This is a genomic window from Pseudomonas sp. KH_024_B2, from assembly GCF_057839965.1.
Genome location: NZ_CM174502.1, coordinates 3,289,509 through 3,520,194, shown reverse-complemented (window position 1 = coordinate 3,520,194; position 230,686 = coordinate 3,289,509). Strand labels below are relative to the sequence as shown.

Annotated in this window: 185 protein-coding genes and 3 pseudogenes (2 of these 188 only partly in view); 95 read left to right on the top strand and 93 right to left on the bottom strand. The window is 58.0% G+C overall.

From position 1 onward, the window contains the following. A protein-coding gene (locus AC3I0A_RS16300; RefSeq protein ID WP_489373098.1) for a carbohydrate porin crosses the window boundary here: on the top strand, positions 1-1,201 show its 3' portion. Its footprint begins 365 nt before the window's first position; 1,201 of the gene's 1,566 nt are visible here — the last part of the coding sequence; its start codon lies beyond the left edge, outside the window; it ends in the stop codon at positions 1,199-1,201. A gap of 123 nt (positions 1,202-1,324) precedes the next feature. Here AC3I0A_RS16300 and AC3I0A_RS16295 read toward each other — a convergent pair whose 3' ends face one another. The 3 genes from AC3I0A_RS16295 to hglS all read right to left on the bottom strand — a co-directional run bounded on the left by AC3I0A_RS16295 (position 1,325) and on the right by hglS (position 5,420). Continuing rightward, positions 1,325-2,080: a substrate-binding periplasmic protein gene (locus AC3I0A_RS16295; RefSeq protein WP_489373096.1), complete on the bottom strand. Its 756-nt coding sequence runs from the start codon at positions 2,078-2,080 to the stop codon at positions 1,325-1,327. 146 nt (positions 2,081-2,226) lie between these two features. Beyond that, positions 2,227-3,906, bottom strand: a complete 1,680-nt coding sequence (locus AC3I0A_RS16290; RefSeq protein WP_489373095.1) for a thiamine pyrophosphate-binding protein — start codon at positions 3,904-3,906, stop codon at positions 2,227-2,229. A 113-nt stretch (positions 3,907-4,019) separates the two neighbouring features. Continuing rightward, positions 4,020-5,420 carry a 2-oxoadipate dioxygenase/decarboxylase HglS gene (gene hglS, locus AC3I0A_RS16285; protein ID WP_489373093.1) on the bottom strand — a complete coding sequence of 467 codons (1,401 nt, stop codon included), beginning with the start codon at positions 5,418-5,420 and terminating at the stop codon, positions 4,020-4,022. Between the two features lie 70 nt (positions 5,421-5,490). Here hglS and AC3I0A_RS16280 point away from each other — a divergent pair, with 70 nt between their 5' ends. Beyond that, on the top strand, positions 5,491-5,661 hold the full coding sequence (locus AC3I0A_RS16280) for a hypothetical protein (RefSeq protein WP_489373091.1): 171 nt from the start codon (positions 5,491-5,493) through the stop codon (positions 5,659-5,661). Between the two features lie 1,138 nt (positions 5,662-6,799). Here AC3I0A_RS16280 and AC3I0A_RS16275 read toward each other — a convergent pair. The 3 genes from AC3I0A_RS16275 to AC3I0A_RS16265 all read right to left on the bottom strand — a co-directional run bounded on the left by AC3I0A_RS16275 (position 6,800) and on the right by AC3I0A_RS16265 (position 9,477). Next, positions 6,800-7,027: a PhzF family phenazine biosynthesis protein gene (locus tag AC3I0A_RS16275; RefSeq protein ID WP_489373089.1), complete on the bottom strand. Its 228-nt coding sequence runs from the start codon at positions 7,025-7,027 to the stop codon at positions 6,800-6,802. Positions 7,028-7,172: 145 nt separating this feature from the next. Next, positions 7,173-8,423, bottom strand: a complete 1,251-nt coding sequence (locus AC3I0A_RS16270; protein WP_489373087.1) for a 2-aminoadipate transaminase — start codon at positions 8,421-8,423, stop codon at positions 7,173-7,175. 148 nt (positions 8,424-8,571) lie between these two features. After that, positions 8,572-9,477, bottom strand: a complete 906-nt coding sequence (locus AC3I0A_RS16265) for a LysR substrate-binding domain-containing protein (RefSeq protein ID WP_489373086.1) — start codon at positions 9,475-9,477, stop codon at positions 8,572-8,574. Positions 9,478-9,619: 142 nt separating this feature from the next. Here AC3I0A_RS16265 and amaB point away from each other — a divergent pair, with 142 nt between their 5' ends. Both amaB and amaA read left to right on the top strand, forming a co-directional pair. After that, entirely contained in the window at positions 9,620-11,110 is a 1,491-nt protein-coding gene (gene amaB / locus AC3I0A_RS16260) for an L-piperidine-6-carboxylate dehydrogenase (RefSeq protein ID WP_489373084.1), read from the top strand. Positions 11,111-11,227: 117 nt separating this feature from the next. Further along, a complete protein-coding gene (gene amaA / locus AC3I0A_RS16255; protein WP_489373083.1) occupies positions 11,228-12,514 on the top strand; it encodes an L-pipecolate oxidase in 1,287 nt (428 codons plus the stop codon). Between the two features lie 117 nt (positions 12,515-12,631). On the opposite strand, the gene AC3I0A_RS16250 is transcribed toward amaA, so the two are convergent. After that, on the bottom strand, positions 12,632-13,465 hold the full coding sequence (locus AC3I0A_RS16250; protein ID WP_489373081.1) for a MinD/ParA family protein: 834 nt from the start codon (positions 13,463-13,465) through the stop codon (positions 12,632-12,634). Between the two features lie 958 nt (positions 13,466-14,423). Between AC3I0A_RS16250 and AC3I0A_RS16245 the strand changes: the two genes are divergently transcribed. Next, on the top strand, positions 14,424-15,023 hold the full coding sequence (locus tag AC3I0A_RS16245) for a trypsin-like peptidase domain-containing protein (RefSeq protein ID WP_489378516.1): 600 nt from the start codon (positions 14,424-14,426) through the stop codon (positions 15,021-15,023). Positions 15,024-15,117: 94 nt separating this feature from the next. Here AC3I0A_RS16245 and AC3I0A_RS16240 read toward each other — a convergent pair whose 3' ends face one another. The 9 genes from AC3I0A_RS16240 to bcsQ are packed head-to-tail and all read right to left on the bottom strand — an operon-like array spanning position 15,118 to position 29,791. Next, a complete protein-coding gene (locus AC3I0A_RS16240) occupies positions 15,118-16,278 on the bottom strand; it encodes an alginate O-acetyltransferase AlgX-related protein (RefSeq protein WP_489373079.1) in 1,161 nt (386 codons plus the stop codon). After that, positions 16,278-17,684: an MBOAT family O-acyltransferase gene (locus AC3I0A_RS16235; protein ID WP_489373078.1), complete on the bottom strand. Its 1,407-nt coding sequence runs from the start codon at positions 17,682-17,684 to the stop codon at positions 16,278-16,280. Before AC3I0A_RS16235 ends, AC3I0A_RS16240 begins: the two co-directional genes overlap by 1 nt. 18 nt (positions 17,685-17,702) lie before the next feature. Next, a complete protein-coding gene (locus tag AC3I0A_RS16230) occupies positions 17,703-18,377 on the bottom strand; it encodes an alginate O-acetyltransferase AlgF (RefSeq protein WP_489373076.1) in 675 nt (224 codons plus the stop codon). Next, the gene (locus AC3I0A_RS16225; protein WP_489373075.1) at positions 18,374-19,042 is read right to left on the bottom strand and encodes an SGNH/GDSL hydrolase family protein; all 669 of its coding nucleotides are present in this window, start codon (positions 19,040-19,042) and stop codon (positions 18,374-18,376) included. The genes AC3I0A_RS16230 and AC3I0A_RS16225 overlap by 4 nt, the downstream gene beginning before the upstream one ends. A 17-nt stretch (positions 19,043-19,059) precedes the next feature. Then, a complete protein-coding gene (locus tag AC3I0A_RS16220) occupies positions 19,060-22,923 on the bottom strand; it encodes a cellulose biosynthesis protein BcsC (protein WP_489373073.1) in 3,864 nt (1,287 codons plus the stop codon). Next, a complete protein-coding gene (gene bcsZ, locus AC3I0A_RS16215) occupies positions 22,899-24,125 on the bottom strand; it encodes a cellulose synthase complex periplasmic endoglucanase BcsZ (protein WP_489373071.1) in 1,227 nt (408 codons plus the stop codon). Before bcsZ ends, AC3I0A_RS16220 begins: the two co-directional genes overlap by 25 nt. A 22-nt stretch (positions 24,126-24,147) precedes the next feature. Continuing rightward, positions 24,148-26,406, bottom strand: a complete 2,259-nt coding sequence (gene bcsB, locus AC3I0A_RS16210; protein WP_489378514.1) for a cellulose biosynthesis cyclic di-GMP-binding regulatory protein BcsB — start codon at positions 26,404-26,406, stop codon at positions 24,148-24,150. Positions 26,407-26,447: 41 nt separating this feature from the next. After that, a complete protein-coding gene (bcsA, locus tag AC3I0A_RS16205; protein ID WP_489373069.1) occupies positions 26,448-28,679 on the bottom strand; it encodes a UDP-forming cellulose synthase catalytic subunit in 2,232 nt (743 codons plus the stop codon). Beyond that, the gene (gene bcsQ, locus AC3I0A_RS16200; protein WP_489373067.1) at positions 28,676-29,791 is read right to left on the bottom strand and encodes a cellulose biosynthesis protein BcsQ; all 1,116 of its coding nucleotides are present in this window, start codon (positions 29,789-29,791) and stop codon (positions 28,676-28,678) included. The genes bcsA and bcsQ overlap by 4 nt, the downstream gene beginning before the upstream one ends. Positions 29,792-30,102: 311 nt before the next feature. Between bcsQ and AC3I0A_RS16195 the strand changes: the two genes are divergently transcribed. Further along, positions 30,103-30,471, top strand: coding sequence for a hypothetical protein (locus AC3I0A_RS16195; protein ID WP_489373065.1), 369 nt, complete (start codon positions 30,103-30,105; stop codon positions 30,469-30,471). Positions 30,472-30,519: 48 nt separating this feature from the next. Continuing rightward, complete coding sequence (locus tag AC3I0A_RS16190) at positions 30,520-31,149, top strand: hypothetical protein (protein WP_489373063.1); 630 nt, start codon at positions 30,520-30,522, stop codon at positions 31,147-31,149. A gap of 38 nt (positions 31,150-31,187) precedes the next feature. On the opposite strand, the gene AC3I0A_RS16185 is transcribed toward AC3I0A_RS16190, so the two are convergent. Together AC3I0A_RS16185 and galU are read right to left on the bottom strand one after the other, a co-directional pair. Continuing rightward, positions 31,188-31,649, bottom strand: a complete 462-nt coding sequence (locus tag AC3I0A_RS16185) for a mannose-1-phosphate guanylyltransferase (protein ID WP_489373061.1) — start codon at positions 31,647-31,649, stop codon at positions 31,188-31,190. A 72-nt stretch (positions 31,650-31,721) separates the two neighbouring features. After that, positions 31,722-32,555, bottom strand: a complete 834-nt coding sequence (gene galU / locus AC3I0A_RS16180) for a UTP--glucose-1-phosphate uridylyltransferase GalU (RefSeq protein ID WP_489373060.1) — start codon at positions 32,553-32,555, stop codon at positions 31,722-31,724. Between the two features lie 463 nt (positions 32,556-33,018). On the opposite strand from galU, the gene AC3I0A_RS16175 reads away from it, so the two are divergent. The 18 genes from AC3I0A_RS16175 (at position 33,019) to AC3I0A_RS16090 (ending at position 52,945) form a co-directional block, all read left to right on the top strand. After that, positions 33,019-33,459, top strand: a complete 441-nt coding sequence (locus AC3I0A_RS16175; protein ID WP_489373058.1) for a low molecular weight protein-tyrosine-phosphatase — start codon at positions 33,019-33,021, stop codon at positions 33,457-33,459. A 40-nt stretch (positions 33,460-33,499) separates the two neighbouring features. Continuing rightward, positions 33,500-35,725, top strand: coding sequence for a polysaccharide biosynthesis tyrosine autokinase (locus AC3I0A_RS16170; RefSeq protein WP_489373056.1), 2,226 nt, complete (start codon positions 33,500-33,502; stop codon positions 35,723-35,725). A 217-nt stretch (positions 35,726-35,942) separates the two neighbouring features. Further along, complete coding sequence (locus tag AC3I0A_RS16165; protein WP_489373055.1) at positions 35,943-37,046, top strand: polysaccharide pyruvyl transferase family protein; 1,104 nt, start codon at positions 35,943-35,945, stop codon at positions 37,044-37,046. A 67-nt stretch (positions 37,047-37,113) separates the two neighbouring features. Then, positions 37,114-38,418, top strand: coding sequence for an oligosaccharide flippase family protein (locus AC3I0A_RS16160; RefSeq protein WP_489373053.1), 1,305 nt, complete (start codon positions 37,114-37,116; stop codon positions 38,416-38,418). A 7-nt stretch (positions 38,419-38,425) separates the two neighbouring features. Beyond that, positions 38,426-39,412, top strand: coding sequence for a nitroreductase family protein (locus AC3I0A_RS16155; RefSeq protein ID WP_489373052.1), 987 nt, complete (start codon positions 38,426-38,428; stop codon positions 39,410-39,412). A 41-nt stretch (positions 39,413-39,453) separates the two neighbouring features. Next, the gene (locus tag AC3I0A_RS16150) at positions 39,454-40,776 is read left to right on the top strand and encodes a hypothetical protein (protein WP_489373050.1); all 1,323 of its coding nucleotides are present in this window, start codon (positions 39,454-39,456) and stop codon (positions 40,774-40,776) included. After that, entirely contained in the window at positions 40,757-41,857 is a 1,101-nt protein-coding gene (locus AC3I0A_RS16145) for a glycoside hydrolase family 5 protein (protein WP_489373049.1), read from the top strand. The genes AC3I0A_RS16150 and AC3I0A_RS16145 overlap by 20 nt, the downstream gene beginning before the upstream one ends. After that, complete coding sequence (locus tag AC3I0A_RS16140) at positions 41,854-43,062, top strand: glycosyltransferase family 4 protein (RefSeq protein WP_489373047.1); 1,209 nt, start codon at positions 41,854-41,856, stop codon at positions 43,060-43,062. Before AC3I0A_RS16145 ends, AC3I0A_RS16140 begins: the two co-directional genes overlap by 4 nt. 7 nt (positions 43,063-43,069) lie before the next feature. After that, positions 43,070-44,188 carry a DUF1972 domain-containing protein gene (locus tag AC3I0A_RS16135; RefSeq protein WP_489373046.1) on the top strand — a complete coding sequence of 373 codons (1,119 nt, stop codon included), beginning with the start codon at positions 43,070-43,072 and terminating at the stop codon, positions 44,186-44,188. Next, on the top strand, positions 44,189-45,256 hold the full coding sequence (gene rfbB, locus AC3I0A_RS16130) for a dTDP-glucose 4,6-dehydratase (protein WP_489373045.1): 1,068 nt from the start codon (positions 44,189-44,191) through the stop codon (positions 45,254-45,256). Positions 45,257-45,306: 50 nt separating this feature from the next. Then, positions 45,307-46,185, top strand: a complete 879-nt coding sequence (gene rfbA / locus AC3I0A_RS16125) for a glucose-1-phosphate thymidylyltransferase RfbA (RefSeq protein WP_489373043.1) — start codon at positions 45,307-45,309, stop codon at positions 46,183-46,185. After that, positions 46,182-46,721, top strand: coding sequence for a dTDP-4-dehydrorhamnose 3,5-epimerase (gene rfbC / locus AC3I0A_RS16120; RefSeq protein WP_489373042.1), 540 nt, complete (start codon positions 46,182-46,184; stop codon positions 46,719-46,721). Before rfbA ends, rfbC begins: the two co-directional genes overlap by 4 nt. A 2-nt stretch (positions 46,722-46,723) precedes the next feature. Beyond that, positions 46,724-47,605 carry a dTDP-4-dehydrorhamnose reductase gene (gene rfbD, locus AC3I0A_RS16115; RefSeq protein ID WP_489373040.1) on the top strand — a complete coding sequence of 294 codons (882 nt, stop codon included), beginning with the start codon at positions 46,724-46,726 and terminating at the stop codon, positions 47,603-47,605. Positions 47,606-47,953: 348 nt separating this feature from the next. Then, positions 47,954-48,214: a hypothetical protein gene (locus AC3I0A_RS16110; protein WP_489373038.1), complete on the top strand. Its 261-nt coding sequence runs from the start codon at positions 47,954-47,956 to the stop codon at positions 48,212-48,214. Between the two features lie 89 nt (positions 48,215-48,303). Next, positions 48,304-49,419: a polysaccharide biosynthesis/export family protein gene (locus tag AC3I0A_RS16105; RefSeq protein ID WP_489373037.1), complete on the top strand. Its 1,116-nt coding sequence runs from the start codon at positions 48,304-48,306 to the stop codon at positions 49,417-49,419. A 15-nt stretch (positions 49,420-49,434) separates the two neighbouring features. Next, the gene (locus AC3I0A_RS16100; RefSeq protein ID WP_489373035.1) at positions 49,435-50,094 is read left to right on the top strand and encodes a YjbF family lipoprotein; all 660 of its coding nucleotides are present in this window, start codon (positions 49,435-49,437) and stop codon (positions 50,092-50,094) included. Next, positions 50,091-50,858, top strand: coding sequence for a capsule biosynthesis GfcC family protein (locus AC3I0A_RS16095; protein WP_489373033.1), 768 nt, complete (start codon positions 50,091-50,093; stop codon positions 50,856-50,858). The genes AC3I0A_RS16100 and AC3I0A_RS16095 overlap by 4 nt, the downstream gene beginning before the upstream one ends. Further along, on the top strand, positions 50,855-52,945 hold the full coding sequence (locus AC3I0A_RS16090; protein WP_489373031.1) for a YjbH domain-containing protein: 2,091 nt from the start codon (positions 50,855-50,857) through the stop codon (positions 52,943-52,945). The genes AC3I0A_RS16095 and AC3I0A_RS16090 overlap by 4 nt, the downstream gene beginning before the upstream one ends. Positions 52,946-53,473: 528 nt before the next feature. On the opposite strand, the pseudogene AC3I0A_RS16085 reads toward AC3I0A_RS16090, so the two are convergent. The 8 genes and pseudogenes from AC3I0A_RS16085 to AC3I0A_RS16050 all read right to left on the bottom strand — a co-directional run. Beyond that, positions 53,474-53,635 (bottom strand): annotated as a pseudogene (locus tag AC3I0A_RS16085) (IS66 family transposase zinc-finger binding domain-containing protein); the annotation flags it as partial. Between the two features lie 271 nt (positions 53,636-53,906). Further along, the gene (gene rfaH, locus AC3I0A_RS16080) at positions 53,907-54,410 is read right to left on the bottom strand and encodes a transcription/translation regulatory transformer protein RfaH (RefSeq protein WP_489373029.1); all 504 of its coding nucleotides are present in this window, start codon (positions 54,408-54,410) and stop codon (positions 53,907-53,909) included. A 127-nt stretch (positions 54,411-54,537) separates the two neighbouring features. Further along, complete coding sequence (locus AC3I0A_RS16075; RefSeq protein ID WP_489373027.1) at positions 54,538-55,932, bottom strand: undecaprenyl-phosphate glucose phosphotransferase; 1,395 nt, start codon at positions 55,930-55,932, stop codon at positions 54,538-54,540. 361 nt (positions 55,933-56,293) lie between these two features. After that, positions 56,294-56,983, bottom strand: coding sequence for a winged helix-turn-helix domain-containing protein (locus AC3I0A_RS16070; protein ID WP_489373025.1), 690 nt, complete (start codon positions 56,981-56,983; stop codon positions 56,294-56,296). A gap of 34 nt (positions 56,984-57,017) precedes the next feature. Next, positions 57,018-57,755 carry an EAL domain-containing protein gene (locus tag AC3I0A_RS16065; RefSeq protein WP_489373024.1) on the bottom strand — a complete coding sequence of 246 codons (738 nt, stop codon included), beginning with the start codon at positions 57,753-57,755 and terminating at the stop codon, positions 57,018-57,020. Positions 57,756-57,786: 31 nt separating this feature from the next. After that, a complete protein-coding gene (locus AC3I0A_RS16060; protein WP_489373022.1) occupies positions 57,787-58,527 on the bottom strand; it encodes a winged helix-turn-helix domain-containing protein in 741 nt (246 codons plus the stop codon). A gap of 564 nt (positions 58,528-59,091) precedes the next feature. Next, positions 59,092-59,757: pseudogene (locus AC3I0A_RS16055) on the bottom strand (substrate-binding domain-containing protein); the annotation flags it as partial. Between the two features lie 29 nt (positions 59,758-59,786). After that, positions 59,787-60,899 (bottom strand): CapA family protein, encoded by a 1,113-nt coding sequence (locus tag AC3I0A_RS16050; RefSeq protein ID WP_489373020.1) that lies wholly within the window; start codon positions 60,897-60,899, stop codon positions 59,787-59,789. A gap of 317 nt (positions 60,900-61,216) precedes the next feature. Here AC3I0A_RS16050 and AC3I0A_RS16045 point away from each other — a divergent pair, with 317 nt between their 5' ends. From AC3I0A_RS16045 to AC3I0A_RS16035, 3 genes are all read left to right on the top strand, one after another. Then, positions 61,217-61,726: a sigma-70 family RNA polymerase sigma factor gene (locus AC3I0A_RS16045; RefSeq protein ID WP_489373018.1), complete on the top strand. Its 510-nt coding sequence runs from the start codon at positions 61,217-61,219 to the stop codon at positions 61,724-61,726. After that, positions 61,723-62,673 (top strand): FecR domain-containing protein, encoded by a 951-nt coding sequence (locus tag AC3I0A_RS16040; RefSeq protein ID WP_489373016.1) that lies wholly within the window; start codon positions 61,723-61,725, stop codon positions 62,671-62,673. Before AC3I0A_RS16045 ends, AC3I0A_RS16040 begins: the two co-directional genes overlap by 4 nt. 228 nt (positions 62,674-62,901) lie before the next feature. Beyond that, a complete protein-coding gene (locus tag AC3I0A_RS16035; protein WP_489373014.1) occupies positions 62,902-65,325 on the top strand; it encodes a TonB-dependent siderophore receptor in 2,424 nt (807 codons plus the stop codon). A gap of 165 nt (positions 65,326-65,490) precedes the next feature. Here AC3I0A_RS16035 and AC3I0A_RS16030 read toward each other — a convergent pair whose 3' ends face one another. Beyond that, positions 65,491-66,009: a transporter suffix domain-containing protein gene (locus AC3I0A_RS16030; RefSeq protein WP_489378513.1), complete on the bottom strand. Its 519-nt coding sequence runs from the start codon at positions 66,007-66,009 to the stop codon at positions 65,491-65,493. A 176-nt stretch (positions 66,010-66,185) separates the two neighbouring features. Between AC3I0A_RS16030 and AC3I0A_RS16025 the strand changes: the two genes are divergently transcribed. The 23 genes from AC3I0A_RS16025 to AC3I0A_RS15915 all read left to right on the top strand — a co-directional run bounded on the left by AC3I0A_RS16025 (position 66,186) and on the right by AC3I0A_RS15915 (position 93,138). Further along, a complete protein-coding gene (locus AC3I0A_RS16025) occupies positions 66,186-67,283 on the top strand; it encodes an AI-2E family transporter (RefSeq protein ID WP_489373013.1) in 1,098 nt (365 codons plus the stop codon). An 18-nt stretch (positions 67,284-67,301) separates the two neighbouring features. Next, complete coding sequence (locus tag AC3I0A_RS16020) at positions 67,302-68,852, top strand: efflux transporter outer membrane subunit (RefSeq protein WP_489373011.1); 1,551 nt, start codon at positions 67,302-67,304, stop codon at positions 68,850-68,852. Then, positions 68,849-69,991 carry an HlyD family secretion protein gene (locus AC3I0A_RS16015; protein WP_489373009.1) on the top strand — a complete coding sequence of 381 codons (1,143 nt, stop codon included), beginning with the start codon at positions 68,849-68,851 and terminating at the stop codon, positions 69,989-69,991. Before AC3I0A_RS16020 ends, AC3I0A_RS16015 begins: the two co-directional genes overlap by 4 nt. A gap of 19 nt (positions 69,992-70,010) precedes the next feature. Further along, a complete protein-coding gene (locus AC3I0A_RS16010; protein WP_489373007.1) occupies positions 70,011-71,036 on the top strand; it encodes a DUF2955 domain-containing protein in 1,026 nt (341 codons plus the stop codon). A gap of 11 nt (positions 71,037-71,047) precedes the next feature. Further along, entirely contained in the window at positions 71,048-71,497 is a 450-nt protein-coding gene (locus tag AC3I0A_RS16005) for a potassium channel family protein (RefSeq protein WP_489373006.1), read from the top strand. Between the two features lie 385 nt (positions 71,498-71,882). Continuing rightward, positions 71,883-72,764, top strand: a complete 882-nt coding sequence (locus tag AC3I0A_RS16000) for a helix-turn-helix domain-containing protein (protein ID WP_489373004.1) — start codon at positions 71,883-71,885, stop codon at positions 72,762-72,764. Between the two features lie 153 nt (positions 72,765-72,917). Continuing rightward, positions 72,918-74,276: a glutamine synthetase family protein gene (locus AC3I0A_RS15995; protein ID WP_489373003.1), complete on the top strand. Its 1,359-nt coding sequence runs from the start codon at positions 72,918-72,920 to the stop codon at positions 74,274-74,276. A gap of 50 nt (positions 74,277-74,326) precedes the next feature. Continuing rightward, entirely contained in the window at positions 74,327-75,415 is a 1,089-nt protein-coding gene (locus AC3I0A_RS15990; protein ID WP_489373002.1) for a polyamine ABC transporter substrate-binding protein, read from the top strand. A gap of 52 nt (positions 75,416-75,467) precedes the next feature. Next, entirely contained in the window at positions 75,468-76,766 is a 1,299-nt protein-coding gene (locus AC3I0A_RS15985) for an NAD(P)/FAD-dependent oxidoreductase (protein ID WP_489373001.1), read from the top strand. Positions 76,767-76,820: 54 nt separating this feature from the next. Beyond that, complete coding sequence (locus tag AC3I0A_RS15980) at positions 76,821-78,563, top strand: amidohydrolase (RefSeq protein WP_489372999.1); 1,743 nt, start codon at positions 76,821-76,823, stop codon at positions 78,561-78,563. A gap of 72 nt (positions 78,564-78,635) precedes the next feature. After that, positions 78,636-79,412 carry a TorF family putative porin gene (locus AC3I0A_RS15975; protein WP_489372997.1) on the top strand — a complete coding sequence of 259 codons (777 nt, stop codon included), beginning with the start codon at positions 78,636-78,638 and terminating at the stop codon, positions 79,410-79,412. Between the two features lie 344 nt (positions 79,413-79,756). After that, positions 79,757-80,200 (top strand): CopD family copper resistance protein, encoded by a 444-nt coding sequence (locus AC3I0A_RS15970; RefSeq protein ID WP_489372996.1) that lies wholly within the window; start codon positions 79,757-79,759, stop codon positions 80,198-80,200. Positions 80,201-80,473: 273 nt separating this feature from the next. Further along, a complete protein-coding gene (locus AC3I0A_RS15965; RefSeq protein WP_489372994.1) occupies positions 80,474-81,823 on the top strand; it encodes an oxygen-independent coproporphyrinogen III oxidase in 1,350 nt (449 codons plus the stop codon). Continuing rightward, complete coding sequence (gene hemN, locus AC3I0A_RS15960) at positions 81,820-83,208, top strand: oxygen-independent coproporphyrinogen III oxidase (RefSeq protein ID WP_489372993.1); 1,389 nt, start codon at positions 81,820-81,822, stop codon at positions 83,206-83,208. Before AC3I0A_RS15965 ends, hemN begins: the two co-directional genes overlap by 4 nt. 114 nt (positions 83,209-83,322) lie before the next feature. Continuing rightward, entirely contained in the window at positions 83,323-85,503 is a 2,181-nt protein-coding gene (gene nosR / locus AC3I0A_RS15955; protein ID WP_489372992.1) for a transcriptional regulator NosR, read from the top strand. Positions 85,504-85,558: 55 nt separating this feature from the next. Further along, complete coding sequence (gene nosZ, locus AC3I0A_RS15950; RefSeq protein ID WP_489372990.1) at positions 85,559-87,478, top strand: TAT-dependent nitrous-oxide reductase; 1,920 nt, start codon at positions 85,559-85,561, stop codon at positions 87,476-87,478. 27 nt (positions 87,479-87,505) lie between these two features. Further along, a complete protein-coding gene (locus tag AC3I0A_RS15945) occupies positions 87,506-88,813 on the top strand; it encodes a nitrous oxide reductase family maturation protein NosD (protein WP_489372989.1) in 1,308 nt (435 codons plus the stop codon). Then, the gene (locus AC3I0A_RS15940; protein ID WP_489372987.1) at positions 88,810-89,748 is read left to right on the top strand and encodes an ABC transporter ATP-binding protein; all 939 of its coding nucleotides are present in this window, start codon (positions 88,810-88,812) and stop codon (positions 89,746-89,748) included. Before AC3I0A_RS15945 ends, AC3I0A_RS15940 begins: the two co-directional genes overlap by 4 nt. Then, positions 89,745-90,575 (top strand): ABC transporter permease, encoded by an 831-nt coding sequence (locus tag AC3I0A_RS15935; RefSeq protein WP_489372985.1) that lies wholly within the window; start codon positions 89,745-89,747, stop codon positions 90,573-90,575. The genes AC3I0A_RS15940 and AC3I0A_RS15935 overlap by 4 nt, the downstream gene beginning before the upstream one ends. A gap of 33 nt (positions 90,576-90,608) precedes the next feature. Next, positions 90,609-91,136 (top strand): nitrous oxide reductase accessory protein NosL, encoded by a 528-nt coding sequence (locus AC3I0A_RS15930; protein WP_489372983.1) that lies wholly within the window; start codon positions 90,609-90,611, stop codon positions 91,134-91,136. Positions 91,137-91,264: 128 nt separating this feature from the next. Further along, positions 91,265-92,008, top strand: coding sequence for an SDR family NAD(P)-dependent oxidoreductase (locus tag AC3I0A_RS15925; protein WP_489372981.1), 744 nt, complete (start codon positions 91,265-91,267; stop codon positions 92,006-92,008). Positions 92,009-92,200: 192 nt separating this feature from the next. Then, the gene (locus tag AC3I0A_RS15920) at positions 92,201-92,647 is read left to right on the top strand and encodes an Xre family toxin-antitoxin system antitoxin (RefSeq protein WP_489378512.1); all 447 of its coding nucleotides are present in this window, start codon (positions 92,201-92,203) and stop codon (positions 92,645-92,647) included. Continuing rightward, positions 92,644-93,138 carry an RES family NAD+ phosphorylase gene (locus AC3I0A_RS15915; protein WP_489372980.1) on the top strand — a complete coding sequence of 165 codons (495 nt, stop codon included), beginning with the start codon at positions 92,644-92,646 and terminating at the stop codon, positions 93,136-93,138. Before AC3I0A_RS15920 ends, AC3I0A_RS15915 begins: the two co-directional genes overlap by 4 nt. A 94-nt stretch (positions 93,139-93,232) precedes the next feature. Here AC3I0A_RS15915 and AC3I0A_RS15910 read toward each other — a convergent pair whose 3' ends face one another. From AC3I0A_RS15910 to AC3I0A_RS15855, 12 genes are all read right to left on the bottom strand, one after another. Beyond that, positions 93,233-93,649, bottom strand: coding sequence for a UDP-N-acetylglucosamine acyltransferase (locus AC3I0A_RS15910; RefSeq protein WP_489372978.1), 417 nt, complete (start codon positions 93,647-93,649; stop codon positions 93,233-93,235). A gap of 428 nt (positions 93,650-94,077) precedes the next feature. Beyond that, positions 94,078-95,583, bottom strand: coding sequence for a cytochrome D1 domain-containing protein (locus AC3I0A_RS15905; RefSeq protein ID WP_489372976.1), 1,506 nt, complete (start codon positions 95,581-95,583; stop codon positions 94,078-94,080). Further along, positions 95,580-96,419 carry a uroporphyrinogen-III C-methyltransferase gene (cobA, locus tag AC3I0A_RS15900; RefSeq protein ID WP_489372974.1) on the bottom strand — a complete coding sequence of 280 codons (840 nt, stop codon included), beginning with the start codon at positions 96,417-96,419 and terminating at the stop codon, positions 95,580-95,582. Before cobA ends, AC3I0A_RS15905 begins: the two co-directional genes overlap by 4 nt. Positions 96,420-96,489: 70 nt before the next feature. After that, positions 96,490-97,668, bottom strand: coding sequence for a heme d1 biosynthesis radical SAM protein NirJ (gene nirJ / locus AC3I0A_RS15895; RefSeq protein ID WP_489372973.1), 1,179 nt, complete (start codon positions 97,666-97,668; stop codon positions 96,490-96,492). 26 nt (positions 97,669-97,694) lie between these two features. Continuing rightward, positions 97,695-98,198, bottom strand: coding sequence for a siroheme decarboxylase subunit beta (ahbB, locus tag AC3I0A_RS15890; protein ID WP_489372971.1), 504 nt, complete (start codon positions 98,196-98,198; stop codon positions 97,695-97,697). After that, complete coding sequence (locus AC3I0A_RS15885) at positions 98,173-98,616, bottom strand: Lrp/AsnC family transcriptional regulator (protein ID WP_489372969.1); 444 nt, start codon at positions 98,614-98,616, stop codon at positions 98,173-98,175. Before AC3I0A_RS15885 ends, ahbB (AC3I0A_RS15890) begins: the two co-directional genes overlap by 26 nt. Further along, the gene (gene ahbB / locus AC3I0A_RS15880; RefSeq protein ID WP_489372968.1) at positions 98,609-99,124 is read right to left on the bottom strand and encodes a siroheme decarboxylase subunit beta; all 516 of its coding nucleotides are present in this window, start codon (positions 99,122-99,124) and stop codon (positions 98,609-98,611) included. The genes AC3I0A_RS15885 and ahbB (AC3I0A_RS15880) overlap by 8 nt, the downstream gene beginning before the upstream one ends. Continuing rightward, positions 99,121-99,579, bottom strand: a complete 459-nt coding sequence (locus tag AC3I0A_RS15875; RefSeq protein WP_489372966.1) for an Lrp/AsnC family transcriptional regulator — start codon at positions 99,577-99,579, stop codon at positions 99,121-99,123. Before AC3I0A_RS15875 ends, ahbB (AC3I0A_RS15880) begins: the two co-directional genes overlap by 4 nt. 1 nt (position 99,580) lies before the next feature. Further along, on the bottom strand, positions 99,581-100,759 hold the full coding sequence (locus AC3I0A_RS15870) for a cytochrome D1 domain-containing protein (RefSeq protein WP_489372965.1): 1,179 nt from the start codon (positions 100,757-100,759) through the stop codon (positions 99,581-99,583). Further along, positions 100,756-101,085: a c-type cytochrome gene (locus tag AC3I0A_RS15865; protein WP_489372963.1), complete on the bottom strand. Its 330-nt coding sequence runs from the start codon at positions 101,083-101,085 to the stop codon at positions 100,756-100,758. The genes AC3I0A_RS15870 and AC3I0A_RS15865 overlap by 4 nt, the downstream gene beginning before the upstream one ends. A gap of 16 nt (positions 101,086-101,101) precedes the next feature. Beyond that, complete coding sequence (locus tag AC3I0A_RS15860) at positions 101,102-101,416, bottom strand: c-type cytochrome (protein WP_489372961.1); 315 nt, start codon at positions 101,414-101,416, stop codon at positions 101,102-101,104. Positions 101,417-101,440: 24 nt separating this feature from the next. Then, a complete protein-coding gene (locus AC3I0A_RS15855; protein WP_489372960.1) occupies positions 101,441-103,129 on the bottom strand; it encodes a cytochrome D1 domain-containing protein in 1,689 nt (562 codons plus the stop codon). 198 nt (positions 103,130-103,327) lie between these two features. Between AC3I0A_RS15855 and AC3I0A_RS15850 the strand changes: the two genes are divergently transcribed. The 6 genes from AC3I0A_RS15850 (at position 103,328) to AC3I0A_RS15825 (ending at position 109,047) form a co-directional block, all read left to right on the top strand. Continuing rightward, on the top strand, positions 103,328-104,131 hold the full coding sequence (locus AC3I0A_RS15850) for a CbbQ/NirQ/NorQ/GpvN family protein (RefSeq protein ID WP_489372958.1): 804 nt from the start codon (positions 103,328-103,330) through the stop codon (positions 104,129-104,131). Next, the gene (locus AC3I0A_RS15845; protein WP_489372957.1) at positions 104,115-104,702 is read left to right on the top strand and encodes a cytochrome c oxidase subunit 3; all 588 of its coding nucleotides are present in this window, start codon (positions 104,115-104,117) and stop codon (positions 104,700-104,702) included. The genes AC3I0A_RS15850 and AC3I0A_RS15845 overlap by 17 nt, the downstream gene beginning before the upstream one ends. A gap of 10 nt (positions 104,703-104,712) precedes the next feature. After that, positions 104,713-104,970 carry a cytochrome C oxidase subunit IV family protein gene (locus AC3I0A_RS15840; RefSeq protein WP_489372955.1) on the top strand — a complete coding sequence of 86 codons (258 nt, stop codon included), beginning with the start codon at positions 104,713-104,715 and terminating at the stop codon, positions 104,968-104,970. 276 nt (positions 104,971-105,246) lie between these two features. Continuing rightward, entirely contained in the window at positions 105,247-105,687 is a 441-nt protein-coding gene (locus AC3I0A_RS15835) for a c-type cytochrome (RefSeq protein WP_489372953.1), read from the top strand. Between the two features lie 3 nt (positions 105,688-105,690). Next, positions 105,691-107,121: a cbb3-type cytochrome c oxidase subunit I gene (locus tag AC3I0A_RS15830; RefSeq protein ID WP_489372951.1), complete on the top strand. Its 1,431-nt coding sequence runs from the start codon at positions 105,691-105,693 to the stop codon at positions 107,119-107,121. Between the two features lie 78 nt (positions 107,122-107,199). After that, positions 107,200-109,047 (top strand): nitric oxide reductase activation protein NorD, encoded by a 1,848-nt coding sequence (locus AC3I0A_RS15825; protein WP_489372950.1) that lies wholly within the window; start codon positions 107,200-107,202, stop codon positions 109,045-109,047. A gap of 222 nt (positions 109,048-109,269) precedes the next feature. Here the strand turns inward: AC3I0A_RS15825 and AC3I0A_RS15820 are convergent, their stop codons facing one another. Next, positions 109,270-109,470 (bottom strand): protein DnrP, encoded by a 201-nt coding sequence (locus tag AC3I0A_RS15820; RefSeq protein ID WP_489372949.1) that lies wholly within the window; start codon positions 109,468-109,470, stop codon positions 109,270-109,272. Beyond that, positions 109,467-110,150, bottom strand: a complete 684-nt coding sequence (locus AC3I0A_RS15815) for a Crp/Fnr family transcriptional regulator (protein ID WP_419117456.1) — start codon at positions 110,148-110,150, stop codon at positions 109,467-109,469. Before AC3I0A_RS15815 ends, AC3I0A_RS15820 begins: the two co-directional genes overlap by 4 nt. A 612-nt stretch (positions 110,151-110,762) precedes the next feature. Between AC3I0A_RS15815 and AC3I0A_RS15810 the strand changes: the two genes are divergently transcribed. Together AC3I0A_RS15810 and AC3I0A_RS15805 are read left to right on the top strand one after the other, a co-directional pair. Continuing rightward, positions 110,763-111,953, top strand: coding sequence for an NnrS family protein (locus tag AC3I0A_RS15810; protein ID WP_489372948.1), 1,191 nt, complete (start codon positions 110,763-110,765; stop codon positions 111,951-111,953). A gap of 28 nt (positions 111,954-111,981) precedes the next feature. Beyond that, on the top strand, positions 111,982-112,419 hold the full coding sequence (locus AC3I0A_RS15805) for a CopD family copper resistance protein (RefSeq protein WP_489372947.1): 438 nt from the start codon (positions 111,982-111,984) through the stop codon (positions 112,417-112,419). 83 nt (positions 112,420-112,502) lie between these two features. Here AC3I0A_RS15805 and ytfE read toward each other — a convergent pair whose 3' ends face one another. Beyond that, a complete protein-coding gene (gene ytfE / locus AC3I0A_RS15800; protein WP_489372946.1) occupies positions 112,503-113,177 on the bottom strand; it encodes an iron-sulfur cluster repair protein YtfE in 675 nt (224 codons plus the stop codon). Positions 113,178-113,329: 152 nt separating this feature from the next. Between ytfE and norR the strand changes: the two genes are divergently transcribed. The 15 genes from norR to AC3I0A_RS15725 all read left to right on the top strand — a co-directional run bounded on the left by norR (position 113,330) and on the right by AC3I0A_RS15725 (position 127,067). Beyond that, positions 113,330-114,859 carry a nitric oxide reductase transcriptional regulator NorR gene (gene norR, locus AC3I0A_RS15795; RefSeq protein WP_489372944.1) on the top strand — a complete coding sequence of 510 codons (1,530 nt, stop codon included), beginning with the start codon at positions 113,330-113,332 and terminating at the stop codon, positions 114,857-114,859. Positions 114,860-114,958: 99 nt separating this feature from the next. Further along, positions 114,959-115,606 carry a pyridoxamine 5'-phosphate oxidase gene (gene pdxH, locus AC3I0A_RS15790; RefSeq protein ID WP_489372943.1) on the top strand — a complete coding sequence of 216 codons (648 nt, stop codon included), beginning with the start codon at positions 114,959-114,961 and terminating at the stop codon, positions 115,604-115,606. Between the two features lie 302 nt (positions 115,607-115,908). Next, positions 115,909-116,463, top strand: a complete 555-nt coding sequence (gene moaB, locus AC3I0A_RS15785) for a molybdenum cofactor biosynthesis protein B (RefSeq protein ID WP_489372941.1) — start codon at positions 115,909-115,911, stop codon at positions 116,461-116,463. Next, complete coding sequence (locus tag AC3I0A_RS15780) at positions 116,460-117,695, top strand: molybdopterin molybdotransferase MoeA (protein ID WP_489372939.1); 1,236 nt, start codon at positions 116,460-116,462, stop codon at positions 117,693-117,695. Before moaB ends, AC3I0A_RS15780 begins: the two co-directional genes overlap by 4 nt. A 78-nt stretch (positions 117,696-117,773) precedes the next feature. Further along, complete coding sequence (gene ubiU, locus AC3I0A_RS15775; RefSeq protein WP_489372938.1) at positions 117,774-118,769, top strand: ubiquinone anaerobic biosynthesis protein UbiU; 996 nt, start codon at positions 117,774-117,776, stop codon at positions 118,767-118,769. Positions 118,770-118,779: 10 nt separating this feature from the next. Beyond that, positions 118,780-119,670 (top strand): U32 family peptidase, encoded by an 891-nt coding sequence (locus AC3I0A_RS15770; RefSeq protein ID WP_489372936.1) that lies wholly within the window; start codon positions 118,780-118,782, stop codon positions 119,668-119,670. Continuing rightward, positions 119,664-120,134: a ubiquinone anaerobic biosynthesis accessory factor UbiT gene (gene ubiT, locus AC3I0A_RS15765; RefSeq protein WP_489372935.1), complete on the top strand. Its 471-nt coding sequence runs from the start codon at positions 119,664-119,666 to the stop codon at positions 120,132-120,134. Before AC3I0A_RS15770 ends, ubiT begins: the two co-directional genes overlap by 7 nt. 460 nt (positions 120,135-120,594) lie before the next feature. Beyond that, a complete protein-coding gene (locus AC3I0A_RS15760) occupies positions 120,595-121,647 on the top strand; it encodes a WD40/YVTN/BNR-like repeat-containing protein (protein WP_489372933.1) in 1,053 nt (350 codons plus the stop codon). Positions 121,648-121,666: 19 nt separating this feature from the next. Continuing rightward, positions 121,667-124,072 (top strand): efflux RND transporter permease subunit, encoded by a 2,406-nt coding sequence (locus AC3I0A_RS15755; RefSeq protein WP_489372932.1) that lies wholly within the window; start codon positions 121,667-121,669, stop codon positions 124,070-124,072. Between the two features lie 264 nt (positions 124,073-124,336). Then, a complete protein-coding gene (locus AC3I0A_RS15750) occupies positions 124,337-124,633 on the top strand; it encodes a DUF5629 family protein (RefSeq protein WP_489372930.1) in 297 nt (98 codons plus the stop codon). After that, positions 124,626-125,795 carry a lactonase family protein gene (locus AC3I0A_RS15745; protein ID WP_489372928.1) on the top strand — a complete coding sequence of 390 codons (1,170 nt, stop codon included), beginning with the start codon at positions 124,626-124,628 and terminating at the stop codon, positions 125,793-125,795. The genes AC3I0A_RS15750 and AC3I0A_RS15745 overlap by 8 nt, the downstream gene beginning before the upstream one ends. Before the next feature lie 157 nt (positions 125,796-125,952). Beyond that, a complete protein-coding gene (locus AC3I0A_RS15740; protein ID WP_489372927.1) occupies positions 125,953-126,132 on the top strand; it encodes a hypothetical protein in 180 nt (59 codons plus the stop codon). Between the two features lie 212 nt (positions 126,133-126,344). After that, positions 126,345-126,470, top strand: a complete 126-nt coding sequence (locus tag AC3I0A_RS15735; RefSeq protein ID WP_489372925.1) for a hypothetical protein — start codon at positions 126,345-126,347, stop codon at positions 126,468-126,470. Positions 126,471-126,585: 115 nt separating this feature from the next. Continuing rightward, positions 126,586-126,798 (top strand): hypothetical protein, encoded by a 213-nt coding sequence (locus AC3I0A_RS15730; RefSeq protein ID WP_489372924.1) that lies wholly within the window; start codon positions 126,586-126,588, stop codon positions 126,796-126,798. Then, complete coding sequence (locus AC3I0A_RS15725) at positions 126,795-127,067, top strand: hypothetical protein (RefSeq protein ID WP_489372923.1); 273 nt, start codon at positions 126,795-126,797, stop codon at positions 127,065-127,067. The genes AC3I0A_RS15730 and AC3I0A_RS15725 overlap by 4 nt, the downstream gene beginning before the upstream one ends. Positions 127,068-127,257: 190 nt before the next feature. On the opposite strand, the gene AC3I0A_RS15720 is transcribed toward AC3I0A_RS15725, so the two are convergent. From AC3I0A_RS15720 to AC3I0A_RS15675, 10 genes are all read right to left on the bottom strand, one after another. Further along, positions 127,258-127,860, bottom strand: coding sequence for a glutathione S-transferase (locus AC3I0A_RS15720; RefSeq protein ID WP_489372921.1), 603 nt, complete (start codon positions 127,858-127,860; stop codon positions 127,258-127,260). Continuing rightward, positions 127,857-131,501: an AAA family ATPase gene (locus AC3I0A_RS15715; RefSeq protein ID WP_489372920.1), complete on the bottom strand. Its 3,645-nt coding sequence runs from the start codon at positions 131,499-131,501 to the stop codon at positions 127,857-127,859. Before AC3I0A_RS15715 ends, AC3I0A_RS15720 begins: the two co-directional genes overlap by 4 nt. Beyond that, entirely contained in the window at positions 131,498-132,742 is a 1,245-nt protein-coding gene (locus tag AC3I0A_RS15710; RefSeq protein WP_489372919.1) for an exonuclease SbcCD subunit D C-terminal domain-containing protein, read from the bottom strand. Before AC3I0A_RS15710 ends, AC3I0A_RS15715 begins: the two co-directional genes overlap by 4 nt. A gap of 422 nt (positions 132,743-133,164) precedes the next feature. Continuing rightward, complete coding sequence (locus AC3I0A_RS15705; RefSeq protein WP_489372918.1) at positions 133,165-134,808, bottom strand: BatD family protein; 1,644 nt, start codon at positions 134,806-134,808, stop codon at positions 133,165-133,167. After that, entirely contained in the window at positions 134,805-136,550 is a 1,746-nt protein-coding gene (locus AC3I0A_RS15700) for a vWA domain-containing protein (RefSeq protein WP_489372916.1), read from the bottom strand. The genes AC3I0A_RS15705 and AC3I0A_RS15700 overlap by 4 nt, the downstream gene beginning before the upstream one ends. After that, entirely contained in the window at positions 136,547-137,623 is a 1,077-nt protein-coding gene (locus tag AC3I0A_RS15695; protein ID WP_489372914.1) for a vWA domain-containing protein, read from the bottom strand. The genes AC3I0A_RS15700 and AC3I0A_RS15695 overlap by 4 nt, the downstream gene beginning before the upstream one ends. Beyond that, positions 137,616-138,110 carry a DUF4381 domain-containing protein gene (locus tag AC3I0A_RS15690; protein WP_489372912.1) on the bottom strand — a complete coding sequence of 165 codons (495 nt, stop codon included), beginning with the start codon at positions 138,108-138,110 and terminating at the stop codon, positions 137,616-137,618. The genes AC3I0A_RS15695 and AC3I0A_RS15690 overlap by 8 nt, the downstream gene beginning before the upstream one ends. Then, entirely contained in the window at positions 138,107-139,042 is a 936-nt protein-coding gene (locus AC3I0A_RS15685) for a DUF58 domain-containing protein (RefSeq protein ID WP_489372910.1), read from the bottom strand. Before AC3I0A_RS15685 ends, AC3I0A_RS15690 begins: the two co-directional genes overlap by 4 nt. 17 nt (positions 139,043-139,059) lie before the next feature. Continuing rightward, on the bottom strand, positions 139,060-140,019 hold the full coding sequence (locus tag AC3I0A_RS15680) for an AAA family ATPase (RefSeq protein ID WP_489372908.1): 960 nt from the start codon (positions 140,017-140,019) through the stop codon (positions 139,060-139,062). A gap of 285 nt (positions 140,020-140,304) precedes the next feature. Then, the gene (locus tag AC3I0A_RS15675) at positions 140,305-140,658 is read right to left on the bottom strand and encodes a hypothetical protein (protein ID WP_489372906.1); all 354 of its coding nucleotides are present in this window, start codon (positions 140,656-140,658) and stop codon (positions 140,305-140,307) included. A 503-nt stretch (positions 140,659-141,161) separates the two neighbouring features. Here AC3I0A_RS15675 and AC3I0A_RS15670 point away from each other — a divergent pair. After that, complete coding sequence (locus AC3I0A_RS15670; protein ID WP_489372905.1) at positions 141,162-146,075, top strand: NAD-glutamate dehydrogenase; 4,914 nt, start codon at positions 141,162-141,164, stop codon at positions 146,073-146,075. Between the two features lie 102 nt (positions 146,076-146,177). Here AC3I0A_RS15670 and AC3I0A_RS15665 read toward each other — a convergent pair whose 3' ends face one another. The 3 genes from AC3I0A_RS15665 to pdxR form a co-directional block, all read right to left on the bottom strand. Continuing rightward, on the bottom strand, positions 146,178-146,597 hold the full coding sequence (locus tag AC3I0A_RS15665; RefSeq protein WP_489372904.1) for a cupin domain-containing protein: 420 nt from the start codon (positions 146,595-146,597) through the stop codon (positions 146,178-146,180). Positions 146,598-146,878: 281 nt separating this feature from the next. After that, positions 146,879-147,172 (bottom strand): putative quinol monooxygenase, encoded by a 294-nt coding sequence (locus AC3I0A_RS15660; protein ID WP_489372903.1) that lies wholly within the window; start codon positions 147,170-147,172, stop codon positions 146,879-146,881. A gap of 123 nt (positions 147,173-147,295) precedes the next feature. Further along, positions 147,296-148,729 (bottom strand): MocR-like pyridoxine biosynthesis transcription factor PdxR, encoded by a 1,434-nt coding sequence (gene pdxR / locus AC3I0A_RS15655; protein ID WP_489372901.1) that lies wholly within the window; start codon positions 148,727-148,729, stop codon positions 147,296-147,298. Positions 148,730-148,934: 205 nt separating this feature from the next. On the opposite strand from pdxR, the gene AC3I0A_RS15650 reads away from it, so the two are divergent. The 3 genes from AC3I0A_RS15650 (at position 148,935) to AC3I0A_RS15640 (ending at position 152,042) form a co-directional block, all read left to right on the top strand. After that, complete coding sequence (locus AC3I0A_RS15650) at positions 148,935-149,375, top strand: carboxymuconolactone decarboxylase family protein (protein ID WP_489372900.1); 441 nt, start codon at positions 148,935-148,937, stop codon at positions 149,373-149,375. Between the two features lie 723 nt (positions 149,376-150,098). Beyond that, positions 150,099-151,331: a group II intron reverse transcriptase/maturase gene (gene ltrA, locus AC3I0A_RS15645; protein ID WP_489372898.1), complete on the top strand. Its 1,233-nt coding sequence runs from the start codon at positions 150,099-150,101 to the stop codon at positions 151,329-151,331. Positions 151,332-151,523: 192 nt separating this feature from the next. Further along, positions 151,524-152,042 (top strand): GNAT family N-acetyltransferase, encoded by a 519-nt coding sequence (locus AC3I0A_RS15640; protein WP_489372897.1) that lies wholly within the window; start codon positions 151,524-151,526, stop codon positions 152,040-152,042. Between the two features lies 1 nt (position 152,043). On the opposite strand, the gene AC3I0A_RS15635 is transcribed toward AC3I0A_RS15640, so the two are convergent. Next, positions 152,044-152,736 (bottom strand): aspartate/glutamate racemase family protein, encoded by a 693-nt coding sequence (locus AC3I0A_RS15635; RefSeq protein ID WP_489372895.1) that lies wholly within the window; start codon positions 152,734-152,736, stop codon positions 152,044-152,046. A gap of 247 nt (positions 152,737-152,983) precedes the next feature. Here AC3I0A_RS15635 and AC3I0A_RS15630 point away from each other — a divergent pair, with 247 nt between their 5' ends. Continuing rightward, positions 152,984-153,478, top strand: a complete 495-nt coding sequence (locus tag AC3I0A_RS15630; protein WP_489372893.1) for a hypothetical protein — start codon at positions 152,984-152,986, stop codon at positions 153,476-153,478. A 174-nt stretch (positions 153,479-153,652) separates the two neighbouring features. Here AC3I0A_RS15630 and AC3I0A_RS15625 read toward each other — a convergent pair whose 3' ends face one another. Beyond that, positions 153,653-153,874 carry a cbb3-type cytochrome c oxidase subunit 3 gene (locus tag AC3I0A_RS15625; RefSeq protein ID WP_489372892.1) on the bottom strand — a complete coding sequence of 74 codons (222 nt, stop codon included), beginning with the start codon at positions 153,872-153,874 and terminating at the stop codon, positions 153,653-153,655. 15 nt (positions 153,875-153,889) lie between these two features. Beyond that, positions 153,890-155,317: a cytochrome-c oxidase, cbb3-type subunit I gene (gene ccoN, locus AC3I0A_RS15620; protein ID WP_489372890.1), complete on the bottom strand. Its 1,428-nt coding sequence runs from the start codon at positions 155,315-155,317 to the stop codon at positions 153,890-153,892. Between the two features lie 398 nt (positions 155,318-155,715). Here ccoN and AC3I0A_RS15615 point away from each other — a divergent pair, with 398 nt between their 5' ends. Then, the gene (locus tag AC3I0A_RS15615) at positions 155,716-157,389 is read left to right on the top strand and encodes a nitrite/sulfite reductase (protein ID WP_489372889.1); all 1,674 of its coding nucleotides are present in this window, start codon (positions 155,716-155,718) and stop codon (positions 157,387-157,389) included. Beyond that, the gene (locus AC3I0A_RS15610) at positions 157,386-157,880 is read left to right on the top strand and encodes a DUF934 domain-containing protein (RefSeq protein WP_489372887.1); all 495 of its coding nucleotides are present in this window, start codon (positions 157,386-157,388) and stop codon (positions 157,878-157,880) included. The genes AC3I0A_RS15615 and AC3I0A_RS15610 overlap by 4 nt, the downstream gene beginning before the upstream one ends. Positions 157,881-158,032: 152 nt before the next feature. On the opposite strand, the gene AC3I0A_RS15605 is transcribed toward AC3I0A_RS15610, so the two are convergent. Further along, a complete protein-coding gene (locus tag AC3I0A_RS15605) occupies positions 158,033-158,533 on the bottom strand; it encodes a hypothetical protein (protein WP_489372886.1) in 501 nt (166 codons plus the stop codon). A 343-nt stretch (positions 158,534-158,876) separates the two neighbouring features. Between AC3I0A_RS15605 and AC3I0A_RS15600 the strand changes: the two genes are divergently transcribed. Next, positions 158,877-159,548, top strand: coding sequence for a DUF3313 domain-containing protein (locus AC3I0A_RS15600; protein WP_489372884.1), 672 nt, complete (start codon positions 158,877-158,879; stop codon positions 159,546-159,548). 185 nt (positions 159,549-159,733) lie between these two features. On the opposite strand, the gene AC3I0A_RS15595 is transcribed toward AC3I0A_RS15600, so the two are convergent. Both AC3I0A_RS15595 and AC3I0A_RS15590 read right to left on the bottom strand, forming a co-directional pair. Beyond that, entirely contained in the window at positions 159,734-159,880 is a 147-nt protein-coding gene (locus AC3I0A_RS15595; RefSeq protein WP_489372882.1) for a hypothetical protein, read from the bottom strand. 10 nt (positions 159,881-159,890) lie between these two features. Further along, a complete protein-coding gene (locus AC3I0A_RS15590; RefSeq protein WP_489372880.1) occupies positions 159,891-160,682 on the bottom strand; it encodes a hypothetical protein in 792 nt (263 codons plus the stop codon). Positions 160,683-161,022: 340 nt separating this feature from the next. Here AC3I0A_RS15590 and tpx point away from each other — a divergent pair, with 340 nt between their 5' ends. The 7 genes from tpx (at position 161,023) to AC3I0A_RS15555 (ending at position 174,070) form a co-directional block, all read left to right on the top strand. Beyond that, the gene (gene tpx / locus AC3I0A_RS15585; protein WP_489372878.1) at positions 161,023-161,523 is read left to right on the top strand and encodes a thiol peroxidase; all 501 of its coding nucleotides are present in this window, start codon (positions 161,023-161,025) and stop codon (positions 161,521-161,523) included. 226 nt (positions 161,524-161,749) lie between these two features. Then, the gene (locus AC3I0A_RS15580; RefSeq protein ID WP_489372876.1) at positions 161,750-163,060 is read left to right on the top strand and encodes an MdtA/MuxA family multidrug efflux RND transporter periplasmic adaptor subunit; all 1,311 of its coding nucleotides are present in this window, start codon (positions 161,750-161,752) and stop codon (positions 163,058-163,060) included. After that, positions 163,057-166,158 (top strand): MdtB/MuxB family multidrug efflux RND transporter permease subunit, encoded by a 3,102-nt coding sequence (locus AC3I0A_RS15575; protein WP_489372875.1) that lies wholly within the window; start codon positions 163,057-163,059, stop codon positions 166,156-166,158. Before AC3I0A_RS15580 ends, AC3I0A_RS15575 begins: the two co-directional genes overlap by 4 nt. Positions 166,159-166,225: 67 nt before the next feature. Continuing rightward, a complete protein-coding gene (locus AC3I0A_RS15570; RefSeq protein ID WP_489372873.1) occupies positions 166,226-169,333 on the top strand; it encodes an efflux RND transporter permease subunit in 3,108 nt (1,035 codons plus the stop codon). Further along, on the top strand, positions 169,330-170,823 hold the full coding sequence (locus tag AC3I0A_RS15565) for an efflux transporter outer membrane subunit (protein WP_489372871.1): 1,494 nt from the start codon (positions 169,330-169,332) through the stop codon (positions 170,821-170,823). The genes AC3I0A_RS15570 and AC3I0A_RS15565 overlap by 4 nt, the downstream gene beginning before the upstream one ends. A gap of 327 nt (positions 170,824-171,150) precedes the next feature. Beyond that, entirely contained in the window at positions 171,151-173,232 is a 2,082-nt protein-coding gene (locus AC3I0A_RS15560; RefSeq protein ID WP_489372869.1) for a putative bifunctional diguanylate cyclase/phosphodiesterase, read from the top strand. A 91-nt stretch (positions 173,233-173,323) separates the two neighbouring features. Beyond that, positions 173,324-174,070, top strand: coding sequence for an SDR family oxidoreductase (locus tag AC3I0A_RS15555; RefSeq protein WP_489372867.1), 747 nt, complete (start codon positions 173,324-173,326; stop codon positions 174,068-174,070). A 152-nt stretch (positions 174,071-174,222) separates the two neighbouring features. On the opposite strand, the gene mapR is transcribed toward AC3I0A_RS15555, so the two are convergent. From mapR to AC3I0A_RS15540, 3 genes and pseudogenes are all read right to left on the bottom strand, one after another. Beyond that, complete coding sequence (gene mapR, locus AC3I0A_RS15550; RefSeq protein WP_489372866.1) at positions 174,223-175,632, bottom strand: GntR family transcriptional regulator MpaR; 1,410 nt, start codon at positions 175,630-175,632, stop codon at positions 174,223-174,225. 133 nt (positions 175,633-175,765) lie between these two features. Then, positions 175,766-177,178, bottom strand: coding sequence for a cytochrome c oxidase accessory protein CcoG (ccoG, locus tag AC3I0A_RS15545; RefSeq protein ID WP_489372865.1), 1,413 nt, complete (start codon positions 177,176-177,178; stop codon positions 175,766-175,768). A gap of 206 nt (positions 177,179-177,384) precedes the next feature. Then, a pseudogene (locus AC3I0A_RS15540) lies at positions 177,385-177,492 on the bottom strand (DUF3203 family protein); the annotation flags it as partial. Positions 177,493-177,565: 73 nt separating this feature from the next. On the opposite strand from AC3I0A_RS15540, the gene AC3I0A_RS15535 reads away from it, so the two are divergent. Then, positions 177,566-178,060, top strand: coding sequence for an MgtC/SapB family protein (locus tag AC3I0A_RS15535; RefSeq protein WP_489372863.1), 495 nt, complete (start codon positions 177,566-177,568; stop codon positions 178,058-178,060). 104 nt (positions 178,061-178,164) lie between these two features. Here AC3I0A_RS15535 and AC3I0A_RS15530 read toward each other — a convergent pair whose 3' ends face one another. The 14 genes from AC3I0A_RS15530 to AC3I0A_RS15465 all read right to left on the bottom strand — a co-directional run bounded on the left by AC3I0A_RS15530 (position 178,165) and on the right by AC3I0A_RS15465 (position 203,109). Next, positions 178,165-178,797: a LysE family translocator gene (locus tag AC3I0A_RS15530; protein WP_489372861.1), complete on the bottom strand. Its 633-nt coding sequence runs from the start codon at positions 178,795-178,797 to the stop codon at positions 178,165-178,167. Between the two features lie 49 nt (positions 178,798-178,846). Then, positions 178,847-179,194, bottom strand: coding sequence for a cation:proton antiporter domain-containing protein (locus AC3I0A_RS15525; RefSeq protein WP_489372859.1), 348 nt, complete (start codon positions 179,192-179,194; stop codon positions 178,847-178,849). Positions 179,195-179,314: 120 nt separating this feature from the next. Further along, positions 179,315-180,049, bottom strand: a complete 735-nt coding sequence (locus AC3I0A_RS15520; RefSeq protein ID WP_489372857.1) for an SDR family oxidoreductase — start codon at positions 180,047-180,049, stop codon at positions 179,315-179,317. 1 nt (position 180,050) lies between these two features. Beyond that, positions 180,051-180,785, bottom strand: a complete 735-nt coding sequence (locus AC3I0A_RS15515; protein WP_489372855.1) for an SDR family oxidoreductase — start codon at positions 180,783-180,785, stop codon at positions 180,051-180,053. Positions 180,786-180,795: 10 nt separating this feature from the next. Next, complete coding sequence (locus AC3I0A_RS15510) at positions 180,796-185,091, bottom strand: SDR family oxidoreductase (protein ID WP_489372854.1); 4,296 nt, start codon at positions 185,089-185,091, stop codon at positions 180,796-180,798. Continuing rightward, complete coding sequence (locus AC3I0A_RS15505; protein WP_489372852.1) at positions 185,070-185,933, bottom strand: alpha/beta fold hydrolase; 864 nt, start codon at positions 185,931-185,933, stop codon at positions 185,070-185,072. Before AC3I0A_RS15505 ends, AC3I0A_RS15510 begins: the two co-directional genes overlap by 22 nt. A 35-nt stretch (positions 185,934-185,968) precedes the next feature. Continuing rightward, entirely contained in the window at positions 185,969-186,319 is a 351-nt protein-coding gene (locus AC3I0A_RS15500) for a hypothetical protein (protein WP_489372850.1), read from the bottom strand. Positions 186,320-186,362: 43 nt separating this feature from the next. Beyond that, positions 186,363-187,319 (bottom strand): chlorinating enzyme, encoded by a 957-nt coding sequence (locus tag AC3I0A_RS15495; RefSeq protein WP_489372849.1) that lies wholly within the window; start codon positions 187,317-187,319, stop codon positions 186,363-186,365. 12 nt (positions 187,320-187,331) lie between these two features. Beyond that, on the bottom strand, positions 187,332-189,140 hold the full coding sequence (locus tag AC3I0A_RS15490) for an amino acid adenylation domain-containing protein (protein ID WP_489372847.1): 1,809 nt from the start codon (positions 189,138-189,140) through the stop codon (positions 187,332-187,334). Positions 189,141-189,184: 44 nt separating this feature from the next. Continuing rightward, positions 189,185-190,210 carry a TauD/TfdA family dioxygenase gene (locus AC3I0A_RS15485; protein ID WP_489372845.1) on the bottom strand — a complete coding sequence of 342 codons (1,026 nt, stop codon included), beginning with the start codon at positions 190,208-190,210 and terminating at the stop codon, positions 189,185-189,187. Beyond that, positions 190,207-191,517: an MFS transporter gene (locus AC3I0A_RS15480; protein ID WP_489372843.1), complete on the bottom strand. Its 1,311-nt coding sequence runs from the start codon at positions 191,515-191,517 to the stop codon at positions 190,207-190,209. The genes AC3I0A_RS15485 and AC3I0A_RS15480 overlap by 4 nt, the downstream gene beginning before the upstream one ends. Positions 191,518-191,528: 11 nt before the next feature. Beyond that, positions 191,529-197,807, bottom strand: coding sequence for an amino acid adenylation domain-containing protein (locus tag AC3I0A_RS15475; RefSeq protein WP_489372841.1), 6,279 nt, complete (start codon positions 197,805-197,807; stop codon positions 191,529-191,531). Further along, positions 197,804-198,913, bottom strand: a complete 1,110-nt coding sequence (locus AC3I0A_RS15470; protein ID WP_489372840.1) for a thioesterase domain-containing protein — start codon at positions 198,911-198,913, stop codon at positions 197,804-197,806. Before AC3I0A_RS15470 ends, AC3I0A_RS15475 begins: the two co-directional genes overlap by 4 nt. Then, positions 198,868-203,109 carry a condensation domain-containing protein gene (locus tag AC3I0A_RS15465; RefSeq protein WP_489372838.1) on the bottom strand — a complete coding sequence of 1,414 codons (4,242 nt, stop codon included), beginning with the start codon at positions 203,107-203,109 and terminating at the stop codon, positions 198,868-198,870. Before AC3I0A_RS15465 ends, AC3I0A_RS15470 begins: the two co-directional genes overlap by 46 nt. 1,529 nt (positions 203,110-204,638) lie before the next feature. On the opposite strand from AC3I0A_RS15465, the gene AC3I0A_RS15460 reads away from it, so the two are divergent. From AC3I0A_RS15460 to glgB, 3 genes are all read left to right on the top strand, one after another. Continuing rightward, on the top strand, positions 204,639-206,636 hold the full coding sequence (locus AC3I0A_RS15460) for an alpha-1,4-glucan--maltose-1-phosphate maltosyltransferase (protein WP_489372836.1): 1,998 nt from the start codon (positions 204,639-204,641) through the stop codon (positions 206,634-206,636). A 204-nt stretch (positions 206,637-206,840) separates the two neighbouring features. Then, positions 206,841-210,188, top strand: coding sequence for a maltose alpha-D-glucosyltransferase (gene treS / locus AC3I0A_RS15455; RefSeq protein ID WP_489372835.1), 3,348 nt, complete (start codon positions 206,841-206,843; stop codon positions 210,186-210,188). Between the two features lie 2 nt (positions 210,189-210,190). Next, positions 210,191-212,422: a 1,4-alpha-glucan branching protein GlgB gene (glgB, locus tag AC3I0A_RS15450; protein WP_489372833.1), complete on the top strand. Its 2,232-nt coding sequence runs from the start codon at positions 210,191-210,193 to the stop codon at positions 212,420-212,422. 167 nt (positions 212,423-212,589) lie between these two features. On the opposite strand, the gene AC3I0A_RS15445 is transcribed toward glgB, so the two are convergent. The 13 genes from AC3I0A_RS15445 to AC3I0A_RS15385 form a co-directional block, all read right to left on the bottom strand. Beyond that, a complete protein-coding gene (locus tag AC3I0A_RS15445; RefSeq protein WP_489372831.1) occupies positions 212,590-213,654 on the bottom strand; it encodes an autotransporter domain-containing protein in 1,065 nt (354 codons plus the stop codon). Between the two features lie 379 nt (positions 213,655-214,033). Further along, the gene (locus AC3I0A_RS15440) at positions 214,034-214,795 is read right to left on the bottom strand and encodes an endonuclease/exonuclease/phosphatase family protein (RefSeq protein WP_489378510.1); all 762 of its coding nucleotides are present in this window, start codon (positions 214,793-214,795) and stop codon (positions 214,034-214,036) included. A 152-nt stretch (positions 214,796-214,947) separates the two neighbouring features. Then, positions 214,948-215,706, bottom strand: a complete 759-nt coding sequence (locus AC3I0A_RS15435; protein ID WP_489372830.1) for a PIG-L deacetylase family protein — start codon at positions 215,704-215,706, stop codon at positions 214,948-214,950. 210 nt (positions 215,707-215,916) lie between these two features. Continuing rightward, on the bottom strand, positions 215,917-218,076 hold the full coding sequence (glgX, locus tag AC3I0A_RS15430) for a glycogen debranching protein GlgX (protein ID WP_489372828.1): 2,160 nt from the start codon (positions 218,074-218,076) through the stop codon (positions 215,917-215,919). Between the two features lie 288 nt (positions 218,077-218,364). Next, the gene (locus AC3I0A_RS15425) at positions 218,365-218,667 is read right to left on the bottom strand and encodes a DUF2934 domain-containing protein (protein WP_489372827.1); all 303 of its coding nucleotides are present in this window, start codon (positions 218,665-218,667) and stop codon (positions 218,365-218,367) included. Between the two features lie 21 nt (positions 218,668-218,688). Continuing rightward, positions 218,689-221,475 (bottom strand): malto-oligosyltrehalose synthase, encoded by a 2,787-nt coding sequence (locus AC3I0A_RS15420; RefSeq protein WP_489372825.1) that lies wholly within the window; start codon positions 221,473-221,475, stop codon positions 218,689-218,691. Beyond that, positions 221,472-223,553, bottom strand: a complete 2,082-nt coding sequence (gene malQ, locus AC3I0A_RS15415; protein WP_489372823.1) for a 4-alpha-glucanotransferase — start codon at positions 223,551-223,553, stop codon at positions 221,472-221,474. The genes AC3I0A_RS15420 and malQ overlap by 4 nt, the downstream gene beginning before the upstream one ends. Then, complete coding sequence (gene treZ / locus AC3I0A_RS15410; RefSeq protein ID WP_489372822.1) at positions 223,550-225,358, bottom strand: malto-oligosyltrehalose trehalohydrolase; 1,809 nt, start codon at positions 225,356-225,358, stop codon at positions 223,550-223,552. The genes malQ and treZ overlap by 4 nt, the downstream gene beginning before the upstream one ends. Positions 225,359-225,371: 13 nt before the next feature. Next, positions 225,372-226,940, bottom strand: coding sequence for a glycogen synthase GlgA (gene glgA / locus AC3I0A_RS15405; protein WP_489372820.1), 1,569 nt, complete (start codon positions 226,938-226,940; stop codon positions 225,372-225,374). 653 nt (positions 226,941-227,593) lie between these two features. Then, positions 227,594-228,040 carry an RES family NAD+ phosphorylase gene (locus AC3I0A_RS15400; RefSeq protein ID WP_489372819.1) on the bottom strand — a complete coding sequence of 149 codons (447 nt, stop codon included), beginning with the start codon at positions 228,038-228,040 and terminating at the stop codon, positions 227,594-227,596. Beyond that, positions 228,037-228,486 (bottom strand): Xre family toxin-antitoxin system antitoxin, encoded by a 450-nt coding sequence (locus tag AC3I0A_RS15395; RefSeq protein WP_489372817.1) that lies wholly within the window; start codon positions 228,484-228,486, stop codon positions 228,037-228,039. Before AC3I0A_RS15395 ends, AC3I0A_RS15400 begins: the two co-directional genes overlap by 4 nt. Positions 228,487-228,584: 98 nt before the next feature. Continuing rightward, on the bottom strand, positions 228,585-229,010 hold the full coding sequence (locus AC3I0A_RS15390) for a YqaA family protein (protein WP_489372815.1): 426 nt from the start codon (positions 229,008-229,010) through the stop codon (positions 228,585-228,587). After that, positions 229,010-229,456: a DUF411 domain-containing protein gene (locus AC3I0A_RS15385; RefSeq protein ID WP_489372814.1), complete on the bottom strand. Its 447-nt coding sequence runs from the start codon at positions 229,454-229,456 to the stop codon at positions 229,010-229,012. The genes AC3I0A_RS15390 and AC3I0A_RS15385 overlap by 1 nt, the downstream gene beginning before the upstream one ends. Before the next feature lie 195 nt (positions 229,457-229,651). On the opposite strand from AC3I0A_RS15385, the gene AC3I0A_RS15380 reads away from it, so the two are divergent. Together AC3I0A_RS15380 and AC3I0A_RS15375 are read left to right on the top strand one after the other, a co-directional pair. After that, positions 229,652-229,846 carry a hypothetical protein gene (locus AC3I0A_RS15380; protein ID WP_489372812.1) on the top strand — a complete coding sequence of 65 codons (195 nt, stop codon included), beginning with the start codon at positions 229,652-229,654 and terminating at the stop codon, positions 229,844-229,846. Positions 229,847-229,930: 84 nt separating this feature from the next. Continuing rightward, positions 229,931-230,119, top strand: coding sequence for a hypothetical protein (locus tag AC3I0A_RS15375; protein WP_489372810.1), 189 nt, complete (start codon positions 229,931-229,933; stop codon positions 230,117-230,119). Positions 230,120-230,138: 19 nt separating this feature from the next. Here the strand turns inward: AC3I0A_RS15375 and AC3I0A_RS15370 are convergent, their stop codons facing one another. Then, positions 230,139-230,519 (bottom strand): fe2+ zn2+ uptake regulation protein, encoded by a 381-nt coding sequence (locus tag AC3I0A_RS15370; RefSeq protein WP_489372808.1) that lies wholly within the window; start codon positions 230,517-230,519, stop codon positions 230,139-230,141. 55 nt (positions 230,520-230,574) lie between these two features. Next, positions 230,575-230,686 carry the final stretch of a hypothetical protein gene (locus AC3I0A_RS15365; protein WP_489372807.1) on the bottom strand. It continues 227 nt past the right edge of the window, so only the last 112 of its 339 coding nucleotides appear in the window; the start codon falls outside the window, past its right edge — the gene reads right to left on this strand; the stop codon is at positions 230,575-230,577.

Below are 230,686 nucleotides of genomic sequence, written 5' to 3'. Positions count from 1 at the left end.
CGATGGGCTGGGTGGTGGGCGTGGCGGCCCTTATACGACCCCTGCCGGTTCAGTCGGTGGTGCAGTCGGGCGACTGGGTAACGAAGACGACACCTACATGCGCATAGACCTGTCGAAAGAAGCCTATGCGCAGAATGGCACCCGTTCCAAATTCACGGTTTCCATCGCCGATGGCGTGGAAAGTTCCAATGACTGGACGGCCGACGAAAGCAACCTGAACGTGCGTCAGGTATTTACCGAGCTCGATCATCTCGCCGCATTCAAGGGCAATTCAGTGTTCGAGAACGCCACCCTGTGGGCAGGCAAGCGATTCGATAGAGATAATTTCGATATCCACTGGCTGGACTCGGACATCGTCTTTCTGGCCGGTACGGGGGGTGGTATCTACGATGTGCAGATGAACAAGGACTGGCGCTCGAATTACTCCTTGATCGGGCGTAACTACGGGGATTTCAGTGAGGGCGGTGTCAATGCCGATGTGGAAAGCTACATCCTGACCTCCAATCAGTTCTTCGACAATGGTCAGTGGCAGTGGATGTTCAATGGCATTGGCTCGAAGAAAAACGACTTTGGCACCCGCAGCAATGAAGCGGGTCTGACGCCTGCGGATTCCGGCTTGCACAGCATGCTGGCCAATCACCAGAAAAACTTTTTCGGCAGGGAAGGCTTCTTCAAAACGGCGCTGCTCTATGGGCAAGGCCTGGGGGCGGAGGTCAAGAACATCGGCTCGGATGGCGAACTGATCGACGATGCCCGCGCGCTGCGTCTGGCGCTTTATGGTGAGACACCCATTGCGCCTGGCTGGCGCATCGGCCCAAGCTTGCTGGCCGAACAAAGCAAGGACAGATACGTCAAGGGTGACGACTACCGCTGGATGACCTTGAACGTGCGGTTGGCCAATGAAATCAACAGCAATTTCGAGATGGCCTACGAAATGAGCTGGCAAACCATGGACCTCGACCCCAAGGGCTACCTGCAGCGTAATGCGGTCGACGGTAACTTCTGGAAATTCACGGTCGCCCCGACATTCAAACCCGACTTTGGAGACCTGCTCACCCGTCCCGAATTGCGAGTGTTCGCAAGCCTCATGAACTGGTCTTCGGATCTGGACAGATACAGTTCCACAGACTCCTTCGGCAAGTCGGACTTCAACGCCGGCGGTGTATGGCAGTACGGCATACAGATGGAAACCTGGTTCTGAGGGAGTGCTCGCCGAGCGCTGCCGCGCTGAACACTTGTAGGAGCACGGCTTGCCGGCGATGGTGTTCTTGAGATCGCCATCGTCGGAACGCCGCCCGGACCAAGCTCAGCTCCAAGATTTGAGCTATTGCGCCAAATAGCTTTCTTGTACACGCGCCACAGTGCCGTCACTGCGAAGTGTTTCAATCGCCGCGCGCAAGTCTTGCACCAGTTGCGCGGAGCAACGCTTGGAGCAAGCCAGATAGAGATCCACTTTGCTCATGACGGGACTCATGAGCAGTTTGCGTTCAGACACCTTCGGCCAAATGTATTGGCTCTCGGGGACACCGTTGAACCAGGCATCAATGCGACCTTTCAAGAGCATTTGCGCGGGATTGTCACCAATGATCAGCGGGTAGATCTGCTCGCTGCTGAAGCCTTGCGTGCGCAGGATTTCCTCTTGCGCACTGCCCAGGCCGACACCGATCAGGCGGTAGGCCTTCCTGGCTTCTGCGAAGCTGCTCACTTGCCGGTCAAGGCTGAAAAAAGCTCGCTCCATGGGCATGATGGGGGCGATCCAGGTGAAGAGGTGTTCACGTTCTGGCGTGCGTGACAAAGGGGCGATCAACAGGTCCTGCTGTTCATTGACGTATTTCTGCGCTCTGGCCCAGGGGAGCCCATGGATATGTGCGACATGGCCAGCCTTGGCAATGGCGAGCAGGATGACGTCGCCGACTATCCCGTGACCTTTGGCGTCGTCGATAAACGTCAGTGGAGGCGCGTCCGGGATATACAGTTCAAGCGGCAACGGTGCACCACACGCGCTATAGGCTGTCAGCAGCGATACCAACAGGCAAAGCGTCTTGGTACAGGCATTCAGTACGCGTGTGGTCGGGTTCATGGTTGATATATCAGGCATTGAAAGGAGGGGGGCGCCGACTCAAGGCAGGACCCATCTTCCCATAGGTCAACGCGCGATGCGATGGCAGCGAACCCATTGCGGGTTCGCCTGGTGTTCTCAGAGGATCGGCGTGACCCCGATGCCGCCTACTTTTTACTTGATTGCTCTCTGATCTGGGTCAGGCTAAGTCGAGGCGTCAAAGCTTCTGGATCGATTCTGATCTCAATCAAGGATGGTCGGGACATTTCAAGGCAGCGTTCAAAAGCGGGCGCAAATTCCGACGTGGCTGTTACCACCTCGCCATGCAGTCCATAGGCTTGGGCAAGTGCAGCGAAATCCGGGTTAAGCAATTCAGTCCCTGAAACCCGTCCTGGGTAATTGCGCTCCTGGTGCATTCTGATGGTTCCGTACATCCCGTTGTTGATCACCACGAAAATCACGTTGGCGCCATGCTGCGCTGCAGTCGCTATCTCCTGACCATTCATCAAGAAGCAGCCATCCCCTGAAAACGAAACCACCACTCGATCCGGGTACGTCAGTTTGGCGGACACAGCGGCTGGAACACCGTAACCCATGGAACCGTTGGTAGGGCCGAGCTGGGTGCGGTACTGGCGGAACTGGTAGAAACGTTGAAGCCAGACGGCGTAATTACCGGCACCATTGGTAAGGATGGCGTCATCGGGTAGTCGCTGATTCAGCCAGCCAATGATTTCGCCCGGTTGAACATCGCCAGGTGAGGCCGGGCATTCCAGGTTACGCAGATAGTGATCGTTCAGTGTGCGCGTCCACTCACGGTGATGGTGTGACGGGGTGGGCGCAAGTCGGGCGGCCATCGCTGCGAAGCTCGACATACTGCTGTTAATCGCTAGCGCTGCCTGGTAAACGCGTCCCAACTCTTCGATACCTTGATGAACATGAATCAGGGTTTGTTTGGGGACGGGGATATCCAAAGCCGTGTATCCACCTGTCGAAACCTCTCCCATTCGAGAGCCCACTACCAACAGGAGATCGGCGTCCTTGACCGCTGAAGTCAGTTGGGTGGAGGCGGCGAATCCCAGATCGCCGACATAGTTCGGATGTCGATTGTCGAACAGGTCCTGGCAGCGAAAAGAAGCTGCAACCGGGAGGTTCTGCTGTTCAGCAAAAAGCCGAATGTTGTGCACTGATTCGGTATCCCAGCCGCTGCCACCGAGCACCATCAGTGGACGCTCGGATTGCTGGAGCAGTTGCTGCATAGCTGCCATTTGCTCGGCTGCGGGAGTCATCAATACACGTTTGAAAGGCCCGGCATCATTGACTTCCGCCATTTCGCTCAGCATGTCTTCTGGCAGTGCGACCACTACCGGTCCTGGCCTGCCATTGACCGCTCGATGGAACGCTTGGCTTATCAGCTCGGGAATTCTGCTTGTGTCGTCTATCTGGACGACCCATTTCGCCAAGGGACCAAACATCTGGCGAAAGTCAATTTCCTGAAAGGCTTCGCGATATTGTTGATCGCGAGCTACCTGGCCAATGAACAGAATCATCGGCGAGGAATCCTGAAACGCCGTGTGAACGCCAACAGAGGCGTTTGTTGCACCCGGGCCTCGGGTAACGAAGCAGATGCCTGGCTCGCCAGTGAGCTTGCCATAGGCTTCCGCCATATAGGCGGCCCCACCTTCTTGACGGCATACGACCAGATCGATTTCTTCCTGTACGTCATGCAATGCGTCGAGTACCGCGAGGTAGCTTTCTCCCGGAACACAGAAAGCTCTTTTAACGCCATGGATGCGTAAGGCATCCACCAGGATTTGACCTCCGCTACGACGAGAAATGGTTTTATGCATTGTTATCTCCTGAGTCGAATGGTGCGGGGTGGGCGGCGCACTTCCTGACAGGTACTGACTCGATCAATCAGAAGCACAACGGCAAACCCGGGTTTGCCGTTGTTGACTCGAGTCTAGACGAGAGGAGGAACCGCCAACGTGGTGGAGCATTCCAGCAATGAGCGGCGTTGGGTGTCGGCGTAGAGCTTGAGTTCGTTGATAACTTTTTGCCCCAGTGCTTTTTCGAACTCGTCCTGATTAGAGCTACCGGCATAATGGCTTTGTGAGTCATCGCCGAGGTTCGACTGAAAGATTCCCGCTGCGCTGACAGGCAAGAAGTCTTCGTAGACGAGTGGCTCGTAGTGAATGTGCCCCTGAGCGATGAGGTCTTGCCGCGAGCTTGGTCGGTAGCTGTTACTGCGCGATGCAATGCCGAGTTGCGTTGGAAAGTAGCGGAAGTAGGCAAGTCCCTTATCGTGCAGATCCGCGTAGTTGTCCGGGAATTCCTTGAAGTGTTTTTCCAGCAGTTCGGTGTATTTTTCAGCGTTGGATTCAGAGGGGAACTCACCTAACTCTGCTCGTGCCGCGTTCAGCAGGGTGTCGTACAAGGCACGGCCTTTTGGTGTGAGTGCTGCACCGCGTTGTTCAATTTCCCCGAAGCGAGCCGTATGGCTACCGAAAGCACTGTTGCTTTGGTCGGTGAAGGCTACGGTTTCCTGGAGCGCCTTGAAGCTGGTTTGACGCAGTAAAATAGGGCATTCACGGCGTGGCGGCCCTTCGATAACGGCCTTTGGTGTGATGCCTTTTTGCGGCATTCCCTGCTGGATCATGTCAATGTCCAGAGTCCTGGGAGTCAGGTGGTTGATATGCGGGCCTTTGAAAGCGACAACGTCAGCGATGAGTCTGTGTTGATCATGCAGGCGCTGATATTCTTTTGCCGTCACTGTCGCATCGTGATGCCAGCGGAATGTTTCTAATGCTTCCTGAATGAAGTCCTTGGCATCCTTGGCATCAAGACCGCCATTGGCTTCGAATTTCTCGATCAGGGCCAACGCATTCGGTGTGAAAATCTGCCGTTGATTCAGGATTGCCTGAACCCGTTTTCGCAGTTCTTCGTTCTCAATCAGATCCAGGCGCAGCAGGGAGGTGAATACGCGGAACGGGCTTGCCTGCAGTGACGCTTCATGTACGGCGCGAAATGCAGTGGAGTGCACTGGGACGCCGGCAGGCGTCAGGTCATAGTAGCCGACTGGTTGCATGCCCATTACGGCGAACAGTCGTGCAATAGTTGCGAGCTCTTGCGCAGTGCCAACGCGGATCGCCCCGTGACGTTCCATGTCCAGGCGCTCGATTTCTCCTGTGCGCTTCAGATAATCGGCAACAGTCTTGTTTGACTCCAGCACCTTTTCGTTGGTTTCTGCGACTAGCTCCATGAGTGTTCCGTAGAGGGGGACTTCATCCTTGTACATCTCGGACATGGCGCGGGAAAACCGGGCGCGAATTTCGTCCGGGTCGACGAAACCTGGGGTGTTCATCAAAGGAACTCCTTGCTGAATATCTATGTGTGGCGTGGGCGATTGAGCTCAGAAAACTGAGTTCTGTGCCATGGATTCTGAGCATCATCGAGTGGGGGTACAAACGATGATTGTTCAGAATTTCATTCCTTCAGCTATTGAAGTCGGGCTTGGCTGCGAAGGCGGCCTGACAGCCGGCCTGCGTCTCACGGATGTACCCAAATCCACTGTGGGAGCGAGCTTGCTCGCGAAGGCGGCCTGACAGTCGGTCTATCTCTTGAGGGTGTACATATCCGTTTCTGCGGTAACGGCTACTTAGGGTTCCGCCCTGACGGCGGGTCACTTTGGAAAAGCCCCAAAGTAACCAAAGGGCTCTTGCCCCTTTCGTTCGGTGCCTCGCCTAGGCTCGGCATGCCCTCGCTCCGGTCCTGCTCCGTGGGCCCGCCGCGATCGGCCATCCATGGCCGTGCGCGGCTAACCCGGCATCCATGCCGGGTTGCCCACTGCGCAGAACCTGCGCTCGGCCTCTCGAGGGGGCGGTGCATCAAGATCAAAAGCTGCAGGCGAGCTAACGCTCGGCCTGTTGAGTGGTGAAAAGCGAGTTGTACGCCGAGCCATTGTGGGAGCGAGCCTGCTCGCGAAGCTGTTGATCTTGCCGTTGCCGTTGCCGTTGCCGTTGCCGTTGCCGTTGCCGTTGCCGTTGCCGTTGCCGTTGCCGTTGCCGTTGCCGTTGCCGTGGCTTTGGCTTTGGCTTTGGCTTTGGCTTTTGAACTTGATCTGCCTGCCCCTTTCCCAGAGGCCGAACGCAGGCGTTGCGCAGGGGGCATCTCGGCATGGATGCCGAGATAGCCGCCCCCGGTCCAGAGTGTGTAAAAACGCAGACACCGTTTGGAAATCTGCGTTGCTACGTAAAATCTGCCAGCGCTTGGCTAGTCAGCAGACCTGAAATTTGCGTAGGAACGCGATTTTCGTTCTGGTTCTGACCGTCAAACCTGCTCTAAAACGTTTTTACACAGCCTCGGCCATGGATGGCCGATGGCGGCGGGCCCCCGGAGCAATGCCGGAGTGAGGGCATGCCGAGCCTAGGCGAGGCACCGAATGGTGGGGCAGAAGCGCTTTGGTTACTTTCGACTGGGCCGGCATTCCGGATTTTCGAAAGTGACCCGCCGTCAGGGCGGAACCCTAAGTGGCCGTTACCGCAGGAATGGATATGTACCCGACCCCAAGTGGCCGTTACCGAAGAAACGGATATGTTCACCAGCAAGAGACAGGTCGGCTGTCAGGCCGCCTTCGCGGGCAAGCCCGCTCCCACAGTGGATCTGGGGCACGGGAAACAGCTTCGATCAAGTCCTCAAACGTCACCAGTGCCCGAAGTTCATCGGCGTTTATTATGCGAACACTCATGGCAGCACCTCCAGCGTGCCACGTCCAACGAAGGCAACGTCCCCACCGACCTGAACCGTAGTGACTGCGCTGCTGCTGCCTTCAGGCTTCACACGAAGCACGCTCGGGCGTCCAGTGAAGCGCCCCTGATGAAGCGTGAATAATTCACCAGATCTGGCCAAACCATGTTTTAAACGGTACGCGCCGATAACGCCTGCGGCGCTGCCGGTGGCGACATCCTCCATAATCACTTGCCAGGTTTGGCGCGCGGCCTTCGTGGAGTCGTAAAGCGTTGCCGCGGCCGCGATGATCGGATGGCCCGTGGCGTCGAGGGACGAACTTCGCCGGTAGACCCCTTATGAGCTCTATCGGCGCAGGGGCGATCACGTATCAGCGAATTCCAGCCAGACAGCTCTCGAAGATGTCGAGCCCTTCGTTCAAGATTGCCGGTTCGATCGTCAACGGTGGCAGCAGTCGAATGATGTGGCGGGATTTCCCGCTAGGCATCAACAGCAGACCGTTTTGTCTGGCGCTGCCAAGCAGCTGTGCTAACACCGAAGTCGCAGGCAGCCCCTCAGGAGTCATCAGCTCAATCCCTCTCATTGCCCCAACACCGGTCAATCTGCCGAGATAAGGGGAGAGCTTATTTTGCTGCCATGCCTGATACCGACTGACGATTGCCTTTTCCTGATTTTCGCCCCAGGAAGAAAGGTTGGCGTCGGTCATCTCGTCCAGTGTGGCGAGCGCAGCAGCGCAGGCAATCGGGTTGCCTGAGTAAGTCCCACCCAAGCCGCCTTTGGGCAAGGTGTCGAGCAGATATTTTTTACCGACCACCGCGCCCAGTGGAAGGCCGCCGGCAATGCTTTTACCCAGCAGGATCAAATCGGGTTCGATACCCAGTCGTGTAAATGCAAAGCGCTGCCCCGTGCGACCGAATCCGGACTGGATTTCATCGACAATCAGCAAAATGCCCTTTTCGTCGCAGAACTTGCGTAATGCTTGTGCAAACTGCGGGTCGAGGGCAAGGAATCCGCCTTCGCCCTGGACGGGTTCCAGAATGAAACAGGCGACTTCATCGACGTCGATCTCGACGCTGAACAGCCGATCCATTGCTTTAAGCGCTTCCAGCGACGTGACGCCAGTGTCTTCACTCGGGTAGGGCAAGTGGTAAACGGGGCCCGGCAAGGTGCCGACACGCTGCTTGTAGGGGGCGACTTTCCCGTTCAAGTTCAGGGTGGCCAGGGTGCGTCCATGAAAGCCGCCATCGAATGCGATGACGGCAGTACGACCGGTCGCTGCACGGACTATTTTCAGCGCATTCTCTGCGGCCTCGGCACCACTGTTGGTCAACATGCCGCTGACCGGCCAGGGCACGGGAATGAACTCGGCCAGTCGAGCCATCAGTTGTTTATACGGTTCGTGGGGCGCGGCATTGAAGGCGTAATGCGTCAATTTGGAGGCTTGATCGCACACCGCCTCGACCACCCGTGGATTGCAGTGACCCAGGTTCAGAACGCCAATGCCGCCGACGAAATCGATGTAACGCTTGCCGTCAGTGTCCCATACCTCTGCGTTTATACCGCGACTCAACGTGATGGGGTGGACGATTGCGATGGACTCGCTGATGGAGGACTGTGTCATGATGGCGTCGTCCATTGGCACTGTTTTGTGGCACGCATTGGCATTTTTATGTTCCTGGCTGCATAGGTTTTTTTCTATGTAAGCGAGGAATGCCAGGTCACGACAAGCGAAAAGAAATTACGGAGTCATTCCGTAAACTCTTGAAGCCTCAAAGTGGGTGGTTTCCGAACCTGGCTTGCTCCAGTACCCATTCAACAAAATTGCCTACCTTCGGTATGTCAGCGGCGTGCTCTGCATAGGCCATGAAATGTGATCCGGTGCTGCGCACGGAGTAGTCCCAGGCAACCACCAGTTTTTTCTCGGCAATCTCGTCGCTGACCAGAAATTTAGGTATCAGTGCCACTCCGCAGCCTGCCTGGGCTGCGCGTATGCACATGTAAAACGTATCGAAGCGTGGGCCGTGATAGCTGTTTTCCGTATGCAGATCCTGCTCGAGAAACCATTCGTGCCAGGCTTCAGGTCGAGAGGTGCATTGCAGCAAGACCAGGTCAGTCAGGTCGGCGGCACTCTTGATCGATCTGTTGGCCAGAATGTCCGGTGAGCAAACGGGTACCACGTCTTCGTCGAAAAGCTTGGTGCAGACAGCTCCTGGCCATGAGCCATGGCCGAAGAAGAAGGCGACGTCAGCCTTTGCCTTGAGCAGGTCGAAGGGTTCCAGTTCGCTGCGGATGTCCAGATGGATATTAGGAAAACGCTTACCGAAACCTTTCAGATTCGGTACCAGCCACCGTGCGCCAAAGGTGGGTTGGGTGGCTACTCGCAGGACTTCGGTTTCGCCTCCGTACGAAAGAATGTACCGGCTCGACATATCGACCTGGGTCAATATTTTATCGACCTCAGCGAGGTACAGCTCTCCCGCAGGAGTCAGCTGCAGGCGTCGGCGTACGCGATGAAAGAGGTGATGTCGGAGCATTTCCTCCAGTTGCGCAACCTGTTTGCTGACAGCGCTTTGGGTCAAATGGAGCTCTTCGGCTGCTCGAGTGAAACTCAAGTGACGAGCCGCTGCTTCGAAGCACTGAAGGGCTGCCATGGAAGGAGTCAGGCGTTTGGACATATCTCTCTCTATCTGGTGAGAAATCAACTTCATTAGCTCAGGGAATGATGTGCTGAGTAAACGTCGTTTGTTGATCGATGGGATCGGATTAATACTGATCCGGATCAATAATTACAACCACCATCAGATGCAGGAGAAAAAAATGGTTGATGGACTGCTTAAAGCCCTTGGCGTTTCTGAGGCAGCATTCACGAATGGCGGCTATCCCATTCATACACCTATCGATGGTAGTCAAATCGCTTCCGTCACGTTAGAAGGCAAAGCTGCCGTCGCCGAGAAGATCGATCTCGCCCATCAGGCCTTTCTTTCCTGGCGCGATGTGCCGGCGCCACGTCGTGGTGAGCTGGTTCGTGTGTTCGGCGAAGTGCTGCGCAAGAACAAAGAACAGCTTGGCGAATTGGTATCGGTCGAAACCGGCAAAATCTTCCAGGAAGGCCTGGGCGAAGTTCAGGAAATGATTGATATCTGCGACTTCGCGGTCGGTCTGTCTCGCCAGTTGTACGGTTTGACTATCGCGTCTGAGCGCCCAGGTCACCACATGCGTGAAACCTGGCAGCCACTCGGCGTCGTTGGTGTGATCAGTGCGTTTAACTTCCCGGCTGCTGTATGGGCCTGGAACACCACTCTGGCACTGGTTTGCGGTAACTCTGTGCTGTGGAAGCCGTCCGAAAAAACCCCGCTGACTGCTCTGGCGTGCCAGGCACTGTTCGAGCAGGCACTGAAGATCTTTGGTCAGGCTCCAGAAGGGCTTAGCCAACTGATCATCGGTGATCGTGAGGCCGGTGAGGTTCTGGTTGATGATCCGCGCATTCCACTGATCAGTGCTACGGGTAGCACCCGTATGGGTCGTGAAGTCGGTCCACGAGTGGCGGCTCGTTTCGGTCGCAGCATTCTCGAGCTCGGCGGCAACAACGCGATGATCCTGGCGCCGAGTGCTGACCTTGATCTGGCCGTGCGTGGCATCCTGTTCAGTGCTGTCGGTACTGCCGGTCAGCGCTGCACCAGCCTGCGTCGTTTGATCGTGCACCGCTCGATCAAAGATGAGGTTGTTGCCCGAGTGAAAGCTGCATACGCCAAGGTGCGTATCGGTGATCCACGCAAGGACAATCTGATCGGGCCGCTGATTGATAAGCACGCTTTCGAATCGATGCAGGGTGCTCTGAGTCAGGCGCGTGACGAAGGTGGTCAGGTATTTGGTGGTGAGCGCAAGCTGCAGGATCAGTATCCGAACGCTTACTACGTTGCGCCGGCCATTGTTGAGATGCCAGGCCAGTCCGACGTCGTCCGTCACGAAACCTTCGCACCGATTCTGTATGTGTTGGCGTACGACGAGTTTGAGCAAGCGCTTCGTCTGAACAACGAAGTCCCTCAGGGCCTGTCGTCCTGCATTTTCACCCTGGACGTACGCGAAGCCGAGCGCTTCCAAAGTGCATCCGGCAGTGACTGCGGTATTGCCAATGTCAACATCGGCACCAGCGGCGCCGAAATCGGCGGTGCATTCGGTGGTGAGAAAGAAACCGGTGGCGGACGTGAGTCCGGTTCGGATTCCTGGAAAGCCTACATGCGTCGTCAGACCAATACGGTCAACTATTCTCGCGAGTTGCCTCTGGCTCAAGGGATCGTCTTCGATTGATGACGTTACTCCTCGCGCCGGTTTTGATCGGTGCGGGGAGTGCAGTTCGCCTGAATGGAATAATCGGCTGACAAGCTGTAAAAAATAATGCGAGTCTGCGGTAAAGAGGTTGATTGTATGGTTGAGTTACGTCGAGAGTGTCTTTGGGAACATGTCACGCCTGAACAGGCACTGCCTGGTGCACTGACCGGCAGTATCAAAGTCGATGTCTGCATTATTGGCGGTGGCATTACCGGGCTTTCGGCTGCGTTGACTTTGCTTGAGAACGGCAAGAGCGTTGCGGTGCTCGAGGCACATCGGGTCGGTCACGGTGGTTCCGGGCGTAACGTAGGTTTGGTCAATGCAGGTACCTGGATCCGCCCCGATGACGTGGAAGCTACTTTAGGCGCCAAGGTCGGGACTCGGCTCAACAAAGTTCTTGGGGATGCGCCAGCCCAGGTCTTCGCCACCATCAACAGGCTCGGTATCGATTGTCAGGCCCGTAACGATGGCACCCTTCATATGGCCCACAACGCTTCAGGTGTTGCTGACTTGCAAGCCCGCCATGATCAGTGGAAGCGCCGGGGAGCCAATGTTGAACTGCTGACAGGATCTCAATGCCAGGAATATTGCGGCACCGATAAAATTTCTGCGGCATTGCTGGATCATCGGGCCGGAACAATCAATCCGATGGGCTATACCACCGGATTGGCCGAAGCTGTGCGACGCCTGGGCGGTCATTTGTTCCAGAACACAGCCGTTACCCAGTTGGAGAAGCAGGGCCGTTCCTGGTGGGTCAAGACTGCGGGTGGCGCGGTTGTTTCAGACAAAGTCGTCATATCGACCGGTGCATACACCGAAGGCGATTGGTCTGAACTGCAGAAAAACCATTTCCGTGGCTATTACTACCAAGTGGCCTCGAAACCTCTGGCAGGTGCCGACGCCGATAACGTGTTGAAGCATGGCCAGGGATCCTGGGACACACGTCTGGTATTGAGTAGCATCCGCCGAGATGCAGAGGGACGCCTGCTGCTTGGCAGTATGGGCCGAACCGATAACAAGCCTGACTGGTTCATCAAAAGTTGGGCCGATAGAATCCAGGGCCACTACTTTCCTAAGTTGGGCAAGGTCGAGTGGGAAATGCATTGGACGGGGTGTATTGACTTTACGCCAGATCATTTGATGCGTCTGTTTGAGCCTGCGCCTGGTATCGTCGCGGTTACGGGGTATAACGGACGTGGAAATACTACCGGTACTGTTGTTGGCAAGGCCTTGGCTGACTATTTGATCCACGACCTGCCTGAAGATTTACCGATACCTTTCTCGACAATGAAGACACTCTATAGTGCGAGATTGCGAAGTGCATTCTATGAAAGCGGATTCTCTCTATACCATGCGGGTCAATGCTTGAGAGTTATTCTGTAAAAACAAAATAGAGTTGATGTAGGGCGCTCCTGTCGAATGCGTTCTCGAGTTCGGTTGATGGGAGCAATCAGCCGCAGGGGCGAGGATGGATGCCGTACGATGCACGATAGCCGCGGGTCACACTAGAGCGGCTGCACTTCTCTGACGCACGAGTCGCTCGACGAAGAATTCCAGATGCCCTCGCGCAGTACTCGGTAAAGGCCAGCGATTGACTCTCTGCGCAAGGGACTTGAATGCCAGGGCGCCCTTGGAACGTGGAAAAGCCTCATGCAGCGCCCGCTGGCTCTTCAGGGCCTTGAGCATGTTTTCGTCGTAAGGCACAGCGCCGGCATAGTGTAAGGAGACGTCAAGGAAGCTATCCGTGACTTTGCTCAGTTTTCTAAACAGGCTGCGGCCTTGCTGCTCGCCCAGCACCCTGTTGGCCAGTACACGGAAGCGGTTCATGCCGCAGTCGCGATTGAGTGCTTTGATTAGCGCATAGGCGTTCGTAATTGAGGTCGGCTCATCGCACACCACCACCAGTACTTCCTGCGCCGCGCGGGCGAAGTTGACGACCGAATCACCAATTCCGGCCGCGGTGTCGATTACCAGGACATCCAGATCATCGTCAATATCGCTGAAGGCCTGGATCAGTCCGGCGTACTGCGCCGAGGTCAGATGACTCATGTTTTGACTGCCGGAGGAGGCCGGGACGATACGAATTCCACCAGGCCCTTGATGTATCACCTCGCGCAACTCGCAGCGTCCTTCGAGTACGTCGACGAGGGTCTGATCGGGCGGGAGGCCAAGTGAGACGTTGACATTTGCCAGCCCGAGATCGCCATCCAGCAGCATGACGCGTTGGCCGAGTTTAGCCAGAGCCAGCGACAAGTTCACCGCCACACTCGTCTTGCCGACACCACCTTTGCCACTGGTTACCGCGATAACCTGTACGGGATTTATGCTGTCCATGTCGTTCTCATTGAAGTCGATTTGCCGGGTCAAGCCCCGATGCCGTCAGTTAAGCGAACGATGCGCCTTTGTAGGAGCGAGCTTGCTCGCGATGGACTCAAGGGCGACGCGTTTATTCAGAAAGCACGCGTTATCGTTAACGTCCATCGCGAGCAAGCTCGCTCCTACACTCATGTCGTAAGCGTAGAGTAATTAAACGTATTAATAGATAGCTTTTGACAGGAGCGTGAAGGGCCCTTTGGCGACCATTTTCCTGTTTGTACGAGTCTGTGCCAAAGCGCAAACCCTGCAGTGTCTAATTGCATAATGACATTTATTATATTAATAGTTCATTGTCGGCAGTGGCTGACGTTTTATAACGACAAGCGGCTTGTCAGGGCTACAGCATGACTGAATTTTTCTTGCAGTCCAGGCAAAGCTGAGCGTGATAAAAAATAAATTAATGGATTAACCGCTCAGGCCACTAGTGGCATGTTGAACTTGCCTGCGATCTAGAGCCCTGGATGAAATCCCATTAATAATTTCTACATCGCCTTGTGTAAGAAGCGATGACTCTAAAGTTTTATTAAAGTAAGTCTCTCAATAGCGGTTCAAGTTCAGGGTGATGTGAAGAAAGTAAATGCAGCGCATTGACGGCGTGCTAATCAAGGAGCCGATAGAGGCTCCTTTCGTTTGCCTGTGTTTTCGCCATTTTTCAGGCGCCAATATTTGTACTAGTTGGATGGTTTGAAAAGCGATAGGCCTTAGTGCGATTTATTCATGCGCGCTATTACAACCTCAGCCATAAATAACGACGTGTTCAACTAGATCTCACGGCGAGGAGAACTACAGCCCGATAAAAGACAAAAAAATTGACAACAAAAAACAGTCACTTTCTCCCTATATAAGTCGGTGATACATCATGATCAAGATCATGGCCTACTTTTTCATAGGAGTTGTAATTGCAGGATGCAACGGCATGGTAAAGCCCGACTTTTCGGGGTCTACTAACGATTCATACTTTTTAGTCTTCTCAGGCTTTCCTTTGCCGTATATCTATATGGCCTCGGCCGTGCAATGGAACGAGGACTACGCCGTCACCACCCGCCACACCCCGCTCATTTCCAACGTGAAATACAGCTGCAGCACAGGCTGCGACCTCGTCTTCATCCAGCACAAAGCCAACGGCCGCTACCCGTCATGGCGCGAACCGCGTGTGGGCGAGGACATAACTGCCGTTGGGGCGAGCCCATACCTGGTGACTGCCACCGGGAAAGGCAAGGTGTATCAAGCGCCTTTCGTCAATTCCGATGAACACAGCGGCGATCGCTATGCCATCCATGATGCCCCGCTGATCAAGGGGATGTCAGGAGGGCCAGTCATCGGCAGTGATGGCAGTATTGTCGGCATTAATATGGGTTTTTACTCCACCACACTGCACGATGTGAGCTTTCACCCCGGCCTGAAGGGCGCTGAGAGGATCAGCATCTTTATCCCGTACTCGATCATTCAGCGTGAGTGGGGGCTGTTGCAGGCAAAGCTTAATGATCCGCACAACACGAAATATGTCGCGAAGTAGCTTTTAGCTATCCCGACCCTATTTCAATGACGGCCCAATCTTTTCAGGTTGGGCTGTGGCGCGGCGTTTTCAGCAGCGGCGCTTTTCTTGCTATTCATCGAACGTCGCCTGGCAGCACCTTGATGGGCTCGATGTAAGCCGACTGCAAGTCCCGCTCCGGGATCTCCCAGATGATCTGTGTGGGGGGCGTTTCTTTGAAGGCCGGGTTGTTGAGGTAGCTGTTTGCGGCGCCGGAGAACGCTCCGCCATCTTTGGCGAAGTTACCCACGGGGGCGCCCAATGCCTGCTGCAGGAACCCCGCGAAGTTGGAGTTGCGCGAAAATGAGGTCCCTATGAGAGCGGTGTCAGGCAGGTTGGCATCTCCAAAGAGGTCCCCCACATTGTCAGGACTGTCGACTGGCACAGCGGGAAGTTCGAGGGTGCTGGTTTGGGCGACCATTTCGGGGGCGGGTTGCCATTTGAGCGGCAACCAGTCGATGCCTGCCAGATGGACCAGATCGCCAGGCCGCAGCGCGAGCAGGGCATGACTTTCTTCGAACGACCTGCGTGGCATTGCGGTGATGCCCAAGTTCTTCAGGCGCTGTGCGATGGCCTCGGCCGCAGCCTTCGCACCGGATTCGCTCCAGTGCGTATCGGTGCGCAACCAGGCACTGGCCCCCAGTGGCGTCAGCGCACCGGTCAGGTCCAGATTCGACACACCGCCCACACTCAGCTTTGAGGTCCAGGCCTGGATGCGCCCTTCGAGAGAGGCGGGGCGGTGCAGTGAGCAGCGTTGCGCAGCGGCGATGCGGCTCTTGTCTGGAACGATGACCACCAGCAGGCTGATTCCACGTCGAGAGAGCTGCTGTTTCAGATCAATCACTGCCTGGACCTTGGCATCGGCATTGCGCTGCGCTTGATGATTGACCTTGAGTTCATCGGCCAGAAACAGCCAGTCAGGGCAGCCCAAACGAACCCTCGACCCCATGTCGCTGAGGAACACCCAACTGCCACCACGCTCCAGGTCGGCGAAGGTGGTGGGAACGTGAGCTTTCGACAGCTCCTTGGCGATCCGATGGGTGATATCGCCTTCAAGCATCTGCCCGACCACCCACTTTTCAGGTATCAGCTCGATCTGCCCTGACCCGATCAACCGGCCTGAGGACAGCAACCCGACGAACAGAAATATCAGCAGCGCCACGCCAGCCAGCAGACTGCTGCGTGTCGCCAGATCATCTGGCTGAGTGGGGTCAGTGGAGTGCTCTGGAGTCGTCATCAGAATTGAAAGTACAGAAAGGGTACGGTCTCGCGACTGGCGATCAGTGCGAACGACAGCATGAAACCGGCGATGGGCCAAAGGGCGGCGGCGTAGAGCAAAAGGCCGCCCAGTCGTTTCTCACAGTAAGGGCGCAGCAGCGGTGCGACGACACCGAACACACCCAGCAAACCCGCAATGCCGTGTACCGGGCGCAGAGTCGCGGACAGTTCATCACCGAGGGCGATGCCCTGCAGGCCGAACTGTCCGGCATACAGGCGCAGCGCGCTGTGAAAGTCGGGGGCGCGGAACAGCGTCCAGGCCAGGCACACGAACAGCAGTGTCAGCCCATGGGAAAGCACCGGCGGTACCGGGGGCAGGGTGGAACGGTTCCAGGCACGATCAACACACAAGGCGATGCCATGGGCGCAGCCCCAAAGCAGATAATTCCAGCTATCGCCACCGTGCCAGAGGCCGGCGATGGCCATGATCAGGAACAGGTTGCGCCAGGTTTTCCAGGTGCCGTTGCGATTGCCGCCCAGCGGAATATAAAGATAGTCACGTAGCCAGCTGGACAGCGACAGGTGCCAGCGACGCCAGAAGTCCTGGATGCTGTTGGCCAGATAGGGACGGTCGAAGTTTTCGGGGAAGTGGAAGCCCAACATCAATCCCAGCCCAATGGCCATCGCGCTGTAGCCCGCGAAGTCGAAGAACAGTTGCAAGGAGTAGGCAAGGCAGCCAACCCAGGCGTCGACGAAGCTAGGGTTCGGCAAGCTGAACGCCACATCGACCACAGGCGACAGGGTGTCGGCCACCAGGACCTTCATGCACATCCCGACCATGAACCGGCGTGCGCCCAGCGAAAAATTCTGCAGGTTGAAGTAACGCTGATTCAGCTCGCGCCGCACCCAGTCATAGCGAATGATGGGACCGGCGACGGAATGGCCGAACATCGAAATATAGGTCGCGTAATTGATGAAGCTGCGTTCGACCGGCACGCTGCGGCGATGCACATCCACCAGATAGGAAATCGCCTGCAACACGATAAACGACAATCCGGCCGGCATGACGACCCGTTGCCAGTCCAGGGGCATGGCGCCGTACCAGGTGACGGCATCGATCAGCGTGCCGGCGACGATGTTGGCGTACTTGTACCAGCACAGCACCGCCGTGTTGAGCACGATCAGCGTCACGAGTATCCGTACACGGCCCCTGTCCTCCCGGAAAGCGTCAAGCAGCAGGCCGCCGATCCACGCGGCGATCGTCAGGATCACATGCACAGCGAGGAACCGTGGGCTCAACCAGCCATAGAACAGCCAGCTGCCGATCAGTAACGTGACGTTGCGCCAGGCGGCTGGGCACAGTGCATAGGCACACAGGAACAGCGGCAGGAACAATGTCAGAAACTCGAGAGAGGCAAAAACCATGGTAGTGCAGCGATCCGATCAGTGGGCCAGGACGTCAGTCACGAGCAGCAGGTATGGGCCGTTTACGCCAGGCAACAGTACAACGCTGTAGCGTTCGCCGGCCTTGAGCTGACCCAGGTCAAGCGGCGCACCGACGTCGGTTTGAGCACAGACCAATTGCACCGAAAGACTGACGGGGTTAATGGCGCGGCGTTGCACGCTACCGCTGGCCACATCCTTGAACAGGTCGGTGTTCTTCCCCGCAGCGCGCAAGCCGGCGTGGGTGCAACCTGGATCGGCGCTGATAAACGCCAGTGAAGCTCTCAGGCTATTGAAATCGTCGGGTTGCTCACGGATGACGACCTGGCGGATACCTTGAGTACTGTCCGGCAAGGCGATCACGCTGGCGAATTCGCCTGCTGCCACCTGGATGTCCAGCGGCTGGCTTTTGCCGTTGCGTTCCAGGGTGCCCTTGATCGGCTGGTTGGCGGGCACGGGCAGGTAGTCGGACACGGCATTCGGGCCTTCCAGTTTGAGGCTTGCCCGAGAGCCTTCGGCCAGCAACTGCAAGGGTCGGTCGGCGGCGTTGATAAAACGCAGGAAGGCCGAGTCCTGATCCGGGCCCGTCGGGTACAGGGCAATGTCGGCGGCTTGGGCGTGCAGGCTCAGCATCAAGGGCGCGAACAAGGTCCAGCCAGGTATTGGTCGGGTCATTTGCCGGCTCCTGTGCTGCTGACGCGGTCGGCGGGTAGTTTGGCCAATGCACCACCGATCGCAGTGCCCCATGCTTGATAACCGGCGACGGTGAAGTGCTGCCCGTCGGTGGTGATCCACTGCCCGGGTTTGGAGAACGTCAGCGAATCGATGTAGGTGCAAGGCGCCACGTTCGCGGCCAGAAACTGCGACATCAACTGGGTACGGGCATCATTCTTCTGGTACATGCCACCGGCCTTGCCCCAGGCCGGGCCCACCCAGGCGCAACGGGTCCCGGTGGCGGCGATGGCCTTGGCCAGGCCGGTGACGCTTTGCCATGCCCAGGCCTTTGGAAACACCGGCTTGTCATAGGACGCCATGGTATCGCCGATGACCAGTACCACCAGGTCGGGCTTGTCGGCGGCGATCAGGTCCTGGATCGGTGTGGTGGTTGCCTCGCGTCCCTTGATCACGATCTTGCCGTTGCCTTTGCGCTCGGCACCGCAGTCGACCTTCTTGCTGATCAGCCAGTCACCGGCGCTGGCGCCGCAGGCACCGATGGAGTGAACCTGGGCGCCTTGGCGAGTCAGGTTGTCGTGCAGCGGCTCGAGCAAATGGTCTGCGAGGCTCATATGGCTCTCCCCAAGGACAAGCAGAGTCAGACCGGCAAGGGCAGAAGTGGGCATCGAAAGCTCCAGAATGATCAGTTGGAATAAGGCGAGGAGTAGGGGCTGACCGGCAGGCTCATGGGGCCGCTGATGTCCTCGAACTGGTAGCGCAAGGACAGGGCACCGCTGAGTTGTTGGTAGTCGCGGGCGTTGTCCAGGCCCAGATTGGCGCCCAGCAGGAAGTTCGAAGCGAGCTTGTATTCAGCCGCCGCGGCGAGGCTGTAGCCGATCCCGGTTTTGTTTTGCCCGGCGTAGCGCAGGCCAGAGGCCGCCTGCAGGGCTTTGTCGGTAGGGAAATAATCGGCGCTGTCCTGCTCGAAATGCTGCACGCCGACCGAGCCCTTGACTTGATAGCTCAAGCGTCCGGAGCGTTGTGCCCAGGTCACCGGCACACCCAGGGCGAAGAACGTCTGCGGGCTGAAATAGCCGCCGTGGCCGTAGGTGAAATAGTCCTGGTTGTTGGCGTAGCTTATGCCGGTCATGCTCAAGCCGACGGTCAGTTTGCTGTCCGTTGCATTTTGCAGGTACCAGTACACACCGCTGCCCAGTTCACTGCGGCTGTTGGACTCGACATGGTTGCCCAATAGTTGGTGCCAGGAGGCGTAGCCATAGGCGCCGATTTCGTTGTCGTCATAGCTCAACTGGCCACGCCCGCCGTTGGCGCTCACACCGCCCCAGGATTGCCCGCTGCGTTTGTCCGTGGTGCCGGCAAACGAGGTGACGCTGTCGGTCACCGGACGCCGGGAAACGCTCACGCCGTAACGGACATTGGAGGTGTCGCTTATGGGGCGATCAACGCTGATGCCGCCCGTGGCGGTGGTGTATTTGAAGCCGAGCGGGGTGGTGCCGAGATCGGCTTTGAGCCCATCTGCGGGCCGTTGAATGGCGAGGGAAAGGCCGACACCCTCGGCTTTTTGCGAACCGACGCCGTCGCTCTGCGCACCGCTACCGAAACGCTGCAGCGCCTCACCGCTGGCACTGCCGGCGTTCAGCGAGACGGGCGTTACGCGCAGGGCGACGCGGCTTTCATCCTGCGGGATATTGATTTCCAGCGGTGTTTCAATATCGGTCAGTTTGCTCAGTCCCGACTCACTGTTGTTGCTGCGAATGCTCACGCCCTGGGTGACGTAGGCACTGCGCTCCTGAAGGATTTTACTCAGCGCCAGTTGCGCGGGGCTGATGTCCTCGCTCGCCAGTGCTGCGCGCGGCACCTGCGACTCGAATGGATTGCTCGCCTGCTGCGGCCTTAGAGTGGCGTCGATGTGAAAGGGGCCGTAAGACTTCACGCTGCCCGGCATCTCCTGAGCCGGTGGCGGGATCGCTGCCAGCAAGGTGTCGCGACTGACCTCGCCACGCTGACCCGACACCCCGGCAAAAGGGTTGGGCGCCACCGTCGAACCTGCCAGTTGGCCGCCCTGACTTCTGCGTTTCTCGCTCTGTTCGATGGCTACGGCTTTGCGCAGCAAATCGGCCGCCATGCCGGTCTTGCCCATGTTCTGGTAGAGGCGTGCGGCCTCCGTCAGCGTTTGAGGGTTACCGGATTCGGTCTTGAGCAGCTGTTGCAGTGCCTGTTCGGCAAATGCAGTGTCATGTGCCAGCACCGCCGCGTCGGCAGCACCCAGCAGCAGTTGCGGGTCGTTTGGCTGGCGCTGTAACAGCGGTTTGTAGAGATCGAGGGCCTTTGCCGTGTCGCCGTTTGCCGAGTACATCCGTGCCAGGGCCGCGACGCCAGCGCTGTCACCGGGACGTTGCGCCAGTGCGGGCGCCAGCGTGTCATAAGCGCTGGCCAGATTGCCTCGTTCACGCAGCTGGTCAGCCTGGCGGATGCGATAGCGATAGAGCAGGTCGTCGAAACGTTTGCGAGCCGGTGCGTTCAAGGGACGGTTCTGAAGGTCGCGCAGAATCGTGTTGACCTCTACGTCTTCTCCGGTTTTAAGCAGGACAGCGGCGTATTGCAGGATGAAGTCCGCCGAGGGCGCCGTGGTGTGTTGCAACTGGCCGCGCATGAGGGCCAGCGCACGGGGCGAGTCGCCGATGTCGACATAGGCCGAGGCCAGGCTCGCCGTGCGTTCTGGACTGTTGTTGGCTATCGGCTGAATGCGCTCGAGCAAGGTCAGGGCTTCCTGGCGCTGTCCGCGTTTGCCCAACTCGATCGCCTGGCTGAGTTGCAGGTTGAGGGAGACATCAGCGGCCAGCGCTTCCATGTCCGGGGTGCGTTGGTCGGGGCGCAAGCGTCCCAAGGTTGCATGGGCGGCTTTCCACTCACCCATCTGGACCGACAGCAAGGCACTGATGTAAAGCGCATCGGCATTGTCGGGGCGGGCCTGGAGCATGGCGTTGATCAGGTCCCGAGCCTTTTGCGGTTCGCCCATCGCCAGGTTCAGGCGGGCCAGGGCGAAGCGTGTCCAGATGTTGTCCGGTTCGTAGCGCAGCGCGTCCTGCAAGGCGCTGCGCGCAGCGGGCAGGTCGTTGCGTTGTTCGGCGAGCGCGGCCAGTTGCGTCGCGCGCAAGGCTTGCAGGCGTGCGGACTGGCCGATCTTTGCCTCTCCGGTGGCTGGCAGGCCGTTGATCAGTTGCAGGGCTTCATCGTTCTTGCCGCTCTTGAGCAGCACGTTGACCAGCCCTTCCTGTGCTTGAGGGTCGTCGCGGCGTAGGCTCAGCACCTGGCGATAGTTGCGCTGGGCGTCATCGAACTGGCCCGCGCTGGTCTGAATATCCGCCAGGGCGAGGCGAGCGTCCACCCCGTTCGGGGTCAGATGCAGGGCCTGATTGACCAAGGCTAATGCCTGGGCTGTCTGGCCTTTGGCCTGGGCGTCGCGGGCCTGCTGCAACGCAGACCAGTAGTGCACTTCGTTCAGTGCGGCTTGCCAGTGGCTGCCGTCGCGTTGTCGTGTGGCCTGGCCCAGGAGCTTTTCTGCATCGGCCAATCGATGTTGTTGCTGGCGAATCACCCCAAGGCCACCCAGCGCGTTAGCATCATCGGGTTGGGCATTCAAGCGTGCCTGGAAGGCCTGTTCGGCGGTGGTCTGATCGCCTTCTTTCAGGGCCTTCAGGCCGCGCGCGACTTCGGCGGGCGGTTGCCATTCCTTGCTGGCCGTCGATGCCACCTGTTGCTTGCCCTTGTTCATCTGCGCCCGGATTTCCACGTCATCCGGATGCGTCTTGAGGTACGCCTCGAACAACGGCACTTGTGCCGGATTGGGCGGGCCGATCCAGGTCAGCGCCAGGCGCCAGCTTTCGTCGGCATCACCGGCAATGTCGGTACGCTGGGTCAGCCCGGCCAGGGCGCGGATGCCCTCGGCCCGGCTGTCTTCACGGCGCACCAGATGCTTGGCGTAAAACAGCGCGACGATCGAGTCGTTGGGCATTTCCCGTTGCAGGCGCTGAAATCCGCCGCGCGCTTCAGCCCAGTCAGCCTGATTGAAGGCAAGGTTGTTGTAATACTCGCGGCCGATCGTGCCTTGAGGTGGACGGCCATCGAACAGCGAGCGAAACACGGCGGTCGCTTTGTCGCGCTCGCCGGCATCAGCGAGGCGGCGAGCCTCTTCCAGACGCTGCTGGTTTTGCGGTTGTGCCAGGGCGATGTCCTGCGCCAATTGCAGTGCCTGCCGAGGCGCTGGCTGGATGGCCTGCAAGCGGGTGAGGTATTGCTGTGCCTGTTGTGGCTTGCCCTGTTGCACGCCGATCAAGCCCAGGCCATACAGTGCGTCAACCTGGACCGGGTCCAGCAGCAGGACTTTCAGCCAGACTTCCGCAGCGCGTTGTGGGTTGTTGTGCAACTGCCAGTACTGCCCTTGCTCGACGAGCAATGTCTGTGGCGTCGGACTTTGAGCGTGGGCAGCAGCGGCCGTCCAAACGCTCATGACGGCGATGGCTAGCGTGCGGTGGTGCGCGAGCATGGGGTCTCCCAGGAGAGTTTCAGCGTTCCGTCTTCCCGGAATCGATAATGTTTATCTGCCCAGCCGAGTGCGAACAGGCTAAGCATGAAGTTGTAGTAACGCGGCGGACCCGCATTGGCATCAGGCCTGGACAGCGCCTCGCCCAAGGCCTGGTCCACCCGCAGTCGTTGCTGATCAGCGAAGCCGGGCTGGCCCTTGGCCGAAAGATATGGAATTAATGCAGCCCAGAATCCGAAAGGGCTCTGACCCTGAACACTGCCGTGGAGAACCTGGACCGTTTCCGGAGGGACACCCGTGGCCCGAGTGCTGCGGGCCATACCGTCCAGCCGTTTGAGCAGGGGCGCTGCCAGCGGTTCGGTGGCGGCGCTCATGCCCAGCCAGAGGTACACGCGAATGGCGTCGTAGCTGCCGGTTTCGCCGTTGATCGGGTCGCTCACGAACACGCCCGATTGCGCTGAAGTCCCTTGATAGCCGACCCAGTCGGCGATGAAACCGTGGGCGCTTGATTGGCTGATCATCGTCGCGCTGTTGTCGGCAATCGCTTGCCAGGGCCCGGAGGGTGCTTCCTTGGCCAGCCGCCGTAACAGCGGCAGTGGCAGGTAGCTGGGGTTCAGACGCCAGAGAGCATTCGGTTGGACGAAACCCTGCGGCCCAGGCAATACCATCGGGCCCAGCCCGGGCAGCCTGACGACCAATTGCGCTTCGATCGTCGCCATCAGTTGCAGGGCGTCTGCGTGATAGTCCGGCCGATGCCACAGGCGTGCGGCTTCGAGCAGGGCGTAGGCGAACCACAGGTCGGCGTCGGCGGCCGAGTTAGCGTCCTGCAGGCGCCACTGACCGTCCGTGCCTTGCCCCCATAACCAGCCCGGCAGGCGTGTGGCGATGGATCCGCCCGCGAGGTTGGCGGAGGTCCAGCGCCAGAGTTTGTCGAAGCGTGGCTGATCGTTGCCGATCAGTGCGAAGAGCATGCCGTAGGACTGCCCTTCAGAGGTGCTGTGATTGTTCTCCAGGCTGGATTCCAGAACCCGGCCGTCGTCCTGGACGAAGCGCGTTGAGTAGGTTTGCCACAGTGGCCAAGCCGGCGACTCACAGGATTTTCCGGCCGCTATCGCCGGCGCCAGCAGGGCGAGCGCAAGCACAGCGCTCAACCTGCGCGCGTTACTGCGCAGGCCCTGGCGAAGTGAAGCATCCCGGCTGCTCATGGACGACACAGGCCTGCGCGGCTCAATGGCCAAGACGACGTTTGGCCCGCAAGCGCAGGGCCAGGTAGGCCATCGAAGCAAGCAGCAGGACCCCGATCAGGGTAAACAGCATGAGCACCATCAGGTTCTGCGAGAGGTACCACTGCAGGTAGCGCAATGGGCCCAAGTGCCCGACGTAGTAATCCTGTTCGGCAACCAGCGATTCGACGTGCTTGCCCCTGACCACCACCAGACTGCCTTGCAGCTCGTGGCTGTTTTCTTCACGGCTGAGCAGGGCATCGGTCACGTCACTCAGGCCGCTGGGCCTGGCGCTTGCGATAAACACCACACTGCGCCCGCTGGTGAGCGGCGATTCAAATCCGGTCAGATAAGCACTGCCGTCCTCAGCGGTAAACCTGAAGCTGTTGCGCGCTTCACGCAGATTGGTTTTCGCATCCGGGCTGATCCAGTTGCGCAGACGCAAGGGCAGGTCAGACAGTTCAAAGTATTGCGCGGCGTCTTCGCCCTTGGCCGGCAGAAGGTGTTGCCATTGATCCAGCAGCGGCTGATTGTCGCCCGAGGCAAGTACCAGCAAATCTCTGTCGCGTTGCTCGGCGATCTGGGCGGCATGGACCACCTTCACGCCGGTGGCCGGATAGCCGGTGGAGTCGCCGAAGCGGCCCAGCAGGGTCAGATAGGCGCCTAGATCGGCCGGGCCTGGATCATTGGGCAGGATCACCGAGGTTTCAGAAAGGTCGGCCATGCGGGTGAACGGGAAGCCACTGTCCTTGAACACCCCGAGGTTGGGCATGGCCATAAAGTGCTCGTATTGGCTGAGGTCCAGGGTCGAGTCCGGGTCAATCACACTGCGCACGTTGTCGATGATGATGTCGCGGCATTCGCCCTGTTTGATGTAGTCATACATGAAACGAAATTGCAGGCGCGATTGCAGCGCGACTGAATTGAGCGGCAACAGCATGCGCGACGTGCGGGCCAGGCTGTCATCGGTTTTGAGCATCGCCAGCAGGCTGTCGCTATTGCCGAGTTCCTCGATCGAAGGCAGTTCGATCGACTTGATAAAGGTGTCGTTGAAGCTGATCAGCAACGAGGAATTGGTGGAGACCGGTTGGGGGGTATAGCGGTATTTCAGGTCAAGTTGCGCGCCTGGCTCACGCCAGCTGAACAGGTCGGGTGGCAAGCGCAGCGCAACCGTCAGTTGTCCCGGGTTGTAACCTGACACATTGAGCTCGCTAGGCTTTGCCAGTTCACCCAGACGAACCGGGCGATCGGAGGGCAGCCAGTTTGGCGCGTCGTACGGCTGGCGTGGCTCGAGCGAGTCGATCCGGTCGATCACCACGCTCTGCCCGGAAAAGGCCGAGCTGCCGAGCGCCAGCGCGGTCGCGGCGATTTTCAGATCGGCGCCATCGCGCCCGGAAACGATCAACAGTTTGCCCTGAGCGTCATTCGGGTTGCTCATGAGCGTCAAGGTCGGCCCCGTAGCCTCTTTGATCGGTAAGCCACTCAAGGTTGTTGATTCGCTACCGCTGACAAACACCACGGCGTTGCCTTTGGCCGGCAGGCTGGTGAGGCTGGCGGGGAAGGTTGCGCCGCGGTAGCTGGCCAGGGCGCCAAACCAGGAGGACAGGATGCCGGCGGCCTCGAGCTCAGGACCACCAGGGCGGGTGGCGAACACGAAGGGCAGCTTCAAGGGCAAGGCGTCTCGACGATCGAACAAGGGCAGCGGCAGAGCGGACAGATCGTTGGGCTGTTTTATCGAAGACACCTGGAGGCTCAGCTGGCTCTCGTTGCCGACCCTGGCCCACAGGCTGGAGTGCAGCGGGTCTTCACATTGCATCGTGTAGTGACCGATGAACTGCAGGCTGAGCCGGTTGAATTCGGTAATCATCTGCGGCGGGATCTGCACGGTCCGGGTCTGCAACTTACCGGCCTCGTCCTTGGGCAGGGGCAGGCTGGCAGCCACTTGATCGTTGACCAGCACGTTGATCTGCGAAAGGTCGGCCAACAGCGCCGGTGAGTAGCTGTACTGCAGCGTGACTTGCGCAGCCGTGACGACTTCATCGGCGCGCACATCGAAATTCACACTGTCGGTAGCCTCCACGCCCTTGAAGTTCATCGAATAGCTTTTGCCCAGCTCCTTGAGGGTGCGGGTGTAGCTGTTGGACGGGGCATCGGTCCCGGGCAACGCTGCGACCGGCATCGCCGCCGGGTCCGTGGCGCTGATTTGGGCGGCAGCACTCAAGGCCCAGCCGCTCCAGCCCAGTAGCGAGCAGGCGATCAGCATGAGTGAGCGACGAGGAAGAAAGGTCCGGCGAGTGGAAGGCTTCAAGATCGTTGCGTGTCCGCGGTGGAGTCGATAGGTGATGGAGCGTCCGGGCGTTTGCGCAGCAGCGCCTGGCCGTCCTTTAGGGTTGCAACGAACAAGTGGAGGATGGCGCGTAAGCCGATGCTGCTGATCTCCCGCAACGCCTTCAAAGGCGCGTCGATGCGGCCGTTACCCCAGGTGTTGGCCCAGGTGTCGGCCCGTGAAAATGTCAGTCGCACCAGTTCACTTTGCTGGCGCAGGGACAAGGCGTCGAATTGCACGCCCGCCATGCAGTCGTTGCTGAACATCGTTGTTGCGGGAAAGAGGCTTGAAGGAGGCGTGCGCAGAATGCAGAGCCGCAGCTTCTCATTGGCGCAGAGCTGAACCTGCGGTGGCAGCGTCAGACCCACGCCGTTCTGTGAGAAATTCTGGGTTTTGCAATCGAACGAGGTGCCGTCTTCGCGATAGATGCGCATGGGCAGATCAGCGGGCACCCTGGGTTCGGTGCGCACCTGAGAGGACTCGCGGGCCACCGCCACGGCGGCGCCGACCATGATGATGTTGTACAGGGTCCAGGCCAGGTTGATCAGCAGAGTAGTGACTTCGGCCGAATCACTCCCTGGCAGTTTCACCATGCCGATCACCAGACCGACCATATTCAAGGTCAGCAGGACGATGTAAGGCCGCGCGAGTTTCCAGTCGAAATAGTCTTTTTCAATGGTGCCGCCCTTGTCGGTCACGTTGAATTTACCCAGCGAAGGGCTGAGCAGGGCGAACAGTACCGGGCGCATGATGTACCAGGCCAAAACCGACTCATACACTTCGTTCCAGAAGGAATGGCGAAAGCGCCCCTGGATGCTGGAGTTGGTCAGGCTGGAATGGAAAATATGTGGCAGTACATAGACCATGATCATCAACGCCGGGGCATGGAAAATCTGCGCGTCGAACATCAGGTAGGCCAAGGGAGCAGTCAAGACCACCAGACGGGGCAGACTGTAGAAAAAGTGCATCATGGCGTTGAGGTAGCAGATGCGCTGCCCCAGGTTCAGTCCTTTGCCAAACAGCGGATTGTCGGTCCGAAAAATCTGCGTCATACCCCGTGCCCAGCGTATGCGCTGACTGATGTGCCGGGAAAGGCTTTCCGTGGCGAGTCCTGCTGCCTGTGGAATGGCGAGGTAGGCGGTGTTGTAACCACGGCGATTGAGCTTGAGTGCGGTGTGTGCATCCTCCGTCACGGTTTCGGTGGCGATACCGCCGACTTCCAGCAAGTGCGTGCGGCGGATGACCGCGCAGGAGCCACAGAAGAATGTCGCGTTCCAGAGGTCGTTGCCGTCCTGTACCAGACCGTAGAACAGCTCGCCTTCATTGGGCACCGAGCGAAAGGTATCGAGGTTCTTTTCGAACGGGTCGGGTGAATAGAAGAAGTGCGGTGTTTGCAGCAACGCCAGGTTCGGGTCCTTGATAAACCAGCCCATGGTGATCTGCAGGAAGGAGCGGGTGGGCACGTGATCGGCGTCGAATATGGCAATGAACTCGCCATCGGTGACTTTGAGCGCCTCATTGAGGTTGCCGGCCTTGGCATGCTGATTGTTGTCGCGGGTGATGTAGTTGACACCAATTTGCTGGCAGAAAACCTTGAATTCCTCCCGACGTCCGTCATCGAGCACGTGCACCCGCAGCTTGCCCTCGGGCCAGTCGATGGCCTGGGCGGCGAGCACCACCAGTTTCACGATGCTCAACGCTTCGTTATAGGTGGGAATGAAGACGTCTACCGTCGGCCATTCAGCGGGCGCCTGTTGCAGAAACTGCGGTTTGCGGTGCAGCGGCCAGGCGGTCTGTACGTAGCCGAACACCAGGATGAGCAGGGCATACAGTTCAGCCAGCACCAGCCCGTAGCCAAATACGGCATCCTGCCAGTTGTCGAAGCCCAGGGTGTCGGTCAGGCGCCAGTACATGTAGCGCAACGAAGCGATCAGCGAGAGGGTGACCAGGGTCAGGATCGCCAGACGCCCGGTTCGCCTGCGGATGATCAGACTGGTGACAAAACAGACGGCGGCAAACGCTGCCTGGGAATACAGATCCAGCGGCGCGGTGAGGATACCCAGCACCAACAACGCTGCAATCAGTCCGGCTGAAATCTTCAGGCCTCGGCGGCACCACAGCGGCCATCGACTGAAGCGGGTCTGGAAAGTATCCAGTAGCCCCTGCAACCACCACGTCTTCGCAGGTGCCGGATTCAGCTGGACGGTCATGGCGTAACCTGCTGGCCGCAGGTATCCGCAAGCAGGGCATGGACCGCGCGTGACAGCGAAAGCGTGTCCTGACAGCCAATGCTGTCGGGTGAGTACTGCAGTGGGTCCCGACCATAGGCCAGTGATTCGTTGAGCTGGTGATCGAGGTGTATCGTCCCGATCAGGTCAGCACCGAGCCGCCGCAGGAACAGCACGCCCATATCCTTGCTGAATGAACGCGAGTCATCCTGTTGGTTGAGCACATACCTGTGCCGTTGCGCCCGTCGCCGGCTGGTTGCCAGCCACTGTGTCATGGTGTCCAGTGCCAGGTAAGAGGCCGCGTCGGCCACCGTCACCACCAGCACCAGATCGGCGGCATCGAGGGCCTGTTGCGAATAGACGGTCGCTCCCGAAGGGGTATCCAGGATCACGGTGTCGTTTTCGCTGAGGTTCATCGACGCAAGGTGCCGATTCAACCAGCCAGGATCTTCAAACATCAGCTGTTTGAGCAATCGACGATCGTTCACCTCGCCAGTGCCGAAGGGCAGGCACTCACTGTCGCCATAGCCCCGCAGACAATGGGCACTCCAGTCTGCGTCCGGCTGTTTGAGCTGGATCAGCCCAGGAACCTGTCGGGTGATACCCAAGTGGCTGGACAGGGCGTTCTGAGGGTCAAGATCAATGACGATGCTTCTCTCGCCAGGGCGCCGAAGTGTTTTCGCAAGGCCGGCTGCGACGGTACTTTTACCCACCCCACCGTTCGCCGAAGCGATAGCGATGACCTTTGCCCTGGTCCGCTTGCGAGCTGTTTCCGGCAGGCCGTCTCTACGAACCTGGTTGAGCTCATGCAACAGGTCGCTCAATCGCTGACGGTCACCCGTTGCAGAAACCGCAGGTGACTCGGTCAGGGGAGGGGATTTTGGCGAAGGTAGCGAGAGAACAACACGCTTCGCAGGCTCGACCGGCGCGCCAATCAACAAAGTAGGCTGTGGTTCATCCAGTAGAAACACAGGGGGCGTTGGCGTAACCGGGTCGTCTTTGAAATCTTTATAGTTCGGTTGTATTTCCTGGTAGCTCTGCGCATTGGCGCCAAAACGTGTAAAGAGTTTCGTAATATCGTCTACATATTTCATGCGTTGTACCAGGAATGAAATAACTCAGAAACTCAGCATTCCATTAACTTAACAACGTTGATGCGTCGTCTGGGGGTTGGCAGAGTGCCACTAATCTCTGATGTCTGCGTCTGGGTGTCAATGATTGTTAAGAAAAGTCAGTGAGGCTTGTTAGCATTCGTCTGAGTGTTATTAAGGCGTTATGTTATTCGTGGAAAGTGTGAATGTTATAATGCGTCCAATAATGACTGTCCAATGAGGTGTAATGTGATCATCAGTAATGGGTGTGTTTATCGGGAGCAATAATTTTCCGACGCGATGGAGTGTGAGTTTTGGCCGCCTTCGATGATTTGATGCTGGGCTATGTATTAAAGAAGTTGACCGATGTATTTGAAGAAATAGTGGCAGTTTCAAAAAATACTTTCCCGGATAAGGCGACGGGTGTCGAGGACGGCCGGCAACGTAAGATCGCAAAGAAACTTCCCGCCTGGCTACAGCGCCTGAAAATCAGCACGCCTTACCAAGTGACCCATGTGTTACTGGATCAGATGCACGCAGCGCGAAAGCTTAAGCGCGGCCTGCGCTTCGAGGCGCAAGCTGCCTTGCTGGAGGCGCTGGTGGAGGCAGAACTGGCGATGGGCGTGGCGAATTATTCGACGGCTATTGTAGAGGGCCGTTTGAAGTGTTTATTGGATCGCTGAAGGCGATATTTACCTTGCTGCGCAGCAAGGCGTATTCGAGGAGGTAGATTGGATTCAACACGGTACATCACTCAATACGCCGGCATCACCGTCATGCTCCCGGCAGCCCTGGTCGTCGCCGGCTGGCTGTGGTGCACAGCCTCAAAAAAGGTCGCCTTTCTATGGCTAGGTGTGTTGCTCGTCGCCTATTGCGTCGTCGGCCTGAGCAAAGTGCTGTTCAAGGGCTGGGGAATCGGCCTGGAAAGCCTGGATATCGCGGTGATCAGCGGCCATGCGATGAACGCTTGCCTGGTGTCGACCGTGGTGCTGAGTCTACTGTTCCGACAGATAGACCACAGCCTTCGATGGTTCGCGCTGGGTGCAGGGCTGCTGTCGACCTGGTGGTTCAGTGTCCATTATGTCGGAACCACTATCCATCCTCTGTCAGAAGCCATTGCCGGAGCGCTTGTGGGATCCGCGGCGGCCTGCGTGTTCCTTTACAGATTGGAAAACAAGGAACTCGGCAAAATTCCCCTGCCGGCCGTGGCGCTAGGGCTTGTGGTGATTATGTTGAGTGCGAGCATTCCGAAATATACCGCTGAGGGGTTATTGAACACGCTCGCGGTGTCTCTTTCGGGGGCAGAGAAGGCTTTTAAGCAGCCTCACTGGCGTGGGGCTGACGGATCGTTACGGCTATAGAGGTTGGCTTGATTGCGAGTCCTGGTGAAGTGGCGGCACTAGGACTCACTCATATTCTTCTCATCAATCTGATCCAGCAGCTCTGCAGTCTTCATCTGCATCAACGCAACATCGCCACGACTCTCAACATTCAGCAGGATTTCGGGCTCGGTCTCCGAGAGGCGGATCTTGAAGCGCCATTCAGTGAACGTCAGGCTTAGACCGTTGCTCTCATCCATGTCCAGCACTTCGCCGGCATACCGGGTCTTGAAGTGCTCCAGAACGGCAAGTGGATTACGGACCGCGCGTCGAATCTCCCCAGAGGAAGGAAAGAGCCCAATACGCTCCACCAACAACCTCGGCTGTGGCGGAGTAGAGGAGGGGCGTCTCTCGTATGTCTGCAACCAAACCATCAACCCACTGTTGCCCTCGGTGAGCTCTTGCCCCAAAACGATAGTGCCGGATGCAAAAGGGTCCCGCGATGTATAGACAGAGTCGATCGGTGATCCAGAAGCGTTCATAGTGGTCCGCCATTGCAAAAAGGTTTATGGCCGCCTAGAGAGGCGGCACCCAGGAGCTAAAGAAAATCCCTTTTACAGGCCGTTCTGATACAGGTGCTTAAAGCAGAAGTTGGTCGCGTCGACATAACCTTCCGCGCCGCCGCAATCAAAACGATGACCTTTGAATTTGTAAGCCAGCACCAAGCCACTTTGTGCCTGTTTCATCAATGCATCGGTGATCTGGATTTCGCCGCCCTTGCCTGGTTCTGTGTCAGCGATCAGATCAAAAATATCAGGCGTCAGAATATAACGGCCAATAATGGCCAGATTGGACGGTGCGTCTTCCGGCTTGGGCTTTTCAACCATGCTGTTGACCCGATAAATGCCATCGTGAATCTGCTCGCCGGCAATGATCCCGTATTTGTGTGTCTGATCATGGGGGACTTCCTGGATCGCCACGATCGAGCAGCGGAACTGCTTATAGAGAGCGATCATCTGAGTCAGCACACCATCGCCTTCAAGGTTCAGACACAGGTCATCAGCCAGCACCACCGCAAACGGCTCATCACCAATCAACGGCTGACCAGAGAGAATGGCATGCCCAAGCCCCTTCATCTCCACCTGACGGGTGTAAGAGAAGGTGCAGGCCTCCATCAACTCGCGAGTGCCCGCCAGGAACTTCTCCTTGTCGCTGCCGCGAATCTGATGCTCCAGCTCGTAGCTGATATCGAAGTGATCCTCTAAAGCCCGTTTGCCACGACCGGTTACGATCGCCATATGCTGAAGACCCGCGTCCCGTGCTTCCTCTACGGCGTACTGGATCAGAGGCTTGTTGACGACAGGCAGCATTTCCTTGGGCATGGCCTTTGTGGCAGGTAGAAAGCGGGTGCCATAGCCGGCTGCGGGGAAGAGGCATTTACGGATCATGTAGTGTCCTGTTAGATATACGTTAGAAATGTTAATAACAAAAAGGCGATGGATACCATCGCGTTGAGCACTGTTACTTGCTCAGGATTCGATATTCATTTATAAGTTCCCGCAATAGATACCATAACCTATGCTAGGTAGCATCTGGAAAGTCGCGAATGTTAGTTTACGTCTGGAATTTCGGATGAATGTTATTTTATGTCTGTATTTATTGATGGAACGAATTTTTGTGATGTGGCACTAAGTGTTCACTTGGTATTTAAAGGTTGATGTCGTTGGGGGTTCGCAGTTAAGATTTTCATCAAGGCCTATGCGTGGGGTATTTTCAGGTTAAGCCGACAGGGAGAAACTTCGTTCTTCTCTACATTCACATTGTGGAAGAAATGAGTGTTTTTTTTGCCGTTCGGCTGCTTATCGTTCTAGAACGATAACACTCTATTACTTCAGGTGCAGGGAGGTTGCCTTGTTTAAGAAAATTCTGATCGTTTGTATTGGCAACATCTGTCGCAGTCCTACGGCAGAAAACCTGTTGCGAGAAGCTCTCGTTCGGTCCGATATTGAGGTTAGCTCCGCGGGGCTTGCTGCACTCGAGGACCACCCTATCGAGCCGATGGCGCGCATTGTTCTTGAGGAACATGGTCACTTACCTAGGGAACACAAAGCCATTCAACTGACTCCACAATCCGCCGTTGAATCAGATCTGATCCTGGTGATGGAGCAGCGGCATATTAATGGTGTTCTCAGTGTTGCACCCGAGGCCAGGGGGAAAGTTTTTTTGCTGGGTAAATGGCAAGACAACCGCGAAATCAGTGACCCGTATCGCCAAGGCAAACCTGCCTTTGTGCATGCTTATGCATTGATAGAAGAAGCCGTACATGCATGGGCACAGCGTCTCGTACGCTGATGCCACTTCTCGAACAGTAATAAGGCAAAGAACTTATTTTATGCAGCAAGCGCCAGTAGTTAATGTGCAGGATGACAATCGCAACGAGTTTGATCTTCTCGATTTACTCGGAACGCTTATACACCATAAATGGCTGATTGTGGTGGTAACTGGTGCCTTCATGGCTGCGGGGATTGCTTATGCAGTGCTGGCGACTCCGACATATAAAGCGAATGCACTGCTGCAAGTCGAAGCAAAAAAAAATGACATGCTTGGTTTTTCCGATATCGGAAGTATGCTAGGGAAAGAGTCTCCTTCAGCGACTGAGATCGAGTTGATTAAGTCCCGGACAGTAATTGGCGCTACTGTAGATAATATGAATCTTGATATTGTCGTAGAGCCAAATTATCTCCCTTTTGTTGGGGAGTTTTTAGCTCGCCGGTTCAAAACCAGTAACCCTGGCGAGTTAGCGAGTCCATGGCTGGGTATGAATAGTTACGCTTGGGGAGGTGAGTTATTAAAACTTGAATTGAATCTCCCGGAGCATGAGCTTGGCAAAAAACTGACACTCATCGCTGGTGAAAGTGGTCATTTTGCTCTTCTTGACGAAGATGGCAATTTATTGGGTGAGAGTGAAGTAGGTAGGACTTTTGATCAGGGTGGAATTAAGGTTCAGGTGGAGGAGCTTTTGGCTAATCCTGGAACCAAGTTTACTATTGTTCGCAATCCTCGACTGACTAGCATTTTAGATTATCAAGATGCGCTTGACGTATCTGAGCGTGGAAAAGACTCGGGTATTATCGCTATAGCGTTAGAAAGTATAGACCCAGAACAAGCTGTCAAGATATTGAACGAAATTGCTAATCTCTACGTACAGCAGAATGTCCAGCGCACTTCAGCTGAGGCGGCTCAAAGCCTACAATTTTTGAAAGAGCAGCTTCCACTGGTCAAAAAAGATCTGGAAAAGGCTGGCGACGCTCTCAATCAATATCAGACTCGCAATAAATCTGTAGATATCAGCCTAGAAACTAAAGCAATTCTCGATCAAATTGTGGGTTTGGATACTAGTATCTCCGAGCTGAAACTACAGCAAGCTGAGATGGATAGAAAATTTACGCGGCAACACCCTGCATATCGAGCGTTGTTAACCCAAATAAATGAGTTGACCAGCAAACAATCAGGGTTAGCAAAGAAAGTCGAAGGTTTGCCATCCACCCAACAAGAGTTGTTGAGCTTAACTCGTGATGTAGAAGTTGGTACTGAGATTTATACTCAACTTCTAAATAAAGCTCAAGAGCTAGATGTAATGCGGGCAGGAACAGTAGGTAACGTACATGTGATTGATAAGGCTGATGTCGACCTAACTAAACCTGTAAAGCCCAAGAAAATATTAATTGTATTAATTGCCACTCTCTTTGGTGGGTTTTTAGCGGTTGTTTTTGTATTTGTACGTAAAGCTCTCAATATGGGCTTGGAAAACCCTGAGGCAATCGAGCAACTAGGACTGCCGGTATATGCTTCGATTCCATTCAGCTCCTTGCAAAAAGCTGAAGAGGAAAAGTTTTCAAAAGTAGCAAATAGACAAAATGATAAAACTGCCTCCTTGCTGTCTATTAGCCATCCTACTGATTTGGCAATTGAGGCGCTACGGAGCCTACGCACCAGCTTGCACTTCGCCATGCTTGATGCAGGCAATAATCGTCTCATGATCTCAGGCCCTAGCCCATTGGTAGGTAAAACTTTCGTATCTTTAAACCTAGCTGCCGTGATCGCTCAGACTGGACAGAGAGTCTTACTGATAGATGTGGATATGCGGAAAGGCTATTTACACAAAACTTTGGGTATTCCAGCAAAAAATGGACTTTCTGATGTTTTGGCTAAGCGATGCGATCTGACAACAGCAATCTATAAATCCAATATAGAGAATTTTGACTTTATCAACCGAGGCGAAATACCCCCGAATCCTTCTGAATTGTTGATGCATCGAAATTTCACGGAATTGTTAGCGAAAGTTAGTGAAATGTATGATTTGGTGATTTTAGATACACCACCTCTGCTGGCTGTAACAGATGCTGCGATTGTCGGAAGACAATCGGGAACAAATCTTATTGTTACACGGTTTGGGCTAAATCCTGCGAGGGAAATTGAACTTACTATTCGGCGATTCGCTCAGAATGGAGTTGAGCTTAAGGGCGCTATTTTCAATGGCGTGGAAAAAAGAACAACAGGCTATAGTTATGGTAACTATGAGTACTACCACTATGAGTATAAGTCGGATAAGGCTTAAGGCTTTTTGATTTTTTGCATCTTTTCTTAAGACGCCTGGTAAAGAAGTAGAAGCGATGAAGATACTGTTCTCTGAAAATTTATAAAATCATATGTGGTTAATACATATGACATCGTCCTTAGGGAAATGACGATAAATCTTAGGGCGGTAGCGTGTCTATTTACGGGGATGCGCAAATATTGCGATGGTTTCAGAATATAAATTGAGATATGCACCTATGAAAATTGGAATTATCACGATCCATAACGCTAAAAATTATGGAGCTATGCTTCAAGCTTATGCTTTGCAAGAAGTGCTCGCTAAGTACGGTGAAACAAAAATCATTGATTATGATAATCCATATATATCGAAAAGTTTAAAGCTTATTAGGCTTGAAATAAGTCTTAAGGGGCTTGTCATTGCCGCAAAAGATGTATTTGAAATAAGTGATCGTCTTAAGTCGATAAAGAAATTCAAAGGCTTTCTAGTAACCCACTTGAATCTAACTTCCACACAGCACAGTAGCGGCGAGTCGGTAGAGAAATTTGATGTTTACGTTTCCGGTAGCGATCAAATATGGAATCCAACGTGCATCAGCAAAAAAAAACAGTTAGATAATAATTATTTTTTATCATTTGCACCAGATAGTTCAAAAAAAATAGCATATGCCTCTAGTGCAGGTTCACACAAGTATACCGAAATAGAAAAGAATAAAATAAAACCTCTTCTTGGTTTATATAGCCATATAGGAGCGAGAGAGAGTGAACTGAAAGATGTAGTTAAAGGGATCGTAAATAAGGATGTCGAGCATGTTTTGGATCCTACTTTGCTTCTGAATAAAGAAGATTGGCTTAACAAAACCAAGTCGCAAGGAAATGATCTCGGGGTGGAAGGAGGATATATATTGTCTTATTTTGTTAACCGCAAAAATAGACTTTATAGAAAAACTCTGGAGAAAGTTGCGGCATTAACAAAATTACCAATTATATCAATCAGCCCAGGCGTATTCCCTGATAAAGGGGTTGTAAGAACACTAAAAAATATAGGTCCTGTCGAGTTTGTCGATCTATTTTCAAAGGCGTCTTATGTAGTCACTGACTCCTTCCATGGAGTCGCATTTGCAGTCAATTTTGAAATTCCTCTAACTGTCGCGTCCCCGGGACTAAGTGTGATTCGAATTAGGAGTCTGCTTGAACTCTTGGGACTTGATCAGAGAATAATAAGCAAAGAGTCTGAAATAGAGAGTATTGAAATTGGGTGTCCTTACGATAACCCTTCAAAGTTGCTTCAACAACAGAAGGTCAGCTCCCTGAACTTCATTGAGCGAGCAATGTGCAGCTAGTAGTGATCGCTCAGCTGTCTATTCATATAGTGATGCTCAAGAACTCAATCATAGATAAAGATCTAACATGAATAGAAAGTATGCGTTGAAGGCAATCTCATTACTCTGGATCGGGTCATTATTGGGGGCAGGTTTCGGATTTTTGACACAAATAATTCTTGCACGCTGTTTAGGACCAGGAAAGTACGGGGCTTTTTCAGCGTCTCTTACAACTGTCACTCTTCTAGCGCCTCTTGCGGGGTTTGGTCTACAAGCTTTTTGGTTAAAAGCATTTGGGCAGGAAGGTTGGGCCGCCAGACGCTGGTTACCTGCCTCGTTTAAGTTTGTAGTGAGCAGCACTCTACTCGTAAGTGGTCTGCTAATCATATGGGCGGAATTCGGCCCGCATGGCTTAGATACAAAATACTCACTTATGATTCTAACGTCCTATCTTGCAGGACAAGCTATTTTGGAGTTGGTTTCTACAAAATTACAATTGGAGGAAAAATATCTAACGCTTTCAGCTTGGCAACTGACTCCGCACTTAGGCAGGCTAGCCATAATAGTAGGTTTTGTCGTAACGACCGAAGTAAGTATGAGTCCAGTCGAGATTTCAATAATTTATTCTATCGTTGCTATTTTATTTGCTCTACTGGGTATTTATCCTTTGTGGCAAATGACAAATCGGCATTTTGCTCTAAAGGAACATGGGCCATTTAGTGGCCCCTTAAGTAAAACGACTGTATACCCCACAGTTTATGAAACCTGCTCCCAGGCTTGGCCGTTTGGGTTAGCTGTCATATTTCATCTTTTATACTATCAAAGTAATATTGTATTGCTTCAAAAGTTAGACGGCGATAATGCTGCTGGTATTTACAACGTAGCCTTTATCGTAATGACGGGAGTATATTTGCTACCGAGCGTGATCTATCAGAAATTCATGTTGGCGAAGCTACATCGTTGGGCGCGTCACGATAAAGATATGTTTTACAAAGCATACCGTCAAGGGAATTTGGCAATGGCAGTACTGGGTGTACTGGCCGCCATTGGTCTATGGATAATCGTACCCTATATGGTGCCTTTGCTTTTTGGTGAAGCGTACAAAACGTCTGTTAATTTACTTCTTATATTAGCCTTTTGTGCGCCCTTAAGATTTGTTGCTATGAGTGTTGGAGCAGTATTGGTAACCCAAGAACATATGCGAAAAAAAGTAAAATACATGGGGGCTGTTGCGGTTATAAATATAATTTTAAATTTAGCGCTTATTCCTATGTTTAGTTACTATGGGGCGGCTGCCGCAACACTAGTAAGCGAAGTATTGTTGCTAACTTTGTATAGGTACGCTGCAAGCACTTTTGTGTTTAAGCAGCGGCAAACAGAATTTATTCGGTGATTAGTTTATGTCTAATGTAGAGCGCAAAGTAAAAGATATTTTACGACCAATAAAGTACGCGCTGATTAGCGGGGCGGGCTTTATGTATGATTATGTTCGTCATTTTAAACATGCAGGGTGGCGATCTACTCATGAGTCTGGTAGGAGAGGATATAAGTCGGTAAAAATCTATCATCGGCTCGAAAAAAGCCTGAGCTTTAGAAATAGAAAAGCTAACTCAGGCTGGAGTGCAGTAGATGATTTAATGTATTTTTTAGAAAAGTCTGATTTTTCTAAAACAATACCTACTTTCCATGAGGGGGTCGCATTAAAGGTCTTGTCTGATTTTGTTGAGCAATCGCCTTCAAATGGTGAGCGCAGTGAAGAAGTCATGAAGTTTGTGAGTGGGAGAAAGAATCATCTCATAAACAAGGGGGGCGTTTTAGATGTGAGTACGGACTATTTGCTTCAAGGTAAACTCTCAGATCCTGAGCTGTTTTTTAATAGTCGGTATTCCATAAGAGATTTTTCCGAGCAAGTAGTTCACCGCGATACGGTAAAGCGCGCAATCCAGATGGCCTTAAAGACTCCTTCGGTTTGTAATAGGCAAGCGTGGCACGTCTACCATATAGATAGCCGGGAATTAATTGATGCAGCTTTGGCGCATCAAAATGGTAATGGCGGTTTTGGCCATGAAGTTCCAAGTCTTTTGATAGTGACAACTGACTTGAATGCGTTTGAGATGCCGGAGGAAAGATATCAACATTGGATAGACGGAGGTATGTTTTCAATGTCGTTGGTTTTAGCATTCCATTCATTAGGCCTCGGCACCTGTTGCCTTAATTGGAGTAAGAATCCAATTGCTGATATTAAGTTTAGACAGGCTATTAAGATAAAAGAATCACATACGGTGATGATGATGCTTGCTGCAGGTTATCCGTCGGAAACTTTAAAGGTTTGTCAGTCGGAAAGAAAACCTTTAAATGAATATTATACTGTGATCGAAAGCATTTAATATCCTCACGACCTGGACGAATTTTGGGCGAGATATACAGTATGACTAAGCTCAATAGTAGAGCTATCAATCAACAATTGCCTTATATGCTGATTTTTATGTCAGTGTTGGCATATCCATTAGTTGAATGTTTGCAGGGGTTTATATTTAAGGGTGATACTTCAAAGGCCCTGACAAATATAATTTCTGCCATTATCATCATGCTGTTCGTGCCCTTAATAAACAAAAAAAATCGTTCATTAAGCCTGCTCGATGTAAGCTGTCTTGCCCTATTGGTTATTTTTTTAATTCTAACCATAGGCAAGTCTGCAATGACAGGAAGTTTTGCATATGACTTTTATGCGCTTTTAAGATCTCTTGTTTTAGGTGTCGCTACCTACTTGCTAGCAAAAGATATTCAAGAGACTCACAAAGAAAAACTCTTAATGATGTCGGCTCTGTACACATGGGGGGTGGTTACAGCTTTAATTGTCCTCGCCAAACTAGGGGGTATAGGTCTATACACCTACGAAGAGTTTTCGGCGGGGAATAAGTTTTATTTTCCATCTGTGAATGAAATAACATTTGTATACCTAATATCTTTTGTTGTGATTTTCTCGGTGATGAGAAGTTTTAGAATAAAAGTACTAGTTTTAGTAGCGACACTGGTGACATTTGTAATTATGGGTAATAAGTCATTTGTGCCATTGCTGTCATTGTTTTTTGTTATCAGAATGTACTTGGGGTCAAAAAAAGTAACGCGTCTATTTTACATGCTTGTATTGGTATTTATGTTTTTGTTGTTTTCCACGCTTGAGCTTCAGCAGGTCATAGTGTCATCAGTTACAGATTTTATTATTTTGCTGCTATCGAAATATAGCTTTGGAGCGGAAAAGTTAGCTGTAAAACTTAGCTACTTGAATGTATTTAGTGCGTTAATAAGTGAGCGAGACACATTGGTGGTAATTGCTTGGGATATTGTGTGTCAAGTTTACAGTTTTATTGACATCGCCATTGGCGTAAATCTTTCTGAGTACGGAGTACTTTATGGTGCTAAGCGCGGCACGGAGTTTTCTTTCTCGGAGAATGATATTGTCGATCTATTTATGTCGTATGGATTAATTGGGTTGCTACTATTTACGTTAATTATGTGGAAGATTTTTGGCGAAAAACCCGCGCCAGCAATTCAGAAGTCCTGTGAGTTAAAGAAAATAGTGGTTTTAATGTTTGTCGCTAACGGATTGCTTACGGGACATATATTTCTGTTTGGTTTTACTTGCTTTACGTTTGCACTCTATAGCGGGCTTCTAAGTGGCCACAATATGAGCAAAAAATATGTCAACTTTTCACCGAAAGACAATATTAATGTTGCGTCATATGTTTAAATTGGCATCAGTAGCTATTTTTCTAGGGTTATTTAGCTCGTTCGCGTTGGCCGGTACTTGGGATGTTGGGGTGCGAGGATTTAATGTGCATCCTGATATTAAGGCATCTGACTTAGAGGAAGCGTCTAAGTTAGGAGTTAATGTAATTCGACTTAGCTTTGATATAATTCCATTAGTTGAGGCAAGGTATCCGTATAGAATTAACAACCACGCTATTGAACAGCTTGATCGTATTCTTGCAGACTGCGAGTTGTACAATATAAAGGTAATAGTTGATGTGCATACAGTGCCAGGACTCAAAAATAAATTCACCACATCCCCAGATGATGAATTATGGACGTCACAGTATTATCAAAATATCTTGATTGAGCTGTGGGGGTATCTAGCAAACAAGTATAAGGCGCATAATAAAACTCTTTTAGCCTATGATATTCTAAATGAGCCATCTATGCCCCCTGGTTACGAAAAAGGGCAGGTTGGGGATTGGAATGTTTTAGCAAAAAAAATAGTAACTGAGATAAGGAAGTACGACGAAAATAGAGTCATTATAATTGAGCCTGCGGTCAAGTTTGTTAAGGGTAGACAAACAAATACAAGGGCAGAATCAATGTTGGATCTTGAGCTTATAGATTCTCCCAATATTGTGTATAGCCCTCATGTTTATGTCCCGTTACAGTATACCCATCAAGGCGTGATGTCGGGCTCTAAGGTCGGAAAGCAATATCCAGGATATATCAACGGTATATATTGGGATAAAGAGACCCTTAAGAGTGCTCTAGCTCCAATTGCTGAGTTTCAAAAAAAATATAATGCTGATATTTTTATTGGAGAATTTAGCGTGAGCAATCTTGCACCAAGTAATGGGTATCAGTATTTAATCGATGTCCTTGAAATTATGGAAGATCAAAAGTGGGGCTGGACTTATCACGACTTTAAGGGGTCCGGCTTTTGGAATCCGGAATTTAACAATAACGAAAGGCATGCTGAAGTGTTGGAGTCGGGGAGCGCCCCGCCTCAGACAAGGCTCAATTTGCTAAAGCATATGTTCTCGAAAAATATTGAGTCGGATAATAAAAGATGAAAGTTATACTGGCTGGTCAAAACTATCATGTGACCGGGGGGTCGGATAGAGTACTTATTGATGAAATTGATCTGCTAAATAGTAAAGGTCATATGGCTATTCCATTTGCAGCGGCCAATGAGAAGAACTTAAAAACGGAATGGGCAAATTTTTTTCCAGATGATTGCGCTGATCTTAAAAAGCCGCGATTAAAAGATGTTTTTCGGTATATATACAGTGGCGAGTCAAGGAAGTCAGTTTCTCGACTCCTAGAAAATTTCAAGCCTGATATTTTTCATTGTCATATATATTACGGAAAGCTGACGTCATCTATTTTATCCGAAGTGAAAGCTAGAGGTATACCACTAGTTCAAACGTTGCATGAGTACAAAGCAGTCTGCCCAGTGTATACCTTAACATCTAATGGTAGTGTATGTGAAAGTTGCTCCGGATTTAAATATTACAACGCCACTTTGAAAAAATGCAATCAAAACTCATTGGTGCGCTCCGCTGTGTCGACAGTGGAATCATATGTAAGTTTATATTTGGGGGCGATATCAAAGTTTGACCACTTTATCTCTGTGAGTGACTTTCTTAGGGATAAGGTTATTTCGATGGGTGTTCCCGAGAATAAAGTTACGACGATACATAACTTTACTGACGCATCTGATTTTTCCCCATCCTATGTTCAGGGTGAGTATTTTGTTTACTTTGGGCGAATAGAGCGATTGAAAGGGGTTTGGGAATTAGTTAAGTCGTTTGAGATGCTTCATGATTTAACTCTTTTAGTTGTTGGCGATGGTGGCGAACTTCCAATGCTGAAAGAATATTGCGCAAAAAACAATCTGATGAACATCAAATTTGTGGGGTTTAAATCTAAGGCTGAACTTGGTCTGATAATGCGTTCGGCAATAGCAACCATAGCACCGTCTATATGGTATGAGACTTTCGGTCTTACGCTTACCGAGTCATTTGCTTATGGGAAGCCTGTTATCGCTTCAAATATAGGCGGCATGCCGGAAGTAGTAGAGCACGGTCAAGATGCGCTACTTGTAAAGCCTGGCAGTATTGATGAGTTAACAACTGCAATTAGATATCTCGCTGATAATAGAGATATTGCGGTGGAAATGGGCCGGCAGGGTAGGGTTAATCTTGAGAGAAAATTCAATAGAGAACTGCATTACGAAAAATTGATCGATCTGTATAAAAAATTAAAGGTTAAATGAGTAAGTTATGAAAGAAATATCGATTTTGGGTATACGTGGTATCCCTGCTCAACACGGTGGGTTTGAGACGTTCGCGGAAAAACTTTCGCTGTACCTGACAAAAAACGGCTGGAATGTCACCGTGTATTGTCAGGAGGCTGGTAATGGTGATATTTCAACAAGTCAATGGAATGGCATCAACAGAATACACATCCCGGTATCTCGAGCAGGTGCTGGCGGTACTGTGATATTTGACTGGAAAGCAACTACAAATGCGCTGGGCAAGAAAGGCTTGTTTCTAACCCTTGGTTATAATACAGCCTTGTTCAACGTGCTTCAAAGAATTAAAGGTCAAGTCAATGTCATCAATATGGATGGTATTGAGTGGAAACGAGATAAATGGGGGAGTGTCGCTAAGGCATGGTTTTGGCTGAATGAGCGGGCAGGATGTTGGGTCGGAAATCATTTGGTGGCAGATCATCCACTCATAAAGTCACATTTAGCGACCCGGGTGTCAGAGTCGAAAGTGACTATGATCCCTTATGGTGGTGACGAAGTGTTGGGTGCTGATGTAACTTGTTTGGACCGGTATAATTTAAAAGAAAGCGGGTTCTCAGTTGTCATTGCTCGTCCCGAACCTGAGAACTCTTTTTTTGAAATTGTTGAAGCGTTCAGCAGCAAGGTTCGTAATCATAAGCTTGTCGTGTTGGGGAACTTTACTCCTGATAAAGTACCGTATCACAAGAAAGTAATGGATGCTGCTAGTGATGAAGTCATCTTTCCGGGGGCCATATACGATAAAGCAGTCGTACAGGCATTACGGTTTTATAGCAGATTTTATATTCATGGCCACCGCGTGGGAGGGACGAACCCATCACTCGTTGAGGCTTTAGGCGCAGGTTGTGCCGTGATTGCCCATGACAACCATTTCAATAGTTGGGTTGCGGGTGATGCGGCTATTTATTTTAGGGATCAGTTTGATTGCGCTTCACTATTTGATGCCGCTCTCAATGAGGATTATAAGTCCAGAGTACTCTTGATGAAGGCGGAAAGTATACGTCGTTTTCAAGAAAGTTTTACGTGGGAGAAAATTCTTTCTCAGTATGAAAAGCTGCTTACAACTTGGTATCCCGCGAGGCTTAAATAAATGACTAAACGAATTCTTCTAACGGGTGGCGCAGGATTTATCGGGTCTGCCGTTGTTCGTCACCTAATCAAAAATACCCAGTGTGAGGTTGCCAACCTCGATAAGCTAACGTATGCGGGTAACCTGGAATCCTTGTCTGATGTTGTAGAGTCGTCCCGATATCATTTTTTTCAAATAGATATTTGTGACGCTGTTGCGTTGGATAAAGCCTTTAAAGAGTTTCGTCCTGATTCGGTCATGCATTTGGCTGCTGAGTCTCATGTCGATCGTTCTATAGATAGCCCTGCTGACTTTATACAAACCAATATTGTGGGCACTTATACGCTACTGGAGGCAGCCAGACGGTATTGGAATGAGCTCTCAGGTGAGGCGAAGCTAAGTTTTCGCTTCCATCATATCTCTACCGATGAGGTCTATGGAGACCTTGAAGGTACTGATGATTTCTTCACGGAAACGACACCTTATGCGCCAAGCTCACCTTATTCTTCGTCCAAGGCCAGTTCCGATCATTTGGTGCGTGCCTGGTACCGAACGTATGGGTTGCCCGTATTGGTCACCAATTGCTCCAATAACTATGGGCCCTTTCATTTCCCTGAAAAATTAATCCCTCACATGATTCTGAATGCCCTTCATGGAAAGCCATTGCCGGTGTATGGCGATGGATCGCAGATCCGTGACTGGTTGTTTGTTGAAGACCATGCGCGCGCTTTGTATGAGGTGCTTACTCGGGGCGTTGTGGGGGAAACCTATAATATTGGCGGTCATAACGAAAAGCGTAATCTTGATGTAGTAGAAACGCTCTGTGACTTACTTGAAGAACTCGCGCCGATCAAGCCGCAGGGTGTGAGTTTGTATCGTGAACTCATCACCTTTGTTAAGGATCGACCGGGTCACGATCTTCGTTATGCGATTGATGCAAGCAAGGTTCAGCGTGAACTCGGATGGGTGCCGCAAGAAACATTTGAGAGTGGGATGCGAAAAACAGTTGAGTGGTATCTGAATAACACTCAATGGTGGGAGCGTGTGCTCAATGGTCAATACCAACTAGGGCGTATTGGCGACCTCTGATAGGTGTAAAACTGCTTTATTTTCTGATTAACGACTAAAGGACGCTCTCTATGAAAGGCATCATTTTGGCAGGTGGCTCCGGCACCCGCTTGCATCCCATCACCCGTGGCGTATCCAAGCAATTACTACCTGTTTACGACAAGCCAATGATTTACTATCCGTTGTCGGTATTGATGCTTGCCGGTATCCGTGAGGTATTGATTATTTCAACCCCTGAAGATTTGCCTAATTTCCAGAAACTATTAGGTGACGGATCTTCTTTTGGTATCGAACTCAGTTACGCCGAGCAACCTTCGCCGGATGGTTTAGCCCAAGCGTTTATTATTGGGGAAGATTTTATCGGTGACAGCAATGTCGCTTTGGTTCTGGGCGATAATATTTTCTACGGCTATGGTTTCAGCGCCAGCCTGTTGGAAGCTGCTAAACGTCAAACGGGTGCTACCGTGTTTGGCTACCATGTCGCTGATCCAGAGCGCTTTGGTGTGGTGGAGTTTGATGGCCATGGAAAGGCTGTTTCTATCGAAGAAAAGCCCAAGCGTCCGAAGTCCAACTATGCCGTTACCGGGCTGTATTTCTATGATAACGACGTGGTGCAGATCGCCAAAAACGTTAAGCCTTCGCCACGGGGCGAGCTTGAAATTACCGATGTGAACAATGCTTATCTGCGACGTGGTGACCTGCACGTCAGTGTCTTGGGTCGGGGCTTCGCTTGGCTCGACACCGGCACCCATGACTCATTGATGGAAGCCGGACATTTTGTTCAGACTATTGAAGCGCGTCAGGGTTTGAAGGTGGCGTGCCTGGAAGAGATTGCCTACAACCAGGGCTGGTTAAGCGCTGCAGAGCTGGATAAACAAGCAACCATTCTTCACAAAACGGGCTATGGCCAGTACCTCGCTGGTCTGTTGGCAACGAGGCCTTCAAAATGAATGTCATCCAGACCCATTTGCCTGGCGTTCTGATCATTGAGCCTAAGGTGTTTGGCGATGAGCGCGGGTTCTTCCTGGAGTGCTACCAGGAGCAGCGCTATCGTGACGCCGGAATCGAGCTGCCGTTCGTGCAGGACAATCATTCGCGGTCTCAGTATGGCGTGCTGCGTGGTTTGCATTTCCAGCGTAATCGGCCCCAGGGTAAATTGGTACGCGTGACACAGGGTGCGGTCTACGATGTGGCGGTTGATATCAACCCTGACTCTGCGACCTGTGGAGAGTTTGTAGGCGTTGAACTCACTGCGGACAACCATCTTCAACTATGGATTCCGCCGGGTTATGCCCATGGGTTCTGTGTGTTGAGTGATAGTGCAGACTTTCAATACAAATGCACCGACTTGTATCTACCGGAGGAAGAGGGTGGTCTTATCTGGAATGACCCTGAGGTAAACATTCCGTGGCCGGTGGAAGCCCCCAAACTGTCGGAGAAGGATCTGCGTCACCCGAGCTTGCGAGCTCTATTGGGCGGGGAATGAATATGCGTGTTCTTGTCACGGGGGCTCAGGGCCAGGTCGGATACGAACTGCTCAAGCGAGCACCCGCTGGTTTTTCTGTGTTTGGCTATGGGTCGCAAAATCTGGATGTCAGTGATGACGATCAGGTCCAGGCCGTATTTGAAACACTTAAGCCGGAATTGGTGATTAACGCTGCTGCGTATACGGCGGTGGATAAGGCCGAAACCGACCAGGAGCGCGCCTATGCAGTCAACGCAGACGGCGTGGCGAATCTGGCGACTGCCGCGGAAAAGATGGGCATCCCGCTGCTGCATATTTCCACGGACTATGTGTTTAGCGGTGATGGCGACAAGCCGTACACGGCCGATGACGTTACCGCCCCTACGGGTGTATACGGGTTGAGCAAGTTGTCGGGAGAGAAGCAGCTGCTGGAGCACTGCTCACGCCATCTGGTTCTGCGGACAAGCTGGGTGTTTGGTGCGAACGGCAACAATTTCGTCAAGACCATGCTTCGTCTTGGACAGGATCGGGACACACTGTCCGTCGTCGCCGATCAGCACGGTGGTCCGACCTCCGCGGGTAGCATTGCCGATACGCTGTGGGCGTTGGCTTCGATTTTTCAGCGAGAGGGGCGCCTTGAGTGGGGGGTGTATCACTACAGTGGCTTCCCTGCTTGCACCTGGTATGACTTTGCCAACGAGATATTCACCCAGGCTGTCAGCCTTGGTCTGTTGGAAAAGAGCCCGAATTTAAACGCAATCACCACCGCAGAGTACCCAACCCCGGCCAAGCGGCCTAAGTGGTCCGTACTGGACTGCCAGAAACTGGCGGACGCACATGGATTGCTACCGAGAAATTGGGTACAAGAGCTCCAGCCAGTTCTTCAGCAGTTAGTGAAATGTTGAAGTGTTTGATGCCTGAAAAACGCAAATGTAAAACTGACCATTATTAACATTCTTCGCAGAAATCAAGCTGTCCGCATCCAGTGTTGCGTACTGAAAAAGCCTCTGAACAGGCTGAGTTTATTAGAGAATCTATGGATGTTAGAAAACGCTGTAGCTATTGGCTATGGTTCGCGCGATTGGCCGGGCACGGTCAATCACTGGCATAGATGATCTGTGAGTGACATGATCTACAGAAGGTAAAGGGGGAGCGGATACGGTCATTTGTCGCTTTTCATTTGTCGGTGTCTGTTCATTCTTTCGCTTCCTGGTACTTAGTATCAAATCCTGTATATCGAGAAGGAGTCTGATATGAAAAAACTATTGGCTATTACGTTGTTGGCTATTTCAAGTACCTCAGCGATGGCGGCGGAATCGGTCGCGGTGGAGGAACCGCTCACCCTGAGTACCCCGGTGGTCGGTTCAGTCACTGTAGGTACAGGCTTGTTGGTCGGCGCTGCGGTGATTGCGGGTGTGGTAGCCGCCTCCAACAGTGGCGGGAGTTCTAATGGCGGCACTACCGGCACAACCGGCACCACCGGTACTACAGGTACTACCGGTACCAGTAATTGACATAGCTGCAGTGTTTTGGACAAGGTCACGCAGGGCTACCTGGGTGACCTTGTTTTTTTGGATTTGCTCTCAACTAGCGTAGTGCCAATATGATTCGTAATTTATCTGTTGCCATACTGGCAAGTATTACTTTGCAAGGCTGTATGTTCGCTCCCGGTCAGCATATGGACACCAGTCACATCGTTCGTGATGGAACGCCGGAGAGCAGCCGTGTTGAACTGATCCCTATCACGCCTAAATTGATTGCGATGGATGCGACAACTCAGTCAGGTGAGGCCATTCCGGCAGAACTGTTGCACTACTCGCCGGAAAGTTATCGGATTGGTGCCAATGATTTGTTATTTATCACCGTTTGGGACCATCCAGAGTTGACAGCGCCTTCCGGGCCCCAGCAGCAAATCGATGCAAACGGGCGTCTTGTTCGCCCGGACGGTAATCTTTTTTATCCCTATGTTGGCAATGTCGCTGCCGCAGGCAAAACAATTGAGGAGCTGCGTGCCCATATCTCCAGTCGTTTATCGCAGTTTATCGAAAGTCCACAAGTCGATGTCAGTGTATTGCGATTCGCCAGCCAAAAAATCGTTGTTTCTGGTGCAGTCATCAGAGCAGGGCAACAGCCAATCACTACAACGCCACTGAGTGTGGTGGAGGCTATTGGTGCTGCTGGCGTCGATCCTCTGAATGCCGATCTTTCGGGCCTGACCCTTACTCGTGATGGTCACGAATATAAACTGGATCTGGACGCGCTCAACCGCCAGAACAAATCCGAGTTACCCAATGTCTACCTCAAAGGTGGCGATCAGTTGTATCTGGCTTACAACGATCGCAAGCGGATCTACGTCATGGGCGAAGTTATCCAGCCCCGGGCATTGAGCTTCAAAACCAAAACCATGAACCTGTCCGATGTGCTCGGTTCGGTGGGTGGCTTGAACCAGACCACCTCAAATGGCAATGCCGTTTACGTGATCCGGGGTGTAGAAAACCTGGATAAAGAGCCGGCGAAGATCTTCCAGCTGGAAGCCAGCTCGCCTTCTGCCATGGCATTGGCAACACGGTTCGATGTGCAAGCGCAGGACGTGGTCTATGTCGGGCCTGCGAATGTTACCCGCTGGAATCGCTTTATCAGCCAGTTGGTTCCGTCTGCATCCCTCGTTGGCATAGGCGCAGCTGCAAGAAATGATATGAGCGAAGCCAGCAGCAGATAAGGGCACAGTTTACCCGTGAACATTTTGCGTAGTGGCACCTACCTGGTGGCGGCTTTCCTGTTGTGCGGGTGTAACCCGCTGATGAAGGCCTCCTTGAATACTCTTGAAGCGTCCATTGCGGGGCCAGACTCTTTGGAGTTGACTCAGGCTCAACTGGACGCTGTTCCCTTTCCACAGATAAAAGTCACCACCCCCAGCAGCGAAGGGGTGATGGCGAAGATTCGCCAGCGTGGCGACCTGCAGTTCTGGGTCGCTTCCGGCAAGCAGGTGTTGTTGATGCGCGACGGTTTGATCGTGCGCAGCGTCGGCCTTGGTATCAACCTCGATGGTACTCGCTGGGAGGGAGAGTCTCCGTTCAAGCGTGGCCTGCATCTGTTGCCCGACGGTTATAGCAGTACCCGCTGGATCGATCTCTATGACGGTTACCGTGTCGGGATTGCCGTTAACAGCCGGTTTACCCGACAAGGCATCGAGGACATCAAGGTTCTGGACAAGACTTACGCCTTGCTCCGTGTCGATGAACGCATTGACGCTCCCGAAATAGATTTCCATGCAGTCAATCATTATTGGATCAGACCTCGCGATGGCTTCGTCATGCAGAGCGAGCAGCACCTGACGCCTCAACTTTCCCTGAAGGTCATTCAGTTACGTTCTGAGCAGGGAGCTATTAATTGAAGCGTCTGAATCTAGCGTTTACGGGCTTGCTATTAGCCTGTTCGGGCGTAAGCCATGCCGCCGTTACGGTCAGCGGTGATGTTCGTAGTCCTGGCCAGTTCGATATTCAGCCGGGAGCGCGTTTGCTGGACGTCATTCGCGCTGCGCAACCGAACGCCGAAAGTTACTGGTTGGGCGCCGCATGGTTGCGCCGGCCTTTGCTCGAAAAACAGCTTCGGCTAAAAGCCGGGGTGTTGTTCGATCTGAAAGTACTTCAGCGCGGCGCGTTGCTGTATGAAAAACCTGCCCGGGCGGCCTTGGCGGAACATCTATATGAAGAGGTCAGCCGGTTGCCGGTGACAGGTCGTCAGGTTGCAATACTTGATCCGGTTGCCGTAGAGGTCGGGTTTGCTCGCAACTACCGTATTGATGACGGCGACCGTCTTGTCTATCCGCTTCTTCCCGATACCGTGGTGGTGCTAGGTGCGGTCACGGCGCCTTGCCATTTGCCTTATCGCGCGATGCAAGAAGCCCGGGACTATCTGCAATCCTGTCAGGCTTCGTCCGACGCCGAGGCTGACTACCTCTGGATCATCCAGCCCGATGGCCAGACCCAACGGGTTGGCATCGCCTTGTGGAATCGGGAGGCGGGATTCCCCCCCGCCCCAGGTAGCAAAATCCTGGTGCCGATCAAGAACGATGATCTTGATCCGCCCACGCCCGAACTAAATCAGCAGTTGGCCGAGTTTCTCGCCACGCAACCGGTGGCTGAGGTGGTCCCTTGAAGTTACGTTTTGCAGCCGTCCTGTTATTGCCTTGTGGTTTGGTTCATGGAGAGACGCGTTATACCCAGAATGATTTCGGTGGTGTGGGCTTGTTACAAACACCTACCGCGCGTATGGCGCCTGCCGGTGAACTGAGTGTCAACGCCAGTCGAACCAGTCCCTACAGCCGCTACAGCCTATCGCTACAGCCCTTTGAATGGCTTGAAGGCTCCTTCCGATACACCGCCATTACTAACCGCAAGTACGGTCCCGAGTCATTCAGTGGCGACCAGAGCTTCAAAGACAAGGCTATCGACGCCAAAGCCCGGCTCTGGAAAGAAAGTCATTGGCTGCCCGAAGTGGCGTTGGGCTTCCGGGATATTGGCGGCACCGGGCTGTTCTCCAGCGAGTACTTCGTGGCGAACAAGCGCGCCGGCGATTTTGATTTCAGTCTCGGCATCGCGTGGGGCTACATTGGCAATCGCGGCGACTTCAGTAACCCGCTGGCCGTGTTTGGAGACAAGTTCAAGGACAGGCCCGAGAGCACCGCTGCGGTTGCCAGAGCCGGCGATGTGAATACCAATGCCTATTTCAGGGGATCCCCATCCTTGTTCGGCGGCGTGGCTTATCAAACACCTTGGGCGCCGCTTAGCCTGAAAGTCGAGTACGAAGGCAACGACTATAAAAACGAGCCGCTCGATAACGTGATCAAGCAAGACTCGCCCATCAACATCGGTGCGGTTTACAAGCTGACAGACTCGATTGACCTCAGCGCCGGTTGGGAGCGCGGTAATACCGCGATGTTCGGGATCACGCTGCACACCAACTTTGTCAGCCGCAAGGCGCCGACCAAGACCTATGACCCACCAGCGGAAGCGCTCCCGGCCCAAGCACCCGCCACCTCCCCGGATCAGGTCAATTGGGCCAATGTGTCCCGGCGCCTGCAGGACAATGCTGGCTACAAAGTGGAGCGCATTACCCAGCGGGGCTCCGAGTTGATGGTCTACGGCGAACAATCGCGTTACTTCTATCCGGCGAAAGCTGTCGGTCGAGCCAGCCGGATTCTGGACAACAGTGTCAATGACGATATCGACTGGTTCACCTTGGTGAACAAGCGATACGACATGCCGCTGGAAGAAACCAGTGTGCCCCGCGAAACATTTCGCGAGGTGGTCGGCAACGAAGAGGGGCTCAAAGACCTGCATCGTGCCACCGAGGTCACTGCGGCGCTCCCGCACACCGAGACCACGCTCTATACCGCGGCGCGGGATCCTTTCACTTATGGTTTGGGGCTGGGCTACAAGCAGAACATCGGCGGTCCTGATGGCTTGCTCTACCAGTTCAGCGCCGATGCGGACGCTGAATACCGCTTTACGCGCAATACCTGGTGGAGTGGCCTGTTGAGTGTCAATTTGTTGAACAACTACGACAACTTCACCTACGACGCACCGAGTGGATTGCCTCGGGTGCGCACGGATTTGCGCAAGTACTTGACGACCTCCGACGTCACTATGCCGACGTTCCAGCTCAACCACGCCAAACAGTTGGATAAAGACCTGTATGGCATGGTCTACGGGGGGTATCTGGAGTCGATGTTTGCCGGCGTCGGCGGTGAGGTGCTCTATCGTCCAATGGGCCAGCGCTGGTCTGTAGGCGCCGATCTGAACTACGTTCGTCAGCGCGACTTTGACCAAGGGTTTGGTCTGCGTGACTACTCGGCCGTCACTGGCCACATCACGGGCTACACCGACTTGCCTTACGAAGCGCTGGCGGCTGTCAGCGTCGGACGTTACCTGGCGCGCGACTGGGGCACCACGATCGACCTGTCGCGTAAGTTCAGCAACGGTGTGCGATTTGGTGGCTGGGTCACGCTGACCACCGCCACGAAAGCCGAATATGGCGAAGGCAGTTTCGACAAGGGAATCTACATCTCCATCCCCTTCGACGAGTTGATGAGCCTGTCGACGATGCGTCGTGCCAATGTCGTCTGGGCGCCTTTGACCCGGGATGGTGGTGCACGGCTCAATCGTGCCTACTCACTGCACACGATGACCGATAGCCGTGACAGTGACTTGTTCTATCGCAACTTTGAGAAGATTACGGAGTGAGGGCGGGCGATCTGGGGCGGTCTGTAAAACGCAGCAGATCTAGTGCGGGCTTGCTCGCGATGACGGAATAACATTCAGCATCAATGTTGACTGACCCACCGCCATCGCGAGCAAGCCCGCTCGCCATGAGTGGAAATTTCCATCTCGGGGGAGTGGGCTGGCTTGTTATTACCTAACGTCGTAGCCGGAAACTTTGAAAACTCCGCTTGCTGGAGAACACTCCCGAGTCGCCTCGAAGTACATACAGGGTTGCTCTGTGGATGGCTGTCCTTCGAGAGCATCCATACCCCCTGATTTTTTTATAAGCCCATCCCCATCCCCGAGACTTGGTGTTTTCGGCAGGTGTTAATTTCACTTCAGAGCCTCTAGCAGTGGGGTTTGCCGGGGATCATAGCAATCTGCCGCTGTTAGAAATGCGTCAAATAATAACCTTTCATAGATCATGGTTATTACAAAGCCGGCGCTTGGCCGTCAGGATAAAAAGAGGTGCGCGCAGTGCGGGTGGAGGTGCCAGCGCTCGTGCTGTGCGACGCTGGGGCTGGTCATACTCTTTTCGATCAGATGCGCCGGCTTGTCGGCGGTGATCAGCGCAGTTTCACCGCCACGGCAGGCGTAGACCTTGCGCACATGTTTGATCACACGGACTTGCATCGGCACGATCTCGAGCTGCTCGCTGATTTCCTCGCCAATGCAGTTGCTGCCGCATAGGTGGGCGCCCGCTTAGTCACGCAACGTGCGTTGGCTGAACGCTTACGATCAATTGTGGCGAGAGAGCAAGCTCTCATGGAACAAATTACAACTTATTGATTTTTAAGTATAAAAAATCATTTACTAAAACCTGCTATCTCGTGAGCGCCGCCCTAGCTCCCTGCGCGACAGCGCAGCGTCGAGGACGCGGCGGCCACTCCCTCGCCACAGATCGCCTGCGCTCGGCGGCTTTCCGTACAGCGCCCCACTGTTCCTAAAGCTTGGTGATACTCGATAACGGCAGGTTGACGTGCTGCTCTTGTTGCAGAAAATTCATCAGCAGTACAACCCGTTCATCGCCATCCATCGCCATAAACAGCGCTTCCAGCTGCGCAAAAGTCCCTTGATTGATACGCACCGGGTCACCCTGTGTCAGCGTTTGCACGCACGGTTCACGCTCACGCAGTTTCAGGTGACCAATAATTTCATCTGCGATTGCTACTGGCTGGCCGCCGAAACTCACGGTCCTCAACACGCCACGCGTCGAACGCAGGGGCGCCCAGTTGTCGTGCAGGCTGAGTTGGATAAACAGATAACCAGGAAACAGCGACTCACAGAGCGTTTGTCGTCTGCCCCGTGTAAGACGCTCGCGCCGATAGGTGGGGCGAAAGCATTCATACCCCTGACGCATCAGGTTGTCCTCGGCGCGTTCATCCTGCTTGGCTTTGCAGTGAATCAGGTACCAGGCTGGCACGGCACATTGCTCACTCGCGATCATCCGAGTCTTCCTTACTTGGGTAGGAGCGAGCTTGCTCGCGATGGACTCAAGGGCGACGCGTTTATTCAGAAAACACGCGTTATCGTTAACGTCCATCGCGAGCAGGCTCGCTCCTACAGTCTTCGCGTCAATAAATGTCTTTTGAAAGCAGGGTGAAGGGCGTCTTCACCAGGATTTTCACATCAAGCCACAACGACCAGTTATTGATGTATTTAAGGTCGATCTCGACACGCTTTTGCATTTTGTCGATGGTGTCGGTTTCGCCGCGGCAACCGTTGATCTGAGCCAGCCCGGTAATACCTGGTTTGATTCGGTGGCGAGCCATGTAGGCGAGAATTTTCCCGGAGTAGTAATCATTGTGTGCAACGGCATGAGGACGTGGCCCGACAAGGGCCATATGGCCTTGGATGACATTGAACAGCTGCGGCAGCTCATCGATTGAGGTGCGACGGATAAAGCGCCCGACCGAGGTGATCCGTGAGTCATTGCGGCTGGCCTGCTTGACCTCATGATCGTCGTGCACGCGCATCGAGCGAAATTTCCAGACCTTGATCACCTTGCCATTCCAGCCATGACGGTCCTGTTTGAAGAATATCGGCCCCGGGGAGGTGAGTTTGACGGAAAGTGCAATGATCAATAACAGCGGGCTTAGAGCAACAATGGCCATCAGCGCCACACTTTTATCGAGCAGGCTTTTACTCAGGGCGGCAGTGGGTTGGCTGGTCAACGGGCTTTCATTCAAATAGATCGCCGGCAAGCCATCCACGACTCTCACCGAGTGATTCAGCAGCGTCAGGCTGTTCAAGTCCGGAACCCAGACAACGTCTACGTTGGCATCGAGCAAATTAATGTACATGGCTTCGATTTGTGCCGCTTCACTCAGGGGCAGCGTGATGTACAAACGTCGAATGTCATGGGTCTTGATCAGCTCCAGCAGTTCTTCCTGCGGACCCACGACACGAGGCGCGCCCATTTCCAGCAAGGGAGTGGCGTCAGTACTGACCAGGCCGACCAAGGGGAAGTGTTCAAGGGTGCGGAGTTTTTTAGCCAATTCCAATGCCAGCTCGCCAGTACCGACAATCAGCGTTTTATGCTCGCTTTGAAGTGACCGTTGATAGTATTTGGAAAAGCCCTGCAGGGGCACATATAAGAGTGCCTGTCCGATGTAGCTGGTGACAGCCCACACCAGGATGATTTCACGAGAAAATAACTCACCGGACTTGGTGATAAAGCCCACAAATGCCAACGCTGCCAGTGTCAGCAACCAACCCATGAGCAGGCGTCCCAATCCCGTCAGGTAGCCATCTTTTTTTGCATAAACGTCACACCATGAATAGGCCGGGACGGAGGCGAGAATAGTCACTATCGCGCACACGCGATAATAAAACTCTACCGTTCCTGTCTTGGAATAAACCAGTAGAAACAACAGGGCGACAACAAAGCCCAGTGCAAGTGCCCATTGTCCCCAGAAGGTAAGTCCTTTGAGGCTGGTATCTCGATTGATACGAAGACTGTTAACCATGCTATATATCCCCAAAATGAGTCCATTCACGTGTCGACAGACAAGAGCCAGGTTGTTGAAGCCAGAGTTATTATTATTTTTTGGATGGCACGGCGATATCAATAGCAGCGCCGCTGTCGGCGCTATCGCCAGTGAATAGATTAATTTATTGAGAGATGCACTGTCTGACGACTTATAACGAGCGTGATATCACGGTGGCATCTAATGTTGGAGCGGCCGGCGTTAGAAATGGTCGATGATGGAGGGCGGTGCAGTTGATATTGTAGTAGCGCTTATTTGAACGGGGAGGGAGGAAGGCAGATTTATAATTTAATCAGGGTACGTTTTTTATTTTTGTAGTAGTACCGCCACGATCGTTATTCTACGTGCTCAGGGCAGGCTTTTTTCCGTGTGTTGTTTTTTGGATGAGGCAGTAGCCACGGTTCCTGACAGCTCGGAAAAGACGTTCGCCGTTGGTGGCGTGTTTAAACTTTTCCTGTAACCGGCTCAGGCACATTTCGAGACCCTGATAGTGTTCAGGCTCTCTGCCGATACTCCGAATAAGATCATCTTTACTGACCACGCGTTCTTCATGGTGCAACATTTTTCTTACGAGGGCTGCCTCTAAACTCGTCAAGACAACTTCAACATCGTTTTTCACCAAGGTGTTGCCGCCATTGCTCAGCCGCCAGGTTTCAGCGCATATCGAGTGCGCTTTGGCCGCTATGGGTTCATCGGTGTCATCCCGGGTTTCCTCTATAGCCGAGGCGATGCTATTCGTTTGGGTGGATGGCTGGGAGGTTAGCCACTCAGCCTCCAGGGCTGAAAACATATGCTCTGTGTCATGCTTGTTAGCGGGAGAGGTCTCTCTGCTCACGTGCTGGAAGAAAACGTCGGCCAATTTTTGGGTGGGGAAGGGTGATTCAATACCTTCGACAAACATTTTTGCCTGCGATGTACCGAACGAGTTATATCGTTCACTGGACAGTATTGTCTCGAGCTCAAGTTGTGATGCCGGGCTATGAGTGACAACGACAAAGTATTTTCGAGTGAAGGTCATTCCATTTTCCATTTCGCTCTCCTGAGGGGCACGCCAGGTTAATAATTCAAAGGTTGTCGGCAGGGGAGTAATAGCTCCCTTGAAAGTAATCAAAAGGCAAGGTTCGTGCCAGTATATGGCTGGCAGTATGCTCTACGTTGTCGGCTATAAAGGATACCTTGGTGTTGTGGATCAGTGTAACCATGCGGTCATAGAGTCGATTGAATAACTCCGCGTTGCCATTGGATTTGAGGCTGGAGTCTAAGGCTGAAACGGGAATCTTTATATAGTCGAATAGATTCAGGGTTGTAAAGATTTCGACACTTTCATCGTGAAGGTTGTAATGGTCGAAAGCGATCTCTATACCGTGATCTTTCAGCAGATACATAGTGTGGAGGATTTTCTTTTTGTCTTGAAAACTGGCCGCCGAGAGAGGCAGCTCATTCAAGGCGATAACCAGGGTCTGGCCGACATCGCGCAGGGCGTCACCGGACTGTATCAACTCGTCTACGAGTGCAGTGTCGATGAGATCTGACAGTGCTACGCAAACGAATTTTCGACTGAAGTATTCTTTCCCGTTGGAGGTGTTGCAATCTTTTAGCGAGAAGGCCAGTACTTCATTGTATAGGCCGCTCATCTGATGCGCCGGTAGTGTGCAGGATGCATGAGGGGGAAGAGCCTGTCTGCCTTCGTGGTTTATTCTTATCTCGCTGCCGAACGGGCAGTCATCTCGCCTAAGGATCAATTGCCGAGACAGATAATGATCTGCACCATTAACGTGTGAGGTGCATCCAGTGGCATTCATGACGCAATAACTCCCTGTATATGAAAGTGGATCAGGTTGACGAAATCAGACCTCTACTTAAACGATATCCATGCCCGCGGATACTTTGAATGGCGTTGGCGCCATACATATTTTTTATTTTTACACGAAGGCGACTAATTGATTTTTCCAAGGCTCTCGGATCATAAAAGGTTATATTCAGGCCCATGACTCTGGCAACTTCGTCATGGCTCAAGATGTGATTTTTTGTTTGCGTTAACGCCTCCAGAACTTTCATTTCCGCAAACGATATTTCCAGTTTTTGATCAGTGCTGTGAAGGCACATACGAGCGGGGTCCAGCACTAAGTTTATTTCTCTTTGCCATTCTGGACTGCAAAAAAAAACGGAAAGCACATCAATATTCTCGTCAGGAACACTGGTGAATTTAATACAATGATCGGCCCCGGCAAGATAGTATTTAATCTTGTTGTAAGTGCCTTTGCCGGTAATGATTACGGAGATTATTGACGTCGAATTTTCGGCGCGAATATTTTCCACAGCGGCGAGGCTTTCAAGGAAAGCAAGGGGGCTGTCAATAACGACAAAGATCGCTCGATACGAACTTGAATGTTTGTTTTTTTTGGGGAAGTGGCTGTAGCACATCGTATCAATAAGTATATCATTGCGTAGATGGCTTGCTACCAACTGCCTGAAATCCTCAGCTAAAGCAAGGGTTCGTCCAATGGTGAGAACCCCCGTCTCCTCCATGGTCTGGCCGTGTGTTGTGGTCCTTCCTTTCCCTTTAAGCATCATGCTTTGACTCGGATGGGTACTGGCATTCGAATGTTAATGTAACGCTTCTTGTCTGTGACTGACTATTGCTAACATTTTGACGCATTTCTTCGGCGATTATCACGATGTTTTTAACATAGATTGTGAATCTGCCATGGTTCGGTCTTGTCTTTCCAGGTTCGAACTATTGCTGGTGGCCGCCTTGGGTTGGAGATCATGGCATTATGCTATCTTTCGGCCCCAGCGCTGCGTTCCCGGGAATAGACTCCGTGTGTGCCAGTAAAGTTCCCGCTGTGTGATCTTTGATGGATTGTTATGAGTGGGCAGGGTTTGTCCCTGAAATAACAGATTCGCGCTTGTTATCTAACGCTGACCTTATGTAACGGATGCTGATAACAACTCGATCGCGGACGTTCTATAACATCGAGCTCAAGCAGGCAGCTGGATGTACTTTACTCATCCGTTGGTCTGATAGATTTTTTTCGCGGAAAAATGATACGCACGCTGGTGGGTTTGTATTTTCGTATGGACGCTGTTTTTCCGGTGTGTCGTCGTCAGCCCGAATCACCTGCAACGGGTTGGCCCCACGCCATCGCGCAGGGGCTTTGATGTGATCGGGGTCAGGTCGTGATACACCACGGTCGGAAGCGGGATGTTCCGGGCTTTCAGTACGCGCAGTGCGCTGAGCACGCCCTCGATTCCTCCACCTGCCACATAGAGGCCGACCAGCTCGGGTTCACTGCTAAGGAGGTCGAGGGTACTGGCATAGGCGAACTCCTCATCCTCCAGCGTCAGGCGAGTCGCCAGTAACTCCCAATCCGCGGACTGTTCCGAGAGGTACGAGCGCACACTCATTTCGCACAGTTCCTGGCATTGAAAGCGCTGGGTTCCGACCATCACCGCCACCGGGCCGGGTTGTGGCGCCAGATGTTCAATGAACCAACCTGCGGTGCGGCCCATGCGCCGGTTGTCGACACCGACATAACCTGCGGCTGCCGAAGCCTCCAGCTCGGATACCAGGGCCACCACGGGGACGCCGGCCGAGCGCATTTGCGCAACGGCCTTGCGCACCACTGCATGGTCAGCCGCCACGACACCCAGAGCATCGACCTCACCTTGCAGCTGCAGGATACGTTGCGCCGTGGCTGCCGGATCCAGGTCATCGATGTAGTGGATCATCACCCGAACCTGAGCCCGAACGCTGGCCGCTGCGGCCTCGGCCAAGGCCTTCGCCAGGCCCTGATAAAAAGCGCGGTTACTTTAGTCGTGTCCAGACGCTCCTACCAACGCAACTCGAAGGCATTTTTCGCGCCCGGCTGGATGCTGCTGCCCAAGCGTGCGCACTCGCGAGAGAGGGTGTCGTGCAGCCATTGACGGTCATCCCCTTCGGCGCGACAGATGCGAAAGCGACGGATGCGGGTGGGTATCAGGTCCAGCGACTGCAGGTGCCCGCCCGGGTCCAGCGAGGCAAAGTATAGAAGCCCCAGGTCGCCGCGAAAGGCTGTGTGACCCTCGATGCCTTCGTAATCGTTCAGGAGATCACCGCAACCATAGAGAATCAGGCGTTCGCGGTACACCTCGATGCCCTTGACGTGGTGCGAGGAATGCCCGTGCACCACGTCAACTCCGGCCTCGTCGATCAAGGCATGGGCGAACCGGACCTGCTCGCGCGGGATATCGAACCCCCAGTTGCCGCCCCAGTGAATGGAGGCAACCACTAGATCCCACGGATTTTTGCCCTCGATAATCCGTTTGGCCACAGGGCGCAAGCTTTGCATCGACAGATCCTCCAGCCGCGCGACGCCCGCGCGCCTATCCGTGGCGACCCAGTCCGACGGAATGCCGCTGTCGGGTGCGCCGAGGCCAAACACCAGCAAGCGCCGCCCGCCAGGCTGCGGCAACACGGCGGGTGCTTCGGCGGATTGCCGGTTGTGCCCGGCACCGGCGCTGCACATACCATTGCTCGCCAGGGTATCCAGCGTATCGGCCAGGCCGGCTGCGCCCCAGTCCAGCACATGGTTGTTGGCCAGCACGCAGCAGTCGATGCCGGCTGCGCGGATGGCCGGGAAGTTCTCCGGGCTCATGCGGTAATTGATGCCCTTTGGCTCCGGTCGTCCGCGGCGGGACACCGCAGTTTCCAGATTGATGATGCGTGCGTGTGGCTGGCGAAGTTCAAACTCATCCAGCGCAGCGCCCCAGACATAGGCGAAATCGACTGGGCGGGGAATCGAGCCATTGAGTCTTTCTGCCAGCCGGACGTAATCGCCGGCATTCTTGACGTAAGCTTCGTAAAGCCGCGGATCGCCAGGATGCGGCAGTACTGAGTCAATGCCGCGGGCGGTCATGACGTCGCCGGCGAGAAACAGCTTCAGCGTATCGGCAACAGCTGCCATGGCACTCTCCAGGATATCCCGAATAACGTACCTGAAAGACCACTTTGAGAAAAAGTGATCGGGGGCTTTAACGACGGTTGAGTCAGAGGGCTGGGGTATTCAGAGCTCCTACAGGCCAACCTGCGAAAGCTCGCTCCTACGATGGAGCGCCAACCTTGCCACCGAGATCAGGCGTGATTTCACCCTCAAAATCCCTGTCATCCTTCCTGCCTTCAACCCTTCCAAGGTCCTACAGCATAAAAGCCCTTGGCTTACAGTCTATACATTAATTAGAATGAGTCTCATTTAAAATATTTTTTGGTACAAGGTTTCCTGACATGAGCGATACAGCGTTGCCGACGGAGCAAACCCTCCACGACCTGTATCGCGACCATCGTGGCTGGCTGGAGGGCTGGTTGAGGCGACGCATGGGGAATGGCTGTGATGCGGCAGACCTGAGCCAGGATACGTTCTTGCGGGTACTTGCCAGCTCCCAGCGGATTGCCGACTTGCAGGAGCCGCGGGCGTATTTGCTGACAGTGGGCAAGCGGCTGTTGAGCAACTTTTACCAGCGTCGCAGTCTGGAGCAGGCCTACCTGAATGCGTTGTCGCTGTTGCCTGAGGACAGTGTGCCGTCTCCCGAGCAGCGCTGGCTGCTGCTGGAAACCCTGCAAGCGCTGGACGAATTGCTCGACGGACTGCCGACGGCGGTACGCCGGGCGTTTCTCTGGAGCCAGTTGGAGGGCCTGGGCTATCAACAGATCGCCGAACGTCTGGGCGTGTCAGAGCGCACGATCAAGCGTTACATGGCGCAAGCCTACGAACATTGTCTGTTGGTGGCGCTGTGATCAATCCGGCGCCTTCGGCCCAGGCCCGTCAAGTGGCGCGGGCCGCCGCGCAGTGGCTGGCGTTGCTGGAGTCCGGCACCGCCAATGAGCGCGATCGAGTCGGTCTGCAGCGCTGGCGCGACAGCTGTGCCAGTCACGAGCAGGCCTGGCAGAAGGCCCAACTCTTGCGCCAACGCTTTGCCGAACTGCCTTCGGCGCTGGCCCTGGTCAGCCTGGATCGCCCGGAGCCGGGTCGCCGTGCGGTGCTTAAGCGCGCATTGGGCGTGGCGGTGCTGGTGCCGGCCGCCTGGATGCTCAGTCGGCAATTACCGCTGGATGCCTGGCGGGCTGACCTGCACACCGCCACCGGGGAGCGCAAGCAAGTACTGCTGGCCGATGGCAGCGCTGTGCAACTCAATACCGCCAGCGCCGTCAATGTGGATCTGGGGAGCCGGCGCTTGACGCTGGTGGACGGCGAGATGGCGCTGAAGGTGCCAGGGACGTCGCCGTTGACGATCCAGACCCGCTATGGGCAGGTCATCGTCAGCCAGAGCGAGGTCTGCGTTCGCCAGAATTCGCTCGGCTGCCGGGTGTCGGTGCTCAAAGGTTCGGTGCAATTGCGGCCCTTGCAAGGGCCGGCATTGACGTTGCGCGGCGGCCAGCAGGTCAACCTTCTGGCCGCGGGCGTGGGGGTGGTGGAACCATTCGATGTGCTCGCGCCGGGTTGGCGCGAGGGCGTGTTGATGGCGCAGAACCAGCCGCTGGGGGATTTTCTGCGGGAACTGAGCAGTTATCGACCGGGCGTGCTGCGCTGGGAACCGGCGCTTGAGTCGCTGCGGGTCACTGGCAGTTTCCGCCTCGAAGACACCGATCGCATTCTCTCGCTACTGGCCGCCAGCCTGCCGCTGGAGGTGCATTCGCGTACTCGTTATTGGGTCACGCTGCTGCCGCGAAAAAATAATGTCTGAAGCCTGCAATACCAGCGAACGCTGCGCCCCTGTAGGAGCGAGCTTGCTCGCGATGGACGTTAACGATAACGCGTGTTTTCTGAATAAACGCGTCGCCCTTGGGTCCATCGCGAGCAAGCTCGCTCCTACAGAGACCTCATTTCCTTAACTAATTGGTCTGAAGCCTGTCCCTTTTTTTCGCCTCGCTGGTCATTCAAGGCAAGTGAAACGAAATCAGAGAGATTCTCAATGCCCGCATTGATGCCCTGCAGTACGCGTCTGGCTTCTTCCAGGTTGCGCCCGTTGTTGCACCTGAGTCTGCTGTTGAGTCTGGGTGCCTGTCCTTTGTTTGTCGCAGTCAGCTGGGCCGAAGACAGCTCTCGGCGCAGTTACCAGGTGCCGGCCGGTAGCCTCAGCGCCGCGTTGACCCGCTTCGCCGGATTGGCCGGGGTCAACCTTTCGGTGGATCCCGCGCTGGTCAGCGGTCGCAACAGTCCCGGGCTTTCCGGGGAGTACGCGGTCGAGGAGGGCTTTGCCCGGTTGCTGCAGGGTTCCGGTCTGCAGCTGCAGCCGGTGGGCGAACAGGCCTACATCCTGACCCCGGCACCAGAAGGCAGCAGCCTGCAACTGGCCCCCACCTCGATTCTCGGTGCTACTGACGGGGCAGACGGCGATCCGTATGCCGGCGGTCAGGTCGCGCGCCGCGGTTCGCAAGGCTTGCTGGGCTCGCGAGATTTTATGGAAACGCCGTTCAGCATGACCACCTACACCAGCGAGGTGGTCAAAAACCAGCAGGCTCGTACCTTGGGCGACCTGATCGCCAACGATCCCTCGGTTCGCGCCACCAACCCGGCGGGTGGGCGTTATGAGCAGTTCACCATTCGCGGGTTGAGCCTGTTCAACAGTGATGTCGCCTACAACGGTCTCTACGGCATCCTGCCGACCTATACGATCGACATGGCGATGGCCGACCGCGTCGACGTCATCAAAGGCCCGAGCCAGCTCATCAACGGCATTTCGCCGCGGGGCAGCGTGGGTGGCGGGATCAACGTGGTGCCCAAGCGCGCGACCGACAAGCCCATCACTTCGTTTACCGGCAGCTACGCGTCCGACAACCAGGCCGGTGGTGCCGTGGATGTCAGCCGGCGCTTCGGTGAAGACAACAAGTTCGGTATTCGTTTCAACGGCGTCAAGCAGTCCGGCGACACCGAATGGGATCACCAGAGTGTCGACCGCGAGATGGCCGTGCTGGGCCTGGATTTTCGCGGTGAACGCCTGCGGCTCTCGACGGACATCGGGCGCACCGAGCGTGATACCGACGCCCCCCAGGAGCGCGTGCAGGTCGGCCCCAATGCGAAGGTGCCGAATGCGAACGATGTGCGCCACAACTATGCGCAGCCCTGGAGCAAGGCGAGTACCAACGACACCTTTGGCACGGTGAACGGCGAATTCGATGTCAGCGATTCCGTCATGCTGTACGGCGGTGTGGGCGCGCGCAAAAGTAATCATGAGTTTCTCCGGCATGCCGTTGCGGTCACCAACGACGCCGGCGATTTCAGCGTTTCACCGCGTGACTTCACCCGTGACGAAAATGTCCGGACGGCCACGGCCGGGGTGCGCAACTGGTTCCATACCGGCCCGGTGAGCCATGAAGTCAACCTGGCTGCCAGCTATTTCTACATGGACTTCGAAAATGGCGGCGCCCGTTATGCGGCGGCCCCCAGCAACCTCTATGACCCCGTGGAAACACCAACGCCGGTCAGACCCACGCGACAGGATTCGAAGGTCTACACCGAGAACCGCTTCAGCGGCGTGGCATTGTCCGACACACTGGGTTTCTTCGATGACCGGCTGCTGCTGACTCTGGGCGCCCGCTGGCAGCGGGTGAAGGTTGACGACTGGGCGGACGATGTCAAAGGCGACACGGCCTACGATGAGGAAAAGGTTTCGCCGTCGGGCGGCATCCTGTTCAAGGCAACCGATAAGCTGTCGCTGTATGCCAACTACATGGAAGGCCTGAGCCAGGGCAAGATCGCCCCGTCGACCTCGGTGAACGAGGACGAGATCTTCCCGCCGTTCATCAGCCGCCAGGTCGAGGTCGGCGCCAAGTATGACGCCGGTGCGTTCGCCATCACGACCGCGGTGTTCCGGATCAAGCAGCCGGCCTACGAGACCAACGCCACGACGCGCGTCTTCGGCCCGAATGGCAAGCGTGAAAACACTGGTGTGGAAGTGAGTGTGTTCGGTGAGCCGCTCAAGGGTTTGCGCCTGCTCGGCGGTGTCATGTACATCGACAGCGAGTTGACCGATACCACCAACGGCACCTTCGACGGCAACCGGGCGCCTGCCACGCCGAAATACAACGTCAACCTGGGCGCCGAATGGGACGTGCCGACCGTACAGGGCCTGACCCTGACCAGCCGCGGCATCTATTCCAGCTCGCAGTTTCTGGATCAGTCCAACAACAAGGAAATCGACTCCTGGGAGCGTTTTGACGTGGGCGCACGCTACGCGTTCAAGGTCGAGGAAAAGAACATCACCCTGCGTGCCAATGTCGAGAACGTGGCGGACAAACGCTACTGGAGTTCGGCCGGGGCCTCGGATGACAGCGAGCCTGGCTTGACGCTGTCGACCCCGCGCACCTACCTCCTTTCGGCGACCGTTGACTTCTGATTCGCCCATACCGAGTGGAAAATTCGCTGCCTGCGGGTCGCCTTATGGCGATCCGCAGAGCATGCATAACCGTATGCCTATAAAGAAAAGGCGAACAAATGCTCGATGACAAAGTGCATTATTTCGAATTAGAGGGGTGAGGCGGCATCTCCTGCGCTGGGCAGCCTATGCATCGACAACCCGTGCGGTTCGGATGAACAACGCGCGAACCTTGTCCCAGAAATTTGCGCCCAGCACGAAAAAGCTGCCGATCAGCATGGCGTCGCCCAGTAGCTGGACCTGCCAGAGATTCGGTCTGAGCCCAGGCCAGATGCTATCGATATAGGGTTCAAGAAATGCCGAGATCAGCGGCAGGCAGAACATGACCAGGCCAATTCTGTGACGAGCAGGGCCAACCTCGACTTCTGCGCTGGGAGCCAGCGCGGACACGTAGCCGAACAGACTGCGTTTCAACTGCTGAAAGCCGGACTTGCCCATGATCGCGATGGCGAGGATCAGCAGGATCTTGTTGCTGATAAACAAGATGCCGGTCAGCGCCGCGACCTTTGAGCCGGGTACATCGGCCGCCGCGGCGAGAGGCACCATCAGCCACGATGCCGCCATCAAACAGATAATTGCGATCCCCAATTTGAAGCGCCAGCCGGCTGAAGCGGCCTCAAGGGTGTTCTGGTCGGAACTCGTCATCTTCGTACCTTCCTTCAATTAATTCGCTGTTGTGTCTGGAGCTTAGACGGCCGTGAAGGACTACGCCCGAACGTCGGCAAGCGGCCAAACGCATAGATTTATCTCGCCGTCCGTTGAGCGTCTATGCTGGGCTAACCAACCTCATCCCTGTGCAGCGACCTGCAAGGAGGCAATCAATGGTGCCCACGTCCGAGAAAGCGTTTTCCCATGGCCTGCTTGAAGTACTGATTCGCGCGGGGCTGATCGCCGTTCTGGTGATTTTTTGCTTCCAGATCTTCCACCCGTTCCTCGACCTGATGCTTTGGTCGCTGATCCTGGCGATCACCCTCTACCCGTTGCAAGGCAGGCTCAAGGGCATGTTGGGCAACAAGGAGGGGCGTACCGCGACGCTGATCGTGCTGATCGCCATCGGCATCCTCCTGGTGCCGATCTACCTGTTGGGCACCTCGATTGCTGAATCGGTGGAAAGTGTCATGAGCATGCTCAAGAGTGGCAGTATTCATATTCCTCCACCGGCCGACTCGGTAGCCGCTTGGCCGTTGGTGGGCAAGCCGCTGTATGGCTTCTGGCTGCAAGCCGCCACCGACCTGCCCGATCTGGCGCAGAAGTTCATACCGCAGATCAAAGGCGTCAGTCTCACCCTCTTGAGCAAGCTCGCCGGTGCCAGCATGGGACTCCTCATAATCCTCTTCGCCCTGATCATCGCCGGTATCGTCATGGCCTACGGGGAGAGTGGCAGCCGCAGCGCGGTGCAGATCGCTTCGCGCCTCAGCGGTCCGGCCAAGGGGCCGAAAATCACCGAACTGTGCACCGCCACCATCCGCGCGGTGGCGCTGGGTGTGGTCGGTATCGCCTTCATCCAGATGCTGCTGATTGGCGTCGGCTTCGTGCTCAAGGGCATCCCCGGCGCGGGTCTGCTCGCCCTGGCGGTGCTGCTGCTCGGCATCATGCAGCTACCGGCCACCCTGATTACGCTTCCGGTGATCGCCTTCGTTTTTGCCACCGAGGGGGCCAGCACCGCGACCATCGTCTTTGCTGTCTATGTCTTCGTTGCCGGCCTGGCCGATAACGTACTCAAGCCACTGCTGTTGGGGCGTGGTGTCGATGTGCCGATGCCGGTGGTGCTGATCGGTGCCTTGGGCGGCATGGTCACCAATGGCATCATCGGCCTGTTCATCGGCCCGGTGGTACTGGCGGTCGGTTATCAGCTGTTCTGGCAATGGGTGAGGGAGCCGTCGCAAGTCGACGGACCAGACGACCAGCGGCTGAGCTGACGCGACTTGGCGCGCCCTATGTTCCCTTCATTTCGCCGAGGCCGGTTATTGCTGATTGGGGCACTCCTGACGGGGGGAGTGGGCCTCAGCGGCTGCGTGCGCCTGGGACCGGACTTTCAGCCACCGCGTGAAGCATGGATCGAACACTGGAACAGTCCTGCACTCGAACAGGCCAGCCAGCAGCATCCACAACCCGATATCCGTCAGTGGTGGCAGGTCTTCGCCGATCCGGTCCTCGATCGTCTGATTGCCCTGGCGGATGCGCACAACTCCAACCTGAAGATTGCCGGTTTGCGCGTGATGGAAGCCCGCGCCCAACTGGGAATCGCTCAAAGCGGACGCTACCCGCAACTGCAGCAGGCCAGCGCCGACAGCCTGTACCTGGACCGCAATCAATCCGGTGGGCGCAACCCGCAGGACAGCCATTTCTGGCAACACAGCGCCGGCTTCGACATTGGTTGGGAGCTGGACTTCTGGGGACGCTTCAGCCGTGCCATAGAGTCGGCCGATGCCGGCTTCTTCGCCGCCCAGGCCAATTATGAGGACGTACTGGTGCTGCTGCGCGCCCAAGTGGCAGACACCTATTTCGCGCTACGCACCACTGAAGCGCGTTTGCGCGTCGCCCGCGAGAACACGGGGCAGCAAAAACGCAGTTTTGAAATCACCGAGAAGCTGTTCAACAGTGGTCAGACTGCCGAACTCGACCTGCAACAGGCCAAGACCCAGTACCTGGGCACCCTGAGCACCATCCCCGACCTCGAAGACCAGGTACTGCGCACCCGCAATGCACTGGCAGTGCTGATCGGCCGACCACCCGGTCCGCTGGCGCAGCTCGCCGAGCGAGAGGGGCTGATTCCATTGGTTGACCGCGCCGTATTGCAGGACGTACCGGCCAATCTGCTACTGCGTCGGCCGGACGTACGCGCCGCAGAACTCGATGTCGCCGCCCAATCGGCGCTCATCGGCGTGGCCGAAAGCGATTTCTATCCGTCGCTGACCCTGCTGGGCAGCATCGTCTGGTCTACCACCTCACTGAGCGGTGCCTCCAATAATCTGGACCTGATCGGCGGCCCCAGTCTGCGCTGGAACCTGTTCGACCACGGCCAGATCAGCAACAACGTGCGCGTGCAGGATGCCCGCTTGCAGCAATTGATCGAGGTCTACCGCGACAAAGTCCGTCAGGCTGCGCGCGAGGCCGACGATGCCGCCAGCGGCCTGACCAAATCACTGGAGCGCGAGCAAATCCTGCGCGAGGCGGCGTTGTCCGCGCAGCGTTCGCTGGTCCTGGCCAGCGCCCAATACCGCGAAGGCTACTCGGACTTCCAGCGGGTGCTGGATGCTCAGCGCGCGCTGCTCCAGCAACAGGACAATTATCTGCTCAGCCGCAGCAATGCCGTGAGCAACCTGATTGCCCTGTACAAGGCGCTTGGAGGGGGCTGGTATAGCGCCTTGCCAAGAGTGGATCAAGCCACCCGCGAACAGATGCAGCAACGTACTGACTGGGGCGACCTGCTGGATGAACCGGCGGCCAACTCCACCCCGACGCCACGCGAGGTCAAAAAACCATGAGTGAAGCCGCGCAGCCCACCCCTGAGGCGCCTGCCCCCAAGACGCCAGAGCCTGCCGCCGACGCTACGAAAAAGGGCATCAAGTGGGTGCTGTTGCTGATCGTTCTGAGCCTGGTCTGGTACCTGCTGGCTGACCGCTTCACCCCCTATACGCAACAGGCGCGGGTACAGGCCTTTGTCATTCCGGTGGCCTCGGAAGTGGCGGGGCGGGTGACCCGGGTGCATGTGCGCAACAATCAGGACGTCAAGGCAGGCGAAGTGCTCTTCGAGGTGGATCAGCAGTCCTATCAGATTGCCGTCGACCGCGCGCGCGCCGACCTCGAGTCGACCCGTCGACAAATCGGCGCCAGCACCGCCGGCATTGATTCGGCGCAGGCGTCCTTGCGGGCCGCCCAAGCCAACGAACTCAAGGCGCGGCAGGATAGCCAGCGCCTTGAAGGCCTGTACCGCGCAGATCCCGGGACCATTTCCGTGCGTCTGCTCGAAGTGTCTCGCGCCAACCTCCAACAGGCCATCAGTCAGGTCGCCGCGGCCCGCGCCGAAGTTCAACGCGCCCGCGAACAGCAGGGCGGGAGCGAGGAAGATAACGCTCTGCTGCGCAGTTCCGCCACCGCTCTGGAAAAAGCTGAACTGGACCTGGCCAACACCCGGGTGCGAGCACGCTCAGCCGGACTGATCACCGATCTGCGGACCGATACCGGACAATTTGCAGCTGCCGGAAGTCCGGTCATGACCCTGATTGCCATCCATGACGTATGGGTCAGTGCGGACATGACCGAGAACAACCTGGGCCTGGTCGAAACCGATACCCCGGTTTCCATTGTGCTGGACTCCTTGCCCGGCGAGATATTCGAGGGCCGTGTGCGCAGCATCGGCTACGGTGTCAGCGTCGGTCAGAGCACGCCGCCGGGTACCCTGCCGAGTGTGCAGAACAGCCGCGACTGGCTGCGCCCGGCACAGCGCTTTCCAGTGATTATCGAGTTTTCCCCTGATGCGTTGGCCAGGTTGCGCGACATCCGCCGCGGCGTGCGCGCCGGGGGGCAGGCCGAAGTCATGGCGTTCCCTACTCAGGGCAATCCGCTCAATCCACTCGGGCGCATGTTCCTGCGTCTGATGAGCTGGCTATCCTATGTTTATTAAGAGCGGGCCTATCAAGAGCATGCCTACTAAGCGCGACCCCCGCGCTCAGCGAGCGCTGCGCCTGGCCAGCGGCACGGCGTTGTGCCTTGCTGCCAGCTTTGGACTGGCACTGCCGATCCCCTTTATCGCCCCCGTGCTGGGTGTGATGCTCCTGGCCTCGGTCAACCGTCCGCTGCCGTTCAAGGCTGGACTGGGCCTGGCGCTGGTAGCGATGTTGACCACCAGTATCGGTCTGCTGTTGATCCCTATCCTGCGTTATTACCCCGCAAGCGGCGTGCTGCTGATCGGCCTGGGGCTGTTCGTGGTTTTCCGCTTTGGACTGCGCGGCGCTAACAACCTGATCGTCATTTTCCTGGTGATGGGTCTGACCATGATTCCGGTAGCCGGCACCGCCGATTTCGACCTGGCGCTCATGGTCATCGGCGCGCTGGTCAAGGGCCTGCTCCTCGCCGTCATGTCGTTGTCCGTCAGCCATTGGCTATTTCCCGAGCCGGCCGGCGCGCAGTCGCCGCCGGCCGTCCCGCTCTTACCGACCGAAGAGGTCAGCTGGGTGGCACTGCGTGCCGCGCTGGTGGTACTGCCGACCTTTCTGTTGGCGCTGATCGATCCGGCCAGCTACCTGCCGATTATCCTCAAGGCAGTCAGCCTCGGCCAACAGAGCTGCTCCACCACGGCTCGCAATGCCGCTCACGAACTGCTCGGTTCAACCTTGCTTGGCGGTCTGTTGGCGATTCTGTTCTGGTGCGCCCTCAGCCTGTTTGTGCATCTGTGGATGTTCTTCCTGTGGATGCTGCTGTTCGGTTTGCTGCTGGCCCGCAAGCTGTATGCCCTGAGCCCGACCCGGCAAAGCCCGGGGTTGTGGCTCAACAGCCTGGTGACCATGATCATCCTGCTCGGCCAGTCGGTGCAGGACAGCGCCACCGGCAAGGATGTCTATACCGCTTTCGCCGTGCGCATGGGGTTATTCATTGTCGTTACCCTCTATGCCTGCCTGATGGTCTATCTGCTCGACCAACGTCGCCGCGTGCGGCAGGCCGCGCGCTGAAGAGGTCAACCATGCTGCTCAATCTCCTGACTGGCCTCCCCGTGATGTTCCTCTGCCTGCTGCTGCAGGCCATTTTCGTGGCCAGGTGCCTGCGCTACTACGTGCGCTTCAGGCATACCCAACAAGGCCACGAATCGCAGTTACTGGATATCCTGATGCTGTCGATGGTGATGCTGCTGATGTTGCTCGGCAATTTCGTGCAGATGGCCATCTGGGCCGCGCTGTTCATGCTGCTCGGCGAATTTGGCGAGTTCGCCACCGCGCTGTATCACTCGGGGGTCAACTTCGCCACCCTGGGCTATGGCGATATCGTCATGACCGAACGCTGGCGTCTGCTCGGCCCGCTGGAAGCGGCTAACGGTATCCTGATGTTTGGCGTCTCCACCTCGGTGATGACCGCTGCGGTGATGGATGTCCTCAAGCACAACATGGCCAGGCTACAGAAGAGCGAACGGCCGTAGGCCGTAGGAGCAGCCGGTCGACGCTCGATTACTCGCGATTGGGGGCGCTGCTTTGATCGTTCCCACGCTCTGCGTGGTAATGCCTCACTGGACGCTCTGCGTCCGCTCCTGATGTGACGCAGAGCGTCACGGGCTGCATTCCCACGCGGGAGTGAGGGAACGATCAATTCCTCCTGTGGAAACGCGTTTGCTGTATTACGACCGCTTCGTCCGGATGCGGCCCAGACCGAACGCAGCCTCCGGCAGCTGCTACGGGTCCTAACGTACATCCGGTTTGCAGATTTTGCCGTCTTGCGTGGTTTTTTACGCGCTGCTAGGGTGCGCGGATAAAGATAATTACTGACCCTGTCCTGGCTCGTCCGAGCAGGGATACAAGGAAAACCGCATGCAGATTCAATCGCACGATACTGCGGATGTGGATCAGCAACTGGTCATCGCCGGTTGGCAGGAGCATTACCAGCAGATGTCGCCCGGTTATTTTCAGGGCAAGGTCGTGCACATGGAGCTGGGCGGCGTTGAGGTGTATGAAGAACAGATGAACACGCGGATAGAACAGCATTTTCATGCGCCCGCTGATTCATTGGTGTTCAGTTTCGATACTCGCAATGGCTCGCTGTATTTACTCAACGAGGAAACTCAAAACACCTGGATCACGCCGGAGAACTATAAAGAAGTCGCGGTGGTGATTGGCCCTCAGTACCTGAAACAACTCGACTGCCTGAATCTGAGCAGCCTTGATGGATTGTTTCTGACACCGCTGGTTTCCCAGCAGAGCCAGGTCTTCGGTCGCTGGTTGAGCAGTACGCTGCAACGGCTCTCAACACAACCTCCGGTGGAAGAGGAGGGCCTGGCGCAGCAACTGGTCGACGATTGCCTGTATATCCTCGACTGCCCGAGCCAGACGCTGGATCGCGCCAGCCAGAAACACCTGGCCCATGATCGGCGGCTGATTCAGCGGGTTTTCGATCTGGTCATGGCCTGCCCGCAAGAGCATTTCAATGTGCTGCAACTGGCCAATGGCGCCGGGGTTTCTGTACGTCAGTTGCAGCAAAGCTTCACTTCCTATACCGGTGTGTCGCCCAGCCAATGGCAGCGACTGCGCCGACTGAACTTCGCGCGCCGCGATCTGCTGCGCACATCAGCAGGTGAGACCACCGTGGCGGAAATCGCCATGCGCTGGTCATTCTGGCATTTGGGGCGTTTCTCCGAGGCCTATCGCGGCCTGTTCGGCGAGCTTCCCAGCTGCACACTCTTGCGCCGCCGCTGAATCGCCGATGTCCGTTGCTCATGCACCAAAATGATGCATGAACAACGGCGTAAATCGGATAGAAGCCGGCATCCTCCCGATTGCACTATCTCCTTGAAGCATGGAACCGGGCCGCCATAGGGGCGCCCCAGGCATTTCCCTGTACGAGGCGTTATGAAAGGCAATCTGGATCGACTGAGCCTATGGCTCAAAGAAAACAAAATCACTGAAGTCGAGTGCCTGATCTCGGACCTGAGTGGCATTGCTCGCGGCAAAATATCTCCGACCAACAAGTTCCTCAACGAGCAGGGCATGCGCCTGCCCGAGAGCGTCTTGTTGCAGACCGTCACCGGCGATTACGTTGAAGACGATATCTACTACGAGCTGCTGGATGCGGCGGATATCGACATGCATTGTCGCCCGGACGAAGGCGCGGTATTCCTGGTGCCGTGGGCTCTGGAACCCACCGCTCAGGTCATCCACGACACCTATGACAAACAAGGCAATCCGATTGAACTGTCGCCGCGCAATATCCTTAAAAAGGTCCTCAGGCTTTACACCGAGCGCGGCTGGAAGCCCATCATCGCGCCTGAAATGGAGTTCTACCTGACTCAGCGCAGCCCCGACCCGGACTACCCGCTGAAACCACCGATCGGCCGTTCCGGTCGCCAGGAGACCGGGCGTCAGTCCTACTCGATCGAGGCGACCAACGAGTTCGATCCGCTGTTCGAAGACATGTATGACTGGAGCGAGGCCCAGGGGCTGGATCTGGATACCTTGATTCACGAAGAAGGCACTGCGCAGATGGAGATCAACTTCCGTCACGGTGATCCTTTGCACCTGGCCGATCAGATCATCGTCTTCAAGCGCACCCTGCGCGAGGCAGCCCTCAAACATGATGTCAGCGCCACCTTCATGGCCAAACCGATGACGGGCGAGCCGGGTAGCGCGATGCATTTGCACCAGAGCGTGGTGGACCTGCACACCGGCGTATCGGTGTTCTCCAATCCCGATGGCAGCATGAGTGAATTGTTCATGCAGCACATTGGCGGATTGCAGAAATACATTCCTGAAACCCTGCCGCTGTTCGCGCCCAATGTGAATTCGTTCCGGCGCTTTCTACCCGATACCTCAGCGCCGGTTAACGTCGAGTGGGGCGAGGAAAATCGTACGGTGGGCCTGCGGGTGCCGGATTCGGATCCGCAGAATCGTCGGGTCGAGAACCGTCTCGCCGGTGCGGATGCCAACCCATATCTGGCCTTGGCGGCCAGCCTGTTATGCGGTTACGTGGGCATGGTCGAGGGTGTCGAGCCAAGCCCGGCGGTGGTCGGTCGCGGTTATGAGCGGCGCAACCTGCGCCTGCCGCTGACCCTGGAGGCGGCGCTGGAGCGCATGGAACAGTCGGACATGACCAAAGAGTACCTCGGCGAGCGTTTCACCAAAGGCTTTGTCGCGGTCAAGCGGGTCGAGCACGAGAACTACAAGCAGGTCATCAGCTCCTGGGAGCGTGAGTTCCTGTTGCTCAGCGTCTAGCTCGATGCGTTGAACACATTCTCAAATGTACCCACAGTAAGGACATCTGAATGAGACCTTTCGCCCTGAAACTCATGCTCACGACACTCTGCGCCCTGGCCGGCCCGGCCTCGGCGCAAGATCTGGTGAACATCTATAACTGGACCGATTACATCGCTGAAACCACCCTCGTGGACTTCCAGCGGGAAACCGCCATCAAGCCGGTCTATGACGTTTTCGATTCCAATGAAACCCTGGAAGGCAAGTTGCTGGCCGGGCGCACCGGCTACGACGTGGTGGTGCCGAGCAATCACTTTCTCGGGCGGCAGATCAAGGCCGGAGCGTTCCAGAAAATCGACAGGGCGCAGCTGCCCAACTGGAAAAATCTCGACCCGATATTGCTGCAACGCCTGCAAGCCAACGATCCCGGCAATCAATACTCGGTGCCGTATTTGTGGGGCACCAATGGCATTGGCTACAACGTCGAGAAGATAAAGCAGGTGCTGGGGGTCGACACTATTGACTCCTGGAGCACGTTGTTCGAGGTCGAGAACCTCAAGAAGCTGCAAGCCTGTGGCGTTGCCTTCATGGACTCCGCGGACGAAGCCCTGCCGGCGATGCTCAATTACCTGGGGCTCAATCCCAACAGCACCCGGCTTGAGGATTACAAGGTCGCCGAGCGCAAGCTGCTGACCTTGCGTCCTTACATCACCTATTTCCATTCCTCCAAATACGTGTCGGATCTGGCCAACGGCAACATCTGTATCGCCTTCGGCTATTCGGGCGATGTGTACCAGGCCATCCAGCGTGCCGAGGAGGCCGGGAACGGCGTGAAAATCGCCTACGCCGTGCCGAAGGAGGGCGGCAACCTGTGGTTCGATATGTTGGCGATTCCGGCCGATGCCAGGAACCCCGAGCAAGCCCATGCGTTTATCAACTACCTGCTAAAACCCGAGGTGATTACCAAGGTCAGCGAGCATGTGGGCTACGCCAACGCCAATAGCCAGGCCACGTCGCTGATGAGTGCGGACATCACCGGCAACCCATCGATCTACCCGCCTGAATCGATACAGGCAAAGCTCTACGTCTCGACGGAGCTGCCACCCGACATCATGCGCTGGATGAATCGCTCGTGGAGCAAGCTCAAGTCCGGTCGTTAACCCCTGCGCCGGGCGGGAACCTGCGCCCGGCAACTGAAAGGCAGTAGCCCTTATGACGTCCCAGTTTTCTTCACCGCAGACCTACTACAGCGTCACTCGAAATCGTCAGCTCGACTGCCCGCCACTTGAAGGCCAGGCACAGGCGGATGTGTGCATCGTGGGTGCTGGTTTTACTGGATTGAATACCGCGATCGAACTGGCTCAACGGGGCCACTCGGTGATCGTCCTGGAGGCGCACCAGATAGCCTGGGGCGCCACTGGCCGCAACGGCGGTCAGTTGATTCGTGGCATTGGCCACGACCTTGGCGCCCACGAAAAATCCATCGGCAGCGAAGGCGTAAAGGTGCTTGAGCAACTGGGCCTGGAGGCTGTCGAGCTGGTCCGTCAGCGAGTGCAGCAGCACGGCATCGAGTGTGATTTGCGCTGGGGGCACTGTGAGCTGGCCAATACCCCTCGACATTATGAAAACCTGTTGGCGGAGCGCGAAGCACTCGCAAGACAGGGATATCCCCATAAGGTCGAGCTGGTCGAACAACGCGACATGCACCGCGTGGTCGGCTCCGATCGCTATGTCGGCGGCTTGATAGACGAGGGATCGGGGCATCTGCACCCGCTCAACCTGGCATTGGGCGAGGCCGCTCTGGCCCAACGCCTGGGCGTACGTTTGTGCGAGAACAGTGCGGCGATTCGTATCGACTATGGCAGCCGCATTCGCGTGCACACCGCCAAGGGTGTGGTTCACGCCAGGACTCTGGTACTCGCGGGCAATGCTCATCTGGGGGATCTGGAACCGGCACTCAGTGGCAAGGTGCTCGCTGCGGGTAGCTACGTCGTGGCGACTGAACCCTTGAGCGAAGCCCTTGCCCAGACCCTGATACCCGCCAACCGGGCACTCTGCGATCAGCGAGTAGGGCTCGATTACTATCGCCTGTCGGCGGATCGTCGGCTGCTGTTTGGTGGTGCGTGTCACTACTCGGGACGGACCCTGAAGGATATTGCCGGCTACATGCGGCCGAAAATGCTCGAGGTGTTCCCACAGCTCGCGGCCAAACGCATCGACTTTCAGTGGAGCGGGATGATTGGTATCGGTGCCAATCGACTGCCGCAGATTGGCCGCTTGCAGGCCCAACCTAATGTGTTCTATGCCCAGGCTTACGCCGGACACGGGATCAACACCACGCACATGGCGGCCCGGTTGGTGGCTGAAGCCATCAGCCTTGAACACAGCAAGGGCTTCGACCTGTTCGCCAGCGTGCCGCACATGACCTTTCCCGGCGGGAAACTGTTGCGCTCGCCGTTGTTGGCACTGGGCATGTGCTGGTATCGACTCAAGGAAATCGCCGGCCACTGATTCGTTCAGTGGCCAAGAGCAAAGCCAAGATAAAAACAAAAAGAGGACATTCAGATGATGCGATTCACTCCCGGCTTACTGGCTGCAATGTTAACGCTCCCCTCGTTGCAGGCCATGGCTGCGGCTGACCTGGTACTGACCAATGGCAAGGTGTTTACCGGCATTCCCGGTCAATCCCTGGCCAAGGCAGTGGCGGTAGAAAACGGCAGGATTCTCAAGGTCGGAAGCGATGCCGAGATCAACGCACTGGCCGATGCGAACACCCAGCGTATCGATCTGGCGGGCAAGGTGCTGATGCCAGGAATGATTGATACCCATAGCCATCCGGTGGTTGCCGCCTTCGACAGCCTGCGTGCCAATCTGCTGGACGAAGTAAAGCCGTTGCCAGTGCTTGAGCAATGGATCATCGAGCAGGATCAGGCGGGTCACGCGCGCGCCGGTGACGTGATCAGCATTGCCGGGGTCAGTTCGGCTTACTGGGAGCAAAGCCGTGAACTGGGCAAACGCTTCAATCAGGGCCGTTGGGCCGACCAGCCGGTAGTATTGAGCGGCATTGACGGTCATACCGGCTGGGCCAACAACGCCATGCTCAAGCGCCTGAAGATCGACGCCGCGCTGGTCAAAAGCCTGCCGGGAAAAGAGCGCAGCTTTGTCGGCCATGAAGCCGATTTCACCCCCAATGGTTATTTTGCCGAATCTGGTTGGGACCGGGTACGCAGCCAGATTCCCGCGGCCAGCGAAGAGGTCATGCTCAAGGCTGCCCGCACGGCGGTGAAAATCAATAATCAATATGGCGTCACCGCCTGGATGGACGCGGCGGCGAATGCCGGCAGTGGCGATTCGTTGTTCGATTTCAATGCAACCGAGCAGAGTTACGGGATACTGCCGCTCTACCGCAAACTGGCGGAGCAGGGCGAACTCAGCGCACACGTCGCCGCGCTGCTGTTGGCCAATCCAAAAAGCCGGCCGGCCGACCTGGAGGTGCTGGCCACGGTGATAAAAAAATTCGAAGGCGTGCCCAACCTGACCTTTCCCGGCATCAAGGTATTCGCCGACGGCGTTCTGGAGTTTCCCGGCCAGACCGCGGCGGTCGTTGCCCCCTACAAGAACAGTCAGAAAAACGGTCAGTTGCTGATCGAGCCTGCACATTTCGGTGAGCTGGTGGTGGCGGCGGAGAAGCGCGACTGGATCGTGCACATGCATGCGGTCGGCGACCGGGCAGTCCGTGAATCACTCAATGGCTTTGCCTATGCGCGCAAGCTCAACCCGACACCGATGGCCCATAGCATCAGCCACCTGCAACTGGTCGACCCCAAAGAGTTTCCACGTTTCAAGCAGCTTGGGGTGATCGCCTCCATGCAACTGCTTTGGGCCACCGGCGAGAGTTACACCGTGGAGTTGGTCAAACCCTATATCAGTGCGTCTGCTTACGGTTACCAATATCCAGCCAAATCCTTGTATAGCGCTGGCGCGGTCATCGCCGGCGGCAGTGACTGGCCGGTGTCCGGCCCCAATCCGTGGAACGCCATCGCTCAGGCCAGCACTCGCAAAGGGCCGCTAGGCGTGCTCAATGCCAAGGAAAGCATCGATCGCCAGGCCATGTTCTATGCCTACACCATCAACGCCGCCAAAGCCCTGCGTCTGGATCAGCAGATTGGCTCTCTGGCGCCCGGCAAGCAGGCCGACCTGATCATTCTCGATCGTGATGTATTCAAGGTCAGCGATGTCGAGTTGTTCGACACCAAGGTTCTGAAAACTTTTTTCGCCGGCAAGCAGGTTTACGCCCCCGACGCCTGACAATCACAGCTGACGCCGCGCTGCACCTTTGTGGGCGAGCCTCCGTACATCCATAAAAACAAGAGAACCGATATGAACGCATTATCTGTCTTCGTGCTTGCCGGCCTGGCACTGTCGCCACTGCTCAACGCCCAGGCGCTGGAACTCAGCGAAAAATTTACTCTGACCATTGCTCCAGCACTGGTCAGCGACTATCGCAGTAGCGGCATCTCGCAAACACGGGGCGATCCCGCCGCGCAACTGGCGATCACCCTCATCCACTCCAACGGCTTGTATGCCGGCGTCTGGACCTCGAATGTCGATTTTGGCTATGACTCCAGCACGCGCCAGGAGATCGAATACTACGGCGGTTATTACTGGCAAATCAGCGACGACATCAGCCTCGACACGTTCTACACCAAGTATGAGTTTCCCCGGGAAAGCCAGTACAACCAGAACGACATCCAGTCCACCCTTGATGTGTATGGTGTTTTGCTCGGTGCCAAATACGCCAGCAACATGAAGGGCCCGGACTACGAGGATGAGCAGGGCAATTTGCGCACGGGCAAAAAAGACGAAGACTTTTCTTCAGTGTTTATTGGCTATCGCACGGTCCTGCCTGCGGAAATTGGACTGGAAGCGCGCTATGAATACGTCGACTACAAGGACGACGTATTCTTCAGCGATAATGGCAGCAGCCGCGCCGACTACCACGACTGGGAGATTAAACTCAGTCGTGACGTTGTCGGCATTACCTGGGGCCTGAGCTATATCGATACCGACCTTTCGAAAACCGAATGCCTGAGCTTTACCGGTTACGACGACCTGTGCAGCGCGACACTGGTGGCCAGCGCCGGCAAGACCTTCTAAAGCCAAATGGTCAAATCTGATGTGGGAGTAGCCGGTCGACGCTCGATTGGTCCGGGCGGCGTTGATCGTTCCCACGCTCTGCGTGGGAATGCATCCCTGGACGCTCTGCGTCCGCTTTTGAATGTGACGCAGAGCGTCACCTGCTGCATTCCCACGCGGGAGCGTGGGAACGATCAATGTGGGAGCGCCGGTCGACGCTCGACTGCTCGCGATTGATGTTGATCAGCGTCAAGGTCGAACTGAGCACAGAGGGTGAGAATGCTCCGTGCGTCGTTGTTTCTCGAGACTGACCTGATCTGCCCGAAAAGGTCCTCGACAAGATCGCCGCGAAAGAAGAGGCGACCATGATTTATCCATTCCTGTTGACCCTGCATCTATTCGCCGCACTGATCTTTATCGGGACGGTATTCTTTGAAGTCCTGTTCCTGGAAAGCATCCGCAAGCAGCTATCGGTCAAGGTGATGCTGCTGGTCGAGCAGGGGATCGGTCGCCGGGCCCGAACGCTGATGCCCTGGGTGTTGCTGGTATTGTTCGGCGCCGGGCTGGGGATGATCTGGCTGCGCTATCTACCGGCGCTGGCCTCGCCGCTGGCCTCATCGTTCGGTACGTTGTTGACGTTGAAGATCATCCTCGCCGTCAGCGTATTGCTGCATTTCCTGGGCGCCATGTTCCTGTTCAGAACTGGACGCATGAATGCCCGATACCTGCATTTCATTCATGGCAGCCTGTTCTGCCATATGGTTGCAATCGTGCTATTGGCCAAGAGCATGTTCTACCTGACGTGGTAACCGGGCTTGACCTAAATCTCCAAAGCTTCACAGGTCTAATGTGGGAGCGAGCTTGCTCGCGATGCAGGCACCGCGGTTTTTCAGATGTACCGCGTCGCTGCCATCGCGAGCAAGCTCGCTCCCACATTGGATTTCCTTTGCATCGAGCCCGTGTCTGCTTGACTGACCGACTGTCGTGTTCTGCAATTGCTTGGCCCACGCTTGATACAAATCAAGGAGCATCGATCGGTAAACCCGGACACTGACCATCCGCAGCCAGTCTCGGAGACCGTCATGCTCGATCTTTTCCATAACCCCAGCGAGCTGTTCATTCGGCGTGATCAAGGCGTGCTCGATCCCAACTGCCATGCTGATAGCCGAAAATTTCATGGCGGCATCGGCTCTCTGGATTTGCTCCGTGTGTTGCGCGGCAGTCGTCAGAAGCAACGTCCGCTGTCCCTGAATGTGCAGTTGCCATCCAGCCTGAAGTCTTCTTTCAGCTCTCTGCGCAGCGGTATTGAAGATTATCTTCAGCGCCTGGAGTTGGAGATCGATCTGGTCGGTTGTCACCTGGGTGCGGAGCAACGGGTCGAGCAATTTCATCTGGGTGGCGGAACACCCGCCATTGCCGATCTGCAGCGGCTGATGAGTCATCTGCGCAACCGGTTCAACTTTCTCGACCATGAATGTGGTGACTACAGCATTGAGGTGGATCTTCACCATACAGACTGGTCGACCATGGGCTTGCTGCGCGAGCAGGGATTCAATCATGTCAGCATCGGCGTTCCGGATATCGGCACGGACAGTGAAATGTCGGTTGCCTGCTACCAGAATCCGGCGCCGATTCATTCACTGATCGACGCCGCTCGCACCTTCGGCTATCGCTCGATCAACGTCGATCTGGGTTATGGCCATGCCTGGCAGACGCCGGCGAGTTTCGCGCTGAAGCTGGCGACCATTATCGAGCTGGAGCCGGACAGGCTGCAGGTGTTCGACTATGCCCAGCCGCCACAACGTTATCGGCCGCTGAGCGGGGATAACGTAAGAGCGCTCTGTGGTCAGGACGACAAAGGCGCGATGCGCCGGAGCTGCTTCGAGCAGCTGAGCGCGGCGGGCTATCACTATATCGGTCTGGGACAATTTGTCAGACCCGATGATGATCTGGCGATCGCTCAGGAACGGGGCCGGTTACGCCGCAATTGTCAGGGTTTTACCAGCCATGGCTATTGCGATCACGTCGGCTTCGGAATCGGCGCCATCAGCCAGCTCGACGATTTGTATGCGCAAAACACTGACGATCTCCAGCGTTATCGGCAGCAACTGGACATGGGCCAATTGCCAACGTGTCGCGGCTGGCGCTGTGAGGCGGGTGATCAGGTCAGGCACATGGTCATGGAGCGCCTGGCGTGTGACCTGGAGCTGGATATCCAGGCCATCGAAACGCGCTATGGACTGATTTTTCGCAAGTACTTTTCATCTGCCTGGCCGTTGCTCAAGCAACTGAGTCGGGACGGGCTGATTGAGCTGTCGGACCGTTTCATCAGCATCCTTCCCGCCGGTCGGCTGGAAGTGGATGCCATCTGCAACCTGTTTGAAAAGGATTTGGGCGGTGCAAGAACCCAACTGCGAGTTGATCGAGCATGAAACCTTCATTTGATTTCAATCGAGCCCTGGTCGAAAAGTATGACCGCCCGGGGCCGCGCTATACCTCTTATCCCACCGCACCACAGTTCCATCAGGCCTTTGCCGTCGACGACTATCAACGTGCCGCCCGGGACAGCAATCAGGCGCACGTTCCCAAACCGCTGTCGGTGTACATCCATATTCCGTTTTGCAAAAGCCTTTGCTACTACTGCGCCTGCAACAAAATCATTACCCAGAAAACCCATCGCGCCGTCGAGTACCTGACGTACCTCAAGCGTGAAATCGTTATGCAGGCCGCGTTGTTCGACAGCAGCCGCAAGCTCACGCAACTGCATCTGGGCGGTGGAACGCCGACCTATTTGACCGGCGAGCAGCTGGCTGACCTGATGGACTGCCTGCATCAGGCATTCGACATGGATGACAGCGATGACCACGAGTTTTCCATCGAGGTCGACCCGCGCACCATCAGCACCGAACAGATTCAATCGTTGCGCCAGCTGGGTTTCAACCGCCTGAGCTTCGGCGTGCAGGACTTCGACCCCGACGTGCAGGCCGCCGTCAATCGTTTACAAAGCGAAGAACAGATCTATGGGCTGGTCGCGGCTGCTCGTCAGGCGCAATTCAAGTCGGTCAGCGTCGATCTGATTTACGGCCTGCCGTTGCAAACCGTGAAGAGTTTCGATGTCACCCTCGGCAAGATCATCGCATTGCGTCCGGATCGGATTGCTGCCTACAGCTACGCCCATTTACCGGAACTGGTGCGCGCGCAACGGCTGATTCGCCCGGCCGACATGCCGCCGCCGGAGCGCAAGCTGGAGTTGCTCGAGCTGACCATCAGCCGTCTGACCGAGGCCGGTTATGTCTATATCGGCATGGACCATTTCGCCTTGCCGGACGACGAGCTGACGCTGGCCCGGACCAAGGGTACGCTGCAGCGCAATTTTCAAGGCTACTCGACCCATGCCGACTGCGATTTGATCGGCCTTGGGGTGTCTTCGATCGGCAAGGTCGGCGACAGCTACAGCCAGAGCGTCAAAGAGCTTTCGCAGTACTACGCGCGTTTGGATCAGGGCTTGTTGCCGGTGCATCGGGGTTACCGTTTGAGCGCCGATGACCTGCTGCGCCGCGAGGTGATCAGCGATCTGATGTGTCACGGGCGGATCGATTTCAGCAAGTTCGAAGCGCGGCATGGCATCCGCTTTACCGAGTATTTTGCCGAGGCACTGGCGCAGCTTGACGAGCATGTTCGCGACGGACTGCTGGAGATTCACCACGACGAGCTGGTGCTGTTGCCCCAAGGGCATTTGCTGATGCGCAGTGCGGCGATGGCGTTTGACGCCTATCTGGGTGGCGAGCAAAAAGGCCGGTTTTCCCGCACGGTTTGACGGGGTGCAACACTGTGCTGGGGCAACGGCCCTCGAGTTGATTTCAATCAAGGGCAGGGGGCGCAAGGCTCCCTAACATGACCGCCAGATCCCGCCTTTGAAGTCAGAGCGTCCATGAAGATCCATCAGCCTTCGATACCTGGCAACCTGCGCTCCTGGAGCGTCTGGCTGGTGATCATGCTCGCGCTGATGTTCGTCACCTTCGAGGTGGTGCAGGCTAAAACCTACGGTGACATCGAACAGCAACGCATCGAGAAAGTGTTCCCTCAAGTCGATTCTGTTTCCCAGCCCGACGGCAAGTTCAAGGTGTGCACGCTGTCCGCCGGCGGCAAGGTCCTCGGTTATGTGTTCCAGAGTCTGGATGTGGTCGATATTCCGGCCTACTCGGGCAAGCCGATCAATACCCAGGTGATCCTCGACACCGCTGGCGTGATTCAGGACGCCTATGTCCTCGAGCACCACGAGCCGATTCTGCTGATCGGGATTCCCGAAGCAAAACTTCACGCCTTCAGCGCCAAATACAAAGACATCAAGGTCAGTCAGCGGGTCGTCGTCGGCCATTCCAGCGACCCGAACGCGGTCACCGTGGATGCGATCGCGGGCGCGACAGTCACGGCGATGGTGGTCAATGAGGTGATCATGCGCGCCGCCCATGAGGTGGCCGTGTCGCTGAAGCTGATCGAGGACAAGGCGGGCGTGACGCGCAAACCCGCCACCGTGCGCGAGGACTTTTTCGAACCTGCCAGCTGGGAGCAACTGACCGGCAACGGCGCTATCCGCCGCTTGAACCTGACCCGCGGCCAGGTCGACAGCGCCTTCAAGGGCACCGAGGCCGAGGGCGTCGACAATGCCGTCGCCGAGCAAATCGATGAGACCTTTATCGAACTCTACATTGCCGACCTGAACCCGCCGACCATCGGCCGCAACCTGCTGGGCGACAATCAGTACCGTTTCCTCATGCAGGATCTCAAGCCCGGCGAGCAGGCCATCGCCGTGCTGGGTCGCGGCCTGTTTTCCTATAAAGGTTCGGGTTATGTGCGCGGCGGGATCTTCGATCGGGTGCAATTGCGCCAGTTCGGCAACGTCATCAGCTTTCGCGATATGGACCATCAACGGCTCGACGACGTGTTCGCCAAGGGCATGCCCGAGTTCAATGAAATGTCGATTTTCATTGTGCGTGAGCCGGTCAGGTTCGATCCGGGAGCCGCCTGGTCCCTGGAGTTGCTGGTGCGCCGTCAGACCGGGCCGGTCAGTGGCACCTTCAGCAGCTTCGAACTGCCTTACCAATTGCCCGAGCAATACCTGGAACGGCCGTTGCCCAGCGCCGAGGAACTGGCGGCCATCGAGGAAGCCAGCCGGCCGATGTGGGTGACTATCTGGTATCAGAAGCAGCTCCAGATCATGGTGCTCGGGGCGGCCTTGCTGCTGCTCACGGCGATCCTGTTCCTGCAGGACACATTCACCCGCCGGCCACGGTTTCTGCATTGGCTGCGCCGTGGCTACCTGATCTTTACCGTGGTGTTCATCGGCTGGTATGCCCTGGGGCAACTGTCGGTGGTCAACGTCCTGACCTTCGTCCATGCCTTGTTCGAGAACTTTCGCTGGGAGCTGTTTCTCACCGATCCGCTGATCTTCATGCTCTGGGTCTTCACCGCCGCGAGCATTCTGCTCTGGGGCCGCGGGGTGTTCTGCGGCTGGCTGTGCCCGTTCGGCGCCTTGCAAGAGTTGATCAACGAAGCCGCGCGCAAACTCAAGATTCCCCAGTACGAATTGCCATTCTCAGTCCATGAACGGCTGTGGGCGATCAAGTACATCATCCTGCTGGCGCTGTTCGGCGTCTCCCTGGAATCGATGACCACTGCCGAACTGTTCGCTGAAGTGGAACCGTTCAAGACAGCCATCACCCTCAGGTTCGACCGCCAGTGGTGGTTCGTGCTCTACGCGGTGGCGCTGCTGGTGATCAATATCTTCACCCGCAAGGTTTATTGCCGCTACATCTGCCCATTGGGCGCGGCGCTGGCGATTCCCACCAAATTGCGCCTGTTCGACTGGCTGAAACGGCGCAAGGACTGCGGCAACCCCTGCCAACTGTGCGCCAAAGAATGCGAGATCCAGGCGATTCATCCCGATGGCCGGATCAATGCCAACGAGTGCCACTACTGCCTCGATTGCCAGATGACTTACCACAACGAGAACAAATGCCCGCCGCTGATCAACAAGCGCAAGAAGCGCGGCAAGGCCGCACCGGTTGGCGTGCAACTGATACCTGTCGTGGAAGTGATGGCTGCGGAATGAACCCCGTGAGCGCACGTCCGCAGTGACTTTTTTATCTCTTCATGGAGCACACTTTATGACTGATACAGAATCCAGAAAACCAGCTGAAGCAGCGGAATCGACTGGTCTCAGCCGACGCGGCTTCCTCGGCACCAGCGCGGTCACCGGTGCGGTGCTGGCCGGTGCCACGGCCATCGGCGGCGCGGTGTTCACTCGCGAGTCCTGGGCGGCAGCGGCCAAGGACGCACAATCGAAAGTCCATGTGGCTCCGGGCGAACTGGACCAGTACTACGGTTTCTGGAGTGGCGGTCACCAGGGCGAAGTGCGGGTCATGGGCATTCCGTCGATGCGTGAGTTGTTGCGTATCCCGGTGTTCAACGTCGATTCCGCCACCGGCTGGGGCATGACCAACGAAAGCAAGCGGATCATGGGCGATAGCGCGCGGTTTCAGAACGGCGACTGCCACCACCCACACTTGTCCCTGACCGACGGCAAGTACGACGGCAAGTACCTGTTCATCAATGACAAGGCCAACAGCCGGGTCGCGCGCATCCGTCTGGATGTCATGAAATGCGACAAGATGCTCACCGTGCCCAATGTGCAGGCCGTGCACGGTCTGCGCCTGCAGAAAGTGCCGTACACCAAGTACGTGTTCGCCAATGCCGAGTTCGTCATTCCGCACCCCAATGACGGCAGCACCTTCGACCTGCAGGACAAGAACAGCTACACAATGTTCAACGCCATCGATGCCGAGAAGATGGAGATGGCCTTCCAGGTCATCGTCGACGGCAACCTGGATAACACTGACGCCGACTACACCGGCAAGTATGCGGCGTCGACCTGCTACAACTCGGAGAAGGCCTACGACCTGGGCGGCATGATGCGCAACGAGCGCGACTGGGTGGTGGTGTTCAACATTCCGCGCATCATCGCTGCGATCAAGGCCGGCAAGTTCATCACTCTTAGCGATTCCAAGGTACCGGTGGTCGACGGTCGTAAAACCGCTGGCAAGGACAGCGAATTCACTCGTTACATCCCGGTGCCGAAGAACCCCCACGGCCTCAATACCTCGCCTGATGGCAAGTACTTCATTGCCAACGGCAAGCTCTCGCCGACCTGCACCATCATCGCCATTGCCAAGCTCGACGATCTGTTCAGCGACAAGATCAAGGAACCGCGCGACGTGGTGGTTGGCGAGCCTGAACTGGGTCTTGGTCCGCTCCACACCACCTACGACGGCCGCGGCAACGCCTACACCACGCTGTTTATCGACAGCCAGGTGGTCAAGTGGAACGTGGAGGAGGCCATTCGCGCTTACACCGGCGAGAAGGTCAACTACATCAAGCAGAAACTCGACGTGCAGTACCAGCCGGGTCACAACCATGCCTCGCTGACCGAAACCAGCGAGGCCGACGGCCAATGGCTGATGGTCCTCAGCAAGTTCTCCAAGGACCGCTTCCTGCCGACCGGCCCGTTGCACCCGGAAAATGACCAACTGATCGATATTTCCGGTGAGGAAATGAAACTGGTGCACGACGGCCCGGCCTTCGCCGAACCCCACGACTGCGTCATGGCCCGTCGGGACCAGATCAAGACCAAGAAGATCTGGGACCGCAACGACCCGTTTTTCGCCGAAACCGTAGCGATCGCCGCCAAGGACGGGATCAAGCTGGAGACCGACAACAAGGTCATCCGCGACGGCAAGAAAGTCCGCGTCTACATGACCTCGATGGCCCCGGCCTACGGCATGCCGGAGTTCACCGTCAAACAGGGCGATGAGGTCACCGTGACCATCACCAACATCGACCAGATTGAAGACGTGACCCACGGCTTTGTCATGACCAACCATGGCGTGAGCATGGAAATCAGCCCGCAGCAGACCTCGTCCATTACCTTCACTGCCGACAAGGCTGGCCTGCATTGGTACTACTGCAGCTGGTTCTGCCATGCGCTGCACATGGAAATGGTCGGCCGCATGAAGGTCGAGCGGGCCTGACGGTTGCCAATCGACAGGAGCGGGCCAATGGCCGATATCAAGGAAAACCCGGTTCGTGGCTCCCGGATAAACGTCATTGCACTTGCGCTCCTGTGGATTTCAGGCAGCGCTCTGGCGGCGGTGCAACCCATCACCGCGCTGCCGTTGCAGGCCGATGGCGAGCAACGCTGGCGCCTGCCTGCCGGGGAATACCGCGGCTCGTTCAGCGTCGATCAACCGATGCAGATTCTTTGCGAACCGGGAGCGGTGTTTCAGGGGCAAGGGCAGGGCAACGGTTTGATCATCAGCGCGCCGCAGGTGAAGGTCCAGGGTTGCACCTTTCTGGACTGGGGGCACGACCTCACGGCCATGAATGCGGCGGTATTCATCCAGCCCAAGGCCAGTGGCGCGGTGGTTGAGGGCAATCGCATGCAAGGCCAGGGTTTCGGCATATGGGTCGATGGCACTCAGGATGTGAGCCTGATCGACAACAGCATTCAGGGGGATCCGGCAATGCGCTCGCAGGATCGTGGCAACGGCATTCATCTGTATGCGGTGCATGGCGCCCGGGTCATCGGCAACCATGTGCGCGACACCCGCGATGGCATTTACATCGACACCTCCAACGGCAATCTGCTGCAGGGCAATACCCTGGAAGACCTGCGCTACGGCGTGCATTACATGTTCGCCAACGATAATCAGCTGATCGGCAACACCACCCGCCGCACCCGTACCGGCTACGCCTTGATGCAAAGCCGCAAGCTCAGGGTGATCGGCAATCGCTCCGAACAGGATCAGAACTACGGCATCCTGATGAACTACATCACCTATTCAACCTTGCGCGACAACTTTGTCACTGACGTGCGCGACGGTTCGACCGGCGACAGCATGATCAGCGGCGCCGAGGGCAAAGCGCTGTTCATTTACAACTCGCTGTTCAACAGCATCGAACACAACCACTTCGAGCGCAGTGCCGTGGGCATTCACCTCACCGCCGGCTCCGAAGACAACCGCATCGCCGACAACGCCTTTGTCGGCAACCAGCGGCAGGTCAAGTACGTCGCCACCCGTTTGCAGGAGTGGTCGGCAGATGGCCGTGGCAATTACTGGAGCGACTATCTGGGCTGGGACCGCAATGACGATGGCCTGGGTGATGTCGCCTATGAACCGAATGACAATGTCGACCGCCTGCTGTGGCTGTATCCCCAGGTGCGGCTATTGATGAACAGCCCCGGGATCGAGTTGCTGCGCTGGGTGCAGCGGGCCTTTCCGGTGATGAAATCGCCGGGGGTGCTGGACAGCCATCCGCTGATGGAATCACCCATTCAAACCCTGACCAAGGAGCCCGCCTCATGAATGTCGTCGATATCGAAGGCGTCAGCCAGCGCTATGGGCACTGTACCGTGTTGCATAAGCTGAACCTGAGTCTGGCTGAAGGTGAAGTACTGGGCTTGTTCGGACATAACGGTGCGGGCAAGACCACCAGCATGAAGCTGGTGCTCGGTTTGCTCCAGGCCAGTGAAGGGCAGGTCCGGGTGTTTGGCCGCTTGCCCAGTGATCCGCAGGTGCGGCGTCTGCTCGGCTACTTGCCGGAGAACGTGACCTTTTACCCGCAGCTGAGCGGTCTTGAGACCTTGCGCCATTTCGCGCGGCTCAAAGGCGCGTCTTGTGCTCAGGTGGATGTGTTGCTCGAAGAAGTCGGCCTGGCAGGCGCGGCTCACCGGCGGGTCAAGACTTACTCCAAGGGCATGCGCCAACGCCTGGGCCTGGCTCAAGCCCTGCTCGGCGAGCCGCGGTTGCTGTTGCTCGACGAGCCGACCGTCGGCCTCGATCCCATTGCCACCCAGGATCTTTACCGGTTGCTCGACCGCCTGCGAAGTCAGGGCACCAGCATCATTCTCTGTTCTCACGTACTGCCGGGCGTCGAGGCGCATATCAACCGTGCGGCGATTCTTACTCAAGGCCGCCTGCTGGCGCTTGGCAGTCTGCGCACGCTGCGGGAGGAAGCCGGCTTGCCGACGCTGATTCGCGCTAACGGGCTCAAGCGCGCCGGACCTCTGCAGCAGCGCTGGAACAACGCCGGGCATGTCACTCAGCGCTGGGGCCTGGAAGGTCTTGAAGTGGCCGCGCTCAATGGCCGCAAGCTCGGGTTGTTGCGCCAATTACTCAATGAAGACGAACCGGCAGACGTGGAAATTCATCAGCCCTCTCTGGAGGATATTTACCGCTATTACATGAGCCGGGCCGCTGTGATGCAGAATGCTGCGATGCCGAAAAGCGAGGGCGTATGAAACCGATCTGGAACATGGCCCGCAAGGAATTCAGTGACGGTTTGCGCAACCGCTGGTTGTTGGCGATCAGCCTGTTGTTCGCGGTGTTGGCGATCGGCATCGCCTGGCTGGGCGCTGCGGCCTCCGGGCAGTTGGGCTTTACCTCGGTGCCGGCGACCATCGCCAGCCTGGCCAGTCTGGCGACCTTCCTGATGCCGCTGATCGCCTTGCTGTTGGCCTATGACGCGATCGTCGGCGAGGACGAGAGCGGCACCTTGCTGCTGTTGCTGACCTATCCCCTGGGGCGCGGGCAGATCCTGCTGGGCAAGTTCGTTGGCCATGGGTTGATCCTGGCCCTGGCGACACTGATCGGTTTCGGTTGCGCGATGCTGGCGATCGCCGTGTTGGTGGAGGATGTCGAGCTGAGCCTGCTGCTCTGGGCGTTTGGGCGCTTCATGCTGTCCTCGACCCTGCTGGGCTGGGGGTTTCTCGGCCTGGCCTATGTGCTGAGCAGCGTTTCGGCCGAGAAATCCACCGCTGCCGGCCTGGCGCTGGGGGTGTGGTTCTTCTTTGTGCTGGTGTTCGATCTGGCGTTGCTGGCGCTACTGGTGCTCAGCGAAGGCCAGTTCAGCCCGAAAGTGCTGCCCTGGTTGCTGTTGCTCAATCCCGCCGACGTCTATCGCCTGATCAATCTCTCGGGTTTCGAGTCCAGTGCCAATGCCGCCGGCGTGCTGACGCTGGGCAGCGATTTGCCGATGCCGGGCTCGATGCTCTGGCTCTGTCTGTTGCTGTGGGTCGCGCTGCCGTTATGGCTGGCCTACCTGCTGTTTCTTCGACGGTCGGCGTGATTTTTATTCTTGATATTTGCGGAGCTGTTGACGATGAAAACCCTGTACCTGAGTACGGCGCGGGCACTGGCTGGCCTGATGGTCTGTGTGCTGCTGGCGGCCTGTGACAAGCCCGTGCAGACAACCTGGAACGACGTTGCTGCGGCCTTTCACCCCAGCGACGAATGCCATGTCTGCGGGATGCTCATCACCGGATTTCCCGGGCCCAAGGGCCAGGTGGTCGAGCCGGGCGCAATCAAGAAATTCTGCTCCACGGCGGAAATGCTCGGTTGGTGGTTGCAGCCGGAAAATCATCATGGCGATGCCAAACTCTATGTCCACGACATGGGCCGCAGCACCTGGAATACACCGGATGACTCCCGTCTGATCGATGCGAAAAATGCTTTTTATGTGATCGGCTCCGGGCTCAAAGGTGCCATGGGCGTGGTGCTGGCGTCTTTCTCCGACCAGCAGGCGGCCGAGAAGCTCGCCGCTGACACGGGTGGTCGAGTGCTGCGCTTCAGCGACATCGATCTGGCGCTGCTCCAACAGCAATCCGCCATGTCGCACGCGCCTCATTGAGCGGCTGGTCATCCAAAGCTGTGTCGAGAAAATCTGATCGGCGTCAAGTCGGTATTTCTTCGCCTGCTCAAAGATAGGGGTCTGTTACGTCCCCAGTGCTTGGCATTAGCGATGCCCAGGAGGAAATGATGAAAACCGAGTTTCAGGATCGTTTGGCGGTGGTCACGGGTGCCAGCTCCGGGATTGGCCTGGCGTTGTGCGCAGCGCTATTGCCCCGAGGGGTGAAGGTGCTGGCGATGTCACGTTCCCTTGGCGAGCTGGCGGCATTGCAGCAGATCTACGGCGAACGACTGCACTGGCATGCCGGGGATGTCACTTGCCAGGAGGACTTGCAGGGTCTCGCCCGATGCGCCGCGGCACTGGGCCCGGTGGATTATCTGGTGCCCAATGCCGGTATTGCGGAAATGGCCGATAGCCTGGATATGCATGCCTTCCAGCGCCAATGGGCGGTCAACGGTGCGGGGGCATTGAATACTCTGGCGGCGTTGCGCGGTGAACTGGCGAGCCCGGCTTCAGTGGTGTTTGTCGGGAGTTTTCTGACCGGTTCGAGCTTTCCCGGGCTGGCTGCCTGCATTGCCGGTAAGGCGGCGCTGGTGGCTCAGGTGCGCACTCTGGCGGTGGAGTTTGCGCGTTTTGATGTGCGAATCAATCTGGTCTCGCCAGGGCCGACTGCGACTTCGATGTGGGACAACCTGGGGTTGAGCGAGGAGCAATTGGGCGATGTCGCTGACAACCTGGCGAAACGTCTGCTGCCTGGTCATTTTCTCGATGCTGCGGCGGTGGCCAATGTGATTGTGTTTCAGTTGTCCCAGGGTGCGCGGGGTGTCTTTGGTCAGGACTGGAAGGTCGATAGCGGGTATACCCTGAGCTGAAAGGCGTAGAGGGCAGCTGTACGGACGGATCGATTCCGTGTGCAATACACGCTAGCCGACAAACTCAATTGCCCAAGTCGCGACATTTGGCGCTATCATTACGTCAAATGTCGTATGGAGGTAATTGGTATGCCCGCAGCGAATCAAGCAGACAAGCCAACCGTCAAATCCACAGAAAAAGCAGTCGTGGTGATGGGGCGCAAGAAGGTCATCAAAAAGCCTGTTGAGGTGCTGTTACATGGCCGCAAAGGTGACACGCGCATGTTGATCATCCGGTACACGCAGGAAGGCTTCAACCTGAGCGACGTCAGGGACATGCTTTCTACATCAACTCTTTACATGGAGCACGGCCTTGTTCAGCGAATCACTGGGAAGTCCGTCAGGACAGTCCAGCGCTTGGTGAAAGAGACCAAGCCGGTACGACTGAACCAGCAGCAGAGCACTGTTGCCTTCCAATATGCGCAGACCCTGGAGCACGCCACCAACGTGTTTGGCAATCAGCAGTTGGCTGAGGACTGGCTGAAGAAGCCCTGCAAATACCTCGACGGTAATGTCCCGCTGGAGCTGATCGACAACTCGCTTGGCTTCCAGGTGGTAGAGGACTACCTGACCCGGATTGAACACGGGGTCTACCAATGAATCCTTTGCCCTGGGACGGAAAGTGGCACGCTTGGCGCCTTGACCGCGAGGTCTACAAGGACACGTGGGACAGTGGCATTGGTGCGCAAAGATCCGGTGGTCGATGGAACCCTCCCGGCCGCCGGGTTATTTACGCTTCGGCCGACCCGTCCACTGCCATCCTGGAGGTCGCGGCCCACGTAGGCTTCGATACTCTCGATATGGTGCCTCACGTGCTGACCTGTTTCGAAGTGCTAGATCCGGAACTCATTAACGTTGTTCAACCTGAAGATGTGCCGAACCCGAACTGGCTCATCCCGTCTCAACCCTCGCCCAATCAGCAACAGTTTGCTGATCAGCTGCTAGCCCAGCATCCGTTCTTGCTCATCCCTTGCGCGGTCACTCGTCATTCGTGGAATTTACTGGTGAGCTGCGACTTGGCCGCAGATAAATTCAAGCTTGTCTCTCAGGAGCGCTTCGGCTTAGACACCCGTTTGCTCAAGAAATCCTGAGACTCACCTAACCGGGTAGCTTTTCGGTTCCAGGAAACATCACTGCTAATGGATATGCCACCAGCAGCGGGTCACCTGGTCTTTACGCCTAATTTTACTTCTGAGCTTCCAGTTTCGTCAGAAAATCTCGAATGTTGTTCTGTACGGCCCGATTGACTGATTCCTTGGCACGGACGATACCCGCGAAGGCGTAGCCAGGAGGGACGACTCCCTTGGTGGTTATCGTTTCTTCGAGCAAGGTTTCGCCCGTTTTCCGATTTACCAGCAGGTACTTTGCGGAAGCATCAGTGACCATGGTCACCCCAGCTGCCGGCGAATCCAGTTCCTGGATTTTGACGAAAAGATTCACTTTTTTTGTCGACTCGTCGTCGAACACTGAGCTTTTGTTAACGGCCTCTACAACTGCCCTTTCCCAGAGTTCGGGAATCCCTTCACCATCAGACGGCACATCCCCTGTTTGCTCATTTGGCGCAGAAAAGGAAACGGATACTGCGCGAAGGTCCGCATCCATCTTGTGAGTCGAGGGCGAAACGCTTTGTACGGAGAAATTCAAAGGTGGAACAGATGTGCACCCGTTTAGCATAGCGACCAGCAATGTCCCGACGGCAATCCTTGAGTGCATCCCTGTTTCCTTTCTTGAAAATGAGATATGGCTATTTAGCATTACGCATCGCACCAGACAGGCCGGTTTCGACGCTACAGAGTTGAGAAATGGCTGCCCGGCGCGGATTCAGATTAAAAAAGGCCGGTGTGTCGCGGCCCCTATCAGGATAGCAGGCCGATTGGGCTCTGTTGATTTGGTTCAGCCCTTCGCTTCTTGATTCTGATTTCAACGCGTTGGACATGTACGAAGCCAGTCGAGAGGTGGTGGCCAAGGCCATCACAGAGCCGGGTTCAAAAGCTCGCAACCAGCGTGGCGTATTGGGTGGGGCACAAAGCTTAGTGCGAAGTCCCTTCCGCAAACTCAATCTTGTTGCCAACATTGTACTTGCCCGACGGCTTGTTCATCGGTATCCGTTTGATCTCCTTGAGGCTGTTGCTGTCGTAAACAATCAGCGCACCCTCGGTGTCCCAAATGCTCAGCAGCAGGTAACGCCCATCGCGAGTGAACTCGACATGGGCGGCGGTCTTGCCGGGCATCGGGCGCAAGGTATGGGCGATTTCCAGGGTCTGTTTGTCGATCAGGTGGATCGCATCGTTGTCGGGCCCGAAGAACACGTCGGTCCAGGCATACCGTGAGTTGAGGTGACTGCGCATAAAGAAGCCCGGCCCCAATGTCGGAATTTCCTTGAGCAGCTTCCAGGTCTTGAAGTCGATGACCGAGATCAGCCCCTTGCTGATATTCGGCGTGGCGAACACCCACTGGCCGTTGCGTTTCCAGTAGGTACCCGAGCCCAGATGTGGCATGCCCGGCAGCGGTATGTCGGTGACCACCTGGCCGCTGTCGAGGTCGACCACCTGACCGCCCTGAGCCTTGCGTGAAGTGGCCAGCAACTGTCGGTAGTCCGGCGAAAAGGAAAAGTCGTCCAGATAGTCCTGAGCATTGATGCGTCGCGGTTCGAAGTCCGCTTTGCCGGCGTACGACAGCTCCCAGACTTCCTTCACGTCCTTGAGCGCGACGATGAAACTCTCGCGCGGCGGCGCGGTGTAGACCGCACTGACCCGTGACGCTTTACCGTCCTGGCCGATCACCGGAATGGTTTTGACCAGCGACAGATCGCGGGCATCGAGCAGCACCAGGCTGCCTGGCAGATAGTTGCCCACCAGCACCCAGCGTCCATCCTTGCTCACCGCCAGGTTGCGGGTGTTGAGTCCTGCGCGCACCTCGGCGATCAGTTTCAGGTTGTGCAGGTCATACAGGCTGATCCAGCCGTCGCGGGAGGCGAAGTAAACGAAGCGGCCGTCCGGCGAGAACTTCGGCCCGCCATGCACGGCAAAGTGCGAAGCAAAGCGCGCCAGCACTTCAAAGCGATCGCCGTCGAGGATGTTGATGTGATGGTTGCCGGCCTCCACCACCACGAACAGGTTCAGCGGGTCGACGCCATGCTGGGGAGTGATAGGTAGCTTGTTGATGTCGGCGAGCAGGCTGTGACTGGCCCGAATCTGCTCATCGTTCCAGGTGGGTGAAGTGGCGGGTGCTTGCTGAAGGTAGTCCACCAGCGCGTCGATCTGTGCCGGATTGAACACACTGGAATACCCGGCCATCTGGCTGGCCGGGCGGCCGCTTTGAATCACCCGGCGAATTTCATCGGGTTTGATCCGGCCGAGGCTCTCCGGTAGCAACGCCGGTCCCGCGCCGCCGAGGCGGTTGACGCCATGGCAGCTCTGGCAATGCTGCTGGTAGTTTTGCGCAGCTTGTTCAAGCGAAGCAGCAGAATTCGGAGTCGCTGCGGCGCCATGGGCCGCACTGATCCAGAGCAATTGGGCAAGCACCAGTCGCCTCATACCGCCACCTTGGCGGGGCGTAGCGGCGACTGAGCGGGGTAAATGCGCGCCGGGTACTCCAGCTGCTCGGCGGCGAACAGATCGACCACTTTGCCGATCACGGTCAGTGTCGGAATGCCTTGGGGGCAGTCCAGCGCCAGGGTCGGCAGTTGTTGCAGTGTGCCGCGGGCGACGTGCTGGTCGGGGCGGGTGCCGTTGCTGATCAGCGCCGCCGGTGTGTCGGCAGCCAGGCCGGCTTCGATCAGGCGCTCAGAGATGAGCGCAAGGTTCGCCAAGCCCATGTAAAACACCAGGGTCTGGCTGCTGTCCGCCAGGCTGCTCCAGGGCAATTTCAACACGCCATCGCGTTGTAAATGGCCGGTGATGAAACGACAGGAGTTGACCAGATCGCGGTGGGTCAGTGGAATCCCCGCGTAAGTGCTGCAGCCTGACGCGGCGGTAATGCCCGGAACCACCTGACAGTCAATGCTGCGCTGGAGCAAGTACTGCAGTTCCTCGGCGCCACGGCCGAAAATGAACGGATCGCCACCCTTGAGCCGAACCACGCGCTGCCCCTGATCGGCGAGGTCGGCGAGCAGTTCGTTGATCTGTTCCTGAGGCAGGCTGTGGCAACCGCTGGCCTTGCCGACGTAATGCCGGGCGCAGGTCTGGGGAATCAAACTCAGCAGCTCGGGGCTGATCAGCCGGTCATAGACCACGGCGTCGGCCTGCAGCAACAGGCTCCAGGCGCGCAGCGTCAGCAGGCGTGGGTCACCGGGGCCAGCGCCGACCAGGGCAACTTCGCCCGGTCTGAACGGGGACTCAAGCGCGGCAGGTAAAACAATCGATGGATGCATGGGACTTCCTTGGTTCTTCATCAGGTTTACCGGCCCCATCGTTTGCCAGAGGGTTCGCCGGCCAGGCTATTCAGTAGATCGTGCAAGGAATGGTCGGTAACGGCTGCACGCCGATTTCTTCATCGCTGAGGTGGCAGCCGGGGTCCTGGCCCCAGAGATCGCCTTCGGCCCAGGCGCGGGTGCGGGTATTGCCGTTGCAGATGCTCAGCCAGCGGCATTGCCCGCAGCGCCCGCCGACCGCTCGCGGATGCTTGCGCAGCTGCTGCAACAAGGCGTCAGGCCGGTCCAGCCAAAGGGTGCGGAACGCGGTGTGCCGGACATTGCCGACCGAGTGCTGCCACCAGTAGGTGTCCGGGTGGACCTCGCCGGTGTTGTCGATGTTGGCGATGCCGCTGCCCGAAGCGTTGCCGCCCCAGGCGCGGAGCATCTGTTCCAGTCGGGGGTAATGCTCGGGTAGACGCAGGCCGACCCATTGCAGCAACAGGATGGCGTCGGCATCGTTGTTGCCGCTGACAAAATCGCTGTCGCGGCCCAGCTCGATGTCCTCCCAGGCCCGCTCGAAGATCAGTGTCATCGCCTCGCGACTCATCTGCTGCCGGGCGTCGAGCTTGCGGCTGCGTTTGCCGCGACCGCTGTAGTTGAGGTGCGACAGATAGAACTTCTGCACGTCGTACTCGCGCATCAGCGCCAGCAACTGGGGCAGCTGCGCATGGTTCTCCTGGGTCAGGGTGGTGCGCAGGCCGACGCGGATGCCTTGTTCACGGCAGAGCCGGATCGCCTGCATGGAGCTGGCGAAGCTGCCCTTGAGCTGGCGAAACGCATCATGGGTGGCTTGCAGGCCGTCGATGCTGATCCCGACATAGTCGAAATTCGCCGCGCTGATCTGCGCGATATTCTGCTCATCGATCAGCGTGCCGTTGGTGGACAGGGCGACAAAGAAGCCTTTGTCTCTGGCGTGGGCGCTGAGCTGGAACAGATCGTCGCGCAACAGCGGCTCGCCACCGGAAAGAATCAAGACCCGTACTCCTGCGTCGTGCAGGTCGTCGATCACTTTAAGTGCAGCGGCGGTGTCCAGCTCGTCGCGAAAGACGCTGTCGGCCGAGGTGGCGTAGCAGTGTTTGCAGGTCAGGTTGCAACGCCTGAGCAGATTCCAGATCACCACTGGCGCTCGGGTGCTGCCCGGCGGGCTGGTTCGAGGGGCGGGACTCTGGCCGGCCAGGGCACGCAGGTAATGGCTGATCCTCAACATGCAACTCTCCTTGAGTGCGCGCTTGTTCAGCGTGGCGCTGGCGGTAGCCGCAAACCGGTTTTTTTCAGGATGCGGCTGCTCACCAGCATCTCGTCGGCAGCACAGGCGTCGCCCAGCAAGCAGCGCAGGTGCTCGCGGTAGCTGTCGATTTCGTCGCTGCTGCGGCCATGGACCATGGCGAACAGGTTGTAGCGCCACGCAGTTCGGCGCGGCCGGCGATAACAGTGGCTGACAAAGGGTTGCGCGCCGATCAACGCGCCGAGACGCGGCATGTCCGCGTCGAGCACATCCCAGACCGTCATGCCGTTGTAGCGATAGTCCAGGCGATAGTGGTTGGGTACGGCGGCGATACGGCGGATAGCGCCCTCGGCCTGTAGCCGCTGGAGCAAATCCAGGGTGGAGTCGATGCTCAATCCCAACTGCTCGGCGAGCCAGGCCCAGGGATCGTCCAGCAACGGCAGGCCGGCCTGGGTCAGCTCGATCAGCCGGTAGGCCAGCGCGTCTTCAGACCGGGAAATACAGACCGACATGGTAGGTCTCCTCTTTGGGCAGGTTGAGCAGCGGCAGGCCGGTCAGGGTTTCGATGCGTTGCAGGGTCTCGGCGATGCCCTGCTGCGTCGGACAGCCGAGTACGAACCACATGTTCCAGGCGTGTTCGCGACGGTAGTTGTGCGCCACTTCAGGCATGCCATGCAGCAGTTCGGCGACGTCCTCGAAGCGCTCTTCCGGGACCGCCAGCGCCGCGAGGGTGAAGGCGCCGCCCAGCCGCTCGATGTCGAACATCGGGCCGAAGCGCGTGAGAATGCCGTCATCGAGCAATTCATGCAGGCGGTCGAGCAATTCGGTACTGCTGCTGTCGAGTTCCTCGGCCAGCACCCGCCAGGGATGGCGTACCAGCGGCAGGCCCAGTTGCAGTCGGTTGATCAATCGACGGTCGAGGTCATCCATGGGGCGGTGCTCCTGTCGGTGCTTGGGCAAAACGCCCGCCGCATTGTTTGAACACTTGGGTGCTGAACAGCAGTTGATGGGGCAGGTCGCTCAGCAGATGGGTTTCCAGCAACGTCTGGATCTGTGCCTCGACCCGATCCCGTTGCCGACCGTGAACCATACAGAACAGGTTGTATCGCCATTGCGGCAACCGCCGTGGCCGTTGATAGCAGAGGGTAATGCCGGGCGAGCGCCCCAGGCGCTGGCCGACTTCGTCGATCAGCGCATCTGGAACGTCCAGCACCAGCATGGCGTTGGCGGCAAAGCCGACTGCGCGGTGATTGAGCACCAGGCCCACCCGGCGAAAGAGCCCTTGCTCGCGCCATTGACGCATTTGCTCGAGCACCTGGGTTTCGTCGGCGTTTATCTGTTGGGCGAGAGCCTGGTAGGGACGCGGCACCAATGGCAAACCGGTTTCCAGTCGCCGGCGCAGTGTCAGCGCTTGTTCAGCATTCAAGCCCGCGTTCATGACACATCTCCCAGGGCAAAGCCGAGGTCGATGCGGTAGGCGGTCAGCATCGGCAAGTCCAGCGGCGTGAGGCCGGTGTCTTGCTCCAGTTCGTCGAGCACTCGTTCGAGGTGTTGGCGATCGGGGCCGGTCAGTACGAACCAGAGGTTGTAGTGATGTTCCCGTGCATAGTTGTGATTGACCTCGGGATAGCGGCTGACGCGCTCGGCGACCTGCTGCAGGCGTTCGGCGGGCACGGCCAGGGTGGCGAGGGTGCTGGCGCCGGCGTGGCGGTGTTCGAACACCGGACCGATCCGTGACAGGATGCCGGCCAGTTCCAGGTGTTGCAGACAGGCCAGCACCTCGGCTTCGGTGCAACCCAGGGTGTGCGCCATTTCCTTGTAAGGTTCCGGGCACAGCGGCATGCCATGCTGGAAGCGGTCGATCAGGCGGCGGCTGAGTGGGTCAAGTTTCATTTCAATACCCCATTTTCTGCGCGCGGCTGCTGAAAAAGATCCCGCTCGGTTTTGTTGCCGGCAGGGTGGTCAGCTGTTTCAGGCGGTACGGGTCCCAGACCTGAACCTGATCGCCGTCGCGTAACGACAGCCACAGCTGATCGCCACGGGCGGTGAATTCCATATGCAGCACCGCCGGTCCCGGCTGCAGATCGGCGACCACGGCGTGGGTCTCGGTGTCGATGACCTGAACCCGGTCGTTGTCCGGGTAGGCGAAGTTGACCCAGAGCTGCCGACCGTCCGGCCGCGAAGTGACGAACACCGGTTGCCCGGCCACCGGGATCACCGCGGTCTGCTGCCAGTTACGCGAGTCCATCACCAGCACTTGATGACGCCCGACGGCGGGCACGAAGGCCTGATTGTCGGCGACTGCCCAGCCTTCCAGATGGGGCATCTTGTAGACCGGGAGTTTTGTCTGACCGCGACCGTAGTCACCGAGCACCCGCTGCACCCCGCGTTCCGGGTGCCAGAGGTCGAGTTGAGCCATGCCGTCTTCGCCGAACAGTCCGGCCATGTAATAACGCCCATCCGGGGTGATCAGGGCGTCGTAGGGTTGTTGGCCGATGTTCTTGAAGCGGCTGATCTGCGGCGTGTTGCCCTGACTGAAATCGGCGCTCCAGATCTCGCCGGTATCGAACAGGCTGAACACAAAACGTTGCCCGGGCGCATCCACCAGCCCGACCACCCGCGAACGTTTGATCCCATCAGGCAGCAGCGTGGCAGGAATATCGGCCACCTGTTGCAGGGTGGCGGCATCGAACACCTTGACGCCACCGGGCACGTAATTGGACACCGCGATCAGCTTGCCGTCCTGACTGATGGCACCGCCGATGCTGTTGCCGCCCTGGATAATCCGCTGGTCGATACGCCGGGTCAGCAGGTCGATTTTGCTCAGCCCGCCGTCGCGGCCGAACACGTAGGCATAGCGCTGGTCGCGGGAGAACACCACCGAGGCATGGGACAAATCACCGAAACCCTCGAGTCGGGCGAGGGCGGTCCGGGTGTCGCTTTCGATGATTTGCACGCTACCGCTGGCACGTTCCACCACCACCCCCAGATCGCCGGTGCCACGCAAGGGTGGCTGAGCGCAGGCGGACAACAACAGACCGATCGCCGCTGACAGCAGGATTGAACGGATCATGGTGCGGGATATCCTTGGAGAAGAAGATCGATCAGCCAGCGAATGTCGTCGGGACTGAGCAACGGGCCCCAACCGGGCATCGCGGTGCCGGGTCGGCCCTGGGTGACGGTGGCAATCAGGTTGTCCGTGGATTGACCGGCCAGCGCTTCGCGGGTCAGTGCGGGGCCGAGCCCGCCGGTCATGCGCAGGCCGTGGCAAGCGCCGCAGTCCTGGGCCAGCAGCTGTTCGAGTTGTGCCTGACGCTTGACGTCGGGCGCCGCAACCGCGGTTGCGCAAAAAATCAGCAGGAGGGCCGCCAAAATCGCAGCGTGTCGGTAAACCTTCATGACGCCCTCCCTGTCGTTATTTGAGAGTCAGTACCCAAGCCGCAAGAACCTTCGCTTCTTCCTCAGTCACCGGGTTTGCCGGCATTGGCATCGGCCCCCAATTGCCTTGCGTGCCTTCCTTGATATGTTTAGCCAAGGTCTCTTGCGCACCGGCAACGCCGGCGTTCTTGGCCGCGACTTCCTTGAGCGCAGGGCCGACTACCTTGGTGTCGATGGAGTGGCAGGCTGCGCAGGGTTTGCTCTTGAACAGCGTCGGGCCGTCTTGTGCCAATGCCGGTTGCAGGCTCAGCGCAGCGGTCAGGGCGAACAGTGGAATCAGGATATTTTTCATCAGGTTCTCTCGTATTGATGGAGCTCAATAGATGTCGTGTTGGGTGTTGTAGACGTTGAATTTACCGGTTGGGGTAATCAGTCTCTTGTCCTTGATCACTGTTTTGAGCTTGAGCGTCTTGTCGTCGATCACCACCAGCGCCGATTCATCTGCCTGGCCGCTCCACACGGAGAACCAGACTTCATCGCCGGCCTTGTTGTATTCCGGTTGCACGACCCGCATGGCTCCCTGCTTGATACCGGCGTACTCGGCGATGGGCAGCACGGTGTAGCCGCTGTCGAGTTTGTCGATGTTGAAGACCGCTACGGACTGGCTGAGTTTGGCGTCCGGGTTGAGGGTGGTGTCGACATACAGGTGACGGGAGTTGGGGTGGGTCTTGATAAACAGCGATCCGCCGCCCTGGCCCTTGAGTGAGGCGACCTGTTTCCAGGCGTATTGCGGGTGTTTGGCCGGGTCGGTACCGATCAGCGAGATGCCGTCATCACCCAGATGGCTGGTGGCCCAGACGGGTCCGTAGGTGGGGTGATTGAAGTTGGCGCCGCGACCGGGGTGAGGGGTTTTGCCGACCTCCACCAGCGCGGTCAATTTGCGCTCCTTGGAGTCGATCACGGCGACCTTGTTGGAGTTGTTGGCAGCGGTCATGAAGTAGCGGTGACTGCTGTCCCAACCGCCGTCATGCAGGAAGGGCGCAGCATCGATGTAGGTGACGGTGAGGTTTTTGATGTCCTGGTAATTGACCAGCATCACCTTGCCGGTTTCCTTGACGTTGACGATGAACTCCGGCCATTCGTGGGAGGCGATGATCGCCGCGACCCGGGGTTCGGGGTGGTATTCCTGCTTGTCGACGGTCATGCCGCGAGTCGACACGATCTGTTTGGGCTCCAGGGTCTCGCCGTCCATGATGGTGAACTGTGGCGGCCAGTAGGAACCGGCGATGGTGTATTTGTCTTCGTAGCCCTTGAACTTGGAGGTTTCCACCGAGCGCGCCTCGATGCCCACTTTGATCTCGGCGACCTTGGTCGGCTCCAGTGGCCACAGGTCGATCATGTCGATCCTGGCGTCTCGACCGATCACCAGCAGGTAGCGTCCGGAGGCGGAGATACGGGAGATGTGCACCGCATAGCCGGTCTCGATGAGTTTGACGATCTTCTTGCTCTCACCGTCGATCAGGGCGATTTTGCCGTCATCGCGCAACGTCACCGAAAACAGGTTGGGCAGGTTAAGTTTGCTCAGCTGCTTCTTCGGACGATCCTCGGGTTTGACCAGCACTTTCCAGGTTTTCAGCGTCTCGGCCATGCCCCATTCCGGCGGCGTCGGCGGCGTGTGCTGAATGAACTTGGCCATCGCTGTGATCTGTTCCTTGGTCAGCGCATTGGACGTCCCCCAGTTCGGCATGCCGGCCGGCGAGCCATAAGTGATCAAGGCTTCCAGATAAGGCTGGCCGCGGCCTTGAGTGATGTCCGGGGTCAGCGGCTTGCCGGTGGCCCCTTTGCGCAGCACCCCGTGACAGCCCGCGCAGCGCTGGAAATAAATCTCCTTGGATGAGTCGAACTCGGCCTGGCCAAGGTCGGGCGCTCCCGCTGTTTTGACCATGGGCGGGTTTGCCGCGGCGGCGGGCTCCTCGGCTCTGGCGGCGTGAGTCACGGCCAATGCCAGTGCCGAGCACAGGCTGGCGACGGTCAGAGCAAAGGTTTTTCTATTGCTGATCAGCATTCCATTTCTCCTCAGGCGAGACCTTTGCGATGCGCTGAAACGGCAGCACAGAGCGCAGGTTCTTAGTGCCATGCAAGGCTATGCCCCGCAGGCCAATGCTCGCTTGACCGCGATCAAGTTTGCCGGCCACGTCGCTTGCCAGGTTGTCGCAGGCGCCCGTAGCGTGGTCCTCAATCCCGCTCTTGCCTCAGGTGCCCCATGGACCGTACTCATTCTGCCGAACACAAGGCCGAACCCTTCTACCAACCGCTGAACAATGAAGAAGCGCTGTTCGAGCAAGCCTGGCGACATGGCATGCCGGTGCTGATCAAAGGCCCTACCGGCTGTGGCAAGACCCGTTTCGTCCAGCACATGGCCCATCGGCTGAAACTGCCGCTGTACACCGTGGCCTGCCATGACGACCTGAGCGCTGCCGACCTGATCGGCCGTCATCTGATCGGTGCCCAGGGCACCTGGTGGCAGGACGGGCCGCTGACCCGCGCGGTGCGTGAAGGCGGCATCTGTTACCTCGACGAAGTGGTCGAGGCGCGCCAGGACACGGTGGTGGTGCTGCATCCACTGGCTGACGATCGTCGGGAGCTGTTCCTCGAACGTACGGGGGAGGTGCTGCAGGCGCCGCCGTCATTCATGCTGGTGGTGTCTTACAACCCCGGTTACCAGAACCTGCTCAAAGGCATGAAACCCAGCACCCGCCAGCGCTTCGTGGCGATGCGCTTCGGCTATCCACCGGTGGCCGATGAAGAGCGCATTGTCGCCAGAGAAGCCCAGGTGGACGTCGCGCTGGCGGCGCAGGTGGTCAGGCTGGGACAGGCCCTGCGCCGGCTCGATCAACATGATCTGGAAGAAGTCGCGTCCACCCGGTTGCTGATTTTCACCGCGCGAATGATCCGCTCCGGCATGAGCCCGCGTGAGGCGTGCATGGCCTGTCTGGCCGAGCCGTTGAGCGATGATCCGCTGACCGTTGCGGCGCTGATGGGCGTGGTTGATGTCCACTTTGCCTGATATCACGGCCGCGTCTCCCGGTCATTTGCCGGGCGATCTGGCGATGTGGTTTTTCATCCTCGCCGAGCTCTCGGTGTTCGCGATCCTGATCCTCGCGTTCGCCGTGACCCAGGCACTGAAACCCCAGATGTTCAGCGAAAGCCGCCAGTTGCTCAACAGCTCCGCCGGGCTGGCGATGACCTTGAGCCTGCTCACCGCCGGGCTATTCGCCGCGCTGGCTCAGGAACAGGTCCGGCAATCGCGGGCCCGCCACGGCGCGCTGTTCCTGCTGGCGGCCTTGCTGGCTGCCAGTGTCTATGTGCTGTTGAAACTCACTGAGTACGCGCATCTGCTGGCCTGCGGGCTGGGCATGGAGCACAACACCTTCTTCACCCTGTACTGGATCCTCACCGGGTTTCATTTCCTGCATGTGCTACTCGGCATGCTGATTCTCGGCTGGCTGGCCGAGCGCTGCCGGCGTCGTCTGTACAGCGCCAGCAACCCCAGCGGGCTGGAGTCCGGCGTGCTTTATTGGCACATGGTCGATCTGATCTGGGTGCTGCTGTTTCCGCTGGTCTACGTGCTGAATTGACGAGGTTCTCATGTCCGCTTCCAGGGTTCTGCTCGCCTGCTGGACAGGGCTGGCTGCGCTAAGCGTATGCACCGTGGTGCTGGGGCATGCCGCAGCCACCACGCTACTGTCCATTGCCATCTTGCTGGTTGCCGTCGGCAAGGCCTGGCTGATCGCCGACGGCTTCATGGAAATGCGCCACGCGCCACGTTTGTGGCGCAGGTTGATGTTGAGCTGGGCGGTGGTTTTGGCGGCGGTGGTGGGGCTGGCGCTGGTGTCGGTCAATTAAGGTGTTTTGAGTCGAGCACCTACCTTGTGGCGAGGGAGCTTGCTCCCGCTCGGCTGCGAAGCAGTCGTAAAACCTGCCAATGCGGTCTCACTGAAGAAACGCATCGCCTGGTTTTGGGAGCGCTTCGCACTCCAGCGGGAGCAAGCTCCCTCGCCACAGGTAAGGTACCCGGCTTCTTGATGGGAACCAAAACCATCGGCGTTTCTTGATCGCCATCAAGCAGGTTTCGACCCTTCGCTTCCTAGAATGGACAGGCCAAGCAAAGAGGAAGCGACCATGTCAGAGACCTTCACTAAAGGCATGGCCAGGAATATCTACTTCGGGGGAAGCATCTTCTTCTTCATGATATTCCTGGCCTTGACCTATCACACCGAGCAGACATTTCCGGAACGCAGCAATGAAACGCTATTGAGCGAATCAGTGATACGCGGCAAGACGGTATGGGAGCACAACAACTGCATCGGCTGCCACACGCTACTGGGCGAGGGTGCGTACTTCGCGCCTGAACTGGGCAACGTGTTCAAACGGCGCGGCGGGGAGGAGGGTTTCAAGCCCTTTCTGCATGCCTGGATGAAAATGCAGCCGCTGGGCATACCAGACCGGCGCGCGATGCCTCAATTCAATCTGAGCGAACAGGAGGTGAATGACATCGCCGAGTTCCTCAAATGGACTTCGAACATCAATACCAATGGCTGGCCGCCAAACAAGGAGGGCTGAGTGATGAGTATTGCTAATCCGCATCTGAAATTCGCCTCGCAAGCCGTGGCCAAACCCTACTTCGTGTTTGCCCTGATGCTGTTTCTCGGTCAGATACTGTTCGGTTTGATCATGGGCCTGCAATACGTGGTGGGGGACTTCCTGTTCCCGATCATTCCCTTCAACGTGGCGCGGATGGTCCACACCAACTTGCTGATCGTCTGGATATTGTTCGGCTTCATGGGTGCTGCCTACTACCTGATTCCGGAAGAGGCCGACCGCGAACTGCACAGTCCCAAGCTGGCGATCATCCTGTTCTGGGTATTCGCCGCCGCTGGCGTGCTGACGATCCTGGGCTATCTGCTGGTGCCGTATGCGGGCCTGGCGAAGCTGACCCACAACGAGCTGCTGCCGACCATGGGGCGGGAGTTCCTGGAGCAGCCGACCATTTCCAAGATGGGCATTGTGGTGGTCTGCCTGGGCTTTCTCTACAACATCGGCATGACCTTGCTCAAAGGTCGCAAGACCACGGTCAGCATGGTCATGATGACCGGGCTGATCGGGCTCGCGGTGTTCTTCCTGTTCTCCTTCTACAACCCCGGCAACCTCGCCCGCGACAAGTTCTACTGGTGGTGGGTGGTGCATCTTTGGGTAGAAGGCGTGTGGGAACTGATCATGGGCTCGATGCTGGCCTTCGTGCTGATCAAGATCACCGGCGTGGACCGGGAAGTCGTGGAGAAATGGCTGTACGTGATCATCGCCATGGCGTTGATAACGGGGATCATCGGTACCGGTCACCACTTCTTCTGGATCGGTGCGCCTGAGGTCTGGTTGTGGGTCGGTTCGATCTTCTCGGCACTCGAGCCGCTGCCGTTCCTGGCCATGGTGATATTCGCCTTCACCATGGTCAAGAACCGGCGCCGGGACCACCCGAACCGTGCGGCCACGCTGTGGGCCAAGGGCACCACGGTAACCGCCTTCTTCGGCGCTGGCGTCTGGGGCTTCCTGCACACCCTGGCACCGGTCAACTTCTACACCCATGGTTCGCAGTTGACGGCGGCTCACGGTCACCTGGCCTTCTACGGTGCTTACGCGATGATCGTGATGACCTTGATCAGCTATGCCATGCCGAAACTGCGCGGGCTCGGCGAGGCGGCGGACGAACGTTCGCAGAACCTGGAGATCTGGGGCTTCTGGTTGATGACCCTGTCGATGGTGATGATCACGCTGTTGCTCACCGCTGCCGGTGCCGTGCAGATCTACCTGCAACGCTGGCCGGTCGATGGGGTCGCGTTGCCGTTCATGGCCACTGTCGATCATCTGCAAGTGCTGTTCTGGGCCCGTCTGGGCGCCGGCCTCGGTTTCTTCGCAGGGCTGATCTGCTACCTGTTCAGCTTCAAGCAGCGGGGGCGTGTGGCGATCACTGAAATGAATGCATCCGCCGTTCGTTCGTGAGTCAAGGAACACTCTAGAGGAGGGCGGCCCGGCTGGTACAGCGGGCCGTTTTACATTGGTTTTCAGAGGAAAAAAACCATGGCCTTTACCGTCGAACTGGAAGAGTGGGTCGGCAGTGTCTGGCATCGCTTTATCACCCGTCGCGCCAGCCCGGATTTCCCCGAAGCACGGGTCGAACTGGTCAGCCAGCAGCGACCGCTGGCGCTGTTGTTTCGCGCCATGGGCGGCGCCAGTGGCATCGGTGTGGAAGCCGCCAGCGACCGCGATCTGTTGTTGCGCCGCAACGTGCTGCAGCAGATCGCCGGTACCTGCAAACAAGTGCCATTGGCCTGGTGCGACGAGAATAATCTTCGTCTGCCGTCGAGCCTGGCGGTCTTCCCTGAAGTGGCATTGAACGAGGAACTCTACCGCTGGTTGGCATTGCTGGCGGCACAGGCTGGCCAGATGCGTCACTGGGGTAGAGACAACCAGCGCTGGACGCAAATGCTGTTGCGGCGTTATCCCGCGTTGCGCTCTCGCTACAAACGCCTGGTCGATGCCCATCTGCAATTGCGCCCGGATCCGGCTTCACTGAGCAGCGGCGAAGCGGCACTGGAGCGGGCCTTGTGCCAGGCGTTGCGCGAGCCGGGCAGTGTCGAGCATTTTCCCCGTAGCGAACGGGCGGCCTGGCCGCTGCCGTTGTGGTTGTACCCACCGCAGAACCTCGCCAGCCCGCAGGCTGCGGATCTCGAAGAGTCGCAAGACTCGGAAGATCATCTGGCCACGCCCCCCGGCGAGCAGAAAGGCGGACGCAAACGCGCCAAACGAATTGATGAAAGCACTAGCAAAGGCGGGCTGTTGGTGGTGCGTCTGGAGAACCTGTTCAGCTGGACCGAACACGTGGATCTGGATCGCTGGACGGATGACAGCGAAGATCCGGACGCCGCCAGAGTCGCCGACGACCTGGACGAATTGACCCTGTCGCGCACGCGTCTGCGCAAGGGCGGCGGCCTGAAGCTGCACCTGGATTTACCGCCGGCCGATGTCGACGATATTCCGCTGGGCGAGGGCATCAAGTTAGCGGAGTGGGACTATCGCAAACAGCAGATGCAGGACGGCTTCGTCAATCTGCAAATGATGCAGCCGCGTGACTGCGAGGCCCAGCCGCTGCCGTCACGACTCAAGGCGCAGGCGCACCGTTTGCGGCGCCAGTTCGAGCACCTGCGCAATGACCGTCAGTGGTTACGCCAGCAGCCTCAAGGGTCTGAACTGGACATGCAGGCCTGGCTGGATTTTCACGTTGAACGCCAGCATGGCCAGTGCGCCGAACGCGGCCTGTTCATGGAGCAACGCCAGACTCGTCGCGACCTGGCGTGCCTGTTGCTGGCGGACCTGTCGATGTCCACCGACGCCCACCTGAACGATGAGCATCGAGTGATCGATGTGATCAGGGACAGCCTGCTGCTGTTCGGCGAAACCCTGTCGGTGCTGGGTGACGACTTCGCGCTGTACGGGTTTTCCTCGCTGCGTCGCCAGCAGGTGCGCATGCAAGAACTCAAGTCCTTCACCCAACGTTATGACGACAACACTCGCGGTCGCATTCAGGGGCTCAAACCGGGTTATTACACGCGCATGGGCGCCGCGATCCGCCAGGCCACGCAACTGCTGGGTGGCTGCAAACGGCGGCGCAAACTGTTGCTGCTACTGACTGACGGCAAGCCTAATGACCTGGATCTTTATGAGGGGCGCTACGGTGTGGAAGACACTCGCGAAGCGGTATTGGAGGCGCGGCGCCAGGGGCTGACGCCGTTCTGCATCACCATTGATCGCGAAGCCGGTGACTACCTGCCCTATATGTTTGGCGCCAATGGTTACACCCTGATCCGTCAGCCCGAGCAATTACCCCTGCGCTTGCCGCAGTTGTATCGTCAGCTGACCCAGCCTTGATTTCTTTGGCCACGGCTACGGGGCGTGGCGACGTTGGCGTAGCAGCTGCCGAAGGCTGCGTTCGGCTCGGTCCGCGTTCGGGCGCAGCAGTCGTAAAACCCTGCACCTCGGTGTTTCAGATAAACCGCGAGCACAGGTTTTACGAGGACTGCGTCCTCGGACGCTGCCTCGTTCTACTCGACAGCTGCTACGCAGGGGGATGGTTGGATATCGTGGCGCGGCTCAGGAGATGCTGCGCGGCAGCCAGAAAAACATCGCAACGCAAAAGATCGTCAGGCCGACGCAGAACCACATGAAGCGGCGCAGCCGACGTTCTTCGGCGTGCTCGGCCAGCGCCGGCAGGGGCATGCCGCATTGGCGGCATTCGGTTTCCTGCGGCGCGTTGGCGTGTTGGCAATACAGACAGACGGGCATGGCACTCACTCGAACTGTTCCAGGCGCAGACGATCAAGAATGGCGATCTGACGACCATCCTGAGTAATGATTTTTTCATCGATCAAGCGGCGGATGATCCGCGAAAACGTCTCCGGCTGGATCGACAGATGCCCGGCAATCAGTTGCTTGGCCATTGGCAGTTCGAACTGGCTGTCAACGGTTTGCAGGCGCACCAGCTGCGTCAGCAGATAACGCACGACCCTGTGGGTCGCGTTTTTCAGCGACAGCGTTTCGATCTCGTTGACCCGCTGGTGCAGGCGTACGCAGAGCTTGCCGAGCAGGGCGAAGGTCAATCGACTATTGCTCTGCAACAGGCGCATGTAGGTGCTGTTGGACAAGCGGTAGAGCTGAGTGGGACAGATCGCTTCGGCCGAGGCCACATAGTTGGGCGTGTCCATCAGCATCATCGCCTCGGCGAAGGTTTGCCGATCGCCGATGACTTCAAACACCTTCTCCTGCCCATCGGGCGTCAGGCGATAGATTTTCACCGCGCCGGCAATCACGAAATAGAACGAGTCGGCCGGCTCGCCCTGACGGAACAACGGCTCGCCTTTGTCGATGCTCAGCAAGTGGCTGGTACTCATCAACTCATCCAGCTGTTCTTCATTCAGCGGCTCGAACAAATGATGACTGCGCAGAATCTGGTGATGTACTCGATGAAGCACCATAAAAATTCATCCTGATGGTTGAGAAGGGGATGGCGGTCAAATCAAACGAGGCCTAGAGAGACGCCGCTGGCCAAAGCCACGATTGAGGTTAAAACCACAAACCATGCCACTGGCTGGATGACTTTTTTCATGACGACTCCGGGTAATCGAGGGATCTTGGGGTGCTCATGGTTGAGCAAGACTCGGGCCATGGCCGCAGGCCCTTGTTTATTGGGGGTGTCAGGGTGTGGGGTGAAAAAGACCATGGGGTTTAGGGTTAAAAATACCTTCATGTGGTCATTTGTACCTTGGGTGCATGACACCTGTGGCGAGGGAGCTTGCTCCCGCTCGGCTGCGAAGCAGTCGTAAAACCGGCAGATGTGTTCTACCTGACGTACCGCGGATGCAGCTTTTAGGGCCGCTGCGCGCCCCAGCGGGAGCAAGCTCCCTCGCCACAGGGGGTCAGCGTTTGGCATCAAGGCACGCCCCTTGCAACCCCTTGTTCGACCACAGACGGTCAATTTAACCCTCTGGCAGTTTGCAAGCTTGATCTGTGACAAGTGCAGCTCATTGAGAATGCCCGATGATCGAACCGGGATTTACCCTCCGGCAGCAAGGTAGAGGAGTGGCTTTATGCAAGTACTTGACCGCCGTACAGCGATGGCGATTACGCCGCTGTTACGTCTGGCCTTTCGGCCGCTTTTCCTGGCGGGCTGCGTCCTGGCGTTGCTGGCCATACCGCTCTGGCTGGCAGCCTTCACTGGCGCGATTTCCGGTTGGCAGCCGGCGGGCGGTTGGCTGGCCTGGCATCGGCATGAGCTGCTGTTTGGCTTTGCGCTGGCGATTATCGCGGGCTTTTTGCTGACGGCCGTGCAGACCTGGACCGGTCGTCCGGGCATCAGCGGCAGGCCGCTGGCGGCTCTGGCGCTGCTGTGGTTGTTTGCGCGTCTGGCCTGGCTGGCGAATGTGCCGTGGCCGCTGCTCGTGGTTCTGGAATTGGCGTTTCCGTTGGCAGTGGCGGCGCTTATGGGCTTCACCCTATGGAAGGTGCGGCAGCAGCGTAACTATCCGATTGTGTTGGTGCTGCTGTTGTTGACCGTGGCCGACGGCTTGTCCGTGTACGGCCTGATCGAGGGCCATGAAGGCTGGCAGCGTCAAGGCGTGCTGAGCGGCATCTGGTTGGTGGCAGCGATGATTGGGTTGATCGGCGGACGGGTCATTCCGTTTTTCACCCAGCGTGGCCTCGGCCGGGTCGACGGGGTTGCCGCCTGGCCCTGGCTGGATCGTCTGCTGTTGATCGGCTCGCCGCTAGTGGCGCTGTTGTATGCCGCAGGACCTGCGCTTAATCCCAATGTCTGGGTCGGCCTGCTGTTCGCGGTGTTGGCGGCGGGGCATTGGGTGCGCCTGGTTCGCTGGCATGATCGGGCGCTCTGGCGAGTGCCGTTGCTGTGGTCGTTGCACCTGGCCTATGGCTGGTTGGCGGTGGCCTGCCTGGGGATGGCGCTGTGGCATTTCGGTGTGCCGGTGAACCCCAGTCTGGCGGTGCATTGCCTGACGATAGGCGCCATGGGCGGCTTGATCCTGGCGATGATCGCGCGGGTCAGCCTGGGGCATACCGGCCGTGCGCTGGAGCCGCCATCGGGCATGACCCTGGCGTTCATTTTGCTGAATCTGGGGTGTCTCAGTCGGGTGGTTTTGGTGCTGTTCTTGCCGTTGGGGGCGTTGTGGCTGGCAGGTCTGTGTTGGGTGCTGGCGTTTGCGCTATACGCCTGGCGCTATGGGCCGATGCTGCTGCGGGCCCGGGTGGACGGCCATCCAGGATGAGCAGTCGAATTGACGGAGGCTGGCGCTGATGTATCCCTTTTTACTGGTCACGCACTTGCTGGCAGCCACCGCCTTTATCGGCACGCTGTTTTTCGAGGTGTTCATCTGGCACTCCGCACGTCGACAGTTGGTGAACGGTGCGCAACTGACGGCGGATCAGGCGATCGCGGTGCGCTCGCGCAAGGTGCTGCATGGCGTGGTGTTGCTGCTGTATGGCGCCGGCATCGGGCTGGCGTGGCAGCATCGCGGTGTCTTGAGTCAGCCGCTGGCCAGCAGTTTTGGCACGCTATTGAGCCTGAAGATCATGCTGGCCTTGAGCATCATCGGGCATTACTTGCTGCTGGCCTATTGGCTGAAAAGCGCACGGCTGACCTCGACCCGCGCCAGCTGGATTCGCCGTAGCATCCTCGGGCACATGCTGTTGATCGTGATCCTGGCCAAGGCCATGTTCTATTGGCATGGCTGATGGCAGATTCGTTCAGCCCAAACGCTCCCCAATAAGAAAAAGCCGCGTCAACCGGTTGGCTGGCGCGGGTTGCTGGCAATCGGTCAATGGCGAGGGTTCAGGGCCTTGATGAACAGCACGTTGTTTTCCAGATGGATGTGCTGCATCAGGTCGTCCCTGAATTCCAGCAAGCCGCGATAAAGGGCGCGCCAGGTGTTGCAGGCATCGGCAGGCGGGGTGATGTTGTTGGTCAGGGCGAGCATTTTTTCCAGGGCTTCGCCATGTTGATCATGTTCGAAACGCAGGACCTGGATCGGCGGTGCTGCCTGAGGCCCCAGCCCTTGTTGCAGCATCGGGAAGAGCACTTGTTCTTCTTTGAGCATGTGGCCTTCGAGTTCTTGCTGCATGTCCCGCAGGTGATCGGCCAGGCCATTTGGGCAGGTGCTGCGCGCACCATGGACCTGCTCGACGCGGCGAGCCAGGCGGATCAGTTCCGGCAGTTGTTCGCGGTGGCGGGCGTGGTAGCGCGCCAGGATATGGGCGATCAACAAATCCTCGGGTTCGTTGCGCCAGTCGTGTTGGGTTTCACCGACGTCTTGCAGGGCGTGCAGAGCCTCGGCAATCAACAGCGGATCGAGGCCTTTGCCAAGGGCGGCTTCGCGCAGGCTTTTCTGCCCGCCGCAACAGAAGTCCAGATTGAAGGCGTGAAAAGTCCGGGTGGCGCCGGGAATGTCGCAGGCCAGTTGGCCGAGACTTTGTTCCAGAAGGGTCAGGCTCATCGGGATTCCTTTTAGGTTTCACAGGTTCCCCGGTCCTGTTGCATCCGGCATGCCAAACCTAACGCATTGAAAATGCTCGATTAATTTTTTGTTGTGGTGATGAGCACCCTGACGACTCAGGGTGAATCAAACCATAAAGGGTGGTTACTACCATGCTGCGTGAAAGCCTCGCCGCCGACTTGATCGTCGAGCTGCCCAATGCCGTGCGTTTGCAACGGCTGGTCCAGACCCTGCGCGAATACTTCAACAGTGGCGCCGTGGGCTTGCTGCGTCTGGACGACGACAGCCTGAGGCCGGTTGCGACTGTGGGACTGGTTCACGAAGCGCTCGGGCGCCGGTTTGTCATCGCCCAGCACCCTCGACTGGCGGCGATCATGGCGTCGCGCGAGCCGACCTGGTTCGAACCCGACAGTCGCCTGCCGGATCCCTATGACGGCTTGCTCGACGGCCATGCCGGCGAACCGCTGCCGGTGCATGACTGCATGGGCGTGAGCCTGTATGTGGAGGGGCGGATCTGGGGCGCGATCACGCTCGATGCGCTGCATGCCGGGACCTTCGACAGCCGCGCGCGGGAGGAGCTCAAGCGTTGTACCTTGCAGATCGAGGCCGCCGTGCGGGTGACCCGGCTCGAACAGGAGAACCGTAGCCTGCGTTTGTCCCGCAGTGATACTCAGGACGTGCGGATGCCCGCCGAAGATGGCGAGATTCTCGGTCAGAGCGAGGTACTGCGTCAGTTGCTCAACGAGCTGGAGGTGCTGGCCGATTCCGAGCTGCCGGTATTGCTGCTGGGGGAAACCGGGGTCGGTAAAGAGCTGTTTGCCCGGCGCTTGCACCGTCTTTCGCGCCGGCATCACAAGCCCCTGGTGCACGTCAATTGCGCCGCCTTGCCGGAATCGCTGGCCGAAAGTGAGTTGTTCGGGCACGTCAAAGGGGCATTTTCCGGGGCCACCAGCGATCGCGCCGGGCGTTTCGATGCGGCCAACGGCGGCACGCTGTTTCTCGACGAGGTCGGTGAGCTGCCGTTGAGCGTACAAGCGAAATTGCTGCGCACCCTGCAAAACGGCGAGATTCAGCGGCTGGGCGCCGACAAGCCGCTGCATGTCGATGTGCGGATCATCGCCGCGACCAACCGGCACCTGCCGGACAGCATCCGCGACGGCTTGTTTCGTGCCGATCTGTATCACCGCCTCTCGGTGTATCCGGTGCCGATTCCGGCCCTGCGCGAACGCGGTAACGATGTGTTGATGCTCGCCGGGTATTTCCTCGAGCTCAATCGGGCGCGGCTTGGCCTGCGCGGCTTGCGTCTGTCGCCAGCGGCCGAGCGCGCGCTGTTGGGCTATGCCTGGCCGGGCAATGTGCGGGAACTGGAGCATGTGATCAGTCGAGCCGCGTTGAAGCAGCTCAGCCGCGGTACCAGTCGCAACCTGATCATGACCCTGGAGCCTGAGATACTCGATCTCGACAGCGCGATGGGTTCGCCGGAGCCGGTTGCCGAGCTGGCCCTGGACGCTACCTCTGATGTGCCGTTCCAGCCCCTGAGCGAAGCCGTCGACGATTATCAGCGGGAAAAAATTCTCCACGCCTTGAGCCTGTCGGGGGAAAACTGGGCCAGCGCCGCACGGCTGCTGGAAGTCGATCCCAGCAATCTGCACAAACTGGCCCGGCGTTTGCGGCTCAAGTAAAGACCGACGGTGCATCATTGATGCTCGGTGTTGATGGTGGTCAAGGTGGTGTCGCGCCGTGCATCGCACACTGCGCAGAACCTTCCGGAGATCACCGCCATGCCCCTTTCCCTGGCTCAAATGCGTCGTAACTACACCCTGGATGGCCTGCAGGACAATCTGGCGCTGGACGATCCTCTGGCCTTGTTCCGACAGTGGATGCAACAAGCCCGCGATACCGAGCAACCCCCCGTCGAGGCCAATAGCATGGCCCTGGCGACGGTCGACAGTGAAGGGCGCCCACATTGCCGGATTCTGCTGCTCAAGGGCTTGAGCGATGAGGGTTTCACTTTTTTCGGTCATTACCAGAGTGACAAGGGTCAGCAATTGGCGGGCAATCCTTTTGCTGCCATGACCTTCTTCTGGCCCGGTCTGGAGCGTCAGGTGCGCATCGAGGGCCAGGTCTCCAGGCTCGATCCGCAGCTCTCGGATGCGTACTTCGACACCCGCTCCCTGGCCAGTCGTCTGGGCGCCTGGGCTTCGCCGCAAAGCCGTCCACTGGAAAGCCGGGCCGTGCTTGAATCCTTGCTGGCGCAAACCGCCAAGCGCTTCGTCGGCCAGACCATTCCACGACCCGAACAGTGGGGCGGCTACTGTCTGCGTCCTGAACGGCTGGAGTTTTGGCAGGGGCGTGCGGATCGATTGCATGATCGGCTTGATTACCGGTTGCAGCAGGGCGTGTGGCAACGAAATCGTTTGGCACCTTGAGTACCCATGAAAATGACACGCCGAACACAGAACTTGTGGCGAGGGAGCTTGCTCCCGCTGGGCTGCGGAGCGGCCCCAAAACCTGCCACCGCAATTCTTCAGGTAGAGCGCATCTGCCGGTTTTACGACTGCTTCGCAGCCGAGCGGGAGCAAGCTCCCTCGCCACATGTGCTCGACTCGATACTCTTTAACTGACCGTCATCAACTCATTCCCCCCGTCGAGGTACCTCCTTGGAGGAATAGGCTCGGTCTACATTCCGGTTCAGGCTGGGCCATACCCTTATCTACAGGAAGGCTTGGATATGGCCCATCTGGCGCAACGCATTTTTCAACCGCTGAACATCGCCGTGCTGACCATCAGCGATACGCGCACCTTCGATACCGACACCTCGGGACAGACCCTGACGGATTTGCTGCAAACCGCAGGGCATGTGTTGATCGACCGTGATCTGGTCAAGGACGACATTTATCAGATCCGCGCAAAACTCTCCCACTGGATCGCCGACCCGACAGTGCAAGTGGTACTGATGACCGGCGGCACCGGATTCACCCCACGCGACAACACCCCGCAAGCGGTCCTCCCGTTGCTGGACAAACACGTGGAAGGCTTCGGCGAACTGTTCCGTCAGGTGTCGCTGGCGGAAATCGGCATGTCCAGTCTGCAGTCACGGGCATTGGCCGGGATGAGCAATGGGGTGCTGGTGTGCTGCGTACCGGGCTCACCGGGCGCGTGCCGAACTGCCTGGAACAAGATCCTGCTGGAACAGCTGGACAGTCGCACCGGCCCGTGCAATTTCGCCCCGCATTTGAAGCCACAGCCGCAACAGCTCATGGATGCCTGCGAGGCACGCTCATGACCGGCCCGGTGTGCGACAGCGGCAAGCTGATGCCGGTGGACGAGGCCATCACGCGCCTGCTGAACCAGGCACCGCCGCCGCCACCTGCGCAAACAATCTCCCTGGATCAAGCCTTGGGGCGAGTGCTGGCAGCTGACATTCACTCCCCGGTAAACCTGCCGGCCTGGGACAACAGCGCCATGGACGGTTACGCCCTCAGGGCGGCGGACTTGCCCCTGGCAGGCGGTTGTCTGTCGGTGGTCGGGCGGATAGCGGCAGGGGCCGGCGACAGCTCGCCATTGTTGGCGCAGCAAGCAGTGCGGATCTTTACCGGCGCGCCGTTGCCGCCGGGTGCTGATACCGTGGTGCCGCAAGAACGTTGCCGGGTCGAGGGCGAGCACGTCTGGTTGCCGCCGGTAAGCGTTGGCGAGCATGTGCGCAAGGAGGGCGAAGAAGTCCGCCGCGGGCATCTGCTGCTCAAGGCCGGCAAGCGCCTGCGCGCACAAGAACTGGGACTGCTGGCCGGTGCCGGCGTGGCGCGGGTCGAGGTCTATCGGCCTTTGCGGGTGTGCCTGCTCAGCAGCGGCGATGAACTGCGTGAGCCGGGTGATCCGTTGGCGCCGGGGCAGATTTACAACAGCAATCGTTATTGCCTCGCCGCGTTGTTGCGCGGTTGGGGCGTCGAGGTGCATGACTATGGGGTCATGGCCGATGAGTTGGCCGCCAGCCGGGACGCTTTGAGCCTGGCCTCTTCGGAATGCGATCTGCTGCTGACTTCGGGCGGCGTGTCGGTAGGCGAGGAGGACCATCTCAAGCAGGCGATCGAGGAACTCGGCAGCGTGGACTTCTGGCGGCTGGCGATCCAGCCGGGTAAACCGCTGGCCTTTGGCGAAGTGGCTGGCAAACCCTGGATCGGCATGCCGGGCAATCCATCGGCGGCGCTGATTACCGCGTTGGTGGTGGTGCGCCCGTTCCTGCTCAGGGCACAGGGTGTAACCGAGGTGAGGCCGGTGCCATTGGCCGTGCCGGCGGCGTTCGACTGGCTGCAGCGTAACAAGCGTCGGCAGTACCTGCGGGCAAGGCTGAGCCCGGGCACCGACGGGCAATTGAGCGTCGAACTGCACCCTCAGCAAAGCTCCGCCATGTTGACCGCCGCCTGCTGGGCCGACGGGCTTGCGGTGGTGGAGTGCGAGCAACAGATTCGCAAACACGACAACGTCATGTTCCTGTCCTTTGCCGACCTGATGCATTGATGGCAATTGATTGCCGTCAAGGCCGTGCCTGCCGGTCTCGCTAGACTGGCAGCGCATTTTCGACCGCGAGGATTACCCATGCAACTGGTCTGCCCGGCAGGGAACCTGCCTGCGCTGAAAGCGGCCGTGCGCCAAGGCGCCGATGCTGTCTACGTCGGTTTTCGTGATGACACCAACGCCCGGCATTTCGCCGGGTTGAATATGGACGACAAACAGTTCGATGCCGCGGTCGCGTTCATCCGAAAACATCAACGCAAGCTCTACGTCGCGGTCAACACCTACCCTCAGCCCAAGGGCTGGGAGCGCTGGCAGCGGGCGGTGGATCGCGCCGCCGATTTCGGCGTGGATGCGCTCATCGCCGCCGACCCCGGGGTGCTCAACTATGCCAGTCAGCGTCACCCGCAACTGGCGTTGCACTTGTCCGTCCAGGGTTCGGCGACCCATGCCGCCGCGCTGGGGTTCTATGCGCAGCGCTACGGTATTCGTCGCGCCGTTTTGCCGCGGGTGCTGTCACTGGCGCAAGTGCGTCAGGTCGCGGCCAGCAGCCCGGTGCCCATTGAAGTCTTCGGCTTCGGCAGCTTATGCATCATGGCCGAAGGGCGTTGCCATTTGTCCTCCTATATCACCGGCGAATCGCCGAACCTGTGCGGCGTCTGTTCGCCGGCCAAGGCGGTGCGCTGGAGCGAAGACGCCCAAGGCTTGAGCGCGCGGCTCAGTGAGGTGTTGATCGACCGCTACACCCCTGAAGAGCCGGCCGGTTATCCAACCTTGTGCAAAGGCCGTTTCCTGGTGGGTGGCAAGCGCTTTCATGCGCTGGAAGAGCCCACCAGTCTCGATACCCTGGACCTGCTGCCGGAACTGACGGCCATCGGCGTCGAAGCGGTAAAAATCGAGGGCCGCCAACGCAGTCCGGCCTATGTGGAACAAGTCACCCGCGTCTGGCGCGCCGCCCTGGATGCCCATCGCGGCTCGCCGGGCAGTTTTCGGGTCAAGGATGAATGGCGTCAGGTGCTGGCCGGCTTGTCCGAAGGCAGCCAGACCACCCTGGGTGCCTATCATCGATCATGGCAATGAGGGACGGGACATGAAGCTCAGCCTGGGACCGGTCCTGTTTTATTGGGACAAAGAGCAACTCAGCAACTTTTACGCCGAGATGGCGGCCTTGCCTCTGGATGTGATTTATCTGGGGGAAACCGTGTGTTCGAAACGCCGGGCATTTTCATTGGATCAGTGGCTTGGCCTGGGTCGCGAGCTGCAGGAGTGCACTCAGGCGCAGCTGGTGCTTTCCAGCCTGACGCTGATTGAAGCGGCGTCCGAACTCTCCAGCCTGCGACGGCTGTGCGACAACGGCCAATTGCTGGTGGAGGCCAACGACATGGGGGCGGTGCAGTTTTTGGCCGAGCGCAAACTGCCTTTTGTCGGTGGTCCGGCCCTCAATCTGTACAACGGCCATACGCTGGCGCAACTGCTCGACTGCGGGATGACCCGCTGGGTGCCGCCGGTGGAATGTTCGGCGGCGCTGATTGGCGATGTGATCGAGCAGGTGCGCGAATTGGGTCGTGAAGTGCCGGAAGTCGAAATTTTTGCCTACGGGCATTTGCCCCTGGCCTATTCCGCGCGCTGTTTCACCGCCCGGGCGGAAAACCGGCCCAAGGACGACTGCCAGTTTTGCTGCATCAACTACCCCGATGGCCTGGCCTTGACGAGTCAGGAAGGTCAGCCGTTGTTCACCATCAACGGCATTCAGACGATGTCGGCCGAGGTGACCAATCTGCTGGCGGATTATTCCGGGCTGGTGGCTTGCGGTGCTGATTTGTTGCGCCTGAGCCCGCGTGCCCAGGGCATGAACGATGTGATCGCGGCTTATCAACGGGTCCGTCTGGGCGAGACGCCGCCGCTGTTCGTCGAAGGTTGCAATGGTTACTGGCATGGCCAGGCCGGCATGTTGCGCGTCGAGGAGGTTGGTCTGTGTTGAACCGAAAAAAATGGCTGTTGAAAGGTGCCGACCGGTTATTGCCGCTGGTGCGCCGGGTGCCCTTTGTCGTGCAGCGGTTGGCGTTGCAGCAAGCGCTCAATCGCTGCCTTGCCGAGCCTTTGCAAGAGGGCGGGTTCGACCTGTTGCGGGGGCGTTGGTTGTGTCTGCGGATTCCGGACCTGGGTTTGTCCTGGTACCTGACTCTGGGACGTGGGGGATTGGAGATTGCCGAGTGCGCTCAGGCGCAAGTGACTATCAGCGGCAACTGGCGAGAGTTTTTACTGCTTGCCAGTCGTCAGGAGGATCCGGATACGCTGTTTTTCCGCAGGCGTCTGGTGATCGAGGGTGATACTGAGTTGGGGTTGGCGTTGAAGAATCTGATCGACAGTCTTGATCCGGATGTGTTGCCCGTTTGGTTGTGGCGCAATCTGGAGCGGGCAGGGAAGGGGTTGGCGGCGGGGTGAGAATCTGATTGCTGTGACTGACGCAGATTCGGTGTGTGGCTTGCCTGCGATGGCGGCCTGACAGCCGGTCTGTCTTTTGCGGATGTACCCAGATCAAATGTGGGAGCTGGCTTGCCTGCGATGGCGCCCTGCCGGCCTGGCTCTCGCGGGTGTACATATCCATACCCTGACACCGGGGGGCCGTACCCCCGTCACCTTGATAAAGGCCAAATACTGGCCTTTATTCATTATCCCAGCGAATGTCTCGCCATTCAGCCACGACTCAAAGCGCCGGGTTAACAAAACATAACGTCGTATCGATTGTCAGGGCTTTCCAAAGCTGGATAGGATAGGCCAGCTTCAAAAGGGGCTCTAGATTGCAGGTTTCAGGACGACGATCCGAAGCGGCAAAGCAGAAAAACGCCCTGTACGGCGCCCTGCAAGGTCGAATGACCTAACAATAATAATGGGAGAAAGGTCTATGAGTGAGCCTGTCATGGGTGTGGGTTTTTGCCGCCCGCCAGCGTTACGCAGATTTGCGTTGCTGGCTACAGCGCTCTCGCTGTTGGCGGTTGCCGCGGTGTCGGCCCCCGTCCAGGCTGCTGCCACGGCGGCGGTCGATACTGTCTATTCGATTGAATCCGCAAAGTCCGCCAAAGGCCTGATGCTCGACGTCGTGCATGCCGGTGCGCGTCTGGTGGTCGTGGGTGATCGTGGGCACATTCTCTATTCCGATGACCAGGGCAAGACCTGGACCCAGGCCAAAGTGCCGACCCGGCAGTTGCTGACCGCGGTGTTCTTTGTCGACGACAAGCACGGCTGGGCGGTCGGGCATGACGCGCAGATCCTTGCCAGTGAAGACGGCGGCGTCACCTGGACCAGGCAATACGAAGACTTGACCCGTGAAGCGCCGTTGCTCGACGTCTGGTTCAAGGATGCCGGCAATGGCTTTGCCGTGGGCGCCTATGGCGCACTGCTGGAAACCACCGACGGCGGCAAGAACTGGGAAATTGTCAGCGATCGCCTGGACAACGAAGACCAGTACCACCTCAACGCCATCGCGGCGGTCAAGGATTCCGGTCTGTTCATCGTCGGTGAGCAGGGCAGCATGTTCCGTTCCGCCGATTGGGGACAAACCTGGGAGCGCCTCGAAGGGCCGTATCAGGGTTCGCTGTTTGGTGTGATCGGTACCCGCCAGCCCGGCACACTGCTGGCTTATGGTCTGCGCGGGAATCTGTTCCGTTCCACGGATTTCGGCGGTACCTGGGAACCGGTTGAATTGAAAGCTGCCCGCGGTGCACTCGAATTCGGTCTGTCGGGTGCGACGTTGCTCGACGACGGTTCACTGGTCATCGTCGGCAACGGCGGCAGCGTGGTGCGCAGCACCGACGATGGGTTGACCTTCAGCGTATACAATAGACCGGACCGCATTTCCTTGTCGGCGGTCACGGCGGCGGGTAATGGCAACCTGATTCTGGTAGGACAGGGCGGTGTTCGCGCTACCACGCCAACCGGCGCTGAGCTGGGCAAATAATAAGAAGGCGAGGATTTCCATGAACATTCAACACCAAGACAAGATTTCCATAAGCAGTCATCGCCAGGACAAGGCGACATTTCTCGAGCGCCTGATTTTCAATAACCGCCCGGCAGTGATCGTCATCTGCCTGCTGGTCAGCGTGTTCCTGTTCTGGCAGGCGACGCTGATCCGGCCATCCACCAGTTTCGAAAAAATGATCCCGCTCGAGCACCCCTTCATCGAGAAGATGCTTGAGCACCGCAACGATCTGGCCAACCTGGGCAACACCGTGCGGATCTCGGTGGAAGCCACCGATGGCGACATTTTCTCCAAGGAGTACATGGAAACCCTGCGGCAGATCAACGACGAGGTGTTCTACATCTCCGGTGTTGATCGTTCCGGTCTCAAGTCGCTGTGGAGCCCCAGTGTTCGCTGGACTGAAGTGACCGAGGAAGGTTTCGCCGGTGGTGAGGTGATTCCGCAGAGCTACAACGGCTCGGCCGACAGCCTCGATCTGTTGCGTAACAACGTGCTCAAGTCCGGTCAGGTCGGTCGGCTGGTAGCCAACGACTTCAAGTCGAGCATCGTCGATATCCCGTTGCTGGAGTCCTATCCGGATCCGGAAGACCAGGGCAAGTTGCTCGCGCTGGACTACCAGAAATTCTCCCATGAGCTTGAAGACAAGATCCGCAACAAATTCGAAGCACAAAACCCCAATGTGCAGATCCATATCGTCGGTTTCGCCAAGAAAGTCGGCGATCTGATCGACGGCCTGGTCATGGTGGTGATGTTCTTCGGCGTCGCTTTCGTCATCACCCTGGTGTTGCTGTACTGGTTCACCTGGTGTATCCGCAGCACCATTGCGGTGTTGATTACCACGCTGGTGGCGGTGGTCTGGCAACTTGGGCTGATGCACGCCATCGGTTTCGGGCTGGACCCGTATTCGATGCTGGTGCCGTTCCTGATTTTCGCCATCGGTATTTCCCACGGCGTACAGAAGATCAACGGCATCGCCTTGCAGTCCAGTGAGGCCGACAACGCCCTGACCGCGGCACGGCGAACGTTCCGGCAATTGTTCCTGCCGGGGATGATCGCGATTCTGGCCGACGCCGTAGGCTTCATCACCTTGCTGATCATCGACATCGGCGTGATCCGCGAATTGGCCATCGGCGCTTCCATCGGCGTAGCGGTGATTGTGTTCACCAACCTGATTCTGTTACCGGTAGCTATTTCCTACGTCGGCATCAGCAAGCGCTCCGTCGAACGCAGCAAGAAAGACGCGGTGCGTGAGCATCCGTTCTGGCGCTTGCTGTCGAACTTTGCCAGCCCGAAGGTTGCGCCGGTGTCGATCGCCCTGGCCCTGTTGGCTTTCGGCGGCGGCCTCTGGTACAGCCAGAACCTGAAAATCGGCGACCTCGATCAAGGCGCGCCGGAACTGCGTCCTGATTCGCGCTACAACAAGGACAACAATTTCATCATCAGCAACTACTCCACCAGCTCCGATGTATTGGTGGTGATGGTCAAGACCGCCGCGGAAGGCTGCTCGCGTTATGAAGCCATGGCGCCGATCGATCAGTTGATGTGGAAAATGCAGAACACCGAAGGCGTGCAGTCGGCGATTTCCCTGGTGACTGTCTCCAAGCAGATGATCAAGGGCATGAACGAGGGCAACCTGAAATGGGAAACCCTGTCGCGCAACCCGGACGTGTTGAACAATTCCATCGCTCGCGCTGATGGTCTGTACAACAACAGTTGCTCGCTGGCGCCGGTGCTGGTGTTCCTCAACGATCACAAGGCCGCAACCCTGGATCGAGCGGTGCATGCGGTGCAGGAGTTCGCCAAGGAGAACAACAAGGACGGTCTGGAGTTCATCCTCGCGGCCGGCAACGCCGGGATCGAAGCCGCCACCAACGAAGTGATCAGGGAGTCGGAGCTGATCATCCTGGTGCTGGTGTATCTCTGTGTGGCGACCATGTGCATGATCACCTTCCGTTCCTGGGCGGCGACCTTGTGCATCGTGCTGCCGCTGGTGCTGACTTCGGTGCTTGGTAACGCCCTGATGGCCTTCATGGGCATCGGCGTGAAAGTCGCGACCTTGCCGGTAGTGGCGCTGGGCGTGGGGATCGGTGTCGACTACGGCATCTACATCTACAGCCGTCTCGAAAGTTTCCTGCGTGCCGGTCTACCGCTGCAGGAAGCTTATTACCAGACTCTGAAATCCACCGGTAAAGCGGTGCTGTTCACCGGTCTGTGCCTGGCCATCGGTGTCTGCACCTGGATCTTCTCGGCGATCAAGTTCCAGGCCGACATGGGCCTGATGCTGACCTTCATGCTGCTGTGGAACATGTTCGGCGCGTTGTGGCTGCTGCCAGCGCTGGCGCGGTTCCTGATCAAACCTGAGAAACTGGCCGGGCAGAAGGGGAGTTCGTTGTTTGCTCATTAAGGGGTGATAGAAGTAAAAAAGCCGCAACTTGGGTTGCGGCTTTTTTTTTGGCTGAAGATCTAGCACAAAACCCTGTGGGAGCGAGCTTGCTCGCGATGACTGCAAACCAGTCGACATTGATATCGACTGACAGTCCGCTATCGCGAGCAAGCTCGCTCCCACACAAGAACTGTGAGTTTTTGTAGATTGCATCCATTTCACTGAACGGCGCTAAGGCAAGTCGATGGGCTATCATTGCGACTTTCCACTTGATGATTGATCGCCATGACTGCCGCTACTGACACTTTGCTCACCGTTCTCGAAACCTGCGACATGCTGGAAATCGACGGGCTGCACGCCTTTGATTTCTCTCTCGATGAACAGGATCAACTCCACATCGAATGCATGGACGGCCGGGCAGCCAAGCGCTGGGTGTTCAGTATGGCTCAGGTGCAGGCTGCGACCTTCGATGAGACCCTGCAAAGCTGGACCATCACCGGCGATTCCGGCGAGCACCGGCTGGTGTGCATGAGCGCATTCAGCGGCGGTGACGAAGCGGATGACGAACAAGAGGATGCGTAACTTCTGGCCATTGCTGATGGCTGGCAGTGTCGGGGCAATGTCGGTGCAGGCGGCCCCCGTCGATAGTTATGAGCTGTTAGTTGGCTCCTACACCCAGGGCCAGAGTCAGGGCCTCTATCGTCTGAACTTCGATAGCCGCACCGGTCAGCTCGACGCTAAACCGTTGCAGGTGGTGAAGAGCGCCAACCCGTCGTGGTTGACCCTGTCTAACGATCGGCGGCGACTGTTCGTGGTCAATGAAAACGGTCCCGGCCAGGCTGACCCGGTCGGCCGTGTCAGCAGCTATTCAATCGAGCCGAAGAATCATCAGCTGAGCCTGATCAATCAGGTCCAGTCCCTCGGCAACGAGCCGACCCATTCCAGCCTGAGCGCTGACGGCCGCTACCTGTTCGTCAGTAATTACTCGGTGGTGGAAGATCCGGGTGGCAGCCTCGCGGTGTTGCCGGTGGCCGCCGATGGCACGCTGGCGCCGCCGGTGCAACTGAGCAGTCATCCGGCCAGTAGGGTCAACCCTGAACGGCAGATGTCGGCGCATGTGCATTCGACGGTGTCATCGCCGGACGGCCAGTACGTGTTTTCCAGCGATCTGGGGGCGGACAAGATCTTTGTCTATCGCTACGACCCCAACGCCAATCCCGAGCTGCCGTTGACCGCAGCCACACCGTCTTTCGTGCAGTTGCCGCCGGGCAGCGGACCGCGACATCTGCTGTTCAGCGGCGATGGCAAGCATGCCTGGCTGACCCTGGAGATGAGCGCGCAGGTCGCGGTGTTCGTTTATCAGGCTGGCAAGTTGGTGCAGCGGCAGATAGTCGAACTGGCTGCCGACCGACCCAAGGCAGAGAAAGCCGCTGGGGCGCTGCATGCATCGCCTGACGGTAAGTTCCTCTATATCAGCAACCGTGGCACCGCCAATCAGTTGCTGGTGTTTGCCATTGATCCGGCGACGGGCGAGCTCAAGGAAATCCAGCGACGCTCGGTGGAAGGTGATCATCCACGGGAATTCAGCCTCGATCCGAGTGGCAAGTTCCTGTTGATCGGCAACCAGAAAAGCCACCAGATCGTGGTGCTTGAGCGCGATGCGAAGAGCGGCCTGCTAGGCAAAACCGTGCAAAAACTGCCGTTCGATTCCCCCAGCGATATCAAATTCTTGCTCGGTCAATAGGCCGCAGGTCCCGAATGTCGGGGCCTGCGTACTTCTATTAATGACACTGATATCCGCTACTGCTGCAAAGAATTTCAACGCACCGACCCTCGGACGTAAGTTTGCTTCACGGCCCCCACGGGCAAGCAAGCCAACTGAATCCACGAGGGTTATCGCCATGAACTTCAATCTCTTCTCGGTCATCGCTGCTTCCGCTATCTCGGCTACCGTGGCTCTACCAGTTAGTGCCAGCGTTGAAATAAACGAGAAAAAATCCGGCAGCCACAGCTACACCCAGAAATACCTGCAACAAAGCGCCAACTTCTACGCCGCACTGGATCACAAGATCCAACACTGAAACCTGCGCACTAACGAATTTATGCAGGAGCGAAGTCACTGCTCTGATCGGCGTCCATTTTCGTCGGCAGGGACAAGAGTGATGTCGCTCCTGCATAAACCGTTTACGACAGAAAGGACTGGTTAGTACAAATTCTCTTGGTAATGGCATGTGGCCATGTGTTTAAATTTGACGCTAATTTATTGACTCAGTCTCTCCAAGGGATCGACAGCATGGTTATGCGTCTGGCAGTGGTTCTTCTGTTCCTCTATTCCACCCCTATTGTGTCGGCTGCCCCGCCTGTTCCGGACGAGCCGGATGTCGCGCGTGAGCGCTTGATGAGCTTGTTGCAGGACTGAAATACCGCGGATTCAGGATCAACAAAGCTGATAGTTACTATGCATGGAGGTCGTTTTTCATACTTCGCTATTTGATTGATCCTGTGGGCACTGAAACATGCCCACGGAGAATCCCATGGCCAGCACACTGCTTACCTCTGCCAAACACGGTGCTTACGTCGCCATCGGTTTGTACGTAGTCATGATCCTGGTGGTCACCTTGTCTGGCCAGACTCGGCACTCCAGCGAACCGCCAATTCAAGTCGCTTACCCAGGCGTTCAATTCGAGCATCGCGCACAAGGCATCACTGCCGAACATGCAGACGTTGCGGGATTGGTGGGGCAATGAAAGGACGCAAACTCTGGGTCGTCGCCTTCCTGGCGTTCTTGACCAACGGCTCTTCATTGCTGGGGATGGGGCAGGCTTCGGCCGGTTCGCTGGCGCGGGCCATTGAATGCAATCACAACATCGCTCACAACATCCAGACCGCCCAGGCCTTGGGGGCGCTGGCAAGTAATCCGCCGATTAAACCGAAGGCAGCGCTTTTGGGGCCGTTCCAAGTGGATTGCTCGGTGCTGGAGATGTGCAATGTGTTTGCCGGGCGGGGAGTGGCTTGAGAATGAAGTCTGGAACCGAGCCTTGTACCTGTGGCGAGGGAGCTTGCTCCCGCTCGGCTGCGCAGCAGTCGTAAAACCTGAGAGTGCGGTGTGTCTGACACAACGGGGTTGCAGATTCTAGGGCCGCTTCGCAGCCCAGCGGGAGCAAGCTCCCTCGCCACAATTAAGTAAACAATCCCACAAATTTTCGCTACTTCGCCATCACCCCAACAAACAACTCCGACTCCAGAAACCGCTGTAACCACGCCTGCAAATGCCGATACGGCGCTTCTGCGAACCAGTCCCGATCGACATGAGCAAACTGCCGTATGAACGGCGCCAGGGCGATGTCCGCCAGGCTCGGATGATCAGCCACCAGGTACTCATGCTGCTGCAAGAGCTCATCGAGCTTCTGTAAAAACCCGGCGCCTTGCGCGCGGTAATGCTCCATCGGCTGTTCCGGGTAGCGATCGGCGTATTTGTAGCGATCCAGATACAGCTTGAACACCTGATCATTCTCTTCGATCAATGCGGCGCTTGTTTGCTGTGCCGAAGGGTGGTCCTTGAGCAACCAGTCCTGCGGATCGTTCTGTTCCAGCGCCCAGTGCATGATCTCCAGGCTTTCATCGATTACCCGGCCATCGACGCTCAGCACCGGCACTGTCCCTTTGCTGGACAGCGCGAGCATTTCGGCCGGCTTGGCTCTCAGGCTGACCTCGACAATGTTCAGCGCAATCCCTGAATAACGCAGGGCCATGCGCGCCCGCATCGCATAGGGGCAGCGGCGGAAGGAGTAGAGCGTCGCCGTACTCATTTCACCTCCAGGGTGCTCAGGCCGTTGCCCAGGCGGCGGACCTGGATCTGCACCGGAATCCGTTCGTGCATTTCCTGCACGTGGGAAATCACCGCAACCTTACGCCCTTGAGCCTGCAAGCCATCGAGGGCATCCATCGCCAGTTGCAGCGATTCAGGATCGAGGCTGCCGAACCCTTCATCGATAAACAGCGATTCGATTTTCAGCGTGCTGGAGGCCATCGACGCCAGGCCCAGGGCGAGCGCCAGGGAAACCAGGAAGGTCTCGCCGCCGGACAACGAATGCACCGAGCGCAGCTCGTCGCCCATTTCCGTATCCATCACCAGTAGACCGAGCATGCTGCCGCCGCGCTTGAGGCGATAGCGGCGCACCAGTTGCCGCAGTTGCGCGTTGGCGTGATGCACCAGCAGGTCGAGGTTGTAGGCCTGAGCGATCTTGCGGAAGGTGTCACCGGTGGCCGAGCCGATCAAGGCATTCAGGCGTGCCCAGCGCTGCCACTCGCTGTAGGCCTCGGCGATGCGTTGCGCCAGCGCCTGATTGGCATTCTGCCGACGTTGGTCTTCGGCTTGCTGGGCACGCAGTTCGGCGCTGAGCTGTTCGCTGGCGGCGAATTGGCTTTGCAGTTCGCTCAGGGCGCTGGCCAGTTGCTCGGCATCAAGATTGCCATTGTGTTGCGCCTGGTGGTTATGCAGTCGCTGTTCGCGTTCGTGCAGCAGGACCTTGGCTTGTTCGATGGCCTTTTCACTGTGTTGCAGCTGCTGGCGAAGCTGGCTGACCTGCTCGTCGTCGAAGGCCAGCAACCGTTCCAGGCCGCCGTCGTCCAGCTCGGGATGCAGTTGGCGCCAATCGGCGATCCTGCTGCTCAACTCGAAGTTTTCCAGCTCAAGGGCGTGCAGGCGCTCTTGTCTGGCCTTGAGGTCCGCGCCCAGCTGGATCAGTTGGCTGCGGGTCTCTTGCAGTGCCTGACTGGCCGCTGTTTCTGCGTTGCGTGCCTGTTCGAGGGCATGATCCAGTTGCTGCTGCCATTGCTCGGCGCTGGCGTGTTCACCCAGTAGCTGAAGCAGTTTTTGCTGACAGGTTTGCTGCTGATCGGCGAGGGCGGTGAACTGCTGTTGCGCGACCTCGAACTGCTGAACGCGGGTCTGTTGCCGATCCTGTTCCTTCTCCAGAGTCTGCTGGCGCAGTTGCTGCTCGGTCTGTTCATCGCGCTGCTGCTCGAGCTGTTCGAGGCGCTGGGCGACTTGTTGATCGAGTTGCATAAAGGTCGCAGCAGGTTCGTTGCGCAAACCTTCAAGGGTTTGCGCCGGGAGCAGGGAGGTGAACGCTGCCAGTTCTTCTTCAAGACGCTGGCGATCACCGGCCAGCTCGCGCTGCTGATTGGTCAGATGTTGCGCCGCTTGCTGGCTGGCCTCGGTGGTGGCGTGCAGTTGCTGCTGCAGGCGTGCCGCCTCTTGCTGCAAGGTCAGCAAGGCCGTTTGCCGTTGCTCATCCTGGGCGATGTTCTGGTTCAGCTGGCTCAGTTGTTGATTCAGCCAGCCATCGCGCTTGGCGGTGTCCTGTTTCAGCAGTTGCGCTGACAGCGGATGGGCGTCGAGGCTCGGGGCGAGGGCTTGTTGCTGGGTGGCGAGCAGCTCTTGTTGTTGCAGGAATTCTTTTTGCTGAGCGATCAGGCCGCCCACCTCGGTACGCAAATCCGCCAGTTGCTCCTTCAGCGTGTCCACGGCTTTTTGCGCGTTGGCTTCTTCGCTTTCATCGTGCCGGCCCAGGCTTTGCAACAGCGCTTCGGGCTGATGCCAGGGATGCTCGTGACTGCCACAGACCGGGCACGGCTGATCGTCCTGCAGTTGCTCGCGCAGCTCTTCGACGCTGGCACTGCGGGCCACGCGCTGGCGCTCCAGCAGCTGTCGGGTGACGGTCAGGGTTTGTTCGGCGACGCTCAGCTCGGCTTTGGCCTGGATCCCCTTACGGTTGAATTCTTCTCGCTGCTGCTGGGCGGTATGCTGTTTTTGCCCAAGCTCCAGCGAACGCTTGTCCAGTTCCTGCTGACTGGCCCACAGTCGCGCCAGCTCTTCGAACGCTCGCTGTTGTTTGCGGTTGTCCTGCAACAGGCTGCCGAGAATCTGGATCTGCTCGGCCACCGCCTCGGGTTCGGCACCGGCTTCACGGTACAACAGTTCAAGGTGGCTGCGTTGTTCAGTGAGTTGCCGGGCGGCGCTGAGCGCGCGTTGCTCCAGTTCAGGCATTTCGGCCTGGCCCTTGTTCAGCCGATTGCCGATCAACATCAGCTGTTGCAAGCGGTCGCGGTAGGCGTTCCAGGCTTCGCTGAGCGGCGCCAGATTCGCGCTGTGTTCCAGCTGACTGGCAATCCGCTCCAGACGTTCGGCGACTTGCCGTTGTTGCTCGAGCAAGCCTTGAATCGTGCTCTGGCCTTGGGTGCAGGCCAGTTCGGCTTGTTGCTTGAGGGCTTCGCTCTGGCTCGACTCTTTGGTCAGGCGGGCCAGGCTGCTTTGCTCCTCAAACGCCTGGCGCAGCAAGGGTGCGCTGGCAGTGTGTTGGCCTTGCGCCTGAGTCAGCGCGGTCTGGGCAGCTTGCAGGCTTTGCTCCAGCTGGCCCTGATGGTTTTGCAGTGCGCTTTGCTGCTGGGTGTGTTGTTGAATCTGCGCGGTCAGCGGGCTGAGTTGCAGGTTCAGCTCGGCCTGCCGGGCGAACTGATGCCGTTGCGGCGCCAGTTGCTCCAGACGCGTCAGCTTGACCCGCTCGTTGCCTTGGCTGTCCCAGTGTTGCTGAGCCAGTTGCAGTTGTTCGGCAGCGCTTTGCTGCTCGTCCTGCAGCTGGCGCAGATCCTTGAGCCAGGTGTGCTGAAGCTCAAGCTGCTTGAGTTGCGCTTGCTGAGTCTTGAGTTGCTGCTGCGCGTCGTTGAAGTGCTGATCGAGTTCGGCGCGGGCCTCGGGTTCCAGCGGTGTCACGCCACTGGCCTGGGCTTTCAGTTCTTTATGAGCCTCTTCGGCTTCCTTGCTTTTGCTGTAGGCGCGGCGACCCAGTTGGCTGTAGATCGCGGTGTTGGTGAGCTTTTCCAGCAGCTCGCTGCGATCCTTGTCATCCGCCTTGAGGAAGGCGCTGAATTCGCTCTGCGCCAACATCACGGCACGGGTGAACTGTTCGAAGTTCAAGCCGAGTCTGGCTTCGATCAGTTGCTTGTATTCACTTTTGCTCTGGTTGCTCAGCAGTTGCGCGCTGTCCAGATCGTGCAGGCTTTGCCTGCTGCCCTGGAGCTTGCCATTGGCCTTGTCGCGGGCCCGATTGGCTTCCCAGCGGGCGCGGTAACGACGGCCGTCGATGCCGACAAAATCGACCTCGGCAAAACCGCTGCCGGTGCCGCGACGCAATAGTGTGCGCGGATCGTTGGTGAGGATTTCGCTATCGACTTCCGGCACTTTGGTTTCACGGCCAACGTTGTTCAGCCGCGGCACCGCACCGAACAACGCCAGGCACAAAGCATCGAGCAAGGTGCTTTTGCCGGCACCGGTCGGCCCGGTAATGGCGAACAGGCCGGCGCTGGCCAGCGGCTCGGCGGTAAAGTCGATTTCAAACGGGCCGGCCAGGGAGGCGAGGTTTTTCAGGCGGATCGCGAGAATCTTCATGGTTGTTCGCTCTCCAGCTGAACGTCTTGCAGCAGTACGGCGAAGTCATTGAGGGTCTGCTCATCGACTTCGCTGCCGTAGTTCTCCTGCCAGGCGCGGCTGAACAATTCCTGCGGCGTGAGTTGGTCCAGTTCGATCAATTGGCCGCCGTTATCAGAACCTTCGCGGCTGCCGTTGCCGGCGTATTCAGCGGCGATTCGCACCAGGCGCACGGCTTTGCCTTGCAGCGCGGTTTCCACTTGCTGGCGCAGGTCCGGCTGCGGTTCGTCGAGGCGCACCCGTACTTCCAGCCAGGGTTGGCGCTGTATATCGGCCAGCAGGTCGATGTTCGGCAGGTCGGCCAATTGGCTCAAGACGTCAGCCAATGGCACTGGGCCCAGGCGTTGCAGATTGACGGCGCGGGGGATCAGCCGTGGTTCGACGCTGAGCAGGGTTTCGCCGTCGAGTTCAATGTCGAGGATCTGGTGCTGATAGCCGATCTCGGAGAACGACAGTGGGATCGGTGAGCCGCTGTAGCGAATGCGTTCCTCGCCGTTGACCTTCTGTGGTTTGTGCAAATGGCCGAGGGCGACGTAACTGATGCTCGGCCCGAACAGGCTGGCGGGCAGCGCTTCGGCATTACCGATGATCAGGCTGCGCTCCGAGTCTTCGGAAACCGAACCACCGGCCATGTGCGCGTGGCTGATGGCGATCAACGCCTGCCCCGGTTGGCGCTTGGCATTGGCGGCGGCGATCAGCCATTCGTGGACCTGAGCGATACCGCGCAGGTAGTCGTCACCCAAATGCGCACCGGTGACTTCGGCGGGGCGCAAGAACGGCAAGGCCAGGCACCAACCGGCGATTTCGCCGCTGGCATCGGGTAGGGGAATCAACAGGCGCTCGGCATCCAGTTGGCCGTCATCGAGCCACAACACCCGACCCAGGGCATGGGTGCGCAGGCGCCGCATCAAGGGCGCGGGCAACTCGATCCGCGAGCCTGAATCATGGTTGCCGGCGATCATCACGATGGTCAGCAATGGCTGCTGCTCGTGGGCGCTGACGATGAAGTCGTACAGGCGTTCCTGGGATTTGACCGGTGGATTGACGGTATCGAAGATATCGCCGGCGATCAGCAGCACCTCGGGTGTGTGCTGAGCCAGCTGCCGTAGCAGCCAGTCGAGGAAGCAGGCGTGTTCGAAGTCGCGCTCCTGGCCGTGCAGGTTCTGCCCAAGGTGCCAGTCGGAGGTGTGAAACAGACGCAAGGCAAACTCCGCTTGAAAAATGAGGTGTGGCCGCGGGAAAAATGATAGCGGCGAAAGGGGAGAGTTTACTGGCAAAAAAAGGTCAGGGGGGCGGTTGATGCCAGTCAGTTAACCCGATTCTTCAGGTTGGCGACCTTTGTGGCGAGGGAGTGGCCGCCGCGTCCTCGACGCTGCGCTGTCGCGCAGGGAGCTAGGGCGGCGCTCACGAGATAGCAGGTTTTAGTAAATGATTTTTTATACTTAAAAATCAATAAGTTGTAATTTGTTCCATGAGAGCTTGCTCCCGCTGGAGCGCGAAGCGGTCCTAAAACCTGCCACCGAGTTTTCTCAGGCAGATCGCGTCCGCTGGATTTACGACTGCTTCGCAGCCGAGCGGGAGCAAGCTCCCTCGCCACAAGGGGCCGCTCCCGACCTGAAACGGTTTATTTCGGATAAAGCGGCGGCAGACTGCTGCTGTCGCCAACCAGCTCCTGGGCGCGTTCGGTCATCGAGATGGCACGGATCACTCGCCACAGTTCCTCGCCTTGCCAGTGTTGGCCGGTTTCGCTGTAGAGCGCGCCGTTCAGGCCGTCCAGTGCATCGGACAGTGGCACGTCGCGGGCGGCCATGTCGGCCAGGGTTTCCGGTTGTTGCCGGGCCCAGGCATCCAGTGCCTGGCGGGTCGCTTGCGGGTCGTTGGCCAGGCTGGCGCGTTTGAGATCGTCGAGCAGGGTGCGCGGGCTTGGGCCGGTCTGCGCAGCCTTCAGGATCGCCGGTTGCCAACGGGCACGCCACCAGAGGCCAAAGCCGAGCAGGGTGGTGCAGGCCAGGATCAGGGTGCTGAGCTGCCAGCGCCAGAGCCCTGGATTGTCGGCCACTGAGGTGGCTGGCGTGCCACTGGCGGGGCTATCGACCACCAGGCTCGGGTTGTTCGCCACTTGCAGGGTGCGGGCCGGCAAGCTGCTGCGCTCCAGGTGATCCTCAAAGGTGTTCCACCAGACCACTTCCACTGCTGGCAGCTCGATCGGGCCGCTGCGGTTTGGCACCAGGGCTTCGCGTTCTTCGCGACTGCCAATCAGCCCGCGCTCGCCGTTCTGGTTGCTCAGTACCGGTTGGTCCGGGTAGCGGCGCAGACCATTGACCTCAGTAGCAGGCAGGGGCGCAAGTTGTGAGCTGGACAGACCTTCAGCCGTGATTGTCAGGCTGCGGGTCAGGGAGTCGCCGACCAGGCTGTGATCCGGCTCCGGGTTCCAGCTTTCGCTCAGGTTCAGGCTGCGTGCCGGCATCCAGGGGATATCGGTCGGATAATCGGCGGGTTTGGCCTTGACCGTCAGCGGGATCTCGGCAGAGGTGACGCGCATCAGCTTGCCTTGTTTCGGGCCCTGGGGTGCCGGTTCCTGGCTTGGCTGGGCGTCGACCAGAGTTGCGCTGAACATCTGTGGTGGGATCTTCAGCTCGCCGCTGTGCTGCGGATAGATCGCGTAGCGCAGTTCGATCACGCCATGACGCAGGTCATTGATGACTTTTTCGTAAGTGCGCGACTCACCCAGCTGTTCGATGCGCGCATCGGGAATGTGCAACGGCGTCAGGCTGCTGTCGTCATACAGCGACACCGAGTGATAGATGCGCAGGGTCAGGATCGCCTGGGCCTGCACGTAGACACTGGCCTGATCGAGGCTGGCATCGATGAACACCGGTGCCAGTTCATTGCTGCTGTCCTGGCTTTCGCCTTCGACCACTTGCAGGGTGATCGGTTGGCTTTTGACCTCGCCCAGTTGCAGCGACGGGATCTGCACCGTGCCATTACGTTTGGGCAGCAGGGTGATGATCCAGCGGGTGATGGCGCGGTTGTCACCGTTCAGCGAGGTGAGTTGGTTGACCTGGCGGGTGCCGCGCACTTCAAACAGTTCGTCCAGCGGGGTCAGATCGGGTTTGCCGAACAGCGTGACATCGTTCGATTCGAGGGTCAGTTCGACCGTCTCTCCAGCGTTCAGCTGGCTACGATCTACGCTGGCGACCAGCCCTGCGGCCTGGACCTGACAGGTCCAGAGAAGGAAGGCGAGCAAGAGGGCGGTGAAGCGGGTCATCGAATTTTTCCCTGATCCTGATGTTGTTGCTGTTCGTACCAGAATTTGCGTCTGAGCAGTTCGCCCGGGTTATCCGGAATCTGTCGCAGCCATTGTTCCAGCGCCTGCCGGTGCTCACCGTCGAAGTTGTCCCGGGCGGAGCGGATGGGTGGCGTGGTGGTGTGTTCGTCGCCCAGTTCGCTGCCGGGCACTTCATTGTTGCCCGGTTGCGGTGTGCCGTGGGCCTGAGGTTCACCGGTCGACGACGGGTCCTGTGTCTCGGGTTTCTGTTCGTCACCGGGCGAGGGTTGAGTCGCCGCGTCGGGTGGCGGGTTTTGTGCGGCTTGCTCGGCCTCGGAACCTTGGGTCTTGCCCGGTTCGTCTTGTGCCGGTGGTTGTTTCTGTTTGAGCAGGCTTTCCACCAGCGCTTTGTTGGTCAGCGCGGGTCGTAAATCCGGTTGGCGCTCCAGTGCCTGTTCGTAGGCATCCAGCGCGGCTTCCAGATCACCGCTTTGGGCCAGGGCATTGCCGCGATTGTAATGGGCATAGGCGTCGTTGCCTTCGGCAAAGCGCTGAGCGGCAGCTACGTAATTGCCAGCTGCATAGAGCGCGACGCCTTGCCACTGTGGGTCTTGGAAGTGCCGGGCGGCATCGGCCGGGCGTTTTTGCTCGAGCAAATGCCGACCCTGTTGATCCGGGCGCAGCCACAGGTCGTTGAATTCGAAGGCGTAGCCCGGTTGCGGCAGCATGAACAGCAAGGGCAGGCAAAACAGCCAGCCCCGTCGCCCGGCGCAGGCGGCGAGCAGCAACAACGGCAGTAACAGCCAATAGCCCTGATCGGCCCAGGTATCCAGCAGCAGTGGCTGGCCATCATTGCGCAAGCTTTGCGGGCCTTTCAGCAGGCCGAGACCGCGCAGGTCGTTATCGTCCAGTCGCGCCTGCCGGTAGCGTCCGTCCAGTTCATTGGCAAAGGCCTTGAGGCTCGGCCCGTCGAGCTGCGAGACGAGAATCGCGCCTTGCTCATCCTTGAGGAAACTGCCGTCTTCCTGAGCCACCGGAGCGCCTTCGCGACTGCCGATACCGAGCATCAAAAACCGCGGTGGCTGGTCGCTGAGTGCCAGTGCCTGACGAATGCCCTGGCGTTCCTGCTCGGTGAGGGATGAACCGATCAATAACACCCGGCCCTGACCGATGGCACCACCCTGGAGCAGAGTCAGGGCCTTTTCCAGCGCCAGATCGGCGCGATGCCCCACTTGGGGCATGATCGATGGCTGCAATGCTTCCAGCAGGTTGCGGCTGGTGGCCAGGTCATCTGACAACGGCACCAGAGTATGCGCGCTGCCGGAGTACACGACAATCGCGGTCTGCACATCACTGCGGTGTTGCAGCAAGTCGAACAGCTTGCGTCGGGCCTGCTCCAGGCGGTTCGGCGGAACATCCGTGGCGAGCATTTGCGGGGTCAGTTCCAGCAGCACCACCAGCGGATCGACCGGCTTCTGACTGGTTTGCTCGACCCGCTGCCAACTGGGGCCGAGCAAGGCCAGGACCGCCAGGGTCCAGGCCAGGCCGAGAGCGACCCACGGCAATTTGCTTTCGCGGCCGCTACCACCGCTGAGCAACGCCGCGTGAAAGGCCGGGGGCAGGATCATCTGCCAGCGTCCGACGCGCTTTTGCCGATGCCAGAGTTGCCACAGTAACCAGCCCAGCAGCGGTAACAGCAACAACCACCAGGGACGGAACCAGTGCGGCCAGAGCGCAATCATCGGCGCCTCCGCAGACGCAGGCGTTTGAGCCGCTGACGCCAGTCAGGGTGCTGATGCGCAAAAAGCTTCCTGGTGAAAAAGCGCTGTATGGGGTTGTCCGGCCAGCGCTCGCGGATCACCAGCAGCACGCTGAGTAGCAACGCCGCAGCCAGCGGCCAGCTGTACAAGGCTTGGGCAGGACGAGCCTGGGTCGGTTGCTGTGTAACGGGTTCAAGCTGATCGAGGGTTTTCTTGATCGCCTGTAGCTCTTCGCCATCGCGGGCGCGGAAATAACGTCCGCCAGTGGCCTCGGCAATTTCCTTCAAGGCCGGCTCGTCGAGGTCCAGGCTCGGGTTCAACCCCAGAAAGCCCTGCGTGCCGCTTTGTTCCGGGTCGGCGCCGATGCCGATCGGGTAGATGGTCACGCCTTCCTCAGCGGCCAGCCGCGCAGCGGTGATCGGGTCGATCTTGCCGCCATTGTTCGCACCGTCGGTGACCAGAATCAGCACCCGGTTGTGCGCCGGACGCTGACGCAGGCGCTTGAGGGCCAGGCCAATGGCGTCGCCGATGGCGGTGTTCTTGCCGGCAATACCGATCCGCGCTTCGTCGAGCCAGATTCGCACGGTACGTCGGTCGAAGGTCAGTGGCGCCTGCAGATAGGCTTGACTGCCGAACAGGATCAAGCCGATGCGATCGCCTTCGCGACCCTCGAGGAAGTCACCGAGCAGGTGCTTGACCAGCGTCAGGCGGCTGACGTCTTCGTCCTGCCACTGCATGTCGGGGAAGTCCATGGAGCCGGAAACGTCCACCGCCACCAGCAAGTCGCGACCGCTGGCGGCAATCGGCAACGGCTCGCCCAGCCAGTGCGGGCGAGCGGCGGCGATCAATAACAGCAGCCAGAGCAGAATGAACGGCGCTTGCTGGCGCCAGGCCGGCAGATTGGCCCGGGCGCGACGTCGGACCAGGCCTTCGAGGTCGCCAAGGAAGCTTACTTTCAATACCGGCTCGCCACTGTCGGCCACCGGCAGCAGCACCCGCAGTAGCCAGGGCAGCGGCAGCAGGGCGAAGATCCATGGCCAGGCGAACTCAAACATGTTTGCGAATCCAGGTGTCGACCGCTTGGGTCAGGCCGGCAATGGCCTTGTCATCGAGTTTGCATTCGGGTTTATAGGCGCCTTCGACCAGCACCATCCAGCGGGTCAGGCCGGCAGCCGGGCAGCGGTTGTCGAGAAATGCCAGCCATTTGCGGCCATTGAGGGTGTGGCTCTGGCTGTAGGGGTAATCGTTGCGGCACAGGCGTTTGAGCAGTCCGTTGAGCTGCTGCAACCAGGCACCTGCGGGCGCCCCGTCGTAGGGCTTTGGCATCTGGGCCAATTCAACCAGGGCCGCCACCCGCAAGGGGTCAAGAGGTTGCTCTGCGCGGGCCACCGGGCGCTTGTTCGGTAAAAAACGCCGCAGCTTCCACAGGCCGAAACCGATCAGCGGCAACAGGACCAACAGCAGCCACCAGCCGGGCGCGGGCGGCCAGAATCCAATAGGTGGCGGGGAGATCAGCGGTTGCAGTTGCTCAAGGCTACTCATCGGGTTTTCCCCGGACGTTGCTGCGGATTCAGGTACTCGCGCAGTTGCTCGACCATTTCACTTTGGGTGCTCAGGGGCATCAACGGCACCCGCAGTTTTTGCCCGAGCAACTCCCAACGGGCAATGCGTGCTTCGCCTTGAGCACGATAGGCCTGGCGTAAATCGTAGTTCAGCGTGTCCAGTTCCAGCTGCGCGCCACGCTCGGCGAAGCGCAGCAGGCCGGCGGCGGGCAGGGCGTGGTCCAGCGGATCGGACAGCGGCAGCAACAGCAGGTCGCAATGCCGCGACAGCAGGGTTAGTTGTTGCTCGGCGCCATCGGACAAGGTGCGCTCGTCGCAGATCACGATCACCAGACTGCCCGGGCGCAACACCTCCCGGGCGCGGCGCAGGGCGATACCGAAGGCATCACGGTCCGGCTCGCTGTCGGTGTGCAGCGACTGATTGACTCGCACCAGACGGTTGAGCAGTTGCAGCAGGCTTTTCTTACTGCGCCGTGGCTTGATTTCGTAGTGCTCGTTGTCGCCGAACACCAGCCCGCCGACCCGGTCGTTGTGACCCAGCGCGGCCCAGCCGATCAGGCTTGCGGCTTGAGCGGCGAGCACCGATTTGAACATCAGGCCGGAACCGAAAAACAGCCGACGACTTTGTTCCACCATGATGAAAATCGGCCGTTCACGCTCTTCATGGAACAGCTTGGTGTGCGGCTCCTGGGTGCGCGCCGTGACGCGCCAATCGATGGTTCGCACGTCGTCACCGGCCTGATAGACCCGCACCTGATCGAAGTCCACACCACGGCCGCGCAGTTTCGAGTGGTGCAGGCCAATCAGCGGGCTGCGCTGGTTGGGCGTTGAAAACAACTGCACTTCACGCACGCGATGGCGCATCTTGATCAGCTCGGCGAGGCTGACGCAGATGCCTGGTTCGGCCGGCATAGTGTGTGTCATGGGGGTCAAGCGACGGCTACGACGTCGAGAATCCGCTGGACCACCCGGTCCTGGTCGATGCCCGCGGCTTCGGCTTCAAAGGAAAGAATGATGCGGTGTCGCAACACGTCGAACAGCACGGCCTGGATATCTTCCGGGCTGACGAAATCACGACCGGCCAGCCAGGCATGGGCCCGGGCGCAGCGATCAAGGGCAATCGAACCCCTGGGGCTGGCGCCGTAGGCGATCCACTCGGCCATTTCCGGGTCGAACTTGGCCGGGGTACGAGTGGCCATGACCAACTGCACCAGGTATTCCTCCACCGCATCGGCCATGTACAAACCGAGGATTTCCTTGCGCGCGGCGAAGATCGCCTGCTGGCTGACGCGGCGTTCGGGCTTGGTTTCGCCGTTGAGGGCTTCGCCGCGAGCCTGCTGCAGAATGCGCCGTTCGACGGCCGCGTCGGGGAAGCCGATTTTGACGTGCATCAGGAAGCGGTCGAGCTGGGCTTCGGGCAGCGGATAGGTGCCTTCCTGATCAATGGGGTTCTGCGTTGCCATCACCAGAAATAGCGGCGACAGCTCGTAGGTGCTGCGACCGACGCTGACTTGCCGCTCGCCCATGGCCTCGAGCAAGGCCGATTGGACCTTGGCCGGAGCACGGTTGATTTCGTCCGCCAGCACCAGATTGTGGAAGATCGGCCCTTGCTGGAACACGAAGCTGCCGGTTTCCGGGCGATAGATTTCAGTGCCGGTGATGTCGGCGGGGAGCAGGTCGGGGGTGAACTGGATGCGATGGAACTGCGCTTCGATACCTTCGGCGAGCTCTTTGATGGCCTTGGTCTTGGCCAGGCCGGGAGCCCCTTCGACCAGCATATGGCCGTCAGCGAGCAAGGCGATGAGCAAGCGCTCAATGAGTTTTTCCTGGCCGAGAATCTGCGTTGAAAGAAAGGTTCGCAGCGCAAGCAGCGCTTCACGATGTTCCATCGATGACTGTTCCTGGAAAGGGTGACCGAAGACGTTCGAGTAACGCCAGGGCTGGGGGCGTTACTTTAATGCATCGCAGGGGGTGGCGACTAACGGCATTTTGTGCAAAGTGCAGGAATTGATTGGCAAAATTGTTTGAGTTTTGTAGGACTTCAGGGTTGTGGTGGATGTGCTGGCCTCATCGCGAGCAAGCTCGCTCCCACAGGTGACCGGGTTCTCACATAGAAATGCGATCAAATGTGGGAGCGAGCTTGCTCGCGATGGCGGTCGCTCAGGCGCTGTGATTCAGAGCTGGCTTATATAGGTGCCAGTCCCCTTGAGGATGTTCTGCAAGGTTTCTTCGACTTCAGCCAGATCGCTCGCATCGGTGCTGTGAATGATTTCCAGCGAATCGTCGCCATTGAGCGCATCGGCGTCCGCGGCGCCGATTTCGATCAGCAGGCGATCGGCGCTGAGGGTGACTTTCAAGCCATCGAGGGTGGAAGGCTCGCCATCGAGGGTGATCTCGACTTCGTCCTCATCGGGGTAGCGAGTCATCAGGAACATCTCGCCCTTGGCGCTATGGCAGCAGAGCATGGCCATGTTGTCTTCTTCGTCATCGCAGGGGTTGGCGATCAAATGAGCGGTGGTCAGTTGCATGGGAGGGGTCCTGGCTCAGGGAGCGCTGTGAAGGCAAGCAAAGTGCAATTCTGCCACCCCGAAGGATTTTCTGCTGACTTGTGTGTCAGAACGTCTGCTACGAACGGAATCAGGCCTGTCGGTCATTTCTGGTACGAACGTGCCGTAAAAACCGGCTTAAAACAGCGGTTTTCCTGTACGAGTGCTAGTGTTGTTCGATGCGCAGCACGCGAGTTACGTACCGATGACCGAATATGTCGCAGCATCGCAAGCAGGGGCCTTGCCGCACTCGTTAAGCTGCGCAACGGATGGACACCTTTAAAGACATTGCTTGTCTACCCGGCAGTCGTTTTTGCAGATGCCCATCCTTGGAAGGTGAATGTGACCTGAGTGTCTCGTCCAGCTTCACCCACCTGTCATCCTGTTTCCTCTGCCCGAGAATCAGGAACAGGGTGACGGATTGCCCCGCGAGGGGTTTGCACGCGACGCTTCCATCAATAACAAGCCCAAGCGGAGTACCACAGATGGCGTTCTTCACCGCAGCCAGCAAAGCCGACTTCCAGCACCAACTGCAAGCGGCACTGGCACAGCACACCAGCGAACAGGCACTGCCACAAGTGGCGTTGTTCGCGGAACAATTTTTCGGCATCATTTCCCTGGATGAACTCACTCAGCGTCGGTTGTCTGACCTCGCCGGCTGCACCCTTTCTGCCTGGCGCCTGCTTGAGCGCTTTGATCACGCGCAACCGCAAGTGCGCGTATACAACCCCGATTACGAACGTCACGGCTGGCAGTCGACCCACACCGCGGTCGAAGTGCTGCACCACGATCTGCCATTCCTGGTGGACTCGGTACGCACCGAGCTGAACCGTCGCGGTTACAGCATCCACACGCTGCAAACCACTGTGCTGAGCGTGCGTCGCGGCAGCAAGAACGAGTTGCTGGAAATCCTGCCAAAAGGCACCCAGGGCGAAGGCATCCAGCAAGAATCTCTGATGTACCTGGAGATCGATCGCTGCGCTCATACCGCCGAGCTCAATGTATTGAGCAAAGAGCTGGAGCAGGTTCTCGGTGAAGTCCGCTTTGCGGTCGCCGATTTCGAACCGATGAAAGCCAAGGTCCAGGAGCTGATCGACGGCATCGACAAAAGCAAGTTTGTTGTTGATGCAGACGAAAAGATCGAGATCAAGGGTTTCCTCGAGTGGCTGGTGGGAAACCACTTCACTTTCCTCGGCTACGAAGAGTTCGTGGTTCGCGACGGACAGGATGGCGGCCATATCGAGTACGACCAGGACTCGTTCCTGGGCCTGACCAAATCGCTGCGCGCCGGCCTGACGGCCGAAGACCTGCGCATCGAAGACTACGCGGTGAACTACCTGCGTGAACCGACTCCGTTGTCGTTCGCCAAGGCTGCGCACCCGAGCCGAGTACATCGTCCGGCCTACCCGGATTTCGTGTCGATCCGCCAGATCGATGCCAGCGGTAAAGTCATCAAGGAATGCCGCTTCATGGGCCTGTACACCTCTTCGGTGTATGGCGAGAGCGTGCGAGTGATTCCGTACATCCGCCGCAAGGTCGCGGAAATCGAACGTCGTTCCGGTTTCCAGGCCAAGGCTCACCTGGGCAAGGAACTGGCTCAGGTGCTCGAAGTATTGCCTCGTGACGATCTGTTCCAGACTCCGGTCGACGAGCTGTTCAGCACCGTGATGTCGATCGTGCAGATCCAGGAACGCAACAAGATCCGCGTGTTCCTGCGCAAAGACCCGTACGGCCGTTTTTGCTACTGCCTGGCCTACGTGCCGCGCGACATCTATTCCACCGAAGTGCGGCAGAAGATCCAGCAAGTGCTGATGGATCGCCTGAAAGCCTCGGATTGCGAGTTCTGGACCTTCTTCTCCGAGTCCGTGCTGGCCCGTGTGCAACTGATTCTGCGGGTCGACCCGAAGAACCGTCTCGACATCGATCCGCTGTTGCTGGAAAAAGAAGTGGTGCAGGCCTGCCGCAGCTGGCAGGACGACTACGCAAGCCTGGTGATCGAAAGCTTCGGCGAAGCCCACGGCACCAACGTGCTGTCGGACTTCCCGAAAGGTTTCCCGGCCGGCTACCGCGAGCGCTTCGCTGCGCACTCGGCCGTGGTCGACATGCAACACCTGCTGAGCCTGAACGAAGCCAACCCGCTGGTCATGAGCTTCTACCAGCCGCTGCTGGGGCAAACCGCCGGTCAGCAACAGCTGCATTGCAAGCTGTATCACGCCGATACCCCGCTGGCACTGTCCGACGTGTTGCCGATCCTCGAAAACCTCGGTCTGCGCGTGCTCGGCGAGTTCCCGTATCGCCTGCGCCACAGCACCGGTCGCGAGTTCTGGATTCATGACTTCGCGTTCACCGCCGCTGAAGGCTTGAACCTCGACATCCAGCAGCTGAACGACACGCTGCAGGACGCTTTTGTCCATATCGTGCGTGGCGATGCCGAGAACGACGGGTTCAACCGTCTGGTACTGACTGCCGGCCTGCCATGGCGCGACGTGGCGCTGCTGCGTGCTTACGCCCGTTACCTGAAGCAGATCCGCCTGGGCTTCGACCTTGGCTACATCGCCAGCACCCTGAACAACCACACCGACATCGCTCGCGAGTTGACCCGGTTGTTCAAGACCCGCTTCTACCTGGCCCGCAAGCTGACCGGCGAAGACCTCGACGACAAGCAGCTACGTCTGGAACACGCGATTCTGAGCGCGCTGGACGACGTCCAGGTGTTGAACGAAGACCGTATCCTGCGTCGCTACCTGGACCTGATCAAGGCTACCCTGCGGACCAACTTCTACCAGACCGATGCCAACGGTCAGAACAAGTCCTACTTCAGCTTCAAGTTCAACCCGCACCTGATTCCAGAGCTGCCTAAACCGGTTCCGAAATTCGAAATCTTCGTTTACTCGCCACGGGTTGAAGGCGTGCACCTGCGCTTCGGCAACGTCGCGCGCGGCGGTCTGCGCTGGTCCGATCGTGAAGAAGATTACCGCACCGAAGTGTTGGGCCTGGTAAAAGCCCAGCAAGTGAAGAACTCGGTGATCGTGCCGGTCGGCGCCAAGGGTGGCTTCCTGCCCCGTCGTCTGCCACTGGGCGGCGGTCGCGACGAGATCGCGGCAGAAGGCATCGCCTGCTACCGCATCTTCATCTCCGGCCTGCTGGACATCACCGACAACCTGAAAGACGGTGGCCTGGTGCCTCCGGCCAACGTGGTTCGTCACGACGGCGATGACCCGTACCTGGTAGTGGCGGCGGACAAAGGCACTGCGACCTTCTCCGACATCGCCAACGGTATTGCCATCGACTACGGCTTCTGGCTCGGTGACGCGTTCGCCTCCGGTGGCTCGGCCGGTTATGACCACAAGAAAATGGGCATCACCGCCAAGGGCGCCTGGGTCGGCGTGCAGCGCCACTTCCGTGAGCGCGGCATCAACGTTCAGGAAGACAGCATCACTGTGGTCGGCGTCGGCGACATGGCCGGCGACGTGTTCGGTAACGGCTTGCTGATGTCCGACAAGTTGCAACTGGTCGCGGCCTTCAACCACCTGCACATCTTCATCGACCCGAACCCGGAGCCTGCCAACAGCTTCGCCGAGCGTCAGCGTCTGTTCGATCTGCCGCGTTCGGCATGGTCGGATTACGACACCAGCATCATGTCCGAAGGCGGTGGGATCTTCTCCCGTAGCGCGAAGAGCATTGCCATCTCCGAGCAGATGAAAGCGCGCTTCGACATTCAGGCTGACAAGCTGACCCCGACCGAACTGCTGAATGCCTTGCTCAAGGCACCGGTAGACCTGTTGTGGAACGGCGGTATCGGCACGTACGTCAAGGCCAGCACCGAAAGCCACGCCGATGTCGGCGACAAGGCCAACGACGCACTGCGCGTAAACGGCAACGAACTGCGCTGCAAAGTCGTGGGCGAGGGCGGTAACCTCGGCATGACCCAACTGGGTCGTGTGGAATTCGGCCTCAATGGCGGCGGTTCCAACACCGACTTCATCGACAACGCCGGTGGCGTGGACTGCTCCGACCACGAAGTGAACATCAAGATCCTGCTCAACGAAGTGGTGCACGCCGGTGACATGACCGACAAGCAACGTAACCAGTTGCTGGCGAGCATGACCGACGAAGTCGGCAACCTGGTGCTCGGCAACAACTACAAGCAGACCCAGGCGCTGTCCCTGGCGGCCCGTCGTGCCTACGTACGGATCGCCGAGTACAAACGCCTGATGAACGACCTTGAAGGCCGCGGCAAGCTGGACCGCGCCATCGAGTTCCTGCCGTCGGAAGAGCAACTCGACGAGCGTGTCGCGGCTGGCCATGGCCTGACCCGTGCCGAGCTGTCGGTGTTGATCTCCTACAGCAAGATCGACCTGAAGGAAGCACTGCTCAACTCTCTGGTGCCGGATGACGCTTACCTGACCCGCGACATGGAAACTGCGTTCCCGCCGACCCTGGTCAGCAAGTTCGCCGAAGCCATGCGTCGTCACCGTCTGAAGCGCGAGATCGTCAGCACCCAGATCGCCAACGATCTGGTCAACCACATGGGCATCACCTTCGTTCAGCGCTTGAAAGAGTCCACCGGCATGAGCCCGGCGAACGTCGCTGGCGCCTACGTGATCGTGCGTGACATCTTCCATCTCCCGCACTGGTTCCGGCAGATAGAGGCCCTGGATCACCAGGTTTCGGCGGACGTACAACTGGAGCTGATGGATGAGCTGATGCGTCTGGGCCGTCGGGCTACCCGCTGGTTCCTGCGCAGCCGTCGCAACGAGCAGAACGCTGCACGTGATGTGGCACACTTCGGTCCGCATCTGGCAGCGTTGGGTCTCAAGCTCGACGAACTGCTCGAAGGTCCGACCCGCGAAGGCTGGCAGACCCGTTATCAGGCTTACGTCGAAGCGGGCGTTCCTGAGTTGCTGGCACGCATGGTTGCAGGCACGACTCACCTGTACTCCTTGCTGCCGGTCATCGAAGCCTCGGACGTTACCGGTCAGAACCCAGCCGATGTGGCCAAGGCGTTCTTCGCGGTGGGCAGTGCGCTGGATATCACCTGGTACCTGCAACAGATCAGCAACCTGCCGGTGGAAAACAACTGGCAGGCGCTGGCTCGTGAAGCCTTCCGCGATGACGTCGACTGGCAGCAACGGGCGATCACCATCGCGGTTCTGCAAATGGCCGATGCCCCGCAAGAGGTGGAAGCACGCTTGGCATTGTGGCTGGAGCAGAACCACTCCATGGTCGAGCGTTGGCGCGCCATGCTGGTGGACATCCGTGCCGCCAGCGGCACCGACTACGCCATGTATGCGGTAGCCAACCGCGAACTGCTTGACCTGGCGATGAGCGGTCAAGCGGTGGTTACTGCCACGCCGGAGCTGGCGGTGAGCGGTAAAAAGGCGGTTGCTGCTGCCTGATTGAGTGTTGAATGAAAAAAGCCCCGTCTCGAGAGAGGCGGGGCTTTTTTTACGTCTGAAGATTTTGTGGTGTCTGGTCGGCCATCAGCATCGCCTCAGCTATTAATTCTCCAAAGGGATCAACACTTCTTCATCCGGAGCCAACACCATGAAAGCCAGCAGTTTGGCGGGTTGGGTAGCGCTGGCGTTTTTTGAGACCAGATGTTCCGAACCGGCCGGTTCGTACCAGAATTCGCCGGCCTTGTAGGTGATCGCTTTTTCACCTTTGACTTGAGAAATAATCTCCCCCGAGAGCACGTAGGCCATGGTCGTGCCCTGGTGCTTATGGGCGATCGACGATTGGCCCGGTGCGTAATCGACTTCGATCATCAAGGCTTTTTTGCCGGGTACGTTTTTCAGCATCTGGTCCTGCAGGATGGTGACTTTTTCTGAAGGGGCAGTGGTTTCGTGGGCGAATGCCGAGGCTGAAACACTTAGTGTCAAGGCGGCGAGAGGGGCAGCAAAAAAACGAAGCGCATTCATGGTTGATTACCTGAGGTGGTGAGTCGTCAGGGACCACAGTAAATCGCGCTATCGGGCAATCAAACGGCCAATTTTCGGGAAGGTGAGGGGACCAATTACAGAGTGCGCAGGGCTAAAGGGTGATGAACTGTGGCGAGGGAGCTTGCTCCCGCTGGGTTGCGAAGCGGCCCCAAAACCGGTGGACGCGCAGGACCAGGCAGACTGCGTTCGCCGGATTTACGTCTGCTGCGCCCGAGCGCGGACCGGCCGGCGGGAGCAAGCTCCCTCGCCACAGGTGTTTGTCAGACGATTGGAAAGCTATTGAAGTCGACAGCGTTGGCCAGTCGGCTGTCGATCAGGCTGATAAAGCCTTGCACTTCGGGGCAGTTGAAATGCGCTTGCATGGCCGCTTCCGATTGCCAGCGGGCGCTGACCGTCCAGCGGGTGTCGTCCTCGGGGCAGCGGTCGACCATATAGGAGTCACAGCCCGGAAGTTCGCGCAGGGTGTCGACAATCTTTTGCAGTTGCTTACCCAGTTCATCCGAGCAGCCGGCGGCAGCCTGCACCTTTACGGTGTTGATCACTTCGTTGGACATTGCTCACACTCCTGAATCGGGCCGGACGAATCCTGCTCATTGAGGGATAACACCCATTCAGGATAGGCCTGCACCCTTGGGCCGCCAACAGCCAATCGCCGGATAAAGCCGCAGACCAATCCGTCAGCCGACCTGCTGCAAAATGTCCCGCAAACGATCCAGGGCGATGTCGATGTCCAGGGTTTCGATCGCGCCGAACCCCAGGAAAAGCCCGGCCCGCGGCGCTTGCTGGTAAAAAAAGCCGTCCAGGGCATAGAGCCCCACTTCGACTTTTTTTGCCAATTCGATCACCAATGGAATATCGACCGGCACCTTACACAGTACCGCCATGTGGAACCCGGCCGTGGTCGGCACCGCTTCAAACCACGGCGAAAGGTCGCCCGCCATGCGCGCCAGGATCCGTTCACGGCGCCCGGCGTAAATCGTATGGCAGCGCCGGATGTGCTTGAGCAGACAGCCCTCGGCGATAAACTTGGCCAGCGCCCATTGGGGCAGGGTGGAGGTGTGCAGGTCGGTGAGCTGCTTGGCGCGGATCACTGCTTCGAGAATCGCTGGCGGCAGAATCGCGTAACCGAGCCGCAACTCTGGCAACAGGGTCTTCGAGAAGGTGCCGACGTAGGCGACGATGCCGCGCTCATCCAGGCTTTGCAGCGAGTCGGTGGGCCGGCCTTCGTAGCGGAATTCGCTGTCGTAATCGTCCTCGATGATGATCGCCCCCAGTTCGTGGGCGCGCGTGAGCAGGGCTTCGCGCCGGACCTGGCTCATGGGCATGCCCAAGGGGAACTGGTGGGACGGGGTGACGTAAATCAGCCGGGTGCCATCGGGTATTTGCTCGACCTGGATGCCTTGTGCGTCGACCGGCACGCCAACCACCGTCGCGCCGTGGGTCCCGAACAACAGGCGCGCCGGCGGGTAACCGGGGTCTTCCATGGCCACGAGGCTCCCCGGTTGGGTCAGCACCCGGGAAATCAGGTCCAGCGCCTGCTGCGCGCCGTTGCACACCACCACGTCTTCGTCCTGACAATTGACCCCGCGCGAAAACGCGATGTGCCGCGCAATCGCATTGCGCAGCGCCGGCAGGCCTTCGGGCAGGCTGTAGAGGCCTTTGGAACCGGCGATCTGGCGCAAGGCGTGGGAGGTGCAGCGGCGCCAGTCGTCTTGCGGAAATTGACCTTTGCCGGTGGCGCCACCGATGAAATCGTAACGCAGCGAGCCTTCCAGCGTCGGGTGGCGCAAGAACGTCGGCAAGTTGCGCCAGCGTTCGATGACATCAAAGCTGGCCAGCTCTGAATGGCTCTGCTTGCGGACGATTTTCGCCGCCCGGGCATTGACGTAAGTGCCTTTGCCGATCACCCCGGTGAGGAAGTTCTCGTAGGTCAGTTGCGCATAAGTGTCGGAAATGGTCTTGCGCGAGATCCCCAGTTGTTCAGCCAGCAAGCGACTGGGCGGCAGCTGCGTCCCGGCTGCCAAGCGACCGGATTCAATAGCGCTGCGCAGTTGCCGGTACAACTGGCCTGCGAGGTCCTTGCGGCCGTTGATGACAACATGAAGTTCCATACCGGCGGGGCTCCTGGGGCGGTTGAGGCGACTGTGCGTCGCACCAGATTACCCGCATGAACGGCTGCGCAGAAGTTGCGTGGGCGAAAAACCTCCGATCGGACTTCTGCCGGGCGGTCCATGGCTTTTTCGCTGAATTGGCTCTGTAACACTCGTGCATCAGCGCCTACCGTGGGGGCACTGATTCGCTCCATGAGGTCCCTCCATGAACGCCCGCCTGGATTACTACAGCGCATCGCCCAAAGCGATAAAAGCCATGATCGCCATGGAGGCCTTGACCTGCAACCTGAGCATCGAACAGGCCTTGCTGAACCTGATCAAAATCCGCGCCTCGCAGCTCAATGGCTGCGCCTTCTGCACCGACCTGCACTCGGTGGACGCGCGTCGTTTCGGCGAGACCGATCGCCGGCTGTATGCGATCGTGGTCTGGCGCGACAGCGGCTTCTTCAACCCTCGGGAGCGGGCCGCTCTAGCCTGGACCGAAGCGGTGACCCTGCTCTCGGAAAGCCACGTGCCCGATGACGTTTACGCAGTGGCCCGGGAGCAGTTCAGCGAAGAAGAGCTGGTCGACCTGACGATGGCCGTCAGCACCATCAACAGCTGGAATCGTCTGGCGGTGAGCTTTCGGCAAACAGCCAGCGAATGATCAATGGAGAGTCTCGAATCGAGGGAGAAAACTGTGGCGAGAGGGTAAGCCCTAGTAAGTTAAGGAAATGAGGTCTCTATGTGGGAGCGAGCTTGCTCGCGATGGTCTCAAGGGCGACGCGTTTATTCAGAAAACACGCGTTATCGTTAACGTCCATCGCGAGCAAGCTCGCTCCCAGTGTGCCCGGCATGGGCCAAAGCCAGTCACCTGAAAAGTGGTGACCAGAATGAGTGACGAGAACTGTAGCGAAACGCAAGGGGGAAGCCGCGAGGCCAGCCTGAAAGAAGCGTGTAGCAAAGGCGCGACCGCAGGAACACGAACAAGCAGCGAGGCCGGATGCGGGCGATAAGTGTGCTGGGAGCCACGAAATCCAACCGTCACCGAAAGACGCATCAGGTAGAGCTTGGCGGCCCGAGCCGAAGGTTTTGGCACCTTACCCGGGGAGATCTCGCGGGCGTAGCCCGCGAGAAGTCAGCAGATGCCGTAGTAGTGAAGAAGGGTCGTAATGGATCTGGAGCGAAGGGCTGAAGAACAGAAACACTCACCATAGACTACTGCCTACAAAGCGAGAGCCCTTTGAAACCGCACCCGGAAATGCCATGTGGCACGTAGCGGGAAGGCCGTGCGTGGGAAAGTCGGGTGGACCTCGACCAATGCGCGCAAGGAAGGGGCGAGTCAGCAGGCAGACGGAACGGGAATAGAGACGTGTTGAGCGAAACCTGCATGGAAACGATTGTCGAAAAGGAGAATATGCACCGAGCGCTCAAGAAGGTCCGGTCGAACAAAGGGGCGCCAGGGGTCGACGGAATCACTACCGACGAACTCACCGCACACCTTCAAACGCATTGGCCGGCCATCAAGAGCAAGCTTCTGGACGGGACCTATAAACCGGGTCCTGTCAAAGGTCTCAGGATCCCCAAGCCGCAAGGCGGGGAGCGGCTGTTGGGCATTCCGAATACGCAGGATCGCTTGATCCAGCAATCGGTCCAGCAGCACCTGACGCAGCTGTGGGATGCCAAATTTAGCGAACACAGCTACGGTTTCCGGCCAGGCAGGAGCAATCTCGATGCCATACGAGCCGCCAAGGCCTTTGTCCTGGAAGGCAAGACCTGGGTCGTGGATATCGACATCGAAGCCTTCTTCGATCAGGTCAATCACGACAGGTTGATGAGCCTCATATCCAGGGATATCCGTGACAAGCGGCTGATGAGTTACATCGGTCAGACGCTTCGAGCGGATATGCTGTTGGACGGTCAGCGGGTCAAAAGGACGGCCGGAACTCCGCAAGGAGGCCCGCTAAGCCCGCTGCTTGCCAACCTCTATCTGGATGCACTGGACAAAGAGCTGGAAGCCCGAGGGCTGAGCTTTTGTCGCTACGCCGACGACCTGGTGATTTATGTCACCAGCGAACGCAGTGCGGATCGCGTGCTGGGCAGTGTGACGGCTTGGATAGAGAAACACCTCAAGCTCAAAGTGAGTGCCAGCAAGAGTGGAACGGGACGGCCTTGGGATCGCGACTTCCTTGGTTACAACATCGACGAACAAGGGAATGGCCAACTGTCCGGCAAGACCGTGAAGAAATACCGCAAGAAAGTTCGCGAGCTGTGGTCGGCCAGGCAAAGTCTGACGAGCACCGAACTCGTGGCTCAATGGGGACGTTACATCCGGGGGTGGTACGAATACTTCCGCTGGGTGAAGGACGACTTCAAGCGGTTATCGCAATGGACTCGCCGACATATGCGCAAATGTTTCTGGCAACGCTGGCACAGTCGTGAGGGACGAATGCGCAAACTGCGCGGGCTTGGTATCGCAAGCCGGCAACTCGCGCGAGTAAGCTTCCACGACGGTGCCTGGCGAGCGGCGCGCCACCCGGTGATGCAGCAGGCGATGAGTCTGAACATGATGCGTCGCTGGGGACTGTGGACGCCGCAGGACTTCGCCTCAGCACCTTGCTGAGCTGTTCAACCGCCGGATGCGGAAAACCGCACGTCCGGTGGTGTGGGAGGGGTAACGGGCACAAGCCCGTTGCCTCCACCCAATCAGGGGTACAGCGTACGCTTAACTTACCGGCATTGGGGCAAGCCTCGCCACAAAGGTTTGCGCCGTTATAGAGTAGGCGGCCGTGCACGCATCAAGGACGAAACATTCATGCCCGCCGACTCCGTCATTACCCTCGAGCGCTTCAACGAATCTCACATCGAGGGCATTACCGCGCTCTACAACGACCCGGCCATCACCCGTCAGGTGCTGCAGATGCCGTTTCAGTCCACCGAGGTCTGGCGCAAACGCCTGGCGCAGGATAACGAGCGAGTGGTGCAGCTGGTGGCGCTGCATCAAGGGATGATCATCGGCAACATTGGTCTGGAGCAGTTTTCACGGATCCGCCGCAGCCACGCCGGCAGTCTCGGTATGGGGGTCGCGCTGGCGTGGCAGGGCAAGGGCATCGGCTCGAAACTGCTGGCTGCGGCGCTGGACATCGCCGACAACTGGATGAACCTGCAACGGGTCGAACTTTCGGTCTACGCCGACAACGAAGCGGCCATCGGGCTGTACCGCAAGTTCGGCTTCGAGACTGAAGGCCTGTTGCGCGACTACGCGATTCGCGACGGCGGCCTGGTCGATGCACTGAGCATGGCCCGTTTGCGGCGCACGCGAACCACCTCCTGAGTCAGTCGCCCAGGGCAAAGGCTACGGCAGCCCGGGCATGCAACCCGGTGGTGTCCAGCAGCGGCAGCGAGCTGTGTTCAGGTTTGATCAGCAGACTGATTTCGGTGCAACCAAGGATAATCGCCTGCGCGCCGCGTGCGGCCAGGGAATCGATGATCCGTTGATAGGTTTCCCGTGAGCGGTCGTTGATCATCCCGACGCACAGCTCGTCGTAGATGATCCGGTGCACCGCGTCGCGCTCAGCGGCTTCTGGTACTAGCACCTTCAGCCCTTGGGCTGCGAGACGATCCTTGAGGAAGTCCCGCTCCATGGTGAACGCGGTGCCGAGCAGGCCGACCGTCAGCGCTCCGGCATCCACCGCGGCCTGTCCGGCCGGGTCGGCAATGTGCAGAAAAGGCACCGATATCGCCGCCTGAATCTGCTCGGCCACCAAGTGCATGGTGTTGGTACAAAGCACCACGCACTCGGCGCCGCCGGCCTCCAGACGACGTGCCGCGTCCACCAGAATCAGCGCCGCATCGTCCCAGCGCCCGGCATGCTGGGCTTGTTCGACAGGGCCGAAGTCGACGCTGTACATCAGCAACTTCGCCGAACGCAGCGGCCCCAGCCGGTCGCGCACTTGCTGGTTGATGATCCGGTAATACTCGGCGCTGGACTCCCAGCTCATACCGCCGATCAGGCCGATGGTGCGCATACTGTTCTCCTGTTGAGGGCAAATCCTTGTCGAAGAAAATGCCCTGAAGGGTATTTTCTGCCGTGGGCCGCTTACAGTGCCCGTGATTGCCGATCAATGCCACATGGGTTGATGCCCGAGCCGCAACTCGCTGCGTTCGCGCAAACCGGACTGCGCGGGAGACGCACCGGGTTTTAGTCATACGCCGCTGGCCGGCATCTGCCATGATCAATACCTTGCAGTCATGCTTCACCCAAGGAACATCGCGATGGACGACGTAAAGCAACTGGGCGAGATGCTTCGCCACTATGCAGAAAGCGAAGCGCACAAGAAACAGGTGTTCGAGACCCAATCGGCCAATTGGGCGGTGCGCATTGGTGAGCTGTTCGACCAGATCGAACAGTGGCTTGAACCGGTGAAAAGCCCGAATCTGCTTGAGGTGAGCCGCGAAGCCTACGTTGCGTCAGGGCCGAACCTTCCCGTCGAAACCTCTACTTTCAAGACCGCGAAACTGACGATTCTGATCGCCGGCAAACCGGTGGAATTCGTGCCGGAAGTGATGGGTGTCGGTGGGTTGATCTCTGTCGCAGTGATGGGCCTGACGGCCGCACGTTACGGCAGTGTCTCGCTGGTGTGCCAACCGCCGTCGACCGACTGGCAGTGGCGCAAGACCAACGGCCTGAAAGACCCGGATATCTTTGCCTTTGATGCGGATTTCCTGGCGCTGCAGTTGCAGAGTTTGATTCCACGGGAGCGCGGTTAAGCCGCCCGGTAGGTGCGAGCTTTATTGTGGCGAGGGAGCTTGCTCCCGCTGGAGCGCGAAGCGGTCCTGAAATCAGACACCGAGTTCTTTCAGTTGGACTCCGGTATCCGATTTACGACTGCTTCGCAGCCGAGCGGGAGCAAGCTCCCTCGCCACAGGGGTTGTGGCTTTTCTTTAGATTTTCACATTCCCCCAACCGTCCTTCGCCACCTCAGGCGCCACCGCCTTCACCGTCTTGCCCGTCGCCAGCTCAACCCGCCGCGCCACTTGCGGGTCATCGGCGAAGGGGATCAGGCTCGCCTCGTCGAGACTCTCGGTCGACTGATTCCTCAAGCAATACTCCACCGACAGATACAGACACACCACGGCCAGTACATCCAGTGCGATTTCGATCATCTCAAGCTCCTGGCCTCAGGCAAATTGCGCTTCACCTTCGGCCATTCTCAGGTCCGCGACCCGCACCGTGCGCCAGGTGTTGTAGGCCATCAACAGCATGCCGCTGAGGAAGAACACGCCGCCGGCAAAGCGCACCACGAATCCCGGATGGCTGGCTTGCAGCGCCTCGACGAATGAATAGGTGAGGGTGCCGTCGTCGTTGATCGCGCGCCACATCAGGCCCTGGGTGATGCCGTTGACCCACATCGACGCGATGTAGAGCACGGTGCCAATGGTGGCCAGCCAGAAGTGCAGGTTGATCAGCGCGATGCTGTGCATCTGTAAACGTCCGAAGATTTTCGGGATCATGTGGTACAGCGAACCGAAGGTGATCATCGCCACCCAGCCGAGGGCGCCAGCATGCACATGGCCGATGGTCCAGTCGGTGTAGTGGGAGAGGGCGTTGACGGTTTTAATCGCCATCATTGGCCCCTCGAAGGTCGACATGCCGTAGAAGGCCAATGACAGCACCAGAAAACGCAGGATCGGGTCGGTGCGCAATTTATGCCAGGCGCCGGAGAGGGTCATCATGCCGTTGATCATGCCGCCCCAGCTCGGCGCCAGCAGGATCAGCGACATGGCCATGCCCAGCGACTGCGCCCAGTCCGGCAGTGCGGTGTAGTGCAAGTGGTGCGGGCCGGCCCAGATGTACAGGGTGATCAGCGCCCAGAAGTGCACGATGGACAAGCGGTAGGAATACACCGGGCGCCCGGCCTGTTTCGGCACGAAGTAATACATCATCCCGAGGAAACCGGTGGTCAGGAAAAAGCCTACGGCGTTATGCCCGTACCACCACTGGACCATGGCGTCAGTGGCGCCTGAGTAGACCGGGTAAGACTTGAACCAGTCCACCGGGATCGACAGGTGATTGACCACGTGCAGCATGGCGATCACCACAATGAACGCGCCGAAGAACCAGTTGCCGACGTAGATGTGTCTGGTCTTGCGCTGCACCACGGTGGTGAAGAACACAATCGCGTAGGCGACCCAGACCACGGTCATCCACACCGCGCCGGAGAATTCGATTTCGGCGTATTCCTTGGTGGTGGTGTAGCCCAGCGGCAGGGTGATCAGCATGATCGTGACCACCGACTGCCAGCCCCAGAAGGTGAAGGCGGCCAGCTTGTCGGAATACAGCCGTACCTGACAGGTGCGCTGCACCGCGTAATAACTGGCGGCGAATTGCGCGCTACCGGCAAAGCCAAAAATCACCAGGCTGGTGTGCAGCGGACGCAAGCGGCCGAAGGTGGTCCACGGCAGGTCCAGGTTCATTTGCGGCCAGACCAGTTGCGAGGCGATCCACACACCCATCGCCATGCCGATAATGCCCCACACCACTGTTGCCACGACAAATTGGCGGACGACCTTGTAGTTATAGGCTTGTCCGATTGCTGCTGTGCTCATGGTCAATTCTTCCACGGTTGCAAAGTCTTGCCAGGCCACCCGGTCTGGCATGGGCTGCACTGTAGGAATACCGTCGGAAACAAAACAGGCTCAGGAATCTTTCATTTATACGGATCAGACTGGATGGCTGCCTGCGGCCATCCGCTGCGCTCTGATACGGTTTTTCAGGTTTCAGGTGAATCTGTTACGTGCTGCGCTGCTCATTCATAGTCGCTATCTCACAAACGAGCCGTAGAGCCCGATACACCGCTGACCCTGTGGGAGCCGGGCTTGCCCGCGAAGACGATGGCACATTCAACATCTTTGCTGCCTGACACACCGCTTTCGCGGGCAAGTCGGATCGCCGCACCGCCGCTCCCACAGGTTCTGTGCAAAATTCCTGATGAGGTGGCAGCCACATGTATCAGTACGATGACTATGACCGGGCCCTGGTGTTCTCGCGTGTTGCGCAGTTTCGCGATCAGGTCGAGCGCTTTATGGGTGGTGAGCTGAGCGAGGAAGAGTTCCTGCCGCTGCGCCTGCAAAATGGCCTGTACCTGCAGAAACATGCCTACATGCTGCGGGTCGCGATCCCCTACGGCACCCTTGGCGCGCAGCAAATGCGTACGTTGGCGAGCATCGCCCGGGATTACGATCGCGGCTACGGCCACTTCACCACCCGGCAGAACATGCAGTTCAACTGGATCGAACTGGCTCAGGTGCCGGACATCCTCGAACGCCTGGCGCAGGTGGAGATGCATGCCATCCAGACCTCCGGCAACTGTGTGCGTAACATCACCACCGAAGCCTTTGCCGGAGTGGCTGCCGACGAGTTGCTGGACCCGCGACCCTTGGCAGAGATCCTGCGGCAGTGGTCGACCATCAACCCGGAATTTCTCTTCCTGCCACGCAAGTTCAAGATCGCCATCTGCTCGGCCAGGCAGGATCGTGCGGCGATCATGATGCATGACATCGGACTGTATCTTTACCGCGATGCCGACGGCCAGATGCTGTTGCGGGTGATCGTTGGCGGTGGTCTGGGACGTACGCCGATCCTCGGTTTGCAGATTCGCGAGGGCTTGCCGTGGCAGCACCTGTTGTCTTATGTCGAGGCGGTGTTGCGGGTCTACAACCGTCATGGCCGACGCGATAACAAGTACAAGGCGCGGATCAAGATCCTCGTCAAAGCCCTGGGCATTGAAGCTTTTTCCAAGGAAGTGGAGGAGGAGTGGCAGCACCTCAAGGACGGTCCGGCGCAGTTGACCGATGTCGAGTATCAGCGCGTCGCCAGTGCCTTCGTGCCGCCGGCTTATCGTACTGTTGCGGACACCGATCTGGATTTCGGCACCCGGCTGAGCGACACCCCGGCCTTCGCCCGCTGGGTCTCGCGCAATGTGCAGCCGCACAAAGTGCCGGGCTACTCCAGCGTGGTGTTGTCGACCAAACCCGGCATCGCCTCACCGCCAGGCGACGTCACCGCTGAGCAGATGGATGCCGTCGCCGACTGGTCCGAACAGTTTGGTTTTGGCGAAATTCGCATCGCCCATGAACAGAACATAGTGCTGCCGGATGTGCCCAAGGCCGATCTCTTCGCGCTCTGGTGCCTGGCCTGCGAACAGGGGCTGGGCTGCGCCAACATTGGCTTGCTGACCGACATCATCGCCTGCCCCGGCGGTGACTTCTGCGCCCTGGCCAACGCCAAGTCGATCCCCATCGCCCAGGCCATTCAAGCGCGTTTCGACGATCTGGATTACTTGCATGACCTGGGGGATATCAGCCTCAATATCTCCGGTTGCATGAACGCCTGTGGTCACCACCACATTGGCAATATCGGCATCCTTGGCGTCGATAAAAACGGCAGCGAGTGGTACCAGATCACCCTCGGCGGCTCCCAGGGCAAGAACAGCGCCTTGGGCAAGGTGATCGGCCCGTCCTTCAGTGCGGCGCAAGTGCCGGACGTCATCGAGCGCATCATCGCCACCTTCGCCCGTTGCCGGGAAAGCGAAGAACTGTTCGTCGACACCTTGCAACGCATCGGTCTGGAGCCGTTCAAGGAGCGGGTCTATCCGAAGGTTCTGGAGGTGTCGGCATGAACAATCTGCTGCGTGTGCGAGAGGGCGTAGCCGAATGGCTGCGCGACGACCCCTGGCAGTTGATTCGTGACGCGACGGATGAGTTGCCGAGCGGACAGCTGATCCTGCCGCTATCCCAATGGCTTGCCCGTAATGCTCAACCCACGACGGCGTTCGAAGGCGTCTGGCTCGGTCCTGACGACGAAGTGGAAAACCTGATCCCGTGGTTTTCCGACCTGCCGCTGATTGCCCTGGACTTCCCGAGCTTTCGCGACGGTCGCGCCTACAGCCAGGCTTATCTGTTACGTACGCGTTTGGGTTGGCAGGGCGAATTGCGCGCGATTGGCGATGTGCTGCGTGACCAGCTCAGCCATATGCGTCAGTGTGGTTTCGACGCCTTCGCGGTGCGCGAAGACAAATCCGCGGAAGACGCGCTCAAGGGCCTGGCCGGAATGAGCGTGTTGTATGGTCGCTCGGCGATCGAGCCACGGCCGTTGTTTCGCCGACGTTAGGAGGCCTGTGGCGAGGGAGCTTGCTCCCGCTCGGCTGCGCAGCAGTCGCAAAATAGCCGGGCACATGCGATGCGCCTGACAGGACCGGGTTTGCAGGTTTTAGGACCGCTTCGCGCTCCAGCGGGAGCAAGCTCCCTCGCCACAAGACGCAATCAGTTGATTCGTACAAGCCCTGCGCGCAGGTTTTGCGGTACCTGATCGATTTCCAGCAACGTCAGGTCTTTCGGCGCTTCGCCAGCAAGCGGATTGCCGAGATTGCCCTTCACATCTTCTGGAAGTTTGTACATGGCACCGGTCATAGGGTCGACGACCAACAGGCCGATCAGCCCGCCAAACACGAAATTGCCCCAGTACCAACCGCTCATGCTGGTTTCCAGTTTCGCGGTGCTATCGGCGTAGCCGTCCTTCTTGAAGGTGATCGTGTAGTCCTCCCCCTTGAAGTAACCGCGACCCGATGGCAGGGTCACGCTATTGGGAGTGGAGCCACTGTGGACCACGATGCCGTCCTTGTTCTTGACGGTGAAACTGGCACCGCTGGGTGTGCTGGACACGTTTACCGGGTATTTGCTGTCGCCGACAATGCTGGCACAACCTGAGGTCAGGAGTGTGGCGGCAATAGCGCTAGCGGTGATCAGTGTGCGAATGGCTTTCATTGCTTTTGTTTTCCTTGGGGCAGTACTGTGCCGTCATTGGCCGAGACACGCTTCGTGCGGTCGCGCGGTCATTTTTCGATTGGGGTTTTGTTTTCAACGGCAGGCACTTTAGCACTAATGGCTATGAGCTATCATCTAAAAAATGCTGAGGTGCTTTTACTCTTGAGGTGGGGGTTTTGAGTGGCCAGCCCCGGTTGGGCGACACCGGTTTCCTCTACTGGTAATCATTTCCCGCAGCATTCAGCGAATATCCGGTTTTTGTAATAACAATGCGCTGAATTTTGGCTATACCTACAATTCCCTTTCCCAATACCGTAGTTGGCTTTCTGACAGGAGTTACAGAATGAAGCTTGCGCTAATGATGAGCACGCTGTGCATCGCTTCCATTGGAGTGGTCGGCTGTTCCAGCAAAATAACCCAGCCAGAAGAGTATTCCGGGTTCCTCAAGGACTACAGCCAACTCAAGGAAGCGAAGTCTCCCTCTGGCGTTCCAGTGATGCGCTGGGTCGATCCGAAACTCAACATCAACAAGTACACCAGCGTCTACATCGAACCCACCCAGCTCTACCCCAAGCCACAACCGACCGAGAAAGTCCCGCAAAGCACTTTGTCGGGCATCACCAGCTACTACGATCAGGCACTCAAACGTGAGGTGAGCAAATCGCTGCCGCTGGCCACCGGTCCCGGTCCAGGCGTGCTCGTGATGCGCGCCGCGATTACCGCGGTCAGCAGCAAAACTGAAGGCCTGAAACCCTATGAAATACTCCCGATTACTTTGGTGGCCGCAGCCGTGAGTACCGCCACTGGCATTCGTGACCAGGAAACCAATCTGGCCACCGAAGCGGTGTTCCTCGATGGTGGGAGCAACAAGGTCGTGGCGCAAGTGGTGCGCAAAGGCACCGGCAAGCCACTGGCAGGCGAATCACAGGTCATGAAGGCCAGCGATGTGAAAAACGTTATCGACGGTTGGGCTGCGGATCTTCATCAGGCGTATTTGAAGCTGAAGGCGAAGTAGGGCGGGTTTATTTAGTTCGCGGCTTGTCCAACAGGCACTCGCTGAATTGGAGACCCAATCGCGAGCAAGCTCGCTCCCACATTAGGTCTTCAGCGATCACTTAATTTGTGTACGACTGCGATCAAGTGTGGGAGCGAGCTTGCTCGCGATGACGTATTGCCAGTCGATATAGATTCTGGAAACTGCTATTTTCCAACAATCCACTGTGCATCGGCCGGTGTGGCGGTGAAGGCAACCGCCACCACATGACTGTGCTCTATCCGGGCACCGACACCACAACTGGCGAAAAACGCCATCAGGCTGAATCCCGCAGCGCAAAGCAAACCATTCATAAAAGTCTCCTCATTTTCCGAAGGTGACATTCAGTCCGGCCAACAGCGTGAACTGCGGCTGGCCATTGCCGCTGCGTTCCACGGTCCACTGCGGTTCGATGAAGGCGTTGAGCACATTATCACCCGATTTCCAGACTTTGCCGCCACCGAATCCGAGGGGGATGTAGTGGGAGTCGTTTCTCAGGTCGAAAGTCCAGATGGCGGTGGAGCGCAGGTACCAACCCTGGGACAGGTTGTGAGTGATGATGGGCTGGAAAGTCGCGGTTTCAACGTGCTGACGATCGCTGTCGCCGGCGAACGAGCGTTGGTACTGCACTTGCGCGCCGAGCAGGCCGCGGGGAGAGGAGTCGATGGCAATGGCCACCAGACCCGCCTGCCATTTACCCGTCCCGAGTTCGTCCTGGTCGGCGAACGGTAGGGTGATCTGCGGGCCGATGCCCAACTGCACGCCGTCGGTCTTGAGTAGAAAGATATCGGACAGGCTCACATCCCCTTCACCCGTGCTGTAGCCCCCATGGGGATCGGGATGCGTGCTGATCGGCGCAGCGGCTTGCAGCAGTTGCGCGACTCCAATGAAATCATTGGCAGCAATCGGCAAGGTTCCGCGCACCAGCAGGTCGTTGGTGTGGTCGTTGCTATCGTAGATTCTCGGGGTGTAGTAGTCCTGCAGGTTCATCCCGGACGCGAAATTCAGCGGATTGTTGCTCGCGTTCGCTGTATCGGCATTGTCGGCCACTGCGCTAAACGCAGGTGATAGCGTTGCGGCCAATAGCATGACGGGTGCGTAGACCTTTCTCGACATGATTCCCCCCGGTTCCCTGGTGGTTCAGTGGACGATTCGGTGCTGGGTGGCCGATTGATAGGGCTTTTTGCTCTGGCAGGACACTTAAGATGAAATTAGCAGGGAACGCTGTCTTGGCCAGTCGAATGGAATGATTTGTAGGCGCGAGCGGTGCGGCGATCCGACTTGCCCGCGAAAGCGGTCTGTCATTCAACATCGCGAGCAGGACATTTCAGCTCATGGTTTCGGAGTCGTTTGACAGCAATCCGGGATAGGCTGCAAGGCGCTTTCGTGTTTAACTTCGGCTCCGCGAAACGCTAAAAAATTTCTCACAAAAACCCTGCTTAAAAGGACTCCGTTCATGGCTCAAGTCACTCTTAAAGGCAACCCGGTTCAAGTCAACGGCGAACTGCCACAAGCCGGTTCCAAGGCGCCAGCTTTCTCTTTGGTTGCTGGCAATCTGTCCGACGTTACCCTGGCGAGCTTTGCCGGCAAGCGCAAAGTGCTGAACATTTTCCCAAGCATCGACACCCCGACCTGCGCCACTTCGGTGCGCACGTTCAACGCCCAGGCCAATGACGTGGCCAACACTGTTGTGTTGTGCATCTCGGCTGACCTGCCGTTCGCCCAGGCGCGTTTCTGCGGCGCTGAAGGTCTGGAAAACGTCCAGAACCTGTCCACCCTGCGTGGCGCCGAATTCATCCAGAACTACGGTGTGGCCATTGCTGACGGTCCCCTCAAAGGCCTGACTGCCCGTGCCGTTGTCGTCCTCGACGAAAACGACACTGTGCTGCACAGCGAACTGGTCAAGGAAATCGCTGAAGAGCCTGACTACGAAGCTGCGTTGGCCGTGTTGAAGTAACAGGTTTTACCGTTGTTGACGGCCTGGCCCTGTCCAGGCCGTTTTTATTTGGTCTTGTAGGAGCGAGCAAGCTTGCTCCTACAAGGGCTTGCCCGCGAAGGCGTCCTCAGTGGCTTGGCAAGCGCTGACGAACGTAAGCCCAAGGTAAATTGCCGGTAAAGGCGCTTTGCTAAATCCCTGCCAGTGCTTATCTTTCAGCCTTCCGTAGAAGATGCTCACGCGCCCAATGGTTGATCACTCCATGCAATCCTCCGCTTCCCGCAATCCCCGCCGCTGGCTGTTCGGCCTGCTTGTGCTGTTGGTCATCGCTGGCCTGTGCTGGAAGTTCTGGCCCGCTGACGTTGCTCATAAAGACACAGCAGGGCAAAAAGCCGTCGCCGGGCATACCGGCAGGTCCGGCGGGATGCGTCCGGGTTTCGGTGGGGCAAGCGGACCGGTTCCGGTGCGGGTGGCGCCGGCAACGCGCGGGGATTTTCCGCTGTACTACAAGGCGTTGGGCACGGTCACGGCGCTGAATACCATCAATGTGCGCAGTCGGGTGGCCGGCGAACTGGTCAAGGTTGCGTTCGAGGAAGGGCAGATGGTCAAGGCCGGGGACTTGCTGGCCGAGATCGATCCGCGTCCGTACCAGAATGCCTTGCTTCAGGCCGAAGGCACCTTGTTGCAGAACCAGGCGCAACTGAAAAACGCCCAGGTCGATAGGGAGCGTTACCGCGGTCTGTACGCCGAAGACAGCATTGCTAAACAGACCCTGGACACCGCCACAGCGCTGGTGGGCCAATACCAAGGCACGGTCAAGACCAACCAGGCGGCGGTCAATGACGCCAAACTCAATCTGGAATTCACCAAAATCCGCGCACCGATCGCCGGGCGCCTGGGCTTGCGTCAACTGGACGTCGGCAACCTGGTGGCGGCTAATGACACCACGGCGCTGGTGATCATTACCCAGACCCAACCGATCAGCGTCGCCTTCACCTTGCCGGAAAGCAGCCTTGCAACAGTGCTTGAGCGTTACCGCAGTGGCGCCAGATTGCCGGTGCAAGCCTGGGATCGCGGCGACCTGAAGTTGCAGGCCACCGGGGTGTTGCAGAGTCTGGATAACCAGATCGACATCACCACGGGCACCCTGAAATTCAAGGCGCGCTACGAGAACCGCGATCAAACGCTGTTCCCCAACCAGTTCGTCAATGTGCGCTTGCTCGCCGATACCCTGAAAGACGTGGTGCTGGCGCCGTCGGCGGCGATTCAGTTCGGCAACAATGGCACCTTCGTGTATGCGCTGGACGGCGACAAAAAGGTCAAGATGCACCCCCTGAAAATCGGTGCCAGCGACGGCGATGTCACGGTGATTGAAGAGGGCCTGGCACCCGGTGATCGCGTGGTCCTGGAAGGCACCGACCGTCTGAAAGAGGGCAGCGAGGTGGAAGTGGTCAACGACCCTCAGGACGTTCCGACCACGCCGACCGGGCACCTGCAGGGCACGAGCACCGCGGTTGAACCGGCAGCCACCGACAAGGCGCAAAAGGGCGGCGCATGAACATCTCGCGGCTGTTCATCCTCCGACCGGTAGCCACCACCCTGAGCATGCTGGCCATTATTCTGGCCGGCCTGATCGCTTATCGACTGTTGCCGGTCTCGGCATTGCCTCAGGTCGATTACCCGACCATTCGAGTGATGACGCTTTACCCCGGCGCCAGCCCGGATGTGATGACCAGTGCGGTCACCGCACCGCTGGAGCGTCAGTTCGGGCAGATGCCCGGCCTGACCCAGATGGCCTCGACCAGCTCCGGCGGCGCCTCGGTGCTGACTTTGCGTTTCAACCTCGACATCAATATGGATGTCGCCGAACAGCAGGTGCAGGCCGCGATCAATGCCGCCACCAACCTGTTGCCCAAGGACTTGCCGGCGCCGCCGGTGTACAACAAGGTCAACCCGGCGGATACCCCGGTGCTGACCCTGGCCATCACCTCCAGGACCATGCTGTTGCCCAAGCTCAATGACCTGGTCGATACCCGCATGGCGCAGAAAATCGCCCAGATCAGCGGCGTCGGCATGGTCAGCATCGCCGGCGGTCAGCGCCAGGCGGTGCGGATCAAGGTCAACTCCGAGGCGTTGGCGGCCAATGGCTTGAACCTCTCGGACGTGCGGACCCTGATCGGTGCTTCCAACGTCAACCAGCCCAAGGGCAACTTCGACGGCCCGACCCGGGTCTCGATGCTCGATGCCAATGACCAGCTGACCTCGCCCAAAGACTACGCCGAGTTGATCCTTGCCTATAACAACGGCGCGCCGCTGCGCCTGAAGGACGTGGCGCAGATCGTCGACGGTGCCGAGAACGAACGTCTTGCCGCCTGGGCCAATGAAAACCAGGCGGTGTTGCTGAACATCCAGCGTCAGCCGGGCGCGAACGTGATCGAAGTGGTCGACCGGATCAAGGCGTTGCTGCCGAGCATCACCGACAACCTGCCGGCCGGCCTCGAGGTGATCGTGCTGACCGACCGCACCCAGACCATCCGTGCCTCGGTCACCGACGTGCAACACGAACTGCTGATCGCCATTGCCCTGGTGGTCATGGTGACCTTCCTGTTCCTGCGCAGGGCCAGTGCGACCATCATTCCGTCGGTGGCCGTACCGCTGTCGTTGATCGGCACCTTTGGCGTGATGTACCTGGCCGGTTTCTCGGTCAACAACCTGACCCTGATGGCCCTGACCATCGCCACCGGTTTTGTGGTGGATGACGCCATTGTCATGCTGGAAAACATTTCACGCTTCATCGAGGAGGGAGACAGTCCCATGGTGGCGGCGCTCAAGGGCGCCAAGCAGATCGGCTTCACCCTGATCTCGCTGACCCTGTCGCTGATCGCGGTACTGATTCCACTGCTGTTTATGGCCGACGTGGTCGGGCGCTTGTTCCGCGAGTTTGCCATTACCCTGGCGGTGGCGATCCTGATTTCGTTGGTTGTCTCCCTGACCCTGACGCCGATGATGTGCGCGCGTTTGCTCAAGCGTGAACCCAAGGTAGAGGCGCAGGGCGGTTTCTACCGGGCCAGCGGTGCGTGGATCGACTGGATGATTGCCGCCTATGGGCGCAAGTTGCAGTGGGTGCTCAAGCACCAGCCGCTGACCCTGATGGTAGCCATCGCCACTCTGGGCCTGACCGTGTTCCTCTACATGGTGGTGCCCAAGGGCTTCTTCCCGGTGCAGGACACCGGGGTGATTCAGGGCATTTCCGAAGCGCCGCAGTCGATCTCGTTCGCTGCCATGAGCCAGCGCCAGCAAGAACTGGCCAAAATCATCCTGCAAGACCCGGCGGTGGAGAGCCTGTCGTCCTACATCGGCGTCGACGGCGATAACGCCACGCTGAACAGCGGCCGCCTGCTGATCAACCTCAAGCCCCACAGCGAACGTGATCTGAGCGCCACCCAGGTGATTGCGCGGATGCAACCAGAGCTGAACAAACTGGTGGGGATCAGGCTGTTCTTGCAGCCGGTACAGGATTTGACCATCGAAGACCGGGTCAGCCGGACCCAGTACCAGTTCAGCCTGTCCTCGCCGGACGCCGAACTGCTCAGCCTCTGGAGCGGCAGGCTGGTCGAGGCTTTGTCCAGAGAAGCGGAATTGACCGACGTTACCAGCGATTTGCAGGACAAGGGGTTGCAGGTCTTTCTGGTAATCGATCGCGATGCGGCGTCGCGGATCGGCGTGTCGGTGTCGAACATCACCGACGCGCTGTACGACGCCTTCGGTCAGCGGCAGATTTCCACCATTTACACCCAGGCCAGCCAGTACCGCGTGGTGCTACAGGCGCAGTCCGGCGAGAAGATCGGTCCGCAGGCGCTGGAGCAGATTCACGTCAAAACCACCGACGGCGGTCAGGTGCGGTTGTCCAGTCTGGCGCATATCGAAGAGCGCCAGGCGCAGTTGGCGATCACCCACATCGGCCAGTTCCCGGCGGTGATGATGTCGTTCAACCTGGCGCCTGGCGTGGCGTTGGGGCAGGCGGTCGAGCTGATCAACAACGTGCAGCAGGACATCGGCATGCCGGTCGGCGTGCAGACTCAATTCCAGGGCGCCGCCCAGGCCTTTGAAGCGTCGCTGTCGAGCACCTTGCTGCTGATTCTGGCAGCGGTGGTGACCATGTACATCGTGCTCGGCGTGCTCTACGAGAGCTATATCCACCCGATCACCATTCTCTCGACCTTGCCATCGGCGGCGGTCGGGGCCTTGCTGGCGTTGCTCCTCAGCGGCAACGACCTGGGGATGATCGCGATCATCGGCATCATTTTGCTGATCGGCATTGTGAAAAAGAACGCAATCATGATGATCGACTTCGCCCTCGAGGCCGAACGCAATCAGGGCATGGACCCGCAGGCGGCGATCTATCAGGCGGCGTTGCTGCGGTTCCGACCGATTCTGATGACCACGCTGGCCGCGCTGTTCGGCGCTGTGCCGTTGATGCTTGCCACCGGCTCCGGCGCGGAACTGCGTCAACCGCTGGGTCTGGTGATGGTCGGTGGTTTGCTGGTGAGTCAGGTATTGACCTTGTTCACCACCCCGGTGATTTACCTGTACTTCGATCGCCTCGGTCGTCGCTTCGGCAAAACCAATGCCGACGCCGAAGAGGTGGCGGTATGACGATGCCGAAAAGTAATCCCTATGCAAGGCACACCCCCACAGTGATTGGTGGTGGGGACTGGCGTCAATGAACCTCTCCGGTCCGTTCATCAAACGCCCGGTAGCGACCATGCTCCTGAGCCTGGCGATCCTGTTGCTGGGGGGCGTGAGCTTCGGCCTGCTGCCGGTGGCACCGCTGCCGCAGATGGATTTCCCGGTGATCGTGGTTCAGGCCAGCCTGCCCGGCGCCAGCCCGCAAGTCATGGCGTCGAGCGTGGCGACGCCGCTGGAGCGCTCCTTCGGCGCCATCGCCGGGGTCAACACCATGAGCAGCCGATCCAGCCAGGGCTCGACCCGGGTGATCCTGCAATTCGACCTCGATCGCGACATCAATGGCGCGGCGCGGGAAGTGCAGGCCGCGATCAATGCCTCGCGCAACCTGTTGCCCAGCGGTATGCGCAGCATGCCGACCTACAAGAAGGTCAACCCGTCCCAGGCGCCGATCATGGTGCTGTCATTGACCTCGGACGTGCTGCAAAAGGGCCAGCTCTACGACCTGGCCTCGACCATCCTGTCGCAAAGCCTGTCTCAGGTGCCGGGCGTCGGCGAAGTGCAGATCGGCGGCAGTTCGCTGCCGGCAGTGCGCATCGAGCTGGAGCCGCAGTTGCTCAACCAGTACGGTGTAGCGCTGGACGATGTGCGCAACACCATCGCCAACGCCAACGTGCGCCGGCCCAAGGGCTCGGTCGAAGACGACCAGCGCATGTGGCAGGTGCAGGCCAACGACCAACTGGAGAAAGCCAGGGATTACGAGCCGCTGATCATTCGTTACCAGAACGGCTCGGCGTTGCGCCTGAGCGACGTGGCTAAGGTCAGCGACGGCGTCGAAGACCGCTACAACAGTGGCTTCTTCAACGATGACGCGGCGGTGCTGCTGGTGATCAACCGGCAGGCCGGGGCCAACATCATCGAGACGGTCAACGCGATCAAGGACCAGCTGCCGGCGTTGCAGGCGGTGTTGCCGGCCAGCGTCAAGCTGAACCTGGCCATGGACCGTTCGCCGGTGATCAAGGCGACCTTGCACGAAGCGGAGATGACCCTGCTGATCGCCGTGGTGCTGGTGATTCTGGTGGTGTTTCTGTTCCTTGGAAACTTGCGCGCCTCGTTGATCCCGACCCTGGCCGTGCCGGTGTCGCTGGTCGGCACGTTCGCCATCATGTACCTCTATGGATTCTCCCTGAACAACCTGTCGCTGATGGCGCTGATCCTCGCCACCGGCCTGGTGGTGGACGACGCCATCGTGGTGCTGGAGAACATTACCCGGCACATCGACCAAGGTGTGCCGCCGATGAAGGCCGCGTATCTGGGGGCTCAGGAGGTGGGGTTCACGCTGCTGTCGATGAACGTCTCGCTGGTGGCGGTGTTCCTGTCGATCCTGTTTATGGGCGGGATTATCGAAAGCCTGTTCCGCGAGTTTTCCATCACCCTGGCAGCGTCCATCGTGGTCTCGCTGCTGGTTTCGCTGACCCTGACCCCAATGCTCTGTGCACGCTGGTTGAAACCCCACACTCCGGGCCAGGAGAACCGCCTGCAACGCTGGAGCCAGCGGGCCAACGAGTGGATGGTCAGCGGTTATGCCCGCAGCCTGGACTGGGTGCTGCGCCATCGGCTGCTGACCTTGCTCAGCCTGTTGCTGACCATCGGGGTCAACGTCGCGCTGTATGTGGTGGTGCCGAAAACTTTCCTGCCGCAGCAGGACACCGGTCAGTTGATCGGTTTCGTGCGCGGCGATGACGGTCTGTCGTTCAACGTGATGCAGCCCAAGATGGAAATCTTCCGTCGCGCGGTATTGACCGACCCGGCGGTGGAAAGCGTCGCCGGTTTCATCGGTGGCAATAACGGTATCAACAACGCCTTCATGCTGGTGCGTTTGAAGCCAATCAAGGAACGGCAGATTTCCGCGCAAAAAGTCATCGAGCGCCTGCGCAAGGAAATGCCCAAGGTGCCGGGCGGACAACTGATGCTCATGGCCGACCAGGACCTGCAATTTGGCGGCGGTCGCGAACAGACCAGCTCGCAATACTCCTACATCCTGCAAAGCGGTGATCTGGGTGCCTTGCGCGAGTGGTACCCGAAAGTCGTCGTGGCGCTCAAGGCGTTGCCCGAGCTGACTGCCATCGATGCCCGCGAAGGACGCGGAGCCCAGCAAGTGACCCTGGTGGTCGACCGTGATCAGGCCAAGCGCCTGGGCGTTGACATGGACATGGTCACCGCGGTGCTGAACAACGCCTACAGCCAGCGGCAGATTTCCACCATCTATGACAGCCTCAACCAGTATCAGGTGGTGATGGAGGTCAACCCGAAATACGCCCAGGACCCGATTACCCTCAATCAGGTCCAGGTGATTACCGCCGCTGGCGCGCGTATTCCGTTGTCGGCCATCGCCCATTATGAAAACAGTCTGGAAGATGACCGGGTCAGCCATGAAGGGCAGTTCGCGTCTGAAAGCATCTCCTTCGACATGGCCGATGGGGTCACCGTCGAGCAGGGCACTGCCGCCATCGAACGGGCAATCGCCAAGGTCGGCCTGCCGGAAGACGTCATCGCCAAAATGGCCGGCACCGCGGACGCCTTCGCCGCCACGCAAAAGAGCCAGCCATGGATGATTCTCGGCGCGCTGCTGGCGGTGTACCTGGTGCTGGGGGTGCTCTATGAAAGCTACATTCATCCGCTGACCATTCTTTCAACGCTGCCGTCGGCCGGGGTCGGCGCGCTGCTGTCGATCTACGCACTGGGCGGCGAGTTCAGCCTGATTTCGTTGCTCGGGCTGTTCCTGCTGATTGGCGTGGTGAAGAAAAATGCGATCCTGATGATCGACCTGGCGTTGCAGTTTGAACGTCAGCAGGGGATGGCGCCGCTGGAGTCGATCCGCAGCGCGTGCCTGTTGCGTCTGCGGCCGATTCTGATGACCACGCTGGCGGCGATTCTCGGTGCCTTGCCGTTGTTGCTGAGCACCGCCGAGGGCGCGGAAATGCGTCAACCGCTGGGCCTGACGATTATCGGCGGGCTGATCTTCAGTCAAGTCTTGACCCTTTACACCACCCCGGTGGTTTACCTCTATCTCGACCGTCTGCGCCACCGCTTCAACCACTGGCGTGGGGTACGTACCGATGCTGCTCTGGAAACTCCGCTATGACTGATCGTTCGCTTCCCAAGGCCCCTGCGCTGTCCGCCCAACGTTTGGCGATGGCTCGCGGTTCGCGTCTGCTCAGCCTGACTCTGTGCGGGTTGATGCTCAGCGCCTGCGCGATCGGTCCGGATTACCAGCGCCCGCAGCTGAGTGCCCCAGCCCAATACAAGGAGGCCCAAGGCTGGCGTCAGGCCAAACCGAGCGATTCTCTGGCCCGTGGCGCCTGGTGGGAGCTATACGGTGATCAGCAACTCAACGGCCTGATCGAGAAGCTCAACAGCGCCAACCAGACCGTCGCCCAATCCGCAGCCCAGTACCGTCAGGCCCAGGCCCTGGTCCGTAGCGCTCGGGGTTCGTTCTTCCCCACTGTGGACCTGAGCGCCGGGAAAACCCGTTCCAGCCAGGGCACCGGCAGCAGCAGTTCGAGTTTGACCAGCTCCAGCAGTGGCATTCGCGACACTTACAACACCCAACTGGGCGTGAGCTGGGAAGCGGATGTCTGGGGTAAGTTGCGTCGCGGCCTGGAAGCCAACGAGGCCAGCGCCGAGGCAAGTTTCGCGGATCTGGCGGCGATGCGCCTGAGCCAACAGTCGGAGTTGGTGCAGAGCTATCTGCAACTGCGGGTGATGGATCAACAGAAGCGTCTATTGGAGGCGACGGTCGAGGCCTATCAGCGCTCGCTGACCATGACCGAAAACCAATACCGCGCCGGGGTATCCGGCAAAGACGCGGTCGCCCAGGCGCAAACCCAGCTCAAAAGCACTCAGGCCGACCTTATCGACCTGATCTGGCAGCGTGCGCAACTGGAAAATGCCATCGCCGTGCTGACCGGCGTGCCGCCGGCAGAGTTCAGTCTGGCAGAGACCCAGAACATCCCGGCGTTGCCGCAGATTCCCTTGAGCCTGCCGTCACAGCTGCTTGAACGCCGTCCCGACATCGCCTCAGCCGAGCGCTCGGTGATCGCAGCGAATGCCAATATCGGCGTCGCAGAAGCTGCCTATTATCCGGACCTGAGCCTGAGCCTGAGCGGCGGCTACAGCAGCAGTACCTTCGCCAACTGGATCAGCGTGCCGAACCGCTTCTGGTCCGTGGGCCCGCAACTGGCCATGACCCTGTTCGACGGTGGCCAGCGTTCGGCGGAAGTCGACCGCACTGAAGCCGTCTACGACCAGACCGTGGCCAAATACCGGCAGACCGTGCTCGATGGCTTTCGCGAAGTGGAGAACTTTCTGGTGCAGCTCAAAGTACTGGAAGACGAGGCGGCGGTGCGCCAGCAGGCCCTGGAGTCGGCCCGTGAATCCCTGCGCCTGACCCAGAACCAGTACCGGGCAGGCTTGATTGCCTACCTCAATGTGGTGGTGGTCCAGGCCGCTGCCCTGAGCAACGAGCGCAGCGTGCTGACTTTGCAGCAAAGCCGCTTGATCGCCAGCGTGCAACTGATCGCCGCGCTGGGTGGTGGCTGGGATGGGCAGATGCCGGTGAGTGAGAAAGAGTAGGGCGAGTGTAATTCCTGTGGCGAGGGAGCTTGCTCCCGCTGGGGCGCGCAGCGGCCCTAAAAACTGCAAAGGTGTTGCATCAGGCACACCGCATTCGCCGATTTTACGACTGCTGCGCAGCCGAGCGGGAGCAAGCTCCCTCGCCACAAGTCAGTGCAAGTCATCAGATCACTTAGATCATCCTCACATTGGGTGAGGGACATCAAGTCATCAGACCAATGGCCAATTGATAATTTTTCTCAGTGCGTTCTGTAGCGCAATCGGTACAATCGACGGCTTTGCCCCCGAGCATGGATGCAGTTCGGCTCACCGGCTACGAGAAGTCCCATGCTCATCGGTAGTTATTCCCCCGCCCTGGTTTTGATCTCCCTTTGTGTGGCGATTCTCGCTTCCTATACCGCACTTGACCTCACCGGACGTATCGCCACGGCCAAAGGCCGGGCGGTTCATCTGTGGACGGCTGGCGGCGCGCTGGCCATGGGGGTGGGCATCTGGTCGATGCACTTTATCGGCATGCTGGCCGTCAGCTTGCCGATCGACCTCGGTTATGACCTGACGATCACCCTGTTATCCCTGCTGATCGCCATTCTGTCTTCTGGTTTTGCCCTGTGGCTGGTCAGTCAGCCGCACTTGCCGACCTGGCAACTGGCGTTCGGTGCCTTGATCATGGGCGCCGGAATCAGCGCCATGCACTACACCGGCATGGCTGCCATGCGCATGCAGCCGGGCATCGATTACGATCCGACGTTGTTCAGCGCTTCCTTGTTGATTGCCGTCGTGGCGTCAGCCGCCGCGCTGTGGATCGCTTTCCGGCTGCGGCAAAACACCCCTCACGTCATATTTGCCCGTGGCGGCGCGGCAGTGATCATGGGCATCGCCATAGTCGGCATGCATTACACCGGGATGGCCGCAGCGCGTTTCGCTGACGGCAGTTTTTGTGGCGCGGCGCAGGGTGGCCTGAGCGGCAAGGGGCTGGACAACCTGGTGCTGGTCTCGACGCTGGCGGTGCTGTGTATCGCATTACTGACCTCGGTCCTCGATGCCCGCCTCGAAGCCCGAACCGCGGGGCTGGCCAACTCCTTGACCCTGGCCAATCAGGAACTCACCCAACTGGCCCTGCACGACACTCTGACCGGATTGCCGAACCGGGTGCTGCTGGCCGATCGCATTGATCAGGCGATGAATCTGGTGCAGGAGCAGGGCGGTTGTTTTGCGCTGATGTTCATCGATCTGGACGGCTTCAAGCCGGTTAACGATGCCTTTGGGCATCACATGGGTGACCAGTTGCTGCGTGAAGTCGGCCTGCGCCTGCGCGAGGACTTGCGCAGCCAGGACACCCTGGCGCGCATCGGAGGTGATGAATTCGTGTTGCTGGTGCAGCTCGGCGAACCGGACGACGCCTTGCGCCTGGCGGCCCGGCAGGTCGGGCTGCTTTCGCGTTCGTTCCGGGTGGCCGAGCATGACTTGCAAATATCCGCCAGCGTCGGCATCGCCGTTTATCCCGGTAACGGTGAGACCGCACAAGAATTGCTGATGAACGCCGACGCGGCGATGTACCACGCCAAAGGCACCGGCAAGAACGGCTATCGCTTCTTCGACGCCTCGATGAACACCAACGCCCGCAAACAACTGCAATTGCTGCAAGACCTGCGCGCTGCCGTCGAGCACGAACAGTTCAGTCTGTATTACCAACCCAAGTTCGATGCCGGCAACGGCCAGCCGATCGGTGCCGAGGCGCTGTTGCGTTGGGTGCATCCGCAGCACGGCATGCTGTTGCCGGACAAGTTCATCGATCTGGCGGAAAAGACCGGGCTGATTATCCCGATCGGCGAGTGGGTATTGAACGAAGCCTGCCGGCAGATGCGTGAATGGTACGTGCAGGGCTATACCGGCTGGCGTATCGCGGTGAACCTGTCGGCCCTGCAGTTTTGTCATGCGGGGCTGGTGAAAAGCGTCGCCAGCGCACTGGCCAGGCACCAGTTGCCGGCCAACAGTCTGACCCTGGAAATCACCGAAACCACCGCCATGAGTGACGCGGATGCGAGCATGACGGTACTTCAGGAACTCTCGGATATGGGCGTTGACCTGTCTATCGATGATTTTGGTACCGGCTACTCGAGCCTGATGTACCTCAAGCGTTTGCCGGCCAACGAATTGAAGATCGACCGTGGTTTTGTCCGCGATCTGGAACATGACAGCGACGACGCCGCCATCGTTTCAGCCATCGTCGCCCTGGGCCAGGCGCTTGGGCTGCGGATCGTCGCCGAAGGTGTGGAGACCGACGTGCAGCAGAACTTCCTGACCCAATTGGGTTGTGATTCGTTGCAAGGCTACCTGCTTGGGCATCCGCTGCCGGCCGAGCGTTTCATTGCCGATATCCATCGGGCGGAGCAATTGGCGGCGAGCTGAACGGCGTTGTGCTTGACTCGAGCCCATGCAAAAGCGATCACTGGCGAGTACTCTTGCAGCGGATTGCAGCTTTGAATGGGGGAAAGCCAGCATGGATAAAGTCATCATCATCACTGGTGGCAGCCGCGGTATCGGCGCGGCCACTGCGCTGCTGGCAGCGCAGCAGGGTTATCGGATCTGCATCAATTACCAGGCGGACGAGCAGGCCGCCCAGCAGGTGCTCGAGCAAGTCCGCGCGCTGGGCGCCCAAGCGATTGCCATGCGCGCCGATGTCAGTATCGAAGATGAAGTCATCGGTTTGTTCCACCGGGTCGATACCGAACTGGGCCGGGTAACGGCACTGGTGAACAACGCGGGCACCGTCGGGCACAAGGCCCGGGTCGATGAAATGTCCGAATTTCGCATTCTCAAAGTCATGAAAACCAACGTGCTGGGGCCGATCCTCTGCGCCAAGCACGCGGTGTTGCGCATGTCGCCCAAACACGGCGGTCAGGGCGGCAGCATCGTCAACGTCTCCTCCGTCGCCTCGCGTCTGGGTTCTCCCGGCGAGTATGTCGACTACGCAGCCTCCAAAGGCGCGCTGGACAGCTTCACCATCGGCCTGTCCAAAGAAGTGGCCGGCGAGGGCATTCGCGTCAACGCGGTGCGACCTGGTTATATCTACACCGACTTCCACGCCCTGAGCGGCGATCCGGAGCGGGTCAGCAAACTCGAATCCGGCATCCCCATGGCCCGCGGCGGCCGCCCCGATGAAGTGGCCGAGGCGATCATCTGGCTGCTGTCGGACAAGGCTTCGTATGCGACCGGGACTTTTGTGGATCTGGGGGGCGGGCGTTAAGGCTTTAGAGCTGCATCGTCTGTTCAGCCGTCATCGCGAGCAAGCTCGCTCCCACATTAGATCCGTGTTGTTCACACCATAGTGGCCATATGCAGATCAACTGTGGGAGCGAGCTTGCTCGCGATAGCGGTGGCTCAGGCAACACTGAACCATCAGAACGACCGCACAATCCGCCCCAACGTCTCCATCGCCTTCTCCGAATCCTCAGTCCACGGGCTCCCGTAGTTCAACCGAATACAATTCCTGAACCGCTGGGTCGGCGAAAAAATCGGCCCTGGCGCAATGCTGATCCCTTGGGCCAACGCCATCTGAAACAACTTCAACGAGTCCATCTGCGCCGGCAGTTCCAGCCACAGGAAGTAGCCGCCGGCCGGTTGGCTGACGCGGGTCTGGGCCGGAAAGTAGCGGGCGATGGCGGCGAGCATCGCGCTTTGCTGTTCTTCGAGGGCGTAACGCAGCTTGCGCAGGTGGCGGTCGTAGCCGCCGTGTTGCAGGTAGTCGGCAATGGCGGCCTGAGCCGGCATCGAGGCGCAGAGTGAGGTCATGAGTTTCAGCCGTTCGACTTTCTGCGCGTAGCGCCCGGCGGCGACCCAGCCGATGCGGTAGCCGGGGGCCAGGCTTTTGGCAAAGGAGCCGCAGTGCATCACCAGACCTTCGGTGTCGAAGGCCTTGGCCGGTTTTGGCGCCTGCTGGCCGTAATAGAGTTCGGCGTAGACGTCGTCCTCGATCAGCGGCACCTGATGGCGGCGCAACAGCTCCACCAGTTCCTGTTTCCTGGCTTCGGGCATGGTCGCGCCCATCGGGTTCTGGAAGCTGGTCATGCACCAGCAGGCCTTGATCGGGTGCCGTTCGAGGGTTTGCGCCAGGACCCCAAGGTCGATGCCATCCCGGGGGTGCACGGGGATTTCCACGGCTTTGAGCTTCAGTCGCTCGAGCACTTGCAGGCTGGCATAAAAGGCCGGGGCTTCGATGGCCACCAGGTCGCCGGGTTCGGTCACTGCTTGCAGGCACAGGTTCAGGGCCTCAAGGGCGCCATTGGTGATCAGCAACTCTTCCATGGGCAGCATCAAGCCGCCGACCATGTAGCGCAGGGCGATTTGCCGACGCAGTTGCGGATTGCCCGGCGACATGTCGGTGACCACCATCCGTGGGTCCATTTCACGGCTGGCGCTGGCCAGTGAGCGGGCCAGCCGTTGCAGCGGGAACAGGGTCGGGCTGGGGAAGGCCGAGCCAAAGGGCACGGTGTTCGGGTCCTTGATCGAGTCGAGGACCGAGAACACCAGTTCGCTGACGTCGACTTCGGTGGATTCGTTGACCTGGCTGCTGATCACCGGCTCCGAGAACGGGCTCGGTGCGTGGGTGTTGACGAAGTAACCGGAACGCGGCCGGGCGCGGATCAGGCCGCGGCGCTCCAGCAGGTAATAGGCCTGGAACACCGTGGACGGGCTGACCCCGTAAGTCTGACTGGCGTAGCGCACCGACGGCACGCGCTGGCCGGGGCCGAGCACCCCGGAGCGGATCAGTTCAGCGATGTCGTCGGCGAATTTTTCGTAGCGTTTCATCTAAGACCCGGTTTGGCGATATTCAGGAAAATTCGGGTGAATTCTTCGCGGGCAAGCCACGCTCCCACAGGTTCGGCGTCGCTCTTGTGGGAGCGTGGCTTGCCCGCGAATGGGCGCACTGCAGTCTAAAGGCTCAACGGTTCATCGGCGCAACAAACCGGCTTTTCGCCACGCTGTAGATGTCAGGCTCGTCGCTGTCGACAATCTTGAAGCTGATGCTTTGCGAGCTACTGCCCGGCCGTTCGGCGGTCATCGCCACCGATACTGGCACATCCGTGATTTCACCCGCCGCCAGGCTCAGCTCGGTCTTGCCCTGCAACTGGAAGCCATCGCCATCCACCAGTGCCAGGCGGTACTGCTGGCGTTGCTGGGTCTTGTTGATGATTTTCAGGCTGTAGATGTTCTCGATCTGGCCCAAGCTGTTTTCCCGGAACATCCCACGGTCCTTGCTGACATCCAGCGAGACCATCGGCCGCTCCACCAAGGCCAGCGCCAACGCGCCGATCATCAGCAGCAACACTGCGCTGTAGCCGATCAGTCGGGGGCGCAGCAGGTGAGTCTTGCCACCTTGCAGCTCATGCTCGGAGGTGTAGCTGACCAGCCCGCGGGCATAGCCCATTTTGTCCATGATCGAATCGCAGGCATCGATACAGGCTGCGCAACCGATGCATTCCATCTGCAAACCGTCACGGATATCGATACCGGTCGGACAGACCTGCACACACAGTTGGCAGTCGATGCAGTCACCCAGGCCAGCCTCGGCCGATGCAACGCCGCGTTTGCGCGGGCCGCGGTTCTCGCCGCGGGCCACGTCGTAGGAAATGGTCAGGGTGTCTTTATCGAACATCACGCTTTGAAAGCGCGCATAGGGGCACATGTGCATGCACACCGCTTCGCGCAACCAGCCGGCGTTGATGTAAGTCGCGCCGGTGAAAAACACCACCCAGAACAGGCTGACTCCGGCCATTTGAAAGGTCAGCAGTTCATTGGCCAGCGGGCGGATCGGCGTGAAGTAACCGACAAAGGTCAAACCGGTGAGCAGGCTGATGGCCAGCCACATGGCGTGCTTGACCGAGCGGCGCATCAGCTTGTTCAGGCCCCAGGGGGCGGCTTGCAGCTTGATCCGCTGGTTGCGCTCGCCTTCGGTGACCTTTTCGCACCACATGAACAACCAGGTAAAGGAACTCTGCGGGCAGGTGTAGCCGCACCAGACCCTGCCGGCGAAAACAGTGATCGCGAACAGCCCGAACGCACAGATGATCAGCAGTGCCGAGAGCAGAATGAAATCCTGCGGCCAGAAGGTCGCGCCGAAGATATGGAATTTGCTTTCCGCCAAGTCCCAGAGCACCGCCTGACGGCCGCCCCAGTTCAGCCACACAGTGCCGAAGAACGCGAGGAACAACAAGCCCGCGCCGCTCACTCGCAAGTTGCGGAACAAGCCGCTGAAGCTGCGGGTGTGGATCAGGTTGTCGCTGGACTTGGCCTTCATCTTTGGACGCGAAGGCTCGAATGTTTCTACTAATCGGACGGGGATTTTATCGCTCATGGTCTTTCGCTCATCAGCCTCCATCAGGCCGAAGCACTATGACCAGCGATCTGTTTGCATAACAGACTCAGGTATTCGAATAAAAAGCGGATCAGATGGGCGCTCGGCGTCTGCCTGCGACAAGTTGCAGCACCCTCGGCGGCCCCGTTACAGCGAGACGCCAGCGCTTAACCCGGGCACTGGCCGCTGTCTGTGATCTGTATCAGTCAAACCACCGAACCACTGTCGCTGGCTTTCAAATGCTTACGGCCATCCATTGAGCCTGCGACGGTCAATGCGTCGGTTTCTGCTTTGGTGATGTAGACGCGCCCGCCTGAGTTCGTCTCCGACGCACGTCTGCCCGTGGCTGCTGTCCATCGCATATCGACCCATAAAAAGGGCAGCACCATGAACGCCTGGTGGCATGAGGTTTGGCTGACGTTACAAGCTGAGTTCGCCGATATCGGCGATGCCAGGCAGCTGACGCAAATCACTGTGCGTTTGCTGATGGCTGCCGTGCTGGGCGGTATTCTTGGATTCGAACGCGAACAGAAGGGCAAGGCCGCCGGGGTTCGCACCCACATGCTGGTGGCGCTGGGTGCCGCACTGTTCGTCCTGGTGCCACAAATGTCCGGCGCCCAGGCCGACGCCCTGAGCCGGGTAGTCCAAGGCGTGGTCGCCGGCATCGGCTTCCTCGGCGCCGGGACCATCCTGAAAAACCACGAGGGCGACGAGGGCAACGTCAAAGGCCTGACCACCGCCGCCGGCCTGTGGATGACCGCCGCCATCGGCGTCTCCGCCGGTTTGGGCCGAGAGGCGACGGCGGTACTCAGTACCTTGCTGGCGTTGGCGGTGTTTAGTGTGATGCCGAGGGTGGTGCGGTTGTTGGAGAAGGATGAGTAGATATTTTGAACAAGATACAGCGAGCTCGTGAGGTAATGACCTTACAAGCATAAGGGATCTTATTTGTGAAAACGGGACACTAGGGAAGGGGCTAATTGGATGATTTAGCGCATCGAAGAATTCAAGATCAGACCGCCACCTAATCCTATGAAGACGGCTCCGCTGCCCCGATTGATCATACTCCATGTCCGACCAGAAGAAAGCCGTGCAGCGACTCGGCTTGCGAGCCAGGAATAAAAGCAAAGTGCAATAAAAGAGCAAAAGGCAAACGTCAAGGCAAGCGAGAGTGATTGAGCCAGGATGAGTTCGCCAGGTTTTACGAACTGAGGAAAGAGTGCGGAGTAGAAAAGCAGGGCCTTGGGGTTTGAAAGCCCAACCAGATAAGCTTCGATAAATAGCCGCGTGCGAGTTGTCTGGCTTGTCATTTCCCAAGTTTGAGTCTTTACTGGTCCGCGGCTGAGCAGTAGCTTAATACCGAAAAAAATCAGATATCCGCCGCCCAGAATTTGCGCCCAGAACGCAAACATGGGGGATGAATTAAATACAATCGCCACTCCCGCGGTGGCCAATAATGCATAGGTCAGCATGGCGCTGACATTTCCAGCAATCCCACTCAATGCACGCTGAAAACCAACTTGTGAACCATTACGTATAGCCAGTAGAACAGCCGGGCCGGGTGATAAGGTCGCGGCGATGGCGAGTGTTAAAAATGCCACCCATTCTGTATAAGAAAACATGCAAACCTCCTAAAGATTCAAAATTCTCACATCCTGTTCGCGGTCAAAACTATAGCGCAGCCATTGAGCGAGTTCGCCAAGCACCAGGAACATACTGCTCGCCACCAGCACGGATACCTTTGCCCCTGTTACGCACCTGTTCTACATCAACGTGAAGCCCTGCGGTAAAGCAGAAAAAAACCACGGTAAGAGAAGACAATACTTGCAGCCCAGGGAAGCTGTTGACAGGGAAAAGTACTGACTTAAGCTCTGGCGCTACAGCTCCGAGAAGAGTGGGGCCCAGTGCAATTCCCGACAGTATCTGAATCACCGCCAATGGGATCAATTTGCGTAAAGGCCACCATAAAACCAGTGGTGCGATGAGAATAGTCAATGTTTGTATCAGCAATAAAAACATTGCAGTACTTCCCTGTAAGCGCACGTTGGGTGCGTTGATTGAAACTATCGAACCTGGGTTTATATTAGCGCTGTGCCTGCTTCTATTAAGCAGCGGCGAGCTTCTCCGCAGTTGGAGGTGTCAAGACCAGCCCCCAGTGAAGTTGATCACTTCACCGGTGACAAAGTCAGTACTTCCGGAAAGCAGAAACAAGATCAACTCACCTATTTCAGTGGCCCGTCCAAGTCGAGCCATGGGAACACTCTCACGCAGTTGCTCTAAAGCTTGCGGCGTGCTCCATAATTCATTCGGGTAGTACTGAGCACTTTCAAGAAAGTTCGGAGCCACAGCATTAATCTGAATCCCCAGAGGGGCGAATTCCTTGGCTGAGGCTCGGGCCATTGCACTGGCTGCGGCGCGCGCACTGGCGTATACGACAAAGCCGGATGCCGGTCGCAGAGGAGCGGCTGAGGTCACCAGAACTATCCTTCCTTTACGACGTTCTTTCATCGCCAAGGCGGCACTGGTCAGCAGTCGGTATGGCCAGACAACCATGGCTTCGAGTGCTTCGCGAAGATCGACGGCTTCGCCTTCTTCCAGTGGTGTCCAGAGTGCCGGTCCAACATCATTGCTGATCAGTTTGTCGACGCGCGTAAAGCGCTGCAGGGCATCCTCTATCAAGGCTTCGGGGGATAAGGCAGGGCTCGCGAGGGCGCCGGGCCACTGCTTCATGAATTGCACTCTCGCGGTCTCGTCTGCAAACGCCGGGTCATGGCAGAGAAATACATCCTCGGGTTTGCGTGAGGGCGCGGCCAGAACTCCTGGGCCAGCGTAGGAGAGCGCATGGGTCAGCACCACCACTTGAGGTTCGTCCATTTCACACCTTCTGACGGGTCGGGCGAATACGGATGTCATCGAGATGGACATGGGGCGGTTGTGCGACCACAAAAGATACCGTGGCGGCAACGTCATCAGGTACCAGGAATGGGCCTGACTCCACTTCAATATCTTTGAACCATTGACGGTCGTACCCCGCTGAGTCCTGAAATCCTGATTTCACGAATCCAGGTTCAATCAGCGTGACCCGTATTGCGTGGGTGCAGAGCTCCTGACGCAGACTCTCACACAGAGAGTGCAGGGCGAACTTGGTCGCTCCGTAGACCGGGTTTGCGGCAGATAGAGTACGTCCTACCGTGGAGCCGAGAATGACGATATCTCGTGGTGATTCGCCTGTCTGGTTCGACAACAGGAACTGTGCGCTTTCGCGCATCTGTTTCATGATGGAGAGCAAGTTGATGTCCACCAGCTCCTGCCACTGCGAGGCGTCGGACGTTAGTAAGCTCCCTTTCAGCCCCCTGCCTGCGGAGAGAACAATGACCGAGGGCGGTGCGCCAAACCGGCTTGTCGCAATTTCCAGCAGGTGGCTGGTGATCGAGGGAGTAGCAAGGTCTGCACTCTGCGCAGCGATATTGGGATACTCGTCGACCAAGAGATCCAGCGGCCCTTGGCGACGTCCGGTCGCCAGTACCTGAAGCCCATCTTTGGCGAACCGAGTGGCAATGGCCTGGCCAATTCCTGAACTTGCCCCTGTAACGAGAGCTACACGTTTCATATTGATAGTCCTATGACTGGCTAGGTGGGTTGGCGACGGGGCGCTGCGATCGGGCACCGGGTTGATGCTGCCCAAACGCCTCGTAGTATTCGTAGATCGCAGAACTGTCGAGCGTTCCACTCTCGAGCAGATGGGTTACGAACGCCTCGAACCAGGACTCATCCAGAGGGGCAAAGCTCAGCCCCAGGCGATTTAGATAGTGGCGCGTGCGATGACTCAGGAAACGCACGTTGGGCTGAGGACGCGTCAACCAGAATTTCGCCAGGTGGCTGATTTCCTGAGCCGAAGCGCGAGTTGAACCGGGTGCTGCCGGCCAGGTACTGGCAATCTTCCGCGCACGGCGAATCAAGCGTTCGTAGCTGTCTTCATAGGGGGAATCTACGTGGAACGTAGCGGCATTCAGGCGTTCATCCAAAGACAGAGCGACAATGCCCGCCGCCACAACGTCCACCGGCGCCAGCGTCAGTGACTGATGAAAATCTATCCTCAGATCGTCCAGGCAAGCCTGGATGATCTGAACAATCTGATTGTCAGCGGCATTTCGTTGAAAGCGACCTGTACGAGAGTGGGCGCAGACGTTGCCGAGTCGGTAGATCATTGCTCTGGCGCCGTTCAGGGCGTACTGCCGTACAAGCTCCTCCGCGGCATGTTTGGATTGTTCGTAGGAATTACGAAACACCTGGCCTGCATTGAGTGTGCTTTCATCGAAAATCATCACATCAGCAGCGTGGCAACTTCCGGCAATCGACAGGGTCGAGACATGGTGAAAGTCCAGATAGCCAGCCTGGGTCGCGAGTTCGAGCAGGTGTTCGACACCTTCTACGTTGACTTGTTTGAGCTGGCTCAATGGCACAAAAAGCCTGACGTCGGCCGCGCTGTTATAGATGGCGCCCAGATCATCACGCAGCTGTGCGTAGCGCTGGCGGGACAATCCCAGATCCGGCAGGCTGATGTCGCCTGCCAGTGCCACCAAGCGGAGCTTGGCAACAGCCTTGATGCTGTCTTTCTGGCAGTATTCATTGAGCGTCTCAAGCAGGCGCTGTTGTGCAACGACATCATTCGGTGCCCGGACGATGCAGTAAATCGTGCCACTGGTGCGATGTAGCAGTTCTTGCAGAATATGGACGCCGACGAACCCTGTGGCACCGGTCAGCAGTACGCTGTCTCGCTGAGGATAGTTGACCTGCTCAAAGCGTCGGCGCGCTGCCCGATACCACAGTGCGCCGCTGGCATTCCCGGATTGCACAAGGGCAGTCGGGCGTGGGGCGCACTGGGAAAAGTCCAGCAGAATACGCTGCATCTCCCGCAGTATTGCCGCTACGGTGTCCCGTGCAATGCGTTGTGCGGTGAATGTGCAATCGATGGTCAGCGCCTCTTCCAGTAACCTTGCAGTCAGGGCCGTCGAATGTTGACGCGCATTGCCGGTCCCCCGGGAAAGTCCGGGATAGCAGCGGGAGAACGTTGGACGTAGAGGATGTTCACTCGGCAGCTCGAAACGCCCCAGGAAATTGAACAGCAGGTGCGGTGAAGGGAGTTTCGCCTTACGCAAGTCTTCGGCGAACGCCCCGCATTCGCTGACGGCCAAAGGCACAGCTTGCATGGCTTGAAGAACGGCCTCCAGGGTTTCCTGGAAGTGCTCGGGCGAGGCGTTCATCAGCACGGGATAGAGGCTGGTAAACCAACCCATGCACGAAGAAACATCGACTGACGCGTTCTTTCTGACACGACCGTGGCTTTCAATATCCACCCAGCAAGCCTTTACGCCCGTTTGCGTGGCATATGCCTGGCAAAAAGCCGCGAGCACGACAATGTGGACAGGTACATCGCGCGTTGCACAGGCCGCTATCAGCTCGCCGGTTTCCGTCGCGCTCAGTTCCAGCCAGATTGAGTAGGCGTCGCCCTCGCTGGCAGCCAGTACGGGCAGGGTCATGACCATCGGCAGGCCTTTGCGACAGTGTTCAAGATAGAGCTTCAGTTGTCCGGATTGCGCACGCTTTTCGGCCTCGAGTTCCTTGAACCACGAGTTGGCGATAGAAAGCTCCAGACGTTTGTGGGTCGCGGTCGCGGCATACTTGCCATTCAAGTCATCCAGAAGCTCCGAGAGGGCAATGCGCCAGGAAATCCCATCCACCAACGCATGATGAGCCACACAGAATATGAGGTCCCTGTTCCCTCCCATCTGGAAAAGGTGAATGTGGAAAGCGTTACCTCGCCACAGGTCAATGCTGCTTTGAAGCATTGACATCGCCTGCTCAAGACGCAAGTCCTGGGTTTTATCAGCGTTGGCCAGAAGCGCAGAATGGCTGAAGTAAGGGCTGCTGCTCTCAGTACGCTGCAGTTGCCAGCTTTCACCGACTTGAACTGCACGAGCGGTGAGCGTCGGGTGGCGCTTTACTAAAGCGCAGACCGCGCTTTTGACGTGCTCGGGATCGACGAGGCTTTCTATTTCAACGACAAAAACCTGATTCCAGTGATTTCTGTCGACGATCTGATGATTGCCGAACCAGTCGTGTAACGCGGGAGATAGTCGCGACCTATCTTGTTCTATCGTTTCGGGTGCCGACACGGCGAGGGCTTGGGCGGCCCGTATCGAGAGGGCGAGGGCCTGGATGGTCGGTGCGTTCAGAAAGTCCTTGGTGCTGGCTTCCAGTCCATTCATCTGCAGTGAACCGATCATTTTGATTGCTTCGATGCTATTACCGCCGATCTCGAAAAAGTCTTCCCCTGGTGAGACGCTGTCGAGGTTCAGCTGGCGCATCCAGACAGTTTGCAAATGCGCAATCAGCGGGTCCTCGGACATATCCACGGCGGAGTCTGTCCTGGATACGACAGGCTCCTGAAGCAAGGCCGCCAGTGCTTTGTAATCGGTTTTGCCATTGGCGCTTAAAGGCCAGGTATCAACGCATAGCAATCTTGAAGGCAGGAGTGCCGGGTCAAGACTGGCAGCCAATATGCCTATCATGTCTTGCGATGTCGTCGTTCTCTGCGACTTCAAGGCGAACACTACCAGCCGTCCTGACTCTGCAGGTGCGATCAGGCAGGCAACACGTTCAGCCTCCAGGATGGCGACGATAGTCTGTTCAAGAGTATCCAGCTGGACCCTGAATCCGCTCAGTTTTACCTGCCGGTCCTGCCGGCCGATGAACTCGGCTACGCCATCATCACCGAGACGGACGTCGTCGCCCGTACGGTAATAGCGAATTCCCGTCGGGCCGTCTGGCTGTATAAAAGACCGGTCTGTCGCTTCGGCATCATTCAGGTAGCCGACCGCAATAGCCGGGCCGCTTATCCAGAGATCGCCCTGGCCCGTCGATGCCCGTTCACCCTCGATCGAAACGACAAAACGGGTAGCCCCCAGCGGCCGGCCGATAGGGACTGATGTGTGTCCTTGACGCTGCAGCTGTCCGACATCGAGGACCGGGTAGGCGGCGACACCAATGGTCGTTTCAGTGGGGCCGTAGTGATTCCAGACCTGAGTTGCGCAGTTGGAATCCAAAGACATGTGTGCCACATCGAAGGTAAAACGCTCACCGCCCAATAGCAGAAAGTCGAGCAACGGTTGTCTGAAGGGGAGCGTTCTGCAAGAGCTCAGCATCGCTTGCCAATGTGAGAGGGTCATTTTCAGAAGGCCGATCTCAGTGTTGCTCAGCCAGTCCCAAAAAGCCGTAGGGTCGCGTCGCTGGATATCATTGGCCAGCACCATGGCGCCGCCAGTCCACCAGGCAATAAACAGGCTGGTGTTGCCCAGATCTGCCTCCAGGCTGCTGACGTGTCCACAGGACAAGGCCTGGGTAATCTTCAGTCGTTCGCTCAACCCAAGGCAGTAGTGGGCGATGTTGTCGTGGGTGATGCCGACAGCCTTGGGGCGACTGGTGGAACCCGAGGTGAGCACGATACAGGCGAGCCCGGTCTCGCGAGAGTGGGGATGAGCGCCGTTGGCAAAGACCGTCAATGGCCTGGGGGAGGGATCCGAGCCTTGGGTTACGCTGATCAGCGCGTCAAACAGCTCATCATCGGACACAGTTGCCGGCGTATGGCCCGACTCACGTCGTTCGCGTATGCAGTAAGCGGCGCCAGAGAGCAGCACACCCAGCAGGTGGATGAGCAGATCGGCGCTACGGGGACCTTCGACCAGTACCAGATGCCCATCGCCGATTCCAGCATCGCGCAACGCCGACGCTGTGCTCTTCGCTCCTTGCCAGAGACTGGCGTAAGAAACCTGCCGTCCATCAGCAATGATCGCTGGAGCCTGGGGGCGTGTCCGCTGGTGCCCGTCCAGTTGCACTAGTAAAGAATCCTTTTGCATATTTCACCTTTTGCAAATGTCGAAAGTCCGTCGCAGGTCCGGGCCGGAAACTGCGTGGTCGAGACCGAGGCGATGAAATCGCTGACGGTACTGAGCAGTTCCTGGTCTTCTAACAGGACATCGAGGTGGTCACCCTTGGGGCGCTCGAGGAGCTGTCCCTGCGGTAGCAGGCTCGCCAGTCGGCGTGAGGGTTCCGGGTGTGCCATCCGATCGTTCTGGCTGGTGAGCAGCAGGACCGGACAAGTGATTTGATCCGCTATGGGTAACGCATCAAAGTTCATCAATGCGCTGTTGATCAGCGCATAACGCTGGAACAAAGAAAATCGCGTGTAGGGGTAGAGCACGAACGGACCCAGACGTGCCGGGATGCTGAGTGCGAGCCCCGGATCGAGCAAGGTTTCGTAGATGGATCTGGCCTGTTCGATGTTCTCCTGGGTGTCGAACAGCATGCTTTCGAACTGTTCTTGAAAGGGGGTTCTGGGGCTGTCGGCACCGACTTTTATGTCGCCGTGGCAGACACTGAGGGACGCGATCCGCTCGGGAATTTGCGCGGCGGCGAGCAAGGACGACGCGGCGCCGCCACAGATGCCAATCAGGTGTACCCGGGTTAATTCGTATGCCGTTATGAGGCCTGTTATTTCGTCGCAGACAACCTGTACGGGATCGCCGGCAATGGCCGGCAGGGGGTCGCTGGAGAACATCAGCGCTGACTCCCAGGTGATGGTCAGGTACTGCTCGCCCAGTAGTTGCATCCACGGCCTGAGTGCGGCAGCCGGTACCCCACAGGGAGGAACCAGTAACACTGCAACCGTTGATTGCTCACCGGCGGTGTACACGCTCAAGAGGTGATCACCGTTGAGCCGCACAAGCCGTTTGTTCAGGCCATCGTCCAGGGCAGCTGCGGGGCAGAATTCAGGTTGATCTTCAGATAAAGGCCGGGGGGGTAAGAAAGACCATCCAGCGCCAGAAAACGGCTCAAGCCGACATCCAGACTCGACGCATTGTCAGGTTCAGCTTCACACATGACAGGTGATCGTATGCCCAGAGCGCTGCAGGTCGTGTTTATGACCTTCTCCATGGCTGCCATCTGCTTCGTTCTCTGCTCGCTTTCTTGCGCCGGGTTATCAACGTTGGCAATCGGATAGATACGCACGAGCGTGTCGCATGCCGCCAAGAAACTACAGCAGTCAAACAGCGCCCGTGTAAGCCGTTTCCACTCATGTTCCATAGCACCCCCCGTCCATGTCAGAGAAAGCCACACCTTGTAGGCGTTAAGCTTCCATAGGCTGTTTTTTCAGAAAAGGTTTGCCTGTAGTTGTGTGTGTCGCTATCCGGTTTCCATTGTTGGAAGCACGGCCGCTTACGACCACGGAGCCAAATTTCTCCAGGCTCACGCTGCCTCCGTACTCATCGACGACATCCGTATCTGGATAGACATGTACGGTGGCGGGGACATAACGGGAGGCAAACCCCATGCGCATCTGCTCGGACTGCCCTGAGTGAGGATGGGAGGCATGCATCAGGGTCGACCAGAAAATGATGAACTGGCCTGGGCGCATGACCATGGATTGCGCTGCGGACTCATCTGGTTTCCAGTCCGGATCGACTTGCAGCTGACGGTAGTCGTAGCCAAAGAAGCCACGCCGTACGCCTTCTTTCTCGGTTTGACTGAAGGCATCAGGGTCATAGACCATCCGCTTGGTTTCATCGTAATTCATGGTCTGATGCGTACCGGGAATGAACTGCAAGCAACCGTTTTCGATGTTCGCTTCGGTGAATGCCGTCCATACGGTAATGGTGCCGCCGAACTCGCGGTCTTGTGGCCATACAATCTGCGGTTTGCCTGAAGCATTGGCGAAGGTGTCCGCCTGATGCCAATCCGTACCTTCGTCCCTCGGATATTTTGGGAAAAACTCGGTGCGCCAGCACAGCACGTCCGGACCTAGAATGCTGGCCACGCGTTCAGCGATTTCTGGACGGCAGATATGTTCGGCCAAGTGCTCGTTGTCCAGGTGCCGATCATAGTTGGCAATGTTCGTGACGCCCGATATGGCGGAATCGATCTGGTAGATCGCGTTGCTTCGGTCCAGCAACTGCAACCGGAGCTTGCGCCACAGATTGTTCATTTCTTCGGGCTCATACAGGGTGAAGGGGCCTGCGTAGCCGTTACGGTGGAAGTCTCTAAGCTCTTCGTCTGTCAGGGCAAAAGAACGTTCTTGAGTAAGCATGTAAGTTCCTTTTTATGCGGTTTTGGATTGACGTTGTTGGTGAATCAAGTCAGCTAATCTGTTGACGGTGACGCCCTCACTCAATGCATCGGGCCGAACCTGGGTGTCGAAAATCAGGTTGATGGTCTGAAGCATTTTGATGAGGGTGAAAGAGGTTCCACCTTGATCAAAAAACTCGTCGTCATCAGAGAAATCCCCGTTCTTCAGAAGCAGCACCCATACATTTCGCACCAATACGTGAGCTGATTCTTTGGACGATGTTTGCGAGTTCTGCTCGGGTTGATGCACGTACGCGTTGATGTCCAGTTTTCCGTTTGCTGTCATAAGAAACTCCGTTCCAAGAAAGTATCGGGATGGGCACATATGTGCTGGCAATGACGACTCTGTTAAGGCTTTCAGTCGCCTGAGGGTTTGAGCGCTTGAGTGCAGTGCGGCTTGCGACACCACGACACAGGCGATCAAGCGTCGGTCATCGCTGGCAAAATCGGCAGCGCTGACCACGCAATCGATGACATCAGGATCGTTACGCAACAGGCTTTCGATTTCGCCGGGCTCTATTCGAAAACCTCTGATTTTCAATTGCTTGTCGGCTCGGCCCAGGCAGGCATATTCGCCATTGTTCAGTTGCATGCCGATATCGCCAGAGTCGTACCAGCGGCGCATGACTCCATTGGCGTCAGGTGCCTGGTAGAAGCGCTCGGCGGTGAGCGACTCGCGCCCCAGGTAGCCCGCGCTGACCCCGTCGCCGCCGATATGCATGACTCCAGCGGTACCGGCAGGCAACTCGTGACCGCTGGCCGATACCACGCGAATTTGCAGGTCGCTGAGGGGAGTACCTATCGGGCTGTTGTCACTTTGCTCAAGGTCTGCCAGAGAAAGGCGTTTATGCGTCACATGCACTGTCGTTTCAGTGATGCCGTACATGTTGACGAGAGCCGGGCGATCCAGGCCGAAGCGTGATGCCCAGGGACGCAGGGCGGCGCCGTCCAGTTTCTCTCCGCCGAAAATGACGTAACGCAGGCTCTTGCTGACGCCATGCGCCCCAAGTACGGGGATGAGATTGCGGAAGGCCGACGGGGTCTGGTTGAGCACGCTGACGGCCTGTTCTGTGAGCAGTTGCGCAAATCGCAGCGGGTCCTTGGCCGTCTCCACCGGAACGATCACATGACGACCGCCGTGCAGCAGTGCTCCCCAGATCTCCCAGACCGAAAAATCAAAGGACGGCGAGTGGAATCCACACCAGACGTCGCTTGCAGAGAAGTCGAAAAAACCATTTGTGCTGTGAAACAGTCGTAATACGTTATGGTGCGTGACCATCACACCCTTGGGCTTACCCGTTGAACCCGAGGTGTAGATTACATAGGCCACGCGCCCAGTGACCGAAGGGGCCGGTCTGCGCCCGGTGGAGCGCTCGATGGGGAGAATCCGAGGGCTTTTTTGCCCGGGCTCATTACTGTCCCTGATCAACGCAACGGCTTGTGAATCGTTGAGGATAAATTTCCGTCGCTCCACTGGATAACGTGGATCTACAGGGATGTAGGCCGCGCCAGCCATCAGCGTTGCCAACATCGCGCAAATCATATCCGCGCCACGCTCCAGCGACAGCGCAACGAAGTCTCCGGCGACGATGCCCGCGTTGACGAGTTGCTCGGATAACGTCCAGGCGTGATCGCAAAGTGTTGCGTAGGCCATATCCTGACCCCGATCAGAGACGGCGATGGCATCGGGGGTCAGTGCCGCGATACGAGTAAACAGTCCCTCAATTGATACCGGCGATGTATCGTCGGTGGGTGTCGCACGCTTATCGGCTGATGTATGCATAGTGTCTCCGTACACTGACTTGCCTGGGGTGTAAGCAGATTTCCTTAGTGGCGGGATGAGCCACCCAATGTGCTGATGTCATCGCTCATGCCGACCAGCACCCGACGGGGGCCGGTATATGGCTCTCGGCCATGGGCAAAGCGCATGTTGTCCAGCACCAGCACGTCGCCTGTTTGCCATTGGAATACCCGTGTCTCTGCGGCATAGGCCGCACGTATCGCTTCCAGGGTTTCCGGCTCGAAAGGCTGGCCATCGCCATAACATGTGTCGTAGGGAAGGGCCTGGGCGCCGACTTGCGCGAACAGTTCGTTGCGAATCTGATCGGACATGCTTGCCGGGTTGAAAAACAGGCCGTGGTTGAACCAGAGCCGCTGGCCTGTTAGCGGGTGGCGATGAATCGCCTCGCGCTCATAGGTCACACATAGGCCGTTAGCTGTCCATTGGGTGCTCATGCCGGCATCCGCGCAGTAGGCTTCGAGGGCTTGCCGGGTATCAACGCCGAATACTTTTTGCCAGCTGAACCCCAGTCCCTCTCCGAAGCGGCGAATGTAGCGGATCTTGCGTTGCTCGAATTCAGACAAGATTGTGTCGCTGATCCGCTCCAGTACCCGTTGGCAATCGGCAATCGGTGTCCCCCCGCGGGTATGTGCCGGGGTTTCACAAAAGAATGCGATGGTCATCGGCCAAGCCACACAATGCGAATTCTCGTTGTGCAGCGGAATGCTTTGGTCGGCTGGGTACTCGGTCGAGGTGAAGACGTCGCCATGCACATGTGTGCGTGGTGTGGCAGGTTCCCGATAATGTGCCGAGGTCTTGGCCAGTCGTTGAATGAAGGTGGAGAACATGGCTGCCCCTTCTACCCGGAACGATCGCAGCAAAACGCAACCTTGCTGAGCGAGCAACTGCCTTACCTGCTCCAGGCGCTCGTTACGCAGATCATCCAGTGAAACTCCTGAAATGCGAGGTCTCAGGGTACAGGGAGGTTCGTTTGCTTCAGTACTGAACGAGATAAGAGTCTGGAGTGCATCGATAGACGATATTCCGTTTCTTTGTCGGCGAATGGTGTTCATCTTTGCTCCGGGTCTGGAAGGCTGGAAGGGACGTCGTGACTGACCTGCTGGATGTCCAGGACAGGTGCTGACAGTGATGAGCGCCATAGCACAGCGGTGCAAAGCACGTTGAAGGCAATGGCCACACTCAGTGCGCCAAAAGTGCCCAGGCTGTGAGCTGCATAGCCACCGAACACTGAACCCAGAGGCAAGCCGACCCAGGTCGTTACACGAAATGCAGCCATCGTGCGGCCTAGAAAAGGGCGTGGGATTGAGGCTTGGCGAATACTCACGGAGCTGACTTGTGAGGTGGCCACCACTGCTCCGAAGATGAAGAAAACCATGGCGGCAATGGCGGTCAGGGTCTCGAAACGCGAGGTATGCATGAACAGCAGTAGCGCGAGACTGGTTACCGCTGCCAGCGACTTTGCCGCAAGAATGGTGCGCCCCACACCCAGGCGGGCGACCATCCAGGTTGAACTCAGGCTGCCCAGGAGAAAGCCCGCGCCATTTGCTGAAAAGGCCACTGAGATGGTCAATTCTGGACGATGCCCCAGGACTGCGACGCCGCTGACAAAGATGGGCAGCAACATGCCGTAGAACAGGTTCCAGGTTAAGGAGTTGAAAACCACCGCCCGCATCAGAGCCGACTGTGTCAATGACCGGAAACCGGAAAGCCTGGAGCCTTGAACCTGTACCGATTTCGCGGGGGCTGCTCCGGCTTTCAATCTTGACCGTGAGCGTGCTGCGGTAATGCATGTGATCAGGGACACTGCAGACAGTAAGCACAAGACGCTGGCCACTCCTACAGGCCCGGTGATGGCCAAAGCGCTGCCGGCCAGGATTGGGCCGCCTATTTCGGCGAGCGACTGGCAGATGGCTTGAATCTTGTTGGCCCATGGCAACTGTTCGGACTCGACCAGGGTCGGTGTGACAGCCAGCAATGACACATCGAATAACATGCCATGCAGGCCAACCAGAAACACCACGGCAAACAAGGCCAGGATAGCGCCCGACAGGTCGTATCTACGGCATAGATAAACGCCTATGGAGAAAATCACCAATAGACCCGCCTGCGACAGGCCCAGGGTCATGAGCGGACCCAGGCGATCGACCCAGCCGCCGATCAGCAACCCAAGAAGCACCAAGGGCAGGGTTTCGGTCGCCACCAGAAACCCCAGCGTTCTCGGATCGGTATGCATGATGGACACGGCGATCAGAGGTACCGAAGTCTGCCAGACTTCCTTGACGACCAGTGTGCTGAGCGTAGCGATGGCTATCCACGCGAATTGCCTGGTCATCCGGGCCGGGAAAATAGGTAAAGACATGAAGGCTCCGGTTAAGTGTTAAGGGTCTGGTCACTGTGATGAGGTTGGCCTGAGTCATCTGGAGGCACCGGGCCTCCTTCGAGCAGACTGTCTGGAGACGTCGCCCAGCGATCAAGCATCGCTGTGAATGAGGTACAGAGCATTTCAATGGAGGTGTCCAGGTACAGGCTGGTGCTGTAGCGACAAAGCCCCAAGGTATGTGGGCCGCGTCGAGTCACATGCAGGGAGAGGTCGAACGGGCTGGTGGCGCTATCGATATCCATGCGGTCCACGGTGAGGCTTTGCCAGTGCGGCATCTCCTGCGACTCATGATGCAGAGCGAACAAGGTCTGAAATAGCAGGTTGCGGTTGGCGTCACGCTTGGGGCGCACCGCTTCTACTATCTGGTCGAACTCAAGGTCGACGGGCTGATCAATGACCTCCATGACCTGATCATGGATCTGGCTAACCAGCTGCTGCCAGGTCAGACCGGATGTCAATACAAAGCGTAGAGGGACGTTGCTGACAAAAAAACCTATCAGGCTGTCGCTACCGGAGGCTCTGCGCCCCGCCAGGTCTGTTCCGATCACCACATCCTGGCGTCCCGAGAGTCGAGCGAGTGTGGCGGCGAAGGCCGAGAGCATCAGGGAAAACAGGGTGACCTTCTGCTCCCGGGCGATTTTCTCCAGTTGCCGCATCAGCGGCTGCGGGAGGTCGAATGCATATTCGGCGCCGGCAAAACTCTGCACTGCCGGACGTGGGAAGTCGGTGGGCAGGCCAAAGACCTTCGGCGCATTGCCCAGCTTTTCGCGCCAGAAGCGCTGCTGGCGTTCGAACACCCCCTGTTCGGCCAGTTGCGCGCGTTTCCATTGGGCGTAATCGATATATTGGTAGGGCAGTGCGGGTAGTGAGGGCATACGGGCATTGCACAGGTCGCTGTACAGCAGCGCCAGCTCCTTCAACAGCACGGATTGTGACCAGCCGTCGAATACGATGTGATGAACCACCAGCAGCAATACGTAGTGTTCGGCGCCGAGCTTGACCAGCGTGGCGCGGATCAGGGCGTCCTCGCTCAGATCAAAAGGTTGGCGCGCCCGCTGGGTCAGCAGCTCATCCAGCGCATCGGCCTGTCCGGCAGTGGACAGGTCAATGTGTTCGAAGGGAAGGGTGGCCGAGGAGCGCAGACTGATCTGTGGCTCACCTTCATCGTTGATGAAGTTGGCGCGCAGGATTTCGTGGCGCTGCACGATCTCTTCCAGGGCCGCCTGCAGCGCGGGCTGTTGTAGCGGTCCGGACAGTCGCAGGGCCAGGGGAATGTTGTAGACCGGGTTGCCCGGGACCAGCTGGTCCAGTACCCACAAGCGGTTCTGGGTCATGGACAGCGGCAGCAGTTCTTCACGAGGCAAACGCGGGATTTCCACGGCCTGGAGCGATTGGCCCTGAGGCTGTTGAGTGAAGAACTCGGCTTGCCTGGCGATGGTGGGGCGGTCGAAAAACTGTCTCAGGTTAATGTGCAAGGCGTCTTCACGCAGCCTGGCAATCAAGCGCATGGCCAACAGGGAGTGACCGCCGAGGTCGAAGAAGTTGTCTTCCACGCTCAGGTGCTCGACCTCGAGCACTTCAGCCCAAGCTTGAGCCAATTGCGTTTGCAGGCCGTCAGCGGGCAGGGCTCCGCGGCCGCCTGTTGCGACTTGTGGTTGCGGCAGTGCGCGTCTGTCGATTTTGCCGTTGGGGGTCAGAGGCCACTGGTCGAGCCCGACAATCGCGGTGGGGATCATGTACTCGGGCAGTTCGTGCCTGAGGGCTTCGCGCAGAGCAGTGCCGTCCTCGGTGATGGGGGCGGGCATCACGTAGGCGATCAGGCGGGTCTCTGTGGCGTGAGGATCCACCAGAACCAGTGCATCCACCACACCGTTCTGCCGTCTGAGGGCATGGGCGATCTCTCCAAGCTCGACCCGGAAGCCCCGGACCTTGACCTGGTCATCCATCCGTCCGAGGAACTCCAGGTCACCGTTGAGACGCCATCGCACCAGATCCCCCGTCCGGTAAAGCAGGGTGTTGTCGAGAAGCGGGTTGGAAACGAATTTCTCGTGGGTCAACTCCTCTTGTCCGATATAACCCAGCGCGACACCCTGTCCACCAATCCAGAGCTCACCGGGCACACCACGCAGGCACGGTCTGCCACGGGTGTTGACGACATGCAGTGAGGTGTTTTGAATAGGCTGCCCCAGCGGTAACACCGCGCCCTTCAGATGGCTCTCATGGATCAATAGAGAGGTCGACCAGATGGTCGTTTCGGTGGGGCCATACACGTTGCGCAGTTGCTTGACCCGGGCATGCAACTGGCGGGCGAGCTCGATGGACATGGCCTCGCCACCGCAGAGTGCACGCAACGAGGACGCACCGTTCCAGCCGTCACGCAACAGCATCAGCCAGGTCGCTGGCGTCGCCTGCATAATGCTGATGCCCTGAGTCTGAAGGGTGTGGGCGAGCAGTTGTGGATCCCCAGGTGCACCTTCACCCAGCAATACGACGGTTGCCCCCTGGCTCAGAGGTAACCAGATCTCCAGCCCCGCAATATCAAACGTCAAGGGGGTGATCGCGAGGACGACATCCTTCTGCGTCACAGAGAGTTCCTGCGCGAAAGAGTCCACGAGATTGGCCAAGGCCAGATGAGGCACGGCGACGCCTTTAGGTGTTCCTGTTGTCCCGGACGTGAACAGAACATAGGCCGCAGCGTGCATCGTTGTGCAGACACCTGGGGCTTGGGCTTCGATGTTCCCCAGCGCGGCCACATCCACTACTTCGGGTATTCCCTGCACTTGCAACAACTGCTGATAACGTTGGCCGCTCGAGAGGATGAGTGTCGGCGCGGCGGCGTCGATCAGGGTGTGAAACCGATTGACTGGCACCAGATCGGGCAGGGGAGAGTAGGCTGCTCCAGCCTTGTGGATCCCCAGCAGGCCAACGATGAACCAGCGATTACGCTCAAGCGCGACACCGACCGTATTGCCCATGCCTACGCCTTTCTTGATCAAGGCCGCAGCGACACGATCGCTAAGCACCTCCAGCAGCCCATAGGACAACTCACCGTCGATGCATCGCATCGCTGTTCGATCTGGGCAGCCCTGTGAAACCTGTGCGATGCGCTGGGCAATGGTCGAGGCTTGCACACGACGTTCTTGACCACGCAGTAATGGAGATTGGCCTTGATAACACGCTTTGTCGGCACCCAGGACCACACTGACGTCGGCTTCGGCATTGTCGATCAAATGCTCAAGCACAGACTGAAAGTGCTCGGCTATCGCTTGCGCGAATTCGTCGGTGTAGATCCTTCGGTCATATTCCAAACGCAATCGCCAGCAGTCATCAGCCGTATAGATGTCCCCCGATAACGGGTACTTCGCGAAAGTGCTCTCCAGGTGCAGTGGATGGTTGGAGGCCCCCTCAAACTGGAGATGAGCTTCGTGCTCTGTGTCGAAGGCCAGGAGTGTCTGAAACGTATTGGCGCTGATGGACTGCTTCGAGCCTGCGGCGTTTTCTACTACCTTCTGAAAGGGCGCTGACATATGTGCGATCGATTGCTTGAGCGCCTCGAGACTTTGTCTGTGGGCCTCTTCCAGGGTGCCTGAGCGGATCAACGGTATTTGGCAGGGAAGGGTCTCGATAAAGCAGCCGGGCATATTCGCGTGTGGACCTTGGCGGCGAGATACCGGCACTCCGATGTATGCGGTATCGCAGGCGGGCGCATAGGCCGCAAGGGTTAGTGCATAGGCCGTCAGGAAGAGCGAATAGGGAGTGCTTGACCAGCGTGCGGCGGTATCTAGAATTGCGCCGAGCGCTTCACCGGACCATCTGAGGTTAATCGAGCCGCAGGTTTCAGCATCGCTGAACGCCACGACATCTGATTCGATCAGCAAGGACTCTCGGGTACCGCGCAAACGCTCAGTCCAGAACAACTGATCATCCGGATGGATAAAAGCGTTGTCTAGTTCGTTGCATCGGGCGAAATAATCTTCAGTACTGTAGTACGCAGCCTCAATCGGTTGCTGCCGTAATATGCTGCTGTAGAACCTCGACAGATCTTTCAGAACAAGGTCCAGGCCCGGGCCATCGATGATCGCGTGATGAACCTTGAGGACCACAATGTGACGGTCATCAGCCTCATGCAGCACCAGCGCCTGAAAGGGTGCTTCCTGCTGAATGTCGATCCCTTCGCCGATGAATCGAACCACTGCCTGGGGTAGCTGTTCCGGGGTGTGCATCGTCAGGGATTGGTCGGCACTGAGAGGGTGTTCGGATATCTCGATCTCCGCGATGTCGCGCAGGCGTTGAACAATGTCTGAATCATCCAATACAAGGTTGGTGCGCAGTGCTGGATGGTTCTCGACCAGCGCGTCAATGGCCCGGGAGAATGCGGCTGAAGAGAAAGCTCCGATGAGTCGGCATCCAATCGTGATGACATACCCGGCAGATGTTTCAAGACTTTGATCATGTAACCAGATCTGGCGCTGGCCCGGTGTCGCGATGTCAACCTGATGTCCGGGGCGGGGGCTGACCCCAAGCTCTAGAGAAGGGGATATGGCTAACAGACTGCTCAGTGTTTCGAACGTCGGGGCGCTGAGAAACTTCGACATCTCCAGTCGCTTCTTCCAGCGAGTCTGAATGGCGGCCGCCAGGCGCAAAAGCTCAAGAGAGTCCCCGCCCAAGGCAAAGAAGTCGGCCAGGGATGCACAACGTTCAAGCTTCAGGCTTTCGCACCAGAGTGCCTGCAGACCACCATTGTCTCGAGCCACATCGGTGGCGCCCTGGGAGGCATCATGCTGCGGCTCCCAGCGTGGCAGGGACTTGCGGTCCGGCTTTCCAGAATGGGTAGTCGGCAGGCGATCCAGCAGGACGATACCTTCCGGCATCATGTAATCGGGGAGCGCCAATCCCAAGGCCTTGCGTACCTGTTCAGCGCACAGGCCGGGCTGCGCGGCAATGACATAGGCGACCAGTTGGGAGCGATCTGTCGCAGCCTGTGCGACTACCACCGCTTGTGCGACAACGGGAAGGTTGTTCAGGGTGTCTTCTATCTGATCCAGGGAGACTCGAAAGCCTCGAACCTTGACTTGTCGATCAATGCGGCCGGTAACCAGCAGTTGTCCGTGTTCATCAAGACGTCCCAAGTCACCTGTCAGCAGAATCCACCCGGGAGCGATATGGGTCAGATGGCGGAAACGCTCCGCGCTGACTTCAGGTGCGTTGAGGTAGCCAGCAGCGACACATGCCCCGCCCAGACATATCTGTCCCTCTTCGCCGGGAGCAACCTCCCGAAGGTCTTTATCCACGATATGGATCGAGGAGTGGTCGAAAACGCGCCCGACAGGCACCACCCCTTCAGCGGGATCATTCACGATGCTTTTTGTATCAAAGCTCGTGGCATCGGCGCAGCTTTCAGTCAAACCGTATTGATTGAACAGAATGGCGTCCGGGCAGGCCGCATAGAACTGGCGTACCAGGTTTCTATCCAGAGGTTCACCACTCACGATCCAGGTCTGCAGTCTTGGCAGCAGCTGGCTCAGTTGCGGACAGCTCTCTATGAATACGCGCAGCATCGACGGCACCAGGCAGATCCTTGTGACGGCGTGCTCTCGCAACTGATCGAGCTGATCCACGAAGTCCAGGGTGTGCGTCTCAGGCAGGACCAGGACTGGAGCACCGACCGAGAGAGGGCCGAAGATCTCCCAGAAAGAATCTACGACTGTGAGCGCGGTGTACGCGACGCAGACGTCATCGGCGGCAATCGGCTGGTGCTGCAGCAATGCATCGCAACGTGCCAGACACGCGCTGTGCGTGCCTAACACACCTTTGGGTTTACCCGTGGAGCCCGAGGTATACAGGACCCAGGCAACGGGGTTATCAGCCTTGAAAGGTCGTGCTTGAGGTGCATGAAGTGGCGGAACGTGCCGGGGCGGATGCAGCACCGGAAGCGGGCCGGCCACATCGCCGATGCAGACCTTTGCCTGAATATCGTCGAGGATCGACTGCGTCAGCTGCTCGGGAAACCTACGGTTTAATGGAACATAAGCGGCACCGATTTTCAGTACAGCCAGGATGGCGACGACCGCATCGATGCCTTTGGGGACTGCGATAGGTACAAAGTCTGCAGGTTGAACGCCATGTTGCAGCAGCTGCACGGCGAGTAGCTCGGAAAGCTGATCGAGTTGGCTGAAGCTCAGGCGCTGACCCGGTCCAATCAGTGCAAGCGCATTGGGGGTTCGTATCGCCTGGGTTTCAAACAGACCATGCAGGGTCCTCGGATTCATGGGTGTACCCCTATTGCCGACGGTCGTTCGATAAGGTTTGGGTGATCGAGATAGGCCCCAGCCACAGAGGCAATCTGTGCGGCGATGTTCTCGTCCAGTAGTGAGTAATGATCACCGGGAAGGTCGACGGTTTCGAGGTTCTCCAGCATGCGGCGCCAGTTCGGCACGGTATCGTTGGCAGGCCCCGGAAGGAGCAGCGCCGAGACAGGCGCGGCAGCGCATTCATAAGCCATCATGGCCTGCAGGTTGGCGAGATATGCCTGGTACATGCGCTCGATGAACTCAAGGGTTTGCGGGTTGCTGTCGACGGCGTGGGCACCAAATATGCTGGATGCCAATGCTTGCAACGCCAGTGGGCGATGGGTGCCGAGAGGTATGTCATGGGGCAGACCGAATTGCGATAGCAGGTCGTCAATGAACGCTGAGAGGATCGCCTCTTCGGAGGGCTGCGAGCGTTTTTCTGGGCGGACGAAACAGTCGATAAGCACGAGTCCGCGACTTGGGGCTGTGCCGAGCTGGCGCATCATTTCGAAGGCAACCAGGCCGCCATACGACCAACCCACCAGATGAAAGTCGCTGGTACCCAGCTCGGCGACCACCGTGTCGATGTACAGACTGGCCAACAGATCGATGGTTTCCGGTACGGGATTGCCAATCAGGGCGGGAGATTGCAACGCGTAGCAGGCGCGGTTGGCGGATAGATGACGGGCCAGCTTTGCGTACGAAAAGATCATTCCGCCAATGGCGGGTACAAAGACCACAGGCTTGAGCCGTCCGCGCTTGCTCATCCTGATCAACAAGCGGTCGCCATTGGCCGCAGTGGGCTGCGAGGCGTTGGCCACCAGCTCACGAATGGTCGGATATTGAATGAAGGTGCTCAGCGACACGATCCAGCCAAGTCTCAGCTTTATTTGTTCAATGACTGAAAGCGCCAACAGCGAATGGCCTCCCAGAGCAAAGAAATTGTCATCGGGTTCTACTGCCTTCAGATTCAGTGCTTGTGCCCAGATCTCGGCGAGGGAGTACTCGACTGCACTCATGGTGTGTTCTTGCACGTTATTCATTTCAGAATCCCTTCGATCGGTTGTGCCGGTGACACTGCGCACGATTGCTCATGGCTGGATATCCAGTCAGCGAGCTGCTGGCTGAAGCTGCTGGCAAAACGCTCTATGGTATTTGGCGCAAATAGCTGAACGTCGTACTCAAAGCGAAATTGCGCGCCGTCGGGGTGGCCGATGAAGGATCCCATCAGTCCATACTTCGCCACGTTGAGCGTGACGTCATAGGCTTCGAAATGAAGCTCTTCGCTGATCACTGCCGCAGCGTCCATGTATGAGAACGTGAACATGACGTCTGTTACGGCGCTGTGGTTGGCCCCGGCGAGCCCCAGTGTCCGGACCACCAGGTCAAAAGGCAGATCGCCGTTATCGAACGCTTCCTGCGCGGTCTGATGGGCCGTATTTACCTGATCGGCGATCGTGCTTGCAGGATCAACCGCAAGTGAGATCAATACGGTGTTGACGAAAAAGCCGATCAGGTCCCCGGAGTCCGGATAGCGACCTGCGTGAGGAACCGCAACCACCACATCCTGGCGTCCCGAGAGTCGAGCGAGTGTGGCGGCGAAGGCCGAGAGCGTCAGGGAGAACAGGGTGACCTTCTGCTCCTGGGCGATCTTCTCCAGTTGCTGCACCAGCGGCTGCGGGAGGTCGAATACATATTCGGCGCCGGCAAAACTCTGTACCGCCGGGCGCGGGAAGTCGGTGGGCAGGCCAAAGACTTTCGGTGCACTGCCCAGCTTTTCGCGCCAGAAGCGCTGCTGGCGTTCGTACACCCCCTGTTCGGCCAGTTGCGCGCGTTTCCATTGGGCGTAATCGATATATTGGTAGGGCAGCGGGGGCAGTGAGGGCGCACGGGCATTGCACAGGTCGCTGTACAGCTGGGCCAACTCCTTCAGCAGCACGGACTGTGACCAGCCGTCGAATACGATGTGATGAACCACCAGCAGCAATACTTGTTCGGCGCCGAGCTTGACCAACGTGGCGCGGATCAGGGAATCCTCGCTCAGATCGAAAGGTTGGCGCGCCCGCTGGGTCAGCAACTGATCCAGTGCGTTGGCCTGTCCGGCAGTGGACAGGTCAATGTGTTCGAAGGGAAGGATGGCCGAGGAGCGCAGACTGATTTGTGGTTCACCTTCATCGTTGATGAAGTTGGCGCGCAGGATCTCGTGGCGCTGCACGATCTCTTCCAGGGCGGCCTGCAGGGCGGGCTGTTGCAGCGGCCCGGACAGTCGCAGGGCCAGGGGAATGTTGTAGACCGGGTTGCCTGGTGCCAGTTGGTCCAGTACCCACAAGCGGTTCTGGGTCATGGACAGCGGTAGCAGTTCTTCACGGGGCAGGCGCGGGACTTCCACGGCCTGGAGCGATTGGCCCTGAGGCTGCTGAGTGAAGAACTCGGCTTGCCTGGCGATGGTGGGGCGATCGAAAAACTGTCTCAGGTTTATGTGCAAGGCATTTTCACGCAGCCTGGCAATCAAACGCATGGCCAACAGGGAGTGGCCGCCGAGGTCGAAGAAATTGTCTTCCACGCTTAGATGCTCGACCTCGATCACTTCGGCCCAGGCCTGGGCCAATTGGGTCTGCAGACCCTCGGCGGGCAGGGCGCCGCGGCCGCCTGTTGCGGCTTGTGGTTGTCGCAGTGCGCGCCTGTCGATCTTGCCGTTGGGGGTCAGGGGCCACTGATCGAGTCCGACAATCGCGGCGGGGATCATGTACTCGGGCAGTTCGTGCCTGAGGGCTTCGCGCAGAGCAGTGCCGCCCCCGGTGATGGGGGCGGGCATCACGTAGGCGATCAGGCGGGTCTCCGTGGCGTGAGGATCCGCCAGTACCAGTGCATCCACCACACCGTTCTGCCGTCTGAGGGCATGGGCGACCTCTCCGAGCTCGATCCGGAAGCCGCGGACCTTGACTTGGTCATCCATCCGCCCGAGGAACTCATAGCAGCCGTCCGGCAGCCTGCGTGCCCGGTCGCCCGTCAAATAGACCCGGGTTTTACCCGGCTGGCCCAGATCCAGCCAGCGAAAGCTTTCCTGAGTCAGCGCAGCGTTATCTTTGTAGCCGTTCGCCAATGGCCTGCCGGCCACACATAACTGTCCAGCTGCCCCCCACGGTACCGGTTGGAACGCGTCATCCACAATGAACAGTCGTGCCCCTGCTGCTGGTGCGCCAAGGGGAGCATAGGAGGAGGTGAAATGGCCTTCTCCCTGCCAGAAAGCAACGTTGATTGTGGTTTCGGTCGGCCCATAGAAAACGCAAAAGGGCAGTGGGTTGAACTCTAGGAATGCCTGCAAAAGGCCTGTCGAGAGGGCTTCTCCACCACTCATGAAGCGTTTAATGCAAGAGGGTAGTACTACCCCCAGATGAACAAATTCCGATATTAATGAAGGTACAAGGCGAACATGACTGATCTGCTCCTTTGCACACAGGGACGCCAGTGCACGAGGATCCAGCCAGTTGGATTGCTGTTCGGGGAGTACCACCGTAGCCCCCTGCAGCAGGGGCCAGAATGTTTCACGCAGGAATACATCGAAGGTCGGGGCAGTGCTGACCAAAATACGATCGGCAGGTGCAAGTGGGAAGGCTTGCGTCATCCACGAGAAAAAGTTTCCCAGAGCGGCTTGGCTGACTTCCACTCCTTTGGGAGTGCCTGTAGATCCCGATGTATACAACACATAGGCGGGATGACTGGCATCCACGGGAGCAATGGGCAGAGGTGCTTTTGTGACGAACTCACCAATGCCAATCGCTTTTGCTCCAGAGGTCTGCAGCTCGGCCAACAATGGACCTTCAGTGACCAGGATCAGCGAGGCGGCCAGATCGTTCAGAATCGCCTGGCGTCGCTGAGCTGGCGCCTCTGGATCGATGACGGCAAATGGAATGCCCAGCAGAATGCAGGAACAAAGGGTGCCGATAAGTTCTATCGAGGCCGTGTCGATAAGGACCACTGCGTGATTCTTGTCTGCTCCCAGTTCCAATAGGCGCCAGCCTGCGGCGTTCACGAAACTGTGCAGCTGATCGTAGGTTAGTGCTTGTCGGCCCAACTTTATCGCCAGGCTGTTTCCGCCCCGGCGCAAAGCGCTGCTCAGCAGCGTGCGAAGGTCGGGGCCATATGCTCCACCAAGGCTTTCTTGCTGATGCATAGGCAATGAAAAGCACTCCGCCGCCGGGCTCAGCCATTCATGTAACTGGGCACAGATCATCTGGCCAAGGCCGGTCAGCGCGGCCTCGCTCGTGGTTGCTGGATGTCCGCTTAGAATCAGGGCTCCATGCGCAGAGGCCATTGCATCCGTGGCAAAGGAAATGACAGTTTCTGCACGCGTCGCGGGAGCTGCATGCAGGGTGAGTTGAAAATCCGGATGGTCTGCGGAGGTGTTCCCCAGTCCGCATTCGAAAACCAGGTTCATGGTGTTCGGGGATTGAGGTTGCTCGGCGCACGTTTCAAAGGGGGTTTCCATGAAATGTGCCGTGCGACCCAATACGTCATCGAGTGCTTGTTCCTCTGCATTCCATACACCCCCCAGGCGCTGACGTATGGCATAAGGACCACAGGCTCCGCTGAGTTCGGTTTCTGAACGCCCTTCGGTGAGAATCGTAAACGCGGCCCCCTCCGTCGAATGAAGTTGCATCCAGACTCTCTGTGCGGCCGCGAGCAGTACAGACTCTTTCGACACCACGAGCCGCGAACAAAGCCTGGACATCTGCTCCATTATTGCCGCATCGATATCGACGACCGCGGAGCAGAAATTACTTTGCCTCTCTCGCTTCTCCTGAAATCCACACAGCTGCAAGCCAGTGCTCGTGAAATTAGCTGAGCCCGGTGTTACCAGAGGTTGCTCCAGCTCTCGTTCGTTCAAGTAATCGACGACTTCAACAAACTGCAGCGGCGACTCTTGTGTCTCTGCTTGTCCCAGAATCCTTTGGTGGTATTGGTGTGCAAAGTCCTTGGCAAATATCCGCAGGGTCGGCAAATCGCCAAAGACCGGCGATAAGAGTATGGCGAGACAGGATTCACCCGCTTCGGTAAGGCCGTTGGCGACCAGCAGAGCATGTTCGCAACCGCCTTCCCGCCAACGCTGTTCAAGCGAGTCGAAGACATTTTTCAGGGGGGCCGGAGTGTCAGCCTGTAGGCCAAGGGAAGGGCTGTCGGAGATCGCAAGAACTTCCTGGAATGGGGTACTGGAAAAACTGGGATAAGTGATCTTTGAGCGCAGAACTTCATGCCGGGAAATTACGTCATAAAATGCCATGGACAACGCCACAGAGTCAGATTGCGAGGGCCATTTGATACTTGCCAAGTAGGGCGATATTCCGTATTGGCTACCGAGTGCGAAATGGACAGCTTTGAGTCGTCGAGACTGTTCCAGAGTAACCGGATACACGACATCGGAAGTCTTATCCATCACATCGCCCTCTCTGTTCTGGCGATTGGATTGGCGACTTTCAGCGAAGCGCCATATCCGGGAATGACGCTTTCGGTTCGACTGGTAGAGAACGGGTAACCACACGTTTGACTGCCATTTTCAGCGCCGGTACAGAACTGAGGAGGAGGGCACAACCACACTGCGGTTAACGATCGAGGCGTCAGAGTAATCGGGCTTCGAGTGGAAAGAGGGCCTGTTAAATCTCTAGCGCAAATTGCATTAGTCGGTTTTAAAGATTTTAGGCAAAAAAATGCCGTAACTGATAAATAAGTCATCTGCAGTCCCTTCCATAAGTGATGGGCGAAATCCGTGCTGCCCCTCGCTCTTCGTTCGATTATGTAAAAGGCAAATCCAAATAAAGCTAGCTGGATGAAATGTAAACGTAAACCACGCTGATGCGGCTGTATAATTACTAAGAAGTAGTTGGTATCTGGTTGTTGCAAAAAAATAGAAAAGGGTACAGGGAGAAATCATGATCCAGAAAAAAGCGCATAGGTTTTTTTAATTGTTCTTTTATGAATGATCCCGTCAGTGCAATAACTCTCAAGTGTATATTGTTTTTCATGGCTGTTAGTCCTATGGGTGGCGCCATTGCTAGTATTAGCTGTTTGCAGGATTAACTGCAAACGAGTCGATATGTGCGCGTAGGAAATGTCATTCAACTTTGAAGGAGTGGTCGTACAAAGAAATGGGAATGTTCGTGGTAGTTGATTTTTATATTCAAAAGACGAAATAGTGTGTGATGTCGTTTGAGAGTCTTTTAAAAGCTTGTTTTTGGGCGGTATTAGCCTGGAATATATCGAAGTAGCGCTGATCAAAACGTGTCTGTAGGACTAAGTAAGTCATTTCCCCTTTTCATGTACGTTTTATTTTCGAGGTGTCTTGTTTTTTTAAAAAAATGCGACGAACGGTAGCCTCAATTGACGAAAATCGACTGCTTCAAGAAGCTGACGCCTGCCGGGATCTATAACTACTCTTGCATCAAGCCTTGACCGGCGGCTCGTGGCTCGGTGGATCTCCCACGGGTGGCTGATTGTCCGGTGGAGTCGGGTCCCGCTCCGGAACAGGTGGAGGATCTGGCGTCGGGTCGTGTCGATGTTGGGATCGGGCGTTTCAGGTGGAATGGGAATACCCATGAACATGGCCTCGTTTCTGCTTGCTGTTGATGTGAGTAAACCGGTTGACCGTCAACGGGCGGCTTGAATTCCCTGCTGGGCTACGCCGCAGGCAAATTCATCTGAACTTTCTGCCGGGGTTTTGGCTCGGAACCTAAGTGGGTTCATTCAGAGAAGACGAGCGCAGGTGAGACACGACCAGGTACCAGAGCGTCCATGGGGCGTAAGGAGAGATGCTCAATGACTGCTGGAAAACCGACAGAGCTTGAACACAACCCGCAATTGCCCTTGTCGCAGGCGCTGCTGTTACCGCGGATCGCGATAGAAAACACCATGCCGGTCATCGATGGTGGCCAGTTTCCCGTCAAGGCGGTGGTGGGCCAGCCGGTGACGGTCACCAGCAAGGTGTTCGCCGATGGCCATGACCAGTTGGCGGTCAAGATCCGCTGGCGCGGGTTGGCTGATTCGGTGTGGCAAAGCCAGGACATGACTGATCTGGGCAATAACGGCTGGCAAGGGCAGTTCACCTTGGTCAGCCAGGGTCGCTATGTGTTTTGTATCGAAGCCTGGATCGATCAGTTCGCCAGTTTTTGTTATGAGCTGAGCAAGAAACAGAAGGCCGGGGTGCCGGTCAGCCTGGAGTTACAGGAAGGGCGCAACCACGTGCAGGAGGCGGCCGAACGCAGTGATGGGGTACTGAGCGAGCAGTTGCGCGTGTTGCACCGTGATTTGTCTGGTTTGTCTGAAACCAGGCAAGTCGCGCTGTTTTTGCACGAACGTAGCGCCGGGCTGATGGCCCAGGCCGACCACCGTCCTTACCTGAGCATCAGCTCTGAGTATCCGCTGGACGTCGAACGGGAACTGGCGCAGTTCGCCAGTTGGTATGAGTTGTTTCCGCGTTCGATCACCGATGACCCGGAGCGCCATGGCACCTTCGATGATGTGCACTCGCGATTGCCGATGCTGCGCAACATGGGCTTCGATGTTTTGTACTTCCCGCCGATCCACCCGATTGGTCTGAGCTACCGCAAAGGTCCGAACAATGCCCTGACGTCCGGCCCTGACGATCCAGGCAGCCCCTACGCCATCGGCAGTGCCGAGGGCGGGCATGAGGCGATTCATTCGGAACTGGGCAGTCGCGAAGATTTCCGCCGCCTGGTGGCCGCTGCGGCTGAGCATGGGCTGGAAATCGCCCTGGATTTCGCCATTCAATGTTCCCAGGATCACCCTTGGCTCAAGGAGCATCCGGGCTGGTTCAACTGGCGCCCGGACGGCAGCATCAAATACGCCGAGAACCCGCCGAAGAAGTATCAGGACATCGTCAACGTCGACTTTTATGCGGCCGAGGCGATCCCCGGTCTTTGGCTCGCACTGCGCGATATCGTCGTCGGTTGGGTCGAGGAGGGGGTGAAGATCTTTCGGGTCGATAACCCGCACACCAAGCCCTTGCCGTTCTGGCAGTGGATGATCGCCGATATACGGGCGGTGTACCCCGAAGTGATCTTTCTCGCCGAGGCCTTTACCACGCCGGCGATGATGGCGCGCCTCGGCAAGGTCGGGTATTCCCAGAGCTACACCTACTTCACCTGGCGTAACACCAAGACTGAACTGGCGACCTATTTCACCGAGCTGAACGAGTCGCCGTGGCGCGAGTGTTTCCGCCCGAACTTCTTCGTCAATACGCCGGACATCAATCCGGGCTTCCTGCATGAGTCCGGCCGCGCCGGTTTTCTCATCCGCGCCGCGCTGGCGACCATGGGCTCGGGACTCTGGGGCATGTACTCGGGCTTCGAGCTGTGTGAAGCCGCGCCGGTGCCGGGCAGGGAAGAGTACCTGGATTCGGAGAAATATCAGATCCGTCCACGGGACTTCACCGCGCCGGGCAACATCATTGCCGAGATCGCCCAGCTCAACCGCATTCGCCGACAGAACCCGGCGCTGCACAGCCATTTGGGATTTAAGGTCTACAACGCCTGGAACGACAATATTCTGTATTTCGGCAAGCGCAGCGCGGATGGCAGCAATTTCATTCTGGTGGCGATCAGCCTCGATCCGTTCAATGCACAAGAGGCGAATTTCGAACTGCCGCTGTGGGAGATGGATTTGCCCGACGATGCCGTCACTCAAGGCGAGGACTTGATGAACGGCCATCGCTGGACCTGGTATGGCAAAAACCAGTGGATGCGGATCGAACCGTGGCACCAGCCGTTCGGGATCTGGCGGATAACGGCGACGTGATGTTGTGGCGAGGGAGCTTGCTCCCGCTGGGTCGCGAAGCGGCCCCAAATGCTGCGACCTCGTTCTGTCAGGCACACCGCAACTGCCGATTTTACGACTGCTTCGCAGCCGAGCGGGAGCAAGCTCCCTCGCCACAGGTGTAAACCTCACCTCAGAGATGCTGCATCAGGCCAGTCGGAATCATGAATTCAACAGGAGTTTCCAATGGCGAAGAAACCCGGGTCAGCCGCCTTTATCAAGGATCCGCTCTGGTACAAGGATGCGGTGATCTATCAAGTCCACGTAAAGTCATTTTTCGACTCCAATAACGACGGGATCGGCGATTTTCCCGGTCTTATCGCCAAGCTCGATTACATTGCCGATCTGGGTGTGAATACCATCTGGCTGCTGCCGTTCTACCCGTCGCCGCGGCGTGACGATGGTTACGATATTGCCGAATACCGGGGAGTTCACCCCGACTACGGGACCATGGCCGACGCCAAGCGCTTTATCTCCGAGGCCCACAAACGCGGGCTGCGGGTCATCACCGAGTTGGTCATCAACCACACCTCCGACCAGCACCCGTGGTTTCAGCGGGCGCGCAAAGCCAAGCCGGGATCAAAGGCGCGGGATTTCTACGTGTGGTCCGATAACGATCAGAAGTACGACGGCACGCGGATCATCTTTCTCGACACCGAAAAATCCAACTGGACCTGGGACCCGGTAGCCGGCCAGTACTTCTGGCACCGCTTCTACTCCCATCAGCCGGACCTGAATTTCGACAACCCGCAAGTCATGAAAGCCGTGCTTTCGGTGATGCGCTACTGGCTGGACATGGGCATCGACGGCCTGCGGCTGGATGCGATTCCCTATCTGATCGAACGCGACGGCACCCACAACGAGAACCTGCCCGAGACCCATCAGGTGCTCAAGCAGATCCGTGCCGAGATCGATGCCAATTACCCGGACCGCATGCTGCTGGCCGAAGCCAACCAGTGGCCGGAAGATACTCAGTTGTATTTCGGTGATACCGACAGCAAAGGCTTGAACGGCGACGAGTGCCACATGGCCTTTCACTTCCCGCTGATGCCGCGCATGTACATGGCGCTGGCTCAGGAAGATCGCTTTCCAATCACCGATATTCTGCGCCAGACCCCGGAGATTCCCGCCAACTGCCAGTGGGCGATTTTCCTGCGTAACCACGATGAGTTGACCCTGGAAATGGTCACCGACAAAGAGCGTGATTACCTGTGGAATTACTACGCGGCCGACCGTCGGGCGCGGATCAATCTGGGGATTCGTCGGCGCCTGGCGCCATTGATGGAGCGCGATCGCCGTCGAATCGAATTGCTCAACAGCCTGTTGCTGTCGATGCCGGGTACGCCGACCCTGTATTACGGCGATGAGATCGGCATGGGCGACAACATCTATATCGGCGACCGCGACGGCGTGCGTACGCCGATGCAATGGTCGATCGACCGTAACGGTGGTTTCTCCCGTGCCGATCCGGCCAGCCTGGTGCTGCCACCGATCATGGATCCGCTCTATGGTTATCTGTCGGTGAACGTCGAGACCCAGTCTGGCGATCCGCATTCACTGTTGAACTGGAACCGGCGAATGCTGGCGGTGCGTAAACAGTCCAAGGCGTTCGGTCGCGGCACGCTGAAAATGCTTTCGCCGAGCAATCGCCGAATCCTGGCGTACACCCGTGAATACACCGGAGCCGACGGCAGGCACGAAATCATCCTCTGCGTGGCCAACGTGTCCCGCAGTGCTCAGGCCGCCGAACTGGACCTGTCGGCGTTCGCCGGCATGGTGCCGGTGGAGATGCTCGGCGGGAACGCTTTTCCGCCGATAGGCCAGCTGAATTTTCTGCTGACCCTGGCGCCATACGGTTTTTATTGGTTTGTGCTGGCGGCGGAAAATCAGATGCCGAGCTGGCATGTGGAACCGGCGAAAAGCATGCCGGACTTCACCACTCTGGTCCTGAAAAAACATCTCGAAGAATTGCTCGAAGCACCGTCACGCACCACTCTGGAGCAGACTTCGCTGCCGGCCTGGCTGCCTAAGCGACGCTGGTTCGCCAACAAGGATTCGGCAATCGAACAGGTGCATATCGCCTACGGCGTGCGCTTTGGCGATCCGCAGCATCCGGTGCTGCTCAGCGAGGTCGAGGTCACCAGTGATGGGCAGACCAGTCGCTATCAGTTGCCATTCGGTTTGCTGGCCGAGGAACAGTTCAGCTCAGCCTTGCCGCAGCAGCTTGCACTCGCTCGGGTCCGCCGCGGGCGGCAGGTTGGTTTGATCACCGATGCCTTCAGCCTCGATACCTTTGTCCATGCGGTTTTGCAGGCCATCCAGACGCAAAGCATAGTGCCATCAACCGAGGGTGAGATCCGTTTCGAACCCACCGCCGAACTGATGAAACTCGGCCTGAACCAGGATTCTGAAGTGCGTTATCTGTCGGCCGAACAGTCCAACAGTTCGGTGGTGATCGGCGGCAGTCTGGTGCTCAAACTGATCCGCAAGATCAGCGTCGGTGTTCATCCGGAGCTGGAGATGAGCGCTTACCTGACCGCGGCCGGCTTCGCCCATATCTCGCCGTTGCTCGGCTCGGTGATTCGCCGTGACGAGCAGGGGCAGGACAGCCTGCTGATGATCGCTCAGGGTTACCTGAGCAATCAGGGCGACGCCTGGGAATGGACGCAGAACAACCTTGAACGGGCGATTCGTGACGAATCGGCCCAGGCCGTTTCCGAGCAGGAACAGCATTACAACGCCTTGGGCGAATTGAAAGAGTTCGCTGGCATGCTGGGTCAGCGCCTGGGTGAAATGCATCAGGTGTTGGCCGCGCCCACGGACAACCCGGACTTCAGCTCGAAACCGAGTACGATCAAGGATTCCCAAGAGTGGGCCAGACACATCGGCACGCAACTGGAGCGCGCCTTGCAGTTGCTCAAGGAACATCAGACCGAGCTTGGAGCTGAGGATCAGGCGCTGGTCAGCCGTTTGCTGCAGCACAAGAAAGCCCTGCCGAGCCACATCCAGAATCTGGCGAAGCAGGCAGTCGGTGGCTTGCGCATGCGGGTACACGGTGACCTGCACCTGGGGCAGGTGTTGGTGATCAAAAGCGATGCCTACCTGATCGACTTCGAGGGTGAACCGGCGCGCGCCTTGCATGAACGTCGGGGCAAGCACAGTCCGTACAAGGACGTCAGCGGCGTGTTGCGTTCGTTCGACTATGCGGCGGCGATGGCGCTGAATGTGCAGAACGTCGACGGCTCGGCACAGGCCCATGCCGCGCGCAAACGTGTGACGGAGCGTTATTTGCGTGAATCGCAACAGGCCTTTGTCCGGGCATATCGCCGGGCAACAGCTAGTCTTGCTCATGCATGGCAAAACGCTGAAGGTGAAGACGCCGCGCTGGCGTTGTTCGGCCTGGAGAAAGCGGCCTATGAAGTGGTGTATGAAGCGGAAAATCGACCCACTTGGCTGCCTGTGCCATTGCACGGTTTGTACGGGTTATTGAACGGGCTTAAACCCTTTTCCGACACAGAGACCAGTGGAGAGTAGTCATGAGTTTCTCAAACAGGGAACAGGGACATTCGAGAGTGACATTGCTGCCCGGTGCAAAGGATATTGAGGCCCTGGTGCGTGCCGAGCATCGCGATCCGTTTGCGATTCTGGGCCCCCATGGCGATGGTGCCGGCGGGCAGTTTATCCGCGCGTTTTTGCCGGGTGCCCTGAGTGTTCAGGTGCTGGCCAGGGACAGCGGGGAAGAGCTTGGTAGTTTGAACGCGGCCGATGTACCGGGTTTGTTTGTCGGGCATTTTGACCGGGCCCAAGCCTACCAGTTACGGATTTACTGGGCAGGCGGCGAGCAGACCAGCGAAGACCCCTACAGCTTTGGTCCGTTGCTAGGCGAGATGGATTTGTACCTGTTCGCCGAAGGCAATCACCGTGACCTGAGCGCTTGCCTCGGCGCGCAGTTGAAGACTGTGGATGGCGTCGACGGCGTGCGCTTTGCGGTGTGGGCACCGAATGCCCGGCGGGTCTCGGTGGTCGGCGACTTCAACGTCTGGGACGGCCGTCGGCATCCCATGCGTCTGCGCCATCCCTCTGGTGTGTGGGAGTTGTTTATCCCGCGCCTGCAAGCAGGGGAGGCCTACAAGTACGAGATTCTTGGCGCGGACGGGATTCTTCCGCTCAAGTCCGACCCGATGGCACTGGCGACCCGGTTGCCGCCGGATACCGCGTCGAAAGTCGCCTCGCCACTGAGGATCGACTGGCAGGACCACGACTGGATGCAGTCCCGTGGCGAGCGCCAACGGCCGGATGCGCCGCTGTCGATCTACGAGCTGCATGCCGGCTCCTGGCAGTGCGAAATCGATGACCTCGGTGAGGTCTCGCGCCAATATAACTGGCATGAGCTGGCCGAGCGCTTGATTCCCTACGTGCAGGATCTGGGTTTCACCCATATCGAGCTGATGCCGATCATGGAGCATCCGTTCGGAGGTTCCTGGGGTTATCAGCCACTGTCGCAGTTCGCCCCAAGCGCCCGTTACGGCTCGCCGGATGATTTCGCCGCCTTCGTCAACGCTTGCCACCAGGCGAACATCGGCGTGATCCTCGATTGGGTGCCGGCGCATTTTCCGACCGATACCCATGGTTTGGCGCAGTTCGACGGTACCGCGCTGTACGAGTACGGCAACCCGCAGGAAGGCTTTCATCAGGATTGGGACACACTGATCTACAACCTGGGCCGCACTGAGGTTCACGGTTTCATGCTGGCCTCGGCGCTGCACTGGCTCAAGCATTTCCATGTCGATGGCCTGCGCGTGGATGCGGTGGCCTCGATGCTTTACCGCGACTACTCACGCAAAGCGGGCGAGTGGGTGCCCAATCGTCATGGCGGCCGCGAGAACCTGGAAGCCATCGATTTCGTTCGACACCTGAACGACGTGATCGCCCTGGAAGCGCCGGGTGCGCTGATGATTGCCGAGGAATCCACGGCCTGGCCTGGCGTGAGTCAAGGCACTCAACAGGGCGGTTTGGGGTTCGCCTACAAATGGAACATGGGCTGGATGCACGATTCGCTGCATTACATTCAGCAGGATCCGGTGTACCGCGCTCACCATCACAACGAGTTGAGCTTCGGTCTGGTGTACGCCTGGTCCGAGCGTTTCATCCTGCCGATTTCCCACGACGAAGTGGTGCACGGCAAGCATTCGCTGATCGACAAAATGCCCGGTGACCGCTGGCAGAAATTTGCCAATCTGCGGGCTTACCTGAGTTTCATGTGGACCCATCCAGGCAAAAAGCTGCTGTTCATGGGCTGTGAGTTCGGCCAATGGCGGGAGTGGAATCACGATCAGCAGCTGGATTGGTATCTGTTGCAGTACCCGGAGCACAGGGGCGTGCAGAAACTGGTGGGTGACCTCAATCGGTTGTATCGAGAAGAACCGGCGCTGCACGATCAGGACGATGCACCGCAAGGGTTCCAGTGGCTGATTGGTGATGATGCAATCAACAGCGTCTATGCCTGGCTGCGCTGGAGCAAGGACGGGCGTCCGGTGCTGGTGGTGGCCAACTTCACACCGGTGCCGCGTCAGGCCTACCGGGTCGGCGTGCCCTTTGCCGGGCGCTGGGCCGAGGCGATCAACAGCGATGCCGATACCTATGCCGGTTCCAACTATGGCAACGGCGGTGGGGTCTTTACCGAGGACGAGCCCAGCCATGGCCAGGCGTTGTCACTGGTGCTGAACCTGCCGCCGTTGGCGGTGCTGATCTTGCGGCCGGAGGGTTGATCCGGATTTATCGACCGCGTCACGGCCATCGCGAGCAAGCTCGCTCCCACATTAGATCTGCGTCGTAGCACGATTTTGTGAATGACACAGGTCCAGTGTGGGAGCGAGCTTGCTCGCGATGACGGCGGCTCAGACACTAAACATGTCACTGCCCAACACCCACATCTTCACCAACGCATCCGCACACCCAGACTGCCGATCAAGCCATTGAGGTCGTTATCGTCGACGTCGCTGCTGAAATCGGCGCTCACATACAGGCTCACAGTGGGCGAGACTCTGGCCACCAGACCGAGACCCAGTTCAACGGTGGAGGAGTTGCGGCCACTGCTGATCTTGTCGACCTGGCCGAGGGTCAGCGTGTCACCGCTGTTTACCCTGTGCCACACGTTGGTCCGCACATAGGGTTCGACCGGCAGCCCGCGAATTTCATAGTTACCTTTCAAACGCGCACCGACCCGGCCACTCCAGGAGGTCAAATCGCTGGACGACGCGTTGCCGCTTCCGGCATTCGGGGTGTCCAGGGTAATCCGTTGGTTGATCAACTGCGCCTGGGGTTCGACTACCCAGTTTTCGCTGATGCCGATGGGAAATCCGCCTTCGACCGACAGTGTCACCGCACTACCTTCGGTCGCTTGCCGCGTGCCCTGATCGGTGCGGCTATAACCATTGACCCGGCCGCCGCTCGCGGTCAAATCCACATGCCAGCCCTGCGCGCCCGTCAGGCTCCAGTAGGCGCCTAGACTTGAGCCTTGCAGGTTGAGGCTGTCATTACGCGGATCGGCCATGGCCCGGGTGGTCAGAATGCCGTTGCTGTTGCCCTGGATCTGGCTCTGACCGCCCAGCAGGCCGACACGCTGAGTGGTTCCGCTGCCATTTTGCAAGGTGTAGAGAGCTGGCCCTTTCGACAGGCTGTCGGAGCCGGAAAACTGTGATGCAAGGTAGTCGGTTTCAGCCTGTCTGGAGGCTCGGCCATACACGCGCTCCCAGGCTGAGGGCGCTGCTTCACTGATGGTCTGCGGGCTAGTCTCGAAGCGGGTGTTTGCAGTGAAACTGCCGGTGAGTGTCGAATCAGACGTTGGCAAGGTAAACGCCGGAACATCCTGACGATACCAGGGTATCGATTCATCCTCGGTGGAGGCTGCCTGAACCTCCATGGAAGAACACAGCAGAAGTGAAGTCGAAACGGTGCAAAGGGTAATTTTGATCTCTTGTGGGGTGATGGGGTTTTTCATGGAGGTCTACCTTGCAATCGCATGCTCTGTCTCGCTATGGCGTCTCTCCTACCCCGAATGAGGGGCGACCGAATTCAATGAGGCAAAGCTCGGCGACCCGCTTGCGCAGGCGTTTCGAGCCTTGTCCCTGGTAGTATTTCCGGGGGTAGTAAGGTGTAGCTAAGAAGACCCCCGACACCGCGTCAAGAAATTGGCCGATGGGCGGTAGGGTTAATTTAGAGGCGTCAAATATTTGAAATTAAAGGATTCTATAAGTTCTTGTTTGTACGAAACATCATCGAAAAGTACCGGGCTAGAGGCTTTCGTTAGGTTGCTATGCGATTGCCGGCTCATCCGGATACCCGGGTTGCCGACGATGATTCCCCGGCTCGGTTTTTGACTAAATCAGCCGCACTTCAACCGCCAATGGCAGGTGATCGGAGAGATGCGTCCACGGCTTGTGACTGAGAATCCTTGGTTCGTGGCTGCTGGCGTTGCGCAGGTAGATACGGTCCAGGCGCAGCAGCGGGAAGCGCGCCGGGTAGGTTCTCGCCGGGCGCCCCTGATGGCGTTCAAAGGCTTCATGCAAGTAGTCGCGCCGGGCGAGGGTGGCGTTGCCGTGCAGCTGCCAATCGTTGAAGTCGCCAGCGATGATGACCGGCGCATCGTCGGGCAGCGATTCGAGCAGTTGGCAGAGCAGGGCCAGCTGCAGCTGACGATGGCTTTCCAGCAGACTCAAATGCACGCAGATCGCATGCACTTCGGCATGCCCCGGGACTTCCAGCACGCAATGCAGCAGTCCGCGGCGTTCGGGGCCGGTGATGGAAACGTCGAGATTGCGGTGTTGGCGGATCGGGTATTTCGACAGCAGCGCGTTGCCGTGATGGCCGTCCGGATAGACGGCGTTGCGTCCATAGGCGAAGTCACTCCACATGCTGTCAGCGAGAAATTCGTACTGTGACTGCTGCGGCCAGTTGTAGTAGCGCGAGGCGTGGCGGTCGTGCTCGCCCAGCACCTCTTGCAAAAACACCAGGTCTGCCGAGGTGCTGCGAACGGCTTCGCGCAGTTCCGGAAGGATGAAACGCCGGTTGAGGGCGGTGAAGCCCTTGTGGGTGTTGACCGTCAGAACCCTCAAGCGATGAATCGCCGGCAAGCTGTTCATGGGGGCTGAGCGGACGGGGCGGCTGTTTGAATCGATGGTCACGGTCACTCCTCTGAATCAAGGCTGATTACCTATGCGACTGATGCTTTGCCCGGCAGTTCAGAGTTTTTCAGGTCAGAGTTTTCAGGCGCATTGATCCGTCCTGGTGTCGATTACACAAACACGATCTCGTATGGCAGGCGCATGCGCTCCAGAATGACCCGCGGCAGCAACGGCGCGATGCCGATGGCGGGCTCGCCGTCCAGTTGACTGGCATAGGCATGGGTCGCGTGGCTTTTACGGGCCACTGTCCAGGTGTCCAGGCGAACCTTGCGGGCCCGTTGCCAGGGAATCTGGCCTTGCTCGCGTGCCGACCAGTGCCAGGCCCAGACCGGTACTTCATGAAAGTGCGCAGCGACCATCTCGGCGGCCCTGGCGCTGGCCCTGCCGACGGTGTCATGGTCGACATCGCCATCTTCACGCCAGGTGCTGAAGACCACATCGCCGGGGCGCAAATAGCGCGCAATGAACTGGGTCAGCTGGTGCTCGGATTCGGCCAGCGCGTTGTCGGTGAAGCCGCCGCGGATCCACTTCAGGCTGTGCATCGGCAGGCCCAGTCGCCGCAGGGCTTCGACGCTTTCCTGGGGGCGGAATACGCTCAGGCGCTTGGCCGACCACAGGTTCGAACCTGGATGGCAGGCACTGCCGTCGGTGATCGAGATCAGTTGCAAGGGATGGCCCAGACTGGCCAATAACTGCAGCAGACCGCCGCAGATCACCACCTCGTCGCCGGGATGAGGGGCGATCACCACCGCGCGAGCTCCTGGCGGGACCAATGTGCTGGTATTGATGACCGGGATATTGTCCAGCTGCCGGGCACTGTTCCAGATCTGTGCAGGGAGATTTTTGTCGGGGAGGGAGACAGACTTCATCGGTATCACATCCTTGTCATGGTCTTGCCGCCAGTCTTTACGATGGCTCGGCACGCCAGTGATGACGTGTTGATAGAGGTTTGCAGGCTCTCCAACCCTGGATTGCCGCGAACTGAGTATTGACCATACTCCGGATTACGTCGCCCTTGTATGAAAAACCGGCTGCAGTTTTTTTACATCGCCAGGATCAACTTCTTCATAACGACCCTTTCAATCCTCTTCTTCATGTTGCAACTCGAACAACAACAGCGAGCGTCCGGTCACTGAATATTCATAGTTGAAGTCGAAGCGCTCCTGACCCCGAACCGAGGGTTGGTTGGTGTCTATCATGCAGGTCCAGAAACCGCCGTCAGGCACTTCCGGGAGCAGGAAATTGACAATGTCATGATAGGCGTTGACCACCAGCAACAGCGTCGCATCTGCCCCGGGGCGGCGGATGCCGGTCTCTTGGGCGCGGCCGTCGAGCAACATGCCCAGGCAGCGGCCGTGGCTGTCTTCCCATTGTTCGATGGTCATCTCACTGCCGTCCGGCGCCAGCCAGGTGACGTCCTTGACGCCGATGTCCTCGTTGTAATTACCCACCAGAAAGCGCCCGCGACGCAGAATCGGATAGGCCAGCCGCAGCTTGATCAGGCGTTTGACGAACTTGAGCAACGACCTGCCGTCGTCGTCCAGCTCCCAATTGATCCAGCCGATTTCGCTGTCCTGGCAGTAGGCGTTGTTGTTGCCGTGCTGGGTGCGGGCGAACTCGTCGCCGGCCACGAGCATCGGCGTGCCCTGGGCCAGCAGTAAGGTGGCAAATAAGTTGCGCATCTGGCGTGCGCGCAGGGCGTTGATTTCGGGGTCGTCGGTCGGGCCTTCGACGCCGTGATTCCAGGACAGGTTGTTGTCGCTGCCATCCTGATTGTTCTCGTCGTTGGCCTCGTTGTGTTTGTCGTTGTACGACACCAGGTCGTGCAAGGTGAAACCGTCGTGGGCGGTGATGAAGTTGAGTGACGAATAAGGCCTGCGACCACGCTGATTGAACATCTCGCCGGAGGCTGTCATCCGCCCGGCGAAATCGGCGAGCTGACCGTCGTCGCCTTTCCAGAAGGCGCGCACAGTGTCACGAAACTTGTCGTTCCACTCGACCCAGCCCGGCGGGAAACCACCGACCTGATAACCACCAGGACCGATGTCCCAGGGCTCGGCGATCATTTTCACCTGACGCAGGATCGGGTCCTGGCGGCAGGCCACGAGGAAGCTGTGGCGCTCGTCGAAGCCGTCGTGATACCGGCCAAGAATGGTCGCCAGGTCGAAACGGAAGCCGTCCACGTGCATTTCCGTGGCCCAGTAGCGCAGTGAGTCGGTGACCATCTGCAGCACGCAGGGATGACTCAGGTCCAGGGTGTTGCCGGTCCCGGAATCATTGATGTAGAAGCGTTTGTCGTCCGGCATCAAACGGTAGTAAGAGGCGTTGTCGATGCCGCGCATGGACAGCGTCGGGCCTTGCTCGTTGCCTTCGGCCGTGTGGTTGTAGACCACGTCGAGAATCACTTCCAGATTGGCTTCGTGCAGGTGCGCGACCATCTCCTTGAACTCGGCAATCTTGCCGCTGGCCAGGTAACGCGGGTCCGGGGCGAAGAAGGCGATACTGTTGTAGCCCCAGTAGTTGGTCATGCCCTTATGCAGCAGATGCTGATCATTGACGAAGGCGTGAATCGGCAGCAGCTCGACCGATGACACGCCGAGTTTGCGGATATGCTCCATGACATCGTCGACCATCAACCCGGCGAACGTGCCGCGCAGGTTCTCGGGGACGGAGGGGTGAGTCATGGTCATGCCGCGCACGTGAGTCTCATAAATGATCGTCCGGTCCCACGGCACACTGACCCGATGATCGTGACCCCAGGTGTGCGCCGGGTCGATCACTTTGCACTTGGGCACGAACGGCGCGCTGTCACGTTCGTCGAAACTCAGGTCGGCGTCAGGGTGGCCGATGGTGTAGCCGAACAATGCCTCGGACCATTTCAACTTGCCCACCAGTTGCTTGGCGTAGGGGTCGATCAGCAACTTGTGGTGGTTGAAACGGTGACCGTTTTCCGGGTCGTAGGGGCCGTAGACCCGATAACCGTAAATCAGCCCGGGATGGGCATCGGGCAGATAGCCGTGAAAAATCTCGTCGGTGTATTCCGGCAGCTCGATGCGTTCGAGTTCTACTTCGCCGGCATCGTCGAACAGGCACAGTTCGACCTTGGTCGCGTGGGCCGAGAACAGCGCAAAATTGACCCCCAGGCCATCCCAGGTCGCGCCCAGCGGAAAGGGCAAGCCTTCACGGATGCGTGAAGGCTCGGCGTGAGGCTCGGGCGCGGCTTTTTTGGGCTTGGTCATGGAGGCTCCTGCAAAGGAATGACGTGTTCAGATAGGGCGGTTTTTCAGGGGATAGCGGCCCACCGTGGCGAACCCTGATACCGGTAATGGAGATCTATAGTCTGATAACCAATTGTGGCGAGGGAGCTTGCTCCCGCTCGGTTGCGCAGCAGCCGTAAATCCGGCTGATGTGTTCTACCTGAAAAAACGCGATTGCTGGTTTTGGGGCCGCTTCGCGACCCAGCGGGAGCAAGCTCCCTCGCCACAGGGTTTGTGTCCGGCTCTCCAGTTGCAAGAGGTTTACGCAGGTCAACTGGCCGGTGCTTTACGCGGTGCTCGCGGTTTTTTCACGGCGGCTTTTTTTTCACCCGGCGGCGCCACTACCGGTGCCGTAGCGGCGGGTTTGGCTTTGGCTTTGGGTGTCGCTTTTGGCGTGGCTTTTGGTGCGGCCTTGGTCGTACCGGTTTTGGACGGTTTGCCCGGCGTCAGGGCTTCAGCCTCTACCAGCTTGCGCGCCATCTCCCAATGGCGGGCTTCCTGGCCTTCGGGTCTACCTTCGGACTCCCAGATTTGATAGGCAAACTCACGGACGCGTTTGTCGTCGGTACTCATCGCACTGCTCCTGAACTGAACTCAAGTTTGGATAAAGAGATTGACCGGGAAGTCCCCCAGCGCGGCACTGATCATTAATTCCTTGTGGTGTGTGACTGCGCAGGCTGAAAAAAGTCCCTTCAGGTTTTGCCCGGAGGCAGTGAACGGCAGTATTACCCGGGTATCGCCCCAATCCGGCGCGTACACCAGCGGTTGCGCGCCCGTTTTCAGCAGGTTGGCGACAAGCCGGGGAACAATCACCACGGCCCGTTGACTACCGATTTCGCGCATGAAGGCCAGCACGTGTTCCGCCTGGCTTCCGAGCACTTCCAACGCTTGATAGCTGCCCCGGCGGAACAGCTCCGGGTGCTCGGCGCGTCGGGTCAGTGCCCGGGCTATCAGCGCTTGTTTAACGCGACCTTCATGCCAGTTCAGCAGCAACTCCGTCACCTCGCAAGGTGCCTTCAATGCCAGTTGCCGGGCGTTGAAATCCACGGGCCGGCGGTTGTCCGGGTCCACCAGGCTGAAATCCCAGAATTCGTTGCCCTGATAAAGATCCGGAACACCCGGTACCGTGAGCCGCAGCAAGGTTTGAGCCAAGCCATTCAAGGCGCCGGCGGGTGCGATCGCTTGTGCGGCATTGCCGATGGCCGAGCGCAACTCGAATCCTTTGGGGGATAACAGCACGCGTTCGAGAAATGCCTGAGTCGCTTGTTCATAAGCCTCGTTAGGCGCGCTCCAACTGCTCTGGAGTTTGGCTTCGCGCAGAGCTTTTTGCTGCCATTGCCAGACACGTTGAGCGTAGTTTTGCAGGGCTTGCGTATCGTCGCTGCGCAGTTCCAGCGGCCAACTGCCGAGCAGCGCCTGATAGAGGATCAGTTCATCACCCGCTGACGGCGCCAGTGGGTCGTTGCGCAGTGGTGCGGCCAACGCTCGCCAGTGCTCGACCTGTTCGGCATACCAGGTGCTGCGTTCGCTGAGCACGGCCAGCCGGGCGCGGCTGTCTTCACCGCGTTTGTGGTCATGGGTCGCCGTTGTCAGCAGGTTGTCCGGGAAGGTCTCCAGGCGCTGGCTGCATGCCTGGTGAAAGTCGGCGATGGGGGCGCTGAACCGCTCGGTGCTGAAGCCGACATCATTGCGCGACAGCAGCACGGCCGAGCGATAGAAGGCGGTGTCTTCCACGGCCTTGGCCGCCGCCGGAGACGTCAGCTGTTGAAAGCGCACACAGGCATGCTTGAGGAGCTTGCGTTGCCTGCCCATGGGTCGCTTGCGCCACGGCTCGCCGCCGAGCCAGCGTTCGAGGTAGTCGAGCACCGGCCAGTCGGCTTCGCTCAGTGTGCTACGGGCGCCGGCCATGGCGTGCTGAAAAAACACCTCGTCTTGCGCGGGTCGGCCACAGGCGCTGATGTAAGTGCGGTACACCGCAAAGTGCACGATCAGTTCCTGCAATGCCCGGCGAATGGCGCCCAGGGTCAGGTCACGGCTCATGAGGTCATCGCGGGCAATCTGCAACAGCGCCTGGGCGACACTTTCGAAATCCCCTGCAAGAGAACCGTTGAGAATCTGTTGACGGGCCAGCTGCGCCTCTTGAGTGAATCCGGCAGGGCGTTCGCTGTGGCGGCTCCACAACTCGGCAAGGGTGTCGGCGCCTTGCGGGTCATGTTGCAGCAGTGACAATTGATCCATGAACTCGTAACCAGTGCTGCCGTCCACCTGCCAGTCGCGGTGCAGTGTTTCGTCTTGACCAAGGATTTTTTCGACATAGATCGGGAAGTGCCGCGAAGGCGACAAGGCATCGACCCGCCGCCGCAGTTTGCGGCAGTAACCCCGCGGGTCGGCGAGACCGTCGATATGATCGATACGCAAACCGTCCACCAGACCATCGCGGATCAACTGGAAGATTTTTCTGTGGGTGGCCTCGAACACCACCGGCCGTTCGATCCGCAGACCGCCAAGCTCATTGATGTCGAAGAAGCGCCGCCAGTTGATATCGTCGGCCGCCGTGCGCCAACTGGCCAGGCGATAACTTTGTCGCTCCAGCAAGTTGTGCAGGCGGGCGAAGCCTTCAGGTTGGCGGGAGTCGTACAGGTTCAGGGTGTGTTCAATGGTTTGCTGGATGAGCGGTTGCCGGGCCAGTTCGACCAGTTCCTGTTGCAGCGGCAATGCCAGGGAGTGGGCGTCAGATTGGTAGTAAAGGGCGGTGAAACGATCGGCCAGGGAGGTGAGCAATTGCGCGTGTTCGGGATCAAGCTGATTGCCGTGTTTGAGCAGTTCACCGTAATCGGTGGGGCAAATCGGGAAGTGGTGCTCGTAGTGTTCGACATAAAAGGCCCCGCGTCCAGGGTCGAAACGCAGGGGGATCGTCCCGTCCTGCAACGCCACGCCATAGTCGGTGCCGAGAAATGGCAGGAGTAACTGACCTTCAAGCAAAGGGTCGGGGGAGTGCCACTGGATATCGAAGAACTCACCGTAGGGGCTGAGCCGGCCCCATTCCAGCAAGTCCAGCCACCAGGGATTGTCGGCGCGACCCACCGCCATATGGTTGGAAACGATATCGAGGATCAGGCCCATGCGCTGTTGACGCAGGGCGTCGACCAGTCGATGCAGGGCCGCTTCGCCCCCAAGCTGCGGATTGACCGTGGTCGGATCGACCACGTCATAGCCGTGCATGGAGCCGGCGCGGGCGCGCAGCAATGGCGAGGCGTAGATATGGCTGATGCCCAGGCTGGCGAAGTACGGTAGCAACGGCACCGCATCATCCAGCGTGAAACCCTGGTGGAATTGCAGGCGCACCGTCGCCCGAAGCGGGGTGGGGTGCGTGGTGCTCATTGGTCACGCTCGAATGCCTGTTGCCGTGCGCAGGCGAGGATTTCCAGGCGCCGCGCGGCATCGGGATCATCGAGCAGCGCTGCGCTGTCACTGGCGAAGCGCCGACGCCAGTTGGGATGGCCGTTACTGGGGCCGGGCAGGTTGGCCTGCTCGTCGATACCCAGGGCATCCTCCAGCGGCAGCAATACCAGTGGCGCGCGGGTGTGACCGAGGAAACGCACACTGGCGTCGAGCACTTGATCGGTCTCGTGGGTCTCTTCGCGAAAATTCTGCGGGTCCTGGCTCAAGGCCCGGCGCAATCCATCACGTTCGCGCTGTCGATGTTCCCGCCAATGGGTTTCGGCGCTAGTGTCGCTCAGCCCGAGGCGCACATTCCAATCAATATCGCGGCCATGCCACCAGCCGTTGAGCGTTGGCAGGTCATGGGTGCTGGTGGTCGCCAAGGCGTTGTCCGGCCAGTCGAGGATCGGCTTGAAGTGCGCGCCGTTATCCTGCTCGAAAAGCAGCACGCGCATGCCGAGAATCGAACGGGCGCTCAGTTTTTCTCGCAACCCCTGCGGCACGGTGCCGAGGTCTTCGCCGAGCACTATGGCCTTATGCCGGAATGATTCGAGCGTCAACAGCCGCAGCAGGTCGTCCACCGGGTAATGCAAGTAGGCGCCTTCACTCGGTGGTGCATCGAGGGGAATCACCCACAAGCGCTGCAGGCCCATTACATGGTCTATCCGCAAGCCACCGGCGTGAGCGAAGTTGGCCCGGAGCATTTCGATGAATGCGCGAAATCCGTTGCGCACCAGGCCCTCGGGAGAAAACGCCGAAATGCCCCACCCTTGACCGGTGCTGTTGAGGATGTCCGGTGGCGCACCGACTGTCAGCGCCGCGAGTAACTCGTCCTGGCGACTCCAGGCCTGACTGCCGCCGCCGTCGGCACCTACCGCCAGATCGGCGATCAGGCCGATGCCCATGCCACTGCTGCGCGCCGCCGTTTGCGCGCGCTCCAGACAGCGGGCGATCAACCATTGGCAGAAGGCGAAGAAACCGATGTGTCGGGCATTTTTCTCGGCAAATTCGGCCAATGCCGCACTGCGTGGATCGCGCCATTGATCTGGCCATTCGCGCCAGTCGAGGCTTTCGCCGCGGGCTGCGCGCTCGGCTTGAATGGCCTCGAAACGGCAATGGTTTTCCAGCGCTTCGCCACCGCAGTGACGAAAACTGCTGAAGTCCTCGTGAAGGGGATTTTCACCCTGACAAAAGCCTTCATACAACGCGTGCAGCAGGCGCTGTTTGGCGTCTGCCGCCGCGGGCCAGTCGATCAGTGCCTCTTGTTCAAGCTGATGCAGCTGCTTGGCAAGGCCCGTGGCGTCAATCGCCATGCGCAGCGCACGTTCACCGAGAATCTCGCCAGGCGAGGCGTACAGACTGTTGAGAAACAGTCGGCTGGAAGGCGAGTAGGGGCTGTAGCGCTGGGTATCGCTGCTGAACATCGCATGCAAGGGGCTGATCGCCAGGGCATCGGCACCGCGTTCGCCGGCGACCCGGGCGAGGTTCTCCAGCGCCTGGGTGTCACCGAAGCCACCATCGCCGGGACGTCGCAGGGAATACAGTTGAACGCTCAAGCCCCAGGCGCGCGCTGTCGCGCTGTCGACGGCATCACTTACGCTGTGGCAATGGCTGGGGGCTACGGCGAGGGTGAAGTGTTGGCCGGCGATGCTGACGCTTTGATAGCCGGGCGGGATCAGCCCCGGTAGTACAGCATTGGCGTCCAGTTTCAGGTTGAGGATGGCGCCGTCTTCCAGATGAATCTCGCAGGGCGTTTCAGGGGCAAAGTAGTGCGCCAGATCCAGCCCTTTACCGATATCTGCGGTCAACAGGGGCGGCAGTTTTTTGTTCTGTTGAGCCTGTTGGAGCTCGAGCAGGCTGGCAGCGATTTCCTGTGCCGTGGAGGCGGGATGACCCAGCCCGGCCAGTACCGCACGCAGTACGCCGGGAGCGACTTTTTGTGGCCGGCCGTTGGCGTCGATCCAGTCGACTGCCAGGCCCGCCCGGCTGGCGAGTAGTTCCAGTTGCGAATTGCTCATGGGCGCTCTCCAGTCAGGGGTGGCGCTGTCAGACTGACAAGCGCAGTGTACGGGGAAAGTGTGCCCTGTTGCAGAAGGCTGAATGCCTGTTGCGGGTATTCGAAAAGCTCTCGTACCTGATTCTGTAGCGTTGGACCCTGTGGTGAATGGACCACCGGTTGCGCGCTGAGGTTCAGGTCAATTCGCAACAGGCTGCCGTCGCCCAGTCGCCAGTGGGCGCTGACGGCGCCCTCGGCCAGCACTTGTGCGCCGAGTGCCTGGGCGCCGGGCAGGCGGGGAATGATTTCCCGCTGGCGGATTTCCAGCAGTTGCCGATACAGTTGCTGCGTTGCGCGCTGGGTCGCCGCATTGGCTTGAGCCAGATTCGGCCTTGATGCGTGAAAGGTTTCAGGTGCGTTGGGGTCGGGGATCTGCTCACGTTTGTGCGGATCGGCGAAAGCGCTGAAGGCGGCGAACTCATTGCGCCGCCCCTCACGAACCGCCTCGGCCAATTCACCGTGGTGGCTGGTGAAAAACAGAAAGGGCTCGCTGACGGCCGCCTCATCGCCCATGAACAATAAGGGGATCATGGGCGATAACAGCAACAGTACGGTGGCGGCCTGCAGCGCTTGTGCAGACGACAGGCGGTGCAGTCGTTCACCCAGTGCGCGGTTGCCAATCTGGTCGTGGTTCTGCAGGAACAGCACAAAAGCGCTGGGTGGCAAGTGCCCGCTGGGTTCGCCACGGGGCGTGCCGTGGCGCGTGGCATGACCCTGGTAGGCAAAGCCCTGGCTCAGGCAGCGGGCGAGTTTCTCGGTGGGCTGGTCGGCGAAGTCGGCGTAATAGGCATCGGTTTCGCCGGTCAACAGCACGTGCAAAGCGTTATGGCCGTCATCGTTCCATTGTGCGTCGAAGCCTTGCTCCAGGAGGCTGGCCTGATTGAACTCGTTTTCCAGGGTGAGCCAGACATGCCGATTCGGGTGGACCTGTTGGCGGACCCGGTGTGCCAGTTCCTGCAGGAAATCCGGGTCGTCGATGGCGTGCACCGCGTCCAGCCGCAGGCCGTCGAAACGGTATTCCTGAATCCACATCAAGGCATTGCCGATGAAGAAGTCGCGCACTTCGCGGCGGCGAAAGTCGATGGCGGCTCCCCAAGGGGTGTGCTGGTCTTCGCGGAAGAAGCCTTGGGCGTAACGATGCAGGTAGTTGCCGTCCGGGCCGAAGTGGTTGTAGACCACGTCGAGAATCACCGCCAGACCATGACCGTGGGCGCTGTCGATCAGCTGTTTGAGCTGTTCAGGTGAACCGTAGGAGGCTTGCGGGGCATAGGGGAAAACCCCGTCGTAACCCCAATTGCGCTCGCCCGGAAACTGCGCGAGAGGCATCAGTTCGATCGCGGTGATGCCCAGCGCAGCCAGGCGCGGCAAGTGCTTTTCGACTTCGCTGTAGCCACCCAGCACGCCGACGTGCAGTTCATAAATCACTGCTTCATGCCAGGGGCGGCCTTGCCAGGTGCTGTGCTGCCAGTGGTAGGCGAGCGGGTCGACCACCACGCTGTGGGAATCGACGTCGCCGGCCTGAGCCCGGGCGGCGGGGTCAGGCACTTCGAGTTCGCCATCGATGTTGTAGCGGTAACGGGTGCCGGCGGGGCAGCGGGTTTGAACCACGAACCAGCCGTCGGCTTGAGGTAGCATCGGCAACGACTGGCGGTTTTCCAGTTCGACACTCACATAAAACGCATCTGGCGCCCACAAGGCAAAGCGGGTGTGCTCTGCATCCAGCATGATTGCGCCGTGGGGCCAGGTTTCCAGAGTCCGTAAAGGCATCTATGAAGACCTCTTACTGTTTGCCCGATTTACCCAGCGCTTTATCCACCAGTTGTTCATAAAGTTCGGCGTAGGGTTCGACCGCCTTGCACCAGTTGAAGGGCGCGGCCATGGCCCGGCAGCGCATGGCGTTGAGCAGGTCGGGGTAGGCGAATACCTTGAACGCCCGCTCCAGCGCTTCTTGATAGCTTGGCACCGTGGATTCATCGAACAGGAAACCGGTCACGCCGTTTTCGATGGTGTCGGCCAGACCGCCGGTATTACGTGCCACCGGTAACGAGCCGAAGCGCTGCGCATACATCTGACTCAAACCGCAGGGCTCGTACCGCGAAGGCATCAGCAAGAAATCGCTGCCGGCGAACATGCGTCGGGCGTCGGTTTCGTTGAAGCCGATACGCACACCGATCTGTCCGGGGAAACGCAGGGCCAGTGCCCGCATGGCGTGTTCTTCTTCCGGTTCGCCACGGCCGATGATCGCAATCTGACCGCCCGAGGCGACGATGAACTCGGCCACGCCTTCGGTCAGGTCCAGGCCTTTTTGATAGACCAGGCGCGAGACCACGGCGAACAACGGCCCTGCGGAATCTTCCAGACCGAACAGCTCGCGGACATGAGCGGCGTTCACCGCTTTGCCCTCCCAGTCACCGATGCTGAACGGGCAGATCAGATGCGGATCGGTGGCCGCTTCCCAGCTTTCATCGATGCCATTGGGAATGCCGCTGAGCAGGCCTTGCTGGGTCTTGCTGGCCAGAAAGCCATCAAGACCGCAGCCGAAGGCCGGCGTGGTGATTTCCTGCGCATAGGTCGCGCTGACGGTGGTGATATGGCTTGAATAGGCCATTCCGGCCTTGAGGAAAGACAGCTTGCCGTAGAACTCCATGCCTTCCTGTTGCAGGGCATGTACCGGAATACCCAGCTCCGGGCAGCAGGCCAGGCTGACCACGCCCTGATAGGCGAGGTTGTGAATGGTGAACAGGGTCGGTGTGCGCTGACCGCGCCAGTGCATATAGGCCGGTGCCAGACCGGCAGGCCAGTCGTGGGCATGCACCAGATCCGGGCACCAATGGATCTGCGCCAGGTTGGCGGCGATATCGGCGGCGGCCAGGCCCAGACGGGCGAAGCGGATATGGTTGTCCGGCCAGTCGCGACCGTTGTTGGCGCCGTAGGGCGTACCCTCGCGCTCGTACAATTCAGGGCAGATCAACACATAAATGACCAGGCCGTCGGTCATGTCCATACGGCCGATCTTGCAGGGCGGCAGTGCAGCATGACCACCCAGCTCACCGATGATATGAATCGGGTTTTCGCTCTCGAGTACTTGCGGATAACCAGGAATCAATACACGTACATCATGCAGTTGGGCCATTGCCCTGGGCAACGCCGCGGAGACGTCGCCCAACCCGCCAGTCTTCACCAGATCGGCAATTTCCGAAGTCACGAACAGGACTTTTTTGCGATTGGGATTCTGCCTGGGCGCTGATAGCGCCGTCTTGCCGCCCGGCATGAGAACCGGCGTGAGCACCGGTTCGCCGGTCTGCTGATGAGAAAGTTTTCCTTGGGTATCTACAGCGGCACTGATCATCTGTCTTTCCCCTTTTATTGATCTGTTCCTGGCGAATCACCAGCGATAGGGTTGGTCAACTTCTGTGACCAAAGCGCACAAGCGCTACGCAAAACGGGTAAATGGCTTCGAGTACGCTGAAGCAATAAAGAGTGGATTTACCGTTGCAAGGAATGCACCAAACAATACGGCCTACCTTTAACCTGACCTTTCGTCCGGGTAGAAAGTTTCGACTTTTTTTAGGCGGCCAGCCGATCGGTTTTCGCCCGGGAAACTGAGTCTAGGCCAGAAGTTAGAGCGGGGAAGGCTTCTTGGCAAAATTGTCCGACAAAGTGCTGAATGAGGCGAATGACTACCATGGATGTGTTACAGACACGTTGACGAAGGGCAGGCTTTTTTGCCCTCGATGCGCGAAGAAGGTGATGGTGGCGCACCACTATGGTGCGAGCACTTGTGGCGAGGGAGCTTGCTCCCGCTGGGTTGCGAAGCGACCCTAAAATCAGGCACCGCAATTATTCAGATACACTGCGCGTGCCGGTTTTACGACTGCTCCGCAGCCGAACGGGAGCAAGCTCCCTCGCCACAGGGATCAGGTCAACAGGCGGATCGGCTGTCCTGTGGACCAAGCCTGAATGTCATCGATCATCTGCGAAAAGAACTGCCGGTAGTTCTGCCTACTGTTTCTTCAGCAGGCGATTATCCAGCTTGAAGATCTCGCCGGACAGAACGGCCCTCGTCGAGTCCATATGCATGGGGTTGAAGAGGTAATTTTGACTGTGCGGCATGATAGCGCTTGGCACAGGCATCAGGAGTTCAGCTGTGGTCTTGAGGAACGCATCGCCCAGCCCCTTCGTGTGACGAAGGTCGTCAGCCCAGTCCGCCTTGAGTTGTGGCGCGGGGGCAATGCGGATGTCATCAGGGATCTCGACCCTAAGCAGTTGCAGTGTTTCAGGAAAGTCTTCCTGATCCACCTCAAGATGGACCAGTATTTCAAGCATGGCACCGGCAGGCGTCCCGGCGAGGTAAACGACAGGCCTTCCAGCTGTGTGCCAGCGCCCACTCGCGAGAACGCCACCGCGCCCCGTCAGGTCTGCAAACGCGCTTATCCGCCAGAAAATCAAAAGGTAAAGCCTTCTGCCAGTTGGATAAGCATCTCCTCAACCTGTCGGGTACCCTGAATGGTCGATAGCATGGCCATTGGACTTTTCCCGGAGAACCGATCTTTGGGCTTCGACAACCAGCGCTTGGCCTTCTCGTCATTCCCAAACAGAGCATCCGCCATGGCGGTGATGTGGGCCGCACGGAATAACCGATCACTCTCATCGACGGTCAGCTTTTGGTCTTTGGCGATACGAGTCTTCAGCGTTTTCAGCGGGATGATTTGATCACGCTCCAAAGGCGTTACATCACCCTGATCGCACAGTTTCATCAGTCGTCCAGCATCGAAACCGAACTGGATGATCTCGTGGATCTCCAACTCGCTCGCGTCGGTCGGAATCTGCAGGAGAGATTCCAGTCGGATTCGGTACGCGCCGTAGGCGGGTTCCCGCATGACTTCGGCGAACATTGAGCACCTCCATTGATTCGGCATTTGCCATGTAGTGTCCGGCAAATGCCGATACATTGGAAGTGTCAGTGATCCGAATGTGTCCGGGGCTCCTCCCTTCAGCCCAGCGTCACCCCAGCCAATACCAGATAGCGTGCGCCCTTGGCCAGGGTCACGATCAGCAAAAAACGCCAGAACGGCTCGCCCAGCACCCCGGCGACCAATGTCAGAGGATCGCCGATGATCGGTACCCAGCTCAGCAGCAATGACCAGTGACCATAGCGCTGATAATGCTTTTGAGCCTTCTCCAATGATTGAGGATTGACCGGAAACCAGCGCTTGTCCCGAAAGCGCTCAACGCCGCGTCCCAGCCACCAGTTCACTAGCGAACCCAGCACATTCCCGGCGATGGCGATACTCAACAGCAACCAGACCAGGTGCTTGTCGTTGAGCAGCAAACCGACCAACACTGCTTCGGATTGCAATGGCAGCAAGGTGGCGGCGCCGAAGGCCGCGAGGAATAGCCCGAGGTAGCCTGCGAGCATTAATGGGCCGGGTAGTCGGCGATCACTTCATCGGTGCCGTTCTTGCTCAAGCCGATGACTTGATAGGCATCGGCCATGCCATCCATTTCCATTCCCGGCGAGCCCATGGGCATCCCCGGAGCGGCCACGCCGAGCAGGTCGGAGCGTTTGCTCAAGGCCAGTACTTGTTCGGCAGGCACATGGCCTTCGACGAATTTGCCGTTGATCACGCCGGTGTGGCACGAAGCCAGGCGCGGCGGCACACCGAGGCGCTGTTTGACTTCGCTCATGTTGGTTTCGACGTGGTCGTTGACCTTGAAGCCATTCGCTTGCAAGTGAGTGATCCACTTTTTACAGCACCCGCAATTGGCATCGCGGTGCACGTCGATCGGAATCAGTTCGGCGGCCTGGGCCAGCGAGGTGATGAACAGGGTAGAAAGGGCTGCCAGACGCAGTATGGTTTTCATCGGTTATCTCTTGCTGATCATTTCACTGTGCGCATTCTGACCATTTTCCCCAATGAAAAAGGTCACTTGTGTTTCAAAGTTTTACATAGACTGTGCTCCCGGGAGCGGAATGATTTCCAGCGCCCGGGAGGATGATCGTGGTGATGCAACGTCGAGAGGTTCACTGAAGGTTTTTCAGCGCCGGTGATGATAGCCATGTCCGCCATCGTGATGGCGGTGTTGGTGATGGTGCCAGCCTCCGTCGGGGAAAATCAGGCAGCTGCTCAGGGTCAAGGTCATCAGCAGGGGAATCAGCACTGTGATTCGGCGGAACATTTCAAAGTCCTCATGGTTGAAGCCGCAATGAAGCGAAAACTCTTCATCGGCTGTAACATGAGACCCCGTTTGTAGCTGCCCATTCCCCTCGAAAATGTAGAGGTTTGGTATGCATCAGGATACAAACCGGATACAAATTTTCAGGCTCAGGAACCCGTAATGACCCAGTCGCAACGTTTGAAATATTCGATTCTGATCTCCCTGGTGGTATTGGGGATCATGTTTGGCCTGTCTTACCTGCAAAACGTCGGGATGATTAGCGAAAAAATGTTCCAGTACATCGCCATTGGCGTGGCGGTGATCGTGGTAGTGGTCAATGGCGTAATGCGCCGCAAGGTCAAGGTCTGAAACCCTGACGCTCAGGGCTTCAGACCTTGCTGTGGAGTAGCGCGACAGCGTCTGGATTCAGGCTGTAGCTTTTGTCCGGGTTCAGCGTGACCACACCTTCGCTGCACAGACGCTTGAGCACTTCGCGCACGCTGAGAAAGGACAAGGGAATGTCCAGTTCCAGCAAATGGCTATGTACGCCACGTACGCCAAGCGCGCGGTCGCTCTCGGCGGCCGTCAACAAGGCGTCGATGACCTTCAGGCGAATCAGGCTGGTGCGCAGGCCGAAGCTTTTGAGCAAAAACCTGATTCGGTCATTGCTGTGGCGCTCGGCGCTTTTACCGAATACACCGTTGCTACCCGCCAGCGATGGGCTGTGCGGGGTAGTGTTGCCATCCATTGGCAGTTGCTGGTTGTACATGCAAAAAAACTCCTTTTTAGAGCCTGATCAGGAAAGTGATGGATGCTCTCTGTTACTAAGACGAACGAGCAAGGCAATCATGAAGATTGAGATGTAGAAAATTTGTCGGTATCAAGTCAGAGACAGGTGAGATATCCAAAAAAGATGGCTCGGTTAAATTTTCTGCG

Excerpts from the sequence above, each read along its gene's own strand:
- AC3I0A_RS15665 (WP_489372904.1), bottom strand. The coding sequence starts at position 146,597 with ATGAATGCGCTTCGTTTTTTTGCTGCCCCTCTCGCCGCCTTGACACTA.
- AC3I0A_RS16145 (WP_489373049.1), top strand. The coding sequence starts at position 40,757 with ATGTTGCGTCATATGTTTAAATTGGCATCAGTAGCTATTTTTCTAGGG.
- ytfE (WP_489372946.1), bottom strand. The coding sequence starts at position 113,177 with ATGAGCCTGACCCTTCTGGAACAAAGTCTCGGCCAACTGGCCTGCGAC.
- hglS (WP_489373093.1), bottom strand. The coding sequence starts at position 5,420 with ATGAACACCCCAGGTTTCGTCGACCCGGACGAAATTCGCGCCCGGTTT.
- AC3I0A_RS16050 (WP_489373020.1), bottom strand. The coding sequence starts at position 60,899 with ATGGCAGCTGTTGCCGATACGCTGAAGCTGTTTCTCGCCGGCGACGTC.
- glgA (WP_489372820.1), bottom strand. The coding sequence starts at position 226,940 with ATGATCAGTGCCGCTGTAGATACCCAAGGAAAACTTTCTCATCAGCAG.
- AC3I0A_RS16290 (WP_489373095.1), bottom strand. The coding sequence starts at position 3,906 with ATGCATAAAACCATTTCTCGTCGTAGCGGAGGTCAAATCCTGGTGGAT.
- AC3I0A_RS15460 (WP_489372836.1), top strand. The coding sequence starts at position 204,639 with ATGACTGCTGGAAAACCGACAGAGCTTGAACACAACCCGCAATTGCCC.
- AC3I0A_RS16105 (WP_489373037.1), top strand. The coding sequence starts at position 48,304 with ATGATTCGTAATTTATCTGTTGCCATACTGGCAAGTATTACTTTGCAA.
- AC3I0A_RS16025 (WP_489373013.1), top strand. The coding sequence starts at position 66,186 with ATGGTGCCCACGTCCGAGAAAGCGTTTTCCCATGGCCTGCTTGAAGTA.
- AC3I0A_RS16265 (WP_489373086.1), bottom strand. The coding sequence starts at position 9,477 with ATGTCCAAACGCCTGACTCCTTCCATGGCAGCCCTTCAGTGCTTCGAA.
- AC3I0A_RS15810 (WP_489372948.1), top strand. The coding sequence starts at position 110,763 with ATGCAAGTACTTGACCGCCGTACAGCGATGGCGATTACGCCGCTGTTA.
- AC3I0A_RS15705 (WP_489372918.1), bottom strand. The coding sequence starts at position 134,808 with ATGACCCGCTTCACCGCCCTCTTGCTCGCCTTCCTTCTCTGGACCTGT.
- AC3I0A_RS15680 (WP_489372908.1), bottom strand. The coding sequence starts at position 140,019 with ATGGAACATCGTGAAGCGCTGCTTGCGCTGCGAACCTTTCTTTCAACG.
- AC3I0A_RS16010 (WP_489373007.1), top strand. The coding sequence starts at position 70,011 with ATGCCTACTAAGCGCGACCCCCGCGCTCAGCGAGCGCTGCGCCTGGCC.
- bcsQ (WP_489373067.1), bottom strand. The coding sequence starts at position 29,791 with ATGAAATATGTAGACGATATTACGAAACTCTTTACACGTTTTGGCGCC.
- AC3I0A_RS15625 (WP_489372892.1), bottom strand. The coding sequence starts at position 153,874 with ATGATCGAAATCGCACTGGATGTACTGGCCGTGGTGTGTCTGTATCTG.
- AC3I0A_RS15385 (WP_489372814.1), bottom strand. The coding sequence starts at position 229,456 with ATGAAAACCATACTGCGTCTGGCAGCCCTTTCTACCCTGTTCATCACC.
- AC3I0A_RS16000 (WP_489373004.1), top strand. The coding sequence starts at position 71,883 with ATGCAGATTCAATCGCACGATACTGCGGATGTGGATCAGCAACTGGTC.
- treZ (WP_489372822.1), bottom strand. The coding sequence starts at position 225,358 with ATGCCTTTACGGACTCTGGAAACCTGGCCCCACGGCGCAATCATGCTG.
- AC3I0A_RS15780 (WP_489372939.1), top strand. The coding sequence starts at position 116,460 with ATGACCGGCCCGGTGTGCGACAGCGGCAAGCTGATGCCGGTGGACGAG.
- AC3I0A_RS15850 (WP_489372958.1), top strand. The coding sequence starts at position 103,328 with ATGGACCGTACTCATTCTGCCGAACACAAGGCCGAACCCTTCTACCAA.
- AC3I0A_RS15525 (WP_489372859.1), bottom strand. The coding sequence starts at position 179,194 with ATGTTTTTATTGCTGATACAAACATTGACTATTCTCATCGCACCACTG.
- AC3I0A_RS15740 (WP_489372927.1), top strand. The coding sequence starts at position 125,953 with ATGAACTTCAATCTCTTCTCGGTCATCGCTGCTTCCGCTATCTCGGCT.
- AC3I0A_RS16015 (WP_489373009.1), top strand. The coding sequence starts at position 68,849 with ATGAGTGAAGCCGCGCAGCCCACCCCTGAGGCGCCTGCCCCCAAGACG.
- AC3I0A_RS15675 (WP_489372906.1), bottom strand. The coding sequence starts at position 140,658 with ATGCAACTGACCACCGCTCATTTGATCGCCAACCCCTGCGATGACGAA.
- pdxR (WP_489372901.1), bottom strand. The coding sequence starts at position 148,729 with ATGGAACTTCATGTTGTCATCAACGGCCGCAAGGACCTCGCAGGCCAG.
- AC3I0A_RS15395 (WP_489372817.1), bottom strand. The coding sequence starts at position 228,486 with ATGTTCGCCGAAGTCATGCGGGAACCCGCCTACGGCGCGTACCGAATC.
- AC3I0A_RS16250 (WP_489373081.1), bottom strand. The coding sequence starts at position 13,465 with ATGGACAGCATAAATCCCGTACAGGTTATCGCGGTAACCAGTGGCAAA.
- AC3I0A_RS16270 (WP_489373087.1), bottom strand. The coding sequence starts at position 8,423 with ATGACACAGTCCTCCATCAGCGAGTCCATCGCAATCGTCCACCCCATC.
- AC3I0A_RS15555 (WP_489372867.1), top strand. The coding sequence starts at position 173,324 with ATGGATAAAGTCATCATCATCACTGGTGGCAGCCGCGGTATCGGCGCG.
- AC3I0A_RS15855 (WP_489372960.1), bottom strand. The coding sequence starts at position 103,129 with ATGCTGATCAGCAATAGAAAAACCTTTGCTCTGACCGTCGCCAGCCTG.
- AC3I0A_RS15475 (WP_489372841.1), bottom strand. The coding sequence starts at position 197,807 with ATGAATCCGAGGACCCTGCATGGTCTGTTTGAAACCCAGGCGATACGA.
- AC3I0A_RS16045 (WP_489373018.1), top strand. The coding sequence starts at position 61,217 with ATGAGCGATACAGCGTTGCCGACGGAGCAAACCCTCCACGACCTGTAT.
- AC3I0A_RS16060 (WP_489373022.1), bottom strand. The coding sequence starts at position 58,527 with ATGATGCTTAAAGGGAAAGGAAGGACCACAACACACGGCCAGACCATG.
- AC3I0A_RS15390 (WP_489372815.1), bottom strand. The coding sequence starts at position 229,010 with ATGCTCGCAGGCTACCTCGGGCTATTCCTCGCGGCCTTCGGCGCCGCC.
- AC3I0A_RS15510 (WP_489372854.1), bottom strand. The coding sequence starts at position 185,091 with ATGCAAAAGGATTCTTTACTAGTGCAACTGGACGGGCACCAGCGGACA.
- AC3I0A_RS15615 (WP_489372889.1), top strand. The coding sequence starts at position 155,716 with ATGTATCAGTACGATGACTATGACCGGGCCCTGGTGTTCTCGCGTGTT.
- tpx (WP_489372878.1), top strand. The coding sequence starts at position 161,023 with ATGGCTCAAGTCACTCTTAAAGGCAACCCGGTTCAAGTCAACGGCGAA.
- AC3I0A_RS16110 (WP_489373038.1), top strand. The coding sequence starts at position 47,954 with ATGAAAAAACTATTGGCTATTACGTTGTTGGCTATTTCAAGTACCTCA.
- AC3I0A_RS15635 (WP_489372895.1), bottom strand. The coding sequence starts at position 152,736 with ATGCGCACCATCGGCCTGATCGGCGGTATGAGCTGGGAGTCCAGCGCC.
- AC3I0A_RS15860 (WP_489372961.1), bottom strand. The coding sequence starts at position 101,416 with ATGAAAAATATCCTGATTCCACTGTTCGCCCTGACCGCTGCGCTGAGC.
- AC3I0A_RS16070 (WP_489373025.1), bottom strand. The coding sequence starts at position 56,983 with ATGGAAAATGGAATGACCTTCACTCGAAAATACTTTGTCGTTGTCACT.
- AC3I0A_RS15980 (WP_489372999.1), top strand. The coding sequence starts at position 76,821 with ATGATGCGATTCACTCCCGGCTTACTGGCTGCAATGTTAACGCTCCCC.
- AC3I0A_RS16230 (WP_489373076.1), bottom strand. The coding sequence starts at position 18,377 with ATGACCCGACCAATACCTGGCTGGACCTTGTTCGCGCCCTTGATGCTG.
- AC3I0A_RS15420 (WP_489372825.1), bottom strand. The coding sequence starts at position 221,475 with ATGAGCACCACGCACCCCACCCCGCTTCGGGCGACGGTGCGCCTGCAA.
- AC3I0A_RS15915 (WP_489372980.1), top strand. The coding sequence starts at position 92,644 with ATGAATCCTTTGCCCTGGGACGGAAAGTGGCACGCTTGGCGCCTTGAC.
- AC3I0A_RS16225 (WP_489373075.1), bottom strand. The coding sequence starts at position 19,042 with ATGCCCACTTCTGCCCTTGCCGGTCTGACTCTGCTTGTCCTTGGGGAG.
- AC3I0A_RS16035 (WP_489373014.1), top strand. The coding sequence starts at position 62,902 with ATGCCCGCATTGATGCCCTGCAGTACGCGTCTGGCTTCTTCCAGGTTG.
- rfbC (WP_489373042.1), top strand. The coding sequence starts at position 46,182 with ATGAATGTCATCCAGACCCATTTGCCTGGCGTTCTGATCATTGAGCCT.
- AC3I0A_RS16220 (WP_489373073.1), bottom strand. The coding sequence starts at position 22,923 with ATGCTCGCGCACCACCGCACGCTAGCCATCGCCGTCATGAGCGTTTGG.
- AC3I0A_RS16275 (WP_489373089.1), bottom strand. The coding sequence starts at position 7,027 with ATGGAGGATGTCGCCACCGGCAGCGCCGCAGGCGTTATCGGCGCGTAC.
- AC3I0A_RS15755 (WP_489372932.1), top strand. The coding sequence starts at position 121,667 with ATGAACATTCAACACCAAGACAAGATTTCCATAAGCAGTCATCGCCAG.
- AC3I0A_RS15715 (WP_489372920.1), bottom strand. The coding sequence starts at position 131,501 with ATGAAGATTCTCGCGATCCGCCTGAAAAACCTCGCCTCCCTGGCCGGC.
- AC3I0A_RS15975 (WP_489372997.1), top strand. The coding sequence starts at position 78,636 with ATGAACGCATTATCTGTCTTCGTGCTTGCCGGCCTGGCACTGTCGCCA.
- nosZ (WP_489372990.1), top strand. The coding sequence starts at position 85,559 with ATGACTGATACAGAATCCAGAAAACCAGCTGAAGCAGCGGAATCGACT.
- AC3I0A_RS15730 (WP_489372924.1), top strand. The coding sequence starts at position 126,586 with ATGGCCAGCACACTGCTTACCTCTGCCAAACACGGTGCTTACGTCGCC.
- AC3I0A_RS15930 (WP_489372983.1), top strand. The coding sequence starts at position 90,609 with ATGAAAACCCTGTACCTGAGTACGGCGCGGGCACTGGCTGGCCTGATG.
- glgX (WP_489372828.1), bottom strand. The coding sequence starts at position 218,076 with ATGACCAAGCCCAAAAAAGCCGCGCCCGAGCCTCACGCCGAGCCTTCA.
- AC3I0A_RS15515 (WP_489372855.1), bottom strand. The coding sequence starts at position 180,785 with ATGAAACGTGTAGCTCTCGTTACAGGGGCAAGTTCAGGAATTGGCCAG.
- ltrA (WP_489372898.1), top strand. The coding sequence starts at position 150,099 with ATGGAAACGATTGTCGAAAAGGAGAATATGCACCGAGCGCTCAAGAAG.
- AC3I0A_RS15605 (WP_489372886.1), bottom strand. The coding sequence starts at position 158,533 with ATGAAAGCCATTCGCACACTGATCACCGCTAGCGCTATTGCCGCCACA.
- bcsA (WP_489373069.1), bottom strand. The coding sequence starts at position 28,679 with ATGACCGTCCAGCTGAATCCGGCACCTGCGAAGACGTGGTGGTTGCAG.
- AC3I0A_RS15560 (WP_489372869.1), top strand. The coding sequence starts at position 171,151 with ATGCTCATCGGTAGTTATTCCCCCGCCCTGGTTTTGATCTCCCTTTGT.
- norR (WP_489372944.1), top strand. The coding sequence starts at position 113,330 with ATGCTGCGTGAAAGCCTCGCCGCCGACTTGATCGTCGAGCTGCCCAAT.
- AC3I0A_RS15970 (WP_489372996.1), top strand. The coding sequence starts at position 79,757 with ATGATTTATCCATTCCTGTTGACCCTGCATCTATTCGCCGCACTGATC.
- ahbB (WP_489372971.1), bottom strand. The coding sequence starts at position 98,198 with ATGTCGGTCTGTATTTCCCGGTCTGAAGACGCGCTGGCCTACCGGCTG.
- AC3I0A_RS15445 (WP_489372831.1), bottom strand. The coding sequence starts at position 213,654 with ATGAAAAACCCCATCACCCCACAAGAGATCAAAATTACCCTTTGCACC.
- AC3I0A_RS15750 (WP_489372930.1), top strand. The coding sequence starts at position 124,337 with ATGACTGCCGCTACTGACACTTTGCTCACCGTTCTCGAAACCTGCGAC.
- malQ (WP_489372823.1), bottom strand. The coding sequence starts at position 223,553 with ATGAGCAATTCGCAACTGGAACTACTCGCCAGCCGGGCGGGCCTGGCA.
- ccoN (WP_489372890.1), bottom strand. The coding sequence starts at position 155,317 with ATGAGCACAGCAGCAATCGGACAAGCCTATAACTACAAGGTCGTCCGC.
- AC3I0A_RS15840 (WP_489372955.1), top strand. The coding sequence starts at position 104,713 with ATGTCCGCTTCCAGGGTTCTGCTCGCCTGCTGGACAGGGCTGGCTGCG.
- AC3I0A_RS16005 (WP_489373006.1), top strand. The coding sequence starts at position 71,048 with ATGCTGCTCAATCTCCTGACTGGCCTCCCCGTGATGTTCCTCTGCCTG.
- AC3I0A_RS15910 (WP_489372978.1), bottom strand. The coding sequence starts at position 93,649 with ATGGATGCGGACCTTCGCGCAGTATCCGTTTCCTTTTCTGCGCCAAAT.
- AC3I0A_RS15830 (WP_489372951.1), top strand. The coding sequence starts at position 105,691 with ATGAGTATTGCTAATCCGCATCTGAAATTCGCCTCGCAAGCCGTGGCC.
- AC3I0A_RS15725 (WP_489372923.1), top strand. The coding sequence starts at position 126,795 with ATGAAAGGACGCAAACTCTGGGTCGTCGCCTTCCTGGCGTTCTTGACC.
- AC3I0A_RS15700 (WP_489372916.1), bottom strand. The coding sequence starts at position 136,550 with ATGATTGCGCTCTGGCCGCACTGGTTCCGTCCCTGGTGGTTGTTGCTG.
- AC3I0A_RS15685 (WP_489372910.1), bottom strand. The coding sequence starts at position 139,042 with ATGCCGGCCGAACCAGGCATCTGCGTCAGCCTCGCCGAGCTGATCAAG.
- AC3I0A_RS15995 (WP_489373003.1), top strand. The coding sequence starts at position 72,918 with ATGAAAGGCAATCTGGATCGACTGAGCCTATGGCTCAAAGAAAACAAA.
- AC3I0A_RS16165 (WP_489373055.1), top strand. The coding sequence starts at position 35,943 with ATGAAAATTGGAATTATCACGATCCATAACGCTAAAAATTATGGAGCT.
- AC3I0A_RS15465 (WP_489372838.1), bottom strand. The coding sequence starts at position 203,109 with ATGGCATTTTATGACGTAATTTCCCGGCATGAAGTTCTGCGCTCAAAG.
- AC3I0A_RS15500 (WP_489372850.1), bottom strand. The coding sequence starts at position 186,319 with ATGGAACATGAGTGGAAACGGCTTACACGGGCGCTGTTTGACTGCTGT.
- AC3I0A_RS15565 (WP_489372871.1), top strand. The coding sequence starts at position 169,330 with ATGACTGATCGTTCGCTTCCCAAGGCCCCTGCGCTGTCCGCCCAACGT.
- AC3I0A_RS15825 (WP_489372950.1), top strand. The coding sequence starts at position 107,200 with ATGGCCTTTACCGTCGAACTGGAAGAGTGGGTCGGCAGTGTCTGGCAT.
- AC3I0A_RS16185 (WP_489373061.1), bottom strand. The coding sequence starts at position 31,649 with ATGAACGCTTCTGGATCACCGATCGACTCTGTCTATACATCGCGGGAC.
- AC3I0A_RS15630 (WP_489372893.1), top strand. The coding sequence starts at position 152,984 with ATGGACGACGTAAAGCAACTGGGCGAGATGCTTCGCCACTATGCAGAA.
- amaA (WP_489373083.1), top strand. The coding sequence starts at position 11,228 with ATGGTTGAGTTACGTCGAGAGTGTCTTTGGGAACATGTCACGCCTGAA.
- AC3I0A_RS16235 (WP_489373078.1), bottom strand. The coding sequence starts at position 17,684 with ATGGTTTTTGCCTCTCTCGAGTTTCTGACATTGTTCCTGCCGCTGTTC.
- AC3I0A_RS15520 (WP_489372857.1), bottom strand. The coding sequence starts at position 180,049 with ATGGACGAACCTCAAGTGGTGGTGCTGACCCATGCGCTCTCCTACGCT.
- AC3I0A_RS15835 (WP_489372953.1), top strand. The coding sequence starts at position 105,247 with ATGTCAGAGACCTTCACTAAAGGCATGGCCAGGAATATCTACTTCGGG.
- moaB (WP_489372941.1), top strand. The coding sequence starts at position 115,909 with ATGGCCCATCTGGCGCAACGCATTTTTCAACCGCTGAACATCGCCGTG.
- AC3I0A_RS16135 (WP_489373046.1), top strand. The coding sequence starts at position 43,070 with ATGAAAGAAATATCGATTTTGGGTATACGTGGTATCCCTGCTCAACAC.
- AC3I0A_RS15485 (WP_489372845.1), bottom strand. The coding sequence starts at position 190,210 with ATGAACACCATTCGCCGACAAAGAAACGGAATATCGTCTATCGATGCA.
- AC3I0A_RS15815 (WP_419117456.1), bottom strand. The coding sequence starts at position 110,150 with ATGGTGCTTCATCGAGTACATCACCAGATTCTGCGCAGTCATCATTTG.
- glgB (WP_489372833.1), top strand. The coding sequence starts at position 210,191 with ATGAGTTTCTCAAACAGGGAACAGGGACATTCGAGAGTGACATTGCTG.
- AC3I0A_RS15595 (WP_489372882.1), bottom strand. The coding sequence starts at position 159,880 with ATGAATGGTTTGCTTTGCGCTGCGGGATTCAGCCTGATGGCGTTTTTC.
- amaB (WP_489373084.1), top strand. The coding sequence starts at position 9,620 with ATGGTTGATGGACTGCTTAAAGCCCTTGGCGTTTCTGAGGCAGCATTC.
- AC3I0A_RS15875 (WP_489372966.1), bottom strand. The coding sequence starts at position 99,579 with ATGAAACTTGACCCACTCAGCCGCCGCCTGATCGACCGCTTCCAGCAT.
- rfbD (WP_489373040.1), top strand. The coding sequence starts at position 46,724 with ATGCGTGTTCTTGTCACGGGGGCTCAGGGCCAGGTCGGATACGAACTG.
- AC3I0A_RS15600 (WP_489372884.1), top strand. The coding sequence starts at position 158,877 with ATGAAGCTTGCGCTAATGATGAGCACGCTGTGCATCGCTTCCATTGGA.
- rfbB (WP_489373045.1), top strand. The coding sequence starts at position 44,189 with ATGACTAAACGAATTCTTCTAACGGGTGGCGCAGGATTTATCGGGTCT.
- AC3I0A_RS15480 (WP_489372843.1), bottom strand. The coding sequence starts at position 191,517 with ATGTCTTTACCTATTTTCCCGGCCCGGATGACCAGGCAATTCGCGTGG.
- AC3I0A_RS15935 (WP_489372985.1), top strand. The coding sequence starts at position 89,745 with ATGAAACCGATCTGGAACATGGCCCGCAAGGAATTCAGTGACGGTTTG.
- AC3I0A_RS15660 (WP_489372903.1), bottom strand. The coding sequence starts at position 147,172 with ATGTCCAACGAAGTGATCAACACCGTAAAGGTGCAGGCTGCCGCCGGC.
- ahbB (WP_489372968.1), bottom strand. The coding sequence starts at position 99,124 with ATGAACGCGGGCTTGAATGCTGAACAAGCGCTGACACTGCGCCGGCGA.
- AC3I0A_RS15650 (WP_489372900.1), top strand. The coding sequence starts at position 148,935 with ATGAACGCCCGCCTGGATTACTACAGCGCATCGCCCAAAGCGATAAAA.
- pdxH (WP_489372943.1), top strand. The coding sequence starts at position 114,959 with ATGCCCCTTTCCCTGGCTCAAATGCGTCGTAACTACACCCTGGATGGC.
- AC3I0A_RS15735 (WP_489372925.1), top strand. The coding sequence starts at position 126,345 with ATGGTTATGCGTCTGGCAGTGGTTCTTCTGTTCCTCTATTCCACCCCT.
- AC3I0A_RS15495 (WP_489372849.1), bottom strand. The coding sequence starts at position 187,319 with ATGCTTACTCAAGAACGTTCTTTTGCCCTGACAGACGAAGAGCTTAGA.
- AC3I0A_RS15575 (WP_489372875.1), top strand. The coding sequence starts at position 163,057 with ATGAACATCTCGCGGCTGTTCATCCTCCGACCGGTAGCCACCACCCTG.
- AC3I0A_RS15695 (WP_489372914.1), bottom strand. The coding sequence starts at position 137,623 with ATGTTTGAGTTCGCCTGGCCATGGATCTTCGCCCTGCTGCCGCTGCCC.
- AC3I0A_RS15925 (WP_489372981.1), top strand. The coding sequence starts at position 91,265 with ATGAAAACCGAGTTTCAGGATCGTTTGGCGGTGGTCACGGGTGCCAGC.
- AC3I0A_RS15945 (WP_489372989.1), top strand. The coding sequence starts at position 87,506 with ATGGCCGATATCAAGGAAAACCCGGTTCGTGGCTCCCGGATAAACGTC.
- mapR (WP_489372866.1), bottom strand. The coding sequence starts at position 175,632 with ATGAAACGCTACGAAAAATTCGCCGACGACATCGCTGAACTGATCCGC.
- AC3I0A_RS15640 (WP_489372897.1), top strand. The coding sequence starts at position 151,524 with ATGCCCGCCGACTCCGTCATTACCCTCGAGCGCTTCAACGAATCTCAC.
- hemN (WP_489372993.1), top strand. The coding sequence starts at position 81,820 with ATGAAACCTTCATTTGATTTCAATCGAGCCCTGGTCGAAAAGTATGAC.
- ubiU (WP_489372938.1), top strand. The coding sequence starts at position 117,774 with ATGCAACTGGTCTGCCCGGCAGGGAACCTGCCTGCGCTGAAAGCGGCC.
- AC3I0A_RS15425 (WP_489372827.1), bottom strand. The coding sequence starts at position 218,667 with ATGAGTACCGACGACAAACGCGTCCGTGAGTTTGCCTATCAAATCTGG.
- AC3I0A_RS15610 (WP_489372887.1), top strand. The coding sequence starts at position 157,386 with ATGAACAATCTGCTGCGTGTGCGAGAGGGCGTAGCCGAATGGCTGCGC.
- rfbA (WP_489373043.1), top strand. The coding sequence starts at position 45,307 with ATGAAAGGCATCATTTTGGCAGGTGGCTCCGGCACCCGCTTGCATCCC.
- AC3I0A_RS15670 (WP_489372905.1), top strand. The coding sequence starts at position 141,162 with ATGGCGTTCTTCACCGCAGCCAGCAAAGCCGACTTCCAGCACCAACTG.
- AC3I0A_RS15690 (WP_489372912.1), bottom strand. The coding sequence starts at position 138,110 with ATGAGTAGCCTTGAGCAACTGCAACCGCTGATCTCCCCGCCACCTATT.
- AC3I0A_RS15865 (WP_489372963.1), bottom strand. The coding sequence starts at position 101,085 with ATGAAGGTTTACCGACACGCTGCGATTTTGGCGGCCCTCCTGCTGATT.
- AC3I0A_RS15570 (WP_489372873.1), top strand. The coding sequence starts at position 166,226 with ATGAACCTCTCCGGTCCGTTCATCAAACGCCCGGTAGCGACCATGCTC.
- galU (WP_489373060.1), bottom strand. The coding sequence starts at position 32,555 with ATGATCCGTAAATGCCTCTTCCCCGCAGCCGGCTATGGCACCCGCTTT.
- bcsZ (WP_489373071.1), bottom strand. The coding sequence starts at position 24,125 with ATGAGCAGCCGGGATGCTTCACTTCGCCAGGGCCTGCGCAGTAACGCG.
- AC3I0A_RS16160 (WP_489373053.1), top strand. The coding sequence starts at position 37,114 with ATGAATAGAAAGTATGCGTTGAAGGCAATCTCATTACTCTGGATCGGG.
- AC3I0A_RS16075 (WP_489373027.1), bottom strand. The coding sequence starts at position 55,932 with ATGGTTAACAGTCTTCGTATCAATCGAGATACCAGCCTCAAAGGACTT.
- AC3I0A_RS15370 (WP_489372808.1), bottom strand. The coding sequence starts at position 230,519 with ATGTACAACCAGCAACTGCCAATGGATGGCAACACTACCCCGCACAGC.
- treS (WP_489372835.1), top strand. The coding sequence starts at position 206,841 with ATGGCGAAGAAACCCGGGTCAGCCGCCTTTATCAAGGATCCGCTCTGG.
- AC3I0A_RS16030 (WP_489378513.1), bottom strand. The coding sequence starts at position 66,009 with ATGACGAGTTCCGACCAGAACACCCTTGAGGCCGCTTCAGCCGGCTGG.
- AC3I0A_RS15770 (WP_489372936.1), top strand. The coding sequence starts at position 118,780 with ATGAAGCTCAGCCTGGGACCGGTCCTGTTTTATTGGGACAAAGAGCAA.
- cobA (WP_489372974.1), bottom strand. The coding sequence starts at position 96,419 with ATGCATCCATCGATTGTTTTACCTGCCGCGCTTGAGTCCCCGTTCAGA.
- AC3I0A_RS15845 (WP_489372957.1), top strand. The coding sequence starts at position 104,115 with ATGTCCACTTTGCCTGATATCACGGCCGCGTCTCCCGGTCATTTGCCG.
- AC3I0A_RS15885 (WP_489372969.1), bottom strand. The coding sequence starts at position 98,616 with ATGGATGACCTCGACCGTCGATTGATCAACCGACTGCAACTGGGCCTG.
- AC3I0A_RS15805 (WP_489372947.1), top strand. The coding sequence starts at position 111,982 with ATGTATCCCTTTTTACTGGTCACGCACTTGCTGGCAGCCACCGCCTTT.
- ccoG (WP_489372865.1), bottom strand. The coding sequence starts at position 177,178 with ATGAGCGATAAAATCCCCGTCCGATTAGTAGAAACATTCGAGCCTTCG.
- AC3I0A_RS15745 (WP_489372928.1), top strand. The coding sequence starts at position 124,626 with ATGCGTAACTTCTGGCCATTGCTGATGGCTGGCAGTGTCGGGGCAATG.
- AC3I0A_RS15590 (WP_489372880.1), bottom strand. The coding sequence starts at position 160,682 with ATGTCGAGAAAGGTCTACGCACCCGTCATGCTATTGGCCGCAACGCTA.
- AC3I0A_RS15870 (WP_489372965.1), bottom strand. The coding sequence starts at position 100,759 with ATGATCCGTTCAATCCTGCTGTCAGCGGCGATCGGTCTGTTGTTGTCC.
- AC3I0A_RS16240 (WP_489373079.1), bottom strand. The coding sequence starts at position 16,278 with ATGACGACTCCAGAGCACTCCACTGACCCCACTCAGCCAGATGATCTG.
- AC3I0A_RS15920 (WP_489378512.1), top strand. The coding sequence starts at position 92,201 with ATGGGGCGCAAGAAGGTCATCAAAAAGCCTGTTGAGGTGCTGTTACAT.
- AC3I0A_RS16155 (WP_489373052.1), top strand. The coding sequence starts at position 38,426 with ATGTCTAATGTAGAGCGCAAAGTAAAAGATATTTTACGACCAATAAAG.
- AC3I0A_RS16295 (WP_489373096.1), bottom strand. The coding sequence starts at position 2,080 with ATGAACCCGACCACACGCGTACTGAATGCCTGTACCAAGACGCTTTGC.
- AC3I0A_RS15905 (WP_489372976.1), bottom strand. The coding sequence starts at position 95,583 with ATGAGGCGACTGGTGCTTGCCCAATTGCTCTGGATCAGTGCGGCCCAT.
- nosR (WP_489372992.1), top strand. The coding sequence starts at position 83,323 with ATGAAGATCCATCAGCCTTCGATACCTGGCAACCTGCGCTCCTGGAGC.
- AC3I0A_RS15380 (WP_489372812.1), top strand. The coding sequence starts at position 229,652 with ATGTCCGCCATCGTGATGGCGGTGTTGGTGATGGTGCCAGCCTCCGTC.
- AC3I0A_RS15580 (WP_489372876.1), top strand. The coding sequence starts at position 161,750 with ATGGTTGATCACTCCATGCAATCCTCCGCTTCCCGCAATCCCCGCCGC.
- AC3I0A_RS15490 (WP_489372847.1), bottom strand. The coding sequence starts at position 189,140 with ATGCATACATCAGCCGATAAGCGTGCGACACCCACCGACGATACATCG.
- AC3I0A_RS16280 (WP_489373091.1), top strand. The coding sequence starts at position 5,491 with ATGGATTCTGAGCATCATCGAGTGGGGGTACAAACGATGATTGTTCAG.
- AC3I0A_RS15435 (WP_489372830.1), bottom strand. The coding sequence starts at position 215,706 with ATGAAGTCTGTCTCCCTCCCCGACAAAAATCTCCCTGCACAGATCTGG.
- AC3I0A_RS16170 (WP_489373056.1), top strand. The coding sequence starts at position 33,500 with ATGCAGCAAGCGCCAGTAGTTAATGTGCAGGATGACAATCGCAACGAG.
- AC3I0A_RS16245 (WP_489378516.1), top strand. The coding sequence starts at position 14,424 with ATGGTAAAGCCCGACTTTTCGGGGTCTACTAACGATTCATACTTTTTA.
- bcsB (WP_489378514.1), bottom strand. The coding sequence starts at position 26,406 with ATGCTGATCGCCTGCTCGCTACTGGGCTGGAGCGGCTGGGCCTTGAGT.
- AC3I0A_RS16065 (WP_489373024.1), bottom strand. The coding sequence starts at position 57,755 with ATGAATGCCACTGGATGCACCTCACACGTTAATGGTGCAGATCATTAT.
- AC3I0A_RS15530 (WP_489372861.1), bottom strand. The coding sequence starts at position 178,797 with ATGTTTTCTTATACAGAATGGGTGGCATTTTTAACACTCGCCATCGCC.
- AC3I0A_RS15720 (WP_489372921.1), bottom strand. The coding sequence starts at position 127,860 with ATGAGTACGGCGACGCTCTACTCCTTCCGCCGCTGCCCCTATGCGATG.
- AC3I0A_RS15985 (WP_489373001.1), top strand. The coding sequence starts at position 75,468 with ATGACGTCCCAGTTTTCTTCACCGCAGACCTACTACAGCGTCACTCGA.
- AC3I0A_RS16020 (WP_489373011.1), top strand. The coding sequence starts at position 67,302 with ATGTTCCCTTCATTTCGCCGAGGCCGGTTATTGCTGATTGGGGCACTC.
- AC3I0A_RS15760 (WP_489372933.1), top strand. The coding sequence starts at position 120,595 with ATGAGTGAGCCTGTCATGGGTGTGGGTTTTTGCCGCCCGCCAGCGTTA.
- AC3I0A_RS15535 (WP_489372863.1), top strand. The coding sequence starts at position 177,566 with ATGAACGCCTGGTGGCATGAGGTTTGGCTGACGTTACAAGCTGAGTTC.
- AC3I0A_RS16140 (WP_489373047.1), top strand. The coding sequence starts at position 41,854 with ATGAAAGTTATACTGGCTGGTCAAAACTATCATGTGACCGGGGGGTCG.
- rfaH (WP_489373029.1), bottom strand. The coding sequence starts at position 54,410 with ATGATCGCGAGTGAGCAATGTGCCGTGCCAGCCTGGTACCTGATTCAC.
- AC3I0A_RS15940 (WP_489372987.1), top strand. The coding sequence starts at position 88,810 with ATGAATGTCGTCGATATCGAAGGCGTCAGCCAGCGCTATGGGCACTGT.
- nirJ (WP_489372973.1), bottom strand. The coding sequence starts at position 97,668 with ATGTTGAGGATCAGCCATTACCTGCGTGCCCTGGCCGGCCAGAGTCCC.
- AC3I0A_RS15375 (WP_489372810.1), top strand. The coding sequence starts at position 229,931 with ATGACCCAGTCGCAACGTTTGAAATATTCGATTCTGATCTCCCTGGTG.
- AC3I0A_RS15440 (WP_489378510.1), bottom strand. The coding sequence starts at position 214,795 with ATGAACAGCTTGCCGGCGATTCATCGCTTGAGGGTTCTGACGGTCAAC.
- AC3I0A_RS16150 (WP_489373050.1), top strand. The coding sequence starts at position 39,454 with ATGACTAAGCTCAATAGTAGAGCTATCAATCAACAATTGCCTTATATG.
- AC3I0A_RS15965 (WP_489372994.1), top strand. The coding sequence starts at position 80,474 with ATGCTCGATCTTTTCCATAACCCCAGCGAGCTGTTCATTCGGCGTGAT.
- AC3I0A_RS15990 (WP_489373002.1), top strand. The coding sequence starts at position 74,327 with ATGAGACCTTTCGCCCTGAAACTCATGCTCACGACACTCTGCGCCCTG.